The following is a 230,686-nucleotide window of genomic DNA, read 5'->3' as shown; positions in this document are numbered from 1 at the left end:
CGAAGTGCAGATCGGCCGCGAATCGGTGGCGCTGCTCAACCTTGCCGACAAGGAAGCCCAGAAGCGCGGCGACCAGTTCATCGCCAGCGAAATGGTGCTGCTCGCCCTGACTGAGGACAAGTCCGAGGCTGGCCGCATCGCGCGCGACAACGGCCTGACCCGCAAGTCGCTGGAAGCCGCGATCACCGCCGTGCGCGGCGGCGGCAATGTCAATTCGGCCGATGCCGAAGGACAGCGCGAAGCCCTGAAGAAATACACGCTCGACCTCACCGAGCGTGCCCGCGCCGGCAAGCTCGACCCGGTAATCGGCCGCGACGATGAAATCCGCCGCGCGATCCAGGTGCTGCAGCGCCGTTCCAAGAACAACCCGGTGCTGATCGGCGAACCCGGCGTCGGCAAGACCGCCATCGTCGAAGGACTGGCGCAGCGCATCGTCAACGGAGAAGTGCCGGACAGCCTGAAATCCAAGCGCGTGCTGTCGCTCGACATGGCCGCCTTGCTCGCCGGCGCGAAATACCGCGGCGAATTTGAGGAACGCCTGAAGGCCGTACTCAAGGAAATCGCCCAGGATGAAGGCCAGACCATCGTCTTCATCGACGAGATCCACACCATGGTAGGGGCCGGCAAGGCCGAGGGCGCGATCGACGCCGGCAACATGCTCAAGCCTGCGCTGGCGCGGGGCGAACTGCATTGCGTCGGCGCCACCACGCTCGACGAATACCGCAAGTACATCGAGAAGGATGCCGCACTCGAGCGCCGCTTCCAGAAGATCCTGGTCGACGAGCCGAGCGTGGAAGCGACCATCGCGATCCTGCGCGGCCTGCAGGAAAAGTATGAGGTGCACCATGGCGTCGATATCACCGACCCGGCGATCGTCGCCGCGGCCGAGCTGTCGCACCGCTACATCACCGACCGCTTCCTGCCGGACAAGGCGATCGACCTGATCGACGAAGCCGCTTCGAAGATCAAGATCGAAATCGATTCCAAGCCGGAGGTGATGGACAAGCTCGACCGCCGCCTGATCCAGCTGAAGATCGAGCGCGAAGCGGTGCGCAAGGAAACCGACGAAGCCTCGCAGAAGCGTCTCGGCCTGATCGAGGAAGAGATCTTCAAGCTCGAGCGCGAGTATGCGGACCTGGAAGAAGTCTGGAAGGCCGAAAAATCGGCGGTGCACGGCAGCCAGCAGATCAAGGAAGAGATCGAGAAGGTGCGCCTGCAGATGGAAGAAGCCAAGCGCAAGGGCGACTGGCAGAAGATGTCCGAGCTGCAGTATGGCCGCCTGCCGCAGCTCGAAGCCCAGCTCAAGCAGGCCGATACTGCGGGCGGCGAGCAGGCCAAGCCGGAACGCAAGCTGCTGCGCACCCAGGTCGGCGCCGAGGAAATCGCCGAGGTCGTCTCGCGCGCCACCGGCATTCCCGTTTCCAAGATGATGCAGGGCGAGCGCGACAAGCTGCTGCACATGGAGGAAGAACTGCACAAGCGCGTGGTCGGCCAGCATGAGGCCATCGTCGCGGTGTCGGACGCGATCCGCCGCTCGCGCGCCGGTCTGTCGGACCCGGACCGGCCATACGGCTCCTTCATGTTCCTCGGCCCGACAGGCGTGGGCAAGACCGAGCTGTGCAAGGCATTGGCGTCCTTCCTGTTCGATACCGAGGAGGCGCTCATCCGCATCGACATGAGCGAATTCATGGAGAAGCATTCGGTCGCCCGCCTGATCGGTGCGCCGCCGGGATATGTCGGCTATGAGGAGGGCGGTTACCTGACCGAAGCGGTTCGCCGCAAGCCTTACAGCGTGATCCTGCTCGACGAGATCGAGAAGGCCCATGCCGACGTGTTCAACGTGCTGCTGCAGGTGCTCGACGACGGCCGCATGACCGATGGCCAGGGCCGCACCGTGGACTTCAAGAACACGGTGATCGTGATGACGTCGAACCTCGGTTCCCACAAGATCCAGTCGATGGAAGACAGCGACCCGGCGCTGGTGAAGCTGGCGGTGATGGCCGAGGTAAAAACCCACTTCCGGCCGGAGTTCGTCAACCGCATCGACGAGCTGGTAGTGTTCCATGCACTCGACGAAAAGAACATCGGTTCGATCGCGCGCATCCAGCTGCAGGTGCTGGAGAAGCGTCTGGCCAAGCTGGACATCGGCCTCAAGGTGTCGGACGGCGCATTGCAGAAGATCGCCGAGGCAGGCTTCGACCCGGTGTACGGCGCCCGCCCGCTGAAGCGCGCGATCCAGCAGGAGCTGGAAAATCCGCTGTCCAAGCTGATCCTGGAAGGCAAGTTCGGTCCCAAGGATGTGGTCTCGGTCGGCGTGAAAGGCAGCGAGCTGGCGTTCGAGAAGGCCGGCGCCGAATAAGCGCGGACTTTGCAGCAACAAAAAACCCGGAGCCGGTGACGGCCTCCGGGTTTTTTATTGTCCATGGAAAACCGGGTTTGCCGGGTTCAGCCTCCCTGGCGCGCGAAGAACACGCTCGGAGGCTGGCCGAAGGTCTTTCTGAACATCGCCGAAAACGCCGACTGGCTGGCGTAGCCGAGTTCCGCCGCCACCTGGGACAGCGGCATGCCGCGCGCAATCAGCGGCGCCGCATGGGCAAGCCTGACCTGCTGGCGCCATTCCCGGAAACTGGTGCCGAGTTCGCGTTCGAACAGGCGCGCGAGCGTGCGTGCCGACGCGCCGACCTGTTCCGCCCATTCTTCCAGGGTCAGCGGCGATGCCGGGTCGGCAATCACGCTTTCGCAGAGCGCCTTGAGCCGCTTGTCCGACGGCAGCGCGACGCGGATCGGCAGCGTGGCCAGGCCGGCCAGTTCATTGAGCAGCAGTGCAGACAGCAGCGTCTCGCGCACGCTGCCTTCATCTGCATGGCCCAGCGCAACGACGAGTTCGCGCAGCAGGGGCGAGACTTCGAGCACTTCGCACTGGGTGCCGTGAAACGGCGCCGAATCCGCATGCACGTAGAGCGCGCGCAGGCGGGTCTTTTCCAGTGTGGTCACTTCATGGTTCAGCAGCGGAGGAATCCAGATCGCGCGATGTGGCGGGACGATCCAGGTACTGTTTTCCGCGGTCACGCGCAGCACGCCTTCGATCGCATAGGTCACCTGGCCCCAGACATGGTGATGCCCGGCGAGCACTTCGGCGACATCGAGGTCGCGCGCCATCATGCGAACCGGCCGCTCCGGGCTCGGCGCCCGTCCTGGAAGATTGACGCGGGTATGGGTAATCGGCTGTAGGGCCATCGTCTTGTCCGGAAGCTGGTGAGCGGATGGGCGCTTGATCGACTTTTTTACTTATGGCAGAAAGTCGATAAAACTTGTCCGCTTATCTTAAAGCAGACGATGCGCTTTTGCCTACACTTGGTTTCATTACATCCGACCCGGGGACAGGTATGCCGCAGCCAACCATGCAGTCCGATTTTCGCCGCGATGCGCAGGTCATTGGCCTGGAAGGCCTGGCCCACGCGATATCGCATTTCTTTCACCTGATCCTGGCGCCCCTGTTTCCCTGGATTAAGGAGGCGTTCGGCCTGTCGTATGCCGAACTCGGCCTGCTGATGACATTGTTCTTTGCGGTGTCCGGCATCGGCCAGGCCAGCTCCGGCTTCGTGGTCGACCGTATCGGCGCGCGCAGCGTGCTGTTCTTCGGCGTGGGCTGTCTTGGCCTGTCAGCCTTGGTGCTGGCGGCTTCTCCGAATTATGCCGTGCTGATGCTGGGCTCCATGCTGGCCGGCCTCGGCAACAGCGTCTTTCATCCAGCCTGTTTCACCCTGCTGAATCAGCGGGTATCGCCGGCTAGACTGGGGCATGCATTTTCCGTCCACGGCGTTACCGGCAATCTCGGCTGGGCGGCGGCGCCGGTGGTTCTCGTGCCTCTGGCCGGCCTGTTCGGCTGGCGTGTCGCGCTGCTTGCCGCTGCCGGCATTGCATTCGCGGTGCTTGCGCTGCTGCTCCTCAATCGGGAGAGTCTGGCGACAGAACAGGATGTGCGTTCCCTCGAAGGGAAGGGCGGGCAACAGGCCCATCCTGCGTCCGGCCGTGCACATGCCTTGGCCTTCATGCGACTGCCTGCAATATGGATGTGCTTCGCCTTTTTCCTGATCACCGCCCTGGCAATCGGCGGCGTGCAGAGCTTTTCCGCAACGAGCCTGCGCGAACTGTATGGCGTGTCGCTTGCCGCGGCGACAACCGCCTATACCGCCTACATGCTCGCTTCCGCAGCCGGCATGATCTGGGGCGGTTTCCTCGCAGCGAAAACGACGCGGCATGAACGTACGATCGCCATCGGCTTCGCCGCATCCGGATTCTTCGCATTCCTGATTGCCAGCGGGCTGGTTGCGCCGCTGGTGTCCGTGGCGCTGATGGCGGCGGTCGGTTTCGGTGCCGGTATTGCCGGACCGTCGCGGGATCTGCTGATTCGCGCCGCCGCACCGAAGAATGCGACCGGGCGCGTCTACGGTGTCGTGTATTCCGGAATCGATATCGGCCTGGCAGTGGCCCCTCTGCTGTTCGGCGCACTGATGGACGGATCGCATCCCGCCTGGGTGTTCATCGGTATCGGCGTTTTCCAGTGCATGGCTCTGCTGACCGCGATCGGTGTCGGAACCAATACCGCCAGCAAGACCGTCAAGGCCGGCGTTGCCGCATGATGCGGTCGGGCAAGCGCAATCGCCGCTGCGACCCGGACTGACAAGGCGCAGGCTCATCCGGCGTTGCCGCCGGCCGTCCTCGCATACAATCCTGCATGGATTCATTCATGACAGGAGAGACAATGACTTTTGCGACATGTGATTTATGCGACGCCAATGAAGACCGCATCGCCGCGGGCACACTGGCCGTTCTGCCGCCGATCTTTCAGAAGTTCGGCGCGCAGCTGGTGTTTGCCGGGCCGGCAACAACCCTGAAGGTGTTCGAGGACAACGTGCTGGTCCGCGCCACCCTGGAGACGCCGGGCAACGGCCACGTATTGGTAGTGGATGGCGGCGGCAGCCTGCGCTGCGCCCTGGTGGGCGGCAATCTCGGCGTGCTGGCCGAGAAGAACGGCTGGGCGGGCATCGTCGTCAACGGCTGCATCCGCGATTCCGAGGAAATCAATACCTGCAATATCGGGGTCCGGGCGCTCGCGACGCATCCGCAGCGCAGCGTGCGCAAGGGAGCCGGCGACCGCGATCTGCGCGTGACCATCGGCGGTGCGGCCATCCGTCCGGGTGACTGGATCTATGCTGATGCCGACGGCGTGCTGGTCTCCACTGAGAAGCTGGACTGAGCAGTATTCAATATGCGGGCCGACGAGCGTATCGGTCCGCTGTCTCCATCTCTCCCACATTCTTTCCTTTCATCACCTTCTGCTTTTCTCAAGTTTGCATTCCGGCATGCAGCAGCGATCAGGAACAGTCAATTCAAGGCTGGTTTTCATATAACAAAAACTGCATTCCGCATCGTGAAAATTGGGCGATGCGAGGCACCATCCTCATTTTTCATTTTAAGAAAATTTATTGCGTATCGCGAAAAATGAAATTCAAGTATATGAATTTAAAGGATAAAAAATTACTTATATGTCTTATATAAGACCTTGTTGCCCCGCAAAATAAAGCCTATTATTTCTCCATCGAGCTTCACTTCTTTTGACCGCTTCATCACAGGAGAATCACCATGGCAACACGCGAACAGCAAATTCAGGCACTGGAAAAAGACTGGGCCGAGAACCCGCGTTGGAAGGGCATCACCCGCAACTACACTGCGGAAGACGTCGTCCGCCTGCGCGGCTCCAAGCAGATCGAGTACACGCTGGCCAAGGAAGGTGCCGAAAAGCTGTGGGCGAAAGTCAACGGTGGCGCGAAGAAGGGCTATGTGAACGCCTTCGGCGCAATCTCTGCCGGTCAGGCCATGCAGCAGGCCAAGGCAGGCCTCGAAGCCGTGTATCTCTCCGGCTGGCAGGTCGCCGCGGACGGCAACACATCCGAAACCATGTATCCCGACCAGTCGCTGTACGCCTACGACTCGGTGCCGACCATGGTTCGCCGCATCAACAACACCTTCAAGCGCGCCGACGAGATCCAGTGGTCGCGCGGCATCAATCCGGGCGATGAAGGCTATGTCGATTTCTTCCTGCCGATCGTTGCCGATGCAGAAGCAGGCTTCGGCGGCGTGCTGAACGCTTTCGAACTGATGAAGAACATGATTTCCGCCGGCGCGGCAGGCGTGCACTTCGAAGACCAGCTGGCTGCCGTGAAGAAGTGCGGCCACATGGGCGGCAAGGTGCTGGTGCCGACGACGGAAGCCGTCGAGAAGCTGACAGCGGCCCGCTTCGCGGCTGACGTCATGGGCGTGCCGACCATCGTGCTGGCGCGTACCGATGCCGAGGCAGCCAACCTGATCACTTCCGACCACGATGCCAACGACAAGCCTTTCCTCACCGGCGAGCGCACCAGCGAAGGCTTCTACCGTGTCAAGAACGGCCTGGAGCAGGCCATCAGCCGCGGCGTCGCCTACGCCCCGGTGGCCGACCTGGTCTGGTGCGAAACCGGCACGCCCGACCTCGGCTTTGCCCGTGAATTCGCGCAGGCTGTCCACGCCAAGTGCCCCGGCAAGCTGCTGTCCTACAACTGCTCGCCGTCGTTCAACTGGAAGAAGAACCTCGACGACAAGACGATCGCCGACTTCCAGGAAAAACTGTCGGAACTGGGCTACAAGTATCAGTTCATCACGCTGGCCGGCATCCACATCAACTGGTTCAACACCTTCCAGTTCGCCCACGCCTATGCACGCGGCGAAGGCATGAAGCACTACGTGAACATGGTGCAGGAGCCGGAATTCGCGGCACGCGAGAAGGGCTACACCTTCGTGTCGCACCAGCAGGAAGTGGGCGCGGGCTACTTCGACGAAGTGACCACCGTGATCCAGGGCGGTACATCCTCCGTCAAGGCCCTGACCGGTTCGACCGAAGAAGAGCAGTTCCATTGATGAATGCGCGGGGCCGGGAACGGCCCCGCATGTTCAGGCATTACCGGATCGACTAATAGCGTTGTTTTTGCTGGCCGCGCATGGTTTCATGCCCGGCCAGTTTTTTATTGCCGATCGGTTTTGAGTCTACGCCGCCTTGCGGAACGTCAGGTTGATGCGGCAGGCGCCCGTCAGCGGATGGGCTCTTTCCTTGACCGGCAGCACGCCGTGATAGCGCAGGCGTGCCGGGCCTCCCCAGACCACCACGTCGCCGTGCATCAGCGGTATGCGCACGGCAGGGTCGGTCCGCTTCAGGCCGCCGAACAGGAAAACGGCGGGCATGCCGAGCGATACCGAAACGATGGGATGGTCGAAGCTGGCTTCGTCCTTGTCCTGGTGCAGGGAGAGTTTGGCGCCGGGTTCGTAGCGGTTGATCAGGCAGGCATCCGGATGAAAGCCCGCGAATCCGGCCTCGGCGGCTGCGCGGCGGGCAAATTCAAGAAACAGATCCGGCATCTTCGGCCACGGCCTGCCGCTCAGAGGATCGATGCCGTCGTAGCGGTAGCCGCGGCGGTCGCTCACCCAGCCCTGACTGCCTGCGCATGTCATTGCCACTGACATGCGCAGGCCGCCGGGAGTTTCCATGTGTCGAAACGCGGCATGTTGCGCAACTTGATCGACGGCTGCAAGAATCGCCTTGTCTTCCTGCAGCGCGAAGCGCTGCAGCAGCATTGCTCCTTCACACAAGAACTCGCTGGCGGCAGGAGCGCTGTCGAAATCGTCGAACAGTTCGAGGTTCATCTTGGCGGTGCAAACCTTTCACGGCGAGGCATCAGTGATGATGCCCGGCATGTGAATGCGAATGCGCATGGTCGTGGCCAGCGCGGACAACATTGTCTTGCGACTGATTGTCGCGGCGGGACCTGAGTTCCGCAAGTGCGCCGCGTACGACCGTGAAAGCCGCGCTCAGGGCCAGCACGCTCATCAGGATCGCTACCGACCAGTCAGGCCAGCCGCTGCCCGTGCCGAATACACCGGCGGCGGCCAGCATGACCGCGGCATTGCCGATCGCATCGTTGCGCGTGCACAGCCAGACCGAACGCATGTTCGCATCGCCGCTGCGATAAGCATAGAGCAGGGCGGCAACGCCGAGATTGGCCAGCAGGGCGAGGAATCCGATCGCACCCATCGTCGCCGGCTCGGGCGGAATTCCGTTGAATATGCTCCATGCCGTCTGCGCCAGCACGAAGCAGCCGAACGCGCCCATCGACAATCCCTTCACCAACGCCGCTCGGCTGCGCCATACCGCCGCCATGGACAGCACCAGCAGAGAGACGCCGTAATTGGCGGCATCGCCGAAAAAGTCCAGCGCATCCGCCAGCAGCGATGTCGAACCGGCATGCATGCCGCCGGCGAGTTCCACGCCGAACATGGCCGCATTGACCAGCAATGCGATCCACAGCGCGCGGCGGTAACGGGGATTGCGGGCGGGCGAAGGTTCGGGAAGGTGGGCGCAGCAGTGGGCGGACATGGCAGGGCTCCAGAAATACGGATTACGGTTTGCCTATTACAGACCCTGTAGCTACTATAGAGTCAAGCAATCTGTGGAGAGCCGCATGAAAATCGGTGAACTGGCTAAGAGAACCGGCTCGGAAGTCGAGACCATCCGGTATTACGAGAAGGAAGGCTTGCTGCCGATGCCGCCGCGCAGCGACGGCAACTACCGGCAATATCGCGAGGAGGATGCCGAAAGGCTGCTGTTCATCCGGCATTGCCGGTCGCTCGGCATGTCTCTCGAAGATATTCGGACCCTCCAGCATTTCCAGGGAAGTCCCGACGTGGCCTGCGATGAAATCGACGCGCTGCTTGACCGTCATCTTCAGCAAACCGAGCTGCAGATTCAGTCGCTGCTGCGGCTGCAGAAACAGTTGCAAGCCCTGCGCAATACCTGCCGTTCCCATATGAGCACGCAGCAATGCGGCATCCTGCAGAACCTGCAGAGCGCGGCGGCCGGTACCGATTGCATCTGCCACCATGCGCCCGAAGGGGCGGACTGAAAAAGTTTTCCTTCGCAGGGCGCCGTGCAGCGGCAGGTCCGCCTGCTGCTAAAATGTGCCCCCTCACAAATCTGACTACCGGAAACTGCCATGCTGAGCTATCGCCACGCCTTCCATGCGGGCAACCATGCCGACGTGCTCAAGCACATCGTCCTCATTCAACTGCTCGAATATCTAGGGCAGAAGGACACGGCCTACATGTATATCGACACGCATGCAGGCGCAGGCGCGTATGCACTCGATACCGGATTTGCAGCCAAAAGCGCGGAGCATGAAACCGGCATCAGCCAGCTGTGGGAGCGCAATGATCTGCCCGGGCCGGTGGCCGACTATGTGAAGCTGGTAAAGGACATGAATCCGAGCGGCAAGCTGCGCTATTACCCCGGTTCGCCTTACTGCGCCGACAAGGTCGCCCGCGAGCAGGACCGAATCCGCCTGTTCGAACTGCATCCGAGCGATCACAAGATCCTGGGCGAGAACTTCCGCAAGGTGGCCGCACATGCCGCAGAGCAGGGGCAGCGCAGCCAGGCGCGCGGCAAGCGCGTCATGATCCAGCAGGCAGACGGCTTCGCCGGCCTCAAGGCCTTGCTGCCGCCGCCGTCAAGGCGCGGCCTGGTGCTGATCGACCCGCCCTATGAGGTCAAGGACGATTACCGCCGCGTCAAGGATACGCTGGCCGATGCGCTCGCCCGCTTCGCCACCGGCACCTACGCGGTCTGGTATCCGGTGCTGCAGCGGCTGGAGTCACGCCAGCTTCCCGACCGGCTCAAGCGGCTGCCCTGCCAGAACTGGCTGAACGTGAGCCTGGCGATCAGCGCGCCGCTGCCCGACGGCGTCGGCCTGCACAACAGCGGCATGTTCATCCTCAACCCCCCATGGACGCTGGAGCCAATACTGCGCGAGATCATGCCTTACCTCGTCAAGGTGCTGGGCCGCGATGCCGGCGCCGGCTTCGTACTGGAAACCGGTACGCCGTCCGCTGTGCCGGGAAGCGCCAGGCGCGCAAGATCCGAGCGGGAGTGATGCCGGGCAAACGGAAGCAGGCCTGATGTTTGCATGCTGCCTGTGAAAAGCTGGAGCCCGCCGCAATGAGTGTGTGGGCCGCTTTCCTACGCAAAAAAATCAGCAAACATGGATTGCACGCATGGCAAAACTTACCGAGCACGCTTCTGCAATTTCCAGCATTTCCGTACAGGGGTTCCGCAACTTTTTTCTGGGACGCCAACCGATTCTTGATCGCAGCAAGAAGCTGCATGCCTATGAACTGCTGTTCCGCGATGCCGATACCGACACGGCCAATGTGGTGGACAACGTTTCGGCGACCGCATCGGTGATCCTGCATGCTTCCGAACTCGGCATGAGCAACGTCATCGGCAATTTTCCGGGCTTCATCAATGTCGATGCGGTCGTGCTGATGAGCGACTTCATTCATGTTCTCCCGCCCGGGAAGGTGGTGCTGGAGATTCTCGAGACGGTGGAAGCCAGCGACGAGGTCGTGGAACGCGTTGCCCATCTTGCCGGCGAGGGCTACCGCTTCGCGCTCGACGACGTGGCCGACGTGACCGGCAGCGTGCACCGTTTTCTGCCGTATGCCGACATCATCAAGCTCGACCTGCCTCAGCTGACGGACGAACAGCTGGCCGAACGCGTTCGCACATTCAAGGCCGCCGGCAAGAAGCTGCTTGCGGAAAAGGTCGAGACCGTCGAGCAGTTCGAGCGATGCATGGCGCTCGGCATCGATTATTTCCAAGGCCATTATTTCGCGCGGCCGACCGTGCTGACGGGCAAGAAACTGTCGCCCTCGCAGCTGGCGGTCATGGAATTGATGAGCCGGTTTGCCGAGCATGCCGACATCGGGCATGTCGAGGGCAGGTTCTCCGGAAACAGCCTTCCGAGCCGGGGCCTGCTCCGCATGGCGAACATTCTGCCTCTCGAAGCCGAAGGCCGCCGTGCGGATTCGGTCGAGGATGCAATGTCGGTTGCCGGACGCGAACAGCTGCGCCGCTGGCTCCAGATCCTGCTGTGCGCCGAGCCCAGCCAGGTGCCCGGCCACACGTCGCCGCTGCTGATGATGGCGACCACCAGAGGACGCCTGCTCGAACTGATCGCAGAACGCATCCGGCCGAATGACGATACGGCGGCGAGTACGGCCTACACTGTAGGTATCATGTCCCTGATGGATGCCTTGTTCGGCATGCCGATGGAAGACATCCTTGGTCAGCTTCCGGTGGCTCAGCCGGTACGGGAGGCCTTGCTCTTACGCGACGGGCTGTATGGCGACATGCTCAGGCTGGCCGAGTGCCTTGAACGCGTCAAGGAGAGCGGGCCGATCCCGGCGCAACTGCTGCGCAAGCTTGGCTTGAGCGCGGACGAACTGTATCGTCTCGAACTCAAGGCCTTCGAATGGAGCGACGAGTTCGCCTCCTCGGAGGAGTGGGTGTGCTGATTGCTGAGCGCTGATTTAAATTCGCGGTGCGAACAGGAAAATATGAACAAGGCATTTGTAAAGGAATCGGATGGCGACGATGACGACCTTGAAGCGTCATTGCCAGCCATACCGGCGGGAACGAAAAACTACATGACGCCCGAGGGGCATAGGCGCATGAAGGAAGAATTGCTGCGGCTGATCGACGTCGACCGGCCGGAAGTCGTGCGCATCGTGTCATGGGCGGCCTCGAATGGTGACCGCTCGGAAAACGGAGACTACATCTACGGCAAGCGCCGCCTGCGCGAGATCGACCGGCGCATTCGCTTCCTCACCAAGCGCCTCGATTTGGCTGAGGTAGTCGACCCCAGCGTACATCACGGCAGCGACCAGATATTCTTCGGCGCCACCGTGAGCTATGAAAACCAGGCCGGCGACGAGCATACCGTGACCATCGTTGGCATTGATGAACTCGATCCGCTCAACGGCCGGATCAGCTGGATCTCTCCGGTGGCACGCGCGCTTACCAAAGCACGCGAAGGCGATACGGTCACGCTGATGACGCCCGCAGGCGTTGACGAACTGACCATCCTGTCGGTAACCTATCCGGCACCTTAAACCCTCCTTCCGCTCGCCGGCCAAAAGCCGGCAAGCGCCCTCCAAGGCCCTGATCCTCGATGCCTGCCTGCGGTTTCCGGTATGAAAATTGCTCCGGAAAAATGCCCTGAACGACGAACATGACCATCCGATCACAATGCCTATTCTGTTTTCAAGCCTGAACCATGCAATGCGCGTGCCGCTCGCTGCGGAAATCCACTCGCGGCCTTTCCTGCGCCTGGATGCTCCCGAGAGCCTGACCCACCTGGCAGTCTATGCACGCGATCCCGCCGACCCGGGCATGCCGGCAGGCGGAACGCAGCATGGCTTGCTTGCGGCATTGTGCAAGCATTTCGGCGTCAGCGCGCCTACGCCGGACGCCAAGTACTTCTTCCATGATTTCGGCCGTTTCCGCCTCAAGTGGGAATGCCATACCGAGTTCGCGTCCTATACCTTCGCGGCAACGCATGTCGAATCACTGCCTCCAGACCTCGCCTTCGAGCATGTCCCGGTCAAGCATATTCCTCAGGAATGGCTGGCCAGCCTGCAGGGCACCATCATGGTCGCCGCGCATGTCGTGCTCGACAATACCCGCGGACCTTCCGATGCCTTTGCCGCCGGACTGCACCGGGTGTTCGAAGGCAGCATGCTGGTCGGCAGCCGCGTCCTGCAGGGCGGGGAGGTGTGGACCGACTTTCTGATCCAGTCCGATGGCTTCAGCCGTTTCGTGGTGCGCGACGTCGGCCTGCATGAGCAACAGTCGGGACGCCTGGTACAGCGGCTGCTCGAAATTGAAACATACCGGATGATGGCCTTGCTCGGCTTGCCCAATGCGCAGCAGACGACGCCCGAACTCAACATCATCGAAAGCGAACTCGCAACGCTGACCGCGGCGATGGTGGAAATCGACCGCTCGAATGGACATCAGCTGTCCACGGCGGACGACGAGCAGGCGCTGCTGACCACGATCACCGGCCTTGCGGCCCGAGTCGAAAAGCTCTCGCTGCACAACAACTACCGCTTTTCCGCATCGCAGGCCTACTTCAGCCTCGTGCATGCACGCATCGAGGAGCTGCGCGAGACAAGGATCGAAGGAAGCCCGACGATAGGCGAATTCATGGACCGGCGCCTGACGCCGGCGATGCATACCTGCCAGGCGATTGCGCGCCGCCAGGAAGCGCTGGCCGAGCGCATCGCCCATACCAATGATTTGCTGCGCACCCGCGTCGGCATCGTGCAGGAGCGCCAGAACAGGCAGATCCTTCAATCGATGAATGCCAGGGCGGCGCAGCAGCTGCGGCTGCAGCAGGCGGTGGAAGGGCTGTCGGTGGCCGCGATTTCCTATTACGTGGTCGGCCTGTTCAGTTATGCGGGGAAGGCGGCAAAGGCTGCCGGCATGCCGCTCAATGCGGATCTGGCGACCGGCATCCTGGTGCCGCTGGTTGCTGCCGGTGTCTGGCTGGGGCTGCGCCGCATGCACAAGTCCATGCATTCGGCCTGAAACGAATACGGGGCCATTCCGGCCCCGTATTCGGCAATCTCAGAATCGCTCAGCAAGCTGCAGTAAGGCTCAGGTGCGTTCGCGCACGATGCGCGCGACGCCGGGGATGCGGCGCACATTGCGCATCAGCCGCGCCAGATGGATGCGGTCCTCGACCTGGATCGTGAAGCGCAGCTGCTTCATCAGATGATCGCGGTCGTCGTCCATGCCGACATAGGTAATGTTGGCATCCGACTCGCCGATCTCGGCCGCCACGCGCGCCAGCACGCCTTTCTCGTTGTCGACCAGCACCTTGATGCGGCAGTCGAAGCGGCGGCTGAGTTCGTGGCCCCATACCAGTTCGATCCATCGGTCGGGTTCCTTTGACTGATGGCGCTTGGCGACCTCGCAGTCGGTGCTGTGCACCGTAATGCCCTGGTCACGCTTGAGCTGGCCGGTGATATCGTCTCCCGGAATGGGCAGGCAGCACTGCGCCAGCTGAACGGCAGTACCTTCATTGCCGTAGATCGTGACGGGATCGAGCTTGCCTGACTTGCTTTCGCTGGCCAGAGGCGGCAGCGGCGAGGCAGCGTCGTTTTCCAGCAGGCCGCGGATGTGGCGCGCCACCAGCGTGGCCATTCGCTTGCCGACGCCGATATCGGCATACAGCTCGTCCAGCGATTTCGCGCTCGACTCGTTGAGCAGCTTGTCGATCAGGGCTTCGGGCAGCAGCGGATCGATGTCGATTGCGCTCAGGGCCTGCGCCAGCAGGCGCTTGCCGAGCTCCGTGGATTCGGCCAGATTGATGGTCCGCAGGTGATGCCGGATCGCCGAGCGGGCCTTGCCTGTGCGAACGAAGGTCAGCCAGTTCGGGCTTGGACGCGAGGTCGGCGCAGTCACGATCTCGACGATGTCGCCGTTGCGCAGCTCGGCGCGCAATGCGGCATGCTCGTGGTTGACCCGTGCGGCAATCGCCTGGTCGCCGATATCGGTGTGGATGGTGTAGGCGAAGTCGAGTACGGTGGCGCCGCGGGGCAGGGCGATGATCTTCGATTTCGGCGTGAACACATAGACCGAATCGGGGAACAGGTCGACCTTCACATGTTCGAGGAATTCGGCCGAGTCGCCGGTCTGCTTCTGGATGTCGAGCAGCGACTGCAGCCAGGCATGCGTGCGCTGCTGCAGGTCGGTCAGGCTGGCCTCATCGTCCTTGTACAGCCAGTGCGCCGCAACGCCGGCTTCGGCGACGCGGTGCATTTCCGTGGTCCGGATCTGGAATTCGACCGGCGTGCCGTACGGACCGATCAGGGTGGTATGCAGCGACTGATAGCCGTTGAGCTTGGGAATGGCGATGTAATCCTTGAACTTGCCCGGCATCGGCTTGTACAGCGCATGCAGGGTGCCCAGCGCCACGTAACAGTTCGCGAAGCTGTCGACCACGATGCGGAAGCCGTAGACGTCGAGCACCTGCGAGAACGACAGATGCTTGTTGCGCATCTTGCGATAAATGCCGTACAGGGTTTTTTCCCGTCCGTAGACCTGGGCCTGGATGCCGGTGGCGGCGAGCGTGTTCTTGACCGAATCGAGGATCTTGGTGACCACTTCGCGCCGGTTGCCGCGGGCAGCCTTCACTGCTTTGGACAGGGTGCGGTATCGAACCGGGTAAAGGTGGGAAAACGCCAGGTCCTGCAGTTCGCGGTAGATGTTGTTGAGACCGAGGCGGTGGGCGATGGGCACATACACTTCCATCGTTTCGCGCGCGATCCGGCGTTTCTTTTCCGGAATCATGACGCCGAGCGTGCGCATGTTGTGCAGCCGGTCCGCCAGTTTGACGAGAATGACGCGCACGTCGCGCGCCATGGCCAGCAGCATCTTGCGGAAATTTTCTGCCTGCGCCTCGATCTGGCTCTGGAATTCGATCTTGTCGAGTTTGGAGAGGCCGTCGACGAGTGCGGCCACCGGCGCGCCGAAGCGCTCGATCAGTTCGTCCTTGCGCACGCCCTGATCTTCCATGACGTCGTGGAGCAAGGCCGCCATGATGGCCTGGGCATCCAGCTTCCAGTCGGCGCAGATTTCCGCCACCGCGATCGGGTGGGAAATGTACGGTTCGCCGGACTTGCGGATCTGGCCGAGGTGCATCTCGTCGGAGAAGCGGTAGGCTTCCTTGACTTTCTTCAGTTCGGATGCGGTCAGGTATTCGGCCACCTTGTTGATCAGGTGACTTACCGATGCGACGCCGGCAGTCGGAGCGCCAGAAACTTCGGGTTTCGAGGCAGGGTCGTGATGCCTTGCGGGCGTGCGCTCGGCGTTCGCCCGGCTATTGGGTGCGACTGATAAGCTTGAATCCGCAGGGGTCAGGTTCATACGTGAAGGATATCAGTCACATGCAATCGTTGCATCCCCAAATATCGGCAAAGCAGTGAAATTCGATGTCGCTTTGCCATGCTGCAATAGTCGGGGATGCAGAAGGGATGACTCTCAGCTCGGGACTTTCTTCAGCATTTCAATGCCGACCTTGCCGCCGGCGATTTCGCGCAGAGCAACGACGGTGGGCTTGTCCTTGGCTTCCACCTTCGGGGTGTGGCCTTGCAGCAACTGGCGTGCACGGTAGGTGGCAGCCAGCGTCAGCTGAAAACGGTTGGGGATCTGCTTCAGGCAGTCTTCGATGGTGATACGGGCCATGCTTGCTCCTAAAAACGCAATATCAGATTGGATTGGCGTGAATGCCCAGCTGGGCGAACAGGGAAATGTTGCGTGCGGCTTGTTGCGAGAAACGGCAACGCGCGGCTTTGACAATCGAGGTCAGCTCCGACAAAGCTGTTGCAAACTCTTGATTAATAATAACATATTCAAACTCGGGGGCATGAGCGATTTCCCCTCCGGCGGCCAGGATGCGCCGCGTGATGACATGGGGATCGTCCTGCCCGCGCTTCTTCAGTCTTTCCTCGAGCGCCGCGATGGACGGCGGCAAGATGAAGATGCCGACGGCATGGGGAAACTGTTTCTTGACCTGCTGCGCGCCCTGCCAGTCGATTTCAAGAAGCACATCGGTGCCGGCCCTGATCTGATCTTCGATCAGCAGGCGGGATGTGCCGTAGTAATTACCGTGGACTTCTGCCGATTCGAGAAATTCCCCCAGCTCGCGTCTTTTCAGGAAATCGTCGACAGACGTGAAGTAGTATTCGCGGCCATGCTGTTCTGCCGGGCGCGGCTGCCGCGTGGTGAAGGAGATGGACAGCTTGATGGCGGGTTCCTGGGCCAGCAGCGCGTTGACCAGTGTGGATTTGCCGGCGCCGGAAGGGGCGACCACCATGAAAATGCTGCCGGAAGAATGGGAGGGTTCACTCATTGTGTGCTCGGTGATGTGGTGCTGGGGAATGCCAAGGACAGCCTCGCTGCGAGCCGAAGAGCCGGATCGCGGCCGCATGCTTGGCTTTTATTCAAGATTCTGGACTTGTTCGCGCATTTGCTCAATAAGGAGCTTCATCGCCATCGAAGCGTCGGACAATTCCTTGAGCGCAGCCTTCGAGCCGACCGTATTCGCTTCGCGGTTCAGTTCTTGCATCATGAAATCGAGGCGCTTGCCGACCTGACCGCCTTTTTTCAGGATGTGCCGCGTCTCAGCCAGGTGCGCGGAAAGACGGGACAATTCTTCGGCGACGTCGATGCGGATGCCATAGAGGGTGACTTCCTGGCGAATGCGCTCCAGCGCTTCTTCGCGCGACACCGAAACGGGAGCGCCATTGTCCTGGGCCGCGAGCCCGAGGGCTTCCTTCATGCGCTCCGTCGCCTTGTTCTGGAACTGGGCAATGGCTTGGGGAATCAGCGGCGCAATCCTCGCCACGATGGCTTCCATGTCATCGATGCGCGAAATCAGCATGGTTTGCAGGGCGGCGCCTTCGCGCTTCCTGCTGTCGAGGAAGGCATCGAGCGCCTCGCCGACGGCAGCCTGCACATCGGCCTGCAATGTCTCTTGCGAGAGTTCGGGTTCCTCGATCATGCCCGGCCAGCGCAGCAGTTCGTTGACGGACAACAGCGATGCATCGGGGAAATGAGAGCGAACTTCCTGTTGCATTTTCGCCAAAGATGAAAGCACGGCGGCATTGAGTTGCTGCGAGTTGCCGTTGCTACCCTTGCGCCCGAAGCTGACCCGGCACTCGACCTTGCCTCGGGTCACGCGCCCCATGATGGCGTCGCGCAGTGCCGGTTCGACCGCGCGCAGGTCGTCGTTGATCCGGAATTGCAGATCGAGGAAACGCGAATTCACGCTCTTGAGTTCGACGGTCAGCGTACCTGCGCCGGTTTCACGTGTGGCGACCGCATAGCCGGTCATGCTCGAAATAGTCAAGGTTCGGGCCCTTATGCTTTACAAAAGAGAGATTAATCAAGACAATCCGTAGAATACTGCACTAGGACAACATGGCTTCGCAAAACAACGCTCCGTTGCCGGATGGACTTGAAATTGCTGGATACCGCATTGTAAAGAAGATTGCGTCCGGCGGGTTCAGTATCGTCTATCTCGCCTATGACGAGGACGGCAACGCGGTTGCCATCAAGGAGTATCTTCCCAGCTCGCTGGCGCTTCGCCAGGCGGGCGAACTGGTGCCGGCCATTTCCGCGGAAAACCTGCCGGTGTTCCGCGTCGGCCTCAAGTGCTTTTTCGAGGAAGGCCGCGCGCTGGCGCGTATTTCCCATCCCAACGTGGTCAGCGTGGTCAATTTTTTCCGCGCCAACGATACCGTCTACATGGTGATGGCCTACGAGTCCGGCCGCTCGCTGCAGGATCATATCCTGCGCCGCCGCGACAAGGGCGAGCGTCCTCTGGTGTCGGAGCGCTTCATCCGCAAAATGTTCAACCAGGTGATGAACGGTTTGCGCGAGGTGCATGCGAACAAGCTGCTGCATCTCGACCTGAAGCCGGCCAACATCTACCTGCGCATGGACGGCACGCCCATCCTGCTTGATTTCGGCGCCGCGCGGCAAACGCTCAAAAGCGACATTCCCAAGCTGTACCCGATGTACACGCCGGGTTTCGCGCCGCCGGAGCTCTATGTCAGGAACGGCAGCCTCGGTCCATGGACCGACATCTACAGCATCGGCGCCTCGATGTTCGCCTGCATGGTCGGGGCGCCGCCCCAGCCCGCGGACCAGCGCAAGGTCAACGACAAGATGGAAGACCATTTCCGCAAGCTGGAAAGCATCTATTCGCGCGAACTGATTCAGGTGATCCGCTGGAGCCTGCGCGTCGATCCGCTGGAGCGGCCGCAAAGCGTGTTCGCGCTGCAGAAAGCCTTGCGCGAGCCCATCCCCGAGAAGAAGGAGGCGGCCTTGCTGGAAAGATGGTCCGGCAAGCTGCGCAGCATGTTCAGCGGCCGGAACCGGAATACAATGAGCGGCAACACGACGATCCAGGACACCACCCGATAGGCGGCACCCATGCGATTCTCCGTATACCAGGAAAGCCATATCGGCGGCCGCCGCAACAACCAGGACCGGATGGGTTACAGCTTCACGCGGGATGCGCTCCTGCTGCTGCTGGCCGACGGCATGGGCGGCCACATCCAGGGGGAAATGGCTGCTACGATCGCCTTGCAGACCGTCGGTTCGCTGTTTCAGCAGCAGGCGAAGCCCTATGTCCGGAAGCCGGAAAAGTTTCTCGAAGACAGTTTCCTTGCCGCGCACCGTGAAATCCACCGTTATCGCGCCATCAACAATCTTCCCGAAACGCCGCGCACGACCATCGTCGGCTGCCTGATCCAGCATAACTGCGCCTACTGGGCGCACTGCGGCGATTCCCGCTTGTACTGGATGCGGCAAGGGCAGATCCTGGCGCGCACGCGCGATCATTCCCGCATTGAAACCCTGATCGCCCAAGGCAAGGTCCATCCTTCCGAGCGCGACACGCATCCCGAGCGCAACAAATTGTTCAACTGCATCGGCGCGCCCAACATGCCGATTGTCGAACTGTCACGCCGCGCCAGCCTGCAGCCGGGAGACGTGCTGCTGCTCTGTTCCGACGGACTGTGGTCGGTACTGCCCGATCATGTGCTGGCCCAGTCGCTGCAGCACAATACGATCGTGCGCGCCGTTCCTGACCTGCTGACGAGCGCCATCGGCATTGCGGGAAAAAGCAGCGATAATGTCACCGCGCTGGCCATGATGTGGGAAGGCTCCAGCGTGCTGCAGGAATCTTCGGATACCATTGCAACCCATACGCTTCCGGTCGGCAGCGTGACCACCACGATACAGGCGCCGCGCCATGCGGATCTGGACCCGGCCGATACCTTCACCGATTCCGATATCGAAAAGGCCATTGAGGAAATCCGCAGCGCCATCGAAAAGACGTCCCGCATCACTTCAAAAAACTAGGATTTCACCCATGCCGTTTGAAAAACGCCCCGACGGGCGATCGCCCGAGGCATTGCGCCCGGTGCGCCTGACACGTGACTACACCAAGCATGCCGAAGGGTCGGTGCTGATCGAGTTCGGCGATACCAAGGTCATCTGCACCGCCAGCATCGAGGAAAAGGTGCCGCCTTTTCTCAGGGGAAAGGGAACGGGCTGGATGACCGCGGAATACGGCATGCTGCCGCGCTCCACGCATTCCCGCATGGACCGTGAAGCCGCCAAGGGCAAGCAGTCCGGCCGCACCCAGGAAATCCAGCGCCTGATCGGGCGTTCCCTGCGCGCCGCCTTCGATCTCGATGCCTTCGGAGAACGCACGCTGCATCTCGATTGCGACGTGATCCAGGCAGACGGCGGCACGCGCACCGCATCCATTACCGGCGCCATGGTGGCCGCCTATGATGCATTCGACAAGCTGGTCAAGGCAGGCCACATTCCGTCAATTCCGCTCAAGCATTTCGTTGCGGCCGTGTCGGTCGGCGTCTATCGCGGCGTCCCGGTTCTCGACCTCGACTATCTTGAAGATTCGGACTGCGACACCGACATGAATGTGGTGATGACCGAACAGGGGCATTTCGTTGAAGTCCAGGGAACTGCCGAGGGCGATGCCTTCGACCGCGCTACGCTGAACCGCCTGCTCGATCTTGCGCAGGAGGGCATTGCCGAGCTGATCCGGCTGCAAAGGAGCGGCCTCGGGCTGTCCTGAACACAAACCTATCTTTCAATTTTCCACGCCGCACTGCGGTTGCAGCGAAGCCCGGACCGGTTTCGCTTGCGATCCCGGTGCGGCAAGATTTTTATGACAAGCAAACTAGTTCTCGCCTCCAACAACGCCGGCAAGCTCAAGGAGTTCGGCCAGCTGCTCGCGCCGCTTGGTTTCGAAGTCCATGCCCAGCGTGAATTCAATGTGCCGGAAGCGGAGGAGCCGCATCCGACTTTTGTGGAAAATGCACTTGCAAAGGCCCGCCATGCCGCTCGCCTGACAGGGCTGCCGGCGCTGGCCGACGATTCCGGCGTCTGCGTCAATGCGCTCGGCGGTGCGCCTGGCGTTTATTCGGCGCGCTATGCCGGCGAGCCCAAGTCGGATGAGCGCAACAACCGCAAGCTGATAGAGGATCTCGCCGTGCATGCCGACAAGTCCGCCTACTATTACTGCGTGCTGGTCTTCGTGCGCCATGCCGATGATCCGCAGCCGCTCATTGCCGAAGGACGCTGGGACGGGGAAATCGTCAGCGAGCCGCGCGGCGAGGGCGGTTTTGGATACGATCCCTATTTCCTTCTGCCTGCCTTCGGCAAGACCGTGGCCGAACTCGGCGCCGATGAAAAGAACCGCCTGTCGCATCGCGGCCAGGCACTGCGCGCGCTCGTCGAGAAACTGAAATGATCCCCATCAAGCCCGTTCGGCATGATCAAGCGCCGACGCCGGCCGCCGGATCGCCGGCCGCCGGATCGCCGGCCGCCGGATCGCCGGCCGCCGGATCGCCGGCCGCCGCGTCGCCGGTGGAAGTCGCCGGAGCCTTCCTCAGGCCCGGTGCACTGCAGCTTTCGGCATTGCCGCCGCTGTCGCTGTATGTCCACTTTCCCTGGTGCGTGCGGAAATGCCCGTATTGCGATTTCAATTCCCATGAAGTCCGCGGCAGCTTCCCCGAGGAAGAGTATCTCGCCGCATTGCGAAGCGATCTGGAAAGCGCTCTGCCGCTGATCTGGGGCCGAAAGATCTACACCATCTTCATCGGCGGCGGCACGCCCAGCCTCATGTCGGCGGCCGGACTGGACCGCCTGATGTCGGACATCCGTTCGCTTCTGCCACTAGACGGCGCGGCGGAAATCACGATGGAAGCCAATCCCGGCACCTTCGAGGCCGACAAGTTCCGCTCCTACCGCAGCAGCGGCATCAACAGGCTGTCGATCGGCATACAAAGCTTCAATGAACGTCATCTCCAGGCGCTGGGCCGTATTCATGACGGCGGAGAAGCGCGCAAGGCGGTCGAAATTGCGCATGCCAATTTCGACAACTTCAATCTCGACCTGATGTATGCGCTGCCGTCGCAGACGCTGGAGGAAGCCCGCAGCGACGTGGCTGCCGCGATCGGGTTCGCGCCGCCCCATCTGTCGCTCTACCATCTGACGCTGGAGCCTAACACCTATTTCGCCAAGCATCCTCCCGTCGTGCCGGACGACGATGCCAGCGCCGAAATGCAGGACATGATCGCAGGCCTGACGTCTGAAGCCGGCTACCAGCACTACGAGGTGAGCGCCTACGCGAAAGCGGGCCGCAAGGCCAAGCACAATCTGAACTACTGGGAATTCGGCGACTATCTCGGCATCGGCGCCGGCGCCCATTCCAAGATTTCATTCCCGCACCGGATCGTGCGGCAGATGCGGTACAAGCAGCCCAAGGCCTATCTTGAAAATACCAGGGCAGGGCGTCCGATCCAGGAAGAGTTCGAACTCGGCCGGGACGACTTGGGTTTCGAATTCATGCTCAACGCCCTGCGCCTGAACGACGGCTTCGAATCCAACCTGTTCGCCGAACGCACCGGCCTGACCATCAATGCGATCGACAAGGCGCTGAATGCAGCGGAAGCGAAGGGATTGCTGTATCGGGACCACCGGATCATCCGGCCGACCGAACTCGGCCGCCGTTTTCTCAACGACCTGCAGCAGATATTTCTTGATTGAGAGCATGACAAGCCGATACCGGAATTGCTGCAAGGGCCGGGACTTGGGTATAATCGAACCTGCTGCATGCGACGCATGAGTGCCGTGTTCGCCATGCGCACTCTGCAAGCAGCAGGAATCAGGAGGTTTGGGTGAGTGGTTTAAACCAGCAGTCTTGAAAACTGCCGACGGGGTGACCCGTCCGTGAGTTCGAATCTCACAGCCTCCGCCAGCATGTCGAGGAAAAGCCGATACGGATTGAACGTATCGGCTTTTTCATTTTCGGGCTCGTTTTCGGGCGGTGTAAAGAGCGAGTTGCATCGCTGCCGTCGTCTTCCACTGGTGCAAGACGTAAAATCCTGAAATCACGTATCCTTCCTGTCTTTCCGGCATCGCCGGGCCATCCTCACATCACTGTCTTTGCAATGAATCGACAACTGACCCCGGCGACTGCCATGCTGCTCCTGGTTCCCCCTTTGCTGTGGGCCGGAAATGCCATCGTCGGCAGGCTGGTGCATGAGATGGTTCCGCCGCTGATGCTCAATTTCCTGCGCTGGATGATCGCGCTCATCATCCTGCTGCCGCTCGGCCGCGCGATGTTCCGTCACACCGCCGAAGTGCGCGAGCATCGCCGGCAGCTTGCGGTGCTGGGCCTGCTCGGCATCGGCATGTACAACGCATTGCAATACCTCGCCCTGCAGACATCAACGCCGATCAACGTCACGCTGGTGGCGGCAAGCATGCCGGTGTGGATGCTTCTCATCGGCTGGCTCTTCTTCAGTGCCGGCGTCTCGCGCAAGCAGGTGATCGGCGCAGCGTTTTCCATGGGCGGCGTGCTGCTGGTGCTCAGCCGCGGCAGTCTGGATCAGCTGCTGGCGATGCGCCTTGTGGCCGGCGATATCTTCATGATCGTGGCCACGATTTCCTGGTCCTTCTACAGCTGGCTGCTGACGCGTACCACAGTCGGCAATGCCTTGCGCAGCGATTGGGCCGCCTTCCTGCTGGTGCAGGTTGCCTTCGGCGTGGTTTGGTCAGGTGCTTTCGCTGCAGGCGAGTGGATGGTGACCGCAAGATCTGTTGCATGGAGCTGGCCGCTGGCGGGCGCGCTGCTGTTTGTGGCAGTCGGACCGGCGATCCTCGCCTTTCGCTGCTGGGGACTTGGCGTACAGAGGGTCGGTCCGACGATAGCCGGCTTCTTCAGCAATCTGACACCGCTGTTTGCCGCGCTGATGTCATCCGCCTTTCTCGGGGAACTGCCGCATGCCTATCACATTGCGGCGTTTGCGATGATCGTCGGCGGCATCGTGCTGTCTTCACGCTAGCGCGTTTGCGTCTCGAACAAATCGATAAGCCTTGATGCGCAAACTTCGGCCTCATGCCGGGTGACAATCCTCAAGGCAAGTAAAAGCGGCATGAGTAAGATCCTCTCATCAGCATGTCAGAGAGGATTGCGATGAATATTGCCTGGAACCCGCCGGGACTCGGTTCGGCGATCGATCGTCTCATGGATTTCTGGGACGAGAATGTCGGCGTACCGATGCGGCGCATCCATTCGGTTCAGCCACCCCAGCCGGAAGCGCCGGAACTTGATGCGAGTGCGATCCGGGAGCACCACGAACGGCAGGGCGGAGACACACGGGGACACATCAGCGCGCTGGCGGCGCTGGCCGGCGGCTAAGCGGACGCAGCGCCGTCTTGTCACGTTTCGCCATGCACGGCGGGCAGCAATGCCTACCTCCCGATCGGATTGCCCGGTCGGCTCATCCCGCCGTACGGCACGCGATCACTGCTTCGGACGCTGGCCTTCCTTGAGATAGGAATACCGCGGCCGCTGCTCTTCCTGGGTCGGAGGACGATCGGCATACTCCTGTTCTTCCACCACATCCAGATACTGGCTGCCGTCTAGCGGCCGGCCGGCATAAGGACCCGGCGGCGACTTCATTTCCTGCTCAGGCTGATTTGCGGTTTGCTTTGCCGTGTCGGACGAAGGGGGTGTCTTTGCTTGCATGGCATGCTCCTGTGTCATCGTTGCAATTAGACGCAAGGGCGCACATGCAGTTCTGTCAATTGCCGGCTATCGCGGATGCATGTCGATCCGGTCAACCCGGCAAGGCAGTCCGGCAAAAAGAAAAAGTCCATGCCGCGATGAACGGGGCATGGACAGGAAGATGGTGCCGGCTGCCGGATTCGAACTGGCCACCTGATGATTACAAGTCAACTGCTCTACCAAATGAGCTAAGCCGGCGATGCATTGCTATGACGCATTTCTGTCGAGGAGGTTCACGGGCCGCCGTGATTTTCACGGCGGGCGCAATGTCAGGCAGCGGCCCGCTGATCGTTCAGGCGTCCCCGATAGAGGGCGGCAACGAGGTCGGACTGGGTCACGATGCCGACCAGCCGCCGCTCATGATCGACCACGGGAACATGATGCAGCCCCGTACCGGACAGCAGCGGCACCAGTTCGACCACATGGCTGGTGTTGCGGATGGTCCTGACGGTGCGAGTCATGATCTGGCCGACCGCTTCGGGCTTGTCCGAATACAGGCCGGGCGTGCGCCGGATGAAGCGCTTGAGCTTCTTGTCGAAACTTTCATGCAGATCGAGATCGGCATGCTTCATGAAGTCGTACACGGTGATGATGCCGATCACGCGGCGGGCGCGGTCCAGTACCGGCAGGGCCTTGATGTTGTGCTTGCGCAGCAGCGTCCAGGCTTCTTGCAGTTCCGTTCCGTATTCCGCCGTGACCACGTCATGCGACATGATGTCCGCACAGGTGATCTCGCCGAAGCGGCGGCGATAGGCATGCATCTCGGTCTGGAGGAACAGCGTTTCAAGATCATCCCGGCTGACATCGAGCACCTGGTTGTATTGCTTGAGCACATCGTCCAGGTCTTCGGGGGTGAATCCGAGACGGTCGGTCGGAAGCGCATCCTGGGTGCCGTGCTTGTTGTCGTGATCCTTGGCCGGCAGATGGGGGTAGGGCCGCCGGGTCGCGTTGTTGAACACCAGCGCAGCCATCAGCAGGAGCAGGGAATTGAGCCCGACCGGCACCAGCGCAAAGCCGAAGCCTGCGGAAGCGACCGCCGGCCCGCCCAGCACCGCACTCAGCGCGATGGCGCCGCCGGGGGGATGCAGGCAGCGCAGCAGGATCATGGCCGCAATGGCCAGGGCGACCGCCGCCGAAGCAGCGATCATCGGATCGCCGATCCAGCGCGCGCACAGAATGCCGACCAGGGCGGAGACGACGTTGCCGCCGAGGATGGACCAGGGTTGCGCCAATGGACTGGATGGCAGCGCAAACAGGAGAACTGCCGACGCGCCCATGGGGGCGATCAGAAAGGGCAGCGTGTTGCTGTTCCCAAGTGCATAACGGCTTACCAGTGCGGTGATGACGATGCCGATGAGCGCGCCGCTGCAGGCGCGCACGCGTTCGATGCCGTTGATTGCGATGGGAGCGGGAAGGAATCGGTTCAGGCGGGACAAGATGGTCGCAATGGTTGATGGTTGTCTCGGCGTGCCGGCAGCGCCGCATGCATGCGGATACCGGGTTCGTGTGGCCGCTGGATTTTGTAAAAACAGAGAAGTTTACACCGGTTGCCCCAAATCGGTGCAAAGCGAGGTGCGGTTGCGGCTTGATGGCAGCTTGTTGCGCATCTGAAAAAGCTTTGGCAAGTTGCTGCTGCAAGCATGCCCGGACGCTTCAAGGCTTCAGGAAACGCTGGACGCCTTCCTTCTGGATGACATCGCCCCAGGACTCGATGTGATAGATCTCTCCCACCTTGTGCAGGTTCACGCCGAATTCTTCCCGCAGGCGCATCACGTCATGATCGATGGCCTCCCGCTTGTGGCTGGTCAGGTCTGCAATAGCCGCTGTCGTCGGACGCTCGAGCAGGTCGATTGCGGAAAGAAGGACGAACAGTTTTCGGGCATCGTTGTCGGGATACTGAGGAACGCCAAACTGGTTTTTCGGAAAGCTCATGACACATCTCCGTCGTTGCGTTGTTCAAGCCTCATCCCTGATCATCGCTAGCCGCCGCTCCCCGCAAGGCGGAATGACTCGGTCTTCTCCCGAGCAGCTTCGCGGCTCATGACGCCCATGCTGACCAGCATGGCGACCGCGCCCTCGAGACGGCCCAGCGCCCGGTCGTCGCCCAGTCTGGCGCGCGCCGTTTCCGTACGGGCAGCAAGTTCCCGGAAGGCTTCGTTCAGCGCGCCGTGGGCGCGACTGGTCACGGCCACATGCCCCTGGTCGGCCACTTCCTTCGGACTCTTGGTGTAATACGCCAGCAAATCCTGAATGCGCTTGGCGCGCGAGCGCGACAAGCCCAGTTCGGAAATCAGGGTCTGCTCGAGTTCCGCGATCGCATCGCCGAGTTCTTCCGCTGTCTTGCCGAGATGTACCAGCCTGAAACGGTGCGGTGCGAGTTCGGTAATCAGCTTTTCGATGGCATTGACCATGCGCATTTCATCCAGTTCACGTTCGTTCCGGCTGCTTTGCGGCATACCGGCCGCAAGGCGCTCGGCGAGCCACTGGCTGAAGTCGGGCGGCATGGTTCCAGGACGGCTGCGCAGCCACTCGATGGACATGCGTCTGTATTCTTCGTCCAGCCGTTGCTGCAGGATGTCGTCGAGCGGGATTGTGATGGAGGGCATGGATACAAGGAATTAACGGAACTGCGAGGCCATAGTTGCGCTCGCATCAAACGGCAGCCGGCACAAAGCAAAACCGCAAAAAGTGCAAAAAACAGCATGCGCCTCTTGCGGCATGTGCAGGCTTTCGTATTGTAAGCCGCCGCTGACCTGCCGCACCAGTGCGGTTTTGACGGGCGCAGCCTGAAAAAAAGCCTATGGATTGCGTAAAAATTGCAGGTCGATGCCGGCATTTTGCCAAATTGAAGGAATGATAAGAGCGAAGCGAGCGATCTCACCGCAGGCACGTTTTTCGCTGCCGCCTTCATGGAAAGGAGTGTCGAAATGAAATACCGCCTGAAAAGACTGTCCGAACAGGTCATCGTGATCACCGGCGCCACCAGCGGCATCGGACTGACCACCGCCCGCAAGGCTGCCCAGCGCGGCGCGAGGCTGGTGCTGGTAGCGCGCAACGAAGATGCCCTGAAACAACTGAATTTCGAACTGACCAAGAAGGGCAGCGAGGTACTGCATGTCGTTGCGGATGTCGGCATCGAAGAAGACGTCAGGCGCGTCGCGCGCTCGGCGGTCGAACGTTTCGGCGGATTCGATACCTGGATCAACAATGCCGGCATCTCCATCTTCGGCCGCAACGAGGATATTTCCCTCGAAGACCAGCGCCGGCTGTTCCAGACCAATTTCTGGGGCGTGGTCTACGGTTCCCTGGCTGCGGTTGAACACATGAAGGAACAGGGCGGGGCCATCATCAACCTGGGCAGCGAGGTGTCGGACCGCGCCGTGCCGCTGCAAGGCATGTATTCCGCTTCCAAGCATGCGGTCAAGGGGTTCACCGATTCGCTCAGGCTGGAACTGGAAGCCGACAATCTGCCGATCTCGGTCACGCTGATCAAGCCCGCCGCCATCGACACCATGTTCGTCGAACACGCGAAGAATTACATGGAAGTGGAGCCCAAGCTGCCGGCGCCGATCTACGCGCCGGAAGTTGCCGCGGACGCAATTCTCCATGCGGCAGAAAATTCCAAGCGCGACATCTTCGTCGGCGGCGCGGCCAAGTTCGTGTCCGCCACCGCGCACTATGCGCCGGGACTCATGGACAGCGTGATGAAGCGCTTCATGTTCAAGCAGCAGCAGACCAGCATACCGGCCCGCGACCGCACCCAGAACAGTCTCTACAACCCCGGTTCCGACCTGCAGCAGCGCCAGGGCTATTCCGGCCATGTCTTCGAATCGAGCCTCTACACCAAGGCTTCCTATCATCCGAAAACGATAGCGACGGTATTGGCGGCCGGCCTGGTCATTGCGGCCTGGTGGCGCCTGCGCGAGACCGCACCTTCGCGTGAAGAACCGGATAGGGCTTATCTGCCCGAGGACGGGCAGCAGGAAATGCCAGGCGCCTCATACGCCTCGTACTAAAGCTGAACAAAGCTAAAGGAATAAGGAACGTCATGTCCAATCTGACCCATGAACAAACCGCCGAGCTGCGGAAGATGCTTGACGAGCGCTATGCCGCGCTCAATGACGAAGTGCACCGCGAAGTAAATGAAAAGGACGAGTTCATCGAAGTGGCTTCCGAGGTGCCCGATCCCGGCGATGCCTCGTTCGCCAATCTAGCGGTCGACCTCGGCAATGCCGCAGTCACCCGCGACCTTGCCGAACTGCGCGCCATCGAAGCGGCGCGCGGCCGCATGGAAAACGGCATGTACGGCGACTGCGTCGATTGCGAAAACGAAATTCCGTTCGAGCGCCTGAAGGTGCAGCCGACTGCGGAACGCTGTGCCCCTTGCCAGGAGCAATACGAGAAAACGCATGCCGACATGCAACGCGGCGCCACGCTCTAAGCCAGCTGGCGCAAAGCCGGCCGTCGCCGCAAGGCCGGTATTTTCGGTCCCGCGGCGTGCCGCAAGACGAGCACGCAACTCTTGTTCGCCGTAAAATCGTAGCGGATTGGAAAACGACAAGGGAAAACCATGGATGCCGCACTACGCGATACCCTGCTGAACATGCCGAAGGCCGAGCTGCACATGCACATCGAGGGCTCGCTCGAACCGGAACTCATCTTCGCGCTGGCCGAGCGCAACCGGGTCAGGCTCAATTACGCGTCGGTCGAGGAATTGCGCACGGCATATGCCTTCAAGGACCTGCAGTCATTTCTCGACATCTACTACGCGGGCGCCAGCGTGCTCCTGACCGAGCAGGACTTCTACGACATGACGCGCGCCTATCTGCAGCGCGCCCATGAGGACAATGTCCGCCACACTGAACTCTTCTTTGATCCGCAGACGCATACCGAACGCGGCGTGGACTTCGGGACGGTCGTCAACGGCATAGACCGCGCCCTGCAGGATGCCCGCAAGGAGTGGAGCCTGAGCGGCGCACTCATCATGTGCTTCCTGCGTCATCTTTCCGAGGAAGAGGCGTTTGCCACGCTGGAACAGGCGCTGCCTTATCGTGACAAGTTCATCGGCGTCGGGCTCGACTCTTCCGAGCGCGGCCATCCGCCGGAGAAATTCGCGCGCGTGTTCGAGCGCTGCAGGGAGCTCGGCCTGCATCTGGTCGCCCACGCCGGCGAGGAAGGTCCGCCGGAATACATCCGGACCGCGCTCGACCTGCTGAAGGTGGAGCGCATCGATCACGGCGTGCGCTGCCTGGAGGATGCCGAGCTGACCGCCCGCCTGGCGCGGGACAGGGTTCCGCTGACCGTCTGTCCATTGTCCAACGTCAAGCTGAGAGTCTTCGACAAGGCGGCCGACCATAATTTGGTCAGGTTGCTTGACGCCGGCCTGGTCGTCACTGTCAATTCGGATGATCCCGCCTATTTCGGCGGCTACGTCAACGACAACTTCATCCAGATGTTCGAGGCGCTGCCGCTTGGCAGGGAACATGCATACCAGATGGCTCACAACAGCTTTTCGGCGTCATTCCTCGGCGACGCGGAAAAGCGAAAATACCTGGACGAAGTTGACGCCTTTTTCGGCCGATGATGGGCGCCGGCGCCGACATGGGACCGATACGGCATCAATGCAGGAGTGAGAAGGGGCAAACGAGCACGGAGGCTCCATGACTGAAACGCTTTCCGCGGCGGCACTGGCTGGTGGCCTGTCCTGGGCCAGCGGCATACGTTTATACATGACGCTGTTCATTGCCGGGCTGTTCGGCCGTTCCGGCTGGATCGACCTTCCTCCGGCGCTCGAAGTGCTGCAGTCGCCATGGGTCATCGGCGCCACCGGCATTCTTCTCATCATTGAATTTCTGGCCGACAAGGTGCCCGGCATCGATTCCGCCTGGGATGCAGTCCAGACCTTCATCCGCGTGCCGGCCGGAGCGGTGCTCGGCGCGGCCGCGCTGGGCGAGATGGGGCCCGAATGGTCCGCAATTGCCGCGCTGCTCGGCGGCACCTTTGCAGCGGGCGCGCATATCACCAAGGCTGGAAGCCGTGCCCTGATCAATACCTCGCCGGAGCCGTTCAGCAACTGGGCGGCTTCATTTTCGGAAGACGTGGTAGTGATGGCCGGCCTTTGGGCCGCCTTCTTCCATCCGTGGCTGCTGGCTGTTTTCCTGATTGTCTTCTTCGTCGCCGCTCTCTGGCTGCTGCCCAAGCTGTGGCGCGGCTTGCGGTGGCTGTTCAGAAAGCTGAGTACCTGATGCTTCAGAATGCATTGAGAATGACCCGCCGCGACTGGCGGGCGGGGGAGTTGCGCTTCCTGCTGGTGGCGCTCATCGTGGCGGTCGCCTCGCTGTCCTCGGTAGGCTTCTTCACCGACCGCATGCGCACCGGCCTCAACCGGGACGCACATCAGCTTCTGGGCGGCGACCTGGTCGTCAATGCCGACCAGCCCATCAGCGAAGCGTGGCGGGAAGAGGCGCGGCGGCAAGGCCTGGCCATGGCCGATACGGTGACCTTTCCCAGCATGGCTTCGGCCGGGGAAGGGGACGACACCCTGTCACAGCTGGCATCGATCAAGGCGGTCGGCGCCGGTTATCCGCTGCGCGGCAGCCTCAAGCTTGCCGATACGGCGGGCGGCGATGACATTGCGGCCAAGGATATTCCTGCTTCGGGAACCGTCTGGGTCGACAAGAGCATCCTGGTATCGCTCGATATTCCCGTCGGCGGCACGCTGCGGCTCGGCGACAAGGCCTTCCGCGTGGACCGTGTCATTTCGGTGGAGCCGGACCGGGGCGCCGGCTTCCTGAGCTTTGCACCGAGGGTCATGCTGCCGCTGTCCGATCTGGCTGCGACCAACCTCATCCAGAACGGCTCGCGCGTGATCTACCGCCTGCTGCTTGCAGGCAAGCCGGCCGACGTCACCGCCTATCAGGGCTGGCTCAGGCAGCAGATGGATCGCAATAACGTGCGCGGCGTGCGCGTGGAGTCGCTGGAATCCGGCCGCCCGGAGATGCGCGCCACCCTGGACAGGGCAGAGCAGTTCCTGTCGCTGGTCGGGCTGCTGTCGGCCATGCTGGCGGCGATCGCGGTGGCCATGGCGGCGCGGCGCTTCATGCTCCGGCACATCGATGCGTGCGCCATGCTGCGCTTCCTGGGCCTGACGCAGAACCAGGTCACCATGATGTACCTGATCGAATTCGCCGTGATCGGACTGATCGGAAGCGTGATCGGTGCGGCGCTCGGCTATGCGGCCCATTTCCTGCTGCTCGAATGGCTGGGCAAGCTGGTGGCAACCGAACTCCCGCCGGCCAGCTGGCTGCCGGCGGTGCAGGGTGTCGCCACGGGAATGCTGCTGCTGATCGGTTTCGCCGTGCCGCCCATCCTCCAATTGCGCAACGTGCCGCACAACCGCGTGATCCGGCGCGAACAGGATGCGCCGCAACCCGTTACCGTCGCCACCTACGCGCTCGGCCTCTTGGCCTTCATCGCGCTGCTGCTGTGGGAAGCGGGCAATATCAAGCTGGGCCTGCTGACCGCCGCAGGATTTCTCGGCGGCCTGGCGCTGTTCGCTCTGGTCGGCTGGCTTGGCGTGCGTTCGCTGCGCTTCCTGCGCGGCGGCATCAATCATCCAAGCTGGCGTTTCGCGATCACGGCCTTGCAGCGGCGTACCGGTGCCACCGTGGTGCAGGTGGTTGCGCTCTCGCTGGGACTGATGGCGCTGCTGCTGCTGACCGTCATCCGCGGCGACCTAGTCGAAGCCTGGCGCAATTCGACGCCGCCGGACGCGCCGAACCGTTTCGTCATCAATATCCAGCCGGAGCAGAAGACCGACATCGAGAATCTGCTGCAGGCCAATGCGGAGGGCAGGCCGCTGCTGTTCCCCATGATCCGCGGCCGTCTCGTCCAGATCAACGACAAGGTCATCGCCAGCGACACCTATGTCGAAGACCGCGCCCGTCGTCTGGTGGACCGCGAATTCAATCTCTCGACCATGCATGCGATGCCGCCCCAGAACCGGATCTCCGCCGGGAAATGGTTCGACGACAGCGCACCGGAAGCCTCCGTGGAAGAGGGCCTGGCCAAGACCCTCGGACTCAAGCTCGGAGACAGGCTGCGCTTCGACATCGCCGGGCAGCAGGTCGAGGCCCGCGTGACCAGCCTGCGCAAGCTGGAGTGGGGCTCGATGCAGGTCAACTTCTTCGTGATTCTCAATCCGGCACTGATGAAAGACCTGCCGCATACCTGGATCACCGCCTTCCACCTGCCGCAGCAGAAGGCGGGACTGGACAACCGGCTTGCGCGAGACTATCCGAACCTGACCGTGGTGGATATCGGCAGCATCATCCGCCAGGTGCAGTCGGTGATCGACCAGGTGATCGTCGCCGTCGAATTCCTGTTCATGTTCACGCTGGCCTCCGGCGTGCTCGTGCTGTATGCCGCATTGGTCGGTTCCCAGGACGAGCGCATTCGCGAATCCGGATTGCTGCGTGCGCTGGGCGCGACGCGCTCGCAGCTGTCTCAGGCGCAGTGGATAGAATTCGCCCTCGTAGGCAGCCTGGCCGGCGCGCTTGCCGCCACCGGCGCGGCCGCGGTCGGCTGGACGCTGGCGCGGCAGGTCTTCAATTTCGAATGGAGCTTCAGCCCCATCGTGTGGCTCGCAGGTCTGTTCGCCGGCGCTGTCTGCGCATTCATTGGGGGATGGGCGGGCCTGCGCAACGTACTGAATCAGCCGCCGCTGCAAACCTTGCGGGGCAGCTGACCTCGCAAGCATATCGCTGTCAGTTCATGGAGCGGCCGTGCGGTGACATCAAGCATCGCACGGCTTTCCTTCTTCCTTTCCCTTCCATCTGCATTCTCCGCAGGCGGTCACAAGAGCCTGCTTCCTCCAAGCTTCGCAGTTTCCTGCCGCAAATTTCCTCACCTGCAAAGCGCCATTTCTTAATCAAGATTAAGCCGCGCCGCGGTACCGGGTGCTTTTGCGCAAGGTTTCCACGCTGACTCTCTCCTATCTTGTCATCAATGCTCTTTCCGGCGTGGCAAAGCATTTTTTAAGCGTCGGCAAGGGTATTTCGGATCCATGCAACGCCTAAAGAGACCGCAGTTTCATATCTCATTTCGCGTTGATGCTCGTCAAAACAAGGACCAAGAGGAAACGTAGAGTTGTATATCAGATAAGTTATTGATGGTTTGGGGCAACAAAAAAGATTATGCGGAGCAACAGATAACTTCGCCGCCGCGGTGCCGAAAGCCGCTCAGGAGCGTATCGCCGTACTAAAAAACCGGTAGGGCCTGCAGGGAAAACCGGAACAGGCTTTCTTCAATTCGCAATTGCCATCCCTCGTCGTGGCGGTTGGTACTAATCATGTGGAGTCATCATATGCAGTTCAATAAGAAGGCATCTCTGAAACGATGGAGTGCAGCGCTCCTGCTGCCATGGTTCGCGGCAGGCTGCGCATCGGTCGCGCCAGGCCTGCATTTCAATAAAAGGGATCATGCGTCCGGTTACAGTGCGTCCAGTTCCTCCAATGCCGGCACCAGCGCTGGCGCCGGCGACGAAATGACCGATGCCGTGCTCAAGCCGATCACTCCGCAGCTCGTCAAGGCCGAACGCGACATGCGCGAGAAGCAGGTCACACAGGACATCACCAAGCTCCTCGGCAAGCCGGAACCGTATGCCATCGATACCGGTGACGTTCTCTCGATCGTCGTCTGGGATCATCCCGAACTGTCGAATTCCGCAACGGTCGCCACCGGCGTTCAGGCCGGGCTCGGCGCCGATGCATCGACTTCGGCAACGACCGCTCCGCCCGCAGGCTTTATCGTCGACCATGACGGCATGATCCAGTTCCCGTATGCCGGTCCGCTCAAGGTCGCAGGCCTGACTCAGGATCAGGCCCGCAATCAGCTCACCTCCAAGCTCAGCAAGTATCTCAAGCAGCCAAAGGTGACGCTGCGCGTGCAGTCCTATCGCAGCAAGCGGGTCTACGTGGACGGCGAAGTGAAGAACCCCGGCCTGCAAGCCATCAATGACATTCCGATGACCCTGGTGGAAGCTCTCAACCGCGCCGGCGGCGTGCTGCCGACCGGCGACCAGAGCCAGGTGGTAGTCAATCGCAATGGCGTGAACTACCAGATCAATCTTCCGCAACTCGTTCAACGAGGCGTCAACCCCGGCAGCATCATGCTGGCCAACGGCGACGTGGTGCGCGTACGCTCGCGTGACGAAAGCAAGGTATTTGTCTCCGGCGAGGTGGTCAGCCCCAGGGCGCTGCCGATGTACAACGGCCGCCTGACGCTGAATGAAGCGCTTGGCGAATCGGGCGGCATCAACCCCCTGTCCGGCGACGGCAGCCAGATCTATGTCGTGCGCAAGAACGGCACCGACCAGGTCGTCTACCAGCTTGACGGACGTTCGCCCGGCGCAATGGCAATGGCAGAAGGCTTTGAACTCTCACCGAAGGACGTGGTGTACGTGGCGGCGACACCGCTTGCCAACTGGCATCGCGCCATCAGCCTGATCCTGCCGGGTGCACTGTCATCGGCAGTCGGTGCATCCCGTCCGGTGAAGTGATTTTCTTCTTCCGATGTAGTCGTGTCCGGGCAATCCGGGGCAGGCTCTGCCGCGGATTGCCGGAGAGGGAGAGGTGCATGACCGCAGTCGGAAGCGGGTGGAATCAAGCCAACACGGAGCCAATACAACAGCCTCGTTCATATACGTACAAACACTAAGCAGATAAACCTTATGATGACCCATAACATACCTCCTCAGCTGACCGGGCCCGCCCGCGTCGAAGATAATGAAGTGGAGCTGGCCGGCTACCTCGACGTCCTGTGGGAAAGCCGGTGGCTGATTGCGACGATCGCCATCGTCGCGACGCTGCTGGCGGGGGCGTATGCGTTCCTGACCAAGCCGGTCTACCAGTCCAACATGCTGATCCATGTGGAAGAGGAAGGCCAGAAGGCGCCCACCAACATCGTCGGCGACCTCAACGCCATGTTCGACGTGAAGACCTCCGCGCTTGCAGAGATGGAGCTGCTGCAGTCGCGTCTCGTCGTCTCCCGCGCGACGGACAACCTGCGCCTCTATATCAGCGCCAGCCCCAAGTACTTCCCGGGCATCGGCAGCTGGATCGCCAGCAAGAACAAGAACCTGTCGAATCCGGGCCTGTTCGGCTACGGCGGCTATGCATGGGGCGCGGAGAAGATCAACGTCTCCACATTCAACGTGCCTGACCAGCTGCTCAACCGCGAGTTCGTCGTGACGGCGGAAGGCGGCGGCAATTTCCGCCTGACGCAGAAGGATGCCGACATCGACCTCAAGGCCAAGGTTGGCGAGACTGCCATTTTCGAACTGCCCACCGGCACGATCGAAGTGCGCATCAACCAGCTCGACGGCAAGCCGGGCACGGAATTCCTGATGACACGCGCTTCCCGCCTGGCCACGATCGAAGGCATCCAGAACGCAATGAAGGTAGAAGAGCTGGGCGGCAAGCAGTCGGGCGTCATCGGCGTCAGCCTGCAGGGTCCGAACCCGGTCATGATCAACAGCGTGCTGTCCGAGATCGGCAAGGAGTATGTGAAGCAGAATGCCGCACGCAAGACAGAAGACGCCGAAAAATCCCTGGCCTACCTGAACAAGCAGCTGCCTGAAATCAAGACTCAGCTGGAGCAGGCCGAAGCCAAGTACAACGCCTTCCGCAATGCCAACGGCACGGTGGACCTGGGCGAGGAATCCAAGCTGAGCCTGCAGCAATCCTCCGCAGCAAAGCTGAAGAAGATGGAACTGCAGCAGAAGAAGATCGAACTGCTGGCCCGTTATACCGAAGATCACCCCACAGTGCAGGGCATCGACAGCCAGATCAGGGAGATCAATGGCCAGATCAATTCGGTCAATGACCATATCAAGCAGCTGCCGCAGATCGAGCAGAACCTGCTGCGCCTGCAGCGCGAAGTGAAGGTCAATACCGACCTCTATACCCAGCTGCTCAACACTGCACAGCAGCTGCGCCTGGTTACTGTCGGCAAGGTCAGCAACGTCCGCCTCGTGGATACACCGATGATGGCAGAGCGTCCGGTCAAGCCCAACCGTCCGGTAATCATCGCTCTCGGCCTGATGGCTGGTCTGTTCCTGGGTATCGTAGCTGCGTTCTTCCGCAAATCCCTGGCTGGCGGCATCGACTCTCCCGAGAAGCTCGAAGCGATTGCAGGCGTGCCGGTATTCGCCACCATCCCGCACAGCAAGAAGCAGAAGGAGCTGTATCAGCAGGTCAGCGCCAAGCATCAGAAGGTACCGCTGCTGGCCAATGTTTCATCGACCGACGTCGCCGTGGAAAGCCTGCGCAACTTCCGTACCGCTCTGCAGTTCTCGCTGCCGAAGTTCAAGAACAACATCGTTCTCATCAGCGGCGCGACTCCGGGCATGGGCAAGTCCTTCGTCTCGGCCAATCTGGCTGCCATCATGGCCGCCACCGGCAAGAAGGTACTGCTGATCGATGCCGACCTGCGCAACGGCCTGCTGCACCTGTACTTCGGCTTCGGCCGCCATGACGGCCTGTCGGATGCGATCGCCGGCGCACGCCGCCTGGATCAGGTGATTCATCACAACGTGATCGACAACATGGACTTCATCACGACCGGCACCTTGCCGCAGCATCCGTCCGAGCTGCTGCTGCGCCCGAACTTCGGCGCCTTCCTGCAAGAACTGTCGTCGCGTTATGACCTCGTGCTGATCGATGCACCGCCTATCCTGGCTGTCGCTGACACCATGATCATCGGTGCCCATGCTGGCGCCATCTACATCATGACCCGTGCCGGCGTCACGACACCTGGCGAGATCAACGAGTCGATGAAGCGCCTGGCGCAGGCCGGACTCGAAGCCAAGGGCGTGCTGTTCAACGACCTCAAGGTTCGCCCGGGCCGTTATGGCTACGGCTACTCCTACGGACGCAACGGCTACAACCAGCGCTCTGCAGGCAACACGCCGCTGATCGAAGCATCGTAATCGCACCATGCCGTGTGCAGGTGCCGGAAGGGGTGACATCGTTCGCCTCCTGCGGTAACCGGCTCACGGCATTTTTCTTTTCAGTCCCCATTCATTCCTATATTGGTCATATACAACGTGGTTAATCTTTCCCAAAGCATCTTCAAGGCATACGACATCCGCGGCATCGTCGGCAAGACACTCGATATCGGCGTTGCGCGTCAGATCGGACAGGCATTCGGCACGGCCGCGCGCATCAAGGGCGAGCAAACGGTGGTCATCGGCCGCGATGGCCGCCTCTCCGGACCCGAACTCTCTACGGCACTGGCCGCCGGCCTGCAGCGCGCAGGCGTCAATGTCATCGACCTCGGCGTGGTCGCCACGCCGATGCTGTACTTCGCAACCCATGTGCTCAGTGGAGAAAATGCGACCCAGTCCGGCATCATGGTCACCGGCAGTCACAACCCGCCCGACTACAACGGCTTCAAGATGGTGCTCGCCGGCGAAGCCATCTACGGCGATGCCATCCAGGGCCTGTACCAGACCATCGTCAAGGGTGACTTCGCCCAGGGCAGCGGCAGCTACCGCACCCACGACATCAGGCAGGCCTATCTCGAGCGCATCACCAGCGATGTGAAGCTCTCGCGCAAGATGAAGATCGCCGTCGACTGCGGCAACGGCGTGGCCGGCGCCTTCGCCCCCGAGCTCTACAAGGCCATGGGCTGCGAGGTCGTCGAACTGTTCTGCGAAGTCGACGGCAACTTCCCCAACCACCATCCCGATCCCGCCCATCCGGAAAACCTGCAGGACCTCATCCGCTGCCTGCAGGAGACCGATGCCGAGATCGGCCTGGCCTTCGACGGTGACGGCGACCGCCTCGGCGTGGTCACCAAGGACGGCCAGATCATCTATCCCGACCGCCAGCTGATGCTGTTCGCCGCCGACGTGCTGACCCGCCATCCGGGCAAGGAAATCCTCTACGACGTCAAGTGCACCCGGCATATCGGGCCCTGGGTGAAGCAGCACGGCGGCGTGCCGCTGATGTGGAAGACCGGGCATTCGCTGGTCAAGGCCAAGCTGCGCGAAACGGGCGCGCCGCTGGGCGGGGAGATGAGCGGGCATGTGTTCTTCAAGGACCGCTGGTACGGCTTCGATGACGGCCTGTATGCGGGCGCACGCATGCTGGAGCTGCTGTCGCGCCTGGACGATCCGTCGGCGGTGCTCAATGCCTTGCCGCAGTCGAGCAGCACGCCGGAGCTGCACCTGCACCTGGAAGAGGGCGAGAACGTGTCGCTGATTGCGAAGCTGCAGCAGGAGGCGAAGTTTGCCGATGCCGAGGAGATCGTGACGATCGACGGCTTGCGGGTGGAGTATGCGGACGGTTTCGGTCTGGCGCGCTCGTCGAACACGACGCCGGTGGTGGTGATGCGTTTCGAGGGCGAGTCGCAGGAAGCGCTGGCGCGCATCCAGAACGACTTCAAGCGCGCCATTCTTGCCGTCAAACCCGACGCTGCACTGTCGTTTTGACGCTGCCTCTACGGCATCGATGAAGATTTTCTAACTTACGTCAAAGTGAAGTAACGAAAGGCAATCTATCTTGAATACAGCACACCAACATTTGGTGACACAACAAGGGTACCTGGCCGTCAAGTCAAGTTGGCGGCGGACACGGTAAGGGAGCTGCGCGCCGGCATGGCTGGGAGTGTGGCGCAATTCAGGGAAATTATTTATTTGACGGAAGAAAAACAACAATGTTTATCGATACCCGACAAGTTGAACAAGGCGCCGTGACAGAAAGCACGGTTTGCATCATCGGCGGTGGCGTTGCCGGAATTACTCTGGCAATGGAGCTGGACAAGCAGGGGATAGACGTCGTTCTGCTGGAAAGCGGTGGCTTCAAGCCCGACGACGGCACGCGCGATCTGTACCGCGGCGAAGATGTCGGCGAATGGCGCTACAACTTCGCCGACGGCAGCCGCAGCCGCTTCCTCGGCGGCAGCAGCAACTGCTGGGGCGGCTGGTGCCGTCCCCTTGATCCCTGGGACTTCGAGAAACGCGACTGGGTCGATCACAGCGGCTGGCCGTTCGGGCTGAATGAAATGATGCCTTACTACGACCGTACGCACGCGCTGCTGAAGCTGGGTCCGAACAATTTCGACCCGGACTTCTGGGAGCGGTCCATCGGCCGTCCCGATGTGCGCCGCATGCCGCTGGTGTCGGGCAAGGTACGCGATACCATTTCGCAGTTCAGCCCGCCGGCGCGCTTCGGCAAGATGTATCGCGAGACGCTGCAGAATTCCAAGCGCATCCGCGTTTATCTCTATGCGAATGCCACCAACATCGATACCGACAGCAGTGCGCAGAACGTGTCGCGCATCCAGGTCGCCACGCTGACAGGCAAGCGCATGGAAGTCAAGGCGCGCTTCTACGTGCTGGCCACGGGCGGCATTGAAAATGCGCGCCTGCTGCTGGCATCGAACAAGGTGCAAGCAGCAGGACTCGGCAACGGCAACGATCTGGTGGGCCGCTTCTTCATGGACCATCCGCGCCTGTTGACCGGCAATATTCGCTTCACCAAGGAGTGGTCGCGCAACAAGCTCTCCGACGTCAAGTACCACTACATGAATGCCGCAGTGGCTGCGCATGGAACCCATGTCGCTCACCAGTTCGCATTGACGCCGGAAACGCTCAAGGAAGAAGGCATCCTCAATGCGCGCGTCTGGTTCAATTCCATTTTCCCGGGCGAGGGCAGCGAAGGCGCGCTGGCACTTTTCCGCATCAAGCAAGCCTTGCTGCAGAAGGACCAGCAGGACTGGAGCTTGACCAAGGATCTCCTCACCATGGTCGGTCATCCGCTCGACACGCTCGGTTACGGATACACCCGTCTGTTCCAGCCGCGCTGGTTGATTCAGGGTGTGAAGTTCCAGCTCATCGTCGAGCCAGAACCGGATCCGAACAGCCGCGTCATGCTCTCGCCGTCGCAGAAGGACCAGCTCGGCATGAATCGCGTGCGCGTCGACTGGAGGCTGACATCGAAAGTGCAGCGTACCTTCGACCGTACCCTGCAAATCCTTGCCGACGACATGCGCCGCAGCGGCGTGGCGCAGGTCGAGCTCGATCCTTCGATCGAAGGCAAGAAGTGGCCTTCGGATCTCGAGGGTACCTGGCATCACATGGGCACCACGCGCATGCATGATTCGCCCAAGCAGGGCGTGGTCGACCGCAATTGCAAGGTGCATGGCATGAGCAATCTGTTTGTCGCCGGCAGCTCGGTCTTCCCGACCTGCGGCGCCAACTTCCCGACCATCACGCTGGCCGCTCTCGCATTCAGGCTTTCCGAGCATCTGGTGCGCGAAGTGAAGCGTCCGACCGCCGACCTGGCGATGGAGGCCGCATAGCCACAGTGAATTTCTAAACCACACAGCCAGACGGAATCCGCGAATGGAAGGCATGTCCTCTACAGAGGACTGCCCTCCAGGGAGACTCTCATCCTTCCGGTTTGCATGGGCCTTGCCTTCGCCATCGTCTGACATGCCGATCAACTGTAACTATCGGAACTCCGATCATGTCGACACACAAAACCATCCTCGTTACCGGCGCCGCCGGCTACATCGGTTCGCACACCTGCGTGGAGCTGCTCGCGGCAGGGCATTCCGTCATCGCACTGGATAACCTGTGCAACAGCTCGCCGGAGTCGCTGCAACGAGTCGAGAAAATTACCGGCCATCTGATTCCATTCTATGAGGCCGACATCCGCGACCGCGTCGCCTTGAATGCCTTGCTGAAGACGCATCGCATCGATGCGGTCATTCATTTTGCGGGCTTGAAAGCAGTCGGTGAATCCGTGAGCCAGCCGTTGTCCTACTTCGAGAACAATGTCGGCGGCACGGTGACACTGCTTCAGGCGCTGGGTGAAGCAGGCGTAAAGAATTTCGTATTCAGCTCGTCCGCCACCGTCTACGGAGATCCGGAATCCGTGCCGATTCGCGAAGACGCCCGCCTGTCGACCACCAATCCTTACGGCCGTTCCAAGCTGATGGTCGAACAGGTACTCGAAGACCTGGGCAAGTCCGATCCTTCCTGGTCGATCGGCGTGCTGCGCTACTTCAACCCGGCAGGTGCGCATCCCAGCGGTCTGATCGGCGAGGATCCGCGCGGCATTCCCAACAATCTGATGCCCTACATCGCCCAGGTTGCGGTCGGCCGCCGCGAAAAGCTTTCCGTGTTCGGCAACGATTATCCGACGCCCGACGGCACCGGCGTGCGCGATTACATCCATGTGGTCGATCTCGCACAGGGTCATGTCGCCGCACTGAGAGAAATTTTCCGAAACGGCCGCAGCTTCACCGTCAACCTCGGCACGGGGCAGGGCTACAGCGTGCTGGAAATGGTGCGTGCCTTCGAACTCGCCAGCGGCCGCCGCGTGCCCTACGAGATCACTGCGCGCCGCCCCGGCGACATCGCCACCTGCTATGCCGATCCCATGAACGCATGGAATGTGCTCGACTGGCGCGCGCGCAAGGGACTGGAGGAAATGTGCGCCGACCATTGGCGCTGGCAGAGCCTGAATCCCAGCGGATTCCAGGTCGAGCCCAGCATCAAGGCAGCTTGATCATGTGTCCTGCGTCGATTCGCCAGCCTGGCGGCATCCGAGGAGAGACGTCATGGGCTTGAGGAGACTGGTCACGCGCGGCATTTTGGTCGCTGCACTTTCTACATTTGGCGTCGCCGCGTGCGGAGAAGAGCCCAGCTTCAGCAAGCAAACCCTGGCTGCAGCCGACAAGTTGGCGAAGGAAGGCAAGACTGCCAAGAAAAGCAGCGTACGCAGCCCCTTCGGTCAGAATGCCGACGACTACGTGCTGACCTTTGCCGACGAGTTCGACACCCTCAACCCCAGAATCTGGAACGACCATATCTGGTATGAGCGTTCTCATCCGATCAAGAATTACACGGTGGAGGACGGCAAGCTCAAGATCTGGCCGCAGCGCGACGCCTCCGGCAAGTTCTTCAACCGAACTCTCGACACCGACGGCAAATTCGAACAGCGCTACGGCTATTTCGAGATCGAGGCCAAGCTGACGAAGGGGAAGGGTACATGGCCGGCGTTCTGGCTGTTCGCTCATCCCGACAAGCGCCGGCCGGAGATCGATATCATGGAAGCGTATCCCGGCGGAGAAGCGCCCTGGGGATACACCGACGGGGACGGTGTTTCTCGTCCGACTGCTTACGGAGTCACCGTATGGCATGACGAAGGCGTCAAGGCAGGCGATCTTCAATATGATGTCGGCAAGGATCTGTCGGCCCGCTTTCATCGCTATGCGGTCAAGTGGGAGCCCGACCGCCAGACCTTCTATTTCGACGGCAAGCCCATTCATACTGTCGAGGCCAAGATGAACGACAGCATGTACATCATCCTGGACCTCTGGTTCGGAAGTTCCAGCGGCGATCCGGATGAAAGCACGCCGCAAGGCAAGTCGAATTCATTTGAGGTCAACTACGTGCGCGCGTGGCAAATGAAGCGTTTCATGAACCAGTAGCGCGTTGTACTTTATATGCCCTTATCGTCGGGGCACCTTGAATGCCGCATGCGGGATGGTGCGGCATTCGTTTTTTTGGCTGGCTTTATATTTTCGTCGCCGCGATTTTGTAACCAGCTTTCCATCCGGGTCGACAGGGTCCATCCCGCGACAGTACTGCGGCCAGCATTGTTGAATGCTGCATGAATAGCCTTTCCCTCTCAAGCGCCTGCTGACTGAATACGTCTGGCAATCTCCTCTGCATGACGCGACGGCGCATTGTTATAAAAGCATGAGGCGATCCCGCAGCCGTTCTTAAATTTCACATCTGGAGATCCTTATAGCTTCTTTAAAATCGCCGTCGAATCTGCCGAGCAAGCTTAATAAAATGCTTAGGTAATATTTCTACACGAAGAACAATTTGTTACATATCGTCTAAAAATTTTTCAAAGGTACCGGAACCATTTCTTCATAGAAATGCTCTGAAGAAACTCTTGTTGCCTACAAGCACGAGCGTTATCTATTTCAGACGGGGACTACCTTGACACATACATCATTCAACCGCTTCTCGGCATCCGCACTTTCGTGCGCCGCCGCCGTTCTCCTTGCTGCCTGCGGAGGCGGTTCCAACGACAGTACTGCTGAAGGCAGTTCCGCACAAAGCAGCACAATGCTGCCTGAAGTAACGGTCAGCACCACCAGCTGGACACGCTGCGCTGTCGAAAATGCCACCTGTAACTTCACAGGGTCCAAGACCGTGCGCTACGGCCTCGGCGACAAGTGGGCAACCCGCACCGTGACCGGTCCTGTTGCTTGCAGCAATTCCATTTTCGGTGATCCGTATCCTGGCGCGGACAAGGTCTGCGAAGTGGCGACGACAACGGCTGCGCCCGCACCGGCCCCAGCTCCGGCCCCAGCTCCGACCCCGGCCCCCGCGCCTGCACCGGCACCTGCTCCGGTCTCCACCACAACCTGGACCCGCTGCGCCACCGAGTGGGGCACCTGCAATTTCTCCGGCACGAAGTCCGTACGTTACGGCCTGAACGGACGCTGGGCTACGCGCACCGCTACCGGATCGATCGCTTGCAACAACAATGTGTTCGGTGATCCGTATCCTGGCGCAGACAAGGTCTGCGAAGTCGCGACGACAACCACAACTCCGGCACCCGCACCCGCACCCGCACCCGCACCCGCACCCGCACCCGCACCCGCACCCGCACCCGCACCCGCACCCGCACCCGCACCCGCACCCGCACCCGCACCGGCACCAACCCCGGCCCCCGCACCTGCGCCGGCACCAGCGCCCAGCAACACTGCAACCTGGACGCGCTGCGCTACCGAATGGGGTACCTGTAATTTCTCCGGCACCAAGTCCGTACGTTATGGTTTGAACGGAAATTGGGCTACACGCACCGCGACCGGAACGATCGCCTGCAATAACAATGTGTTCGGTGATCCGTATCCGGGTGCCGACAAGGTTTGCGAAGTTGCATCGACTACGACCACAGCACCAGCGCCGGCACCTGCACCTGCACCGGCTCCGACGCCTGCCCCGGCACCCGCGCCAGCACCTGCACCGTCGACTGGAGCCGTCATGCCTTACGGCCAATCGTCGACTGCCTATACGCTGACCTTCTCCGAAGAGTTCAACTCCTATAACACCAGCGTCTGGAACGACCACATCTGGTACGAGTCCTCCAACGCCACCAAGAACTACACCGTCGAGGACGGCAAGCTCAAGATCTGGCCGCAGCGCGATGCCTCGGGCAACTTCTTCAACCGCACCATCGACACCGACGGCAAGTATTACCAGACCTACGGCTACTTCGAGATGGAAGCCAAGCTGCCTTACGGTAAAGGCACCTGGCCAGCGTTCTGGCTGTTCAACCACGAAGCCGGCGCCCACCCGTATCGTCCGGAAATCGACATTCTGGAAGCCTATGCCGGCGGCGGTCCCAACAGCGGCTGGTCCGATTCTGCGCTGCGCCCGACCGCATTTGCATCGACCGTCTGGCCCAACGGTATCGAAGGCGGTCCTCACGCAGGTTCCAAGACGTTCCAGAACCTGGGCGATCTGTCAGCCGGCTTCCACAAGTATGCAGTGAAGTGGGAACCGAACAAGATCACGTTCTACTTTGACGGCAAGGAGATGTATAGCGTCAATGCGAGCATGAGCAACCGCATGTACATGATTCTGGACCTGTGGTACGGCAGCGCCTCGGGCACGCCGGACAACAGCACGCCGCAGGGCAAGTCGAACTCCTTCGAAGTCAACTATGTGCGTGCCTGGCAGTTCAAGTAATGCTGGTTGGTGATGATGGCAAACCATCCAGTTGAGGCTGTTTAATTACTGGATTAGTCGGCTGACAACTCGCCATTGATGAAAAGACCGGGTCATCGACCCGGTCTTTTTTATTTGGCAAGTCCATACGCTTGGAACGCATCCATATTTGCGTTTGGTTCATTCCAGGCAACAAGTAAAGAGGTCTGTTTCGCAATTAATTTTTTAAATTTCCAAGTTTTGTTTTCATCTATGCAGCAGAACGAAACATATTGCTAACGGAAAGAATAAAACATTGCTCATTTTTAAGAAAAAAATCCCGAAAAATTGATGATTGCCGGAACCATTTTCTTTGGGAAACGCTCTGACACGTACTTGCTGATGAGCATCATTGGCTACCATCAATTAAACGCAAAAGGAATGACAATGTTTAAATCTTCTCTGCATCGCCTGACAATTTCCACACTGTGTTGCGCTTGCACAACGGTTCTTTTGGCAGCATGCGGCGGCGGTGGCGGAGCCGATGCGCCTGCAACAGAGACAACAACTCTGTCTGCGAATGCACAAGTACAGTCCGGAGTGGCTACATCCGCGACAACTGAAACAACACAAGCGACTGTAGAAGCAGCAGCGCCTGCAGCAACACCTTCTGCTTCCATTCCCGAGGTTACTCAACCGGCAAAAGCTGAAGCGCCGACTCCTTATGGTCAAGACGCGAATCTTTATACGCTGAGTTTCTCCGACGAGTTCGACTCGTATAACAGCAACCTCTGGAATGATCACATCTGGTACGAGTCCTCCAACGCCACCAAGAACTACACCGTCGAAGACGGCAAGCTCAAGATCTGGCCGCAGCGCGATGCCTCGGGCAACTTCTTCAACCGCACCATCGACACCGACGGCAAGTATTACCAGACCTACGGCTACTTCGAGATGGAAGCCAAGCTGCCTTACGGTAAAGGCACCTGGCCAGCGTTCTGGCTGTTCAACCACGAAGCCGGCGCCCACCCGTATCGTCCGGAAATCGACATTCTGGAAGCCTATGCCGGCGGCGGTCCCAACAGCGGCTGGTCCGATTCTGCGCTGCGCCCGACCGCATTTGCATCGACCGTCTGGCCCAACGGTATCGAAGGCGGTCCTCACGCAGGTTCCAAGACGTTCCAGAATCTGGGCGATCTGTCAGCCGGCTTCCACAAGTACGGCGTGAAGTGGGAACCGAACAAGATCACGTTCTACTTTGACGGCAAGGAGATGTACAGCGTCAATGCGAGCATGAGCAACCGCATGTACATGATTCTGGACCTATGGTACGGCAGCGCCTCGGGCTCGCCGGACGACTCGACTCCGCAAGGCAAGGGAAATTCGTACGAAGTCAACTACGTGCGTGCCTGGCAGTTCAAGTAATCGAGAAAACACAAGTGGAATACCTGCGCTGCAGGCAGCGCATTCAAAAGTAGCATGTGACGCGGCTTGGTTGCTCGCGTTTTTAAGGCTGGCGATATCGGATCGCCGGCCTTTTTTTAATCTGGTGAAGCTTAATTTCAATTTTCATTTATCGCAGATCCGTTGCGGTACAGCCCTTCAACTGCCTCGTGCTGAAGATTGCTTGCGGCTATTCCTGCTGGCTCTCGCACACCAATCTCTCCAAGCCTGCACAATCGCTTGGCGCCACCTTGAACAAACACCTGACGGACATTTCTGCCCCTGCCTTCTTCGCTCGGACTTAAGGAAGCTTCTTTATTAAAGCTTCGAAGGTTTGTTAATCATGAAATCAAGGTTGGCCAAAAGGCTAGAAGCAAAAGTAACGTAAGCCAAGAACCCATAAATTGTTGTGTGTTAACTACAAAAAAGCTTCCTTTGGGCAAAAATAAATGCAGTTTCTTGACAATTTCCAGGAACCAATTCCGGTAAGCAATGCTCTGATGAAACGTTGCCGCTTGGAATAAGCGCACGCCTTCAAACGAACTGTGGGGACTTACCATGAAAAATACGAACTCTTACCGCCTCTCGATCTCTTCGCTCGCATCCGCATGTGCCGCTGTTCTGCTGGCAGCTTGCGGCGGCGGAGGCTCCGCTGAATCGACCACGGCAGCACAGACTACCGTCACCGCAGAACAGGCACAAATTGTCGCTGCAGCGGACACCTCTGCAAGCAGCACATCAAGCGTCACTGTACAGCCGGCTGAAACCGCAGCCGTCGACGCCGCAACAGGAACTCAGCCATCCGCCAATCCGGTCGATGCAGGCACCACGAACGAGACAGCACCGAGCCCGGTCAGCGAGAATTCCCCCGCAACATCCACGCCTGCTCCGGCACCCGCACCGGCGCCTGCTCCGACACCCGCACCGACGCCTGCCCCGGCACCCACGCCTGCTCCGGCGCCTGCAGCCGTCATGCCTTACGGCCAATCGTCGACTGCCTATACGCTGACCTTCTCCGAAGAGTTCAACTCCTATAACACCAGCGTCTGGAACGACCACATCTGGTACGAGTCCTCCAACGCCACCAAGAACTACACCGTCGAGGACGGCAAGCTCAAGATCTGGCCGCAGCGCGACGCTTCGGGCAACTTCTTCAACCGCACCATCGACACCGACGGCAAGTATTACCAGACCTACGGCTACTTCGAGATGGAAGCCAAGCTGCCTTATGGCAAAGGCACCTGGCCAGCGTTCTGGCTGTTCAACCACGAAGCCGGCGCCCACCCGTATCGTCCGGAAATCGACATTCTGGAAGCCTATGCCGGCGGCGGTCCCAACAGCGGCTGGTCCGATTCCGCTTTGCGTCCGACGGCATTTGCATCGACCGTCTGGCCCAACGGTATCGAAGGCGGTCCTCACGCAGGTTCCAAGACGTTCCAGAACCTGGGCGATCTGTCGGCCGGCTTCCACAAGTATGCAGTGAAGTGGGAACCGAACAAGATCACGTTCTACTTTGACGGCAAGGAGATGTATAGCGTCAATGCGAGCATGAGCAACCGCATGTACATGATTCTGGACCTGTGGTACGGCAGCGCCTCGGGCTCGGCGGACAACAGCACGCCGCAGGGCAAGTCGAACTCCTTCGAAGTCAACTACGTGCGTGCCTGGCAGTTCAAGTAATGCGCATGCAATGAGTGACTGGCGAGCGGCGATGCAAGATCGTGCTGTTCGCTTCCATCCCTTTCATGCGCTCGTTGCTCGACACAACTGAAAGCGGAGAAAGGGGATGTGCTCCCTGAGAGTACATCATTCGTGACCGTCATTCATTCTTTATCTCATTGGGCCGGCTGAATAGCCGGCCTTTTTTTGCCTGTGCCCTTGCCCATGCGCGCAAGATGTCGGCACAAATACGACAGCTGGGCCTGCCGCATGCTGCGAGTGTCGGAATGCTAGCGATTCACTCGATGCGGAACGTAAGCAAGATAGCGCTGATCCCGTCGAAACTGCCTTGCGCAACAGTCTATTACCGGTAATCACTGAAGAGGTTGAGTAAGCTTGGGCTTACTCAAATGAGAACCGCCATGAAGGGGAATACTACGCATCTCTGGCGTGTCGAACGAGTGAGGAAAGGCCCAATGTAACGGCTGCAGGCATTGCATTGGCGCCATTCATCGTATCGGTACAAAGAGGGATGCGAGAGAGAGTGATTCGCAACTTGAACATGGTCTGACTCTTGCTCCATACGGCACGCATGGAAGCCAGATCAACGGGACCAAAATAACTCATCTACAGGAGACAGGCGCATATGCATGAAAATTTTCGGTATGCGGTTGCATTCAACGGCGAGATAAGAGTGAGAAGAGATTCGTAGTTCCGCTCCGATGCCAGCCAATTTTTTCCGCGATCGGCAACAGGGAGCATGGCGGGGAAACGGCGGATGGCATCTAACCGCGGCGCGGCTTGCGATTCATCTTGTTCAATTAGGCTGTCAGGTAAAAAATAATGTTCAATGAACTCAGTGTTGCTTGCTATGAGAACGAGGTTCCGTCTTTCGTTGAATCGGCGATGGAACGCTTATATGGAAACATCTTTTCTTCGCTTCTGGAGTTCCGGGTGTATGGCTGGGTAGCCGGAACGACCAGTACCTACGTCGTAAATGAAAACGGCGAAATCAGAACCCTGCTGCTATTCAAGAAACAGCAGCGCAAGGTGCAGGTGCTCAATGAAGGCATCCGCCTGCCGGAAGAGGAAATGCGGCGCTTTTCCAATTTCATTTTCTCGAAATATGACGATGTGGATGCCATTTCATTCAAGGCAATCGAGACCGATCTGAAACGGCTTTCGTTTCCGCATCAGCGCTTCAATCATCTGGAAGACATCACGCTGCAGCTGCCGGAAAGTGCGGAAACCTACCTCGCCAGTCTCGGCAAGAACACACGCCGCAACATCAAGCGCTATACGGACAGGTTGAAGAAGACATTTCCGTCGTTTGAGTTCCAGGTGTATGAAGCGGGCGATATCAGGGAAGAAGACCTGCGCGCCATGATCGAATTCAACCGCCAGAGAATGGCGGGTAAGAATATCGAGTCTGTCATCGATGAGAGTGAAACGAAGCGCATCATTGCCCTGGCCAAGGCGTGCGGCCTGGTGGGGATCGCAAGGATAGACGGGCGCATCGCCGCCGGCGCGCTGAGCTTCCGCGCAGGGCAAAACTACTTTTTGAACGTGCTGGCGCATGATCCTCGCTACGATGATTACTGGGTCGGTTTCCTGTGCTGCTATCAAACCGTCTGCGAGTGCATCAGTCGCGCCGGAAAGGAATTCCATTTCCTGTGGGGGCGCTACGATTACAAGTTCACCCTCGGCGCCGTCCAGCGCGATCTGGACAATGTGACGATCTACCGCTCGCGGCTGAGGCAGATACTGCATCCGGGGATAGCTTGGACTCAAGCCAAGGATGGCTATCTGCGCCAGACCAAGGTCTGGGTCAAGTATGGCGAAACCAGGCTTGCGCAGCACGTGCGACAACTGATCAAGCGCGTACGGGAAATGAAGAGGGCTGCGGAAAGTTTCGTTCACGGCAGAACCGCGACCTGAATGTCTGTGCACGCGGTTTGCATTGAAGTTGCATGAAAACCGCAAATGCCGCCCGCGAATTCAGCGGGGGCCGGCTGCTTGTAAGGATAAACGCGGCCGGCATGATATTGCCGAACTGGTTGATGGTGAAGGACGCCAAACCGGTTCGTAATCGCATTTGTCACAGCCCTGCCCGAAGCCACGGTCGGCGTCAAAAATTGCCACGCCGCAGCTGGCAAAATTTCGCCTGGTTGCCACGTGCTGGCAATGTTTTGAACTACCTTCCTTTATGTATCGACTACATGCAATACAGTCCGACCGGCAAAAGATGCCGCGCGTCAAAATCACTTCGGGTTTTGCCTGATTTCATGATTTACGTCATTTGCCGCAATGGCACAAACACTACCATTAGCCCATGACAAAACTCGCACTTATCACCAACGAACCGCCTCCGTATCGGATTCCGGTTTTCAACCGTATCGCACGCATCCCGGGCATTACGCTACAAGTCATTTTCTGTGCCCGTCGAGAGCCGAACAGGCATTGGGACCTGCCAGCCTTCGAGTTCGACCATTGCTTCCTCAAGGAACGCATTACGACGGTCAAGGGGCGTTACATCCACAATAATCCGGATGTCGTTCTGGCCTTGAAGCGCTTCGGACCGGATGTCATCGTGTCCGACGGACTCAACCCGACTCAGCTCTATGGCTTCGCCTATGCCTTGTTCAAAGGCATACCTCATGTGCCGCTCACCGATGGTACCTACGAGTCCGAGCTGGGCTTGAGCAAGGTGCACAAGGCGATACGCCGCATCGTGTATCGGAAATCGAAGGCCTTCCTTTCCGCCAGCATGGGCGGCCAGCGTCTCTTCGAGAGCTATGGCGTGGCGCCGGAACAGTGCTTCAAGTCCTATCTTTGCATCGACAACGATGCATACCAGCGTACGCCTGAGTACGATGGGGAAAAATACGATCTGGTTTTCTGCGGACGCATGGTGCCCGAAAAAGGACCGGTTTTCGCTCTCGAAGTTGCGGAAGCCCTGGCACGCCGTATCGGTCGCCGGGCAAGCATCCTGTTCGTGGGATCCGGCAGCGAAGAAGCGCGCCTGAAGGCGGCGGCGCAAGGCAAGCAGGCTCTGGTGCATGCGCACTTCCACGGCTTCGCCAAGCAGGGCGAATTGCCCGGACTCTATCGTTCGGCGCGCCTGTTCCTGTTTCCGACGCACGCGGATGTATGGGGCGTGGTCGCGAATGAAGCCTGTGCTTCCGGTCTGCCGGTCATCGTGACGCCGTACGCCGGTGTCGCCGGAGAACTGGTACAGGACGGAGAGAACGGCTATGTGCTTGATCTTGACGTTGAAGTTTGGGCAGAGAAGGCGGCAAAACTGCTGGCGGACAAGGAACTGTGGGAAAGATTCTCGCGTCGTAGTCTTTCGCTTGTAAGAGAGTACAGCTTCGACAATGCGGCAATTGGCGTCGTGGATGCCTGCCGTCATGCATTATCGTCCGGAGCATCACCCAGAGAAAGCCGGGCTGTCAGTTCGTGAACAATAGAGACAGACTCACGGCAGCGGCGGTATCATGGTTCCGGCGAGTCTGCGGGGAGGAGCTTTCGGTACACTGCGCAAAGGCGGATGCCAGATGGATGCGAAAGTGGCCGTAAGCAAAAGTAAAAACGAGTGGAGTCAATGATGGGCCCTATGTTTACCTGTTCAATCGATGACGGCCATCCGTCCGATCTGAAGACAGCGGAACTGCTCAGCAAACATGGTTTGAGCGGCACATTTTTCGTGCCAATCCGTAATTGCGAAGGCGACGCGGTATTGCCGGACGAAGAGATCCGGGAATTGGGCCGGCGGTTCGAGATCGGTTCGCACACGATGGACCATCGCTATCTGAAAAAAGTCGATATCTGGCATGCCTATCACCAGATCATGGACGGCAAGAAATATCTGGAAGACGTGCTTGGACGTCCGGTCAACGGCTTCTGCTACCCGGGCGGCCGTTATAAGCGTCGTGACGTCGAGCTCGTGCATGCGTGCCGGTTCACCTATGCCCGCACCACGATGAACCTGTGCTTCGGCGCCGGCAACCGTCCGTTCGAAATGCCGACGACGCTCCAGTTTTATCCGCACGACCGTTCTGTCTACATCCGCAATTTCGCGGGTTCGGGCAACTGGCTCGATCGCACAGCCGGCCTGCAGCTGGCGCTCCAGCATGGCGACTGGATCAAGCGTCTCTATGCGATGTTCGATTACGCGGTACGCACCCGTGGCGTATTCCATCTGTGGGGGCATTCGAAACAGTTCGATGAGCTGAATGCCTGGAAGCAGCTCGATGAATTCTTCGGACATGTGGCGCGGCATGTAACGGCGCAAGACCGTCTCAGCAACGAAGAACTCGCGATACGTTCATTGTGGGTGCCCGACGCCCGCACGCCGGTCGCGGAGTCCGCGTAGGTCAAGTCAGGCGCGATACAGGACTGCGCTGCAGGGCAGGGCGCATCAATGTGAAACAATGCCGAACTCACCTCCACGCTTGCCTGCAGGACCATGCAAGTCCATGCAAGTCCATGCAAGCGTATGCAAGCGTGTCCTTGAACCCCGAATGAGAGCGCTTCCGGCTTGACTTGCCTGCAGGCCGGTCCGCGGACGAAGGCGTGGTGACGCGACACGGCGGGGGCGGCGCCCCCGGGCCATGGGAAGGAGGACTCGGCGGCCTCACACAGCGCAGTGCTGCCGGCAAAGCGCCCGGGATCGACAGTACAGTCAAGCCGAAAGCGCTCTAGCCAGCAAGCGCATCTCCACGCATTTCTCCTGCCTCCATTTGCGCCGCCTCTATCAGCCTCTGCCTGTCGATTCCCAACAAAGCAAGAGTACGGGACGCCACGCCGTGCTCAAAGGCCGCAATCACCTCGATCACATGCGCCCCGAGCAACGGCACGCCGGCGTCCGTCTTCTTCCGGTTCGCCAGCTGCTGCATGAATGCCTGCACCTGAGGCCTGCTCTGGTAGAGTCCTTTGCCGGGCGATATGCCGTCTGCTCCGTGCTGCATTGAGGGCGGCTGCGGCGCATCGATGCCGATGCCTTTGAGCGCCTTCTCGTATTGGTCGGCAATCGCCTGGCGGAAGGCATCCGGGTTCGCCCCGATGCGTTCGAATGCCTTGCGGGCCGTGCCGTCGGGCAGGTCCAGGGCGGCGAGAACGAAATGTTCCAGTCCCGGCGCCTGCTGGCCATCCGCATTTGCATGCTTTTCCGCGCCGAGACACAGGCTTTTGATCGTGCGCATATCGCTGATGCGCTGCATGAACATGCGAAGCATGTCGGCTCCTATTCAGGAATATCGTTTGAATGAAGCGTCCCCGCGAGGCGCTTGTGCGCGGCCTGCTTGGAAACGCCGAGGGCATCAGCCACTTGAGCCCATGACCAGCCTTGCCGGATGGCGTTGGCGACCGCGAGCCGTTCCAGCTTGTCTGCCATCCGTCGAAGCGCAACCACGGCTGCAAGCGCCTCTTCGGGGGCATCGGGAGAGGGAAGAGACGTAGGATCAATCATGCGTCAATATTAGTTGACGCTGGTGGCGTCGTCAACAAAGATTGACGATCTAATACCAATCCCATGGCAGAACATGCCATGAGACCGCGCCTTTTTTCCGCCTGCCCGCGTTGCGCTCGTCACCCATAGCCCCGCTATGGATTCCTCCCGCGCCTTGCCAGTCGAAAAAATCCATTGGTCTCATCTGTCACGTTCTGCCATGGGATTGGTATAAGCTGAATGGTGATTCGATGGCGATGGAGCGAAGATTGCACGCGGCGCAACCCGGCTGCTCGTGCAGGAAGGCGTGAAGACGCCGGCATGGTGCCGGCGCCGTGATTTCACTTCACCTTGGTCATCAGGCCTTGGGCGAGGTCAACCGGGCGCTTCATGCCGGGTGTCTCCGATGCCGGTCCGGCCAGCGGGTTGTCGACACGCGCGACATACTGCTCACCGAGCAGCTTGGAAGCCTTGGTATTGATATGGTTGGCATCTTTGTACAGTGCGACATTACCCATGTAGGTCACGCATTCCTGCGTGGTGCACATGATCTTCTTGGGATCGATGATGCGGACCGACGGATAGCGTGCCTGTACTTTTTCGACAATCTGATCGACAGGAGTCTGGGTTTCGACCACGAAGCGATAGGGGATGTTGCAGTTGCGCTCGGCCGGCAGCCAGCCGCGTGTCCTGTGCAGGATGCATTGCGACAGGTCGGGTTCGAAATAAGGATTGTCCTTGAAGATCACCGGTATCGCGCCTGCCTCGACCACCTTGCCGGTCATGTACATCATTTCCTTTTCCAGGTCGCGCCAGGGCTCCGAAGCCCAGAAGCCGGCCATGACGACGTACTTGACGCTCGGTGCAAGCGCCAGCAGATCAAGGTTGCGCTGCTGGCAGGTGTCAGGTCCTTTCTCGGGGTGCTTGTCGGTGACTTGCAAGGCGGTCGGGAAGCAAGTTCCCTGTACATGGTAGACCGCCTTCAATCCGGCTGACGTGGCCAGCGCATCGACGAAAGGTTTGAAATGGTGTGCATGCGAATCGCCCATCAGCAGCACTTCCGGCTTCGCCTGGCTCGTGTCGCCGAATGCGCAGTTGGCCATCAGGTAATCCATGGTGACCTTGCGATAGTCTTCCGCCCGGATCGAACAGGAGCGGGTCAGGTCGCGTTCGAAGGAGTAGCTGGAAATCAGTTCGCGCATGTCATCGGAAAAGCGGTAGGGCGCTCCTTCGGTCATGTAGGAAACCAGTCCAACCGACATGAAGGCGGCTGCCGGCAGCGCGTAGATCCGGGTGAATGCCTTCTTGAAGTTCAGGTTTCTGTTCTTGCGGACCGGGGTTTCGACGAACCGCCAGGTCAGCCAGGAAAGCAGGAATGCCAGAGTCACTGCGGCGATGCCTACGCCGAAGGTGATCTCGATGCGGCGATAGCGCAGGAAGGAGAAGATCGGCCAGTGCCACAGATAGAGGGAGTAGGAAATCAGCCCGATCGAAACCATCGGCCGGCTTGCCAGCAACGGCTTGAGCACGTTTTCCCGGGTGCCGGCGTAGATGACGAGCGCCGTGCCGATGCAGGGATACAGTGAATTGACGCCGGGGAAGGAGGTTCCTTTCTCAATCAGGAACATGGAGCCGAGCATCATGCCCATGCCGAGCATTACCAGAGAGTTGGAGGCGGCGGCGGAGCGCAGCGGGTATTTCTGTGAAATGAAGTAGGCCAGTGCACCGATGATGAGTTCATGCGCACGCGACGTCAGCAGGAAATAGGCCTTGATCTCGCTGGTCTTAATTTCCGATAGCACTGCGAAAGCTATGCCCGCCACCAGGAGGATGGGGATGATCTGCTTGCGGAAATAGCGGTACAGCAGGATCAGCAGGATCGGGAACAGGAAGTAGAACTGTTCTTCGACCGACAGCGACCAGGTATGCAGCAGCGGGAATTCCTCGGTCCGCTGGCCGAAGTAGCCCCAGCTCAGCATCGAGAAGAACACGTTCGACAGGAATGCCCAGGAGGCGGCGAGCGATGTCGTGTAGAAGATGTAGTCGTTCGGTATCAACAGGTAGGAGGAGATGACCAGCGTCACCAGCGCCACCACGATATACGCGGGAAAGATACGCTTGATGCGCCGCGTGTAGAAATCGGCAAAGGTGAACGTTTCGCTCTCGATGCCCTTGGCGATCAGTCCGGTGATGAGGAAACCCGAGATCACGAAGAAGATGTCAACACCGACGAATCCACCGGTCACGATCATCGAGCTCGCATGAAATGCGATCACCGCCAGCACCGCGATGGCGCGCAAACCATCGATATCCGGACGATAGGCTAGATGGGCAGTTGGATTCATCAATTTCTCCTGTTGCGTCGGCGGCTTGGTTTTGGGAAATCCAAAATATTATCAAGCAGACATATGATTGCATCGGCGCGTATTACCAATTTGATATGTCGTAAGACCAATGTCGGATGCAATGCAACTGTTGTATCGACATCCAGACTAAGTCGAACGGAAAGAGGCGGGTTATTTAGCGTTGGCGCATGTTGACCGCCCGCAAGCTCCCTAGGCGGTACCGATACGTGCCGGACGAATTCTCGTCCATTCACACATTCACTTATTCAAGCGTTGAGTCGAGATGACAAAGCCGCCCTTCAGGCGGCTTTGTCCCCGGTCAGTCGTCAATCCATGCGCGAGACCAGACGCCGTCGATGCGACCAGTCAGGCATCGCCCGCAGGAAGTTTCGCGGTGACGAATTGACGCAGGAAGCCGAACACAAACAGCGTATTGGTGACCATGTAGCGCTTGAACAGGCGCCGGGGTTCGGAAGCAAGCCGATACAGCCATTCCAGACCATTGCGCTGCCACCAGAGCGGAGCGCGCTTGATCACGCCGGCATGGTAATCGAAAGCGGCGCCGACACCGATCATCACCGCGTTGACGCGTCCGCGGTGGTCGGCCATCCATTTTTCCTGCTTCGGGCACCCCAGGCCGACGAATACCACGTTGGCGCCGGATTCGTTGATCATCTCGATGATCTGTTCATCCTCTTCGAGGGACAAGCTCCGGAAGGGCGGAGAGTAGGTGCCGCCGATACGCAGACGCGGGAACTGCCTGGCCAGGGTGACACGCAGCTTGGCCAGCGTGCTCTCGGTACTGCCATAGAAAAACACCACCTGGTCGAGCCGCTCGGCTTCCTCCAGGTATTTCATCATCAGGTCGGGGCCGTTGATGCGCTCCTGCATCGGGTGCCCGAGCCGGCGCAAGGCCCATGCGATGGGAGCGCCATCGGGCGTGGCCATGTCCGCGTTGTTCACGGCAATCTTGAATTCGACATCGCTGGTGGTCGTGACCACCGAATGGACGTTGCAGATGCAAACGTAACGGGATTGATGGTCCGCTCCCCAGCGCGTGATCTGCCCGACAGCCTCTTCCCAGGTAACGGCGTCGATGAAAGCTTCCAGTACTGCCTGGCCCTTACGCTGCATGGGCTTCTCTTGTGAGTGTGGAAATTGCATCTTCATATATGTCGATCAACAAGTCATAGTTGCGTTCAGGCGTGTACTTCGCCTCGTATTCTGCGCGCGCGGCACGGCCCATGCGCTTCATCTCTTCCGGATTGGCCGCGGCCCAAGCCATCTTGGCGGCCAGATCGGACGCGTCGCCCGGATTGAACAGCAATCCGGTTTCTCCGTCGCGCACGATATCGATCAGGGCGCCGAGACGGCTGGCAATCACGGGCAGTCCGCAAGAAAAGGCCTCGACGATGGTGCGCGGCGAATTCTCATAGCAGATGCTCGGCAGCACCAGGAACTGGGCGGTGCCCATGCGCTCCATGATGCGTTCCAGCGGCAGGAAGCCGAGCAGATGCTCGCCAAAGGCTTCCTTCGCCAGTGCCTCCAGTGGGCCGCTGCCAATGACGTCCACCGGCACACCTGGAGCCAGTTGCACGGCCCGTGCCAGCACGTCCAGCCCCTTCTCCGATGAAAGGCGGCCAACGTACATGCCACCGCTGCGCTGTTCCCATGTGGGATGCGCGGTGGAGCCGACAAAATTGGGCTTGATGCGGAAACGGCTGGCGGGAAGGCCGCCCTCGATGTATTTGTCGCGCGCAAAACTGTTGAGTGCGATATAGCGCGTGACCCGCTCGCGGTAAGTGCCGATGGCGCGATGGGTTGCCAGCATGCTGGTGATCACTGCCGACTGGACCGTGGAGTCGCGATAGCATTTTCGCGTCACGGCCCGCCATGGCAGCTTGCCGATGCAGTCTTCGCAGATCTTTCCGTCGCGCAGGAAGATCGCCTGGGGACAGAGCAGCCTGAAATTGTGCAAGGTCTGCACGACCGGTACATGGCGCCTGGCCGCCGCCCAGTAAAGCGACGGCGAGATCAGCGGAAAGGTGTTATGCACATGAATCACGTCCGGATGGAAGCGTTCGCACAAGCTTTCAATATCGCCTGCAGAGCGATGCGACCAGATGGCGGTCATTGCCGCCGCAGCGCGCGGCATGCTGTTGAGCGCGTCGTTGTGCTGGGCATAGACTTCCACTTCGTGTCCATGCTCGCGCAGCAGGGCAACTTCGGCATCGACGACGGCATCTTCGCCGCCGCGGTGCTGGTAGGCGTTATGGGCAATCAGGATCTTCATCGAAGACTCCAGCTTGATTCATTGCTGATTTCGTTGGCGGTGCGAACGATATGAATATGCATGGCGTCACCCGACCTTTCTTCCGCGCGCGTTGTAGGCGTCGTTGTCGTCGTGGCGTCTTCCGGCGGCATGCAGGCAGGCCTGGATGATGCCGTCGGCCGCATGATCGAAGGAATAGCCGGAAACCAGACCCAGGCTGCGCCTGGAAAAGCGCTGGTACAACGCGTCGTTGGACAGCAGCAGTTCCGCCCGGTCGATCCACTGTCCGAGGTCCAGCCCGCAGACGAAGCCGTTCTCTCCATCAAGCACGAGCTCGCCGGCGACTCCGGCTTCGGGAGCGACGATGACGGGCAGTCCGGCCGCGCAGGCCTCATTGGCGACCACGCCCCAGACGTCCCGCGCCGTCGGAAAGAGAAAGACTCTGGCTGCGGCATAGAGCGCCGGCAATTCATGCTGCTCTGCATGGCCGTTGATCGTGACGTCAACGCGCTGCGCCAGCTTGTCGGCCACGGCGTTCAGCTCGGCTTCCTGTTCCCCGCTGCCGACGAAGAGGATGCTGATTCGCCGGCCGAGGCGCGTAGCGAGTCCGTCGGCGACCTGGAGTGCGAACAGGGGATTCTTGTCGGCGACGATGCGGCCGCAAAACATCAGGTCGTATTGTTTCTGCTGAGCTCCGGCCTGGGCCGCATAGGCGTCATTGTCGATGCACAGGCAGGACAGGAAACTGGATTCGCGCGCGATGCCGTAATCGGCATACAGGCGCAGGCCTCCGAGGCTGGCGGCAATGAAGGCGCGGGAGCGGGCGTAGACGATACGGCGCACTGCTCGATGCCAGCGCGACAATGCGGCTTCCGAAATGTCGGTGCCATCCGTCATCGGCACATGCGGAACGTTACGGATGACGGAGTAGCCGAAGGCGTACAGAAAGGTCGGGTTGAATCCGGTCGTGACAATGACATCCGGTGCAATCCGGCTGAGCGCCGTCAGCACGTCCGGATTGTTATGGATATAGTTGGTGCCGCGCGTGACGAACCGCTCTTTCAGAAAGACATGATTGAAGCGCAGCGGCGGCAGTTGCCATTCCCGGTTAGGCTCGCGTTCGCTGCAGAAGACGGCATGCAGCTCGATGCCGGGCGCTTGGGCGATACGTTCATAAATGGGAATGCGAAAGGGCGGCGGGTGGTTTGTGACGAGCGCAATTCTGAGCACGGGGCTGTTGCCGTTCCTTCCGGAATGCGGCTTGAGCTCCTTGACTTCTGCTACGTGATTCTTGTTGTTCGTTCGTTCCATCAGCAAGTGTCATGGTGAATAAGGTGGCATGCCTGCCTTGTAGCGCCTGGCTGCCACGGCAGGCGAAAGCGCCTGCGAAATGCCGGACTGCATGGGCGGACCGGCTGAAATGCTTCATGTAGAAATCCTTTACGCTCCTTCGCGCTTGATCCTGCTTCGCCGGACGTCTCGTTCGGCACTGGCCATGCAGTTCAGTTCTGGCGTCCGGCTTGACAGCCATCTAGTGGTGTGCGGCCAGGTTCCGGCAATCCTGAACTTCATTCTGAATGGGGCCGCTGTTGCCGTTCGGTGTTAAATCAAAGGAAAGCTATTTCCGTACGACTCTTTTGTAACTTTCCTTAACCCGACGGGTACAGGGCGCCAACGTTGCATCGAAGCTTGCTGCACCTGCAGCATCTTGTGATGCATGACCATCATTTCGTGTCGTTCAAGGACGTACGAGTGCATGCGCAGACAGGGCACGGCGTGCCGTCCGCAGAAAAGAGGCAAGGCTGAAAGCGCCAGCGCGCTCAACCTGTCATGAACAAAGTCGAGCGCGCTGGCTGCGAGGCGGCGCTAGAAGAGGATCAAGGCTGTTGCCGCCGCCAATTGAGCAAGCCGTCGATTCGTCCTCGAACGACAGCCAGCCCGAGCGCGAGGTCTGAGCCGAAGGAGCCCGACATCAAAGGCTTGACGACTGGCGCGGCAAGGCCGCGGATGACGACCCATGAAGGAAGTTCATGTTTCGCCCACAAGGCGCCGGCACCGCGTGCACGCAGGCGGGCAGCATGGCGCGCCTGCGGGTTGGGGGCAGGAATCTTGACGGGATGGTGCACCTTGGCTTCGCTTTCGAAAGTCAGCAGTGCACCGGCACGCAGGGCGCGCAGGACCAGGTCGGTCTCTTCTCCCGCGCCGAAGAAAAGGCCGACGCCGAGCCGGCAATCGAAATTGCCGATCTGGTCAAAGAGCTTGCGGTGAAAGAACAGCTGGAAGGACGCGGTCGGCATGTCGCGGAAACGGCAGGACCGTTCCCAGGACAGGCTGGGCATCAGGTTGGGAGGCAAGCCTTCCTCGACCCATTGCACTGCCGCCCCCGAAAGCGGATCCTGGCAGGCGAAGCGATGCTTCAATTTTTCGAGAAGGTCGTTCTCGTACCAGCAATCGTCGTCGGGGAAACCGATCCAGTCGCCGACGGCCGCTTCAATCCCGACATTGCGTGCTGCGGAAAGATTGGCCGGATGATGCCTCATGTGCTTGATCTGCAGCCCCAGCATGCGTCCGCGCTGTATGTAGGGCACAAGCCTGTCGTCCTCGTTCTGATCGACGACAATCACTTCGAAGTCCTTGAATGTCTGCGCTGCAAACGAATCGAACAACGGCCGGAGTTCGGCTGTGCGTCCAACTGTGGCGACGATGAGTGATACGGCTGTCATGGCGATTACCCCCTTGCTCCGGCGCGGATGGCGCGTTGGCGTCTCACGAAATAGCGTGCGTAGTGTTCTAGTTTTTCAATCGGGTTTTTCCCGGCGTAGGCGTTTCGTACGCGCATGTCTTCCGCCATGGCGGCCAGGCGGGTCTGGGTCGAGCTCGACAGGCTGCCCTCGTGTTCGCGGAATGCCGCCAGCGCCTCGTCGATCTGCACCGGTTCCGCCATGCGAGCCAGACGAAGCCACAGGTCGTAGTCCATCGCGTATTTGAGCTTGGTGTCGAAGCAGCCGGCCTTGACCATGAGGTCGCGCCGCACAAATGTCGCGGGGTGGGGCACATAGTTCCCGCGCAGCAGGCTGGCATAGGAGAAGCGCGGCGAGACATAATTGTCCGGATAGAGCTTGCCATTGATCAGCGCCTCGGTTCTGCCGAAGAGCCAGCCTTTCCCGGTCGTCTCCAGGTGATGCGCCACGGTCGACAGAACGGTGGGCTTCAAGTAGTAATCGTCCGAATGCAGATGGGCGATCACGTCGCCGGTCGCCACGCGCACACCTTCATTCATCGCCCGGCTGACTCCGCCGCGCACGTTCTCCAGCAGGGTGTAAGGACGATTGAGCGAACGTATGATGTCGAGGGTCCCATCATCGGAACCGCCGTCGACAAAGATGTACTCGATGTGCGGGTAATCCTGTGAAAGCACCGAGTTAATAGAATCGCGCAGGAAGCTTGCGCTGTTCCAGGTGCAGGTAATGATGGAAAAAGTAAGTGGCATAAATCAAACCTTTCAGCTGTTGGTGCTTATTGGTGCTTGGTAGTACATATCGGCGCTATTGGTGTCCACCGGACACTTGATAAAGTTTTAGCAGGCTGGCTGCAGCTGCATCGGCGCCGCCCATCCCTGCCGGAGCGAAGCCGTATGATTTCTGCGGCCGGAAGTTCAGCAGGTCGTCAACGAGCGCGTCCATCGTGTCGTGGAGCCGCAACTGGGACTTGTCTGCGGCATAGATGGCCAGTTCCGGAGTTCCGCCCAGATCCAGGGCGAAAACCGGCTTGCCGAGAAAAAGCCCTTCCAGTACGGTGGTGGCGCAGGGTTCCTCCCAGATGGACGGAACGACGACAATGTCCGCCTCTGAAGCCAGCTTGAGCGTGAGATGGGGGGCGGTCCAGCCCAGAAAGCGGATGCGGCTGGATTCAAATTCCTTCTTGAGGCGTTGTTCATCCGGACCATCGCCGGCGATCGTGATGTGCACATGTTCAGGGAGACGTCCAGCGCTTGCCCGCAGAAAGGCTTCAATGCCCTTGGGCGGGTATATCTTTCCCGCGATGAAGACGTTCACCGTACCGTCCTGCGACGAGCCCTTGGCATTCATTCGGATCTGCTCAAGGTAAGCCCGATCTATGAAGTTGTGAATAGTGGTGCCCCACGGTCCCGGTCCAGCTGTCCGGCTGAAATTCTTGATGAGTCTTTCCGATACGAATACGGTTTTGTGACGCTTGAATCCATCCATGACCTCGCGACGGAACTGTACTACTGCCATCTTCGACACCGTGCGCTGCAGCGCGTTGGGATTGTCGCGCATGCACTGTGCGCATTCTTCAGGATCGATGGATTTGCAAATTTCACCCCGACGAAACCTCGTGTGGGCCAAACAGTCGCTGCCTTGGTCGTGGCGGGTCTGGACGAAATTGATACTCCGGGGCAGATAGTGTGCGACGTTCGGAAGGTGGCCGTGATAATGAACGACGTCATAGTCGCCGGCCCGCCGAAGAATGGTCTGCGCGAAGCGTTTCGCAATGACCGATCTTTTCATGGGCATGAAAACTCCCAGGCTGGTTTCTTTCCAGCCTGCATGTTGCCCGGATAATTCTCCGAAGAAGCGACCGCCGAACTCTCCCTCTTCTCCGCATATCTCAATCGGATTGTCGGCGTTGCCGAGCACGTCGACCTTATGCCCGGCGCGAACCAGTGCGCGTGCAAGAGTCAACACATGCTTGGCAAGTCCGCCCATGTTTTTGTAAGGAATGTCTTCGCTGACAAGCAGAATACGCATGCAGTTTCACCTCATGAACGGAATCGACGTGCCATGGACAGCATGGCTGCGCGTTCGTCGACACCGACGATAAAGAACAGGCCGGCTAGCGCCAGTGTGAAAAGTGCGGCCGACACGATGACTACAGTGCTCAGCAAGCCGGTCGGAACCAGCCATTTCATCGGCACCAGCACGCAAATGATGATGGCGCCGATCGCGAGACTGCGACCGAAGCCGCTGCTCAGGCTTTCCTTGAAACTGATGGGAACCGTGCGGCCGTGGACGAACAGGAGGAAGCCCAGGCCGAGCACCACAGACGAAATCAGATGTCCGCTGGCCGCACCGATGATGCCGCCGAACTGGGTGCCGAGATACACCATGGCAACCCCGCAAAGCCCGTTGGCGAGCGCAAAGCGGCCGGTCACGCGGGGATGTCCAAGCGCATCGTTCACCAGCGAAGGAACGTTGGTCAGGGAGTCGACCAGCAGCGCGAGCGTCATCAGCACCAGGACGGGATAACCCTGGGAAATGAACTCCTCTCCTACCCAGCGCCGCAGGAATTCGTCACCTGCAAGAACGATCACGCCGAGCGCGGCGAAGTTTATGTAGGTGACATAGCGTGTCACGCCGAGGTAGACCGGGCGCAGTTCATTGATCTTGCCGGCTCCGGCCAGTGCCGAGGCGCGCGGGTAGATCACGCTCGAGAGGCGGTATGTCAGGCCGAGAATGCGTCCGGCAAGCGTCGCGGGAACCGTATAGAAGGTGAGGGCAACCGGACCGGCAATGGCGCCGACGATGACCTTGTCGGCATGCTGGTGCAGGGTCGATGCGATCTTGCTCAGGTAGGCATAGGCGCTGAAGGAGGTAAGCGCCTTGCGCACATCTGCCCGCGGCCAGCGCATTTCCATGTTGATGTCGAAGCTCCGGATCAGCCACATCAGATAGAGCACATTGAGCGCCGACACGCTGACACGGGCGATGATGACGCCGACGATCCCCGCGCCGGCCATTGCCGCGGCGACCGAAGCAAGATTGACGAGCACGCCGAAGAAAGCTTCGCTCTGCGCGGAGCGGTCGTAGCGCTGCAGAGCTTGCGGCACGACCAGCAGGTAATTCTGTGCCTGCGTCAGTGCGAACCCGAGCCCGGCCAACTGGAAGGAAGTGATGGTGGCCGCCTTCATTTCCGACGACACTTCGAAGAAACGCGCCACCAGCATGTCGGCCGCGAAGTAAATGCCGAGCGCCCCGATCAGTCCAAGCGTGCCGTAGAACATGATGCCGAACCAGAAGGTTTCGGCAAACCGCTCTCTGTCGTTGGACGCGTGGTGCTCGGCCAGATACTTGATCGACCCGGCGCTCAGGTTGATGTCAAGCACGCCGAAATAGCCGATCACGGATCCGACGAGAGTAACGATGCCGAAGCCTTCAACGCCCAGCGAATGGATGAGGAGAGGCACGGTGGCCAGCGCGACCACCATGGGGATGGCCGAGCCGCTCAGGTTCCAGAGAGAGTTACGCAGTAGCATATTGTTGTGTACGCATGATGTAAGTACGAACCTGGTAGTTCTGCAGTCCGACGGCAATGAACGGCATTGCCATGGTCAGACCGAACAGAAGCATGGTCCGGAATTCGATGATAGGGGTGCCGATCAAAAAGGTCGGGATCCAGAATAGAAACCCTGCAAAGCCTGCATCCGACAGTAGGGCGGCCTTGCCGTACAAGTGCTTGCGGTAGCGAAGATAAAAGGCAACGTAGGACGCCAGCATGCCGATGAAAATCATTACGCCAACAATGCCGCCCTTGAGGATCAGGTGCCCGAAGCCGGAGTGAACGAAGCCCCAGTTTCCTTCGTGAAAGGCAAGGCGCTCGCGATCGCCGGTGAAGGTTCCCCAGGTGCCGCGTCCGAACAGCCAGTGACCGTCCATGCTCTGCGCCGCGGCATACAGTTCGTAGAAGCGGCTGTTCTTGATGCCGCCGCTGCGGGAAGGCGAGATGTCATAGATCAGGGAAGACAGGATGCCGCCGCCCTGGGTCGTGTTGAATTGCAGGCGCTGCTCGAAGAATGTCGTGGCGACGATGGACAGCGCGAGCGCCGCGGCGCAGGCGAAGAAGATCTTGCGCTTGCCCGGCAGGCGGAAAAACAGGAATGCAAACATCAGGCCGATGCCGATCAGCGATGAGCGGCGGAAGGAAAGTGCGACTGCGGCAACCTCAAGGACGACTACACCGATCAGGAAGATGCGTGTATAGATATTCAGCTTGATGCCGGGAGTGGTCAGCAGCCAGGCTGCGCAGAATGCGGCAAGTGCTGCGACGAAGTTGTCGCTGATATCAAAGAAAAAGATCTTGATGTCCAGACCTTCGAAGTTCCGGTATGGATTGGAAGTGTCGCCTTCGAACAGGAAGTAGCGCACCGCGCCGAAGATGCCACGTCCGACCGCAACGAAGATGATCATGAACAGCAGCGTCGTGGTGTCCTTGTCGTTCTCGAAGGCCAGGATCAACAGATACATGAAAGCGAACATGTTGATGACGTTGATCATGCCCGCCAGATTGAGGATCACATCCAGTTCAATGCCGACCATCAGGCCTATCACGACATGCCCGAGCATCACGAAGAAGAATGCCAGGAAATACTTGTTCATTGGGGGCGCCAGCTGCGGTCCCTGGGGGTTGGCCAGTCTTCGGATCAACACCCCTACGCCGGCAATCACCAGCACGATATTAAGCAGCGAAAAGTAAAACAGACCTACGCCGCGCGAGTAGATGTTTCCGCTGTCCGTATTGAGTTGTCCCCAGGTGGAGTCGGCGAAAATGAACAACACGGCAAGAAAGCCGAACGCCACGTATTTGGGAGCCTTGAATACGAATGCGAAGACGAACGGAATCAGAAAGCAGGCCGCAATCATGTTGATCATGACTTCGGTGGGCGACGTGAGTGGTGGTGTAATCATGACTGTGCTGGATGAATTTGAGGCGAGGCACCTTGCTGGATATCCCGTCGGTGTAACCGGCACGCTGGCGTCTGGCTGGTGCCGGCTGGCCTGGAACCGGGCGCCGGATTCAGGTACTACTCAAATCGGTATTCGTGTGATGCTCCGTATGTTCATTGCGGAGATCAGACCTGCAGCAGGAAGCTGCTGCAGGATTCGATCCCGCTCTTTGCTATCGTTGTTCATGGCGGGATCGAGGCTTCCTGAAAAGCTTAGGCCTTGTAATCCGCCTGGAAATGCGCGTAGGTTTCCTTGATGCCCTCTCCGAGACGCATGCCTGGACGCCAGCCGAGCGAAGTGAGCTTTGCCGTGTTCATCAACTTGCGCGGCGTGCCGTCGGGCTTGCTTGTATCAAACTCGATATCACCTTGGAAACCGACTGCCTTTCTTATGATTTCTGCAACTTCACGTATTGTGACGTCCTCGCCGGTACCTACATTGATGTGTGACAACATCGGTGTTGTATGTTGATCATAGGTACTGCGGTCGAGCTGCATCACGTGCACGCAGGCATCAGCCATGTCGTCTACGTAAAGGAACTCGCGGCGCGGCGTGCCGGTGCCCCAGATCGTCACCTTGCTTGCACCGCTGAGCTTGGCTTCGTGGAAGCGGCGGATGAGGGCGGGGATCACATGGCTGTTTTCGGGATGATAGTTGTCGCCCGGTCCGTAGAGGTTGGTCGGCATCACGCTGCGGTAGTCGGTACCGTACTGGCGGTTGTAGCTCTCGCACATCTTGATGCCGGCGATCTTTGCGATGGCATACGGCTCGTTGGTCGGTTCCAGCGCGCCGTTCATCAGGTATTCCTCGCGTATCGGCTGCTCCGCCAGGCGCGGATAGATGCAGGAGGATCCGAGGAACAGCAGCTTCGTGACGCCGGCGCGGTAGGCTTCGTTGATGACGTTCGACTGCACCATCAGGTTGTCATAGATGAACTCGGCCGGATAGGTGTTGTTGGCGTGGATGCCGCCGACCTTGGCGGCCGCGAGATACACCTCATCGATCTGGTTTTCCTCGAAGAACCTGCGTACGGCCTGCTGGTCGGTGAGTTCGAGTTCTGCGTGCGTGCGGGTGATGACGTTCGCGTAATCGCGTTTGCGCAGGGCGCGCACAATGGCGGAACCGACGAGGCCCCGGTGTCCGGCGACATAGATACGTTTTTGTAGATTGCTTTTCATGTGCTTCCTCTTGTTGGCTGTTCGCGATCGCTTGCCGGAGTAATCAATGAATGACGCAACCGGCCTTGCGTGCATTCATAAATTCATACGTTGTAGATGTGGGAAACGTGGTCGTGCTGCTGGAAAAAGTGATCCTTTCCGGCGGCTTCCAGGTCGGCCTTGACCATCTCCCTGACCAGTTCCTCGAAGCCGACGGTCGGCTTCCACCCAAGCTTCTCCCTTGCCTTGGCGGCATCGCCGAACATGCATTCCACTTCCGTCGGTCGGAAGTAGCGCTCGTCGACGCGGATGACGACCTGGTCCTTCGCCAGGCCGGTGTGCTGGCCGGGATCGGCGACCGCTGCCGTTTCGTCGAGGCCGCTGCCTTCCCAGCGCAGCGTCACACCCAGTTCGGCGGCGGCGGCATTGACGAAGTCGCGCACGCTGTGGCGGATGCCGGTGGCAATGACGAAGTCTTCCGGCTTGTCCTGCTGCAGCATGCGCCATTGCATTTCCACATAGTCTCGGGCGTGGCCCCAGTCGCGTTCCGCGTTCAGGTTGCCGAGGTAGAGGCAGTCCTGGTGGCCAAGGACGATGCGGGCCAGGCCGCGGGTGATCTTGCGGGTGACGAAGGTCTCGCCACGCAGCGGCGATTCGTGATTGAACAGGATGCCGTTGCAGGCATACATGCCATAGGCCTCGCGGTAATTCACCGTAATCCAGTGCGCATACAGCTTGGCGATCGCATAGGGGCTGCGCGGCTGGAAGGGCGTGCTTTCCGTAGCGGCCTGTGCTGCCTCGCCGTACATTTCCGAGGTCGAAGCCTGATAGAAACGTGTCTTCTTTTCGAGGCCGAGGCGGCGCAGGGTTTCAAGAATGCGCAGCGGACCAAGGGCATCCGAATTCGCGGTGTACTCCGGTTCCTCGAACGAGACGGCAACATGGCTCTGTGCCGCCAGGTTGTAGATCTCGTCGGGCTGCGTTTCCTGGATGATGCGCAGCAGCGACGAGGAGTCGGTCATGTCGCCGTGGTACAGGATGAAGCGGCGCTCATCTTCCTGCGGCCCCTGGTAAAGATGATCGATGCGGTCGGTGTTGAATTTCGAAGTGCGGCGCTTGATGCCGTGAACGATGTAGCCCTTGCTCAGCAGGAGTTCGGCAAGATAGGCCCCGTCCTGGCCGCTCACGCCGGTGATCAGTGCGACCTTGCGCACCTGACCGGGGCGCGATGGCACCAGGTGCTCGGGCAATTGGGGGTTGGTGGTCATGGAGTTGTCCTTCTTTGGTGTCATGGCTATCCCGCTAGTGCAATCGCCTCGTTGGCTTGAGGTGTAACCGCGGCCAGTTGCAGTGCCGGCGCGGGAGGAATGAAAGGAAGAGTGGTCGGTGCCGCGTCGGCCGCTTGGACGGCATCAGTGAAAATGAAACGCTGGCTCGCACCGGCAGGCAATTGGCTGGAGATGATTGCCTGCAAGTTCGACTCCTTCTTCTCAACGACGAAAATCATGTCGTCGACGGATGCCGCAAGTGCTTCTTCGATGCCGTGACGAAGCAGAGGCTTGTCGACAATCGACAGCAGATTTGCCGAGCCGGCGGTGCGCAGAGCCGGGGCTCCGGGGCCGGTCAGGGAAAACACTGCCTTGTTGATCTTTGTTTGCATGTCTTGCTTCTCAAAAATGGCGTTGTGTTACTGCATGCTCCTGCGTTGGTCGCGCCGCCGGATCGATGTCGGCCGGATCGGTATCCGTGCGGGACGCAACTGCTGTGATGCAAACCATTCGCTGACAACGGGATGCAGCATCATCAGCATCCCTACGCAGGTCAGTACTGCCAGCATGTCGAATTTCCAGCCAAGAAGATTTGCGCTGTGATAAGGCAGCATCAACTGCGTTGCTTCTTCGACACCTCTCATGACGCCGGCCAAACTTAGCGTGATGAGTGCGCGGGCGGCGGAGCTGCCGGATAGGCCTGCGTATATCAGGATGCTGAGCGTGGCGTATGCGGAAAAGCGCAGCAGCTTCTCTCCGGTGAAAGAGGAAAGCGCTGCCAGCAAGTTCGGCATCGCATCAAGAATGAGCAGCAGACCGAACAGCAACGCCGCCGTGACCAGACACCGCTGCCGGGCGGAGACCTTCATGGAGCTTTGAGTTGGATATCTGCTGCCCGTGACAGGAATGTGTTTGCGCATGAGCACCTTTCTGTTGCTTGTGTATCGCCGGTAGGGCGTGGTCCTGGGCTTATGCCTTGCCTATGCATTGCCTGTCGCGGTATTCGGCTTCGTTCGGCTTCGTTTGCCGGAGCGGTTGCAAAGTCCCGCCTTGGCTGCACGAAGAGAGTGCAGCCAACGGAGTGGATGCGGGCCTTGCGTTCGCGTCAGTAAGCGTTCTTTCCGGTCCAGCCCTTGAATGCGGTCCAGATGATGATGCGGACATCCATCCACAGCGACCAGTGCTGGATGTAGTGAAGGTCGTACTCAACGCGCCGCGCCATCTTGTCGACGGTATCGGTTTCACCGCGATGCCCATGGATCTGCGCCCACCCGGTGATGCCGGGTTTGACGCGGTGCCGCAGCATGTAGGTTTCGAGAAGATCCTTGTACATCTCGTTATGCTGCAGGGCATGGGGCCGCGGACCGACGACCGACATGTCTCCCAGCAGCACATTGATGAACTGCGGCAGTTCGTCGAGGCTGGTGCGGCGCAGGAAAGCCCCGATCGGCGTGATGCGCGGATCGTTCTTGGTGGCTTGCGTCACGACCTGATGTTCCTGATGGACTTTCATCGACCGGAACTTGTACACGTTGAACGGCTTTCCATTCAGGCCAAGCCGCGGCTGCCTGAACAGGATGGGGCCTGGCGAGCTGCGCTTGATCATGATCGCGATGGCGATGAACAGAGGCAGGAGGAGCACCAGCGCAACCAGTGCAAACGTCCTGTCGAAGATATCCTTGACGATGCCGTTGACGCCGCTGGAGATGGGCTGGTTGAGATCCACCACAGGCAGGCCGAGGAAGTTGCCCATCCTGTTGCCCAGCATCTGCAGGCCGAGGATATCGGGTACCCAGCGGATGTCGACCAGGGTGTTGCGCAGCTGGTACTGCAGCTCCTGCAACCGCGGCGATGCCATCAGCGGCAGCGTGATCCAGATCTCGTGAATATGATTGGCGACGACGAAGTCGTGAATTTCCTGGGTGCTGTGAATGCGTGTCACGTTCGGATCGACGAGCTTGTCCGCATCTTCCGGATCGGCGCAGACCGCCTTGACGTCGTAACCAGTCCAGTCCTGCTGCAGCGCGCGCTTGTGCATTTCGCGCCCCGTGCTGCCATAGCCGACGATCACCACGCGCTTGTTGTTGAGCCCCTTGGCGCGCATGTAGCGCAATACATAATAAACACCGAAGCGGAACAGGACGAGGGCGGTCACGCCGACGGCGTACCAGTAGAACATCCACAGGCGCGACAGGTTGCCTACATGATGTACCAGGAAGCTGAAGAACAAGCCGATCAGCAGCACCACGCCCCATGCGGCGCCGAGGCGAACGAACATGTCGGGAAGGGAGCGGCCGCGCCAGGATACATACAGTTCGAACTGGGGAAAGAGCAGGAAGGCCAGAGCGCTGCAGAAATGCAGCATCACGGTGTGAATCGGCGGAGTGTCCGCCAGCGGTATATGAAAGTGCAGCAGCGCGGCAACGGCTCCGGCGAGTTCGAGGACCAGGATGTCCATCAACCGCATGGAAAATTCCAGCCGGGAAGAATTCGTGATGATCAGGTCTCGCATGGCTTGTCTGTCAAAGGTTCATTGGTTGCAAGTAGCTCAAAGCATGATTTGGGCCTTGCGCTTAGGCTGGGCAAGTCATGGTCCAAACTTGCTTCGAGGATCTGTCTTCTCGGTTCAAGATCGTTCGAAACTTTCGTTTCTGGGATAGGCATGTATTACCTTTTAAGCAATAGTAATCATTAAAGTCGGGTGCAAGCCGCTAAGTAATCTTTGCTTGCGTGGGCTCAAAGGGACGGTTGCCTACCGTCAAACTTGCTGTTGCGCAGTCTCAAAAACACCACAGTGCTGCTTAAAAATTAAGCATTCTTTCCTGATGGAATAAATCTAATAATCCGTTTGCTGTAGTCACAAACACAGGAGAAAATGCCGTGCGTCACAATTCCTGCAGGACAGGCGAATGCGCTATGATCGCGGCATGACTACTGAATCCACCCAGCAGACAACGGTGTTCGAACACATCGGCGGTGCCGACAAGGTCCGTGAACTCGTTGATCGCTTCTATGACCTGATGGACCTTGAGCCCGAGTTCTCCGTCATCCGCGCATTGCATCCCACTCCTCTTGATGGATCCCGCGACAAGCTGTACTGGTTCCTGTGCGGCTGGCTCGGAGGGCCGGACATGTATATTGAGCGCTTCGGGCATCCTCGGCTGCGTGCGCGCCATCTGCCGTATGCGATCGCATCCGTCGAGCGCGACCAGTGGCTGCGCTGCATGGCGTGGGCAATGCAGGACGTCGGCATCGACGAGGGGTTGCAGGAAAGACTGATGCATTCCTTTTTCCAGACTGCGGACTGGATGCGCAACAAGGCAGGCTGAGCCTGCACAAATAATGCGGGTTTCTTTCCATTCACCCGTCAACGCTCGTTTCAAATTTCCATGACCATGACAGACATCCTGACGGCGGCCCTGCCTGTTGCGCTCGCCGTCATCATCGCGCTTCAACTCATCATCCTGCTGCGCGCACGCGGAGGCGACAGCTCCGCCCGGCTGGAGCAGATGCAGGATGAGATCCAGAAACATCAGCTGCAGACCGGCGAGCGCATCGAAAGGGAGTTGCGCCAGCAGGTGCAGATGACTGCGCAGGGAACGCGGCAGGAATTGGGCGGCAACTTCGCGCAGTTCCAGCAGACGCTGATGACGCAGTTCACCAATGTCGCCCGCCTGCAGAATGCGCAGATGGACGCCTTTGCCCAACAGTTGTCCAAGCTCACCGAAGCCAATACCCAACAGTTGGAATCCATGCGGCAGTCGATTGCGCAGCATGCGCATGCCGCCCGGGAAGAGCAGGCCGGTTCGCTCAAGCGTTTCGGCGATACACTGGGGCAGGGGCTGGCGCAGCTGACCGAGTCCAATGCGCAGCGCATGGCGGAAGTGCGCGGCACTCTCGAAGCCCGCATCCGTGATCTGCAGACCGACAACGGCACGCGCCTTGAAGAGATGCGCAGAACCGTCGACGAAAAGCTGCATGCGACGCTGGAACAGCGCCTCGGCGAATCGTTCAAGCTGGTCTCCGACCGCCTTGAGAAAGTGCATCAGGGCTTGGGAGAAATGCAGCAGCTCGCCATCGGCGTCGGCGATCTCAAGCGGGTGCTGACCAACGTGAAGACGCGCGGCACCTGGGGAGAAGTGCAGCTGGAGATGCTCCTGGAGCAGGTGCTGACGCCCGATCAGTATGCGAAGAATGTGGAGACCGTTCCCGGCAGCGGCGAACGGGTGGAGTTTGCGATCCGCCTGCCGGGACAGGACGACGGCGCGCGCCCGGTCTGGATGCCGATCGATGCCAAGTTTCCCAAGGAACAGTACGAGCGTCTTGCCCATGCGGCGGAGCTTGCCGATGCGGAAGGCGTGGCGGCGGCCGGACGTGAACTGGAGCGTGCCGTGCGCATCGAGGCGAAAACCATTGCCGACAAATATCTGTCGCCGCCGCTCACCACCGATTTCGCCATCATGTTCCTTCCGACCGAAGGCTTGTATGCCGAAGTCATCCGCCGGCCGGGTCTTGCCGATGAATTGCAGCGCGTTTGCCGGATCAGTATTGCCGGCCCGTCGACGCTCTCCGCATTGCTCAACAGCCTGCAGATGGGTTTCCGTACGCTGGCGCTGGAAAAGCGTTCATCGGAGGTCTGGCAGGTGCTCGGTGCGGTCAAGACCGAGTTCGGCAAGTTCGGCGATGTGCTGGCCGCGACCAAGACCAGCCTGGAGCGCGCCGCCAAGAATATCGAGCAGGCCGAAACCCGTACCCGCCAGATGACGCGCAAGCTGAAGTCGGTGGAGGCCCTGCCCAGCGAAACGGCCCAGCTGCTGCTGCGCACCGAGGCGCCTGATCCGGTCGAGGAGTAGCACCGCAGCGGTGCTTGCTGCGCAAACCACGCAAACCACGCAAACCACGCAAACCACGCAAACCACGCAAACCACGCAAACCACGCAAACCACGCAAACCATCCGAATGCCCGGCCGAATCGCCGGGCATTTTTGTTGAAATGTGAAGCGAGATTGTCGAGCGGCCTCGAAATTGTCGACTTGCACGGCAAGCTGCACGCCGCCGCGAACTGCAACCGACAAGGCCAGTCTGTAATTTATGATAACTTCGTCGCAGCGACGAACGAATTGTCTGCGAGCATCACTTTTACCGACTTGACACTTGCCATCCACTCCACCCTATGGAAATTGCGATACTGCTGGGCCTGATCATTCTCAACGGCGTCTTTGCCATGTCCGAAATTGCGCTCGTCACCGCGCGCCGGGCGCGGCTTCAGCGCCTGGCCGAGGCCGGGGATGCCTCGGCATCGGCTGCGATGCAGCTCGGGGACGATCCGAACCGTTTTTTGTCCACGGTACAGATCGGCATCACATCGATCGGCGTGCTCAATGGTATCGTCGGTGAATCGACTTTGGCCAAGCCCTTCAGCGAATGGCTGGGCGGCATGGGTGTGCAGGCGCCGGTCAACCAGTATGTGGCGACCGGACTGGTGGTCGTCAGCATTACGTATTTTTCCATCGTGCTCGGGGAGCTGGTGCCGAAACGGCTCGGACAGATGAGTCCCGAAGCCATTGCCCGCCTGGTGGCGCGCCCCATGCTCCTGCTGGCCGCCGTGACCAAGCCTTTCGTCAAGCTCCTCTCCGGCTCGACGCAGCTGGTGCTGCGCACCGTCGGCGTCCGGGAAAGCACGGAACCCAGCGTGACCCAGGAAGAAATCAACCTGATGCTGGCGGAGGGATCGAGCGCAGGCGTCATCGAGCATCACGAACACCAGATGGTGCGCAACGTGTTCCGCCTCGACGACCGGCAAATCGCCTCGCTGATGGTGCCGCGCAGCGACATCGTGTATTTCGATGTCAACGATACCCTGGAAGAAAATCTGCGGCGTTTCGAAAGCAGCGACCATTCGCGCTTTCCGGTTTTGCGCGGCGGCTGGTCCGAAGTCGTCGGCGTGGCCAATGCCCGCCAGCTGCTGGCGCAGACACTGCGCGGGGAAAAACCGACATTGCAGAACAATCTCCAGCCCGCGGTGTTCGTGCCCGAATCGCTGACAGGCATGGAGCTTCTGGAAAACTTCAAGAACTCCGGCGTGCAGCTTGCCTTCGTGATCGACGAGTACGGCGAGGTACAGGGCATCGTGACCTTGCAGGATGTCATGGAAGCCATCACCGGCGAATTCAAGACTCACCGTGCCGAAGATGCCTGGGCTGTGCAGCGTGACGATGGTTCCTGGCTGCTCGACGGCCTGATCCCCGTTCCTGAACTCAAGGACAGGCTCGGCCTGAAAGTCGTACCGGAGGAAGAACGGGGACGCTACAACACCCTGAGCGGCATGGTCATGCTCTTGCTCGGCCGCCTGCCCCAGACTGGCGACCGCTGCGAATGGGAAAGCTGGACATTCGAGATCGTGGACTTGGACGGCAAACGCATCGACAAGGTGCTTGCAATGCCGACCCCGGCGCCGGAAGAGGCGCAGCAGGACGCCACGCCAGCGATGTAACGCCTGTAGGCATGAAAACTCGGTACGGCTTGCCTGGAGTGCTTGACCTGACGCTGAAGCCGCCGATGTTTCCCAAAACATAATTATCTTCGGGTGTCAAGAAACACGATTGCTATCGTGTTCGGGAAACCACTGCTAGAGGAATGATTGCGTCATAATCTGCGGCGCAGCGATCATTTGTCATCCTCACCACGAAGGATCCCATGGTACATCGCATTTCCAACCCGATGTCGGGCGGATCACGCCAGCCGAGCCGCCACAAGATCGTCTCCGCCGCCGAGGCGGTACGCCTGATCCATGACGGCGATACCATCGCGACCGGGGGCTTCGTCGGCATCGGCTTCGCCGAGAACATCGCGGTCGCGCTGGAGCAGCGTTTCCTTGAAAGCCGCGATGAAGCCACCGCCATCGGATCGCCGCGCGACCTTACGCTCGTCTATGCGGCGGGGCAGGGCGATGGCAAGGAACGCGGGCTCAACCATCTCGGTCATGAAGGGCTGCTCAAGCGGGTCATCGGCGGGCACTGGGGACTGGTGCCCAAGCTGCAGCAGCTTGCCATCGGCAACCGCATCGAAGCCTACAACCTGCCGCAGGGGGTCATCACCCACCTGTTCCGCGATATCGCGGCCGGCAAGCCCGGCCTGCTGTCGACGGTCGGACTCGGTACCTTCGTCGATCCGCGCCACGGCGGCGGCAAGATCAACGAGTCCACCACGGAAGACCTGGTGGAGCTGCTGACGCTGGGCGGCAAGGAATACCTGTTCTACAAGGCCATGCCCATCAATGTCGGCATCATCCGCGGCACGACGGCCGATCCCGACGGCAACATCACGATGGAGAAGGAGGCGCTGACGCTGGAAGCGCTGGCCATCGCCATGGCCGCCCACAATTCAGGCGGCATCGTCATTGCCCAGGTCGAGCGCATCGCCGAGAGCGCTTCCCTCAATCCGCGGCAGGTGAAGATTCCCGGTATCCTGGTCGACTGCGTGGTGGTCGCGGAAAAGGCGGAGTACCAGATGCAGACCTTCGTCGAGCCCTACAGCCCGGCGTTCGCAGGCGAGATCCGGGTGCCGATGTCTTCCATCCGCGCCATGGACATGAGCGAGCGCAAGATCATCGCGCGCCGGGCGCTGCTGGAAATCAGGCCGAACGACGTGGTCAATCTCGGCATCGGCATGCCCGAAGGCGTGGCCAGCGTCGCCGCCGAGGAAAAGGTGCTGGACCTGGTCACGCTCACCGCCGAACCCGGCGTCATCGGAGGCATACCTGCGGGCGGGCTGAATTTCGGCGCCGCGACCAATGCGGAAGCCATCATCGACCAGCCTTACCAGTTCGATTTCTATGACGGCGGCGGACTCGATGTCGCCTTCCTCGGCCTGGCGCAGGCAGACCGGCGCGGCAATCTCAATGTCAGCAAGTTCGGCCCGCGCCTGGCCGGCGCAGGCGGCTTCATCAACATCAGCCAGAATGCGAAGAAGGTGGTGTTTGTCGGCACCTTCACGGCCGGCGGACTTGACGTTGTAATCGGCGACGGCCGCCTGAGCATCCGGCGGGAAGGCGCGTCGGCGAAATTCATCGACGAGGTCGAGCACCGAACCTTCAGCGGCGAGTACGCGCTGCAGCGCGGCCAGACCGTGCTTTACATCACCGAGCGCTGCGTATTCCGCCTGGTCGAGGCCGGACTGGAAGTGGTCGAGATCGCGCCCGGCATCGACCTCGAGCGCGACGTGCTGTCGCAGATGCGCTTCCGGCCGGTGGTCAGTCCCGAGCTGAAGCAGATGGATGCCCGCATCTTCCTGCCGGCGCCGATGGGACTGCGCAACGACATTCTCTACCTGCCCCTCGAGCAGCGCCTGACCCATGACCGCAAGCGCAATATCTTCTTCGTGAACTTCGAAGGCTTTGAAGTGCGCAATGTCAGCGATATCGAAGCGATCCGGGTCGCGGTGGCTGCGCTGCTGGAACCGCTGGGCAGGAAGGTGCCTGCCATCGTCAATTACGACAATTTCGCGATCACGCCGGAGCTCCTCGAACCCTATGTCGACATGGTGCAGGATTTGACGGAGCGCTATTACAGCCGCGTCACGCGTTATACCAGCAGTGCGTTCATGCGCAGCTATTTCGGCAGCGCATTCCGGCGGCATCGCGCTGAATCTTCGCTTTATGCGAGCAGCGAAGAGGCGCTGTCCCGGCTGGCGAACGAGCCGTCCTGAAGCAGCGGGATGGAGGCGTTCCCTGAGGGCGCAGTGCGAGGAAGCCGGGCAGGGAGGCGGCGAGGGAAGATAGGCAGCGCTGCTGCCTTGGATCATCCCCCGATATAGGACATTTCCACCTTCTTGACCGGCCGTTGCAGACCTTCGGTATTGGCCGTGCGCAGTTCCGAATAACGGTCGGTCCGAGCTCGCCAGAGGTGCGCGACCGCCGTCGAGATCTCCTCATCGCTGCGGCCGGTGCGCAGCAGCGCGCGCAGGTCATGCCCGCTGGTGGCGAACAGGCAGGTGTACAGCTTGCCTTCCGTCGACAGCCGTGCGCGCGAACAATCATGGCAGAACGCGCGGGTGACGCTGGAAATCAGGCCGATCTCGCCGCCGCCATCCTGGTAGCGCCAGCGCTCGGCGGTTTCGCCCGTGTAGTTCGGCTCGATTTCCTCCAGCGGCATTTCGGCATGGATGCGCCGGACCACTTCGGCCGACGGCACCACTTCGTCCAGCTTCCAGCCGTTGCTCGCGCCCACATCCATGTATTCGATGAAGCGCAGGATGAAAGGCGAACCCTTGAAGTAGCGGGCCATGGGCAGGATTTCCTGGTCGTTCATGCCGCCCTTGACCACCATGTTGATCTTGATCGGCCCCAGGCCAACCTTGTGCGCGGCCTCGATTCCGGCAAGCACGTCGGCGACCGGGAAGTCGACGTCGTTCATGCGGCGGAAGGTCGTCTCGTCGAGCGCGTCGAGTGAAACGGTGACACGCCGCAATCCGGCATCCTTCAATGCCTGGGCCTTGCGCGCCAGCAGCGAGGCGTTGGTCGTCAGGGTCAGGTCGAGCGGTTCGCCGTCGACCGTCCGCAGTTCGCCCAGCATCGCAATCAGCTTTTCGATGTTCTTGCGCAGCAGCGGCTCACCGCCCGTCAGCCGGATCTTGCGGACGCCGTGCGCGACGAAGATCTTCGCGACGCGGGTGATTTCCTCGAAAGACAGCAGAGACGAATGCGGCAGGAAGGCGTAATCCTTGTCGAACACGTCTTTCGGCATGCAATACACGCAGCGGAAATTGCAGCGGTCGGTCACCGAGATGCGCAGGTCCTGGAGCGGGCGCGCAAGCGCATCCGCCAGGAGTCCGTTCGGTGTTTCCAGGGTGGTGGGTATGGCCGGCGCCGCGTTGAGCAGGCGGTGGTCGGCAAGGGGAATGATTCGCTCTGCCATGCTGTCGCTGAAGGGCTCGCGCGTTATTGCGCTAGTGCAGATAAGATACCACGAGCCCGGCCGTCGCACAGGCCCCGATCAGCGGAATGGTGCCGACCTTGAAGCGGAACAGCGCAATCCCCGCCGCCAGGGCGATTGCCATGGCCGCAATATCCCATTCGGCGACCGGATTGCGCCAGCCGAATACATGATCGGCAAAGAACAGGGCAAGGCTGACGATGACGCCTACCACGGCCGCCGAAATGGCGGTCAGCGGCGCGGTCAGTTTCAGGTTGTTGCGGGTCGATTCCACGAGCGGGCCGCCGGCGAGAATGAAAACGAAGGAGGGAAGGAAGGTGAAAAACGTCGCGACGCCTGCACCGGCCGCCGCCGAGGCCAGTTCATGGCCGGCGCCGAATACTTCTTTCGTCCAGCCGCCGATGAAGCCGACGAAGGCAACGATCATGATCAGCGGTCCTGGCGTGGTCTCGCCCAAGGCAAGTCCATCGATCATTTGCGCACCGGTGAGCCAACCGAAGGTGTCGACTGCGCCCTGATAGACATAGGGCAGTACGGCATAGGCGCCGCCGAAAGTCAGCATGGCGGCCTTGGTGAAGAACCAGGCCATCTGCGTCAGGGTGCCCTGAACGCCGAAGCCTGCAGCCAACGCGACGCCGCAAGCCGCTGCAATGGCGATGCTGACGAGGGTAAGCACGGCCAGTTTTGCCCATGAAAAGCGGGCATGCTGCGGCGTCGGGGTGTCGTCGTCGATCAGCGCTGGTCCGTAGGAGGTAATTTTTGAGGAGGCATGACCGCCGCCCGTGCCGAATCGATGAGGCGCCGCAAATCCTCCGACTGCGCCGATCAATGCGGCGGCCAGCACGATGGCAGGAAAAGGGGTATCGAACACGGCAATCGCCAGGAATGCCGCAATGGAAATGGAAACCAGAAGGCCGTTGCGTAGCGTCCTCGTGCCGATCCGCCATGCCGCAGCGAGAACGACCGCAACGATGGCCGGCTTGATGCCATAGAGCACTCCGGCCACCACCGGAACGTTGCCGAAGACGATATAGATCCACGACAGCAGGCAGAGCAGCAGCAGAGAGGGGAGAACGAAGAGCACTCCGGCAAGAATGCCGCCCGCCGTCCTGTGCATCAGCCAGCCGATGTAGATGGCGAGCTGGGTGGCTTCGGGACCGGGCAGCAGCATGCAATAGTTGAGGGCGTGAAGAAAGCGTTGCTCGGAGATCCAGCGCCGCTTCTCGACCAGGTCGGCATGCATGATCGCGATCTGTCCGGCAGGGCCGCCGAAGCTGATGAAACCCAGCTTCAGCCAGTACCAGAAGGCCTCCTTCAGGCTGACATCGGAGGGAAGGGAAGTGAGTCTCTGATGCATGGCTGGCAGATTGATTGTGGTGGTATGGAATTGACTGACAACGCGGATTCGCCGTCCGCCGGGCCGCAATGCTTGTTTTGGGTGTTTTTTGATACAGGTATGAAAAAGGGAGCGCGTGCTCCCTTTTTCATTTGGCCAAACTGCTGCCGGACTGCGGCTTGCCTGCTATCGACGAAGGATGTGAATCATTGCTCCTTCGCCCTTATAGCCAGAAACCAAGGGTTTCAGCGCCGGGTTTCGACCTGGACCAGCGGTTCCTGGGACAGCGGCGGCAAGGGCTTGCGCTCGCGCGGCACCCTCGGCGGCGGGCTGATGGAGGCTGCAGCCTCCTGTGCCGCACGCAGTTTTTCCGGGTCGGTAACAGCCAGCGTCAGTCCGGCGTTTGCCAGAACTTCCTGCAGGCGATCGATTTCCATCGAAGCCGGAAGTACGGGGGCCGGTGCCGTTGCTGGTTTCTCAGTGCTGTCGGCAGAAACCGTTCTAACGGGAGCAGTTTCGGCTTGCGCTTCGGATTCGACCGGTGCCGGTGCCGTCTGCGGTGCCGGTTCGGCCGCGGACGTATCGACGCGCTCAGCCGGAGCTGCTGCCTCGGCGGTCACATCGGCCTCATCTGCTGCAGCGGTGACGGCCGGAACCGCCATGGTTTCGGTCTGGGCCGGTTCCGGCTGCGGCGCGGACTCAGCTGCCGGCTGCGGCGCGGCGTGCGTTACCGCAGGCTCCGCATCATTCACCGACACCGAGTCAGCACGGGCAGCGGGTTGAGCCGGAGCATCCGCTTCCGAGTTGGGTTCGGTCTCGACGGATTCCCTGACTATGGTGGTGACTGCCGTGACGTGCGATGTGACTTCGGTGATTTCCAGCTGCGTGCCTGCACCGGTATCCACACCTGCCGCGGCGTCGTCGGCACCTTCGCCGACAGCGCTCAGTTCGCCGGTCTCGCGATCGCGGCGGTTGCGGTTGCGTCCGCCCCGGCGGCGGCGGCGGCGACGCTCTTCACCTTGTTCGCCGTTGCCTTCCTCAAGCCCTTCTGGGTTTCCTTCCGCATTTGCGGAGGCCTGGGTTTCCGGCGATGCAAATTCGGCAACCGGAATTGCGGCTGCGAAACCGGCAGTGGTTGACGCTTGGGCAGGATTCAGCAGTTCATCCGCCGGCGCTTCCTTGCGCTCCTCGCGCTGGCGCTGCTGACGTTCGCCGCGTTCACGGCGTCCCTCGCCGGGCTCGCGAGCCTCACGCGGCTCACGCGGTTCACGTGCTTCGCGCGGCTCACGCTGCTCCCTCGGCTCGCGCTGTTCACGCGCCTCTTTCGGCTGACGGGGCTGGCGCGGAGCCGGCGCTGTATCCGCGGCAGGCACTGCTGCCTTGACGGTTTCCTCGCGGCCGGACGCGTCGTTGCGATTGACGTCGCGTTCTTCGCCGCGCTCGCGTCGGCCACGGCCGCCGCGGTTACGGTTGCGGTTGCCGCGATCGCTGCGCTCCCGGCTCTGCTGCGGTTTTTCCTCAACGACAGGAGCCGGAGCGGGTGCGGGTGCCACCGGCTTCTTGCGGAAGAAACCGAACATGCGGCTGAAAAAGCCTTCTTCCGACGGCGGCAGCACGGGCGCCGGTGCGGGAGTGGGCTCGACGATGGGCTTGCGCTCGACGATGGGCGCAGGCTGGTCGGGCGTGACGCCCTTGACCACGGCTTCCTGGCGGGGGCGTACTTCTTCCTTCTGGCGCTTGCCGTAGCTGATGTCGGTATCGGCTTCCTCGGCCATGTCGTAGCTGGCGTGCGCTTCCTCGAGGCGCGGATCGTCATGCTTGATGCGTTCGAGCTTGTAATGCGGGGTTTCGAGATGCTTGTTGGGAATCAGGACGACCGTGACGCGATGCCGCGTCTCGATCTTCAGGATCTCGCCGCGCTTCTCGTTGAGCAGGAAGGCGGCAACGTCGACCGGTGCCTGCACATGGATGGCGGCCGAATTTTCCTTCATCGACTCTTCCTGGATGATGCGCAGTACCTGCAGTGCGGAAGATTCGGTGTCGCGGATATGGCCGGTGCCGTTGCAGCGCGGGCAGGTGACGTGGCTGCCTTCCGATAGGGAAGGGCGCAGGCGCTGACGGGACAGTTCCATCAGGCCGAAACGGGAAATCTTGCCCATCTGGACACGGGCGCGGTCATAACGCAGCGCATCCTTGAGCCGGGTTTCGACTTCGCGCTGGTTCTTCGCATTCTCCATGTCGATGAAATCGATCACGATCAGGCCGCCAAGGTCGCGCAGGCGCAGTTGGCGCGCAACTTCGTCGGCGGCTTCGAGGTTGGTATGGAGGGCGGTGGTTTCGATGTCGGCGCCGCGGGTCGCGCGCGCCGAGTTGACGTCGATGGAGACGAGTGCTTCGGTATGATCGATGACGATGGCGCCGCCGGAAGGCAGGGGGACGGTGCGGGAATACGCGGTCTCGATCTGGTGTTCGATCTGGAATCGGGAGAACAGCGGCACGTCGTCGCGGTAGCGCTTGACCCGATGGACCATGTCCGGCATCACATGCGACATGAACTGCTGGGCCTGCTCGTAGATTTCATCGGTGTCGATCAGGATCTCGCCGATGTCGGGCTGGAAATAATCGCGGATCGCGCGGATTACCAGCGACGATTCCTGGTAGATGAGGAAGGCGCCTGCGGCCGACTGGCCGGCGCCTTCGATCGCGCGCCACAGCTGCATCAGGTAGTTCAAGTCCCACTGCAGTTCCTCGACGTTGCGGCCGATGCCCGCGGTGCGCGCAATGACGGACATGCCGGAAGGCAGATCCAGCTTGTCCATGGTTTCGCGCAGTTCCTGGCGGTCTTCGCCTTCGACCCGGCGGGAGACGCCGCCGCCGCGAGGATTGTTCGGCATCAGGACCAGATAGCGCCCGGCGAGGGAGATGAAGGAGGTCAGGGCCGCGCCCTTGTTTCCGCGTTCTTCCTTCTCGACCTGGACCATGATCTCCTGGCCTTCGCGCAATGCTTCCTTGATGGAGCAGTTGCGCACGTCGACGCCGTCCTTGAAGTAGCTGCGCGCCACTTCCTTGAAAGGCAGGAAGCCGTGGCGTTCTTCTCCGTAATTGACGAAGCAGGCTTCGAGAGAGGGCTCGATGCGGGTGATGACACCCTTGTAGATATTCGATTTGCGCTGTTCGCGGCCCGTCGTCTCGATATCGATGTCGATGAGCTTCTGCCCATCGACAATCGCCACGCGCAGTTCTTCCTGCTGCGTGGCGTTGAACAACATGCGTTTCATTATGTGTGCTCCGTGACTCTCAGGTCATTTTTAGTGCGGCACAGGCGAATATTCGCCCATGCAGCGTGGTACATGGATGTACGCGGGAACGGAGTGCTTGAGGAGGGAATTGCCTATGGTGCGGAATGCAATCCAGATAAACATGATCGCAATGGGGCCGCAACGGGGCGCGAATGAAGTTGAATCGTCTGCCGTGCGCGCTCCTCATCCGCGTTGCGCGCATCGAACGTATCGAGCGCAGCGTCGGGCAATGAGCATGTCAATCGAACCAAATAATTCATGAGTTCAAGCAGAATCGGCAAAACGGCGTTCAACTTCATCAACCAGCGAGCATTCCGACACCGGCATGCTCGCCAGACTTATCCTTAGTATTCAAGCATTCTTGTTCAACATCGATGCGCGCTGTCCGGTCGCAACAGCGGTGCGACCCCGACTCGCGCAAGGATGATGCATACACATCTTTTCCATCGAATTTGCAACTCGCGGAGGCCGATGGAGACGCCCCTGTGTAGAATGTGCTTTTTATTCTTACACTCGCGCCGCTTTGTAACCGGTGCGAAACAATTATATATTCAAAATGAAGGACTTAGCGAGATTTTCTGGGGAGCGTCCAGTTTCTGAACCAACCAATCCGCATTCCCCGTCCGCTGCTCAAGTCCGACTGGTGACTATTTCAGAGGAAGAAGCCGACCAGCGTATTGATAATTTTCTATTGCGTGTCTGCAAGGGCGTCCCCAAAAGCCATATCTACCGCGTGCTGCGCTCCGGCGAAGTCCGCGTCAACAAGGGACGCATCGACCAGACCTACCGGCTGAAGCAGGGCGACGTGGTCCGCATACCGCCGGTGCGCGTTGCAGAAAAACCCGACAACGCCGTACCCGCGGCGGAATTCAATATCCTGCTGGAAGACAACCACCTGCTCGTCATCGACAAGCCGGCCGGCGTGGCCGTGCATGGCGGTTCCGGGGTCAGTTACGGTGTCATCGAGCAGTTGCGCGCCTCGAGGCCGCAGGCCAAGTTCCTGGAACTGGTGCACCGGCTGGACCGCGAGACCTCCGGCATCCTGCTGCTGGCAAAGAAGCGTTCAGCTCTGACCAACCTGCATGAACAGATCCGCGAGGGCCAGATCGACAAGCGCTACCTGACGCTCGTGCACGGAGACTGGCAGAACACGCGCCAGCACATCAAGTTGCCATTGTTTAAATACAATACGCCTGATGGCGAGCGCAGGGTCCGGGTGCAGGCAGATGGCCTCCCGTCGCATACCGTATTCAATCTGGTGCGCAGGTTCGGCGAATTTGCCTTGCTGGAAGCCGAATTGAAGACGGGGCGGACCCATCAGATCCGGGTGCATCTCGCCTCCAGCGGATTTCCCATCGTGGGCGACGACAAGTACGGCGATTTTGCCCTCAACCGCGCAATGCAGAAGGCCGACGGCAACAGGATTGCCTTGAAACGGATGTTTCTTCATGCTTACCGGATTACTTTCCGGCATCCGGAACACGGCAAACCGATTACGCTGGAGGCTCCGCTTGCGAAAGAGTGCGAATTGTTTCTGAAAAGCCTTGGCCAGGCGAAACCTTGATCTTTCCTTCAACCTTGTAATCGTCCAATACTGCGCGGCGTACGCTGCCCCGGAACATGCCTAGAAAGAAATTTGATCTGATTGTCTTCGATTGGGATGGCACGCTGATGGACAGCACGGCCACCATCGTGGCCTGCATACAGGCGGCGGCAAAAGACCTCGGCCTGCCCGTGCCGAACAACAAGCAGGCTGCCTACGTCATCGGCCTGGGTCTGCACGAAGCCATGCAAACCGTGCTGCCGGGCCTGGAGGCAAAGCACTATCCGCACATGGTCGAGCGCTATCGCTTTCATTACCTGACCAAGGACAAGGGGCTGACGCTGTTCGACGGCGTGCGCGAAATGCTGTCCGACCTTGCCCAGCAAGGATATTTCCTTGCGGTGGCGACGGGAAAAAGCCGGGTCGGGCTGAACCGGGCACTCGACGCGGCCAACCTGCTGTCGGTATTCGACGCCACCCGCTGCGCCGACGAAACCTTTTCCAAGCCTCATCCGGCGATGCTCCAGGAGTTGACCCGTGAACTGGGTCAGGACCTGTCGCGCACCGTGATGATCGGCGACACCACGCATGACCTGCAAATGGCCATCAACGCCGGCGCGGCGGGCATCGCGGTGCATTACGGCGCCCATGAAGCACCTGAACTGGAGGAGCTGTCTCCGGTCTTCGCCGCAAGTTCCGTTCCGGAACTTCACGCATGGCTTAACGAGAATGCATAATTCCGCGATGGATAACATCGGTATTCCGATCTGCGAATCGGCGAAGCTGGAAGAGGGCGGAAAGGGCGTCAGGTTTCCGGTCCTCGCCGGTGGCAATGCCGGCACCGGTTTCGTCGTCCGCTACGACAAGCAGGTCTATGCCTACCTCAATCGATGCGCCCATGTACCCATCGAGCTTGACTGGAATGAAGGGGAGTTCTTCGATTCCGGCGGCCTGTACCTGATGTGTTCCACGCATGGCGCGCTTTACACCCCGGAAGACGGGCGCTGCGCCGGCGGCCCGTGCCGCGGCGGCCGGCTGCGCGCGATTGCCGTTCATGAAAAGAACGGCCAGGTGTTCTGGGAACCGGATGATTACGTAAAACCAATCACGGCCTGAAGGGGCTGCAACGCTGAACAAATAGACAATATGAGCGAAGACAACTACGAACAACACGGGCAGCACAACCCGGTGGCGCCCGGCAACGCCAGTCGCCGGGAGGGATGGGAACGCGAAGTGCTGGAGAAGCTGGCATTTGCGACGCTGGCGGAACAGCGCGCGCGCCGCCGCTGGAACATCTTCTTTCGCTTCCTGACCCTTGGCATCATTGCAGTCGGTATCTGGATGGCTTTCGGCATGACCAGCAAGGAAGCCGAAGTCGTCGGCCCGCATACCGCACTCATCGAAATCGACGGCACCATTGAATCGGGCACGCCGGGTGCGGCCGATGCGGTCATTCCCGCGCTGAACCGCGCCTACTCCGACGACAATGCGGTAGGCGTTATCCTGCGCATCAACAGCCCCGGGGGAAGTCCGGTCCAGGCCGGCATCATCAATGATGAAATCCAGCGCCTGCGCAAGGAGTTTCCGAAGAAGCCCTTGTATGTGGTCGTTGACGAAATCTGCGCGTCGGGCGGCTATTACATCGCGGCTGCGGCCGACAAGATCTTTGTCAACAAGGCAAGCATAGTGGGATCGATCGGCGTGCTGATGGAAGGCTTCGGCTTCACCGGACTGATGGACAAGGTCGGCGTCGAGCGCCGCCTGATGACGGCCGGCGAAAACAAGGGTTTCATGGACCCGTTCAGCCCGCAATCGGCAAAGCAGAAGGAGTTTGCCCAGGAAATGCTCAACGAGGTGCACAAGCAGTTCATCGACGTCGTCAGGCAGGGGCGCGGAAATCGGCTCAAGGAAACGCCGGAAACGTTTTCCGGCCTTTTCTGGAGCGGCTCCAAGTCGGTGGAAATGGGCTTGGCCGACGGATACGGAACCGTCGATTCGGTCGCTCGTGATGAATTGAAGGCCGAAGACATCATCGACTATACCCAGCATGAAGGGCTTTCCGAGCGTCTGCTGAAGAAATTCGGCGGTGCCGTCGGCACTGCGGCGATGGCTTCGATGACGAGCAGTGCGGCAAAGCCTGGCATCCGCTGATTGCACATCGGGAAAGCGGCGCCGGCACCGGCCACTTTCTCCTTGAATGTTCAAGATCGGGGTTTATACTGCACTTGTCCGGTTTCGTTTCGATCCTTCGAATGTACAAAAGACGTACGCAGCAAGGAAAAACTCATGAGCCGGGCACCACTCGCCACGTCCGAGACGCGGCTTGAGAGGTGTCGATTCCTCTCTAAACAGCCCGATGGGCTTGCAAAACGGCGGCGCAATACCGCCGTTTTGCACATGTGCGCCCGATTTCACACGTCATTATAGGGCTGGCCTGGATGCTGCCTTTTCTCCGCCGCCCGCTCCCTTCAACCTGCAAGCAGCAGAAACACTGTCGGCTTCTTGTGAAAGTCCGGCGTCTTGCCCTCTGCCATATCGGTTTTCCATTTGCCGGCGCTCTGAGTCCTGATCGACTCGGAAGGAAGGCTCAGATCCGTTGCCACGCATACCAGAGTGGAAGCGTGGCAGGTGTTGGCAAGGGCCTCGAGCAGTGCCGCATTACGGTACGGCGTCTCGATGAAAAGCTGGGTCTGGCGCTCGGCGCGCGATCTGTCCTCCAGCGTTTTCAAACGCTTCGTCCTTTGGCTCGCGTCGGTGGGCAGGTAGCCGTTGAAGGCAAAGCTTTGCCCGTTCAGGCCGCTCGCCATGACAGCAAGCAGCAACGATGACGGGCCGACCAGCGGCCTTACCCGGATGCCTGACGCATGTGCGAGCCGCACGAGATTCGCGCCGGGATCGGCAACCGCCGGCACGCCGGCTTCGGAAATCAGTCCGGCATTTTCGCCTGCAAGGAGGGGTGCCAGCAGTTCCGGCAGCGTACTCGCTTCCGTGTTGACATTGAGCCCCTTGATTCGGATTTCCTGTAGTGAACGGGCAAGCGGATGGGTAAGGCCGATCAGCTTGAGATGGGCGCGCGTCGTCTTTGCATTCTCCGCTATGAAATAGGACAGGGATGCGGTAATCGCCCGTACTTGTTCCGGAATGACAGTCGCCAGCGGATTGGCCGGCGCTTCATCGTTCGAGCCGAGCGTATTGGGAATAAGGTACAAGATTCCGGTCATGGCGGATCAGTTGAAGAAGTTCACGCCTGCGCCGCGAAGCATGGTGCAAAGGGTAATCAAGGGAAGGCCCGTCAATGCGGTGGGGTCGGTGCTTTCTATCTTCTCAAGCAGTGCGATGCCGAGCCCTTCGTTCTTGGCGCTGCCGGCGCAGTCGTAGGGCTGTTCGATGCGCAGGTAATTGTCCAGTTCCTCGTCGGGCAGGTCCCGGAACCTGACGACGGTTCGAACATTTGCCAGCTGCGCTGCGGGGTGTGGATCGGAAAGACGTCCGTCCCAAAGGCAAAGCGCTGTATGAAAGATCACTTCGCGCCCGCGCATCATGCGCAGTTGTGCCAGTGCATTTTCGTGCGTGCCCGGCTTCCCGATCTGCAGGCCATCCAGAGTGGCGACCTGGTCGGATCCGATGACCAGCGCGTCCGGTGTCTGCTTGGCCACGGCCCCCGCCTTGAGACGGGCAAGCCGGAGCGCTGTTGCGTCAGGCGCTTCTCCCTGGAGCGGACTTTCGTCAATGTCAGGTGAGATGCATTCGAAGGGAAGCTGCAGGCGAGACAGCAGTTCATGCCGGTACTGAGAACTGGAGGCCAGGATGAGGCGCGGCAAATGATGATAAGCGGGCATGGGAATGCAGGAATTCAAGCGCGGGCAGAATAAAAGTGGCCTAAGGCTTTGACGAATAAGGAAAAAGCCTGTTATTATCGCAGGTTTTCCGGGTTCGTCTTGGTATGAATGCTTTTGTAATAGACGCGTTCGAGTTCTGCCGGCTCAAAGAGCAGCGCAACGGCGAGTTTCCGGTTGAGGCATTGCCCCGGCTCGCCGAGGAGTCCGTGGACCGTTCCGGTTCGGTGGTCTGGTCATTGCAGGGCGGTAAAAACCTGCATGGCCATCCCCAGATGGCGCTGTCCGTGTCTGGGAAGATCAGGCTGCTTTGCCAGCGATGCCTGACGCCGCTGGACTTTGCAATCGATTCCGGCGCGGTACTGGTGCTGGCGCCCGATGAGGACAGCGCCGATGAAATGGATGCATTGCTGGCCGATGAGGATGTGGAAGTGATCGTCGGCAGTCATGCCTTCGACATCCGGCAGCTTGTCGAAGACGAAGCATTGCTGACCATTCCGCTGTCACCCAGGCATGAGGCTTGCGAAAAGCGCCTGGCGGTCGACAGCGTGCCGGAAGTGAAGAAAGAGTCGCCGTTCGCGGTGCTCAAGAATTTGAAGAAATAACGTGGCAAAGCGGTACATGATGCACGCCGCCTAACAAGTGCAGCAAAGTTTCCCGGCAGGCAATAGAATGCTGAGCCGGATATGTTAAAATTTCGGATCTTAAGGTTTAGGAGTCATCATGGCCGTTCAACAGAACAAAAAATCCCCTTCGAAGCGTGGCATGCACCGTTCGCACGACCACCTGAGCGTTCCGCCGCTGGCCGTCGAGCCGACCACAGGCGAAACTCACCTGCGTCACCACATCAGCCCGAACGGCTACTATCGTGGACGCAAGGTCCTCAAGACCAAGAACGACGAGTAATCTCGCTCTTTTTTCGAAGCTAAAAGCGGCGCAGAGAGTTTGACTTGGCGCCGTTTTTTCATATGCTGAACAAGCGCTTCGCGTCATTTTGAATCACGCCAGACCTGGCCCGCTAGGCGGTTAGAGCGAGGTACTGAGTCAAAACAATGACAATAAAAATTTCCATCGACTGCATGGGTGGCGATCACGGCCCGTCGGTCACCATTCCCGCAGCTGTCTCCTTCGTCAATCATGAGCAGGATGCAGAGCTCATTCTGGTCGGTCTTGAAGACGTGATCAGGGCCGAGCTGAAAAAACTGAATGCTTCGTCCCACCCGCGCCTCAGTATTGTTCATGCCACGGAAGTCGTCGGCATGGATGACCCCATCGAGGTCGCGCTCCGCCGCAAGAAAGACTCCTCGATGCGTGTTGCCGTCAGCCTGATCAAGGATGGCAAGGCGAATGCATGCGTCTCGGCAGGCAATACCGGTGCTCTCATGGCCGTATCGCGCTACGTGCTCAAGACCATTCCCGGGGTAGACCGGCCGGCGATCTGTTTTCCGATGCCTAACCAGAAGGATTCGCCGACCTACATGCTCGATCTCGGCGCCAATGTCGACTGCGAGCCGCAGCATTTGCACCAGTTTGCATTGATGGGTTCGGCCCTCGTATCGGCCCTCGAAGGCAAGCCCAAGCCGACGGTCGGCCTGCTGAATATCGGTGAGGAAGACATCAAGGGCAACGAGGTCGTCAAGCAGACTGCAGCGCTGCTGCGGGCGGACCATGAGAAGGGCACCCTCAATTTCTACGGCAACGTGGAAGGCAACGACATCTTCGAAGGCACGACCGACATCGTGGTATGTGACGGCTTCGTCGGCAATGTCGTTCTGAAAGCTTCCGAAGGTTTGGGGCGCTTCCTGAAAAATATCGTCAAGAGCGAATTCAAGAGCAACGCCATCAACATGCTGGGCGCGGTGATCGCGCAGGGCGCGCTCAAGTCGATTTCCCAGCGCATGAATCCTTCCCGCTACAATGGCGCAAGCCTGCTGGGATTGCGCGGCCTGGTATTCAAGAGCCACGGCGGCGAAGATGCCTATGGCTACGAATGGGCAATCAAAAGAGCCTACGAGGCCGCCCGGCATGACGTACTCTCGCGCATATCGACGACGATTGCCGAATTGATGCCCCAGACGAGCGGCGCATCTGCATCCGATGCCGCAGGCGCATCCAATGCAATGATTTAACCGGATAAAGACCGCATGACCCTCTACAGCAAAATCGCAGGTACGGGCAGCTATCTGCCGCCCAGGCGCGTGACCAATGACGAGCTTGCAGCTCAACTGGCCGAACAGGGCGTTGAAACCTCGGATGAATGGATCGTTTCGCGCAGCGGCATTTCTGCGAGGCATTATGCCGACAAGGATGTATTGGCCAGCGATATGGCAGTCGAGGCATCGAGGCAAGCCATCGAGGCAGCCAAGCTGGCGCCCAACGACATCGATCTCATCATTCTCGCCACATCCACGCCCGACCATTTCGGCGGTTTCCCGAGCACGGCGTGTGTCGTTCAGCGCAAGTTGGGCATCACCAACGGCTGCGCGGCCGTCGACGTGCAGGCAGTCTGCAGCGGTTTCGTCTATGCGATGTCGGTGGCGGACAGCTTCATTCGCTCGGGGGCACATCGCAACGTGCTCGTGATCGGCGCCGAAATCTTTTCGCGCATCCTCGATTTCAAGGACCGCACGACCTGCGTGCTGTTCGGCGACGGTGCCGGCGCAGTGGTGCTCACGCCGTCGGCAGATCCCGGCGTGCTCGCTACCAAACTGCATGCGGACGGCAGCCATGGCGACATTCTCTGCATTCCGGGCAATGTCAGCGGCGGCGTGGTGGAAGGCAGCGCCTTCCTGCACATGGACGGCCAGGCGGTATTCAAGCTTGCTGTCTCCGTGCTGGAAAAGGTCGCCAACGAGGCACTGAAGGCGGCCGACATGAGCGCCGAGCAAATCGACTGGCTCATTCCGCATCAGGCGAACATCCGCATCATGCAGGGGACCGCAAAGAAGCTCGGTCTGCCGCTCGAGAAAATGGTGGTCACCGTCGACCAGCACGGCAATACGTCTGCAGCGTCGATCCCACTTGCGCTTGATGCAGCGGTGAGGGACGGCCGCGTCAAGCCCGGACACAACGTCATGATGGAAGGCGTTGGCGGCGGCTTCACCTGGGGTGCGGTTCTCGCACGAATGTAATCACTTTCATTCACATACTCGCATGACCAAATTCGCTTTTGTTTTTCCGGGACAGGGTTCTCAGGCCGTCGGCATGCTGAACGGTTTTGCCGGCAACGCCATTGTTGAACAGACTGTGGCAGAGGCTTCCGACGCGCTGCAGCTGGACATCGGCAAGCTGATTGCCGAAGGACCGAAGGAAGATCTCGATCTCACCACTAACACTCAGCCGGTCATGCTTACCGCCGCGGTTGCCATGTACCGCGCGTGGGTCGCCGCCGGAGGCAAGACACCGGCCATCGTCGCCGGCCATAGCCTAGGTGAATACTCGGCGCTCGTGGCGTCCGGCGTGATTGCCTTTCGAGATGCCGTTCCGCTCGTGCGGTTCCGCGCCCAAGCCATGCAGGAAGCCGTGCCTGTCGGCCAGGGCGGCATGGCAGCGATTCTCGGCCTGTCCGACAACGATGTCCGTGCCGCCTGCGAAGAAGCTGCACAGGGTCAGGTTGTCGAAGCCGTCAACTTCAACGCGCCTGCGCAAGTCGTGATCGCCGGACACAAGGCTGCGGTCGAGCGCGCATGCGAAGCCGCAAAGGCCAAAGGCGCCAAGAGGGCATTGGCGCTGCCGGTTTCCGCTCCCTTCCATTCTTCGCTGCTGAAGCCTGCATCGGATCGTCTGCGTGAGTACATGCAGGCACTGACCTTCTCCGCGCCTCAGATTCCGCTGATCAACAATGTCGATGTGGCCATCGTGAACGATGCTGCTGCCATCAAGGATGCTCTCGTACGCCAGGCCGCGAGTCCGGTGCGCTGGGTGGAAAGCGTTCAGAAGATGGCGGCGGAAGGTGTGACCCATGTCGTCGAATGCGGACCAGGCAAGGTACTGGCCGGACTGACGAAGCGCATCAACGGCGATCTGATCGGCGAAGCGATCACCGATCAAGCCTCTCTCGAAAAAGTGTTGGAGTCGATCAATTGAATCTGAGTAATCAAGTCGCTCTGGTAACAGGCGCGTCACGCGGCATCGGCCGTGCAATCGCATTGGAACTCGTCAAGCAGGGAGCTAAAGTCGTCGGCACGGCGACCTCCGAAGCAGGGGCAGCTGCGATTACCGAATACCTGTCCGCCGCGCAGCCCGGTTCAGGCAAGGGCGTTGTTCTCAATGTGACCAATGCCGAGCGCTGCAGTGCCGTTGTCGATGAAGTGCAAAAGGAATTCGGCAGCCTCTCCATTCTTGTCAACAATGCCGGCATCACGCAGGACCAGCTTGCCATGCGAATGAAGGATGAAGAATGGGATGCCGTCATCGCGACCAACCTGACCGCGGTCGGGCGTCTGTCGCGCCTGGTGCTGCGCGGCATGATGAAGGCCCGCAGCGGCCGCATCATCAATATCACTTCGGTGGTCGGCTCCGCAGGCAATCCGGGACAAATGAACTACGCCGCCGCGAAGGCCGGGGTTGCAGGCATGAGCCGCGCTTTGGCACGTGAAATCGGCAGCCGCAACATCACGGTAAACTGCATTGCGCCGGGCTTCATCGATACCGACATGACGCGCGAGCTCGGAGAGCAGCAGGTCGCCGCACTGATGCAGCAGATTCCGCTGGCCCGCTTCGGCCAGCCGGAGGATATCGCTGCAGCCGTCGCATTCCTTGCTTCGCCGCAAGCCGGATACATCACCGGTACCACGCTGCATGTCAACGGCGGCATGTACATGAGCTAGTAAGAGCGTTAAACGCAATTGGCCGATGTTCGCCGCTTGATCAAAACAAAAGCCAAAAATGAATTTTCACTGCGCAAACCTGATAAAATGCGCGCACTTTCTGTAACCCACTGGAGGGATAATATGTCCGATATCGAACAACGCGTTAAGAAGATCGTCGCTGAGCAACTTGGCGTCGCAGAAGCAGACATCAAGAATGAATCGTCCTTCGTCGACGACCTCGGTGCCGACTCTCTTGATACCGTTGAGCTCGTGATGGCACTCGAAGACGAATTCGAAATGGAGATCCCGGACGAACAGGCCGAGAAGATCACCACCGTGCAGCAAGCAATCGATTATGCCAAGGCGCACGTCAAGGCTTAATATCGTTCAGATTGATTTCAGGAGAACCGCTTGAGCCGCTCACGTGAACGTCGCGTCGTAGTGACCGGCCTCGGCTGCGTTTCCCCCGTTGGCAATACCATTGCCGATGCGTGGGCAAACCTTACCGAAGGCAGATCAGGTATTGCGACCATTACTAAGTTCGACGCCACGCCTTTCTCAACGCGCTTTGCGGGTGAAGTTAAGGGCTTCAATATCGAGGATTACATTCCCGGTAAGGAAGCGCGCCACATGGATACATTCATTCACTATGGGATGGCCGCGGGAATCCAGGCATTCCAAAATAGTGGATTGACCGTCACCGAGGAAAACGCCGAAAAGATTGGTGTGCTCGTCGGCTCGGGTATCGGTGGCTTGCCGATGATCGAAGAGACGCACGCGGAACTGACCAATCGCGGACCGCGCAGAATCAGTCCGTTCTTCGTTCCGGCGTCGATCATCAACATGATTTCGGGGCATCTGTCGATCAAGTACGGCTTCAAGGGGCCGAACCTTGCCATCGTCACTGCCTGTACTACTGGTCTGCACTGCATCGGTGCAGCTGCCCGCATGATTGAATACGGTGACGCGGACGTCATGATCGCAGGCGGTGCCGAATCCACGGTCTCGCCGCTCGGCGTCGGCGGATTCGCAGCGGCACGCGCGCTTTCCGGCCGCAACGATGATCCGGCGACGGCTTCCCGTCCATGGGACAAGGACCGCGACGGTTTCGTGCTCGGCGAGGGTGCCGGCGTCATGGTGCTCGAAGAATACGAGCATGCCAAGGCGCGCGGTGCAACGATCTACGCTGAAGTGCTTGGTTTCGGCATGAGCGCTGATGCACACCACATGACAGCGCCCCTGGAAGACGGTGATGGCGCCCGCAGGTGCATGGTCTCGGCCATGACGAATGCCGGCATTCGCGCCGATCAGGTCGACTATGTCAATGCGCATGGCACATCGACTCCGCTTGGCGACATCGCGGAAACGGTCGCCATCAAGCGCGCGCTGGGAGATCACGCCAAGAAAGTCGTCGTCAATTCGACCAAGTCGATGACCGGACATTTGCTTGGCGGTGCAGGCGGCCTTGAATCCGTATTCACGGTACTGGCCATCCATAACCAGATCTCGCCGCCTACCATCAATATCTTCAACCAGGATCCGGCATGCGATCTTGATTACTGCGCCAACACCGCACGTAACATGCCCATCAATGTCGCCGTCAAAAACTCTTTCGGGTTCGGCGGCACGAACGGTACTCTGGTATTCGGTAAGATCTGACCTATCCGTTTCTTCACTCTCTCTCAGCCCGGCTCATGCTGGGCTGAGAGAGAGTGACAGTCCTCTCTCATTGCCATGTCAATTGCGGTATCGGCAATCGTCAAGCCATCCCGGATTCTCGGCGCACTGATGCTGGCCATGGCAGCCCTCGCATCGACGGTAGGCATTCTTGTCGGTCTCGGTGTAGTCGGCGAACTGGCAGGTCCGCTGCGCGCGATCCTCGCGGTATGTATTCCTATCCTCTCATTTTTTGGGTTTTATCATGGCATGCGGAGCCGAAAACCCATACAACTTGATATCTCCGGCATAGGGCAAATTCGAATTGCCGAGTGGTCCGATGAGACCTCTTGTAGAGAGTCGAAGAGGACGCATGTAGGACTTAATGGTGATGAAGTCCGGCTTCTCCCGGAGTCGACATTCTGGCCGCTGATGCTTCTATTGCGGCTCGAGGATGTGAACGGGCGGGTTGTGACGGTGCCGGTTTTACCCGATAGCGTCTCGCGCGACGGCTTCCGGGCTCTGTCGGTGGCCTGCAGATGGATTGCCGCAAATGAAGTGCGATCCAAAGCAAATCATTGATGTGTAAATAGCGCTAAATTTACTGTGCAATACATTGAACCAACTACATTTCTTCCAGTCAACTACACAGGCGCGTGAATGTTGCAATGAAACAAGGGAACGGGGATTGACGACAGAACGCGATATTGATCAACTGCTTGTCGAACGCGTACAACGCGGCGACAAGAAGGCATTCGAGCTTCTGGTAAGCAAATACCAGCGCAAACTCATGCGCTTGGTATCGCGACTGGTCCGCGATCAGGCGGAAGCCGAGGATGTCGTTCAGGAAGCTTTTATCAAGGCATACCGGGCGTTGCCTCAATTCAGAGGAGACTCCGCGTTTTACACATGGTTGTATCGGATCGGGATCAACACCGCTAAGAACTATCTTGTAACGCAGGGACGGCGTGCTCCAACTTCAACCGAGGCCGATGCTGAAGAGGCGGAAACTTTTGATGACGGAGAGCATCTTAGGGACATCAACACGCCCGAATCCATGTTGGCAACAAAACAGATCGCGGAAACCGTGAATGTTGCAATGGATGCTCTTCCCGATGAGCTTCGAATCGCAATTACATTGCGTGAAATAGAAGGGTTGAGCTACGATGAAATTGCGGAGGCGATGGGGTGTCCCATAGGCACTGTTCGTAGCCGGATATTTCGTGCTCGCGAAGCCATTGCCGAAAAATTAAGACCGCTGCTGGGAACTGCGATCGACAAGCGCTGGTAGTAGCAGGGAAAGATAAAAAGTTTTATACATACAACAGGTGTGGCGCAGCCTGAACGGGGTAAGAATGAATAGCAAAATGAATACGCAGGAACAGATCTCGGCGATGGCCGACGGGGAGATTTCTGTTGAGCAGCTCGATGAAGCGTTAGCCGCACTGCGTAGCAAGGATGGCCATGAGGACTGGAAGCTGTATCACCAGATCGGTGATCTTCTGCGTTCCGAGGACATGAATGTTCAGCTGAGCAAGGATTTCTCCGCGCGCATGTCGGCGCGGCTGGAAGCCGAGCCGACAATCATCGCTCCTGCTGCCAAGAGCGATGCACCTGCACCTTCCTCCTTGACTTGTGCAGTCAAGGAAACCCGCTCTCCCAAAGCCTCAGTAAAGCGCTGGGCTGTTCCGGGAATGGCGGCTGCAGCGGCAATGGCGGCAGTGGCCTTTGTCACTACGCCTCAGCTGATGGTCGCGTTCAAGGATGCGCCTGCAGATAAGTCGCCCGGCATATCGGTAGCCAGCAATTCGGTAACCAGTCAAGCCAACGGCGGTGCCGCTCAGGAGACTGTGATCGCGGCTTCGGCCTCGGGTGAAATCGTCGTCCGGGACCCCCGCATCGATGATTACCTCCTTGCCCATCAGCGCTATTCCCCCTCTGTCTATAGCACTGCGCAGTTCGCGCGTTCAGCTACTTTTGCAACCGAATCCAACAAATAATTTGTATGCGGCAAACACACGCGTTATTTAAGTTTGTCGTTGCTATATCGATTCTCTTTACGTTTCCGGCTTCGGCTGAAAACGCTGATTCGTTATCCGATAGGACGGATGCTCAATCCTGGTTGAGGAAGATCCAGTCGGCAGCGCAAAAACTCAATTACTCCGGTACCTTCGTCTATCAGCAGGCTAACCAGATGCGAACTTCCCGCATCAGCCATCTGCTCGACGGACGTAATGAAGTTGAAAAGCTCGAAATACTTGACGGCAAGCCTCGTGAATACATACGCAATAACGAGGAAGTCATTTGCTACGTTCCGGAAGCAAAGACACTGTTCGTGGAAAAGCGAGTGACGCATGACATATTTCCTGCCATTCTCGCCAACAATGCTGTCGAGCTGACCGAACATTACAACGTTCGCAAAGAGGAAAGCGGACGCATTGCCGGCCACGATTGCCAGGCGATTACGCTGCAACCCAAAGACGACTTGCGCTACGGCTACAAGCTGTGGGCCGAGAAGGGTAGCGGTTTGCTGCTGCGGGCGCAAACCCTCAATGAAAAGAACGAGGTCGTCGAGCAGATATCCTTTACCCAGATATCCATCGGCAATATTGATCGGAACCGAGTCAAGCCGAGTTACACCAATACTAATGGATGGAAAATCGAAAATTCCGCCATGAGCCAGGCGAACCTGTCCGGCTGGACGGTGAAGGCATTGCCCAAGGGATTCCGCAAGGTCCGCGAGGTCAAGCGGCTGGTGTCCGATGCCAATGCAGGGGCGGGACAGGCAACCCAGCGCGAGGTTTCCCAGATCGTATTTTCGGATGGGCTTGCAGCGATATCCGTATTCATCGAGCCGGAATCGCAGAGCCGAACCGAAGGGTCCATACAGCAGGGAGCGACGAATATCGTCGGAAAGCGTCAGGGAGACTTTTGGCTTACTATTGTAGGAGAGGTCCCCTCTGCTGCGATCAGGCAGGTGGCCAATTCCATTGAATTCAAACCCAGATAGCCAGAAAAACAGGATTCCATGAAAACAGTCTTCGTTGCCCGTACAGCACTGCTGAGCATGATCTTGAGCGTTGCCGGCGCGGCGATTCCCGCATTGACGGGCTTGACTCCAGTACAGGCGCAGGCAGCCCCGTCTGCTGCGTTGCCGGACTTCGCCGATCTCGCTGAAAAATCCGGTCCCGCTGTCGTCAATATCAGAACGACCGAGCGTGTCAAGCCGGGGCAGGGAGGGTCGGGCGCTCCTGGGGCCGAAGACGAGGAAATGCAGGAATTCTTCAGGAAATTCTTCGGTGTGCCCATGCCGCGTCAGCCGCAGCCGGAACGTTCGCCCCGCAACGGACGCAAGCAGTCACCCCAGCAGGAAGAGGAGGTCCCAAGAGGCGTAGGTTCTGGCTTCATCATTTCCGGCGACGGATTTGTGCTGACGAATGCGCACGTCGTTGACGGTGCGGATGACGTCTACGTAACCTTGACCGACAAGCGCGAATTCAAGGCCAAGATCATCGGCGTGGACAAGCGCACCGATGTCGCGGTCGTAAAAATCGAGGGCAACAACTTGCCGCGCCTGCCGATCGGCGATCCCAGCAAGCTGCGGGTCGGCGAGTGGGTGATTGCGATCGGCTCGCCTTTCGGCCTCGACAATACCGTCACGTCCGGCATCATTTCGGCCAAGGCCCGCGATACGGGAGATTATCTGCCCCTGATCCAGACCGACGTCGCAGTCAACCCCGGCAATTCCGGCGGACCGCTGATCAACATGCGCGGCGAAGTGGTCGGCATCAACTCGCAGATCTACAGCCGATCCGGCGGATACATGGGAATCTCGTTCGCGGTCCCTATCGACGAAGCAATGCGGGTGGCCGAGCAGCTGCGCGTCAGCGGTCGCGTCACGCGTGGTCGTATCGGCGTCCAGATCGGTGAAGTCACCAAGGATGTGGCGGAGTCGCTTGGGCTGCAACGTGCGCAGGGCGCGCTGATCCAGCGGGTCGAGCCTGGAGGTCCGGCGGAAAAGGGTGGCCTGGAGGCCGGCGACATCATCTTGAAATTCAACGGCACGTCGATTGAAAAGTCGTCCGACCTGCCGCGTATCGTCGGTGCGACCAAACCCGGTACCAAGTCCACGCTCACGATCTGGCGCAAGGGCGCGAACAAGGATGTGAGCCTGACCGTGGCCGAGCTTGAGCCAGAGAAGGTTGCGAAGAAAGAAGAGCGCAAGATCAAGCCGGAACAGGCACCAAACGCACTGGGTCTTGTCGTGAACGACTTGTCGGAAGCCCAGAAAAAAGAACTGAAACTGGACGGCGGTGCTCTGGTGGAAACGGTTGACGGTCCTGCCGCTCGTGCCGGACTGCGCGCTGGCGACATCATCCTTCGATTAAACAACAGTGACGTGAAGGACGCGAAGCAGTTCAACAGTCTGGTGACCAAGCTGGAACCGAAGAAGACCGCAGTCGTACTGGTGCGTCGCGGCGAGGCGTCGCAGTTCGTGCCGATCAAGCCGAACGGCCAGTAACAGGAACAGGAACGACTCTGGGGGAACCGGCACATGACAGCGTCCATGTGCCGGTTCCCCCTACGTTCGAGTAAAGCCGGCTTGTGCGGCATTCAGTACCATTCTTTCAGGGGAGGCGGTATACTGCAAACCGCCTTGCAGTCACTGCAGCGGCAATAGCCGAAGTCGACAACGATGGCTATTGTCCCCAGCCACCGCTTGATAAGTCGATGTCGTGGTCCACTTCACCTTATATTCCCGATCCTATTGCCACTTGTGCGATGACATGCTTGAGGCGCTGCAGGCCCTCAGCAGCGAATATCCGTTTACCGTAGAAACGGTCGATGTCGATTCCGACGAGACGCTGGTGGCGCAGTTCGATGAACGTGTTCCCGTACTCTTCGCACGTAGAGGCGATGCAAGTGCCGTCGAGTTGTGCAATTATTTTCTCAATGAGGCAAGGACGCGGGAGTTTCTTTCCGGTGCGCGATGACATGCACATCGGGCGCTAGTACTTCTTATCGGGCGATTTTGTGGGCTTTCCCTCTCGAAATCCGGTAGAATGCCGGGCATCGAATATTCTTCTGTCATAAGGCGCTCAACTGGGGGCTTACCCCGCTCGGAGCGCCTTTTTTGTAGTTGTATCTTAGTTAATGGACAACATCCGCAATTTTTCCATCATCGCGCACATTGACCATGGGAAATCCACCTTGGCCGACCGCATCATCCAGATCTGCGGCGGCCTGTCGGACCGGGAAATGGAAGCTCAAGTGCTGGATTCGATGGACCTCGAGCGCGAGCGCGGCATCACCATCAAGGCACAAACCGCGGCACTGTCTTATAAGGCGCGCGACGGCAAGACCTATAACCTCAATTTGATCGATACGCCGGGACACGTCGACTTCAGCTACGAGGTTAGCCGCTCCCTGTCGGCCTGTGAAGGTGCGCTGCTGGTGGTTGATGCCTCTCAGGGCGTTGAGGCGCAGACCGTCGCCAACTGCTACACGGCCCTCGATCTGAATGTGGAAGTCGTGCCGGTATTGAACAAGATCGATCTGCCGTCTGCCGACCCCGACAATGCGATCGGCGAGATCGAAGATGTGATCGGGATCGATGCGAGCGATGCGGTGCGTTGTTCTGCGAAGACCGGCTTGGGCGTCGAAGACGTACTGGAATCACTGATCGCCAAGGTGCCGCCGCCCAAGGGCGATCCGGACGCGCCGCTGCAGGCGCTGATCATCGATTCCTGGTTCGACAACTACGTCGGCGTCGTCATGCTCGTCCGCATCGTCAACGGCACCTTGCGTCCCAAGGAAAAGATTTCGCTGATGGCGACTGGCGCCCAGTACCTGACGGAGAACATCGGCGTCTTTACGCCGAAATCGCAGTCCAGGGAAACCCTGTCCGCCGGGCAGGTCGGCTTCATCATTGCGGGTATCAAGGAACTCAAGGCCGCGCGGGTCGGCGATACGATCACGCTGGCTGGCAAACCGGCAGCTGCCGCCTTGCCTGGATTCAAGGAAGTGCAGCCGCAGGTCTTTGCGGGCCTGTTCCCGGTCGAGGCCAACCAATATGACGCACTGCGCGATTCGCTTGAAAAGCTCAAGCTGAACGACGCGGCATTGCAGTATGAGCCAGAAGTATCCCAGGCACTGGGATTCGGTTTCCGCTGCGGCTTCCTCGGCCTGCTGCACATGGAGATCGTGCAGGAGCGGCTCGAGCGCGAATTCGACATGGACCTGATCACCACGGCGCCAACGGTGATTTACGAAGTCGTGCAGCGCGATGGCACAGTCATCATGGTGGACAATCCCTCCAAGATGCCAGACCCATCCAAGATCGAAGAGGTTCGCGAGCCCATAGTCACGGTCAACCTGTACATGCCGCAGGAATACGTCGGCTCCGTCATCACCCTGTGCACCCAGAAGCGGGGCGTCCAGATCAACATGGCTTATCACGGCAAGCAGGTGATGCTGACCTATGAAATGCCGATGGCCGAAATTGTTCTGGATTTCTTCGACAAGCTCAAATCCACGTCGCGCGGCTATGCGTCGATGGATTACGAGTTCAAGGAAAATCGCGCCGCCGATGTCGTGAAGGTCGATATGCTGATCAACAGCGAAAAGGTCGACGCGCTGGCGATCATCGTGCACCGTGCCAGCAGCCAGTATCGCGGCCGCGCAGTGGCGGCGAAGATGCGCGAGCTGATTCCCCGCCAGATGTTCGATGTCGCAATCCAGGCAGCGATCGGTGCGAACATCATCGCGCGCGAGAACGTCAAGGCGATGCGCAAGAACGTGCTGGCAAAGTGTTACGGAGGCGATATCTCGCGCAAGCGCAAGCTGCTTGAAAAACAGAAGGCGGGCAAAAAGCGAATGAAGCAGGTCGGTTCGGTAGAGGTGCCGCAGGAGGCATTCTTGGCGATTTTACAAGTGGAAGATAAATGAATCTGCAATCGATCCTCGGAAACTTTGCACTTATTCTTTTCATTCTGACTATCGCTACCGGGATCATCTGGTTCCTGGATGTTTTTCACTTTTCCCGGCTCCGGCGGGCGAAGGCGAATCAGGCGCTCGCCGAATTCGACGCCCGCCATGCGAAGCTCCGGGCCGACGGCATCAAGGTCGACGACAGCGGCCGTAGCCGGCTCGAAGCCGAGATGCTCAAGCAGCCGACATGGATTGAATACTCCGGCAGTTTCTTTCCGGTCATTGCCCTGGTGTTCTTCCTCAGGTCTTTCCTGTACGAGCCGTTCAAGATTCCGTCCAGCTCCATGGTGCCGACGCTCGTCATCGGCGACCTCATTCTGGTCAACAAGTTTACCTACGGTATCCGCTTGCCGATCATTAACAAAAAGATCATACAGATCAACGATCCGCAGCGCGGCGATGTCATGGTCTTCAAGTTTCCGAAAGACCCATCGCTTGATTACATCAAGCGTGTCGTCGGTGTACCTGGTGATAAAATCACCTATAAAAACAAGCGCTTGATCATCAATGGCAAGGAGCTGTCGTATCAGCCGCTGCCGGATTACCTTGACGAAGAGCATTTGAACTATTCCAAACAGTATCTGGAGAATCTGTCCGGCGTCACGCACAAGATTCTCAATGACGAGCGGGCGCCGTCGTATGTGCAGAATCCGGATCCTTTCCCGATGCACGAAGCATGCAGCTACAACGTCGAAGGATTCACCTGCACAGTCCCTGCTGGACATTACTTCATGATGGGGGATAATCGGGATAATAGTCTCGATAGCCGGTATTGGGGCTTCGTGCCGGATCAGTACATCGTGGGCAAGGCCTTCTTTGTCTGGATGAACTTCGGGAATATCAAGCGTATCGGCGGGTTTCAATAAATAAAGACATCAAGGGAGTGGTGAATGAATATGAGGTCGGCCGCCAGGGAGTCGGGCTTGTCTCTTACGGGGTTCCTGTTTGTTATTGCAGTTGTTGCGGTACTTGCTGTGTTGGGGCTCAAAGTCGTTCCGACCGTTGTCGAATATAGTGCGATCAAGAAGGCGATCGTCAACGCGAAGAATACGGGAACGACTGCACGCGAGATTCAGGATGCTTTTGAAAAGCAGCGCAGCGCGGGTTACATAGAGTCCGTGACCGGGAAGGACCTCGAGATCATCAAGACCGCCGAAGGCTTTGACGTCAGCGTGGCCTATGAAAGGCGTATTCCGCTGGTCGGTCCGGCAAGTCTGGTGATTGACTATGTGGCAACAACCGGCCGGAATGCAGGCGGCGGTTAATCTGAACAGTAGAAGGATTTGGGCGACGGAGCGAGATGGATTTCAAGTTATTGCAAGACCGGCTGGGGCATGCGTTCAAGGATGCTGCATTACTGCAGCAAGCATTGACGCATCGCAGCCACAGCAGTGTGCATAACGAAAGGCTGGAATTCCTTGGCGATTCCGTCCTGAATTGCGTAGTCGCGTCCCTTCTGTTCGAGCGCTATCTGAAGATCGACGAAGGCGACCTTTCCCGTCTTCGTGCAAATCTGGTGAAGCAGCAATCGCTGTATGAAATTGCGCAGAGGCTGGAATTGTCGCAATTCCTGCGGCTCGGCGAGGGGGAATTGAAATCCGGCGGCTTCAGGCGTCCGTCCATTCTTGCTGACACGCTGGAAGCCTTGTTCGGCGCAATTTTCCTCGATGGCGGCTTCAACTCCGCACGCGACGTGATCCGCGCGCTTTACATTCCCATTCTTGATACCGTCGACCCCAAAACCTTGGGCAAGGACGCGAAGACCCTGCTGCAGGAATATTTGCAGGGCAAGAAAATTGCATTGCCACAATACAATGTCGTAGCGACCCATGGTGCAGCGCATAACCAGGAATTCGAAGTGGAGTGCCTGGTGCCCAAGCTCGATATTCAGGTATTCGGTACCGGCGGCAGCCGCAGGGCGGGCGAGCAGGCAGCCGCGAAACTGGCGCTCGAGGCTGTCCAGAATGCGCTGCTCAAGAGCACCGGAACCGCACGCAAGGCACGGCCCCGGGCATCGCAGCTGAAGCTTGCCGGCATTGCCACCATTCAGACGGATGTCTCGAACACGCCGAATACACCAAATGCCCCGGGCGATGGCGCAAGCCGCAAGTCCGGCAAGACCTCGGTCAAGGCGGAGCCCAAGACTGACACCAGGGCGGAAGCGATTGAAAGCGCACCCGACCTATCCCAGACCCGCCTGGACCTGAATCCGGCGTCGGACACGGACGATTCCGCTGTCGAAAAACCGATGTCCCAGGACGACAAAGGCGTGTCTTCACCGCCTTCCCAAACAAAGACTGCATGACCTCCTCAGACGAATCTTCCGGCTTCCGCTGCGGCTATATCGCCATCGTCGGCCGCCCCAATGTAGGCAAATCCACACTGATGAACGCGCTGATCGGCGCGAAAGTCAGCATTACCTCACGCAAGGCGCAAACCACGCGGCACAGGATCACAGGTATCCAGACGCATGAAACGGCGCAGTTCGTTTATGTCGATACGCCGGGCTTCCAGACCAAGCATTCCAATGCCTTGAACAGGACCCTGAACAGAACGGTCACCACGACGCTGACAGCTGCGGATGTGATCCTCTTCGTTGTCGAGGCCGGCGTCTTCGAGCAGGCAGACAGGCAGGTGCTTGAACTGCTTCCCAAAAACGTGCCTTGCATTCTGGTCATCAACAAGTCGGACCACATCAAGGACAAGGCCGTATTGATGCCCTTTGCCCAGAAAGTCGCTGCCGAGCATGAATTTGCACAAGTCGTGCCGGTCTCGGCAAAGCAGCGTTTCCAGCTGAATCTGCTTGAGCAGGAGATCGAGAAGTATCTGCCGGTCAATCCCCCCATGTTTGACGCCGATGACATTACCGACCGCAGCGAGAAATTCCTGGCTGCCGAAATCGTCCGGGAAAAGGTGTTCCGTTTCGTCGGCGAAGAACTGCCCTATACCAGTACTGTCCTGATCGAGAAGTTCGAACAGGAAGGCAATCTGCGCAGAATTTTTGCGGCGATCCTGGTCGAACGGGAAGGGCACAAGGCGATGGTTATCGGCCAGAAAGGGGCGAAGCTGAAGGAAATTTCAACCCAGTCCAGGCTCGATATGGAAAAACTGTTCGGCGGCCCCATCTATCTTGAAATATGGGTTAAGGTAAAGTCCGGTTGGGCAGACAACGAAGCCGGCCTGCGTGCATACGGATATGAATAAATAGCCGGGTGACGCCGTCGCGCGACTGCCCGCCACAAGAACGCAGATACGCTCGTGCCTCTCACACAAAACGAACCGTCTCAAATCGCAGAGCCCGCAGGTTTGTCCCAATCAGATCCTGTGCAGCAAAGCCGGCCCGCCGGCACTGCGCCGCGCCGCACGAGTGCTGGCACGGCCGGCCGCAATCGAACTCCCGAGAAGGAGATCCGCATTGCCGGCCAGCCGGCCTTCGTGCTGCATAGTTATCCCTACAAGGAAACCAGCCTCATCGTCGATGTGTTCACGCGCGATTACGGCCGTGTCGCATTGGTGGCCAAGGGCGCCAAGCGGCCGCATTCCAAACTGCGCGGCGTGCTGCAGACCTTCCAGCCGCTGTCGGTAGGCTGGACCGGCAAGGCGGAGATCAAGACCCTCACCGATGCGGAATGGATAGGCGGCCTGTTGCCCCTGGAAAAGTCGGCGCTGCTTTGCGGTTTCTATCTCAATGAACTGCTGATGAAGCTGGTGGCACGCGACGATCCGCATCCTTCCCTGTTTGATCACTATGTCTCGACCCTGAACCAGCTCGCCCACGACGAGCCGCCTCCTATCGTACTGCGGAAATTCGAGCGCAGCCTGCTCAAGGAAACCGGCGTCGCCAGCGAGTTCCGCTTGAGCTCCGAAACCGGAGAGGCCATTGTCGCCACCGACACCTACGTGGTCGATCCGGAGCAGGGACCGCGCACACCGCGCGCCGATGACATGGCGCCCCGGGTTTCCGGCAAGACGCTGCTGGATATGGAACGTGAAGATTATTCGGACAGCAATACGCAGTTGCAGAGCAAGTTCCTGATGCGCTTCCTGCTGGCGCACCACCTTGGCGGAGCTCCGCTCAATACGCGGCAAATTCTGTTAGATTTGATGCAATTATAGTGACGCCGATTGCCATGAGCCTTCTGAACCCCCATACCCCCGTCATCGACCTTGGAGTCAATATCGACCATGTCGCAACGTTGCGAAACGCGCGCGGCACGGTCTATCCCGATCCGATTCAAGCCGCTCTCCTGGCCGAAGAAGCGGGAGCCGACTGCATCACCCTGCATCTGAGGGAAGACCGTCGCCATATCCGCGATGCGGATGTGGAAGCCCTTCATCCCCAACTGCGCACAAGGATGAACCTGGAGTCGGCCGTCACCAATGAAATGATCGACTTCGCCTGCCGCATCAAGCCTCACGATGTCTGCCTCGTGCCGGAGCGCCGCAATGAAGTCACCACTGAGGGCGGGCTTGATGTCGTCAAGTACTTCACCGAAGTGCAGGCGGCAGTGCGCCAGCTGCAGCGGAGCGGCATTCGCGTGAGCCTGTTCATCGATCCCGATCCGACCCAGATCCGCGCCGCTGCGGAGGCGGGCGCTCCGGTCATCGAAATCCATACCGGCCGCTATGCCGAAGCTGCCACCGAGGAAGAAGTGCAGAGAGAACTGGAAAGGGTGCAGCTGGCAGTACTCGACGGCATGAAGCAGGGTCTCAAGGTCAATGCCGGCCATGGACTGCATTACACCAACGTGCAGGCGATCGCAGCCATTCCCGAAATCCAGGAACTCAACATCGGACACGCCATCGTCGCGCAGGCCGTCTTCATCGGTTGGAAGAACGCGGTCAAGGAAATGAAGGCCATCATGACTGCGGCCCGCCTCGGCCTGCACAAGAAATGATCTACGGCATCGGGACGGACATCATCCAGATCTCGCGCATCGAAGCGGCGCTTGCCCGCAACGGCGAGCGCTTTGCCGAAAAAATCCTGGGACCGCAGGAACTGGAAAAGTACTTCGCCCGCAAGGCAAAGGTCGAAGCCCGCGGCATCCGTTTCCTGGCGACGCGCTTTGCCGCCAAGGAGGCATTTTCCAAGGCGATCGGCCTCGGCATGCGCATGCCCATGACTTGGCGCGCGATGCAGACATTGAACGCGCCCGGCGGCAAACCTGTCGCAGTTACCAGCGGGGCGTTGAAGGATTTCATGGAGCAAAACGGACTGACCGCACAGGTATCGATTACCGATGAGGCGGACTATGCGGTCGCTTTCGTCATCGTGGAGAAAAAATGAGTGAATCGGCAGCAAACGCGGCGCTCGGGCCGGTCATGCTTGATGTGGTCGGCAAGGACTTGACCGAGGAAGATGTTCGCCGCATCCGGCATCCGCTGACAGGCGGTGTGATTTTGTTTGCCCGCAATTACGAGAACCGTGCGCAGTTGACTGCTTTGACGCAAGCCATCCATGCGGCACGGCCGGGCGTTCTCATCGCCGTGGACCATGAAGGCGGCCGCGTCCAGCGGTTCAGAACCGACGGATTCACCCGCCTGCCTGCCATGCGCAGGCTGGGCGAACTCTGGGACAGCGATGTGCTGGCCTCCATGCGTGCCGCCACCGACGTGGGTTTCGTGCTGGCTTCCGAACTGCGCGCATGCGGCGTCGACCTGTCGTTCACTCCGGTACTGGATCTGGACTATGGCGAGTCAGGCGTGATCGGCGACCGCTCCTTTCACCGTGATCCGCGCGTGGTCAGCGCATTGGCCCGCAGCCTGAATTACGGCCTCCTGCTGGCCGGCATGGCCAACTGCGGCAAGCACTTTCCCGGCCATGGTTTCGTGAAGGCCGATTCCCATGTGGACATGCCGGTGGACGAACGCGACCTCAAGGCCATCCTGGGCGAGGATGCCGCTCCCTACGACTGGATGGGACTCAGTCTTGCCGCCGTCATGCCTGCGCATGTGGTCTATCCCAAGGTCGACAAGCGCCCGGCGGGATTTTCGAAGAAATGGCTGGGCATCCTGCGGAAGGACATGGGCTTCCAGGGCGTCATTTTCAGTGACGATCTCAGCATGGAAGGCGCGCGGGTGGCCGGCAGCGTGACCGCCGGCGCCAGAGCCGCGTTGGCGGCCGGCTGCGACATGGTATTGATCTGCAATTCGCCGGACAAGGCAGATGAGTTGCTCTCCGAGCTTGATCCGAAACAGGATGCGGCATCGAAGGAATCGGCCATGCGCATCGCTTCCCTCGTCCCGCAGACGCCCGAGCTGTCATGGGATGCCCTGCAGGAAGATCCGCGCTACCGTGCGGCGAAGAAGACGGCCCTTTCACTGGGCGACGCATAAAGAAGAGTTCTGATGTCTGAAACTGAAGTATCCGCTGCGCCTGATCCGCGAGCCGTCGTGTTGGAAACGGTGGCCAAGCTGCCGCATCTGCCCGGCGTTTATCGCTATTTCGATGCGGAAGACAAGCTGCTCTACGTGGGCAAGGCGCGCGACCTGAAAAAACGGGTCTCCAGTTATTTTCAAAAGACGCTCGCCAGCCCGCGTACGGCAATGATGGTGGAGCGCATCGCGCGTCTCGAAACGACGGTGACGAGAAGCGAGGCGGAAGCGCTGCTGCTCGAAAACAATCTGATCAAGACCCTGCAGCCTCGCTTCAACATCCTCTTCCGCGACGACAAGTCCTATCCCTACCTGAAAATCACGGCGCAGGACACGCCGCGCATGGCTTATTATCGCGGCTCGGTCGACAAGAAAAACCAGTACTTCGGCCCGTTTCCGAGCGCTTGGGCGGTCAAGGAATCTATGCAGATCCTGCAAAAGGTATTCCGCATCCGCACCTGCGAAGACACCGTGTTCGCCAATCGTACGCGCCCGTGCCTTCTGCACCAGATCCAGCGCTGCAGCGCGCCTTGCGTTGGCGCGATCGCCAAGGAAGACTATGCGCTCGATGTCGAGAATGCGGCAAAGTTTCTGCGCGGCAGGCAGACTGAAGTGCTCGAAACCCTCGAGAAGAAGATGCACGGCTTTGCCGAGGAACTGAAGTTCGAGCAGGCCGCCGCTGTGCGCAACCAGATCAGCGCCTTGTCCCGCGTGCTGCACCAGCAGACCATGGAAACCGTGGGCGATGCGGACATCGACGTCATTGCCATCGTGGTACAGGGCGGGCGGGCCTGCGTGAACCTGGCGATGGTGAGAGGAGGACGCCACCTCGGCGACCGCGCCTACTTCCCAACGCATGTCGACGATGCGCTTGCCGCCGCGGAAGGGCCGCCCGAAGTCGAAGTGCTCAAGGCCTTCCTCGCCCAGCACTACATCGATACCTTCATTCCCTCGGTCATCATCCTGAGCGTGGAACTCGACGAGCCCGAACTGATGATGGCGCTGATGGACCAGTGCGGCCACAGGATCACGCTGGTGTTCCAGCCCCAGGGGCAGCGCAGGCAATGGCTGGAAATGGCGCAGAAGGGCGCCGAGATTGCGCTGGCGCGCCTGTTGTCCGAGCAGGGTTCGCAGCAGGCCCGTACGCGTGCACTGGTCGATGTACTGGTCATGGATGTCGCCGACCTCGAAAGCCTGCGCATCGAATGCTTCGACATCAGTCATACCCAGGGCGAGGCGACGCAGGCTTCCTGCGTCGTGTTTCACCATCATGCGATGCAGAACGGCGAATACCGTCGCTACAACATCAACGACATCACGCCGGGCGACGACTATGCGGCCATGCGCCAGGTGCTGTCTCGCCGGTACGAGAAAGTGGCCAATGGCGACGGCGTGATGCCGGACATCGTGCTCGTTGACGGCGGCAAGGGCCAGGTCGAAATGGCGCGCCAGGTCTTCAGCGAGCTTGGACTCGACATTAGCCTGATCGTCGGCGTGGCGAAAGGTGAGGGGCGCAAGGTCGGCCTCGAAACGCTCATCTTCGCCGACGGACGGCCTCCTGCGGAACTCGGCAAGGAATCGGCAGCGCTGATGCTCATTGCACAGATCCGCGACGAGGCGCACCGCTTCGCCATCACCGGCATGCGCGCCAAACGCGCCAAGGCGCGGCAGACGTCGCGTCTCGAGGAGATCGAAGGCGTCGGCGCAAAACGGCGCCAGCGACTGCTGGCTCGGTTCGGCGGATTGCGCGGCGTGGCCAACGCCAGCGTCGAGGAAATTGCGTCCGTGGAAGGCATCTCGCGTCAACTGGCGGAAGAAATCTACAAGCAGCTTCACTAAGCTTTGATCCAGCCTGTATCGCGGCAATTGCAGTGAACGCAATTTCCACGAGATAATCGGGTTAATTCAATGGCACCGACTATGCCCATCAATATCCCGATCCTTCTTACCTGGCTGCGCGTAGCGCTTATTCCTCTCGTGGTGGGCGTCTTCTATTTGCCAGACGCATGGCTCACTCCCTATGCAAAGGGAGTGGCGTCGACCGCCATCTTCATCATTGCCGCAGTGACCGACTGGTTCGACGGCTTCCTCGCACGGCGCTGGAACGAAACATCCGCATTCGGCGCCTTCCTCGATCCCGTCGCCGACAAGCTCATGGTGGCCGGCGCATTGCTCGTGCTGGTCGAATTTGACCGTGTGAATGCGGTGGTCGCCTTCATCATCATCGGCCGCGAGATCGCCATTTCCGCGTTGAGGGAATGGATGGCGCAGCTGGGCGCGTCGAAATCCGTCGCGGTCAGCTCGCTCGGAAAAATTAAGACCACCGCGCAGATGATTGCCATTCCAATGCTGCTGTTCAGCGACACGCTGTTCGGCGTCATCGATACGCGGCTGTGGGGCGCATGGCTGCTCGTCATTGCAGCGGTGCTGACCGTGTGGTCGATGTTCTATTATCTGCGCAAGGCGTGGCCGCTGATCAAGGAAAAAGCAGGGCCGGTGTTCTGATCTTGCCTTGATGTGCGAGACTTGAATGCACGCTCGCATCGCATCCAATGCTTCGCGTATTGAATGCGTTGAAGGAAGTCGTTGCAGTGAGACGCAGGGAACGAGGGTTGACAAGAATCTTTTATTCTCTATAATGCGTGTCTGTTGTGAATGCGGGAGTAGCTCAGTTGGTAGAGCGCAACCTTGCCAAGGTTGAGGTCGAGAGTTCGAGACTCTTCTCCCGCTCCAGAATCCGAAAGGAAGCTTCTAGCTTCCTTTTTTATTTCATCAGAAAGTGCCACGCTTGTCTGATGATTATGTGCAGTTCATGCGGGAATAGCTCAGTTGGTAGAGCGCAACCTTGCCAAGGTTGAGGTCGAGAGTTCGAGACTCTTTTCCCGCTCCAGTTTCTCTGGGTTCGATCGGAAGTTGTCAGTCGAATCCTGCTGCGAAAGCAAACGGATTTTACAGTCCGATGCCAACGCGGATTGCAGTTTGTGGTTACAATACCTCCCCATGGCGGGGTAGCAAAGTGGTTATGCAGCGGCCTGCAAAGCCGTTTACGCCGGTTCGATCCCGACCCCCGCCTCCAGTTTTCCAGAAAAGCGCCGCGTGCGCTTTTTTCGTATCTGCATCAGCCGCCTGCCTTGCCCGAGTGGTGAAATTGGTAGACACAGCGGACTTAAAATCCGCCGCTTACCCGAGAGGGGGCGTACCGGTTCGATTCCGGTCTCGGGCACCATCAAGCTTTCTAGGCGAAGTGTTTGCTAACCGCAGGGTTGCCGGCACGCCAATTTCAATATCAGGTAAGAGTTGTGGTGGTAGTTTCATTTTGTCATACTCCCGCAACGCAAAACGGCATTCAATCGATGCCGCGTCTGCCTGAGATCAGGCATCGCGACCATGATGCCACGGCTGGCGACTCAAGGGAGGCGCGCTACTTTTCCCGTCTGGCGCTGTGCGTGATGACAAACGATCACATACTGCGTGATCAACACTCTGGCGAAGGCCAGACCATTTCTCATTTGATCGTACACGCTCGAATGGTGCTCAATCTCACCATTGCCTGCACCTGTGTCGCCAATCGGTAAGCGTGGCAATCGAGCGTGAATCCTCATAGAAATCCGCACGGGCGCCGCTGTTGAACATGTCCCATGCAGGCGTTGATGTCATCTGCAGTGATCAAATTGCGTCCATCGTAGACCGCGCGGCCGACCGCTTCGCGCAAGCCTTTGCGGATGATGCGTGGCGGATGCGATGCTGCTGCGTACAGCGCATCGTCTGTCAATACCATGTTCGCCGTAGCGACAGGCCAGTCGGCACGCAGCCTTCGCCAGATTTCCGTGGCAATCGTCAGTGTCTGTTCCGGTGTCGGCGCCGGAATCTCGATGACTTTCAGCCTGCTCAGGATCGGTGCCGGCACCGTATCGATTGAGTTAGAAGCAGACACCCAGATTACACGTGAGGCCCTAATTCCTAGCCACGGCAGAGCCTGATCATGGTATGTCGCGGCGGAGTCGCTTTCGAGTAACTCGTAAAGCGAATTGAGGGGCGAGTACTCGCGAGCGCTGACCTTATCGATTTCTTCCAGCACAAAGACCGGGGCTGCGCTACTTCCGAAAATCAGCTCTTTCGCAAGTCTGCCTGGTTGCGAGTTCCCCCAGTATTCCGCAGTCCCTTGCAAATCAGCTCCCGCCTGCGCGGACTCAAGTCTGAAAGTCTGACTGCGTACGCCCATGAAGTCGACAACGTGCTGGATGACTAACGACTTGCCGATGCCGGGGGGACCGTTAAGAAGAACAGGTTCACAGTGAGGGCTATGACGGCCTTCGCGCTCGGCAAGGGCATACGTCGTGCGTAGAAACGAAATGTATTCCCCGAAATTTGGAAACAGCGCCTCCAGATCGTCGAGACGACGACGCCATCCTTGCGGGATGCAGGGCAAGGCGCGGTACGCACCGGACTGCCGCAGGTGCGTGATGATTTTGCCGATTGCAGTGCGGCGCTCACGATCCGTTACATACGTCTTATAAATGCGAGCTACCGCTTCAACCTCGTCGCGGCAGAATACTTCCAGATACTGCTGGCAGCGGTCCCTGGGGGGGCACTGGCCAGAACGAGGAAAGCGCTTCCTGGTCATCGTGGGGCCGCTCCGTTGTCGCTGTCAGGGGAGGAGGAGTTTCCGTAGCCCCGTGTGATTGTTCATTCGTACTGATGTCCTCAACGCTGTCCGGCGCATCGAAGTCGAACGGCAGACTGGAATGCGACGACTGCGAAAGACAGGGTGTCTTGGCGCTAGAAATGACAACCGGTAGTGCAGGATCAGGCAAGGAAACGGGGATCTGCATTGCGGGCCTCAATGAGTTCGTTGACGGTGTGAATTCAGGGTAGTCCGTTGATATAAGTCCGTCAATGTACTATTTTATAGTTAATGACGCATGCGAATGCGGCGCTTTCTTGCCCTTTCTTTTCTATAGGAGCCTGCAATGACGGTAGATATTCCAGAGCGGATCGTACTCGCCGTTGATTTTGATGGGGTCACGCATTCAGTGACCAAAGAGATAAAAGGCATGGACCGAGATACTGAAGAATTGCGCGTGCAGCTGGTAAGGGGAACAGTCACACCTGCGAGTCTCGGCTTGCTGTGCGAAGACAAGCAGCAGCTTCTGGCGGAGGTGCTGATGCGGCACCGGCACGTCGATGTCGTTCTCAGTAGCGCGTGGCGAAGCTGGGAAGGGTTCAATTTCATCGATCACGACGAACCCGAAGACATCTTGTTTGAACTCCGCCATGTGCACACGCTGGATTGGGTCAAGCGGCTTCTGCTGCCTGTCATCAGCAGTCGGCTGATCGGCGCCACGGGTTTCGACGGTAGCCGCATCGACCAAATTCGAGCATTCGTTGGACAATTGGATCCGGCAGTCTATCGCCATTGTTGGGTCGCGATCGATGACCAGGTCGCGCATTTTCCCACCGAGCTGATTGCCCCGTTCTACCGTGAAGACAGCGACGGCGGCCATTACGACGTCGGGGTCGCGCGTGATGAAGTCGTGGTGCTGATCGATGGTGTGCACGGGTTGACCGCAGCGTCGGCCCAGGCACTGGACGCCGCCATCGTCTTTGCGAGTTCGTGCCCGGACTTCGCAGGACAGCACCCGGAACGAATCGGCGAACTGATTCAGTGAACCGGATAGGCTAGCGGCGCCTGATCAATCGGAGCAGTTCCGCTTGCAGGTCTTTCGCTGGAACATCAGCGTTGCCGCCGAGTCGTCGGATTAAACGGCGCGCCTGATCTGCAGTGAGCCGGACGGCCGGCTGTCGCGCTTCCGCTCGGGGCGCGTCCCTCCATGCCGGCAGTCGAGGTGCCTGCGCCGGGGCCGGAATTATCTGGCTCAGGCGATCAAGCAGCTCACGCTCACCAGTGGCCACTGGGGCGACGAGCCCACGGAGAAAGGCCTGCTCATTGTCCTCGTCAGTTGCCATGGTTGTGTGACGCATCTGTTTGCTGTAGGAGCGGCGTACTGGCAGCTCGGCTGACGCGTCAGGCTGCACATTAGTCGCAACCACCTTGTTGCCGGCTGCCCATTGCTGTTTCAAGCGGCGCAACATGGCCTGGCTGTAGGGCCGACCGGTTCGCTCAAACTGCTGCCGCAGTTGTTCGCGCAGCGCGGTCGGCATCCCGTGCAGCGCTTCGACCACCGATGCCTGGCCGCCGCACATCGCAAGGTAACGGACAAACTCGCTGCGGCGACTGGCCAGAATACGGAAAAGCTGTTGCTTCCCGATGCCCAACAGGCGCACCAACGCTGCTTTCGTATAACCATGCTGCTCAATCAGCACGACCAGTGTTTCGTACAGGCGCTGTTCATCGACCGGCGTCGCGGTCAGCAGTTGTCGGGCGGCGTCGATGAGCGTCTGGGCGCGCCGGATCGTCATAGCAGTTGCAGTGCTTTCGGCGTCGCCACATGCTCAATGTAATGGTAGGTGGCCGTGTACAGGAAGGTTGCGCGGGTGACGCCTGCCTGGTCGCTCGCCTTTTTCAGGGCGTGGGCCAGCGCCGGCGCTAGCTGGAAATTACACTGGCGAAACGCCAAGTCGTCATCGTCAGCGCTGGCTGCACGTGGGGTCTTCCAGAGGAAGGAGGGTGAATACGGGGCCAACGCCAGGAAACACCGGACGATTTCCTCATGCAGATGCGCTAGGCTGTTGTATGAGAATTGTGGGCGCTTGAGCCGCACGATAACGTGCAGATATGCCAGCACGACACGCGGCAGCCGGGTCGGCACATGGACTGGCCGGTCCGCATCGAGTCCGTATTTGCGTGCAGGCATAGGCGGCGGTGTGAGGTCCGTTGGTGATAGACGACTCTACTATAGTACAAAAATGCTTCCTTAAAGAAATTTGAGCCGGCGTGCAAATCGTTCCAAACGACGTGAAGACAACACCGGCTGGCGCGATGATGGCGCCATTTGGTCTGACCAACCAACCCACCGATGCGCAGCACACCGGCACGAGAGTAAGTGTGTCGTCGCTCGGGCAACGCCTCCGCTTGCCGGTGCGGTATTGCACCGACATTCAGCCATGTGATGCCGAGTCGGTTCCTAGACTTCGTGTGAGTTTTTCTCAGCCAGTGAAGGTAGGATGGTCTTATCACCATCGAAACCAACGCACGAGGACACACCATGGACAACTATCAGTTTGCCCGCCTCGAGTGGGCGTCGAAAGTCGGTTCCACCAAGCGCCAAAAGGGAAGCAGGGGTAACAAGGGCAACGAACGTCGCTGGAGTGCCGGGGAGGTACTGCGCGAAGCCGCCCGCTGCAAGGGGCATTGTGCGCATGTTCGTCATCCGCAGCCGCCAACGACACTGTATGGCGTCGACCCGCTCGACGTTGAAGCGATTGCACAGGCATGGGCAGACTCGGTTACGCAGAAGAACGGCCGCCCACTGCGTCGCGACAGTCCGATCCTTGCCTGCGGCGTGATCAGCTTGCCGCGTCACCGGATCGACGACTGGCCACAGTTCCGCGAAGTGGCTGTTGAGGTACTGGTTGAACTGTTCGGTCCCAGGTTGCGCTCGGTGGTCGAACACCTTGACGAAGAAAATCCACACCTCCATCTTTATGCCGTCCCGGAGATCGGGGACGAGGATTTCGGCACGGTCCATCCCGGCTATGCGGCCAGCCGGGCAGCGCGTCACAGCGGGGAAATGGATAAGCGTACTGCATACACGGCGGCGATGCGTCGCTGGCAGGATGTGCTCCATGAAAAGCTAGGTTCCCGTTTCGGTCTTGCACGCCTCGGTCCGCAACGCACCCGCCTGTCACGCAGCGAATGGAAGCTACGGCAACTGGAGCAGGAATTGGCTGCCACGCAGGCCCGTGTCGATACGGCAAAGGAGGAACTGGATAACGCCGAACGGGAGGCTACTGCACGCGTGCGACGCATCAGTGAGCAGGTACAGCTGGCGGTCGAGTGGAAGCGCCGGCAGGCCGAGCAGCAAGCGGCGACAGTTCGCAAGGCCGCCGACGAGAATGCGGCAATCCAATACGCCGAGCTGACAAGGTTGCGTGCCACCTTAGACGAGGACCGCGCACGCATCGAAACGGTATTGATGCTGATGGAGCGCGATCCCATCCAGGAGGCGCAGTGGCTACAGCAACAGGACGCACTACAGCGTCAGCTCAAAAAGAGTCAGCAGGACTTGAAGCGGATGGAAAAAAGGCTCACGGCGGAAAGCGACGCCAAGCAGGACGCGTTGGCCACGGTGGAATTGGGGCAGGGCACACTGAACCTCGCAATGTCGTTGCTGAACAAGGCGGTCAGCCGATTGCAGGAATTTGAAGACACTCCGCTGCGATACCAGCTGGCGTCGCTGAAAGGCTTGCTCCTCAAAAAAGACGCCGGCGAGCCAAGCCGATGAATGCATCAGACCTCGTTCACTCGCCAGAAACGCCAGAGTCAGTTGACCATATCAGGGAGGGAGCAATGGAAGACCAACAGCATCGCGATCTGTATAACCCGTTCATTCAACATGCGCGCGCAATCCTGCAGGAAGGTGACGCAATGGTATTGCAGTGGCTGACGATGTCGCTGTCCGATCCCTATGTGTTCTTCAATTTTGCGCGGTTGCGGGAACTGGATCAGGCACAGTTCGACATCGCTATGCGGATGTTGGATTGGTTTCACGAGCATGGTCCGGCCGACGGCGGGTTTCGAGCATTGGTGGGCGCCATTGAACGCGACGGCGCGTTTGATCTCTTCGTCTTTATCGAGGCGTAATTGCATTTGCAGCATTGGGTACACCGTTCGGCGCTGCGCAACGAACATGAAGGGCGGTGCCTGTTATCAATGGAGTGGAACTTCAGGGGGAACCATGGCGGATCATGATGGAAGCGCTGACACAGAGGAGAATCCTTTTGTTACCGGAGACTGGGCAGTGACGTGGGATGGAAACGGCCGGCTGGTGCGCCAGCTGGTGCAGTCACTGGCGGGGCAGGGCGTCGTCTGTCATCTTGAGCAGATCCGTGCACTGGAGCCGGAACGGTTCATGGTCGCGCTCCATATGCTGGAATGGTTCTACCAACATGGCGCTAATGACAAAGGTTTGAATCGGCTGGCCAAGGATATCCAACATGGCGAGAGTGGGCATTTGTTTTGAACGTTTGCGTGCATTGCACCTCGAGGTTTGATGCACCAGCGCTCGCCTGGCGATGTCAGAAATCAAGCATGGACTTTTGAAACCAGCGGGAGATCGCGAGCACCGGCGCGCGAACCGCGCCGGGTGGCGTGCAAATAGCGCCACTGCAAATCCGGCTGGCGCTAAGAGCATGACGCCGTGCCATGATGCCTGGGGATAAACAAACCATGTCGATGTCCGAACCCGTCAGATTCGTCGCTTCGAGCGGCAAGCCCCGATACCTGCTCATATGCAGCCATTCGATTCATTGGGTTGGTGTCAGCGGCATCCAGGGACCAAGCTGGTAACGACATGGTAAGCCACCCGAGTGGCCATCTGATGCCTAGTCGGTTCATAGCCTTCATGGTTGTTTCATGTGTGGATAAAGGCTGCATGGTTGTTCGCGATAGAGATGCCGGATGTCGCCTACGGGCTTTCGGCCGGTGGGGAAAGCAAGTCGCCATCGTTTCGCAGGCAAACCCATCCCTAGCCTGCTTGACGCAGGTCAAGAATATCGGAATGCTTTGCGTTAGAACTGTGGTAATGGCCTGCATCCTAAAACCCTTGCAGGTGTGCCATAGTGCACAGAAGCTGCGGCTTTCAAGGATAGCAAAATAGCGTTTCGAGGTAGACAACCAGCCGGAGACCATGTGCATTCCTTCCTGTTTGCGAGCGGCATCGAAAATAGCTATCCGACCGTCCGGGGCCAAGATGGGCGAACGGCGCGCGTGGACGAAATGGACAAAACCGGTCATTACCTGCGCTATCAGGAAGATTTGCGCTTGGCTCGCGAACTTGGTATTGATGTCTTGCGGTATGGGCCACCGTACTACCGTTTGCACTGTGGTCCGGGTCACTACGACTGGTCATTTACAGACGATGCCTTTGATCAAATCAAACAACTGGGCATCACGCCATGCGTTGATCTGTGCCATTTTGGCATGCCCGATTGGCTCGAAAATTTTCAGAACCCTGAATTCCCACACTTCTTCGCCGAATACGCGCAAGCTTTTGCGCTTCGCTTTCCATGGGTGAGGCTATACACGCCAGTCAATGAAATGTATGTCGCGGCACACTTCTCCGGACAACTAGGCCTATGGAACGAATGTCTTTCGAACGACACCGCTTTCGTCACTGCGCTCAAGCATATTGCGAAAGCAAACGTGCTGGCGACAGAAGCAATCCTGGAAGTCCAGCCGGCGGCACGCTTTATCCAGAGTGAGTCATCGGAATATTTTCATCCGGCGAACCCGGACGCAGTGAAAATGGCGCGCCATTTGAATGAGCGCCGTTTTCTCTCGCTGGATTTGAGCTACGGCTACGATCTGTGCGCCACCATGTACGAATATTTGCTGGAACACGGGATGAGCAAGGAAGAATTCCATTTTTTCCTCGATCACAATATCAAGCCGTACTCGATCATGGGAAACGACTATTATGCGACCAATGAGCACATTGTCTTTCCCGACGGAAGCACTCAGCAGTATGAGATGCTCGGCTATTACGTCATCACCAAGCAGTACTACGACCGCTATCGGTTGCCGGTGATGCATACCGAGACGAACAACCGCGATAACCGGCATAACGAAAAGGAAGCGCGCTCATGGCTGGAACGGCAGTGGGGAAACCTGGTGCGCCTGAAGGAAGATGGCGTGCCCATTATCGGATTCACGTGGTACAGCCTGATCGATCAGATCGATTGGGACACGCTGCTGGTGGAGCAGAACGGGCGGATCAATCATTATGGCCTCTATGATTTGGACAGGAAGATTACACCGGTAGGCAGTGCTTATCAGGAACTGATCAAAACCTGGCGGGGGCGCATTTCCAACGGCATGCTGTCCATGTATTGACGGGGGCCTTACTTGAAGGTAACGCGCAGCTCATGGGTTGTGATCCAGGGGTTTAGTCGCGCGGTAAACGAGCACGGGCAGCGACGACGCTGACAACACCTTCGACGTGACGCTGCCCAGCAGGTGATCCTGTTCGCCCCCTTTGCCATGGGATCCAATAAAGATCAGGTCGCAGTGCTGGCGCTCTGCTGCATCGACAATGGTGAGCGCAGTCTTGTCCGAGATCACGACCTCTCCGCTGAATTCCAGGTCCAGTTTTTGTGCCGCTTTCTGCATCTCGTTCAAGTACGTGTTGCCTGTTGTGCGCATTGACGATTGATATTCTTCCTGACTGAGATACACCGGCGGCGTGGTGTCAAGATAGATCGGATATTGCATCTCGGGCGCAACGAAAAGCCCATAAATATGGGCATTAAACCGTCGGGCGAATTGCATCGCGGCTGCGATAGCGGCGTCGGAGGCGGGCGATCCATCAGTCGGAACCAAGATATTGGAAAACATAGGACATTGAAATGATCGGCTACACTTCAAGTTAGCAGCGGGTGATCAAAGCAGATTGAGCCGCCTCAATTTGCACGAAATGGTGTAAAAGTCACAGAGCCGAAGAACTGCCTTTCGCTGTAGTGGAGGTGAGCCACCACCATTGTGGCTTTGAGATATTTTCAGCAGTCTTCCTGGAATGATCAACGGCGGGAGCGCACGATGAGCACGCAAGCGTATGCTTCGGAAATAATTGCCGTGCTGGATGGTGGTACGACCCGTACGCGACTTCGCCTCTGGAATGGAGATGCCGTCATCTGGCAAAAGGCATACGCCATTGGGGTTCGGGATGTGGCACGCAATGGCGGCGCGGCACTGCATGGCGCCGTCAGCAAACTCTTGATCGAGGCACACTCGTTCGCCCGATTCGATACGGTAATTGCCTTGGGGATGATCGGAAGTAACATCGGGTTGGCCGAGGTACCTCATCTTGTCGCACCGGTGATGTACACGGAGCTGGCGTCCAGGTTGGTCGTTCGGGACCTGCCATCGATCGGTTCCGTGTATTTTATCCCGGGGGTGCGGACGATGATCAACGACGTGCGGATTTACTCTATTTCATGCACGGATGTGATGCGAGGTGAAGAAACCGAAGTCATCGGCCTGCGCAACCAACTCAGCCTAAAAGGTCCGGTCAACTTTTTCCATGCCGGGTCACATCACAAGCTTATCTGTACGGACGATTCCCAGATCCTTTCGTCGAAAACGTCGCTGAGCGGGGAGTTGCTGCATGCACTGACACAGAACACGATACTGGCATCCAGCGTCACACCGCTCGACAAGTTGACTGCGGTTGATCCCGAGTACTGGGACAAGGGACGCGAGGCTACCGACGCGGTTGGCTTTGGACGAGCCGCATTTTGTGTTCGCCTTCTTGACCAGCTCATGCATGCTCCTCCGGACAAGGCCACTGCCTATCTGTTGGGTGCGGTGGCCGCGTTGGACATCGCACTCATCAAAACGGAAATCCCGGTCATTCTCTATGGGCATTTGACCATCACCGAGCCATTGGCGAGGTACCTGACACAGCGTGGTCATCAGGCATCGGTGGCCGGGTCCGATACTAGTGAAGCGGCAGCCACGTACGGAGCAGCATGGTTGTGGAAGGTCAGATCCGGTCTACCCGCCTAGCAATGCATTTCACTTGGTTCGTCATCACTCCGGAGTGTCCGGCAAAGGTGCTGCTGCCTTGTCTTCCGCCTGGCGGCACATTCATCCGTCCGTAGGCCTGTCTTGCACGACCCCGTGACTAAATCCGACGGGCGGCATTGCTTTGGCCGGCGGCACGCTGGCCAAACTTGACCGCTTCAAACCAGGCAAGGCACAGCAGTCCCATACCAAGCGCATACGCGGTCTGTCCGACTGACAGTGGCGCGAAATGCAGCGAGGTCGCCAGATACGGTATATGCATGGTGGCCAGCAGCAGGATAATTGTGATTGCCGCAAGCAGTAACGGAATCCGATTCGTTGATGCCAAGGCACGCAGCACGCTGTGCTGTCTTGACAGGTTGGAAAAAAGAAGAGCCAGATTTGCCGTGACCAGCGTACAGAATGCACTCGTGCGCGCCACGTCTGCTGACCAATGAGACAGACCTGTCGCGAAGACATAGGCGACGATGGCGAGCGCCCCGACGCCTTGCAGCGCGACTCTGAATACGTCGTGCCTCGAGAATACCGGCTGAGCCGGATTGCGAGGAGGCAGATGCATGGCTTCCTCGTCGGATCGCTCGTTTTCGAAGGCGAGCGAGCAGCCCGGGTCGATGATCAGTTCCAGCAGCGCGATATGGGCAGGATAAAGCAGAATCGGCCATCCGAGCACCGCGGGCAGCAAGGCCATGCCGGCGATGGGCATGTGCATGGAAAAGACGTAAGTCATGGCATTTTGCATGTTGACATAGATGCGTCGCCCCAGGCGGATGCCGCGCACGATCGATGCAAAATTATCGTCCAGCAGGACCAGCGAGGCCGCTTCCCGCGCCACGTCCGTGCCTCGCGCACCCATGGCGATGCCGACGTGCGCCGCTTTGAGCGCGGGTGCATCATTGACGCCGTCGCCTGTCATCGCCACAACCGCGCCACGGCGCTTCAGAGCCTGTACGATGCGCAATTTCTGATCCGGCGTGATGCGCGCGCAAACATTGCAAGTCTGAAGCCGGGACGCAAGCTGTTCGTCGCTGAGTTCGTCGAGCGCGTTGCCGCTCAGGACGCTCCCAGCCGGAATACCTGCTTGCGCGGCGATACTGGCAGCGGTAGCCGGATAATCGCCGGTGATCATGATCACGCGGATACCGGCCGTCACGCATTCGGCGACTGCCTGCGGAATCTCTGGCCGCAAGGGATCGGCAAGCCCGATCAGGCCCAGATAGGTAAAGTGGAATTCTTCCTGAGACGAAGGCAGTGGCGTGGCATTGTACTGGGCGGCGGCAACTGCCAGGATGCGCAGTCCTTTGACAGCCATGGCATCGACCGTCGCCTTCAACGCGTTCAGCTCTGCCATTCCGAGATGACACAGATAGGCTATGGCCTCCGGGGCGCCTTTAGCGGCAACAATTACAGGGCCCGACGGATCCATCCATGCGTTTGTCATTGCCCGCAACTGGAGGGACAGCGGATATTCACGTGCAAGCGTGTACGAGGAAGGCGAAGTCTGTGCCACAGACGGGCCAATCTCGTTCCACGCTTGATGGATGGCCTTTTCCATGGGATCAAACGGTTCCGGCTTGCTTGCCAGTGCTGCATAGTGAACAAGCCCCCGCTCGGACTCGGATAAGCTGAGGCGGTCGGTTCGAGCCAGATCTATTTCTCGTCCATCAGCGTAAAGATATGCCAGCTGCATGCGGTTTTCGGTCAACGTGCCCGTTTTGTCCGTGCACAGAACGGAAATGGCGCCGAGCGTCTCGATCGACGGGAGGCGGCGGGTCAGTATCTGTGCCCGAGACAAGCGCCAGGCACCGATTGCCGGGAAGACCGCCAGAATGACAGGAAACTCCTCCGGCAGCAGCGACATGGACAGCGCAATACCGGCCAATAACGCTTGCAACCAGTCGCCACGCAGTGTTCCATACATGGCAATCGTGATCAGGCTCAGCACGACGCCGCCAATGGCGAACACCTTGACCAGTCGTGCGACTTCGTTCTGTAGCGGAGACCGTTCCGGCGTAAGCGTTCTGAGCGAAGCACCGATCCGGCCAATCTCACTGTGAGCTCCGGTCGCGGAAACACAGGCGATACCTTCGCCTTGGACCACCAGCGTTCCGGACCAGACAAAGGGCAGGTCGTCACCACCGGGGCGCGCGTCGGGCGCATCGGACGCAAGATTGCTTTTGCGGACGGACACCGACTCGCCGGTCAGCATGGATTCATCGACCTGCAGGTTGTTTGCCTGAAGCAGGATGCCGTCGGCGGCAATACGGTCGCCCTCAGCCAGCAACAGCAAGTCGCCCCGCACGACTTCCCGGCCGGGAATGCGTAGCGTCTTGCCATCTCGCCGAACGAGCGCGCGCGGACTGCTGAGGTCACGCAGGGCTGCCAATGCCCTTTCCGTCTTTCCTTCCTGGTAGAGCGTCAAGCCGATGGTGACGCAGACCATGAACAGCAGCAGCAAACCCTCGTGAAAGTCGCCGAGTGCCAGATACAATGCCGATGCGGCAAGCAGCAACAGGAACATCGGTTCGGCCATTGCGGCGAGCACGATTCGCAGAAGACGGTGGCTGTCGTCCGGCAGCGCGTTCGGTCCCTCATCCGCAAGCCGTTGCGCAGCAGTCTCGGCAGACAAACCTTGTTCAGGTGACGGTGCAGTCATGATGTTGACGGAGGCTCTTATATAATCAGGTAGTCAGGACATAGGCGCCTGGCGCATCACCCAAGGATCTTTGCGGCGCCGGCGGCGGTACCGATCGACCGGACCTGACCGCTAGCCAGGTTTCCCATGCCGGCCACCACGAGCCTTCGTGCGTCAGGGCGACACACTGCCAGTCACCCGGATCCGTATACGGCTCGTTGGGATGGTGCGTGACAATTTGGTAGGAACGGTTCTGGCGTCCCGGAGGGGAAATGACGCCGGCGTTGTGCCCGCCGCTGGTTAGCAAAAAGGTCACCTCGGTGTCGGTGAGCAGATGAATCTTGAATACCGACCGCCATGGCGCAACGTGATCGGTCAGCGTACCCACCGCAAAGATGGGTACACGAATGTCCGTGAGCGCCACTGTCCGTCCACCGACGCGGAAGCGCCCCTCGGCCAGGTCATTGCCAAGGAAAAGATGGCGAAGATACTCCGAATGCATCCGGTAAGGCATGCGCGTGGCATCGGAATTCCATGCCGCCAGATCGTTGTGTGCTTCGGCTTGACCAAGCACATACTGATTGAGCCGACGTGACCAGATCAGGTCGTTGGACCGCAGCAGCTGGAAGGCGCCTGCCATCTGCCGGGTATTCAGGTATCCCGTGTCCCACATGCCCGCTTCGAGCATCGCGATCTGGCTCTCGTCAATGAAAAGCGAGAGTTCGCCGGGTTCCTTGAAATCGACCTGGGCTGCAAACATTGACATGCTTTCCAGGCGGTCGTCGCCGTCGCGCGCCATTGTCGCAGCGGCGATCGCCAGCAGGGTTCCGCCCAGGCAGTAGCCAACCGCATTGATTTTGCTGGTCCCGGAAAGGCTGGTTGCGACATCGATCGCGGCCATCACACCCAAGGTACGATAGTCATCGAGCGTGAGCTCACGGTCTTCCGGGCCAGGATTCTTCCATGAAATCATGAATACCGTATAGCCTTGGCTGACCAAAAAGCGCACCAGACTGTTATCCGGGGAAAGATCCAGGATGTAATATTTCATGATCCATGCCGGCACGAACAGGATAGGGCAGGCATGCACTTTCTCCGTCGTCGGCGTGTACTGGATCAGTTCGATCAAGCGGTTGCGATAGACGACTTTTCCTGGAGTGATGGCAACCTGCTCGCCGACATGAAAATTATCCGGCACGCCCGGCGGCAAACCGGTTGCATAATTGCCGGCATCCTTCCACCAGTTGATGGCTCCGCGGACCAGGTTCATGCCGCCTTCACGGACCGTCGCTTGCAGGGCAACCGGGTTTGTCAGCAGGTGGTTCGACGGGGCCAGCATGTCAAGCAACTGGCGCGCGACGAAGGTCACAACATCTTCATGGTGGCGCGAAACACCGATGACACCGGTCGTCGCACGATGCCACCACTGCTGAGTGAGCAGGAAGCCTTGTGATAAGGCATCAAATGGCCATTGTTTCCACGTCTCGGCAGTGAAACGCTTGTCTTGCGGAAGCGGAAAGATGCGTTCACGCTCAACGTCTTCGCCAAAGAGTATTTCGCGCGATTGGAGAACCGCCCACTGTGCATACTTCTTCCAGGCCTCCTCCCACAGTTGCTGCTGCTTGGAGGGCGACATTTGCAAATGGATGAGCCAGTCAAAGTAGGCCAGCCAGAGTGACGCCGGTGACAGCGTGGCGGTCATCCTGCCAAGCAATGCATGATAGGCCCGGTCAAGGCTGTCCGCAGTGCCGTGATAATACGGATCGGCACTGGAGCTTTTGCCGAGCCAGGCGCTGGCAAGGCGTTCTGGCTTCGCCAGTTCCGGTAGCGGTTTGTTCATGCATGGCCTCTTGATAAGGAGGCCGGTGCCGCACTCGCAGACACCCCGCCGCCCCTAATGAGAAATGACGGCTACCGTACCGCCGCATCGGGCATGTCCGCTTGACGGAAGTCAAATATGGCGGGAAGGGGGCAGGGAGGCCAGGCGCAGCAAAGACTGGGGTGGCGGGTGTACAAATCACCGGCGTGATGATGTTTTGCATTTTGACCTGGCTCAAATCCGGCCGATGACAGCAGCGCGCCGGCGTTCTACATTAAAGGCGCTGCAACCGAGCGATCCAAAGTTGCCGATGGAGGGAACATATGGCTTATAAGGTCATCACCGTGCATGTCGACGAGTCGCCCTGTTTGGGCGCATGCCTGGAGGTCGGCTGTCAGCTCGCGTTCCGGGAAGGTGCTCATCTGATCGGCATGGCCGTCGATTCTGCGGACGGGGCCGAGCAACCGCTCATGCAGGAGCGAAGGAGGGAATACCTTTTCGGGTGCTTCGATCAAAGCGCTTCCCGCCTTGCCGTGCCGTCTTCCGCACATTGTGTGGTCCAGGGCGATGCGGCGACTGAAATCAGTCAGCATGGATTGTGCAGCGACCTGATCGTCCTGGGGAAAGAGGGCAGCGGCAATCCTGATACGCGGATCGATTTCCTCCAGTATGTCATCCACAATTGCGGCGGACCCGTGATCGTCGTACCTGCTCAGGTATCGGGGCAGAGCGAGCATGAAACCGGTGAACGCATTCTGATTGCCTGGAACGGCGGCATGCCTGTGGCAAGAGCAGTCCGCTCGGCGTTGCCCATGTTGCGGCATGCGCGAGAAGTCCATGTGGCCCATCTGCGCTCGCCGGTTTTTCCTGAGCGGATCAAAAAGGACAGCATGCCGGAACTGCTGGCTTACCTGGCCCGCCATGGCATTCATGCCAATGCGCTGCACCAGGACGGGGAGGAGCAGCCAGGGACGCAGCTCCTTCAACTTGCATCCAGGTTATCGAGCGACATGGTGGTCATGGGATGTGTCGCACACCCGCGCTATCCGGGCGTGCGTCTGGGCGGAACGACGGGCGCAATGCTGAAGTCGGCGACGATACCGGTGTTCATGGCAGCCTGATTCCTGACACCTGACACTGCTTGGCTAACTGCGATGATCAACCCGCCGGGTGCGGCCGCGCCGGCGGACCGAGTTCAAGCTGCATCAGCATTGTCCCCCTGTCGGGAGCAGGCGATATCTGGAAGCCCAGCCGAGCGGCCAGATTGAGCATCCCGCGATTGTCATTCAGCGCTTCGCCAACAAGGCGTTGCGTGCCGCGGGTCCGGCAGTAGGCAATCAGTTTTTGCATCAGCAGGTGGCCCAGTCCACGCCCTTTCAGGTCCGAGCGGATGGTGACCGCGAATTCGGCGGCGACATTGTCGGGGTCAGCCACGACCCTTGCCACGCCGAGGGTCTCCGCATTGCCCGAAGCGGACGCGCGCGTGGCGATGAGCGCCATTTCCCTGTCATAGTCAATCTGGGTAAACCGGGCGAGCTGTGACGGTTGAAGTGCCCGCATCCGGACGAACATTCGCAAGCGCACATCTTCCGGGGTCAGCGCATTGAAAAAGGCGACGTGAGCGACGCCGTCTTCGGGACGAATCGGGCGCAGCAGCACCTGCTCTCCCTGCCATTGCACCCATTCTTCCAGTTCGGCGGGGTAAGGGCGGATTGCCAGGCGTTCCAGGGCGCCTTGCGCGGCAGGCGCAACCCGCAGGCGGGCGTCAAGTGCGATCACGCCGTCGGCATCGGCAAACAGGGGATTGATATCGAGTTCCTGCAGTTCCGGTAAATCGACCACCATGTCGGAGACTTGAACCAGGGTGCGGCACAGGGCGTCAATATCGGCCGCGCGCCGATTGCGATAAGCGCGGAGAAGGTTCGAGATGCGTGTGCGGGAGATCAGTTCGCGGGCAAGGACATGATTGAGCGGCGGTAAGGCTATGGCATGGTCGGCGACGACTTCAACCGCGATGCCGCCTTGACCGAACATGATCACCGGCCCGAAGACTGGATCCGAGGCCACGCCGATGATGACTTCCCGGCCTTCCGGGCGGCGCGCCATTGCCTGCACGGTAAATCCATGCAGTCGTGATTGCGGATACAGCTCGCACAGCCGAGCCTGCATTTTGGCAGCAGCTTCCCGGACTGCATCGGCACTGTCAAGGTCCAGGACGACGCCTCCGACATCGGACTTGTGCACGATGTCAGGGGAAAGAATCTTCAATGCCACCGGAAATCCGATCGCCGATGCCGTCTGGCCAGCTTCATCCGCACTGGAGACGGTGCGGGTTTCCACCACCGGAATCCCGTAGGCAGTCAGCACCTGTTTGGCTTCCCACTCCGACAACATGGTGCGTCCTTCAGCGAGCACCTGCGCGATGATGCCGCGCGCCAGATGTTTGTTTTCCTTCACCGCGCCGGACAGGGCCGCCGGTACCTCCATCAGCAGTTGCTGGTTTTTTCGGTAATGCACCATCTGCATGAAACCGCCCACGGCCTTTTCCGGCGTGTCGTAGGTCGGTACACCGGCCGCGGCAAATATCTCCCTTGCGCGAGCAACGGACGTGCCGCCGAGCCAGCAGGCCAGGATATTGGAGCGGGCTTCCTTGACCATCGGTTCCAGCCTTGCGGCAATCTCGGCACTTGACACAATCGCAGTCGGCGCGTGGATGAACAGCACGGCATCGACTTCCCTGTCGTCCATCAGAATCCGAAGCGTATCGGCATAGCGTTCCGGCGGGGCGTCGCCAATGATATCGACGGGATTGGATCGCGACCAGTTCTTCGGCAGTACGGCATCCAGTTGCTTGATGGTCTCGGCCGACAGCTGCGCCAGCTTGCCGCCAGCCGACATCAGCATGTCGGTCGCCATCACGCCCGGGCCGCCGCCATTGGTCATGATGGCCAGGCGCTCTCCGCACAGCGGCCGCAGTCGCGCCAGTGTCTCGACCGCGTCAAACAATTCTTCGGTCGAATACACCCGCAGCATGCCGGCCCGGCGGATGGCGGCATCATAAACGTCGTCGGCACCCGCCAGTGCGCCGGTGTGCGAGGCGGCCGCTTTTGCTCCCTCGGCCATGCGGCCTGCCTTGATGGCCAGCGTGGGCTTGTTGCGGGCGGCTGCACGGGCGGCCGACATGAACTTGCGTGCCGAGGTCAATCCTTCGACGTAGAGGAGAATGGCATGGGTGTCGGGATCGCTGGCAAGATAATCGATCACGTCGCCGAAATCGATGTCGGCGCCGTCGCCCAGCGACACGAACTTGGAAAAGCCGATGCCGCGTGATCTGGCCCAGTCGAGCACGCCGGTCACCATTGCACCGGATTGGGAAACAAATGCAATCCTTCCCGGAAGCGCGTCGACATGGGCAAAGCTCGCGTTAAGCCGGATGCCAGGGGCCAGCAGGCCGACGCAGTTGGGCCCGAGGATACGCAACAGATAGGGTTGTGCGGCTTCCAGCATCAATTCCTTGACGGTCCGTCCCCGCCAATCAGTGTGCTGGCCGAGCCCCGCTGTCAACACAATCGCGGCTCGCGTCCCAATTGCGCCAAGCTGGCCAATGAGGCCGGGAAGGGTGGGCGGCGGCGTACAGAGGATGGCCAGATCAGGCGCTGCAGGCAGGGCTGCGAGATCTCGATAGCATGGCAGCGCGCCCAGATGTTCATACTTGGGATTGACAGGGTAAATCGGTCCGGCGAATCCGGCGTGCACCACGTTCTGCAGCACGGTGGCGCCAACGCTGTGTGGCTTGCTGGATGCACCGATAACGGCGACCGACTTGGGCTGGAAAAGGAAGTTCAGGTTTCTGACCGTCATTCGCCGCTGCTTTCAAGGAGTAAGGACCATGCAGGGTGCGGCCTGGCTTCGGTCGCCGGCCCTGCAGGCAATGTCAATGAGAGAACAGCACGGGTACTGTCATCGATTGCAGGATGGTGCGGGTCGTGCCGCCAAGGATGATTTCGCTCAGCCGCGAGCGGCCGTAGCCGCCCATCACAAGCAGGCCGGCTCCAACATCCGCGACGTACGACAGCAACGCATTGGCAATGTCGATGTCCGGTCCCGTCTGCTGGCGCTGCACGTCGACATTGACGCCGTGGCGACTCAGGTACAAGGCGATATCCGCGCCTGGATCCTCGCCATGGGCATACATCGATACTTCCGGGTTGATGGTCACCACTTGTGCCAGTTTCGTTTTGCGCAGCAGCGGAACGGCACCGCTGACCGCTCGCCCGGCGGCCAGGCTGCCATCCCAGGCGATCACCGCGCGGTCGCCGAACCCGACATTGTCGAGCGCATACGGGACGACCAAGACCGGCCGTCCGCAATTGAGCATCGTGTACTCTGCGACATCGTTGCGTTCGCCAGCGATGGCGTCGCTCGGGTCCGGCTGGCCCACGATCACCAGATCGCTGTAGCGCGCCTGCAGGCACAGGGATTCACCCGCTTCGTCGTCGATGATTCTTTTTTCAAAAGACCTTACCCCAAGGCGATCTGCGGCCTTCTCGAATTCTTCGGTTGCGCTTTCCGCGCGCTCCTTCATGAAGGACAGGCATGCTTCCAGCATCGGTGCACCGCTCGGGAACAAGCCTTCCGAATACATCGCGGGCGGCAGGCCTATAGCCGCAACACCGACCAGATGCGCGTCGTTGTCGACCGCGATCCGCGCCGCGAGTGCGATACGGTGAGTTGCGTGACGGGATGTATTTACATGAACGGCAATCGTACGATAAGACATGGCTGTACTCCCGCGGACAGTGAAGGGGACTTGAACCAACGGGCTCCTGGCTCGCATGGGAGCCATGTTAGGAGCCTGGTCCCTGCAATTAATTGATTCAGGTCAAAAATGCCCGACTGCCACCGCTGCCCAGACCAGTTACCCCATGAACTGCCCGCCATTGACAGAGAATGTGGCGCCGGTGATGTATCCGGCCTTGTCGTCGACCAGGAAGGCCACCATTCTGGCCACGTCGTCGGCGGTGCCCAACCTGCCGACCGGAATGCCAGCGATAATCTTCTGCAGTACATCGACCGGTACAGCGGCCACCATGTCGGTGTCGCAGTAGCCGGGAGCAATCGCATTAACGGTAATGTTCTTGCTTGCATTTTCCAGCGCGAGCGACTTGGTAAAGCCCAAAATGGCCGCTTTCGATGCAGAATAGTTCGCCTGGCCGAACTGGCCTTTCAGTCCGTTGATCGAACTGATGTTGACAATACGACCGAATTTCTGCTCGCGCATGCTTTCGATCACGCAGCGCGCCATGTTGAATACCGAGCCGAGGTTGGTCTGGATAACGTGCCACCATTGCTCCGAGGTCATTCGGTGAAATACGGCGTCACTGGTGATGCCGGCGTTATTGACGAGAATATTAACCGGCCCGAACTGGGCCTGAATTTCCTCCACCAAAGCCTGACACGCATGGAGGTCGGCGACATCACAGCGTCGAGTCGGAATCGCGGTGGACGCAGAAAATTCGTCAGCCGCCACTTCATTACTGTGATAGATCGAAATCACCTCGCATCCTCGCTGCTTGAGTTCGCGTGAAATTGCCTCACCCAACCCGCGGGTTCCGCCGGTCACTACTGCGATGCGTTTCATGATTGCTCCCGAATGCGTATCGGTCAGGGCGCCATGGTAGCGCCGCACAGGCAGGTCTCCGGGTGACCTGGATCAAAAAATTCCGACAAGGAGATCGTGCGCTGATGGCGCTGCAATCCATGGCGCCCGGCGGGCGCACTTTGACTTGAGTCAAGCGGATATCCTGGGTCGTGCATAGGGTAAAGGCTTGAATTCAATACGCGGATGATTCCATGCAGAAGGGCCAAAGCAATACGCTGGCAGGCCGGCCGGCCAGGGTCGAGACTGATGGGCACGGAGACGGCCGTCTGGTGTTTTCCCTGTGTGACATCAGCAAGACGTACCAGATGGGTGAAGTCCCGGTGCAGGCACTATCGCATGTCAATCTCGATTTTTATCGCTCCGAGTTCGTCGTGCTTCTTGGCGCCTCCGGAAGCGGGAAATCGACCCTTCTCAATATTATTGGCGGTCTCGATATACCGACCTCTGGAAGCTTTTACTGGAGCGGCCACAATCTGAGCGAAGCGACGGAGCCGGAACTGACGGTGTTCCGGCGCGAGCACGTCGGTTTCGTATTTCAGTTCTATAACCTGATCCCGAGCCTGACGGCGCTTGAAAACGTACAACTCGTCGCCGATATCAGCGCAGACCCGATCGATCCGGAAGACGCGCTCGATATGGTGGGCCTCTCCAGCCGCTTGAATCATTTTCCCGCCCAGATGTCTGGCGGCGAACAACAGCGCGTCGCCATTGCACGCGCGATTACCAAGCGTCCAGGCATTCTGCTCTGTGATGAACCGACCGGTGCGCTCGATATCGGGACAGGCAAGCTAGTGCTGCAGGTGATCGACCGCATCAATCGCGAGTTCGGCACGACTACAATCATCATCACGCACAACGCCGCCATCGCCGCGATGGCGCACCGCGTGGTCTACATGACCAGCGGACGGGTGACGCGCGTAGAAAGCAACGACAGGCGGAAGGCGCCGGAGGAGATTTTCTGGTGAGCATGGTATTGCATCCGCTCGATCGCAAGCTCCTGCGCGATTTGTGGCGCATGCGCGGCCAGGCGCTTGCCGTTGCGCTGATGGCGGCGTGTGGAATTGCGGCCTTCGTGACCATGCGCAGCGGCTATGAGGCTCTGATTGCCTCGCAGCGGATTTACTATGAGCAAAACCGGTTCGCCGATGTGTTTGTCAGTCTCAAGCGAGCGCCGGCGACTGTGCTGCAGCGCATCGCCACCATTCCGGGGGTCAATGAAGTGCATGGACGGGTGGTCATGGATGCTTCGCTCGATGTACCCGGACTGGACGAGCCGGCGAGCGGGCGACTGGTGACGCTGCCTGAGGCAGCCGGCACAGGACTCAACCGGGTGTACCTGCGCCAGGGGCGCCTGCCGCACTATCTCGCGCGTAATGAAGTGCTGGTCAGCGAAGCCTTTGCCGCTGCCAATCATCTCCGTCCAGGAGACACTCTGGGTGCCGTCATCAACGGACGCAAGGAACGCCTGCGTATCACCGGCATTGCGATTTCACCGGAGTACCTCAACGAGATTAAGGGGAGCAGCTTTCCCGATAATCGCCGCTTCGGCGTGATGTGGATGGACCATGATGCGCTGGCGGGCGCGGTCAACATGCGAGACGGCTTCAACGATGTCGCGATATCGCTTGCGCCGGGTGCCAGCGAGCAGCAGGTCATCGATCGCCTGGATTTTCTCCTCAAGCCTTACGGCGCGTTCGGCGCATACGGCCGCAAGGATCAGGTGTCGCACAGTTTTCTATCCAACGAACTGGCGCAGAGCCGCGTCAGCAGCACGGTCATTCCGGCGATCTTTCTCGCTATCGTGGCCTTTCTTACCAATAACATCTTGCTGCGGCTAACCATGCTGCAGCGCTCCCAAATCGCACTTCTCAAAAGCTTCGGATATGCAGACGCAGTCGTGGCAAGCCATTACATCAAGTTTGCGCTGATCATCGTTGTATCCGGCAGCCTGGCAGGCATCGCGCTCGGCACCTGGATGGGGCAGGGTCTGGCCGCCCTGTATGCGCGCTTCTATCATTTTCCGCACCTCGCATTTTCGCTGTCGGCCTTCACCATCAGCGTTGCGCTGCTAAGCGGAGCGGCTGCGGCGCTGGTTGGCGCTTGGCTCGCGGTGCGTCGGATCCTGAGGCTTCGGCCGGCGGAGGCCATGCGTCCCGAAGCGCCGGCGCGGTTCAGGCCGGGCCCGCTGGAGCGGCTCGGCTTTCAGCGCTACATGAGCGTTCCCTTGCGCATGGTGCTGCGCAATCTCGAACGCAAGCCGCTCAAGGCCGCATTGTCGGTCCTCGGGCTGGCGATGGCGGCATCGCTGCTGGTGACGGGGCAATACACATTCGACGCGCTCAATGAAATCATTCGCATACAGTTCCGGACGGCGCAGCGGGATGATCTCATGCTGAGCTTCAACGAGGCACGCGATATTTCGGTTGTCCACGAGCTCGCCGCGTTGCCGGGCGTGACGCGGGTCGAACCGTTTCGGGCCGCATCGGTACGATTGCGCCATTCCCATCATGCAAAGAAGACCATTATCTTCGGCCTGAGCGCACAACAGGAACTGCGCCGCATCCTTGACGAACGGGAGCGTCCGATCGCACTGCCGCCGGAGGGCATCGTGCTGACCGCAAAGCTGGCAGACATACTTGGTGTCGCCGTCGGCGACCGGCTCCTGGTGGAGTTCATGGACGGGCAGCGGCGCCAGACTCATGTGCCGATCGTGCAGATTGTCGACGAACCGATTGGCATCTTTGCCTACATGGACATTGCGGCGCTGGCGCGGCTGGCGGTTGAGCCGCTCACGATGAACGGCGCCTATCTGGCCGCGGATTCCGCCAGACATCAAGCCTTGTACAAGACATTAAAAGACATTCCTGCCGTGTCGAGTGTCACGCTGCGTGAAGCCACCTTGCGCAGTTTCCTCGACACCATTGCGGAAAATATGCGTATCAATACCCTGGTCCTTGTCAGCTTTGCGTGCGTAATCGCCTTCGGCGTGGTGTACAACGCGGCGCGGATCGCGTTGTCCGAGCACGCGCTGGAACTGGCCAGCCTGCGGATTCTGGGGTTCACGCAAGCCGAAGTCGGCCGCATGCTGTTGAGCGAGCAGGCGCTGCTGGTGGCCGCAGCGGTGCCGCTTGGCTGCCTGCTCGGCTACGAACTTGCGGCACTGCTTTCGATTTTGTTGAGTCAGGAACTGTTCCGCATCCCGCTCGTGGTAAGCACGCGTACCTTTATTCTTTCCGCTGGCGTGGTCGTCCTTTCCGCAATTGCCTCGGGTGCGCTGGTCTGGCACAAGGTACAACGGCTCGATCTGATTGAAGTCTTGAAAGCACGCGAGTAATCATGGATGCAAAAGCGAATGCGTCGATTGTGAGCACGGCGGCGAGAGCGGCTCGAACCGTCCGTGCCGGTCGTCTGGGCATGACGGTGGCGGCCGTCGCGGCCGTCGTCCTGTTGCTGTGGCTGGCGCTCGCGCCTGACCCGATGGAAGTGGAAACGGCAGTGGTGACGCGGGGTCCACTGAGAGTGACGGTGGACAACCAGGGCTTTGTGCGTGCGCACGACAAGTATGTGATTGCAGCGCCGGTCGCCGCCGAAGTGGAACGCATTGAGCTGCATGAGGGCGATCCGGTGGCGAAGGGCCAGGTGCTGGCCACGCTGCGGCCCTTGCCGCTGGACGCCCGCCAGCGCGACGAGGCGACGGCCAGGCTCGACGCCGCGCGCGCCCTCGAAGACGAGGCGGCCCGCAGGTCGCGCCGTGCCGAAGCGGAATATCGTTTTGCTGCCAGCGAGACGGGACGCATACGGGACTTGGTGCGCAGTCGTTTCATGTCGGAACAGGCTGCCGAGCGGGCGCTGGCGTCGGAACAGGCGGCGCAAGAGGAATGGGCGGCGGCGCGGGCTCGCGAACAGGCAGCTGCCGCAGACGTCCGTGCAGCCCGGGCCGCTCTGACGGCAGTCCGGCCGGCGCCGGCCTCCGAGACCAGGATACGGCTCGTCGCACCGGTAGCCGGAAACGCGATCAAGGTGCATGAACAGAGCGAGCGCATTGTTGCCGCCGGTACGCCGCTGATCGTCCTCAATGACCCCACGCGCTATGAGATCGTGGTCGACGTGCTGTCAACCGATGCAGTCCGGATCAGTCCAGGTGCCGTGATGCTGCTTGAGAACTGGGGGGGCGCCAAGGTACTTCAGGCAAAAGTGCGATTGGTGGAGCCCGTAGCCTTTACAAAGATTTCCGCGCTGGGTGTCGAGGAGCAGCGGGTGAATGTCATCGCCGATCCCGTCGACGATCTAGGCAACCTGGGTGACGGCTACCGGATCGAGGCGCGCGTTGTGATCTGGTCGGCCGAGGATGTGATCAAGGTACCGGGCAGCAGTCTGTTTCGTTCAGGCGAAAACTGGCACGTGTTCGTGATCGAGGAAGGGCGCCTGCAGGAACGCAGTGTCAAGGTCGGTGAGCGCAACCAGGATGAAGCGCAGGTGGTCGCCGGCATGATGCCGGGGATGACGCTGGTGCGGTTCCCGTCCAATGAAATGAAACATGGCATGAGGGTGCGGCCGCGCTCCGAGCGAACCAGGACGGCCGGCGACGGTGAGGTGCGTTGACAAGGAGTCGTCATGGACAAGAAAAAGCGGGCTGAGAGTGCGCCGAATGCATTCCGGCTGCCGTTCTGGTATTGGCTCCTGATTCCGGCCGCGATCTGGCTGGCGCAGATCGTCGCGGACGCCAGCCGGACCAACCTGCTGGCCTACAGCGAGTTCAAGCAGCTCCTGCACGCCGGCCGCATCACGGATGCCCGGCTCGCACAGGACACGATCACTGGCATGCTCAAGCCGGACCAGCTTGAGGCCGTGCTTGGCGGAGAAGCGGCGAAACGCCTCAAATGTCCGCCGCAGGGGCAATGCCATTTCCAGACCGTCCGGGTCGCTGATCCGTCGCTGGTACAGGAACTTGAGGCCTCCAATGTGCATTTCCTTGGGGAACTGAAAACCGACTGGGTCGGCTATCTGCTGACCTGGGTTATCCCGTTGCTGTTGCTGTACCTGATGTTCAAGGGTGCCGGTGGCCGCAGCGGCATTTCACCGGGAAGCCTGTTCGGCATCGGAAAGAGTACGGCACGCGTGTACGCGCAGAGCACGACAGGGGTCAGCTTCGAAGATATCGCCGGCATCGACGAGGCGAAGGGGGAGCTGATGGAAATCGTTGAATTTCTCAAGAATCCCGACCGCTATCGTCGCCTGGGCGGAAAGATACCCAAGGGCGTGCTGATCGTCGGGGCCCCGGGTACCGGCAAGACCTTGCTTGCCAAGGCGGTGGCCGGCGAAGCCGGCGTGCCGTTCTTTTCCATCAGCGGCTCCGAATTCGTCGAAATGTTCGTCGGCGTCGGCGCGGCGCGAGTGCGCGATCTGTTTGCCCAGGCAGCGGAAAAGGCGCCCGCCATCATTTTCATCGACGAGCTTGACGCCCTCGGGCGCGCGAGAGGCGTGGGTGGAGCCCTCAGCGGATACAACGAACAGGAGCAGACGTTGAACCAGCTCCTGGTGGAAATGGATGGTTTTGACACCAACAATGGGGTGATCATCCTTGCCGCGACCAATCGGCCCGAGATTCTCGACCCTGCCTTGCTGCGCCCGGGCAGGTTCGACCGCCACATTGCACTGGACCGGCCGGATCTCAAGGGACGGCAACAGATCCTGGTGGTGCATACAAAGAAAGTGAAACTGGCCACCGGCGTCGATCTGGAAGAAATTGCAGCGCGCACAGCCGGCTTTGCCGGCGCCGAACTTGCCAACCTCGTCAACGAGGCGGCGCTCCTTGCGGCGCGGCAAGGCAAGGCCTCCGTAGAGCAGGGCGACTTTGACGAGGCGATTGACCGTCTTGTCGCCGGCCTGGAGAGAAAGACTCGCGTCATGAGTCCTGTCGAAAAGAGAACCGTTGCCTATCACGAGGCCGGCCACGCGCTGATCGCCGAATCGCGCGGCCATGCCGACCGCGTCGCCAAGGTTTCCATCATCCCGCGCGGGATCGGCGCGCTCGGTTATACCCAGCAACAACCTACCGAAGACCGCTATCTGATGACGAAGAGCGAGCTGCTGGATCGGCTGGATGTGTTCCTAGGCGGGCGCGTGGCGGAGGAAATCGCCATCGGCGACCTGTCGACCGGTGCGCAGAACGACCTGCAGCTTGCCACCGATACCGCCCGCCATATGGTGACGCAATACGGGATGAGCGACTCCCTCGGACTGGCGACCTTCGAAGCACCATCGGCGGCTTCCAGTACCTATCCCGGTATGCCGGGAGAGGGCAAGCCATACAGTGAACTGACGTCGCAAACCATCGATGCGGAAATCATCCGCCTGCTTGAGGCTGCCCATGCGCGCGTCAGGGAGACGCTGACCGCCAGGCGCTCCCTGCTTGATACGCTGGCGCAAGCGCTGATGGAAAGGGAAACGCTCGATCGACAGGCGCTCAACCTCCTGCTGAAGGGAAGGGGTGACACGATCCGGCGCGTGCAGTAGACCGTCGCATTCGGAAACAGGGACACTCCGATGAATGCTGAATCGCAACACGGGAAACTGGACAAGAACTTGCCGGACGCGCCGCATGCGGCGGCGTCGCAAGCGTTCACCTGGCCCAGGCTGCTCAAAGCGCACGCGGTACGGACGACCGAGATGCCAGGGATGCGGGAGCCGCTCAAACCAGCCGGTGTCGGGGCCGATGCACTCATCCGCGAGTATTGGACCTGCCCACTCGAGCAGGTCATGCATGCACTCGATTGCAGTGTTGGGGGCTTGACAACCGTGGAGGCCAAGCAACGTGCGGCACGTTGCGGCGTCAACGACATCGGCACCTCTTCCAGTCCGCACATGGCGCGGCTTATCCTGGAGCACTTCAGCAACCCGCTGCTGTTGATCCTGGTATTCGCGGCATTGATTTCGATTGCATTGCGAGAATGGGTCGATGCGCTGGTCGTCATTCTTATCGTGTTGGCAAGCGCTACGGTCAGCGTCTATCAGGAACACCGGGCGTCGAATGCGGTCGCCGACCTGCGGCGACGGATTGTCATGCACTCGACCGCCATCCGCGACGGAAAACAGCAAGCCTTACCCAGCACGGAGCTCGTGCCCGGCGACATCGTCTGTCTGTCGGCCGGCAATCAGGTGCCGGCCGACAGCATCGTGATCGAGAGCCGCGATTTCTTTGTCAACCAGTCGCTGTTATCCGGCGAGACATTTCCGGTGGAAAAGCGACCCGGTGTTGATTCGCAACACGCGGTAGCATCGGCGGCAGACCACACGAACTGCGTCTTCATGGGAACCTCCGTGAGCAGCGGCACTGCCACCGCGCTGATCGTACGGACCGGCCTTTCGACCGAATTCGGACATATCGCCCTGAAGCTGGCACGGCAGCAGCCGGAAACCGAATTTGAAAAGGGATTGCGCAGCTTCGGGGTGCTGCTGTTGCGAGTGATGACGCTCATGGTGCTGGCGGTACTGGTGATCAATGTGCTGTTCCATCGTGCCACCGTCGACACCCTGCTGTTCGCCATTGCACTTGCAGTCGGTCTGTCACCGGAACTGCTGCCAGCCATCCTGACCGTGACGTTGGCACAAGGCAGCCAGAAGATGGCGCACCTCGGCGTAATCGTGAAGCGGCTCAACGCGATCGAAAACCTGGGCAGCATGACGGTACTCTGCACCGACAAGACCGGCACCCTGACACAAGGCGTGGTAAGGCTGGATGCGGCCGTAGACGTGGAGGGGCAAGCCAGCGCCGACGTATTCCGCGATGCCTATCTCAACGCCAGCCTGCAGACGGGACTTGCGAACGCGCTCGACCAGGCGATTATCGCGGCGCAGGAGGCGCAGTCCGTGGATGTCGCCCACTACCTGAAACGCGACGAGATTCCGTATGATTTCCGGCGCAAGCGCTTGAGCATCGTGGTTGATCGGGTGAATGCCCCGCCTTTGATGATTACCAAAGGCGCGCTGCAGAATGTGCTCGACATTTGCGACCGCATTCAGTTTGCCGATCGCACCGTGGCGCTCGATGCGGCCGAGCGCATGCGCATCGACCAGCGCTTCGCCGCGTGGAGCGCGCAGGGGTTCCGGGTGCTTGGCGTCGCGCATCGGGAAGTCGAGCCGCGCGAGCGCTACGCCCGGGAGGAGGAGGCCGGGCTGTGCTTTTGCGGATTCCTGCTGTTCTTCGATCCGCCTGAGCCGGATGTCTCCAGGACACTGCATGGGCTTGACCGTCTGGGGGTCAAGCTTAAAATCATCACTGGCGACAACCATGCAGTGGCGCAGCATGTCGCCGAAGCGGTCGGCATCAAGGTGACGCATCCGCTGACAGGCGCCGACCTGGCGGCCATGACCGAGGAGTCGTTATGGCACCTCGCGGCGAAATGCAATCTGTTTTCCGAAGTCGATCCGCATCAGAAGGAACGCGTCGTGCGGGCGCTGCAGAAGAGCGGGCAGGTGGTCGGATTCCTCGGCGACGGCATCAACGATGCGCCGGCATTGCAGGCAGCCGATGTGGGCATTTCGGTCGACCGCGCAGTGGACGTGGCCAGGGAAGCGGCCGATCTGGTCCTGCTTCGGCACGATCTGAACCTGATCCGCTTGGGGATTGACGAAGGGCGGCATACCTTCGCCAATACACTCAAGTATGTCTTCATCACCACCAGCGCCAATTTCGGCAACATGATCAGCATGGCCGCGGCAGCACTGGTATTGCCGTTCCTGCCGCTGCTGGCCAAGCAGGTCTTGTTGAATAACTTTCTTTCCGACATTCCCGCCCTCGGTATTGCAGGCGACAATGTGGACCGTGAATGGGACCGCACGCCGCACCGGTGGAACGTCGCCATGATCCGCAGCTTCATGATTTCGTTCGGTCTGATCAGCACGCTGTTCGACCTGGTCACATTCGGGGTGCTTCTCTATCTGGTCGGAGAGTCGCCGGCGCTGTTCCGTACCGGTTGGTTCGTCGAATCACTGCTGACGGAGTTGTTCATCCTTCTCGTAATCCGCACCTACAAGCCATTCTACCGAGCGCGTCCGGGACGCTTCCTGAGACTGGCCATCTGGCTGGTCGCCGCACTGACGATCGCCTTGCCTTACCTGCCGTTCGCCCGGGTATTCGGACTTGTCCCCCTGCCGTTGTCCCTGCTGGGCAGCATCCTGATGATCACGCTGGTGTACCTGCTGGTGTCGGAAGCGACAAAGCGACGCTTCTACCGGCGGTTCGGTTTCGGTGTCCGATGAATACACAGGAGATTCCTGACGCTGATCACCGTATGCGATTAGGCTCGCTGCTGGCCGGATCGCTGATTTTCGTCACGACGCTGATAGTCGCGTCGGTTTTTGTTTGTAGAACAAATTGGGGCACCGTGACTCCTAGGAGTATTGCCAAAAGGTGAACTTTTTCCAGGAGGTTTTATGCGTGTGGTCCATTCCGTATCGGTTCTACTTTGTACTCTGGCTCTTTCCGCACCGGCCGTTGCGCAACATGCCAGCCACGACGGCTTGCAGGGTCAAAGCCAGACAAGCAAAGGCATGCAGGGCATGCAGCACGGTTCGATGAAGAGCTCGCCCAATGCGGCCAAGGCAGAGTATGACCATCAGTTCATCGACACGATGAAGGTGCATCACCAGAGCGCCATCGAGATGGCCCGACTGGTCGACGAGCGGTCAGAACGTGATGAACTCAAGCAAATGGCGAAGAAGGTCATTGACGACCAACAGAAGGAGATTAAGCAACTGGAGGACTGGAAACAGCAATGGTATTCCGGGAAGGGCGATGCAATCAACATGAGAATGCCGGGTATGGCCGAGTCGATGAAAAATATGTCGATGGACAAGCTCTTCGCAGCAAAAGGCAAGGCGTTTGACGCCATGTTCATTGACATGATGAGCCGTCATCATCGTGGCGCCGTCAAGATGGCTCGGGATGCGATCGGCAAGTTGAAGCATGCCGAAGTGAAGACCTTGGCTCAGAACGTCATTGATACCCAGAAGAAAGAAATTGAACAGATGGCGACTTGGAAGAAGGAATGGAAGCTGGCCTCGAAGTAGCGAGACAACCTGCAAAATCACCTTGACCTTTCAATCACTGGAAGGTCTACATTGCTATCACCTACCTCAACGGAGATATCAAATGTTTGAACTGCAAGTGAATGGCATGACCTGCGGTGGCTGCGCTCGCCGGGTGACTGCCGCCGTACAGTCCGTGGACAAGGCGGCCGATGTCCAAATAGACCTGCCGGCCAAACTCATTCGCGTATCGTCCCAAGCCGACGCGCAGGATATTGCAGCGGCGGTGACGGCAGCCGGTTATCCTGCCAAGGTCGATTCCGACGGTTAGAGACCGTTTTTGCTCATCCCGACAGATTTGACTTAGGTCATTTAAATTGGCTCCTCAGCCATCTAGCATGGCATTGAGGAATTAACGCCGATTTGAAGGACTTCAATCAAGAGGAGCGGGTCATGCGCAAATTCACGTCAATGGGTGTTCCAGCTGTCCTCGCCGCAGCTCTTAGCCTCTCGGTCTATTCCCAGACTGCGGAGCATGACCACAACCACCCGGAAGGGGCGCCTGCGCAGCAGTCTGCGCCCGCAAACTCGGCGCCCATGGGGGCTGAAGGCGCGGCCAAAGGCGGCATGATGGATATGAAGTCGATGTGCGACATGCATAAACAGATGATGGGGGCGAAAAGCGACGACGAGCGACAGGCGATGATGGACAAGCGAATGAAGGGGATGTCTCCTGAGATGCGAGACAAGCAAATGCACATGATAAATGAACAGTGCAAATGACCCTGACTTAACGCTTCCCGTAGGAGGATGCCATGGACCAAGTACATGAACATCATGAAGTGGAAAAGACGCACAGCCGCGGCAAATGGGCGCTGTTTGGCTTCCTGGCCGTCGCCGCGTTTTTCCTTTGGACCGAGCACCGCGCGCACGTCCTGGGAGCACTGCCCTATTTGCTCCTGCTGGCTTGCCCGTTGATGCACCTGTTTCATCACGGGCACGGGCACCACCACGGTCGCCACGGGCAATCGTCCGGTAGCGAACGCCGCGCTATAGAAACGGGAGAGCAGCGATGAACACTACGTCTTCTGCTTATGGCCTTTGGTCGCTCGTCATCCTGAATTCGCTGGTCTTCATCATCTTCGCCTTCAGCTTCACGAATCCCAAGACCTCGCGCGACTGGCGTTCATTTGGAGCCTTCTCAGCGTTCATCGTCGCGCTCTTCACGGAGATGTACGGCTTCCCGCTGACGATTTACCTGTTGCTGCCCTGGTTGTCGCAGCACTTTCCCGGCATCGATTTCTTGTCTCACGATGCCGGGCACCTGCTGGAAATGATGTTCGGCTGGAAGGTCAATCCACACTTTGGCCCGTTCCACCTGCTGAGTAATCTCTTCATCTTCGGCGGTTTCATTCTGTTGTCTTCCGCCTGGCGCGTGCTCTACCGCGCGCAGACCCGGCACGAGCTTGCCACGGACGGCGTGTATGCGCGCATTCGGCATCCGCAGTATGTGGCGTTTGTGCTCATCATGTTTGGCTTCCTGCTGCAGTGGCCAACGCTGGTGACTGTTGTGATGTTTCCGATTCTCGTTACGGTCTACGCCAGCCTGGCGAAGCGAGAGGATCAGGACATGATGGCCGAATTCGGACAGGCCTATGTCCAGTACAGGCAGAGAACGCCAGCGTTCATCCCGGCTTTGAGCGGAAAGCGCGGCAGCCCTCGAACCCAATAAGAAGTCGTGAAGGATGTGCGATGGAGAACCGAACACACGAGCATCACAGCCACCAAAACCACGCTCATGACCATGCTGGCCATATGCATGCAGGTCACGAGCACCATCAGGGGCACAGTCATGCTCACGTGGACCATGGCACCACCGTAACTGAAAAGCCGTTCACCGACCCGGTTTGCGGCATGCAGGTGGCGGCCAATCCAGAGAAAACGGTTGTTTACCAGGGGGCATCCCATCACTTCTGCAGCACGAAGTGCATGGACAAGTTCAAGGCCGACTCCGAAGCTTACCTGGAACCCAGGCCATCCGCGCCAATCTCCATGCCGACACTGGAAGCAGCACCGGAAGGAACGATTTACACCTGCCCGATGCATCCGGAGATTCGCCAGACACAACCTGGCAACTGCCCGATTTGCGGGATGTCGCTTGAACCGGTAATGCCGTCGCTTGAGGAAGAGGAGAATCCGGAGCTGGTCGACTTCCGCCGGCGTTTCTGGCGGACGCTACCGCTGACGGTCGTCGTAACCGTTCTGGCGATGTTGGGGCACAGGATTTTCCCCAACGGCTTGCCAGGCCAAAACTGGATCGAGTTCATGCTCGCCACGCCCGTCGTGCTATACGCCGGCTGGCCATTCTTCGTACGGTGGGTGCAGTCTCTGGCCAATCGTAGTCCGAACATGTGGACGTTGATTGGTACCGGCACCGGGGCGGCGTACGCCTACAGCGTTGTGGCAACCGTTGCACCCGAGCTGTTTCCGCCGACATTCCAGATGCACGGCCGCGTGGGGGTGTACTACGAAGCCGCCGCCGTCATCATTTCGTTGACGCTGCTGGGGCAGATTCTCGAGCTACGTGCCCGTTCACAGACCTCGGCCGCAATCAAGTCCCTGCTGGGCCTTGCCCCAAAGACGGCCCGCCGCATCAATCAGGACGGTACCGAAGAAGACGTGCCGCTGACCCACGTCCATATCGGTGACATGCTCCGCGTTCGCCCCGGCGAGAAGGTGCCGGTCGATGGCGAGGTCTTGGAGGGCGAGAGCGCTGTTGACGAGTCCATGCTGACTGGCGAACCGATACCCGTGACTAAGCGCGCGGGAGACAAGCTGATTGGTGCGACTATCAACACGACTAGCGGCAGCCTGGTCATGCGCTCAGAGAAAGTCGGCGCGCAAACCATGCTCTCCCAGATTGTGCAGATGGTAGCCAATGCCCAGCGCTCCCGTGCGCCGATGCAGCGCCTGGCCGACATGGTCGCTGGCTACTTTGTGGTCGTGGTAGTCTCTATTGCTGTCCTGACGCTACTTGGCTGGGGTTTCTTCGGACCGGAGCCAAGTTGGGTTTACGGGTTCGTCAACGCTGTTGCTGTCCTCATCATCGCGTGTCCTTGTGCGCTGGGCTTGGCGACGCCAATGTCCATCATGGCCGCAACCGGCCGGGCGGCTACTCAAGGGATACTTTTCCGGGACGCAGCGGCCATTGAGGGCATGCGCAAGATAGACACACTCATCATCGATAAGACCGGCACGCTGACTGAGGGCAAGCCAGCCTTTGACCGGGTTGTGGCGGCGCCAGGCTTTTCTGATTCGGATGTGCTACAGGTTGCCGCAAGCATTGACCAAGGAAGCGAACATCCGCTCGCCCATGCCATCGTTGACGAAGCCCGCAGGCGCGGAATCTTCTTGGACAAACCGGAGAGTTTCGAGTCTTCGAGTGGTATCGGAGTGAGGGGTGTGGTCCAAGGACGGCGTATCGCCCTTGGTAATACGGCATTGATGGAGCAGGAGAAGGTCGATTGGCGGGCTCTCGGCAGACAGGCTGAAGAGCTGCGCAGCGAAGGGGCAAGCGTAATGTACTTGGCTGCGGATGGCCGACTGGTTGGGTTGCTAGCCGTATCCGACCCTATCAAGAGCACCACCCCGGAAGCGCTGGACATGCTAAGGAAAGACGGCATCGCTAACATTATCATGGCAACAGGTGACGGTGTTACCACAGCAAAAGCTGTAGCGAAGCGGTTAGGTATCACAGAAATTTATGGCGAGGTTAAGCCACAAGACAAGCAAGAATTGGTTAAAAAGTACCAGGCTCAGGGCAGCAAGGTTCTGTTTGGAGGTGACGGCGTCAACGATTCTGTGGCCCTGGCCAGCGCGGACATTGGTGCCGCGATGGGCACCGGAACGGACGTCGCCATCAATTCGGCTCATGTCACCTTGGTGAAGGGCGACTTACGAGCGATAGCTCGAGCACGGTTGCTCTCGGTAGAAACCGTGCGCAACATGCGCCAGAACCTTGGGTTTGCCTTCATTTACAACGCGCTGGGTATTCCCTTGGCCGCCGGCCTGCTTTACCCGTTCACCGGCCAACTGCTCTCGCCGATGATTGCGGCGCTGGCGATGAGCCTTAGTTCTGTGTCGGTCATTACCAATGCACTTCGCCTGCGGGGAACATCGAAATAATGGTACGGTAAGGGGTAGCTGTGAAGCGCGCGGAAGGAATCGTAAGGCCATTTAAATACCGTAAGGCCTATTCGGCATCGGCGCTTACGTTTGGCGGCATCATTCTCGTTGGTCTTGGCTTGTACTTCCTGTTTATCCGGCCGCCTTTGCTTCCGGAAGACCCGCGGTACATGAGGTCTTCACTCGCTCACATACAGGCGGAGCTTCCAGGCCTCCTTTCTTGGCTGTCCCGCGTTTTCGCAGTGATGGGCGGCTTTATGCTTTCCACCGGCATTCTGACCTGCTACGTCGCGCAGACCAGCTTTCGGCAGCGGATGCGCGGCTCCCCGACGGTCGCCGCCTTGTCAGGCCTATCTTCCATTGGTCTGATGGCGGTCGTCAATTTCATCATCAACTCCGACTTCAAGTGGTTGCTGCTGGCGTTCAGTATTCCATGGCTGATTTCTCTTGGGCTGTACTATCGGGAGGGACAGTGGACAAAAAACAAGACAGGCTAAAGCAGCTTGATCTGTTAAGCGGCTTAGGCGCAGGAGTGCTCGGCGCCGGGATTGCATTGTTGTTTGCAGACTGCCTGGAGAGCTATGCGGTACCGATACTCCTGGTAGGTCTTATCGCGCACGGTTGGGCCATGTTTGCCAAGGGCCGCTTGGATCGCCAGGCACAAATGGAGCGACCCATGTGGACTGTTGCTGCAGAATGGGCGTGCTGGCTTCTACTGGCAGTACTGGCTGTCTATCTGGTCGCGGGAGTCTTCTAGCTTGTAAATCCGACTCAGCGCAAGCATTGGCGCCTTGAAGGGTCGTTGACTGAAGTCGGTCATGCAGGGGGTGGATTTTGCGCTTCTTCTCCCGGTGCATCGTCATCGAATCAGAGCCAATTTTGAATCGTGCCGGTGCTGCGGTGCCATTTGCGCAAATAGCGGAATCCTGCCCCTGGTTCTGGGTGCATAGAAAAAACTTTCCTTTTTAACAGACAGGCAGTCTGCTTCTTTTTAATCCGGCACAAAAACCAGCGTAAGCCATGGATTTTGAAGCAGCCGTTGCTACCTGTAATGACATCCAACGACGGATCGGCAATGGAGTCGCGGGAATCGCCGATCCGGCATTTTTTGACCTCGATCAATGAGCCGGGATGGTGTGAAGGCACATGATTGACTTGTGTTTTCTTCAGGGTCTCCGGTAAGCGTCATGTCTCGTGGCCATGCTCGCATTCACGGCGACGAAGCTTCGATGCGAGCGCGGGCACCCTGCTGCTACGTGAAAAGCGGGCCCGTATCCTTCTGGGGAAGGGCATGCATCAATAGAGTCCGGCGATTTCTCCAATCATGTGCTGCTGCCGCGCCGCAACCGGACAACAAGCAGGAGTCTACGACCATGGACAAGTCAACTGAACAGTTTGTACTGGATATCATTGAGCATGGCAGGGACCTCACTCTCGCCACTGTCAGGCCGGACGGCTACCCTCAGGCCACCACGGTCAGCTATGCCAGCGACGGAATGAGAATCTATGTCGGCATCGGCAAGGAAAGCCAGAAGGCAAGAAACATCCGCGCCAATAGTAAAGTGTCGCTCACCATCAATGAAGACTACAAGAGCTGGAATGACATCAAGGGCGTGTCAATCGGCGGCACCGCCAGAGTGCTCGAGGCCGCCGAAGATGTCCGGCACGCTGCAGAATGCATGATCAAGCGCTATCCGCAGCTGCTCGAATGGACGAAATCGAACCAGCGGGATGACGTGGTATTTCTGGAAATCCAGCCGCAAGTGGTATCCGTGCTCGACTATAGGAAAGGGTTCGGCCACACTGACCTGGTGCATGTGTGATGAAAGGGAAGACACAAAAACCAAGCCAGGACAATGAGCAGCTGCTTCGATCGATCTTCGAGCAGGTCACCGACGGCATCTTCGTGACCGATCCAAATGGTCGCTATACGATGGTTAACCGCCGCCTTTGCGAGATGCTCGGGTATAGCCGCGACGAGTTGCTGACCAAGCATATCGGCAGCCTGACCGCTGCGAAAGATCACCCGCTGCTGGATGACATCAGGATTCGCCTTGCGCAGGATCCCTTGCGCGTATATCAGTTGGAATGGGAATTGTTGCACAAGAATGGCGGAATCGTGCCCGTTGAACTGGGTGTCCGAATCACTGAGGACGGGCGCTGGCTGGTCGTGGCGCGCGACATTGCCCAACGCAGGCAAGTGGAGCAAGCATTGAAGCAGAGTGCGGAGGAAATCGGCGATCTCTATGATGACGCTCCATGCGGCTATCACACAATCGACCGTAACGGCGTCTACCTGCGCGTCAACCGCACCGAGCAGAACTGGCTTGGATACACGCAGGAAGAATTGGTCCGGCATAAACGATTTGTGGACCTGCTTGCGCCGGCATCCGTCGATGCATATGAAAAATATGCGGCGCAGCTATTGAAGCGCGGAGATCGCGGCAACCCGGAACTTGAGCTGGAATTGGCGCGCCGCGACGGCAGTCTCTTGCCGGCGCTATTGCGTGCGACCGCCGTCAGCGATGACAACGGCGACGTTGCCGAGATCCGCGCCGTTCTGCTCGACATGAGCGACATGGCCGAGGCTCGCGCTTATCGGAGGCTGGCCGCAACCGTCTTTGAACATACCAATGATGCCATCATTGTTACCGACGCCGAGCGCAAAATTATCGCGGTCAATCCCGCATTCAGCCGCATCACCGGCTACGGCCCCGAGGAGGCAGTCGGGCGTACACCTTCGCTGATCAAGTCTGGAAGGCACCAGCAAGAATTTTATGCGCAGCTCTGGGACGCGTTGGCAACCCGGGGTACCTGGCAAGGCGAAATATGGGACTGCCGCAAGTCGGGCGAACTGTTTCCGGCGTGGGAAAGTATCACCGCGATCAAGGACTGCGACGGGCGAGTTTCCAACTACATTTCGATTTTTTCCGATATCACGGTCATCAAGGAAGCGGAGCAGAAGCTGACCCAGCTGGCCTATCAGGACACGCTGACCGGCCTGGCCAACCGGTTGCTGTTCAATGACCGCCTTGCGCATGTACTGGCCCACGCACGGCGCCACAAAAAGCGGGTCGCGCTGCTCTTGCTGGACCTGGACAGATTCAAGCTGATCAACGACTCGCTTGGCCATGCAGCAGGTGATCAGTTGCTGCAGATCGTTGCGACTCGGCTCAAGAAATCGGTCCGCGAAGAGGATACCGTCGCCCGTATGGGTGGAGACGAGTTCGCCATCATCTTTACCGCACTGGAAGCGGCGGAAGACGTTGCTGTCGTGGCCCAGAAGATCACTGCGGCGATTACCCAGCCGGTCCGCCTTGGAAAACATGATTTCCGTATTTCGATCAGTATCGGCATCAGCGTGTTTCCCGATGATGCGGTCGGCAACGACGAACTGTACAAGACAGCCGATACGGCCTTGTACGGTGCCAAAGCCCGGGGCAGAAACACGTACGCATTCTATACTCCGGAAATGACAAGGGCCGCCGATGAAACACTGCTTATCAGCCGGAACCTGCGGCAAGCGTTGGAGCTGAATCAGCTGGAGCTGGCCTATCAGCCGCAAGTCAATTTATTCAATGGCAAGGTGGTGGCGATGGAAGCGCTGCTGCGCTGGAATTCGCCTGAACACGGATTGCAGTTGCCGGCAAGCTTTGTCCACGTCGCAGAAGAGACCGATTTGATCGACGCCTTGGGCGACTGGGTAATCGACAAGGCTCTCGGCAACCTGGAGCGCTGGCGCCGTGTCGGCGCCGCACCCGTGAAAGTGGCGGTCAATATTTCGGAAAGGCAGCTGAGAAAGCTCGGATTCGTTGACGACCTCCGCCGGAAATTGACGGCTTGTCATTTGTACGATGGTTTCGGACTGGAGATCGAGATAAACGAGCGGGTTCTGCAGCTCGAACCCGACGCAGTTGAAGCCCTCAGGATACTCAAGCCGCTTGGCGTGTCGGTCAGCATCGACGATTTCGGAACCGGGTATTCCTGCCTGAACTCGCTCAAGCACTTGCCAGTCGAGTCCTTGAAAATCGACCGTTCCTTCGTCGGAGGAATTCCTGGTGACGACGATGACAAGGCGATTGCTGCGTCCATTATCGCCATGGCCCATCAGATGGGCATCCGGGTTGTCGCCGAAGGGGTCGAGTCTCAGGAACAACTGGCCTTCGTTCTGGAACATCGTTGCGACCGGGCGCAAGGATTTCTCTTCTCAGCCCCGGTGCCCGAAGCGCAGAGCGATGCTCTGTTAAGTACGAGGTTCACCAAGGCGCTTTCGGTGTTGCGTGTGCCCATCAGCGTAGGGAGGTAGGCAAAGGATCATGGACAGATTGCAAGTACCCAGTTCGGAACAATCCAGGCTGATCGGTGCGGTGGCTCGCCTTCTCAGCGCCGAAGGGCATGCGGTCGAGCAGTTCGAGACCCACTTGTCATGGATTCTGGTGGCAGGCGGGCTTGCTTACAAGTTCAAGAAAGCCGTGCATCTCGACTTCGTCGACTATTCGACGCTTGAGGCGCGCCGCTTCTATTGCAGCGAAGAATTGAGGCTCAATCGCCGCTTCTCCCCGCACCTGTATATCGACGTGGTGGCTATCTCCATGGAGCACGGAGAGGCCTGTATTGGGGGAACAGGCCCTGCACTTGACTATGCACTGCGCATGCGTGCCTTCAATCAGGGCGACTTGTGGAGCCGGCGGGTCAGGGCGGCGCGGCTTGGTGTCGATGAGATCGATCAGCTCGCCGGGCTGCTCGCCGACATCCATTCCGCCGCAGCGCCGGCGCCGGAGGCAAGCGACTGGGGCTCGATGGAGGCCGTCGCGGCGACGGCGGATGAAACGCTTCGCGGTTTAGCCCGGCTGTGCGGCCAATTGCGCGATCGTGCCTTGCTGACACCGGCACAACTGCATCAGGCGGAAGAATCCGTCTCCATTGTCGCGGAATGGGACGAGGCACGACGTTGCACCGTCGGAGCCATGGTGGAGAAACGCAAGGCGTCAGGCCGGGTCAGGGAGTGTCATGGTGACTTGCATCTTCGCAATATTTTGACGACCAGACAAGGCGTGCAACTCTTCGACTGCGTCGAGTTTGCACCGTCTCTGCGCTGGATCGATGTCATGAACGACATGGCCTTCGTCATTATGGATCTCTGCTTCAACGGCCAGGAGGCGCTGGCGGCACGGCTGTTGAATGGCTATCTGGAGAAGACCGGCGACTACGCGGGCCTTGCCGTGCTGCCTTACTATCTGGTCCACCGCGCCCTGATTCGCGGCGAAGTGGCACTGCTGCGAGCCATTGAGCAGGCCGACGAAGGGCTGCAGTTCGACGAGACGCTGGCGGAGGGATTGGCTTACCTTGCGCTAGCCAACAGGCTCACCCGAGCACATAGAGGAGCTGCGGTCATGATCATGCATGGCTATCCAGGCAGCGGCAAGTCATGGTTTGCACGCAATGCCGTGGCAGTGCTCGGAGCAGTCCAGTTGCGTTCCGATGTCGAGCGCAAGCGTCTGCTTGGCCTGAAGTCGACGGAACGCGGCCGGCCAACCCTTTATACGCCAGCCGTGACGGAAATGACCTATCGTCGCCTCGTGGACCTGGCCGACATGATTGTCGCGGCCGGATGGCCGGTGATCGTCGATGCGGCGTTTCTGCAGGGCTGGCAGCGCAAGCTGTTCACAGAACTTGCGGTGAAATCCGGCGTGCCCTTTTTTATACTGGACATGACAGCATCGCCCGTGACACTGCGCAGGCGCCTTGAAGCACGCGCACGTCAAGACATGGACGCTTCGGATGCCGACACGCAAGTCCTGGAGAGCCAAATGGCCAATGCCGAACCACTGACGGAACAAGAAGCGGCGCACCGGATCCTGATTGACATGGATTGCGACATGGGCACTGACGCTGTCGCTGACTTTTGCGAACCGGTCCGGCAGGCGGTGTCAGGGATGACACGGACGCCGCGCGAACGCAGCAGTGCCCATGCATGCAGGCAGTTTCAAAATTAGCTAGATGGCATGCGGCAAGCCGAGATTGCGGTTTGCCGGCACGGCGATGTCCAGCATCTTTGGGGGCGGAAGGTGAAGCTCCTGCATCAGAACCAGGAATTCCTCCAGCGTGCGTCCCGCGAGCCGGCTGTTGTGCCGTTTCTCCCAGCCTATCGACGATACCGAGCGCAATTGGTAATCATGGGCGGGCCATACCAGCGTATCGTCAGCCAGACTGAACAGCTTTTGATGGATGCTCTCGTACAGCTCCCGCGCGCTGCCGCTCTGGAAGTCCGTCCGGCCGCAGCCGTCGATCAGCAGGCAGTCCCCGGTGAACACATTGCGATGCCAGACAAAGGACATGCTGCCGGCCGTATGGCCGGGCGTATGCAGGATGTGGATTTCTTCGCCGCGTCCGAAGCGAAGCACGTCGCCGTCCTGCAGCTGCATGTCGGCGGGCATGATGCCACATCCACTCGGTGCTGCAGCCTTGGCGCCGGTGGCTTCGCGCAGCCGGCCCGCCGAGGTGATATGGTCGGCATGGGCATGCGTTTCCAGCACATAAACCAGGCGCAGGTTCAACCGCGCAAGCTGTTGCAAATCGCGGTCGAACTGCCTGTCGACAGGATCGATCAGGACTGCCTCGGCGCTTTTCGGTTCGCGCAGGAGGTAGGTGTAGGTCGACGATTCCGGGTCAAACAACTGGATCGGCAATGGATTCATGGCGGCTTCCGGTCAGGTTGACGGGCGGCTGGCTTGGCCGGACTTGCGCAGCGCCCGCGCCCCACGCCGCTCCAACAGTTCATAGACGGCCATTCCGGCAAGCATGGCGACAATAAACGTGGCGGCCTTGCTTCCGCCCGTCAGGAGCGAGGCGATGGCCGGACCAGGGCAATAACCGGCCAGCCCCCAGCCAATGCCGAACACGAGGCTGCCAAGGATCAGCCGTCGGTCGATTCGCGTGGCGGCGGGCAGACTGACCGGTTCGCCGAGCCATGAAGTCTTGTGCCGGCCGGCGCGACGAAACGCAAGGAATCCAACGACAACTGCCCCCGCCATGACAAAGGCCAGCGACGGGTCCCACTGTCCGGCCAGGTCCAGGAAACCAAGTACTTTGGCTGGGTTGGTCATTCCTGACAGTACCAGGCCGATGCCAAAGATCAAGCCAGCTATCCCGGCAGAGAAAAGGCGCATGCTGAATCTCCTTGATTGTCAGGACAACAGATGGCGGGCGACCAGTACCGTGGAGAATCCGGCAAGCATGAACGCAATGGTGGCGGCCAGCGATCGTGGAGACAGGCGCGACAATCCGCATACGCCGTGGCCGCTGGTACAGCCGGAACCATAACGGGTGCCGATTCCTACCAGGAGGCCGGCGCTAATGAGTAGGGGTATGTCCGCTTCCACTTGAACGGCAGGCAAGGGGTAGAGCATCCGGTAGATGGCCGGCGCAAGTACAAGCCCAAGCAGAAAGCTGATCCGCCAGGCTATGTCGCCACCAGCCGGGCGAAACAATCCGCCCAGAATGCCGCTGATACCGGCAATTCGGCCGTTAAGCAGAAACAGCAATGCGGCTGCCAGCCCGATCAACACACCGCCGGCAAGCGATGTCCATGGCGTGAAATGCAGCCAGTCAATTTCCATGGTGGCTTCCTTGTTGAAAGCGTTTAGGTATGGGAAAAGACACGAGACAGTAGATTGGAACTTAATGTGCGATCAGCACGGGAAGGTTCGCATTTTGCAGTACCGTGCGCGTTACTCCGCCAAGAATCATTTCACGATACCGGTGATGCCCGTAGCAGCCCATGACCAGCATCTCCGCATGCAGATCCAGCGCCAGTTCCAGGAGCGCGTTGCCAATGTCTCGCTTGACTTCCCGTTGATGAACTTCCACCCGAATGCCATGTCGGGCCAGGTACAACGCGATATCCGCACCCGCCTCCGGGCCAAAGCGTTCACGCCTGTCGTCCTCCTTGAAGACCGCGACGTGCACCGCTTTTGCGCGGGACAGAATAGGGAGTGCGTGCTGGAGCGCCACCCGAGCTTCGCGGCTGGCGTCCCACGCTACCAGTGAAATGTCGCCAAGCTTGAAAATCGAAGCCTGGGACGGCATGACCAACACCGGCACGCCGGACTGGACGGCAATGATGGCCGCAGCATTTTCACTGATGTCGTCCGACAGCAGTGCCTCACCAGCAGGCTGCGACAGGATGACCAGGTCGGCATAGCGTGCGTGAAGTGACATCGCGCTGACCAGATCATCCCTGACCAGCCGCCGTTCGAACGAATCGAGCTCCAGCCGCCTGGCCTGCTGCTCCAGCTTGTCGAGCGCAACTATGCTTTGCTGCTCAAGCGTATCAAGATAGGAGTCGACATCTGTCGTCGGCATGCCGATCTGCAGTTGGCGCAGCCAGCGCGGATGCAAGGTCGTTCCCAGCCCGACCAGATGGGCTTGCTCATCCTTGGCCAGCGCGATGGCAGCCCTGTAACGCTCGGTCGCCGATGGTTCGCCGTCGGCGCGCACAATGATGGTCTTGTAACCCATACTGGTCTCCTTGGACCCGGGCCATGAGAATACGCCGGGTCAAACCTTCAACCGACTTTCCTGTTTGCGTTCTCCCGCGATGGCCTGCGCCAGCATCTGCATGTCTTCGGCGATGGCCTGCAGCACATCATCGAAGGTAACGATACCGACCAGCATGCCATCCAGCGTGGTGAGCGGAACGCGCCGCACGCCATGGGATTTCATCAATTGCAATACCGACAAGATGGAATCTTCCGGATGCGCGGTGACCGGCTCCGGCGTCATCACATCGGCCACGCGCAGCGTTTGAGGATCGAAGTCGCGCGCGACACCGACGATGGCAATGTCGCGGTCAGTCAGTATGCCGGTGACAATGGGACCCAGTTCCGCATGCCGGATGACGACGACGCTGCCGACATGCTTGCTGCGCATGAGGTTCGCCGCTTCCTTCAAACTCAGGTCTTCGCCGATGCAGACGACATTGCGGCGGGAAAGATCTCCTATGGTCATTTTCGACTGCATGGCGGGCTCCTGGCGTGAACGGTGATGCTGCTTGGCCGCAGTCTGTGCCTGTATTGTCGGGTGCGCTTGACTTGAGTCAAAATCAGGTTGGGCGACGCCTGCTCAGATGGTGGCAGCACTTCAGACAGGGTCATACATGTGGGAGCATGGGAATCTGTCCATCATGGTGGTTCCGTCTGCCAAAGGCACAATTCAACATGCGCAGTTACCTGCATTACCACCTTAAGAGATTAAAACGCGGCTTGCTTGCCCGCATGGCGCTGTGGTCGCATCGTGCCGGTGCCATGCTCGGAATGGAGCAGACGTTGCCGAAGCTGGAATTCCGGCTCCGGCCAGGGCAGCGCGACGTCATCGTGTTCTTTCCCGGCATCGGCGATATCGCGGAGGATTTCGACCGCCGCGGGTTCATTCGCGAGATGGAAAGACAAGGCATCACCGCCGATGCCATGGCAGTGGATGCACATTACGGTTATTACGCTGCTCGCACCATTCACCATCGCATCACCGATGATGTCATCGCATCCGCTCGCCGGACCGGTTACCGACGCATCTGGCTGGCCGGCATTTCCCTCGGCGGGTTCGGAGTCGCCAGCTATGCGGCGCTGCATTCGTCCAGGCTGGCGGGCATCATTCTGCTGGCACCTTATCTCGGCCCTCCTGCGCTCATTGCCGAGATAGCGGCGGCAGGCAGCCTGGCGGCCTGGGAGCCCGGCCAGATCGAGGCCCCAGATCATCAACGTCAATTGTGGGCATGGTTCAGGCAGCGTCTGACTCAGGAAAAGGGGACGAGGCTTCCCATCTACCTCGGCTACGGGCGGCAGGACATGTTCGCGGCCGCGAATCGGCTACTTGCCGATGCCTTGCCTGCCGAGCGTGTTTTCCTGCTCTCCGGCGGACATAACTGGCGCACATGGCGCAGGCTCTGGCGCACGATGTTGTCGCGGCTCAGGGAAAGCGATACCGGCGCACAGCGGCTGTTGTAGCCGTCGGGTTCACATCATTCGGCTTTGCCGCGGGACAGGGTCTTGCTCGGTTCCTGCTTGGGGAAACCGTAATACATGTTGTTCAGGTACGCGGCCACCGCCGTAACATCCTCGTCGCTCCAGTCCAGCCGAATCGTATTTTGCCAGCGCCGGACTTGGGTGTTAAGCGTCGCCCAATCCACGGCGAGGCGCTGGTCACGCCAATGCACCTGCGTGCTATGGCATCCAATGCAATGCGTGTCATATAGCAGTTCTCCGCGAGTGGGATCCGCGGCATATGCCGGGAGCACCAGCGTTCCAGTGACAGCGGCAAAGAGGCATGCGGTGGATTTCATGAACGGCTCCTGAATAAAAGGCGCGGTTTCGCCATACATACGATACGCGCAGGCCGTAACGTTCATGCCGCCATGGCCAATTTTGAGTGAAGTCAAATTTTTTAGAAAGCAGGTCGCTAGCATGGATTGACGGTGGCGAGGACGAATCACTGTCGCTGCCGTGCCTGCAATGAATGGAGCGAATGATGAAAAGCGATAAACAATTGCGTGACGATGTGATGGATGAACTGGAATGGGAACCCGCGGTCGATGCCGGCGACATCGGCGTGGAAGTCAAGGACGGGGTCGTGACGCTGTTCGGCCATCTGAGCAGCTTTGCCGAAAAGGTGGCTGCCGAACGCGCAGTGCAACGCGTGTCGGGAGTAAAGGGCCTTGCGGTTGAACTGGACGTGCGATTGCCCACGCAGGAAGCGCGCAGCGACACCGAGCTTGCCCACGCTGCCAAGTCCGTTCTTGAAATGGACACCTTCGTGCCGAAGGATGCAATCGATATCGTGGTCGAGGACGGTAGAGTCAAGCTGAGCGGGCTTGTGACTGCGGAGTTCCAGCGCCGTGCAGCAGAGCGCGATGTTCGCAACCTGCGAGGTGTCAAGGATGTCATCAACAACGTCACCGTCAGGCCAATCGTGCTGTCCCATGACGTCAAGTCAAGGATCGAGTCCGCATTGCAGCGGCGTGCGCATGCGGAAACGAAGGCCATCACCGTTTCCGTAGAGGGCGACGAGATCACGCTGACGGGAACAGTCCCGACCTGGCAGGAGCGCAATGCGATCGTACACGCGGCATGGAACGCGCCGGGTGTTGGCAGAGTGGTGAACCACATCGCCATCAGAACGTGACGTCTATTTGACGGCAGTTTGGCATAGCTGTAACAGGCGCCCGAATGGATTGTCATGACGGACGCCTCGTGAAATTCCGGGCCGTGCGCATTCATGAGCCGATATTGCGCAGCATGGAAGCAGGTTTCAATCTGACGATTCCGAATTATCAGTACGCAGGTGACGCCTTGCTGCCGACGTATCGATCGCCATAACGAGCCGGCGGTCCATGGTGTCGATATGGTAGGGGAACCAATCTGCCAGCAGCATGATCGCCCTGCGCCCGAGTTCAATATCGCCCTGCATCAGCGATGAAGCGGCATGGTGAAGCGCGTTCAGCACACGGGCATGCTGTTCCATGTGCGTCTGGAACGAAGGCAGATCCAGTTTCTCCATCATGGCTTCTTCCTGCCGAAAGTCGCGCTCGATCTTGGCGACGAGGTCAGGATACCTGTGAAGGAACTGTTCGTCCGGAAGCGCCTGCAGGGTAACGAAGGCGTCCATCAGTTCACGGTGCGAACGGTCCAGTGCGGCGATGCCCAGTCTGTAGGCCATCCCGCCCGATCTCGGTGTTTCCGTCGTCTCCATGTTATTCCATCCCATGTTAATGAAAACCTGGCATCAGGCGGGGTTTCAACCGTTGACTAGGCTGCCGTGTTTCCCGGATCCGAGTTGCGATAGCGATGCATGCCCCAGAGTGCCCAGCCGCCGACGCCGGCCACTACCGCAAGGAACATCACGAGCCACCCGAATACAGGAATGGCGCCAACAATGCCAAGCAGAAGCAACGCTGCCGCCAGGTAGAAAGCCTGCCTGCGCCGGTTGGGCAACGTGTCGTGCCGAATGGCGACGGCAATCCTTTGACCAATCACGAATGCCGTGGCCAGGTATCCAAGCAGCAGAAGGAAAGGGTAGAGCGCGAACAGGCTGAGGCCGAGCGGTATCCCGACCAGCGTCATGATCAGCAGCACGCCGACCGGCGGCAGGGTGAAGAGCAGGGCAAGGCCAAGCGCGACGCTGCGCAAGGGTCTGCGTGCAATACTGTCGCGTGCACCCGCCATGGCATTGGGAAAAATCAGGTAAAGCACGATGCCGCAGGCGAGCATGGTCAAGAGGAAAAAAGGATGGAACCAGGAAACGGGAGGCGCGCCATGTTTCTGATTCCAGGCGTCGGGAGTGCGCTCGCGCAGCACGCGGCCAGAAACCTTGGACAAGTCCTCTTCCGGGATCGGCTGCTCGCTCGCATAGAACAGATTGCCATCAATTCGGGCGTTGGGCCTGAAGCTGATCTGCCGTGCATAGATCTGGGTATCGCCGCTGATCTGGCCGCCGATGGTGATGCGGTTGGCATAAAGCTTGGCGCCGTGCGTCAGGCGCCCATCGAAGCTGACATCGCCACCGGCCACGAAACCGCTGCCGCCGACGGTGGTGGCCTCGTCGATCGTGACCTTGCCTCCTGCCGCCGCGAGGTCGCCGCCGATATCGCCGCGTACTTCCACATTGCCGCCGGCGACGCGCAGATCCTGTCCCACATTGGTTTGAATCAGCACCTTGCCGCCGGCCACGGCCGCATCGGCGCCGACAGCCCCCAGCGCCGTCACTCTGCCACCGGCGGCGAAGAGGTCGCCGATGACGCTGTCATTGACCACCAGTTCTGCCGATGCGTAATATCCGTTCCCCGCCTCGGTGCGGACGGAGCCGGCACGTTGCTTGCCTGCCCATGCCGACTGCACAACGACCATGATTGTGACGAGGAAGAGTGCGTGAAGCACCGGAAAGTGAGTTTTGCAAGTCATGCCCGGTCTCCCATAGACATTGCATTTGAACGCAGGCACGTGCAGACAACAACTGTGTTTGCCTGGCGTAGTGTCACTGCCTGCTGCGCGCTTGCAGGTTAAGAGCGCGACGACTGCTGTCGCTTGACTCAGGTCAAATCCTCCGGGGTAGTTAAAGGATGTAGAGGCGGCGCCTGGCACTGAAGCACCCCGGAGATTTGCGCAGCCGATTCCGGGCCGAGCTCGAATTTTCGGATTTTGCCGATTTTGACCCAGGTCAAGCGTAACAAAGCGGATCCACCTAGGCTGGGACTTATTCCGGCTGGATCAGCCCTGTGGATTTCGTGATTCGGCAGCCACTTTAGATTGGAGACGTGATGCGAATGATGAAAGCAGCGGTCTTTCATGGACCGAACAAAATTACACTGGATGAAAAACCGGTGCCGTCCATCGGCCCTACCGATGCACTCGTCAAGGTGACGACGACCACCATCTGTGGTACCGACGTTCACATTCTCAAAGGGGAATATCCGGTGGAGCCGGGGCGGATCATCGGTCATGAACCGGTGGGTGTGATTGCCGAACTGGGTGATGCCGTCCGTGGCTATACTGTCGGCCAGCGCGTCATTGCCGGTGCCATTACCCCTTGCGGGCAGTGCCATTCCTGTCTCGATGGCCATCAGGCCCAGTGCGGTGGTAAAGCCATGGGCGGTTGGCAGTTCGGAAATACGATCGACGGCTGCCAGGCGGAATATGTCCGTGTGCCTAACGCGATGGCCAATCTCGCGCCGGTACCGGACAGTTTGACCGATGAACAGGTGCTGATGTGTCCGGACATCATGAGTACCGGCTTCAGCGGTGCGGAAAGTGGACAGATCCGCATCGGCGATACGGTTGTGGTGTTTGCCCAAGGACCGATCGGGCTGTGTGCAACAGCAGGCGCGCGGCTCAAGGGCGCGACACGCATCATCGTGGTTGACCATCTCTCGGAGCGGCTCGAGACGGCCCGGCGTATGGGTGCGGATACCACTATCGATTACACCGCAGAGGATCCGCTGCAGCGAATCATGGACATCACAGAGGGACGCGGCGCCGACGTCGCCATCGAGGCGCTCGGAACACAGCAGACTTTCGAATCCTGCCTGCGTTCGCTTAAGCCAGGCGGCGTTCTCTCCAGCCTGGGCGTGTATTCCGGAAAGCTGACGATGCCGCTGGACGCGTTTGCCGCCGGCCTGGGGGACCACAAGGTTGTTACCACGCTTTGTCCCGGGGGCAAGGAGCGCATGCGCAGGCTGATGAACGTGGTGGCGTCAGGCCGCGTGAATCTACAGCCGCTGGTGACACACCGCTTCAAGCTCGATCAGATTGAAGACGCATACGACCTGTTCTCGCATCAACGCGATGGCGTCCTCAAGGTTGCTATTACCCCTTGAAGGATTAGAACAAGTCAATCCCGTGCGCGGCGTGAGGTCAGCCGCCGGCGAAAAAAACAGGGACAGCAGAAGCAATGTGCGCACCGCTGCTGTACCCACCACAAGGCATAAGGCGTTACTTGGTGCCGTTGACAATTCAACGATTGCGATTCCTGGCACGTTCAACATGTTCATCAAAGGAGATTAATCATGGCCAATAATCTGACGCATTTCGACCCGTTCAACGAACTGTCAAGACTGGAAGCCTTTCGCGGCTTCGACGATCTGATGAAGAATTTCCGGCTACGCTCGATGTTTGGCGACGTGGATACGGAACCACGCATCAAGATCGATGTGACCGAGGATGAGGAAAAGTACATGGTCAAGGCGGATATCCCCGGGGTGAAGAAGGAAGACATCGATATTGACATCAATGGCAATGAGGTTGCAATCGCGGCGGAACTGCGCCGCGACAAGGAAGACAATGCGGGTGAAGCCGTCGTTCGTAGCGAGCGGTATTATGGCAAGCAGTACCGCAGTTTCACACTGCCGCGCGAAATCAATGAGGCCAACGTATTTGCAACCTACGAGAACGGCGTGCTGCAGATGACGCTGCCGAAGAAGTCCGGAACGTCGTCGAGAAAGATTACGGTCAACTGAGTTTCCGGGGCTGGGTCATCCGACGCCAGCCATTGCCAGCCGGGCGGCCGTGCGGCAAGTAAGACGGGTTGCCGGCCGTACCCGCGCCGCAGGGCTGTCTGGCCTTTTTGGGCGCCGCGTGGCTTGCCCCTCAATGGACGGTCAGTTCGCCTATTGAGAGGGCGCGCAAGGTCGGCAAATCGAGCAGCTCGACGTCGCGGTTGCTGATGCTCACCAGGCCGCGGGCTTTCAGTCGGGCGATGATTCGGCTGATGCTTTCGATCGTCAACCCGAGATAGTTTGCAATGTCTTCGCGTGACATGCGCAGATGGAAGCTGGTGGCCGAGTAGCCGCGCGCGCTGTAGCGCGCCGACAGGTTGGTAAGAAACGCTGCGAAGCGCTGTTCGGCGCGCAGGTTGCCAAGTAATAGCATGGCTGTCTGCTCGCGCGTGAGTTCTTCGCTCATCAGGCGGTGAAACTGGCGCAGCAACGGCGGTATCTCGGTAAACAGCTGCTCCAGCTTCGAATAGGGTATCTCGCACACTTCGCTGTCTTCAAGCGCGGTCGCATAGCACTGATGACGGTCGGTACCCAGCCCGTCGAGACCCACCAGCTCGCCGGCCATATGAAATGCGGCGATCTGTTCGAAACCATTGCGTGACACTTGATGGGTTTTGAAATGGCCGAGCCGGATCGCGTAAATGCTGCGGAACGGATCATCCATCTTGTACAGCGGCTCGTCCTTGAGAACACGGCGGTGGATGACGATACTGTCGAACTGGCTGTTCTGTATGCCGGACAAGCCGGTCGGCAAGCAGAACCGGTGCAGGCGGCAGCCTGCGCATTGCTGGCGGGGGAGCGGTAAAACGGACGAGGCGTAAGACCGGACCGGCTGGGACTGCAGGGGAGCAATCGCAATCATTTGAATCTCCTTGCGAGGAACCCGATGGATGGGCTGGTAAGGTGCCACGTGGCAGGAAGGCGGAGTCTTTTTGAGTTATTGTGTGACTCGGATGCAGTATTGAGGGTGGCGGCTACGACAACTATCGGTGAAAGCAGACAAGCCGTGTAGGGGTTCTTTGACATCGCTGGCAACGTGTTGGCCCCTGGACGGCTGTTTTCAGCTCCCGCTAGTTGCCTTCACATTAGCAGTCCGCTTTCGATGGCATAACGTGTCAGATCCGCGTTGGACTTGAGTTGCATCTTTTCCAGAATCCGCGTGCGGTAAGTGGTGACGGTGTTCGGGCTCAAATGCAGTTGTTCGGCAATGCTGACCAGACTGTCACCGGAGGCAATCAGGCGCAAGACCTGCAATTCGCGATTCGAAAGGCTTTCATGAGCAGGCGAAGGAGAGGGGACATTGCCGAGATTTCCAACCAGCTTGTCGACAAGCAACGGGCTCAGATAGCGTCCGCCGGCAGCGGCTTTGCGGATAGCCGCTACCAGCGTTTCTTCAGGCACGTCTTTGGTCAGGTAGCCGGCGGCGCCCATGCGTATCGCCCGCATCGCATAGATGTCTTCCGAATAGGTGCTGAGCATGAGGACGGCGATCTTCGGATGTCGCAGCCGCAGAAGTTGTAACAGCTCGAGGCCATTACGGTCGGGCAAGGCAATGTCCACCAAGGCGACGTCGAAATGGCGTTCATTGGCCAATGCAAGCGCCTGGCGCGTACTGTCGGCTTCGCCGGCAACCGTCATCCCGGGAGCGTCCGCAAGCATCAGCCGCACGCCCTTGCGGACGATGGCATGGTCGTCAACAATGAGAATTTCGAGCATGCCTGCATTCATGACTTCTCCACAGGGAGCTTCAAGACTACCACCGTACCGGCCCCTGGAGTGCCGGTAATTTTCAATTCTCCTCCGAAATGGCGGCTGCGTTCGTGCATGCCAATGATCCCCCAGCTTTTTTCGTAACTGGGCGTCTCTGCGGAGACTTTGCCATTGCCATCGTCGGCGATTTCAACAATCAGCTGCGCCTCTTCATAGCGCACATGCACCACCACCCGCGTCGCCCCGGCGTGCCTGACGACGTTGGTCAATGTCTCCTGAACAATTCGAAACAGCATGGTGCTGCGATCCGGATCGAGTTTCAGCGCCATGGCTTGCGGCTCGATGACACATTCACCGTCCAACCCCGAACAGCGCTCAACTTGTTCGGTGTACCACTCAAGAGCCGCCCAGATGCCCAATTGATCGAGGACGCTCGGGCGCAGATCGGTAATGACGCGGCGCACCGCCTGCAGCGCGCGCTTGGCCAGATCCCTGGCTTCGACCAGCAAGTCGTCCGGCGGTGAACCGCCTACGGAGCTGCGTCGAAGACAGACCGATACATGGGCATTGATGGCAGTCAGCAACCCGCCCAGCTCATCGTGCAGTTCGCGTGCAATCCGCTTGCGTTCTTCTTCCTTGATGGATTCCAGATGGGCCGCCAGGTTACGCAGCTGTTCCTCGGACTGGCGCAGCGCATGCTCGGTGTGCTTGCTTCTTGTGACGTCGAGCAAGATGCCCTGGAAAAAAAGGAGACGGCCCGACTCATCCCGGACCGCCTTGCCTTCATCACGGAACCATAGCATTTTGCCATCCCGGGTCTGCAGTCGGTACTCGATGTGTAGCGGTGTACTGGTCGCACGGCTGCAGCGGATTGCCCGGATGGCCGCATGCCGGTCTGCAGGATGGATCTGGCGCCAGTGAAGATCGGGATCCGCCAGCCATTCCTCCGGGGTAAATCCTAACATCCGGATCTGCGGACTAATGTAGCTGGTTGCACCTGCTCCATCAGCGGATACCAGGTAGGTGATTGCTGGCAACTGCTCCACCAAGGTGCGATATTTAGCCTCCGCCTGACGCTTGGCTTCCGCCAGTTGCCGTTCACGCAGGATGCGCCGTATCGCCGGAAGCATCAGTGCATGATATTGACCGTTGACATCTTTGCCGAGAAAGTCTTGCGCGCCACGGCGCATTGCTTCCACCGCGATCGCGACGCTGTCTGCGCCGGTCAGCATGAGTACCGGCGCTGAATTCGCGGCTGGATCTCCGCGCAGTTCCGCAAGAAATTCCAGGCCGTTGAGGTCTGGCAGGTCATAGTCAAGCAGGATGCAGTCTGGTCCCAGCTCCTGCGCCATCCGGATACCTTCGTTTCCTGTCTCCGCTTCAAAGAACTGGATATCGAATTCCGTACTCTCCGACAACGTACGCCGGCAGGCCATGCGGTCGACTACGTCGTCTTCGACGATCAGTACACGGATGGAGAGACGAGAGGTTTGCTCGGCCACGACAGTCAGCAAGGCAGTTCACTGAGGGACCAGTACAGCTCGATTGAACGCATGACGTCGACGAACAGCCGGTAGCTGACCGGCTTTGCCATATAGCCGGCAACGCCGAGGTTGAAGCTGCTGAGCTTGTCTTGTAGTTCTTCTGATGTCGTCAGCACGACGACCGGATACCGGCGTAATGCGTCATCCTGCTTGACTTCGCGAAGAAACTCGATGCCGTTCATGATGGGCATGTTGATGTCCAGCAGAATCAGGCAGGGCGTGTCCTTTGTCGGATCGCGCAGATAGGCCAACGCCTCTTCGCCGTTTTCGACGTGCACCAGCGGATTGACACAATGGATCTCCTTGAGCGCGCGGGTGATAGTCATCACATCGACGCGGTCATCCTCGACAAGCAGCAGCGGCTTATTGGTCACTCTCAATGCAGCATCCCTCTTATCTGGACAAAGGGTCTCGCGGGTCTTTCGGCAGTGTGAACGAGAAGCGGCTTCCGTTGCCGGGCACCGAGGTCACCGATACCTTGCCGCCGTACATTTCGACGATTTTCTTGACAAGAGCCAGACCAACACCGGTACTCTCGACCCGGTCGCGCGGAGCCAGCGTCTGAAAAAGCTGAAAGATGCGCTCGAAATGTCGTTCCTCGATGCCGGGGCCATTGTCCGTTACGGAAAAGCGCCAGTGTCGATCTTCAGCACGGCAGGACACGCGGATGTCGCCGCATGGCTTGTCCATATACTTGATGGCGTTGGACAACAGATTCTGGAAGACCTGCTGCAGGCGCGTCGGCTCGGCATGCACAACCGGCAGCGCGTCCTCCACTATCACTTTAATATGCGGAGGCGGTGCAAGCAAATCGATAATATCCAGTACCAGCCGGTTCAGATCAACCGCCGTCACGGTTTCCTTCAGGCGGCCGATACGCGAGTACTGGAGGATCCCGTCGATCAGGTTGCTCATCCGGTGCACACGGTTGATCAGCAGCTGCATCTGCTCCTTGCCGGCATCGTCAAACTGGTCCGCGTAATCGGTCGACAGCCAATCCGCCAGGGACGCAATGCCGCGCAGAGGCGCCTTCAGGTCGTGCGAGACAACATAGGCGAAGCTGGTCAGTTCGTCATTGGCACTGCGTATTTCTTGCAGCATGCGCGCCTGCTGCTGCTCGGCATGCTTGCGCTCGCTGATATCGCGGACGATGCCGGTAAACATTCTTTTGTCACCGACGCGCATTTCCGCAACGGCGAGATCCATTGGAAATACCGAACCGTCCTTGCGTAGACCGATGACCTGGCGCCCGCTTCCGATGATCCTGCGCTCCCCGGTATCACGATAGCGGGCAAGATAGGCGTCGTGCATCTCCCGATAAGGCGAGGGCATCAGCATGCTGACGTTCTTCCCTGCAATTTCCTCTTCGCGGTACCCGAACAACCGCTCTGCGGCCGGATTGAAGCGTTCGAGGATGCCGCGCTCGTCAATGGTGACGATCGCATCGACGGCCGTCTCAAAGATGGCGCGCATGCGGGCTTCACTGGCCTGCAGTGCACGTTCGGCTTCCTTGCGACGGCTGATATCATGAATCGTAATCATCACCAAACTGGTGTGTGCGTCCACCTGCATTGGCGACAGACTGATTTCCACCGGGATTTCATGCCCGTCCCGATTGCGGGCAAACAATTCCAGACCGCTGCCCATCGGCCGCGCCAAGGGATTGCTGAAATAGCCGGCCCGCAGTTGCGCATGTCTCTGACGTAGCCGCTCCGGTATCAGGTCTTCCACGGACATGCCGACGAGAGCCGGCTCGGAATAATCAAACAGCGCTGCTGCACCGGCATTGGCAAGAATGATCAAACCGTCCTGGCCCAGAATGAGCACGGGATCGCTGGCCGACCTGACCAGCCATTCCAGATTCTTGTCTCCACGGTAATGTTGGTGCATGCGTTCCTCTCGGGACTCGGCTGCGTTCGACACGAGCATAGCCTAAGCGGGCCAGAATCATCGCCAACGCGCCGTCGTTCTGCACAGCCCCGGCTTAGCGGAATATCAGCACAGGAACCCGCGAGTGAGCAAGTACCTTTTGCGCCTCGCTGCCCAGCAGGACGGCCTTCAGGCCGCTGCGGCCGTGCGATGCCAGGGCGATCAGGTCGCAGTCTTTTTCTTCCGCGGCCTTGATGATCGCTGCAAACGGATGATCATTCGTGACCTGCAAGCTGGCGCAAGGAATTCCGATTTCCCGGGCCATTCGCTGGGCGGCTTCGAGATAGCGCTCCGCGCGCGCATGCGCGTGCTGGGCGTAGTCGTTCTCGGTGTCTTCAATCATCTCTGTGTCGTAAGTAAAGACATGGAAGGGATGAACGACATGAATCACCGTGACCTTTGCGTTCAGATCCTTGGCCAAATGCATGCCCTTGAGCATGCCGGCTTCCGAAAGCGCAGAACCGTCGGTTGGCAACAGTATGTGCTTGAACATGGTTTTCCTCCTATAAGACTATAGACGCTCATGGCAGGCGCGCTTCCGGCACAGCGCCCGCTGGAAGACGGAACCCAGGGATCGCATCCACTGCCACGAGAAATGTCATTCGCAAAAGCTCCGCCGGCATTGGCTCAGTGCGCCATGAGGACCGGGACCGTCATCGAACCCAGAACGGCCCGCGTCGCCCCACCAAGAAAAATCTCGCGAAATCGTGAATGACCATAGCAGCCCATGACAATCAGATCAGCATTGAAGTAATCCGACTGCGACTGGATTGCGCTGCCGATATCGAGTTCCAGGTCAAGGGCATGGCAGGTCGTTTCAACCCTGACGCCGTGCCGGGCGAGGTACAGCGAGATATCCGCACCCGGTTGCTCGCCATGTTGGTCCGTGCCTTGCCGCGAAACAAAGACCGCCACCTGAACGAGATCGGCCCGCTTGAGCAGGGGTATGGCCGCAGTGACGGCATGCATGGCTTCCAGACTTGCGTCCCATGCGACAAATATCCGTTTGTCGATCCGGTCGAACCGTCCCGCGTAGGGCACCAGCAGTACCGGACGACCGGAATGAAGAATGACGTCCTCCACCAGCCTGGTGCGATAACCAAGAATGGCTTCTTCCGGGTCGGGCTGCCCCAGCACAACCAAATCACAATAGCGCGCCTGCAGATTGAGTGCTGCACCGGGTTCTTCGGCTGCAGTACGTGTCTCATATGAAGTGACGCCAGTATCGACAACATATGCCTCGAACGCCGCAAGCGCGGCGTCGGCCCGCTCCTGGAGAAAGTTCAGGTAGACAGACAAGGCGCCGCTGCCCTCGCTGATCATGCCCGGAAGGTGGAACCCGCCCGGCGCTACCGCCGCTGCCACGCCGACCAGGTGAGCGTCATCCATCATTGCGATTCGTGCTGCGAGCTGAATCCGCTTCTCGGCATGCCTTGACTCGTTGACATGAACGAGGATGGTCTTATAACTCATGACGTTCTCCGCTTCTTGAAGGCCGGAGTACAGCGTAGAAAATCGCGCTTCACTTTGCTTGACTCAAGTCAAATTAAGGCAGGAGTACTGCGGCACCGTCGAAAGCGCCCTGCCGCAGGGCCTCCAGGGCATCATTGGCCTCGTCAAGCCGGAACGGCACCGGCGTCGTCTCAATGCGGTGGCGTGCTGCGAATGCAAAGTAGGCAAGCGCATCCTGCCGCGTCAGATTGGCGACGGACTTCACGCATCGTTCTCCCCAGAGCAACGCATACGGAAAGGCAGGAATGTTGGACATGTGAATGCCGGCGCAAATGACATGGCCGCCCTTGCGTACCGCCGCCAGCGCAGCGGGAACAAGTCCTCCCACTGGAGCAAAAATCAGTGCCGCATCCAGCGCCAAGGGCGGCGGCTTGCTGGAATCACCTGCCCATCTGGCCCCGAGCGAAAGCGCAAAGCGCTGCGAGCGGAAGTCGCCGTCACGGGTCAATGCGAACACTTCCTGACCCCGATGACATGCAACCTGGGTAATGATATGTGCCGCCGCCCCGAAACCGTAAATGCCGATGCGGCGAACATCATCGTGCAGCATTGCATAGGCGCGGTAGCCGATCAATCCGGCACACAGCATCGGCGCAACATGCAGATCGTCATACTGCACCGGCAGATCGACGCAATAGTCGGCCTTCGCAACCATGTACTGAGCATAGCCGCCGTCCCGGTCGAGTCCCGTGAAGGCGGCACTGTCGCACAGGTTTTCCCGATCGCCGAGACAGTATGCACAGGCCCGGCAAGTCGAGGCCAGCCATGGCACGCCGACTCGCTGTCCGATATGCCAGCGCGTGACGGCCGACCCGGTCCGCGCCACCGTGCCGACCACTTCGTGGCCGGGAATCAGGGGCAAGCTGTGCGGTGCGAGTTCGCCGTCACGGATATGCAGGTCGGTGCGGCATACTCCGCATGCCGAAACACGAATCAGCACTTCGTCCGCATTTGGCGCTGGAATTGTGATCTCACGCTGCCGCAACGGGCCCCGGGCTTCTTCGATCCGCATCGCTCGCATCAGTCCTGTGCCTGCCTGGTTCAATGTCATCGCATTTCTCCCGTCGCCTGTCACGCTGTCAGATCCGGTTCGCCGGTCATCGGCAGCATTAGCCGGCGCGCATTGTCCCGCAGCGCCGCGATGCTCGCGCGGTCGGCACCGGAAGCGCGGAGAACAGTGCCAATTTCTACGGCAATCGGCGAACGACGCGGCATCCACGAGCGGGGCCGCAAGGCCGTACGGGCGCCGCGCAAAGCGCCGACGACGATCGGTACCTCCGCCTTGGCGGCGGCTACGAAGGCGCCGGCGTGAAAACGCTCGAGACCGGCGATAGGCGTGAAGCCGCCTTCCGGGAACATCACCACCTTTTCGCCACGCCTTAGTGCCTTGACGATACGGTCAATATTCGAGGACAGATGACGCGCATCGCTGCTGCGCAACACGATCAGGCCGAGCGCACGCAGAAGCGGACAAAAGAGACGCTGCCGACGAAACTGCTGGCGCGCCGTGAAAGCATATCCCGGCGCTGCCGGCAATAGCGCCGTCAGCACAATCGCATCAAGAAAACTGGTGTGATTCACCACCAGGATATGCGGCTCTTCCGGCAATCTGTCCAGGCCGCTGATCGTGAGCCGGACGCCGATACACTGGAACACGAGCCGGGCGGCACGTCGCACAATCTGGCGGCGGACACCAAGCGGTTTTGTGAAAAGGATGATGAGGTACGCAGGCAGCGCCACCATCAGAAAGACCATCCACGCGTACGCGCCATACAGCATGTCGAGCACTCCTCGCATGAGGTGCGCGATGCGGGGCGATCGCGCATTGCCGGAATCGCTTGAGAAGGGGGAAGTGTTCGATGTACTCATGGACAGACATCCCAGGTACGCACGTAGTCATAGCGGCCGCAAGACACGTCCATATTTTCGGTGCAGAGGATATGCGTAGCTCGTTGAGCGTTGATACGCAGCGTAGTCGGCGCGCGCTTAAAAAAATTGACTCAGGTCAAAAAAGGCCAATTAGCGTCGAGCAATTGCAAATACCACGGGTGCCCCTCAAAACAGGCGAGTGCGAAAATTTTGATCTTGTTCAAGCGCGCTAAACGAAACAGAGGGACGCTGACGGAAACACTTCACATGTTGACGTACCAGCGCGTGTCACGGGTCACGGCGTGCAAGGCGCGCTAGCAATATTCCCATCTCTTGAAGAGGATTGTGATGAAAGCCGAAGATGTAATGACACCGATGCCTATTTACGTCGATGAAAACGATACTTTGCAGGATGCAATTGCGCTGATGCTGCATCACAGGATCAGCGGCCTGCCGGTACTTGGCGAAACAGGACATGTGGTCGGCATGCTGACGGAAGGCGATCTGCTGCGGCGCACGGAAACGCACACTGAGCGCAAGCGCCCTCGCTGGCTGGAATTCCTTGTCGGTCCCGGCAGACTCGCGAATGAATATGTACACTCGCACGGCCGCCGGGTAAAGGAAGTCATGTCGACCCGGGTGATTTCTGCAACACCGGACATGCCGCTGGACGAAGTGGTCAGGTTGATGGAAAAACACCATATCAAGCGTGTGCCCGTTCTCCGCAACGACAAACTCGTCGGGATCATCAGCCGTGCCAATCTGGTGCATGCACTGGGCGCGGTAATTAACGAGATACCCGCCACTACTGTATCCGATACCAGTATCCGGGAACAGCTGCTGACGACACTGGACAGGACGGCTTGGGCGTCGAAGGGGCTGATCGACGTCATCGTGCGAAACGGGGTCGTGCATATCAACGGCATCGTGTTGAACGCAGAGGAAATCAATGCGCTGACGGTCGCCGCGGAAAATACTCCAGGTGTGAAAGAGGTCCGCAACGATGTCGCCTGGTGCGATCCGATGTCAGGACTGGTGATTGAGAACGAACCGCCGTCTCTGCGAGCAAGCAATGATCTGCAAAGCATGATTTGAGGAATGCATTGCTTTGATAAAAATTTTTATGTCGGCCCGCGAAAGGGGCGGTAAGAGGCAGTGTTTCGGGTGGGAGTAGGAGAAGGACATGGCACAAACGCAAGCGCGGTACGTGCGGTGGTTTTCAGAGCTGGGGATCGAGGATGTTCCGCTGGTAGGCGGAAAGAATGCCTCGCTCGGCGAAATGTATCGCGAGCTGGCCCCCCAGGGAATCAATGTGCCCAACGGATTCGCCATCACCGCCGACGCCTACCGCGACGTGCTTGACGGCGTAGGCGCATGGGACGCGTTGCATGCGGTCCTGGCAGGATTGGATCCGAATGATGTGGATGATCTTGCGCACCGCGCTCAGCGCGCAAGGAACATTGTTGCCAGCGCCCCATTGCCGCCGGGGATGACACGGGAGATCCTTGAAGCCTATCAAGCATTAAAGGGGGAGTACGGCGAGCGGCTTGCGGTCGCAGTGCGGAGTTCGGCGACGGCGGAGGACCTGCCGAACGCGAGCTTTGCAGGGCAACATGAAACTTTTCTTAACATTGAAGGCGAAGCCCGGTTGCTCGACGCAGTCCGGCACTGCTTTGCCAGTCTATTCAAGGACCGGGCCATACGCTACCGCATTGACAACGGCTTCGATCATTTCAAGGTGTTTCTGTCGGTCGGTGTGATGAAAATGGTGCGCTCGGATCTCGCCGCAAGCGGTGTCATGTTCACGCTCGATACCGAGACCGGCTTCCGGGATGCGGTGCTCATTACCGGCGCTTATGGGCTTGGGGAGAATGTGGTGCAGGGCACGGTGGACCCGGATGAATTCTACGTGTTCAAGCCGACCTTCATCGAAGGATTCCGCAGCGTGCTGCGGCGCACTCTCGGAGCGAAAAAGATACGCATGGTCTTTGCGAGTGCGGCCGGACGGGATACCGTCCGTAACGTTGCAACGCCGAAGGAGGAACAACGTCGCTTCTGCATCAGTGACGAGGAAGTGTTGCGACTGGCGCAGGAAGCCATTGCCATCGAATGCCACTACAGCGCCAAGGCAGGCAAGCCGGTGCCCATGGACATCGAGTGGGCAAAGGATGGCGTCGATGGCAAGCTTTATGTCGTGCAGGCCCGGCCGGAAACGGTGGCGTCCCGCCGGCGCACCAGTTTGCTGGACGAATACGTTCTTGATGCCAACGTACAAGCTCATTCTATTCTGGCACAGGGAAGGGCGGTAGGCGGCAAGGTCGCAAGCGGGAAGGCTCGCGTCATCACGGACGTTTCCCAGCTGAACCAGTTTCAAGCCGGCGAGGTGCTGGTCGCCGATACGACAACCCCCGATTGGGGCACCGTCATGAAAACCGCCGCAGCGGTGGTTACCAACCGTGGCGGCCGAACATGCCATGCGGCCATCGTTGCACGCGAGATCGGCATTCCGGCGGTGGTAGGTTGTGACGCGGCGACCGAAACGATACGAACCGGCGATGATGTCACCGTGTGCTGCGCGGAAGGCGAGACCGGGCATGTCTACGCCGGCAAGTTAGCCTATCAGGTCTACCATACCGACCTGTCTTCGCTGCCGCGTCCGCAGACCAGCCTGATGGTCAATCTGGGCAATCCCGATCTTGCCTTCAAGACCGGGCTGCTGCCATGCGATGGCGTCGGGCTGGCGCGCATGGAGTTCATCGTGGCCGAGCACATCAAGGTGCACCCGATGGCGCTGCTGCATCCGGAACGGGTAACTGATGCCGCGACACGGGAAGAAATTGCAGCGCTCGTGCGCGGGCACGGGCGGCCAGCCGACTATTTCGTGCAGCGGCTTGCCGAGGGCGTGGGAACGCTGGCAGCCGCTTTCTATCCCAGGCCGGTCATCGTTCGGATGTCGGATTTCAAGACCAACGAATACGCTAGTCTGCTTGGCGGACAGTGGTTCGAGCCAAAGGAAGCCAATCCGATGATCGGCTTTCGCGGAGCATCGCGATACGCGCATCCCGCCTATGCGGAAGGGTTTGCGCTCGAATGCGCTGCAATGAAGTTCGTACGTGAGCGCATGGGGTTGGTCAACGTCAAGTTGATGATTCCATTCTGTCGCCGCGTCCAGGAAGCCGAGGAGGTATTGCAGGCGATGAGCCGGCATGGCCTGCAGCGCGGGGATAACGGTCTCGAAATCTATGTGATGTGCGAGATACCCAACAACGTGCTGCAAATCGATGCCTTCGCGCGCCTGTTCGACGGTTTCTCGATCGGTTCGAACGATCTGACGCAGCTCGTGCTGGGCGTAGACCGAGATTCGGATTTGCTGGCCTTCGATTTTGACGAGCGCGATCCCGGCGTCAAGGAAATGATTCGACTCACTGTAGAAGGCGCGCGCCGTAATGGACGACACTCCGGAATCTGCGGCCAGGCACCTTCGGATTATCCTGAAATGGCGGAATATCTTGTGGAACTGGGCATCGATTCGATCAGCCTCAATCCGGATTCGCTGCTCAGAACCATGCGCTTGGTGGTGGAGGCGGAGAGGCGGTCCGGCAGCGCACCGCACGTTGCGTGAGCGCCTTATGGGTACTTCTCCATTATCACTGGGCGGCAGATCAGTCGCGGCTTCCAGCGCCGGCACCGAACCCTCCGAAAACGTTGTGAATACCTGTTCTTCTGCTGTCCACGAACCTTACCTGACTCGTGACAATCACGCAGTGAAGCTCAGGATAGAAGCGGCAAGCTTGGTTGAGGAGGGAGGGTGATTGCCCTGCATGCAAGCGCCATGGCGCAATCCAACCCTCTGCGCATTGCCATCACGACGGGCGGAGGCGACGCGCCGGGGCTGAATGCGGTGATCCGGGCGGTAGTCGTTAGCGCTTGCAAGCGCGGCTGGGAATGTCATGGAATTCGCGATGGCTACAACGGCATTCTCAACCCGCGGCACTACCCGTCCGGCGGAGTGGTGACATTGGGCTGGGATCAAGTGCGAGGCATTGCGCATCTGGGCGGCACCATGCTTGGTACAACCAATAAGGGCGATCCTACACACTACCCCGTACACCACCCCGATGGCTCGGCCTGTTTCGCCGACCGTACCGGGGAGATTTGTGCCTACCTTGCGGAGAGAGGCTTTGATGCGCTGCTCACGGTTGGCGGCGATGGCGCCATCCTGATCGCCGATGCGCTGCGCCGAAAGGGTATGCGTGTCATTGCAGTGCCGAAAACCATCGATAACGATCTGGACAAAACGTGTACCACTTTCGGGTTCGACACGGCTGTGAACTTCGCCGTGGAAGCCATTGACCGGCTGCATAGCACGGCAGAAAGCCATGAACGGATCATGGTGGTGGAAGTCATGGGCCGTTATGCCGGCTGGATCGCGCTGCACGCCGGCATTGCCGGAGGCGCGCACGCGATTCTTATTCCGGAGATCCCTTACGATATCGACAAGGTCGTGAGAAAAATCCGGCGGCGGGATATGCTCGGCCGCAGGTATGCCATCGTTGTCGTTGCCGAAGGCGCGATACCGGTGCATGGTGCAAGGGAGGTCGCAGAAGCGGCCGAGCATGGACATGCTGAACGACTCGGCGGCATCGGGGAACGGGTGGCATGCGCTCTAAGGCAAAGTGCTGGCAAGGATGTCCGCACTGTCGTCCTCGGTCATCTCTTGCGCGGCGGGAGTCCGTCCGCCTTCGACCGGCTCGCCGCGCTGCGCTTCGGAGCGGCAGCGGTGCGGGCGCTCGAGTTGGGATTGTCCGGGGTGATGGTGTCGCTGGCCGTTCCCGAAGTCGTCTATGTGCCATTGGAAGATGTTGCCGGCCGTCTCAAATCCGTGCCGAAGGACGGCGATACATTGCAGACCGCACGTGACCTGGGAATCTGCATCGGCGACTGACGAGTTCAATGCTCCAACGATGTGGAGCGACGACATCGACTGCTTTGGGCACCTTTCCTGCCGGAGCAGGTACTCTTGGAAACGACCGGGTACGGCCAATTTCAGCCTTTCGTGGATTTGCTCCCTAGCTGCCATTGGATTCGCGTGCCGTTCCGAAGCCGCCTTCGACACGAGATCGTATAGCTTTCCATTTGGCGGGCCGCAGTGACGCGAAAACGGCCAGCTCAAACAAGCTTCCATTGGCCAGGAAACGCCCCAAACCTATCGGTCAGCATGGTGGCCGCCACTGCCAACGGTACGGTTTGGGGGGCAATGGTCGAACGTCGGAGTCTATGGGGACGCGCGTTCTCTGATCGTGATAGCCGTCTGCTAATGTGCCCTGAATTCTGCTCATGACGATCACAGTCCGCACATATTTCACTTTTTTCGCTGCTCGTGCGACTTTACTCACTAAAACGCGTATGTCGATAACTAAGGAAAACTTCGGGGAGATAGGTAAACTAAATTGCTATAATGCAATCAACTTGGCCCGAGTGCATGGCGGCCTAGTCACGATAGGGAGTGCAGATGAGTCAGTACCTGTTGAGCTTTGCCAAGGAGAACCTAGTTGGAAAGTCGGACGCCTATCTCGCACTACTTTGGTGTATGTACAAGGGGAGGCAGGACAAAGGCAGGTATTCCGATCATATCAAACTCCATCTGACCTCGGCCAACAACAAGCTGCTCACGACCAACTATCAGCGCATCGCTGAGCGCTTCAAAAGAATTCTGGATGCCCGGCCAGAACTGGACTGGGTCGCCCCTTCTGGACTCAGGCCATTGGCCACGCTGCAGGTGAAGAATTTCCGCGGCTTTGGCGCATTAGGCCCCGAAGATAAAGGGACGCTGCTGCGATTTGGTAAGATCAAGAACATCTTTTACGCACCAAACGGCGGTGGCAAGTCCTCCTTATGCGAAGCGCTGGAGTACGCCACCACCGGCCACATCAAGGAGGCCGACCGCCGTAAGACCAAGGTCAAGCAATACATAGCGAGGAGCCCAGGCAAGGTCGAGCTGAACCTGATGGGCGCGGACCGCAACCGCGTACCTGCCAGTCTGACCTGGTCAAGTTGCTTCATCGATCGCAACCGGCTGCAGGAATTTTCTCTGCTAGGTTCGAAGGATACAGGTAGCGCCGAGGGCGATGTGGTCGCTACGCTGTTTGGGCTGGAAGAATTTCAGGAGGTGATCTCGCGGTTCGTGAAGCCCGAGAACTTCAACCTCACATCGCATCGGCGACCAAGCCAAAGCGAGGCAGTGCGCACCCTTGAGGCGTCCAGAGCAGAACTTCATGAACAGCGGCGTCGCTACCACCATAACGTTTCGGTCCTCAATGACGACGTATGTACACGCCTTGGCCTGCGGATTGACCAACAATTCGCCGTGCGCGCCAGGCACACGCGTTTGACAAAGCTCGCAGAACTCAAATTCCGCAAAGCCGAACGACTGAAGGTCGCGGAAATGCCCTTTGCAGCCCCGATGAAGCGCATCCTCGGTGCAGTGGGAATTGCGCGTCGCCTGCTCGCGCGAAAATCCAAGATTGAGGCAGCCTTTTTGAAAAACATGATGGCCTTCAATTATCGCGCCGTCTATGAAGCCCTGCAGGCGATCGAGAACGCGGGAGAAAGCGAACACTGTCCGGCCTGTTCGACGCCATTGGCTCGTGTGGTCGACAATCCGTTTGATAAGGCTCGCCGCGAGCTGACAACATTGGGCGTGCTCGACCAGCTCAAGACTTCACAGCAACGCGTCGAGCTGAGCATGACTCAGTTGGCCTTGGCCGTTGGCGCGACAATCACAGAGGTCGACAGTAACGCGCGCCTGGGCATACCATGTGACCTGAAGTTGGAGCCCCTTCGGGCCAGTCTGACCAAATTCTATTCCGCGACAGACAGGGCGGAGGCGACGATGCAGATTCTCACCAAGTTGACCGAACTTCTGTCTGACGATGAGGCAGGGGTCGAGGCTTACTTCTACGTCTGCAAAAAAAAGCAAAACGAGATAGCACAGGTGGATGCCCAGGTGAAGCGCCTCGAGAAAGAAGCCGAACAGCTCAAGCAAGCGGCCGAGGTGCTCAGAGGGCTCTTCGACGATAAGAAGGCATCACTGGCTACATTAAGAGAAGTTGGCAGAAAGCTTGCCGAGCTAACGCGGCAGCGCGCCAGCCTGCAGGGTAACGATGCCGATAATACGCGGCTCAATGCGTTCATCGACCAGGTGCAGCTAGAATATGGAAACCTCTATCGCGATTTGTTAGGGTATAAGTTTACTTTGGAAAAAGCGCGCATCGCCGGCATCGAAGGTAAGGCGGCCGAATACTACAAGGCGATCAATCAACACGATGATGACCATGAGCGCATCGATGCGCTAAGTTTCGAGAAAACCGGTGAAGCTTATCGCATCAAGATATTGAACGCTGATGGCAGTTCACTGGATGCCTTCGCAGTCCTGAGTGAGGGGCACTTGCGGGCGCTTGGGCTTTCTTTGCTGTTGGCGATGGCAGAGAAGAATAAATTTCCGTTGATCGTGTTTGACGACGTCGTCAACGCGATCGACAGCGACCACCGCTCCAATATCATTGACCTTTTCTTTTCTGATCCGTACTTGCGTCGGACGCAGATGATTATCACGACGCATGATCGTCTATTCTGGGAGCGATTCTGCATTATCGCCGATCGACATCCGCAGTCTGACCAGCACAGCAGCTGCGTTCTCAGCTACACGAACCAGGGCATCGTCATGGTTGACCATGCCGGCGGGTTCCAAGAAAAAGTCCATCGCGCCTTAGGCGTGTATGACATTCGGCAGGCCTTGATCTATTGCCGCATCTGGTTCGAGTCGATGGTCTTGGAGTATTGCTTGGACAACGCGGTTTCTGTGACTGCGCAGTTCAACAAATCCGCGCTGAAAAAAAGCATTTACCTGCAGATCAGCCTCGAAAAAACCTTTGCGTTGGTGGAGCCACATATTGCCTATGACCGCACGAACTTTAACTTTATCAAACAAGACTTGGTGAACTGGGGCGGCCAAAACCAGGAACATCACGCGTTTGATGAAGGAAGCCTGAATTTTGTTCACTCAAAGACTAGCAAGGAAGTGGTCAAGATTTACGATGCGATTCGCTTTTTCGAATGCCAGCTTTTCACGCAAAAGAAGCAACTGTCCTGCAATAATTTGCTCGCGGATCTGGAGCAGAAAATTGCGGCCTGCGCAGCCAAGCTCGCGCAATTGAATAAAGCGCCAGTCGAGGTTCAGCAGGCCCAGGAGCAACGCTTGGCAGCACTTCAAAAGCGTCAAGAGGAGGTCAACGAGGAACTGGCTTATGTTGGGGATTGCCTGGCCGCGCAAGCCGCACAGGGTGTGTATTACCTGACCGGTGCAACGGAGCCGCGCCTTTCGGCGGTAGATTGTGCCGGTACTTGGTAATTCCGTGACGGGCAGCATGCCGGCGGGACCAATGACGCAGTAAGATCGCATGCGTGCTTATGAACATCCAAAACCGTCTCGCTGCATGGCAAAGCAACAGCACGCGGATGGCCAGTTGAGCGACTTTGTGTGAATTAGGGGTGACTGCTGTGAAAGCAAAAATATTTCCTTCACAATTTGAATGTTCGCTTCCGCTTTTCACGCTTGCTGTGAATCGCAGCTTTGATTCTTTCCACAGTCGGCTGTGGGTCGACCGCGTACCATTGCAGTAGAAAAGATGTCGGCCGGTTTGCGCCGAATAGCAGACGCAGAGTCGGCTTCATCGCTTGAGTCTGCAATAACGAGCCATACAGACTGTCACCGTCAGCCACCTATGCCTGGCGGACCATGCCCGATGATCGGGGAAAGTGGGTGGCGCAGAGTAGCGAGACGACTTCCTTGTCATCGACCGGCTGGAAACTGCGGTAATACCTTCCGACAGCTCCGAAATGCTCGTGGGCCTCCAGGCAGACTACTTTGTCAGCCAGCGCCGTGACCGCGGCAAGGCTTTCGGTTGCCGCCACTGGAACGGCACACACCAATTCCGCCGGATGTTTTGCCCGTATGGCACTGAGTGCAGCGATCATCGTCGATCCGGTCGCCAAGCCATCGTCAACTACGATGACAATGCGTCCATTCGGGTCGACCGGGTGCATTGACGGCATGTAAAGTGCACGACGTTCGCGTAGACGTGCCAATGGCTCCGACTTGAGCTGGTTGATCCAGTCGCGTGCTTCCTTCGTGTCCTGAATAAAAGGAGACAGGAAAACATGCCCGCCTTCGTCTACCGAACCAAGAGCATATTCAGGGTTGCCCGGCGCGCTGATTTTCCGTACGAGGACAACGTCGAGCGTTCCATGAAGCCTGGCTGCAATGAATTTTCCCATTGGTACCGCGCCGCGCGGAATGGCGAGAATCAAGGGATTCTGGCCTTCGTATTCCATCAACCGGTCCGCCAGTCTCGCGGCGGCATCGAGTCTGTCCGCAAACATGATAGTGCCTCTCCTTCGCTAACGAAATACGAGGACAGGTATTCTGGAGTCTGCGAGTACACGCTGGGTTTCACTGCCCAGCACAAGGTTTCCCAGCGCTCGCCTTCCATGGGATGCCATGAAAATCACGTCGCATCCGAAACGCTGCGCCGCCGCTATGATTTCATCGCTCGGCCTGCTGGATTTCGGTGTCACGGTTTCACAGGGAATATCCTGCGCTTTTGCGGCAGCGGCCAGCCGGCTTACAAATTCCTGCGCTCTGTGCAACATGTCTTCTTCGTATGCCTGGGCATACATGGGCATCGACATGCCTTCGGCCATCAGCGGATAGGTCGCGGGTGGCACCACACAGATGCCATACAGTTTTCCCTGGGTGGTCTTGGCGGCATCGATGGCAGCGTCGAACACTTTTTCCGCTAATGGGGAGCCGTCTGTCGGGACAAGGATGGATTTAAACATGGTATGCCTTTCTTTATTGATGAGTCTTTGCCTTTTTTGCGTTAAGGATGCGGTGGCGCATTCATTTTCGCTTGACCTGAATCAAAATGGCGTAGGAGGATGCAAGCGCCGCGGAATCAACAGGAGAGGCTGTAATAACACTCTCTAACGTATGATCAGGACCGGCACGTCCGTCGCGGCAAGTATCTTGGTTGCGATTGAGCCGAGCACCAGGTTCAGCAGCGCGCCATGCCCATGCGAGCCCATGACAATCAGGTCGATTCCATTGGCCTTGACATACTTGTCGATCTCTCCGGCAATTTCGCCGACCCGGTACGTTGACGTATGCGCGATCTGTTTGGAGTCCAATAGCGACCGTGCTGCCTGCAGTACGGCTTCCGACTCTTCGCGGTAATAATTTTCCGCCGCCTCCTTGCCAATGAAAGCCCGGGCGCGGCCGATTGGAATGGCCGGATGGACATGCAAAACGTGAAGTTCAGGGGGACTGTGAAACCAGTCGAAATGCGATGACAGGAAATTGATCGCTCCGGCCGTGTATGCGGATCCATCCGCGGCGAGCAGGATTTTCATGGTAGCCCCCAGAGAGAGTATGAGCGGGTTTAGCCGGCGGCGGTCGGCACACAGTTGCAGCTGTAGTCTGTGTGCCCGTTCGTAAAAAAACTTGACTGATCTCAAATTTGCGAGAGGCTCGCCGCTTGCAGCGTCAACGAGCGAGGAGCCGGCGCCGACTTGACTTAAGTCAAGCGACCAGTGGCGATGGTGAGTAGGTTGACACCATTGGAGAACTGGTCTCCTTCACGCAAATAAACAGGTGGCGCACCGTGACTTATAAAGTGATCCTCGTCCATGTCGACGATTCGCCGCATCTTCATGAACGCGTCAGAGCGGCGGCAGAGATTGCAGGTACTGAAGCCAGCATCTATGTACTGGGCATGGCAATGACAGGCATATCGCGTTTTATCGCCGGTGTCGACGTAAGCCCGTCCTCCGCTCAGGAATGCATCACTGATCTTGTCACGGATAACGACGTCCATCGCGGTCCCGCATCGGCCATGGCCAAATTCGAACAGGCTGCGCATGAAGCAGGCCTTCCCAGATTCGAGGGCAGGGTGGTCGACAACGAAAGTCTTGACGGCTTGAGCGAACAGGCGCGGTACAGCGATCTGGTCATTCTTACTTTGCCGGTCCCCGCCGAGTCGATTGTGCCGATGTATGACGATTTGCCGGAGTATGTTGCAGTGGCCAGCGGCAGGCCGGTCCTGGTGCTGCCGCCCGCAAATAGTCATCCGGTGGTTGGAGGCGATCTGTTGGTGGCTTGGGATGGCAGCCTCGAAGCCACCCGAGCCGTACATCACGCGTTGCCTTTGCTTGCCCGCGCGAAGTGCGTCAGGGTGCTCGTCATCGATACCGGCATGAAGCAGCAGTCACTGCATCCCGGTATGGCCGCCGATATTGGATGGTATCTCGCCCGGCATGGCATCCAGGCCGAGGTGTTAAGGGAGCGGACGCGGTCCGAAGTCGGGGCTGCACTTCTGGCGCACTGTGCCGACTTGCATATCGACTTGCTGGTCATGGGATGCTACGGTCACACCCCCTTCCGGGAAATTCTGCTCGGGGGCGCAACGCTGGCTGTCCTCCAGAGCATGAGCTGTGCGGTTTTCATGGTGCACTGACATGCGTGCGCTGCCCTTGGCCGTCCTGGGTTTTGCTGTTGTGGCGGTTACCGCTGCCCTGAACCGGCATGGGATGCGCCGAGATGCGGCACACACGGCCGGCTTGCGGCGGCAACTTCTTGCACGGCGACGACCACCATGCACGGCTGCGGTCGATTTTCATGACATTGGTGAATTGCCGCCGGTAGTGCAAAGATACTTTCGCAAGGTGCTGAGAGAAGGCCAACCGATCGTAAACGGCGCACATATCCAGCACCGCGGCAGTTTCAGGATGACGCTTGAGTCAGGACGATGGCTACCGTTCCTCTCCGATCAGGTCGTTACCACGCAGCCGCCTGGATTCGACTGGCATGCTCGCATCAGTTTGGGTCCCGGAATCGAACTGCAAGTGCATGATACGTATCTTGCCGGGCTCGGCATCCTGGATGCGAAGTTATTCGGCCGGTTTGCCCTGGCTCATCAGCAGGACAGCGATGCGTTGGCAGAAGGAGAGCTGATGCGCTTCCTGGCCGAGGCCGTCTGGTATCCGACAGCATTGTTGCCAAGCCAGGGTGTGCAATGGCAAGCGGTCGATGCGGATTCCGCGCTTGCCATCTTGGCGGACGGGCATGCACGCGTCGCTTTGTACTTTACGTTCGACGACGATGGACTGATATCCCGCGTCCGCGCGCAATCTCGTGGCCGTAGTGTCGGTGGACGAATCGTTCCGACGCCGTGGCAGGGGCGCTTCCATGAGTATCGCGTCTTCAATGGCGTGCTCATGCCTTCGGCGGGGGAGGTGGCATGGATACTCGATGAGGACGAGAAAACATACTGGCGCGGGCGCATCACATCGATTGAACATGAGGTTTGAATGCTACCGCTAATGGTTTGCACTTTGTGGCACGCCCGACTGAGTCATGTTACGCACGCGGCGTCGTTGGCGGTTCAGGAACTGCAGTTTGACTGAAGTGGGATTGCCTGCTTGTCAGTCATTTCAACGTTGGAGGTTCACTATTATGTTTACGAGATCAAGTCTTGCATGCGTGTCTGTCTATCTCGGACTCCTTGTCGCAGGCTGCGGCGGAAGCGGAAGTGATCTGGCCGACGCCGCCCCGAAAGGGACGACCGCCTTGCTCCCGACTCATATTACCGTCGATGGACGCATGACATCCACATGCATGTTCAATCCCACCTGTTCCGGTAACCCCTACGCGCCGTTCATTGTTTTCAACGATCCGGCGCCCCCCGACGGTGCAACGCTTTCGGGAATTGTCCGCCTGCAAGCACGTGGAATCGACATGGCAAACGTCGAATTGCTCCCGGCAACCGGATACCTGCCGAAGTACGGCGTCTTTGGCCTATCGAGGGACCAGTTTGTCGGCTGGCTGGATTTCGACACACGCACGCTTCCGAATGGCCCGGTGCAGGTGCGAATGAGCGCGTTCAATGTGGCTGCGGGGCAGCCCGGCGCAATCGAAATGGTGGGCATGCAGCCAAGAACATGGATCATCAACAATGCTGCGATCCCGACTGGCTTTGAGGCCACCCTTGCGGCCGCCCCGCCGGCCGAGGCGCGCGTTTCGGGCACGATACGTCTTGAGATCCGGGGAACCGGCATCACAAATGCCGAATTGCTGCCTGCCAGCGGTTATGCACCCCGCCATGGACAGTTCAATGTCTCCGCCGACAAGACGGTTGCCTGGCTCGACTTCGACACGCGGGGGCTTCCCGATGGGCCGGCCGACTTGCGGATCAGTGCCTTCAATGTCGCGCCGGGACAACCGGGCGCCATCGAGACAATTCCCATGGCAACCCGGCGTTGGCATATCAGCAATGGCAACGACGGCAGCTTTACCGCGCGAGTCGCCACGGCACCGATGCATGGCGCCACAGTCACCGGCTGGGTCACGGTGGAAGTGCAGGGGACCGGCATCAAAAATGTGGAATTGCTGCCTGCAGGAGGCTATACACCGATCATTGCCAACTTTGTCGAATCCTTCGACGGCACGTTCGCCTTTCTCGACGTGGATACAAGTACACTTCCCGCTGGTCCCATGGATGTTCGCGTGAGCGCCTTTGACACACCGCCTGGCCAGTCCGGCGCGCGGGAAATCGTAGTCATGCCCGCTCGGCAGTGGATCGTTCGGCATTGATGCCCCTCCTCCAGAGCGCTGCATGGCTGCTTGGTCAATGGCCGAAGGTTTGGTTGGTAAGAACCGGCGTCACGTCGCGTAACACCGCAAACTATGTTCGCGACGTCGCCCTTCGCGAACGAGTGCGGTCAAGTCATCGTCACGAACGAACCCCAACATGGTGTTCCTGCCAGGCGCTCTCCGGTCCGAACAGCAGGACCGCAACGCTTCAGACACATGCAGTGTCAACGGCATCGCAACGTTATTGGAAGCCGCGTGCATCGTTTGGCGCGTCGTTTTTCTCCAGCCCGGCATGTGGCAGAGTCGGCTGCCTTAACTTGCGTCTTCCTCCGGGAAGTCTGAGCGCAGTGGCCAGTGGCCGCCATCGTTGCTGCCGTGGCCGGTGGACCGGCGAATTGCTGTGCAGGCGCAGACCGCTCGTCGGTTTCGCACGAAGGGTGGTTGCGGCTGTTTCGATGCCTTTTTGGCGCCCTTCGTCTGCGTCGCGCTGACGGAATGGCATTGCTGACGCATCCACGGCATGGTCGGGCGGCGTCGGCCGGCTGGAAGTCGGAGGGGAAGCGGGTGCTTGGGTAACAAATCGGAGCACGTCAATATTCTGACGTTTGAGCGCCTCAATGAAGTGAGACGTTGCGCGTGCTTCGCTGAGCCGTTCGGTCGTATGGGTATGGGATATTTGCAGTCGATCATGCAGAATGTCCAGCAGATTCCGGTGCGCCTCTGCTGCCGAGAGTCGTTCCTTGAGGTCCTGAATGGTTTTCTGTGACGCAAGCAGCGCCGTCTCAGCGTCTTCAAGGGCCTGCGCCAGTGATGTTTCATTTTCGTAGCAGGTCTCAAGTTCCTGCTTGTGCAACTCGCGTTCCCGCGCGACTGCCTGTTCCACAGCGCGCCGGAATGCCTTGAGGAGTTCCGGGGGTATCGTTTCAATGTCAGAGGCACATCCCGATTCTTGCCGCATGCGGCCGCGCCATTTCGATACCGTGCTCTTCGAGATGTGCAGTGTGGCCGCCAAGATGGTATAGCTGGGGTCCTTGCCATTGTGCTGGGCAGCCTTCAGCTTGTGAAACGTCTCGACAAAATCAAGATACTGCCGTTCTTGGGCATCGATATCGGTCGGGTCGGGCATGGGTAATCTCCTCGAAAATGGCGTACGCATCACACAGAAATCCAAGGTTGGTGCCGCTATCCGGTTAGGTGAATCACAGCAGTCGCGCGAGGGCCTTTGCGGCTGATACAGGAGGAACATACTGATTTCTCCCGTAGCGTTGCCAGTCTCGGAGAAAAAGTCCTCCTGTCCGAGCATATTGACGGCACCACCCTTCGCGGTTCACAGGGGGTGCCGACGCCGCGCTTGCTATCCGGCATCCGCCGGCATATTGGGTCAGCTACCACGGGAACGCCTAATGCAATCTTGTTGCCATTGGAGGATATCCTCCAACACCCACGCGACAGCACGCTTACCGGTTTTCACCTGTTTCGGAAAATCCGAGCGGTCCATTTCAGCATAGATTGCGCTGCGCGACTTTCCGGTCATCTTCATCACAATTCCGATTTTCACGAATTTGCAGTCTGTTGGCATAAGTCCCATCTCATGGTCAAACAGCCGGCGAGCTAACAGGTGAACATGTCTCATCCGATGAGAGCCGTGCATGACACGATTCAATTGGCATCGCTGCGAACTGTGTCGGTCATGCGCCGTCCACCCTGTTAGCTGGGCATTGTGTTTCTATTGCAGTTCCGGAGGTTCCGGGCCACGTCCGCTACATGGCATAATTACCCATGTTCCCGTCGCCTTATTCGTACCGGTGCGCAGGCAGCAGACATGGACAAATCATTGCATACCGAACCGCGCCGGAAGCAGCAATTCGGGCCGAAACATTGGCAGTTATGCAAGAATTGCCGGTTTTTGGCGAATTACTAGTAATTCTTATAGGACCAAAACCGCAACAGTTACTGGCGTCCCAATGAGTAAACGTCGGCACGCAAGGCAGGCATGGAATTGCGCCGCTCCTCTGACTCTGGTTAGGCATGCCCGCAAGCGCTCCGGCGACGAAGCTGAGCACTGGAGCAGCGAACTCTTTCATGGGTAGCGTTACGTGCCATTGCCCAGCGCTTCATGGATCAGCCGCGCTTTCTGTTACTGGCGCAGAATGGTAGCGACAGTCGCTTTCCGCTTTTCCCGTGCTTAAATTGACAATGGGTCTTAGCCTTAGCCCGTGCCTGTTCGGGCGAAAAACCGGCACCTGCGCGTTCTTTTGCGTAAGCCACGCACACATCCGTCACCATTCCTGACGCGCGACCGGAATCGCGTCGGCGAGGACCTCTGGATCTTTGTCTAGGCTACCTCTAGACTTTTCAGGGGCGGTCGGGTGCTAAATTCAGAGAGGCGTGAGGGCGCGGAAAGACGCTAACCACGCGGCCTTTGTTGATAACTGTGACAGTCTGGCTGCTGGCGAGTCAGGCTCTACTGCGTGACATTGAAAAAAGCTCCCGCCAGTTCGACGACACGGGCAGTCAATCGCCCTATGGATGTGCTGAAGTGAAGTGGCGCACAGCGGCCGGTGTCTTCCCAACATGATGCAATCCATGGCGCGAAGTACAGTACCGCCACTGAGTACTGTACTGTTGTGAAGTACGGTACCGAGTACTGGTCCGGTACTCATTCAGGTAACCACAGTTTCCTCAATCAACCTCCGGTCGCGCCACCCAGCGCGCCGTCGGCATGCAAGGCCAATCCACAGCTCCGGGAAATACTGTCGACGATCAGAAACGATGTCTTACATGTATGGCTGGTGACGTCGGATGGTAATGCGGCTGGTGGCCGGCTCACTCAACGGACACCGGGTTCTGGCGGGGATAGAGGAATAAGTGCTTTCGTCGTGCGAACGCAAGATCGTCGGGTTTTTAGATGGCCGTATCCCGGCGCCATGCCATCACACAGACGATTCGAGAAGATAGTCCACAGGCGCAGCGTAGGGGGGACCGAGGGTGCTTTCATCGGTCCACGCAACAGCCTTGAAAGGAGGGGCTGGCCGCGATGGCGAGCCCCGGTCCTGGTGCCAGCCTAGTACTCGAGCTGAGGGGCAACGTCAGGCGGGTCGATCCAAGACAGCTTTCAAATAGGCTTCCCACTTTGCGAGGGCATCGACTTTCTCGGGCAGGTATTCCCACTGATCATAATGGGTATCTTGCACACCGGTCCTGCCATGGGATAGCAGTTGTGCCCGGATGTCCTTTTTCACTCCCAGGCTGGCAATTCGCGTTTCAGCGGTGCGACGCAAGTCGCCCAGACGGTAATGGGCAATCCCGTTCTTTTTAACAAATTCCCTGACGATGGCGGATAGTTGCTCAACGGTTACGCGCGTATGCCGACGCGTGGCAAAGATATAGTTGTCGCCGTCACCTTCCTTGATGTCGGTTAGGATCGATCTCGCCCATTCACTTATGGGCAATAAGTGGGTACGTTCGGGACCACGGCCTTTCGAATCGATCAGGGTTAAAACGTGCTTTGTACGGTCATAGTCGTGCCATTTCGCGCGCGTGAGCTGGGTAATGCGCTGGCCGCCGAAAAGAATCGCAAGACGAAGGGCTGCACGCAGGTGAGACGGGCGGTCCTGTACCCCGTTCCACAGCGCGCCTAATTCTTCATCAGTAAGCACCCTTTTTCCTACCCTATCGAATTGATCCTGTAACGGTACCAGCGCTACTGGATTGGACTGAATGCCGAAAGCTACACCGTCGGCGGCAACGTGCAACGGATTGAGTTCGCATTTGGCGCCATACGCGAAGGCGGCATGCAGCATCGCGCGGACAATGTTAGCGCGCCTCGTGATGCCGTTGCCAAGCATGGTAGCCAGGATGGTTGTAATGTCGTCGGGAGCTACGTCTTTTGCCTTGGCAGTGGCGATCTTTGGGTGAGCCTCGGTTACGTGAAGTGCCAGGGTAATCTCTGTATCATGCGCCGCTTCTGGCTTGCCTTTGCTTTTCAGACTGCGAATGTAGGCGTCGATCAACTGGTTAAGCGTGCCTTGTTTCTTTTGAAACTCGAGTTCCCGTCGTTGTTGTTCATTCGCACGTTCCTGTTCCAGCGCTTTCAGCTTCGGATCGCCGTGTTCGCGCAGGATTGCGGTGTGGGTGGCAGCCTTTTTGCGGGCATCTTCCAAGGTTAACCCGCCGTCGTTTTTCTTTTCACGGAAGCGCCCGATCTTGATGAAAAAGGCTTTCCCCTTGACAAAATAGCGGAAGTAGAAGTCTTTTCTTCCAGAGGGCTCAACGCGGACGAGCAGCGCCCCTTCGCCGCGTTTGGGAGCATCGGTGAGTTCATAACGCTTTGCCTCAGGTTTGGCCTCGCGAAGCCGTTCTTCGCTCAGCGCGATGGGACCTCTCCTGGAACGCGCCTCGATAGCCATTGGAATGCTCCTGTGCAGAAAATTGGTGGTAGTTGTGGTGGGAGTTCATTGCAGCACAACCGAAGTTTTTCCAAGATTCTCTTGGACAAGACAATTCTATAACCTATTGAATTAAAAGGGAAATTTGTGATATCCGAGGACGTTCCCGGTTGTCTCAGGACAAAAAAAACAGCGGACTTAAAATCCGCCGCTTACCCGAGAGGGGGCGTACCGGTTCGATTCCGGTCTCGGCACCAAACCGCAGTTTATCTCCCGGCTCCGCCGCAAAGCCTTTCCTCATTGCTCCCTTGCTTTCCCTGTCATCAAGGCTTGGCAATCATTCCTCAACTGCTGTTCTCCCGCTGCTTGCGGTTTCACGTCGTGTCTGCTCCCATGCGAGCGGAACGTAAGGTCAGCCGGAAACTCTTGATCAATGGTGGATTTGAAGGGCGTAATTCGCGTTGTCTTCCTTGCCAGCAATCTGCCGTCTTTTCAGGTGCAGCTCGAAGTGTTTCGAATAAAAACATTTTGCGAGGAATTTTTATAAAAATAAAAATTTCGAAAAGGCTTTTCGTTATTTGAATGTTTTGCATGCTGTTTTGAGTACTATGAAAACTTGGAAGCCTCTACAATCTGCGCATTCCAATTAGGCATTTCGCCAAGCATTTTTATCCAATATTTTCAGGAGAAAGCTGATGAGCAAGACCGTGTACACCCAGGAGCATGAATGGCTGCGTATCGAAGATAACGGGCAGGTCACTGTGGGCATCACGGACTATGCCCAGGATCATCTGGGTGATCTGGTCTATGTGCAGCTTCCCGAAGCCGGCAAGGAATACGCAAAAGGCGACGAGGCTGCGGTGATTGAATCCGTGAAGACTGCGGGCGAGATCCTCATGCCGGCGAGCGGCACTGTCATCGAAGTGAACGCCGCCCTCGGGGACGAGCCGGGCAAGGTCAATGAAGATGCAATGGGCGACGGATGGTTCTTCAAATTTCAGCCTGCATCGCTCGACGAAATCAATGCCTTGATGGACGAGGCGGGCTACAAGACATACATCGAATCGCTGGGCTGAACGGCTGGCGGTCGATAAGCGGTAACGGGCGCCGCCGGCAATCGACGGCGCCGCATGGGCATTAGGCAAGGCATTCAATTCATTGTGATAGAGGTTAGCATGGCTGAGAATCGGGTCGCGTTTGAGCAGTTGGAGCAGCACGCGGATTTCATAGAACGGCATATCGGTCCGTCGGATGCGGATCAACAGACCATGCTAGCCGAACTCGGCTTCGACTCGATGGATGCCTTCATCGGCAAGGTCGTCCCGGAAGCGATCTTGTCACACCAGCCGCTGGCGCTGGAAAACGCGCAGAGCGAGCCGGAAGTGCTGGATGCCCTGCGCCGCATCGCCTCGCAGAACAAGGTGTTCAAGTCCTTCATCGGCATGGGCTACTACAACACCCATACGCCGACGGTCATCCTGCGCAACCTGCTGGAAAACCCGGCGTGGTACACCGCCTACACACCTTATCAGCCCGAGATTTCCCAAGGCAGGCTCGAAGCGCTGCTCAACTTCCAGACCATGATCTGCGATCTGACCGGACTGGAAATCGCCAATGCATCCCTGCTCGATGAGGCGACCGCCGCAGCCGAGGCGATGACCTTCTGCCAGCGCACTTCCAAGAGCAAGAGCAAGACCTTCTTCGTATCCAAAGAGTGCCTGCCGCAGACCATCGACGTGGTCCGCACGCGTGCCGAACCCATCGGGGTTGAAGTGGTGGTCGGTGACCATCGCACCGATCTGGAGCAGTGCGACTGCTTCGGCGTGCTGCTGCAGTATCCGGCCGTGGACGGCGACGTCCATGACTATGCGGATACGGTCGCGAAGGCGCATGCGAAGCAGGCGCTCGTGGTCGTAGCGGCCGACCTGCTGGCACTGACGCTGCTGAAGCCGCCGGGCGAGTTCGGCGCTGACGTCGCCGTCGGTTCGGCGCAGCGTTTCGGCGTTCCGCTGGGCTACGGCGGTCCGCATGCCGCTTACTTCGCCACGCGCGATGCCAACAAGCGCCTGATGCCGGGCCGCGTCGTCGGCGTATCCATCGACAGCCATGGCAACAAGGCCTATCGCCTGGCACTGCAGACACGCGAACAGCACATCCGCCGGGAGAAGGCCACCAGCAACGTCTGTACCGCCCAGGTACTGCTTGCGAATATCGCGGGCATGTACGCGGCCTATCACGGCCCTAAGGCGCTCAAGACCATTGCACAGCGCGTACATCGCCTGACCTCCGCATTCGCGCAAGGCTTGGGCGAGTTGGACTATCAGGTCGCCACGGCTGCATTCTTCGATACCGTCACCGTGCGCACCGGCGACCGTACGCGCGCCATTCACGAAGCGGCGCGGGCGCGTTCGATCAACCTGCGCGAGATCGACGACGCCACGCTCGGCCTTTCCTTCGACGAAACAACCACGCGCTCGGATGTCGAGACACTGTGGGAAGTTTTTGCAGGCGAAGGCAAGGCGATTCCTTCCTTCGCGGCATGCGATGCAAAAGCCGCTGATCGAATTCCTTCGGCACTGCACCGCACCAGCGAATACCTGACCCATCCGGTCTTCAATACGCATCATTCGGAAACCCAGATGCTGCGCTATCTGCGCAGCCTGAGCGACAAGGACCTGGCGCTCGACCGCACCATGATTCCGCTGGGCTCCTGCACGATGAAGCTTAATGCGACCACCGAAATGATTCCGGTCACCTGGAAGGAGTTCGGCAGCATTCATCCTTTCGCGCCGCTCGACCAGGCACAGGGTTATCAGGCGATGATCCGCGAACTCGAGGACATGCTCGTGGCCTGCACCGGCTACGATGCAGTGTCGCTGCAGCCGAATGCCGGTTCGCAGGGCGAGTACGCCGGCCTGCTGGCGATCCGCGCCTATCACAAGAGCCGCGGAGAAGGGCACCGCAACGTCTGCCTGATTCCGAGCTCCGCTCACGGCACCAATCCTGCGACCGCCCACATGGCCGGCATGCAGGTGGTGGTGGTGCAGTGCGACGAGCGAGGCAATGTCGACGTGGCCGACCTGAAAACCAAGGCAGAAAAGCATGCGGCTGATCTCGCCGCAATCATGATCACCTATCCGTCCACGCACGGCGTGTTCGAGGCGGCGGTGCGCGAGATCTGCGAGATCGTGCATGAGCACGGCGGCCAGGTGTACATCGACGGCGCCAACATGAATGCGATGGTCGGCCTCTGCGCGCCGGGCAAGTTCGGCGGCGACGTGTCGCACCTGAATTTGCACAAGACATTCTGCATTCCGCACGGCGGCGGCGGACCGGGCGTGGGGCCGATCGGCGTCAAGTCGCATCTGGCGCCTTTCCTGCCGGGCCATCGCATGCTCGACAACGAGGCGGCGCCGGTCTGCGCGGCGCCTTGGGGCAGCGCGAGTATCCTGCCGATCAGCTGGACCTACATCAAGCTGATGGGCCGCCAGGGCCTGAAGCAGGCCAGCCAGGTAGCGATCCTGAATGCCAACTACATCGCCAAGCGGCTTGCGCCGCACTATCCGATTCTCTATGCGGGCGAGAACGGCATCGTGGCGCATGAATGCATCGTCGATCTGCGTCCGTTGAAGGATACCGGCATCACGGTTGACGACGTGGCCAAGCGCCTGATGGACTTCGGCTTCCACGCGCCGACCATGTCCTTTCCGGTGCCCGGCACGCTGATGATCGAGCCGACCGAGAGCGAAGGGAAGGAAGAGCTCGACCGCTTCTGCGATGCGATGATCGCCATCCGCGAAGAGATCCGCGCGATCGAAAACGGCAGCACCACCGCCGATGACAGCGTGCTGCGGCATGCGCCGCATACGGCGATGGACCTCGTCGGCGAATGGAATCGCAGCTATACGCGTGAACAGGCTGCATTCCCGGTGGCATCGCTGCGCAGCGGCAAGTACTGGCCGCCGGTCGGCCGTATCGACAACGTGTACGGCGATCGCAACCTGGTTTGCGCCTGCCCGCCGATGTCCGATTACGAATAAGCGGAACAAGCCGATCTAGCCGCGGCTGCAGATCCGATTCGCGGCTCAACCGGGGCAACCCACTTGCAGGCAATGACATGGCCATCAGCGCATTCGAGTTGTTCAAGATAGGCATCGGACCATCGAGTTCTCATACGGTGGGACCGATGCGGGCCGCCCTGGAGTTCGTCACGGGTTTGAAGGCTTCGGGAGCGTTCGCGTCGACCGAATCCATCAAGGCGGAGCTGTATGGTTCGCTCGGGGCGACGGGCAAGGGGCATGGCAGCGACAAGGCGGTCATGCTGGGATTGGAAGGCGAGGCGCCGGATCTTGTCGATACGGACAGCATTCCCGAGCGGCTGGCCGCGATCCGCGCTGCGAAGCGCATCCGCCTGCTCGGCGAGAAGGAAATCCCTTTCCTCGAGCGAGAACACCTGCTGATGTATCGGCGCGAATCGCTGCCGCATCATCCCAACGGCATGCGCTTCACCGCCTTCGACAGGGCAGGGCAGGTACTGGCTTCCAAGACTTATTATTCGGTCGGCGGCGGCTTTGTCGTCAATGAGGAGGCATTGGGCGCGGACAGGATCGTGCCGGATACCACCGTTCTCAAATATCCCTTCCGCAGCGCGGATGAACTGTTGTCGCTGTGCCGCACGCATGGCATGTCCATCAGCCAGCTGATGCTGACCAATGAAAGCGCGTGGAGGCCGGAAGCCGAGACCCGGCAGGGACTGCTGCGCATCTGGCAGGTCATGCAGGATTGCGTCAAGCGGGGCTGCGAGCGGGAGGGCATACTGCCCGGCGGTTTGCATGTGCAGCGCCGCGCCGCAGAGCTGTTCCGCAAGCTGTCGAGCCAGCCGGAAGCCAATCTGCGCGATCCGCTGACCACACTCGACTGGGTGAATCTGTATGCGCTGGCGGTCAACGAAGAAAATGCCGGCGGCGGCCGTGTCGTCACCGCGCCCACCAACGGCGCGGCAGGGATCGTGCCGGCGGTGCTGCACTATTACCATCGCTTCATACCGGGCGCGAATGACGAAGGCGTCGTCCGCTTCCTGCTGACGGCAGCGGCCATCGGCATCCTGTACAAGGAAAATGCCTCGATTTCCGGCGCCGAGGTCGGCTGCCAGGGGGAGGTTGGCGTGGCCTGCTCGATGGCTGCCGGGGCGCTGGCCGAAGTCATGGGCGGATCGCCCGCGCAGGTGGAAAACGCTGCCGAAATCGGCATGGAGCACAACCTCGGCCTGACCTGCGATCCTATAGGCGGGCTGGTCCAGGTGCCGTGCATCGAGCGCAATGCGATGGGCTCCATCAAGGCCATCAATGCGGCGCGCATGGCGCTGCGCGGCGACGGCCATCACTTCGTTTCCCTCGACAAGGTCATCAAGACCATGCGGGAGACGGGTGCCGACATGAAGATCAAATACAAGGAAACCGCGCGCGGCGGCCTTGCAGTCAATGTCATCGAATGCTGATGAAGCGCATGCGCAACCGCATTCAATAACGAAAAACTTGAGGAACACGAACAATGGATACCAAAACCGAAGCATTGGCGCGCACGCCGCTGTATGACCTGCATCTGGAACTCGGCGCCAGGATGGTGCCTTTCGCGGGATACGAGATGCCGGTGCAGTATCCGACCGGCGTCCTGAAGGAGCATACGCACACCCGTACCCAGGCCGGTCTGTTCGACGTGTCGCACATGGGGCAGGTCAGGCTGACCGGGCCGGACGCGGCCGCCGCGCTCGAAACCCTGGTGCCGGTCGATATCATCGACCTGCCGGTCGGCATGCAGCGCTACGCGATGTTCACCAACGAGCGCGGCGGCATTCTTGACGACCTGATGGTATCCAACGGCGGCGATCATCTGTTCGTCGTCGTCAATGCTGCCTGCAAGCAGCAGGATCTGGCGCACATGCAAAAGCATCTCGGCGGCCGCTGCACCATCGAGGCGCTGGACGACCGCGCATTGCTGGCCCTGCAGGGACCTGCGGCCGCAGCGGTGATGGCAAGGCTGGCGCCCGAGACCGCATCCATGGTGTTCATGAAGACCGGAAAGGTCAACCTGGCGGGCACCGAGTGCTTCATCAGCCGGTCGGGTTACACCGGCGAAGACGGCTACGAAATTTCGGTGCCCAACCACAAGGCGGAAGAACTGGCTCGCCTGCTGTTGGCACAGCCGGAGGTGGCGCCCATCGGGCTCGGGGCGCGTGACTCATTGCGGCTCGAGGCCGGTCTCTGCCTCTACGGTCATGACATGGACGAGAACACGACGCCGGTCGAGGCCAGCCTCGCCTGGGCCCTGTCGAAGTCGCGGCGTGCCGATGGCGCCCGTGCCGGCGGCTATCTCGGCGCTGACGTCGTCCTGCACCAGTTGGCCGAAGGCGCAACGCGCAAGCGCGTCGGCCTGCTGGTCAAGGACCGCATGCCGGTGAGAGAAGGTGCCGAACTGGTCGATGCCTCGGGCCGGAGCATCGGCAAGGTCACCAGCGGCAGCTTCGGCCCGACGGTCAGCGCACCAGTCGCCATGGGCTATGTCGAAACCGATGCCGCCAGGATCGGAACCGCATTGCAGGCCATCGTGCGCGGCAAGCCGGTGCCTGTCGAAGTGGCGAAGACGCCGTTCACCCCGCAGCGCTACTACCGGGGCTGAGAAAACGATGAGCGACATCAAGACTCAGGACAAGCCGGCAGTGCGGCCGGTCGTGGCAGGCGAGAAGCTGCGGGGCGCGGAGAAAATGGCGCGCATACCGATCAAGATCGCGCCGACCGAACCGGCGCAGATGCTGCGCAAGCCGAAATGGATACGGGCGGAATTCACCGGCACCCAGGAAGTCAAGCGCCTCAAGGCCATCCTGCGCGAGAACAAGTTGCATACCGTCTGCGAAGAGGCCAATTGCCCCAATCTGGGCGAGTGCTTCAAGTCGGGCACGGCGACCTTCATGATCATGGGCGACATCTGCACCCGCCGCTGCCCGTTCTGCGACGTGGGTCATGGCCGGCCCAATCCGCTCGACCCGGAAGAGCCGGCCAATCTGGCGCGCACGATTCGCGACATGGGCCTGAACTATGTGGTCATCACGTCGGTGGACCGCGACGACCTGCGCGACGGCGGCGCCGCGCACTTTGCGGCATGCATTTCGGCGACGCGTGAGCAGAGTCCCGGCATTGCCGTCGAGGTGCTAGTGCCGGATTTCCGCGGCCGAGTGGACGTGGCTCTGGAGGTTCTGAGCGCCGAGCCGCCCGACGTCTTCAACCACAACCTGGAAACCATTCCGCGCCTTTACAAGCAGGCCCGGCCCGGCGCCGACTATCTCGGTTCGCTGCAGCTGCTGCAGCGTTTCCGTGCAATGCAGCCGCAGGTTCCCACCAAGTCGGGACTGATGCTCGGCCTGGGTGAAACGCTGGAAGAAGTCGAGCAGGTCATGCGCGACATGCGTGCCCATGATGTCCAGATGTTGACGCTGGGGCAGTATCTCCAGCCGAGCGCACACCACCTGCCGGTGCAGCGCTACGTGACGCCCGCCGAGTTCGACGAGCTGCGCCGTCTTGGCGAAGGCATGGGGTTTTCGCATGTGGCCTCCGGCCCGATGGTGCGATCTTCTTATCATGCCGACGAACAGGCCAGGAAACTCGTTTCGTAAGAGGTAGCCGTTTCTGCCGAAATGGCGTACTGCCACACCGGCGTGATGAGACCGATCCCTGGGATGACGTGACGTCGGGCCCCAACACCTCCCAAAAATTTTGCCCGCATCGCCGGACCGGCCATGCGGGCATTTTTTATGAAAATTAGTTCCTTGGAAATGTTTCCATAAAGATCAACGATTGATATTGCTCAATCATTCACTTGGGAAATAAAAGCACAATTGCGACGCTGTAGTTTCAAAAGCGGTTGGTTCTGTCCTTTGTGTCCTTTTAACCAGCAAGTGCAAAGCCATGAAGAAAAAGCTTGAGACCGACGCAGTGATCGAGACTCTGGTCACGGCAACCTTGGGAGACAACGCCGATGTACGGGAACGCCACGTTTACCGTGAGAGCTTGCGTAGCCTCGTGCGCATGGCAAAGGCTGAACAAGTCATGGAAATCAAGGACAGCGTCAGAAAGCTGACGGGCGGCTTCGAAACACAAACAGCGCGCCGCCGCGCGAAACCGGTACTGCCGACGCAGCAGCAGTTCGAATTCAAGGACTAGCTCGAATGTAATTCAGGCACGTCATGACTGAAGCCAATCGGTCGGCGTGGAACGAATTGAAACGGAGGCGGTACAATAGCCGCCTCGTCGGAGCTTGCTGAGCGCCGCTTCTTGTCGGGCCGGGCGTCTGGACAATGACGCCGTGGTTAGACCGACCGTTTCATACCATTTCATGCCTTACCATGAAAGTCTATAACCTCAGTTGCGCAGCGGGTCATCGTTTCGAAGGATGGTTCTCCTCGGAACAGGACTTCCTGACGCAGTCGGATGAGCGCCGGATCGAATGTCCGTTCTGCGAGAGCGCGGATGTGTCCAGGATGCCGTCCGCTCCGCGGCTCAATCTCTCTTCGGCGGCGAGCAAGCCGGAAGACAACGGCGCTGCGCTGGCGAGGGCGCAAGCTCAGGCTCAAGCTCAGGCTCAAGCTGCAATGATGGATATCCTGCGCAAGGTGGTGGCCAATACCGAAGATGTCGGTGAACGCTTCGTCGAGGAAGCGCGTCGCATTCATTACCAGGAGGCGCCCGAGCGGGCCATACGCGGCGTTGCCTCGCCGGCCGAATGCGAAGCGCTTGCGGACGAGGGCATTGAAGTCGTGTCCCTGCCGATCCCGGCGGCGCTGAAGCAGCCGCTTCAATAATTCTTCCTGCTTCGGCCCAGGCATCCCCTGCGCAGGCCCACAAGCACGACAGCCCTCAAGAAAGCACGCTCGACGTGCTTTTTTCATGCCTCCTTGTTTTTCCTCTCTGTTCTGCAGAATCGGGTTCCATATTATTTGGACATGCAGAAAAAAACACCTGTATAATCGTTTTAGAACGGTCGTGCTATTTAGCCGGGCTTACAAGGAGACAGCATGGATTTGAACTACACGGCGGAAGATTTGGCTTTCCGCGATACCGTTCGCGCCTTCCTCGACGCGAACCTGCCAAAAGACCTGCAGCAAAAAGTTCTCAACCACAAACGCCTATCGAGAGAAGACTTCGTCCGCTGGCACAAGATCGTCGCCAAGCAGGGCTGGGTCGGCACCGGCTGGCCCGTCCAGTACGGGGGCACAGGCTGGACGCCGGTTCAGCGCCATATCTGGGAAGAAGAGTGCGCCGCCGCCGGAACACCGGCCATCCTGCCGTTTGGCGTCAACATGGTGGCGCCGGTGATTATGGCCTTCGGCAATGAAGCCCAGAAAAATTACTATCTGCCCCGCATCCTGAATTGCGACGACTGGTGGTGCCAGGGCTATTCCGAGCCCGGTTCCGGCTCCGACCTCGCATCGCTCAAGACTCGTGCTGAACGCCAGGGCGACCATTACATCGTGAACGGCCAGAAGACCTGGACCACGCTGGCCCAGCATGCCGACATGATCTTCTGCCTGGTGCGCACCGACCCGGCGGCACGCAAGCAGGAGGGCATTTCCTTCCTGCTGATCGACATGAAGACGCCGGGCATCACCGTGCGTCCCATCATCATGCTGGATGAAGAGCATGAGGTGAACGAAGTCTTCTTCGACAACGTGAAAGTACCGGTCGAGAACCTGATCGGCGAAGAAAACAAGGGCTGGACCTACGCCAAGTACCTGCTCGGCCATGAGCGCACCAACATAGCCGCCGTCGGCCGCGCCAAGCGCGAACTGCTGTTCCTCAAGCGCCTCGCCGACAAGCAGATGAAAAACGGCAAGCCGCTGCTCGACGATCCGGTGTTCTCGGCGAAGGTCGCCAGCCTGGAGATCGAAATCATGGCGCTGGAGATGACGGTGCTGCGCGTGCTGTCGCAGGAAAGCTCGAAGCGCGGTCCCGGACCCGAGGCGTCGATGCTCAAGGTGAAGGGCACCGAGATCCAGCAGACGCTCACCGAACTGATGGTGGAAGCGGTCGGCCCCTATGCCATGCCTTTCGATCCGGCCTATCTCGAAGGCGAGCAGGAGCAGGCAGTCACGGAAGACAATGATGCGGCGCCGCTCGCACCGTACTACTTCAACTTCCGCAAGACATCGATCTACGGCGGCTCCAACGAAATTCAGAAGAACATCATCTCCCAGATGATCCTGGGACTGTGAGGCGGACATGGACTTCAACTACACACCAGAGCAGCAACAATTCAAGGATGCACTGCGCCGCTTCATCGACAAGGATTACACCTTCGAGCACCGCAAGAAGATCGTTCATTCGGAGCAGGGCGTGTCCGACCAGGCATGGGGCACGCTGGTCGAACTCGGCATGACCGCATTGCCGGTACCCGAAGAGCAGGGCGGCTTCAACGGTTCGGCAGTCGACATGCTGGTCGTGATGCAGGAGCTGGGCCGCGGCATCGTGGTGGAGCCGTACTTCGCCACCGTGCTGGGCGCGCAGTTCCTCAAGCTGGCAGGCGGCCAGGAAGCGCTGCTGGAGCAGATCGCTTCCGGCGAACTGAAGCTCGCGGCGGCGCTCGGCGAGAAGCAGGCGCGGCATGACCTGTTCGACATTGCGACAACAGCCAAGGCCGAAGGCGACGGCTATGTAATCAACGGCACCAAGACCGTCGTGATTCACGGCGGCCAGGCCGGCAAGCTGATCGTCTCCGCACGTTCGGGCGGCGCGCAGCGCGACACGAGCGGCATTTCCCTGTTCGTCGTGCCCGCCGATGCGGCCGGCGTGACGCGCCGCGACTATCGCACCATCGATGGCCTGCGCGCTGCCGACATCCGCTTCGACAATGTGCGCGTGCCGGCAGGCGCATTGGTCGGTGGCGCGGGCGCCGGCTGGGACATCCTCGAGGCAGCGGCCGACTATGGCGCAACGCTCTTGTGCGCCGAGGCCGTCGGCGCGATGGATGCCTTGAACGGCGCCACGCTGGAATACCTGAAGACGCGCCAGCAGTTCGGCGTGCCGATCGGCAAATTCCAGGCACTACAGCATCGCATGGCGGAAATGTTTATGCAGGCCGAACAGGCACGCTCGATGGCGACCCTGGCCGCGGTCAAGGTATCATCTGGCGACGTGGAAGAGCGCCGCCGCGTGGTCTCTGCTGCGAAGGCGCGCGTTGGACAAGCGCTCAAGTATGTCGGACAGCAGGCGATCCAGCTCCACGGCGGCATGGGAGTCACCGATGAGCTGCCGGCTGCGCATCACTTCAAGCGCCTGACCATGATCGATCTGACGCTGGGCGATACCGACCATCACCTGGCAAGGTTCGCATCGCAGCCGGGCTTCCGCAACGCAGCCTGACCGAAGGACTAGAGATCCGGCCCGCAAATAGGTTGAGCCGGATCCTCTCACCCCGGCCCTCTCCCGGAGGTAGAGGGTGAGATCAGCGACACGAAAAATGAACCATTTTTCGGGCCGAATCAATAAAGAGGATCGAGATGACGGAACTGAAGAAATGGTATTTCGAAGACTTTGAAACCGGCAAGACCATCGAAGTGGGAACGCGGACGGTGACGGAAGAGGAAATCATCGACTTCGCTTCCAAGTTCGATCCCCAGCCCTTCCATGTCGACAAGGATGCCGCGGCCAATTCCATCTATGGCGGCATCATCGCCAGCGGCTGGCATACCTGCAGCATGATGATGCGCATGATGGTGGATCATTTCCTGCGCCAGTCGTCGAGCATGGGTTCGCCGGGCGTCGATGAAATCCGCTGGCTCAAGCCGGTGCGCGCCGGCGATACGCTCTCGGTATCGACCACCATTCTCGAAGCACGCCCGTCGACCAGCAAGCCGGACCGCGGCGTGGTGATGACGCAATGGCAGGCGAAAAACCAGCACGGCGAACTGGTAGCGACGGTGAAGGGCATGGGCATGTACGGCCGGCGGCCGCAGTAGGAGATGCAAGAGTAGGGCCGCTTCAACACAACTATAAACGGAGACAGCATGCGTGAGATTGCATCGGTAGAGGAATTGAAGAGCCTGCTCGGCCAGGAAGTCGCGGTAACGGACTGGTTCGAGATTTCGCAGGAGCGCATCAACAAGTTCGCCGAAGCGACCGGCGATTATCAGTGGATCCATCTCGACGAGGAGCGCTGCCGCAAGGAGTCGCCGTTCGGCGGCACGACCATCGCGCACGGTTTCCTGACGCTGTCGCTGCTGCCGATGATTACCGAAAGCGCGATCTCTTTTCCGACGGCGAAAATGGGGGTCAATTACGGGCTCAACAAGGTGAGGTTTCCCTCGCCGGTGCCCAGCGGCAGCAGGGTGCGCGGTCGCATGGTGCTCAAGGAAGTCGAAGAGATTCCGGGCGGCGTACAGAATGTGTGGACCGTCACGATAGAGCGCGAGGGCGGCGACAAGCCGGTCTGCGTCGCGGAATCGGTGTCGCGCCGCTATTGGTAACTCGAGGCGGAAACGAAAAAAGGGCTGCATCGGCAGCCCTTTTTCTTTGCAGTTACCGACGCACTCAGCGCTTCTGATACTGGGTCGCACCGAACAGGATTTCCTTCGACTTGTCATCCGAGATCGGCTTGCGCAGGCTGGCCAGCACTTCGACGCCGCGCTTGACCGCCGGCCGTTCGCTGATTTCATCGAACCAGCGCTTCGCATTCGGAAACTCCTCCCAATCGATACCCTGGTTCTTCCAAGAGCGCAGCCAAGGGAAGGTGGCGATGTCGGCGATGGTGTATTCGTCGCCGGCGAGATAAGTGGTCTTGGCTACCTGGCGGTCGATCACGCCGTACAGGCGCCTGGCTTCATTGGTATAGCGGTTGACTGCGTATTCGACCTTCTCCGGCGCATAGATGCGGAAATGATGCGCCTGGCCGAGCATCGGACCGACGCCGCCCATCTGGAACATCAGCCACTGCAGCGTGGTGAATTTCTCGCGGTCGGTATTGCCGAGGAATTTGCCGGTCTTGCTGGCGAGGTAAACCAGAATCGCGCCCGACTCGAACAGCGACATCGGCTGGCCGTCGGGACCATCGGAATCGACAATGGCGGGAATCTTGTTGTTGGGGGAGATGGCGAGAAACTCGGGCTTGAACTGGTCGCCCTCGCTGATGTTGATGTGGTGGACGCGGTAGGGAAGGCCGCATTCCTCCAGCATGATGTGAACCTTGTGTCCGTTCGGCGTGGCGGTGGAATAAACATCGATCATGTGGGCTCCGGCAGTTGTGCAATTATTGTTGGACTGTCAAACGCAGCACGATTATGCAGCGATTCGACAGTCCTTGCAGGAGCCCTGTGTCAATGCCGCCGAAGCGGCATGACGTTTCGGAACGCGATCAGGAACGGGTGATCGGCAGTTCCTGGTCGCGCGCGGGAATGGCCATGTGCTTGGCCAGTTCCAGCTTGGCGATGGAATTGCGGTGCACCTCATCCGGGCCGTCGGCGATGCGCAGCGTGCGATTGCCCGCCCACTGGCCTGCCAGCGGGAAGTCGTCGCAGACGCCGCCGGCGCCGTGCGCCTGGATCGCCCAGTCGAGCACCTTCTGCGTGACATTCGGCGCCAGCACCTTGATCATCGCGATCTCCGCCTTTGCATGCTTGTTGCCGACGGTGTCCATCATGTAGGCGGCCTTCAGCGTCAGCAGGCGCGCGGTGTCGATCATGATGCGCGACTCGGCGATGCGCTCATGCCAGACGCTCTGCTCCGACACCTTCTTGCCGAAGGCGACGCGCTGGTTGAGGCGCTTGCACATGTATTCCAGCGCGCGTTCCGCGACGCCGATGGCGCGCATGCAGTGGTGGATGCGGCCCGGGCCGAGGCGGCCCTGGGCGATCTCGAAGCCGCGACCTTCGCCGAGCAGGATGTTGGAGGCCGGCACGCGCACGTTCTCGAACAGGATTTCGCAGTGGCCGTGCGGCGCATCGTCATAGCCGAACACCGGCAGCGGACGCTTGATGGTCACGCCGGGCGTATCGCGCGGCACCAGGATCATCGACTGCTGCGAATGGCGCGGCGCGCTCGGATCGGTCTTGCCCATCAGGATGAAGATCTTGCAGCGCGGATCGCCCGCGCCGGAAATCCACCACTTGTGGCCGTTGATCACGTATTCGTCGCCGTCGCGCTCGATGCGGGTTTCGACATTGGTCGCGTCCGACGAGGCCACGTTCGGTTCGGTCATCGCGAATGCCGAGCGGATCTCGCCGCGCAGCAGCGGCTCGAGCCACTGGCGCTTGTGTTCCTCGGTGCCGTAGCGCTCGATGGTTTCCATGTTGCCGGTATCCGGTGCGGCGCAGTTGAAGACCTCAGGCGCCCAGGAGACGCGGCCCATGATTTCGCACAGCGGTGCGTAATCGAGATTGGACAGGCCTTCCGGAGCCCGGGTGGACTTCGGCAGGAACAGGTTCCACAGGCCGGCGGCGCGGGCCTTCGGCTTGAGTTCTTCGATCAGCTGCGTCGGGATCCAGCGGTTGCCCTTCTCGCGGCCGTTGCGGTCGACTTCCTCGTCAAATTCCTTTTCCCTTGGATAAATGTGCTCATCCATGAACTTGAGCAGCTTTTCCTGCAATTCCTTGCAGCGGTCGGAATATTCGAATTCCATGTCGTCTCCTTGGTGGTCTCTCGGTGGTGTCTCGGTGTCTTCGTCGGATGTTCGTTACTTCTGGCCGGAAGCGTAAGCCCAGCCCATTTCCGCCATCGGCCTGGCCGCCTGGCCGGACTTGAGCGCCTGTTCGCTCGACGCGGTGCCGTCGACATAGCGCTTCATGATGCCCTGCAGGATGCCCGCGAGGCGGAACATGTTGTAGGCAAGGTAGAAATTGAAATCGCTGCGGTTGATGGTCTTGCCGGTGCGCTCGCAATATCTGGCGATGTAATCCTCTTCGCTCGGTATGCCGAGGGAAAGGTAATCGATGCCTGCAATGCCGCGGAACTGGCCCTGCGGAATATGCCAGCTCATGCAGTGATAGGAAAAGTCGGCCAGCGGATGGCCGAGCGTCGACAGCTCCCAGTCGAGCACCGCAAGCACGCGCGGCTCGGTGGGATGGAAGATCATGTTGTCGAGGCGGTAGTCGCCATGCACGATGCTGGTGTCGTCGCCAGGAGGGATATTGTTCGGCAGCCATTCGATCAGCCTGTCCATGGCCTCGATCTTTTCCGTCTCCGACGCCTTGTACTGCTTGGTCCAGCGGTCGATCTGGCGCATGAAATAGTTGCCCGGCTTGCCGTAGTCGGCCAGGCCGATGGCCGCATAGTCGATGGTGTGCAGCTGTGCGATGACGCGGTTCATTTCATCGTAGATCGCGGCGCGCTCGTCGTTGCTCATGCCCGGCAGCGACTGGTCCCACAGCACCCGGCCGTCGACGAAATCCATGATGTAGAAGGCGCGGCCGATCACGGATTCATCGGTGCACAGCGCATACTGCTTCGCCGCCGGAAAGCCCGCCTTGTTCAGGGCATCCATGACACGGAATTCGCGGTCGATCGCATGGGCGGAGGCGAGCAGCTTGGCGGCGGGACCGGGTTTGGTGCGCAGCACGTAGCTCCTGCCGCCGGCGGTGAGCTTGAAGGTGGGATTGGACTGGCCGCCCTTGAACTGCTCGACGGCGAGGTCTCCGGAAAAGCCATCCACATGCTGCCGCATGTATTCCTGCATGGCGCCGATGTCGAACTTCTGACGCTCCGATACCGGACGCGTGCCCATGAACTCTTCAAACATCTTGTCTCCTTTGCGAACAGCTGGAAATCGTTATCGCCACATTCTACAGCGAAAAGCGTACGATCGTACTATTCTATTTTTTCTGTTTTCGGAGAGTCGAAGACGGGATGCGGCGTCAATTCTGACGCTTGCGCGACTGCAGGTATTGATCCAGCAGGACTTCCATCGTCGTATGCCGCGATTCGCCCTGCAGGCTGGAAATCGCCGAGAAGTTGACGATGCGGACCACCCAGTCGGCATGCGCCTCTCCGACGTCGATGGCATTGATGCAGCCGGCGGTCTGGGCCAGATTGCCGAGGAACAGCCGCTGGTTGGTCAATGCATAGGAGAGGATGGCGCGGTTGACTCCGCCATGCAGTACCAGCAGGATGGTATCCCATGTCTTGTCGGCGCGCAGACGGTCGATGCAGGGATGCACGCGGTCCATCAGTTCGCCGATCGATTCGCCGCCGAGAAAGCGCTTGTCTTCCGGCACGACGCCGTCGAATGCGCCGACGAAGGCTTCGCGCAGGCTCTCGTCCGGAATGGCCGACAGTTTCCCGCCGCGCAGTTCCACCAGTTCGGGCCAATGTTCCAGCGCGATCTGCTGGCCGGTTTCCGCAAGCACCCGGGTCGCCGTTTCGACGGTGCGCGGCAGGCCGGAAACGATGACGCGGTCGAAATGCAGTTTTTCCTCTGCGAAGATTTTGCCTGCCGCCGTTGCCTGCGCCTGGCCGAGTTCATTCAGAGGAACTTGCTCGGGCAGAAAGGGTTTGCCCTGGCTGTCGAAGTAGGTGACATTGCCATGGCGCATCAGGTAGATGCGGCGGCGCCGTTGTTCGCTCATGGTTTTCCTCACCGTCGTTTTTTATTTGTAGTTGGGCTTGCGCTTCTCGAAGAAGGCGGTGATGCCCTCGTGCGCATCGCGGTGATGCAGGCTTTCGACGAAATGCCGCTTCTCCGATTCGAAGTGCTGCGCCAGGCTGTTACCGGCGGCTTCCAAGGTCAGGGACTTGATGCGTTCCACAGAATTCGGAGACAGTTGGGCCAGTTCATCGGCCCACGCCAGCGCGGCATCGAGCGCGGTGCCATCGGCGACGAGGCGGTTCACCACGCCGAGCTGATGCAGGCGGTCGGCTCCGACCGCCTTGCCTTCGGCAATGATCTCGAACGCAAGCTGGCGCGGCAGGGCCTGCGACAGGAACCAACTGCCCCCGCCGTCCGGCGTCAGGCCCACCTTCACATAGGCCATGGTGAATTTGGCCGAGGCGCCGGCAACGATCAGGTCGCAGGCCAGCGCGAGTGAGAAGCCGGCGCCTGCGCCCATGCCGTCCACCGCGGCGATCACCGGCTTCGGGCAATCACGGATCGCCTGTATCCAGCCATGCAGGTTGTCGATGGAATCGGCCTGCACGGAACGGTCCTTGCTGCGGTTTTCCTGCAGCCGCTTGAGATTGCCGCCGGAGCAGAAGAAACCGTCCGCGCCCGTCAGAACGACGGCGCGCACGGAGTCGTCGCGCTCGGCCGTGGTCAGGGTCTCGATGGCGGCCGCATACATGTCGGGATGCAGCGCGTTTCTGGCGCCGGGATTGGAAATGGTCAGGATCAGCGTCGCGTCCTGGCGCGAGGCTCGAAGTTCGGCAGACATGGCAGCAAATTATCGGTTGGTTGCGGGCCCGCCCGTCATTGAATGCATGATCGACATGGAGCGGGGCGATGTAGCGGCTTCGCTATTATTGCCGAAATGCCGCAATCCGGTGAAAGCGGTGCGGAGATGATGACTGGCAGAGCCAAGCTGTTCTGCGGTAAGCTTGCCGCTCGCAAAACAACAAACCATGGAGACGAGCATGCTGAAGCTATGTGGATTTGCCGCAAGCAACTACTACAACAAAGTGAAATTCGCGCTGCTGGAGAAGGGCGTCGAATTCGAAGAAGAGCTGGTGTGGCTCGACCGCACGCCGGAACTGCTTGAACGCTCTCCGCTCGGCAAGGTGCCTTTTGTCGAGACCGATCATGGCCGTCTTTGCGAATCCCAGGTCATTCTCGACTATCTCGAAAGCGCCTATCCGCAGAAGCCCCTGATACCTGCAGATCCGTTCGCCGCAGCCAAGGTGAGGGAACTCATCACCTTCACCGAACTGCACCTGGAGCTGGTAGTGCGCGAACTGTATGCAGAGGCATTCTTCGGCGGCAAGGTCAGCGATGAAACCAAGGAGCGGGTGCAGAAGCTGCTGAAGCGCAATGTCGAAGGCTTCTCGAAGCTCGCCAAGTTTTCGCCCTACCTCGCCGGCTCTGAATTCACGATGGCCGACTGCGCGGGCATGGTGCACCTGCCGCTCGTCAGCATGGCATCGAAGATCATCTACGGCGAAGACGCGCTGGCAGGCCTGCCGGTGCGCGACTATGTGAAGATGCTGGGCGAAAGGCCGGCGGCGCAGCGCGTCAATGCCGATCGCAAGATCAACCAGGAAGAGATGGCAGCGCGCAACAAGCGTTGACAGACGACATGCATGTTGCGGTGACGAAGCTACAGCGCCGCTTCGTCGCCCCAGAGCTGCTGCATGCTAAAGCGAAGCGTGGCCTGCTGCGGCGCCAGCAGTTCGCGTATCGCATACAGCTCCTTGGTGGTATCCCGCTGTATCGGAAACGACAGCGGGGCGCCGCGCGGACCGATGAAGGCATGGACCACGGGAGCCGAAGCCTCCTTGGTGCGCCGGGTTACGACACCGATTTCCCCATTCTGCAGCCGCACGAAGCAGCCCGGCGGATAGGTGCCGATCTCCTTGATGAAGTAAGCGGCCAGCATTGCGTCGCCCGGCTTGCCGCCGGGGAGCAGCACTTCGCGCAGCGCGGCGTTGGGCAGCAGCGTCTTGCGGTAGGCGCGCTGCGTGACGCAGGCGCAGTAGCGGTCCGCCAGTGAAACGATCTTGGCATTCTGCGGAATGTCGGCCAGCGTCTTGCCGGAAGGGTAGCCGCTGCCGTCATCGTTTTCATGATGGAGCGCGACGTAATCCAGCCATTCCCTCTGGGTGATGCCGGCCTGTTCAAGCAGGGCGACGCTGCTCTGCGCATGCGACCTGATGAATTGCTGCTCCGGTTCCGTCAGGGGCGTCTGCTTGTTGCGCAGCAGATCGTGCTGTCGCAGCATGCCGATATTCATCGTCAGCGCGGCCGCCATGATGAACTGGATTTCCTCGGGTGGTTTGCGCAACGACCTGGCGATCAGCAGGGCGACGATGGCGGTATCGACGCTGTGGCGTACCGCATAGCTTCCTTCCTGCTGATTGAGGAGTACGCTGGCCAGCGCGACATCGGCATTGATGTCGACCGCATAGTTCAGAGCCTTGGCGACCTCAAGGACCTTGGCCGCGGCGTCGCTTTCATTGGCCAGGTTGTAGAGCAGGCGCTCGAGACGCTTGCCGGCAAGGTTGATGAAGCGCAGGGCGGAAGGCGTTTCGCGCCGGGCTTGCTGCGCTTGCAGATCCTTGCGCTTCTGCGCGCCGTCGAGCAGGGCTGCGTCGACGAAAAGTCCGCGCTGCAGCAGCGATTCGAGTTGGCCGGCGCTCTGAAGAACATGCCCGCGCCGCAGCAACAGCTTGTTGCCTTCGCCGTACACATCCCAGGGCAGCGGTTCGCCGATGGCGATATCTGACAAGCTGAGTCTTCGATGGTCCATCTACTCCTCCCATTGCCATGGCCGGCTTGCCGGTTTTGTGATTGTTGTTCCCGGCGGCTGCTTTTAATAATTTTTCCGTGTTGCTGTTGCTGCGTTCGTCCTTACCTGTTTCTGAACTGCGCGAGTGCGTCGCCCGGTTGCCCTGGCTGCCCCGGCTGCCTGTGGCGGCCCGGGTGATCGGCTCCCTTTCCGTTAACGGAGTAACGGCAGCGCACCCCCGATTCTAAAGAGTGCGCTGTGAAAAAGGCAATCCTTACAGCTTTGCCAGCCTTTGCAGGGCGGTCTGCAGCGTCTCGTCCTTCTTGGCGAAGCAGAAGCGCACGATGCCCGATTCGCGCGGCTTGCTGTAGAACGCAGACACCGGAATGGCGGCGACGCCGATCTCGGCAGTCAGCCACTTTGCGAACTCGGCTTCCGGGAGGTCCGAGATTGCAGAGTAGTCGACGCACTGGAAATAGGTTCCTTCGGACGGCAGCAGGCGGAACCGGGTTGCCTTCAGGCCGTCTCTGAACAGGTCGCGCTTGCGCTGGTAGAACGCAGGCAGGTCGAGGTAGGGCGCGGGATCGGCCATGTAGCGGGCCAGGCCATGCTGGACCGGCGTATTCACGGTGAAGACATTGAACTGGTGCACCTTGCGGAATTCCGCCGACAGCGCCGCTGGAGCGGCGACATAGCCGATCTTCCAGCCGGTGACGTGATAGGTCTTGCCGAAGCTCGACACCACGAAGGACCGCTCCGCCAGTTCCGGATAGCGGCAGACCGATTCATGACGGGCGCCGTCGTAGACCATGTGCTCGTAGACTTCATCCGACACGATCACGATACTCGTGCCGCGCACGATGTCGGCCAGGGCCTGCATGTCGGAAGGCTTGAATACCGAGCCGGTTGGGTTGTGCGGCGAATTGATCATCAGCATCCGGGTTTTCGGCGTGACGGCGGCGGCAACCTTGGCCCAGGGGATGGTGTAGCCGCCGGGGCCGACTTCCATCTGCACGAACACCGGCTTGCCTCCCGCCAGTTCGATGGACGGCACATAGCTGTCGTAGACCGGTTCGATGACCAGCACTTCGTCGCCGGGATGGACCGCGCAGAGGATGGCGGTCAGCAGCGCCTGGGTGGCGCCGGCCGTGATGGTGATCTCGGTTGCCGGGTCATAGCGCCGGCCGTACAGGGTCTCGACCTTTGCAGCGATCGCTTCCCGCAGCGCCGGCACGCCCGTCATCGGCGGATACTGGTTGAAGCCTTCCTTCATCGACGAGGTGACGGCATCGACGAGAGCGGGATCGCAGTCGAAATCGGGAAAGCCCTGGCCGAGATTGACGGCACCCTTTTCCGTGGCAAGGGCCGACATGACCGTGAAAATCGTGGTGCCGACGTTCGGCAGTCTGGACTGCAGGGAGAGGATGGCCTGATCCGGGGCGGGGGAGGAGAGCGTCGGCATGGTCATGATCGATAGTTCATCAAGGCAAAGTAAGCATTTTATACAGGCTCTGCCGGCAGTGCCCATTTCTCCGGCACGACGATCTCGAACAGGCCCGCCTTGGCGGTGCGCTTGGCCAGCTTGAGCAGCGCCTTGTCCTTGGTAAGCAGCGTCCGGGCGCCGGTATCGCGCGCCAGTTCCAGGAATTTCTGGTCGTCCGGGTCCTTGCAGACCGGCAGGCGGATCTCGGATTTGACTTCCATCTGTTCGGGGGCGAGCAGGGTGATCAGCGCGTCGAAGTTGCGCGTGGCTACCGCGCGGGAATCCGCATCGAGCGGCAGATGCGTATATTCCAGCACGCGTAGCCATTCGGTGCGGCAATCGTGGCGTGTCACCGCCTCGACGCGCCGTTCTTCGAGCGCGGTGCGCAGCGGCTGCCAGCGCGGATCCCGGAAAACGAACAGGTCAAGGCAAACGTTCGTGTCGATCACGATGCGATTCGGTATCATTCGGCAATTCATTTCCTGTAGAAACTGCTTGTTCATGCTGTTAGTTATTTCTCCCGCCAAGTCGCTCGACTATGAAACGCCATCCACCACCGAGGTGCATACCCTGCCGGATTTCATCAAGCATTCGGCAGAGCTGATCGATACGCTCAGGCCTCTGTCTCCGGCCCAACTGTCTTCCCTGATGGACATTTCCGATGCGCTTGCGGTGCTGAATGTTACCCGCTATGCTGACTGGTCGCCGAAATTCACGCCAAAGAACGCCAAGCAGGCGGTATTGGCCTTCAACGGCGATGTGTACGAAGGGCTCGATGCCGGGTCGCTGAACGAAAAGCAGCTTGGCTACGTGCAGTCGAGACTGCGCATCCTGTCCGGCCTCTACGGCGTGCTGCGCCCGCTCGACCTGATGCAGCCTTACCGCCTTGAAATGGGAACCTCGCTGCCCAATCCCCGCGGGCGCAACTTGTACGCATTCTGGGGCAATCTGGTTACCGATAGCCTGAATGCGCAGCTGGCGGAGAGCGGCTCGGATGTGCTGGTCAACCTGGCATCGGAAGAATATTTCAAGGTTGTCAAGACCAAACAGCTCAACGCCCGGGTGATTCATCCGGTGTTCGAGGATTGGAAAAACGGCAAATACAAGGTTATTTCGTTTTTTGCGAAACGGGCGCGTGGCTTGATGGCGCGCCATGCCGCCGTCAAGGGCATCACGCAGGCGGAAAAGCTCAAGCGGTTCAATCTTGATGGCTACGCCTATGATCCGGCGGCGTCGGATGATGTCAACTGGGTTTTCCGTCGCCGCATCGAGGCATAGCGAGGACGGAGGCCGTTCCAACACAGGCGGTCCGGCCTTCCCCGTGGATGTGCCCGGAAATGCAAAAGCCCCGTGAAACGGGGCTTTTTGTTGTCTTCGCTGCGACCTGACGGCAAGAAGTGAAACCTCAGGTCGCTGCCGGACGGCGGATCACCAGATTTGCCACCAAGGCTTGTTGACCTGCGGGCCGCCGCTGAAATAGGCGCTGTTGGGGAAGTTCTGCCTGAGCACCCGGTTGGTGTCGTCGCGCAGCTTGGTCATGCCCATCGCATCGTAGGATTGGGCCATCACATACAGTGCCTCTTCCACCGCAGGCGCTTCGCGGTATTCCGACACAGCGATCTGGGCGCGGTTGGCGGCGGCGACATAAGCCCCGCGGCGGTAGTAATACTTGGCGACGTGCACCTCATACTGGGCCATCGCATTGACAAGGTATTTCAGGCGCGCGACGGCGTCCTTGGTGTATGGGCTGTCCGGAAAGCGTTCGGCCAGCAGCTTGAAGGAGTCGAAGGCGTCGCGGGCGGCTTTCGGATCGCGCTCGCTGGGATCCTGCCTCGACAGGAAGCTCAGGAAGCCGAGCCTGTCGTTGAAGTTGATCAGGCCGCGCAGGTAATACATGTAATCGACGTTCGGATGATTCGGATGCAGCTTGATGAAGCGCTCGACCGCAGCCAGCGCTTCCGGCTGTTCGCCCTGGCGATAATGGGCGTAGGCGATTTCCATTTGCGCCTGCTGAGCGTAAGTACCGAAGGGATAGCGCGATTCCAGCTTTTCGAAATGCTGGATTGCGCGTTCATAATTGCCGCTTGCGAGCTCGTCGCGAGCCTCCGAGTATAATTTGGAAGCTGACCAGGTTCTGGTCTCGTCGACCTTTTCTGGAAGCATGCCGCATCCGGACAAAGACAGAGCGAGGGCGACTGCAGCAATTTTGATCGATCTATTTCGCATGAGGTTTTGCAGGAATACGGCTGAACAAGGCCATGATTATAGCCGATGGCGACTTCTTGCAACGATACAACTGAATTTCCGATTTTGAATAAATCTTCCCCCGAAAACGAGGTTTACGATGGCGACGAAGACGACGGCCTGGTGCCGCAAGCGTCTCCCATCGAACTTAAACTCACTCCCGAATTCTGCGGCGTCCGCATCGACAAGGCGTTGTCGCAGCTGGTGCCCGAATTTTCCCGCAGCCGTCTCCAGCAATGGATAGACGCCGGCCATGTGACCGTGGACGGTCAGCCCGCCAAGGCGAAGGCGCTGGCGCTGGGCGACGAAGCTATCGTCATCCTGCCCCAGTCGGCTCCCGAAGACAATGCTTTCAGCCCGGAACCGATTCCGCTGGCGATCGTGCAGGAAGACAGCGCGATTCTGGTGATCGACAAGCCGGCCGGGCTGGTGGTACATCCGGCTGCGGGTAACTGGTCCGGTACGCTGCTCAATGGGCTGCTGCATCATTTCCCCGCCATCGCCTCGGTGCCGCGGGCGGGCATCGTCCACCGCCTGGACAAGGAAACCAGCGGCTTGATGGTGGTCGGCAAGACCCTACAGGCCCAGACCGACCTGGTCCGCCAGCTGCAGGCGCGCAGCGTGCACCGCGAATACCTGGCGCTGGTCTGGGGCACGCCGCAGATCAGCGGCAGGATCGAGGCCGCCATCGGACGCCATCCGCGCGACCGGATCAAGATGGCAGTGTCCGACAACGCCAGCGCAAAACCGGCGCTGACGCACTACCAGCGGATCGCCGTCGGCAGCCTCGACGGCCGTCCCGTAAGCCTGCTGCGATGCCGGCTGGAAACCGGACGTACCCACCAGATCAGGGTTCACATGCAATCCATCGGCTTCACGCTGGTCGGCGATCCCTTGTACGGGAAGCCGCATCTTGCGCCGGTATTCCCGAGGCAGGCCCTGCATGCCTATCGCTTGGGACTGCTGCATCCTTCCACCCAGAAGGAGTGTGATTGGACGTCGGCGCTGCCGGACGACATGCGCGGCCTGCTGGAGCGTGCCGGCATCGATGCCGCAAAGGCGGTGGCGGAGTCGCCGGCATGATTCCCGGCCTCGTTCCCGTCTGGGATGCGCCCGCCAACGTGGCGGCGCTGTCGACGACGCGGCGCGGCGGCACCAGTCTTGCGCCGTATGACGACGGCAGCGGCAGCGGCGCACTTGGCCTCAATCTCGGCGTGCATGTCGGCGACAGCCTGGAGGCCGTCGCTGCCAACCGTGCGCTGCTGCGCTCCCAGCTTCCCGGCGAGCCGGGGTGGCTGACCCAGGTGCATGGCAGCGATGTGGTCAATGCCCGGGAAGCGGCGCAAGCGGCTGCAAGCGGCGACATGCTCAAGGCCGATGCTTGCGTATCGACCGAGCCGGGCATCGTCTGCGTGATCCAGACGGCGGATTGCCTGCCGGTGCTGTTCTGCGACCGCGCTGGCAGGGTGGTGGGCGCGGCGCATGCAGGCTGGCGCGGCCTTGCGAACGGCGTGCTGGAGAATACCGTGGCGCGCATGCGCGATGCCGGCGCCGGCGCCAGCGAGATCCTGGCATGGCTGGGACCGGCCATCGGGCCGTCCCGCTTCGAAGTGGGCGAGGATGTATTCAGGGCATTCGTCGAGCACGACGGCGCATGCGCATCGGCCTTCATGCCGCGCGCCGGAGCGCCTTCAAAATACCTTGCCGATATCTATGCGCTTGCGAAGCGCCGTCTCGCAGGTGCCGGCGTCGACCGCGTGTGGGGCGGCAACCGCTGCACCGTAGCCGAACGCGATCATTTCTATTCCTACCGCCGCGATGGCGTCACGGGCCGCATGGCGTCGTTGATCTGGCTCAAGTAACCGATTTGCAGGGCGGGCAGAATGCCATGCGTCAACCGCCTGCGCTCGCTAAATTCACGCTTGTCGACGTCAGCTCAGGGCGCATCGCGCCGGTCTTCCTTTTCTTTCGCGGCGTCCTCGGCCTGCTTTGCCGCCGCGGCTTCCTCCAGTAGTAATTTTTCGGCTCTTGCTCTATTACGCTTGCGTTGCGGCGTACCCATCAAGTATAAAATGATCGTCAGGGGCAAGACGCCATAGAGCAGGAAAGTCATGATGCCGGCAATGACCGAGTGTTCGGTGATTGACATCATCAGGACGACATAAATCCATGCGATGGCGACGATGTGCATAGCAGGTGCAGTCAGGCAGTTTCGGAAGTTCGACAAACCGTAACCTTACGCGAAAAAAGAGACGCAAGCATGAATAACATGTTCACCCCTCAAGCCGATCCTCAAGCCTGGATGGCGCAGTTCGCCTCGCAGTTCGCCGACCCGAATGCATGGCAATCCATGCTGCAGACGCCGCAGCTGGACACCAGGCCTTTTACCGCGACGGTCAAGGAATTCGGCGCGACCATCGACCCGTCGGTCGCCGCCAAGCTGCAGAGCGACTACATGCAGGAAATGTCGAGTCTCTGGCAGCAGGTACTTGCCGCGAAGGCGCCGGTGATCGCCGACAAGCGTTTCACGTCGCCGGAGTGGCAGTCCAACCCCTTGTTCGCATTCAATGCCGCCGCATACCTGTTGAATGCCCGCTTTCTGATGGCGATGGCCGATGCCGTCGAAGCCACGCCGCGGGCGAAGCAGAAGATCCGTTTCGCGGTGCAGCAAATGGTGGATGCGATGTCGCCGGCAAACTTCCTGGTGACGAATCCCGAAGCCCAGCAGAAGATCCTCGCGACCAAGGGCGAAAGCCTGGCCAAGGGCATCGCCCACATGCTGGAAGACATGCAGAAGGGGCGGATCTCGCAGACCGACGAATCGGCATTCGAAGTCGGCCGCAACGTGGCCACCAGCGAAGGCGCGGTGGTGTTCGAAAATGAACTGTTCCAGCTGATCCAGTACAAGCCGCTCACCAAGTCGGTCTACGAGCGGCCGCTGCTGCTGGTGCCGCCCTGCATCAACAAGTTTTACATTCTCGACCTGCAGCCGGAAAACTCCCTGGTGCGCCATGCGGTGGAGCAGGGGCATACCGTGTTCCTGGTGTCCTGGGTAAATCCCGACGCATCGCTCGGCAACAAGACCTGGGACGATTACATTCTCGACGGCGTCGTGAAGGCAATCAACGTGGTGCAGGAAATCTCCGCTCAGGATCAGATCAATGCCCTAGGCTTCTGCGTGGGCGGCACCCTGCTGTCGACCGCACTGGCGCTGCTGTACGGGCGCGGGGAAAATCCGGTGGCGAGCCTGACCCTGCTGACAACCTTCCTCGACTTCTCCGACCCCGGCGTGATCGAGGTATTCATCGATGAAGCCCAGGTCTCGATGCGTGAGCAGCAGATGGGCAGCGGCGGCCTGATGCCCGGCCGCGATTTCGCGTCGGCGTTCTCCAGCCTGCGTCCGAACGACCTGGTCTGGAATTACGTCAAGGCCAATTATCTAAAGGGAGAGGCGCCGCCGGCGTTCGACCTCCTGTACTGGAATGCCGACAGCACCAATCTTCCCGGCCCGATGTTCTGCTGGTATCTGCGCAACCTCTATCTCGAAAACCGTCTTCGCAAGCCGGGCAAGGTCACGGTCGCCGGCGAAAAGATAGACTTGTCGAAGATCGACGCCCCGACTTTCATTTATGGTTCCCGCGAAGACCATATCGTGCCGTGGACTGCTGCCTATGAGTCGGTCAAGCTGCTGAACCCGAAGAAGCGCGAGCGCAACCGTTTTGTATTGGGCGCCTCGGGCCACATTGCGGGCGTCATCAATCCGCCGGCGAAAAAGAAGCGCAGCTACTGGAGCGCGGAGCATTCCGGCGACAGCGCCGAAACATGGCTTGCCGAGGCCAAGGAAACGGCCGGAAGCTGGTGGCCGGAGTGGGCTGCATTCCTTGCCGAAAACGCCGGCAAGCAGGTTCCCGCGCCTCGCAAGTTCGGCAACGCGAAATACCAGCCTATCGAACCTGCACCGGGACGATATGTGAAGGTCAAGGCCGACAAGTAACTGCATCCGGCTGCATCTTGCACGCCCGGTGAGTAGCCGGGCGCTCCGATCATGGATCACCGGACCGCAGCACCATTGCTGCGGTCCGGTGATCCTATTTTCGTAATCCATCTCACAAGCAATGATCAAGTTCATGCAGTGTATGGAGTCGTACATTGCTGCGGCGCTTCATTGATATTGGGATGCGATTTTGCTCAAACGCATTGCAATAAAGCCATAGGCAGTTGGAAATACTTGGCTAAAGCTTTGTTTTTTCGCACTATAATAAAAAACGGAGACAGCGAACGCCTGTTCGCTTTATTAAAGAAACGGCATTGACGCGTTGCGACGCAAAAACTGGAATATTCAATGAACAGTGCAAAAAAGCTATCCGAGCGCCTGATTAAGAAGTATCCGAACCGCCGTCTGTACGACACCCAAACGAGCTCCTACATCACGCTTGCCGACGTCAAGCAACTCGTGCTTGATAACGAGGAATTTACTGTTGTCGATGCAAAGACCGAGGAGGACCTGACTCGCAGCATCCTGCTGCAGATCATTCTTGAAGAGGAAGCCAACGGCACGCCGATGTTCTCCAGCGGGGCGCTGTCGCAGATCATTCGCTACTACGGCCATGCGATGCAGGGCATGATGGGTTCGTATCTTGAGAAGAACATCCAGGCCTTTATCGATATTCAGAACAAGCTCGCCGAAAGCTCCAAGGGTTTCTACGAAGGCAAGCCGTTCAGCCAGGAAATGTGGACGCAGTTCATGAACGTGCAGGGCCCGATGATGCAAGGCATGATGAGCAACTACATCGAGCAGAGCAAGAACCTGTTCCTGCAGATGCAGGATCAGATGCAGAACCAGACCAAGAACATGTTCGGCAATTTCCCGTTCGTACCGCCGACCGACAAGAACAAGAAATAAGTCCATATCGCCGGCTCGCCATGCCGGCTTGTCCGGCAGGCAAGTCGACAAGCAGGCAAGCCAATGTTGGCAGGCAATCCAGGCACACCGGCGTGCCTGCTGGCACCGGGAAATTGTCCGTGGAGGGTACAATAGCGGATTCGGTGCGACACGTGTGTCGCGATCGCCGCCCTGCGGCAAATAAAGCAATGCTCCGGCAGTCCAACTGCCGTGCAACACCTCCTGCAAACATGTGGGTAGAGCCTTGATTCTTTTAAGATCTCGTAGATTTCTTAAAATGGCTGCTCCCACCGGCTCTCTAGGTGCGTCCAGCGCAACTAAAAAAGCTCAACCAACATAATGCTCCCAAGGGATTATTCCGGGACTCGAAAATGCCAGAATTTTCTGCAGCTTTTCGGGCTCTCCTACGTAATCTCTGTTCACAAGACGAGCAACGTGTTGCCTTTACGCGACAAAATCTATCCTAATAATTTTGAAGCATGGATTTCTCTTACCGGAGGAACCCAGAGGCGAGCCATCGGCTCAACAGGAAAGTTGCAAATCTAGATCGCGAGAAGTTCTGCGATGCCTTGTCGTGCGCGTTCTTCCTAGTTAGGAATCGTGCCACGACCGAGCGTGCGACCGCTCGTTGCCTACTCGGACGTGCGTCTTCAGTAATGAAGGGGTGCGAAGCTCCGAGAACAATGTACTCCCATCAAATGGCGTTCTTTTCATGCAAATGGACGGAGCGGAAACTGCTAGCAGCACGGCGGTTAAGAGGCTAGGCAAGTGCCAAACGAGCAACATAAGTGAACTGACGTTTGAACCTTCGTGACTATTGACGGGCTGAAGCTGCTAGGGCCCTACCCAAAATGGGACGTGGTCGGTTATCTCTGTCGAATCTAGGGATACGTCGTCATATGACCACCGGAGGAGAGTCAGGCTCTACCTGGCTAGTCGTATCGAAGTCAAGATGCGTCGGCATCGCAGGAAACGTGGTAAACCCGACTCGCCGCCTTCTAGCAAGGCAAGCTGACCGTAAGGAAAGCCCATGGCGGAGCGGGTATGGGAGGATGGAAAAAGCGAATGTCTTGCTGTAATGGCGGGAATAGGGCTTCAAAATTTGGCTCAACGTGAAAACGTGCCCACTTCCATCTGGTGCAATGGTCGTTATCGACCGCATAGGCAAAGTAATCATTCATCAACGCCCCGAAGGGATGCAATTCTTCCCTCCGGGGCAGAGTTGTGTCTTCGGTGGGTCTCATTACCGAGGTCAGCAATGAGAGTAATCGATAGCAACCAGATCGATTCTGCGTCCTCACACGTTCCTGTTGAGTGGGCAGCCATAAATTGGCAGCTCATTCAGCGGAATGTGAGAGCCATGCAGACTCGACTAACGAAGGCAACACAGGAAAGCGACTGGCGCAGAGTGAAATCACTGCAACGGTGGCTGACCCGCTCGTTTTCTGCCAGAGCCTTGGCGGTCAAACGAGTGACAGAAAACCAAGGCAAACGTACCGCCGGAGTCGATCGGCAGTTATGGGACACACCAGCCCAGAAATTTGCCGCAATTGCGACGTTGTCGAAGCGTCGGTATAGGCCTCTTCCGCTACGGAGGGTCTATATTCCCAAACCGAATGGGAAGGAACGTCCTCTGGGCATTCCAACCATGCGAGACAGAGCCATGCAGGCGTTGTATCTGCTGGCTCTCGACCCGGTTCTGGAAACGGAGAGCGATATCAATTCTTACGGATTCCGTAGAAACCGCTCTACCCACGACGCTATGAGTCATCTGTTTGTATCCCTGTCCCAGAAGCTGTCAGCACAATGGATCTTGGATGCAGACATCGAAGGCTTTTTCGACAACATCAACCACGACTGGATGATCAAACATATCCGCATGGATAAGACGGTCCTTCGGAAGTGGCTGAAATCCGGGGTGGTCGACAAGAAGCATTTGCTAGCAACCACTGCGGGAACGCCTCAGGGCGGAATCATTAGCCCTGCATTGGCGAATTGGACGCTGAATGGTCTGGAAACCGAACTGATCCGTCATTTGAAGAAGAAGTACGGTGTCGTGAAGACTAGGACGCTGAAGGTCGGCGTCGTACGGTATGCCGACGATTTTGTGGTTCGAGGTGCTTCACAAGAGCTACTCGAAACTGAAATCCGGCCGTGGATAGAAGCATTCCTTGCAGAGCGGGGCTTGCGACTATCCCAAACCAAGACTCGCATCGTCCATATCGACCAAGGGTTTGACTTTCTGGGATGGAGTTTTCGCAAGTACAACGGGAAGCTCCTGATTAAGCCAAGTCAGAAAAACGTGAAAGCGTTCTATGACAAGGTAAGAAAGGTCATCGGCGACTATGTCGGGAGTAAGCAGGAGGACCTTATTCGAGTGCTGAATCCGATGTTACGAGGATGGGCGCAATACCATCATCCCATCGTTGCTAAGCAGGCATTCTCACGCATGGACCATCTGCTATTTTGGCGGCTTAAGCGATGGGCAATGCGTAGACACCCGAGGAAGAATGCCGAATGGATTCGCCAGAAATATTGGCGGTCAATAGGCAACCGAAATTGGGTCTTTGCCGCAGATGTGGAAATCGATGGCAAGCAAGGTGTGATGGAATTGTATTCGCTCGCGAGTACACGCATAGTGCGGCACGACAGAATGGACGGGAAATACCATCCTTATGATCCGCAATGGGAAGAATATGGGGAAACCCTCCGGATGAAACGTATGTTGAAAAACATGGCTTATCGGAAAGAGTGGGCAAAACTCTACGCTGACCAACGCGGCTTGTGCGCGCTCTGTGGATACGAGATGGACGTGGAGACCGGCTGGCATGACCACCACATTGTGTACCGTGTGGCTGGAGGGTCGGACTCTTTAGGAAATCGCGTATTATTGCACCCTAACTGTCACCACCAAGTGCATGCACTAAGTTTGCATGTTGTGAAACCGGTTCTTATGTAAGAACTTTTATTGTGCTTGAGCCGTGTGCGATGAAAGTCGCACGCACGGTTCTTAGGGGGGAGGGGTTCTGGCAACAGACCCTTCCTACCCTACCTTTGTATCCCATTCTGCCATGTCCAACGCTTCTCCCTCTCCCAAAGTCGGCTTCGTCTCGCTCGGCTGCCCCAAGGCGCTCGTCGACTCCGAACAAATTCTCACCCAGCTGCGCGCCGAAGGCTACGATACGGCCAAGTCCTATGACGGCGCCGATCTGGTCATCGTCAACACCTGCGGCTTCATCGACGCCGCCGTCCAGGAATCGCTGGACGCCATCGGCGAAGCGCTGAACGAAAACGGCAAGGTCATCGTCACCGGCTGCCTGGGCGCGAAGAAGGATGCCGCCGGCAACGACATCATCCAGTCCGTGCACCCGAAGGTCCTGGAAGTCACCGGCCCCCACGCAGTGGGCGAGGTCATGGCCGCCGTGCACAAGCACCTGCCCAAGCCGCATGATCCTTTCGTCGACCTGGTGCCGGCGCAGGGCGTGAAGCTGACGCCCAAGCATTATGCCTATCTGAAGATTTCCGAAGGCTGCAACCACCGCTGCAGCTTCTGCATCATTCCCTCGATGCGCGGCGACCTGGTATCGCGCCCGGTCGCGGACGTGATGCTCGAAGCGGAAAACCTGTTCAAGGCCGGCGTCAAGGAATTGCTGGTGATTTCCCAGGACACCAGCGCCTATGGCGTCGACGTCAAGTTCCGTACCGGCTTCTGGAACGGCAAGCCGCTGCGCACGCACATGACCCAGCTGGTCGGCGCGCTCGGCGAGCTGGCGGCGCAATACGGCGCCTGGGTCCGCCTGCATTATGTCTATCCTTATCCGCATGTCGACGACGTCATCCCGATGATGGCGGAGGGCAGGGTATTGCCTTATCTCGACGTGCCGCTGCAGCATGCGCATCCCGACGTGCTCAAGCGCATGAAGCGTCCGGCCAACGGCGAAAAGAACATCGAGCGCATCCAGGCATGGCGCAGGATGTGCCCGGATCTGACCATCCGCTCCACCTTCATCGCCGGCTTTCCGGGCGAGACGGAAGATGAGTTCGAGTACCTGCTGGACTTCCTCAAGGAAGCCCGGATCGACCGCCTCGGCTGCTTCTCCTATTCGCCGGTGGAAGGCGCCACCGCCAACGAACTGGCCAATCCCGTGCCCGAGGAAGTGCGCGAAGAGCGCCGTGCGCGCGTGATGGAGCTTCAGGAAGAGATTTCGAAGGAGCGCATGCAGGCCAAGGTCGGCAAGACGCTGCGCGTCCTGCTGGACGAAGTCGGTCCGAGCGGCGGCGTCGGCCGTTCGGTGGCGGATGCGCCCGAAATCGATGGCGTGGTGTACGTCAAGCCGCCCTATGAGCCGCACCGCAAGCTCAAGGTGGGCGAGTTCGTCGAGGTGAAGGTCACCGCCGCAGATGCGCACGACCTGTGGGCGGAGGCATGATGCGGCGTCTGGGTGCGGTCATGTTTGCGGGTGCCATGCTTGTTGCGGCCACTGCCGCGGCGCCGGTGTTCTCGGCCAGCGGGCCGGCATCCTCGGCGCGGGCGGAAGCTTCCGGCAAGGCATTGTTCATGAAGCCGGTTGCTCTGCGCGGCATGCTGGGCGATGTGCAGATCCAGGTGACGCTGCGTACGAAGGAACCGGCCGAGGACGGCATCGAGGGCGAATACTTCGTGTTCGGCAAGTCGCACCGGGTGCTGCTCGCCGGCGAGATCGAAGGGCAGGAAGTGTTCATGGAAGAGTCCGAGAACGGGACCGACGTCTCGGGCCAGTGGGACGGCAAGCTGGCCGGCGAAACACTGAGCGGAGAATGGCAGTCGCCGGACGGCCAGATCAAGAAGCCGTTCAGCCTGCGCATCGTTCGTGCCGATGAAAAGAACAGTCCGGGCCAGAATGCCAGGCCGTCCGGACAGGACAAACAGCAATAACCAGGGAGCCATGCGTGTCAGACCGTAAGTCGCTGCAAACCACGTTGATCCATACCGATTACAAGGCGCCGGAAGGCTTCGGCGCGTTTCCGACCGCGATCCACCATGCTTCGACGGTGCTGTTCAAGAACGTGGCCGCCATGCGCTCGCGCAACTGGCAGGACAAGAGCGCCTATACCTACGGCCTGCACGGAACGCCGACTACCTTCACGCTGGAAGCCCGGCTTGCCGAAATCGAAGGCGGCAATCACTGCCTGCTGGCGCCCAGCGGACTTGCCGCGATTTCCATGGTTGACCTCGGACTGCTCAAGTCCGGCGACGACGTACTGCTGCCGGACAATGTCTACAATCCGAACCGTGAACTGGGGCGCTGGCTGTCGCAGGATTTCGGCGTCACCGCTCGCTTCTACGATCCGCTGATTGGCGCCGGCATCGAGGAACTTATCCAGCCGAACACCCGCCTGGTCTGGACCGAGGCGCCGGGTTCGGTCTCGATGGAAGTGCCGGATATTCCGGCGATCTGCAAGGCGGTTCAAGCCCGGCGTGCGGCAGGGCAGGATATTCATACCGCCATCGACAACACCTGGTCGGCCGGCATTGCTTTCCGCGCCTTCGATCACGGCGTCGACATCGCGATGCAGGCATTGACGAAGTATCAGTCGGGCGGCTCCGATGTGCTGATGGGCGCGGTCATCACCCGCGATGCATCGCTGATGCATCGCATCGAAACGGCGCACATGCGCCTGGGCTACGGCGTCGGCGCGGACGATGCCTATCTCGTGCTGCGCGGCCTGCCAAGCATGAAGCTTCGCTTTGACGCCCATGATGCTGCGGCACGCAAGATCGCGGGCTGGATCAAGAACCGGCCGGAAATCGAGCGCGTACTGCATCCCGCATTCGAGGATTGCCCCGGACATGAGATCTGGAAGCGCGACTTCACCGGCGCGGGCGGGTTGTTTTCCGTGGTGTTTGATGAGCGCTACACGGAAGCGCAGACCGATGCCTTCGTGGATGCGCTCAAGCTCTTCAAGATCGGGTTCAGCTGGGGAGGGGCGAACAGCCTCTGCGTGCCTTACCGGATACAAGGCATGCGCCGCGGCTGGAAAGGCAGCGGAACTCTGGTGCGTTTGAATATCGGCCTGGAAGATCCCGAGGACCTGATTGCGGATATCGAGCAGGCCCTGGCGGCATTGAACGCATAAGGGCAAGAGCCTGGTATGGGTGAGACAAGCGGGCGCCAGGAACAGACGTGGCGTCCGCGAGAACGGGCAAGGATTAGATTTTCATTGCCTTGTTGTCGTTCAGGTCCAGCACACCCTTGATCAGTCGATAGGCCTTCCAGACCCAGGCGGCGGTCCAGATCAGCCAGGCGAAGGGAATGCCGATCACGGTCATGAACAGGATGCCGCCCACCACCATCCAGAACAGATACCACCAGAACGAACGGATCTGCCACCGGTGATGGCTTTCCACGAAGGTGCCGGCCGCATCATCCTTCTTGATGTAGTTGATGATCAGCGGAATCCATGAAAAGGCGCCGAGCGAAAACAGAAAGCTGACGCCATGAAGGATATACAGCCACCAGGCGAGGCTTTTGGTGGATTGCAACTTGCTGTCAAGAACCAGTTCCTGGGCCATTAATTCCTCCGTGGTGGGCCATTCAATGAGCAGTCTTAATAAAAGATCACTCAAACAACGATAAGATTCCGTCCAATCCCACAAAATTCAAGGCCACGTCCGCCTGCGCACGTACCACCGGCTTGGCGCGGAAGGCGACCGACATCCCGGAAATGCCCATCATCTTCAAGTCATTGGCGCCGTCGCCCATGACAATGGCCTTCCGTGTGGAAATGCCGAGTTCGGCGCAGACCCGCTCCACGGTATGCATTTTCTCGTCGGCATCGACGATGCCGCCCACCACGCGGCCGGTCAGCTTGCCGTCGACGACCTCCAGCACGTTGGAATGCGTGTAATCCAGGTCGAGCCGGGTTTTCATGCGGTCCGTGAAGAAGGTGAAGCCGCCGGACACCAGCAGGGTCTTCAGCCCGGCGGCCTTGACGACTCCCAGCATGCGCTCGGCACCCGGCGACAATTTGAGGCGTTCGTCGTAGACGCGCTGCAGGGCCGAGGCTTCCAGTCCCTTGAGCAGCGCGACGCGCCGCGTCAGGCTCTCGCGAAACTCGATTTCGCCGCGCATCGCGGCTTCGGTGATCTCGGCCACTTGCGGCTTGAGGCCCTGCATGTCGGCGATCTCGTCAATGCATTCGATGGTGATCAGCGTCGAATCCATGTCCATCGCAACCAGGCCGAAATCGGCAAGGCGGCGGGCTGCCGGAGTGAATGCATAGTCGAGCTTCGCGCCGAAGCATTCCTGGTCGATGCTTGCCTTGATCGCTTCGGAAAACTGCACGTCTTCCACACGGTACGCGTGGTCGGCCAATGCAACGATGCGACGTCCGCCGGCGAGGGCGGCCATACGGTCGATGTCGGAACGCTGGGTTGTCAAGCCTTGCAGTATGAGATTCGTTGTCATTGTGATGGTGCAGCAGGAGGGCGGGGAATGCCGCGGTTCACGGCGTTCCGCAGCCCTGTTTGCGTCAAAGAGTCAAGTTGGTTGATGAATGCGCGGGGAGAAAACCGCACGGCTCTTGCATATGAATCAGCTTCATCCCGCCAGCGACCGTATCGTCGCCTTCACCTGCGACACGCGCGCGCTCAGGTCGGGCATGTTCGCGGTGATACGCAGCTTGTCCTGGCCGTTCAGTTTCACATGCCGGTTCTTCTGCACCAGTTCGATGATCCGCATCGCATCGATCGGCGGATTCGGCTGGAACTGCAGGACGGCGGATTCCGCATGGGCATCGATTTTAACAATTCCCACCGGCATGGCGGCAATGCGCAGGCGATGCGTCTCGATCAGCGCCTTGGCGGCATCAGGCATCTTGCCGAAGCGATCGATCAGCTCTTCCTGCAATTCATCGATGGCATGCGAGCTTTGGCAGTTGGCAAGGCGCTTGTACAGCGACAGGCGTTCATGCACGTCGCCGCAGTAGTCCTGCGGCAGCAGGGCCGGTACATGCAGGTTGATTTCCGTGGTCGATGACAGCGGCGCGGCCAGGTCCGGCTCCTTGCCGTTCTTGAGGGAGCGGACAGCTTCGTTGAGCATGTCGGAATACAGCTGGAAGCCGATTTCCTGCATTTCGCCGGATTGGTTTTCGCCAAGCACTTCGCCAGCGCCGCGGATCTCCAGGTCATGCATCGCGAGGTAGAAGCCGCTGCCAAGTTCTTCCATCTGCTGGATGGCTTCGAGCCGGCGCTGCGCCTGCTTGGTCAGGCCCTGCACGTCATGCACAAGCAGGTAGGCATAGGCCTGGTGGTGGGAACGGCCGACGCGGCCGCGCAGCTGATGCAGCTGCGCGAGACCGAACTTGTCGGCACGGTGCATGATGATGGTGTTGGCCGTCGGCACGTCGATGCCGGTTTCGATGATGGTCGTGCACAGCAGGATGTTGTAGCGCTGCGTGACGAAATCGCGCATGACCTTTTCCAGGTCGCGCTCATGCATCTGGCCGTGCGCGACCGCGATGCGCGCTTCCGGCAGCAGGCCTTCAAGCATCGCCTTGCGGTTGAGGATGGTCTCTACCTCGTTGTGCAGGAAGTACACCTGGCCGCCGCGCTTCAATTCGCGCAGGCAGGCTTCGCGGATCACGGAATCGTCTTCGCTGCGCACGAAGGTCTTGATGGCGAGCCGCTTCTGCGGCGCCGTGGCAATCACGGAGAAGTCGCGCAGGCCCTCCAGCGCCATGCCGAGCGTACGCGGGATCGGCGTCGCGGTCAGGGTCAGCACGTCGACTTCGGCGCGCAGGGCTTTGAGCGCCTCCTTCTGGCGCACGCCGAAACGGTGCTCCTCGTCGATGATTACCAGGCCGAGGCGGGCGAACTTCACGTCACCCGACAGCAGCTTGTGCGTGCCGATCACGATGTCGACCGTACCTTCGCCCATGCCTTTGATCGCCTGCGTGACTTCCTTGCTCGTGCGGAAGCGCGACAGCTCGGCGATCTTCACCGGCCAGTCGGCGAAGCGGTCGGCGAAGGTTTGCGCATGCTGTTCGGCCAGCAGCGTGGTGGGTGCAAGAATGGCCACCTGCTTGCCGCCCATGACAGCGACGAAGGCGGCGCGCAGCGCGACTTCCGTCTTGCCGAAGCCGACGTCGCCGCAGATCAGGCGGTCCATCGGCTTGCCGCTGGTCATGTCGGTGATGACCGCATTGATGGCCGCGCTCTGGTCGGGCGTTTCCTCGAAGCCGAAGCTTTCCGCGAAGGCTTCATAGTCACGCGCGGAATACTGGAAGGCGTGGCCCTGGCGCGCCGCGCGGCGCGCATACAGGTTGAGCAGTTCGGCTGCCGTGTCGCGGATCTGCTGGGCGGCCTTCTTCTTCGCCTTTTCCCACTGGCCGGAGCCGAGCACATGCAATGGCGCCTCGTCGGGGGATGCGCCGGAGTAGCGTGAGATCACATGCAGCTGCGACACCGGTACGTACAGCTTGGTGTCCTTCGCATATTCGAGATGCAGGAACTCGGTTTCGCCTTCGCCGAGATCCATGCTGATCAGTCCCATGTAGCGGCCGATGCCATGGCTGACATGCACGACCGGATCGCCGACTTTCAGCTCCGACAGGTCGCGCACCATGTACTCGACCTGCGTGACGGCTTCCTGCTTCCTGCGACCGGCACGGCGGCCGCTGCCCGCATACAGTTCGGTTTCGGTAATGAACACCAGGCCGCCGAGCTCCGCATTCAGCTCGAAGCCGGCATGTAGCGGCGCCACGCCGAGCGCCAGCTTGACCGCAGAACCTGCGAACTCTTCGAAGCTTTCGACAGGTACCGGGTCGAGTTCGAATTCGTTGAAATACTGCTGCAGCGTTTCGCGCCGGCCGTTGGAGTCGGCGCAGATCATCACCCGCTTGTCGGTTTGCAGCAGGTAGGAACGCAGGTTCACCAGCGGATCGTCGGCACGGCGGTTGACGGTGATATTGGGAATCGGCGCCGAGATTTCCGAAGGCGCATCGTCGGTCTGTATGTTCCAGCGCCCGTAGGGCTTGGCAAGGATGAAGAAGTCCTGGTCGGTCAGGAACAGGCGCTCGGGCGCAAGCAGCGGACGCTCGCGGTCGGCCTTGAGGAATTTGTAGCGTGACTGGGTGTCGCTCCAGAAGCGTTTGATCGATGCTTCGATATCGCCCACCAGCGCGAACATGGTGTGCTCGGGTACGTACTGGAACAGCGTCGCCGTCTCCTCGAAGAAGAGCGGCAGATAGTATTCGATGCCGGCCGAGGCGATGCCGTTGCCGATGTCCTTGTAGATCGACGATTTCGACGGGTCGCCTTCGAACTCCTCGCGCCAGCGGCTTCGGAACGCGGTGCGCGCCGCTTCGTCCATCGGAAATTCCCGCCCCGGCAGCAGCCGCACTTCCGGCACCGGGTAGAGCGAGCGCTGGGTATCGGCATCGAAGGTGCGGATGGTTTCGATGGTGTCGCCGAACAGGTCGAGGCGGTAAGGCAGGGCCGAGCCCATCGGGAACAGGTCGATCAGGCCGCCGCGCACCGAGTATTCGCCGGGCGACATCACCTGCGTCACATGCGTGTAGCCGGCCAGCGTGAGCTGGGTCTTGAGGCGCGTTTCGTCAAGGTGTTCACCTTTCTTGAAGAAGAAGGTGTAGGCCGCGAGAAAGGAGGGCGGCGCCATGCGCAGCAGGGCCGTGGTCGCCGGCACGATCAGGACGTCGCACTGCCCGGTATGGATCTCATGCAGGGTCGCAAGACGCTCGGAAACCAGGTCCTGGTGCGGGGAAAACGCGTCATAGGGAAGCGTTTCCCAGTCGGGCAGAAGATGGCAGCGCAGCTGCGCGCCGGTGCCGCCGAACCAGGGGATCTCCGCCAGCAGCCGCTGGGCATCGGAGGCATTGGCAACCACTACGGCCAGCATCCGCTGCTGGGCCTTGAGCGTGATGGCCGCTTGGGCGAGCGCGTAGGCGTCAGCGGAACCGTGGGTGGCTGGGAGGGCAAAGCGATTGCCAGGCTTGGGCAGGGATTTTTTGAGATCGAACGACATCAGCGGAGGACATCTGGAAGGCCGGGCAAGTTCACCGGCTTCATTCGGCAAACTTCGACTGTGAGAAAATATGCCGAGATTATAAACCAAGCCATTTACTCAGGCCTTTCCGAGGACATACCCGGCGCCTGCCTGGGGTCGCTCGCTTCATTCGCCGCTTCATTGATGAATCCATCCCGCCACTTCGCCTTGATCCCCGCCGCCGGCATCGGCGCACGCATGGGAGCAGCCTGTCCCAAGCAATACCTGTCTCTTGCCGGCAAGCCCATGCTGATGCATGTGCTCGACACCTTTGCCGAAAGCCCGCTCATCGAGCATACGTTTGTGGTGGTGAGCGCCGACGACGGCTACATTCGCGATGCGCTGGCCTCGGCCAGCCTTCCGGATAAACGGGTGACTGTGCTGTTCAACGGCGGCGAGACGCGCCACCAGTCGGTGCTGAACGGGCTGCATGCAATGCGGGAACAGGCGAAGGACGAAGACTGGATACTGGTGCATGATGCTGCGCGGCCCGGCCTGACCGGCGAACTGATTGAACGCCTGGTATCTGCGCTTCACGACGATGAGATCGGCGGCCTGCTCGCGCTGCCGGTGGTGGATACGCTCAAGCGCGGCGATGCCGAGGGCCGGGCCGAGCGGACCGTGGCGCGCGAAGCCCTGTGGGCGGCGCAGACGCCGCAGATGTTTCGCTATGCGCTGCTGCGGCGCGCGCTGGAGCAGGCGGCAGCAGTAACCGACGAAGCCAGCGCGGTGGAGGCCCTGGGTCTGCGCCCCCGGCTCATCGAAGGCAGTCCGCGCAACTTCAAGGTCACGCTGCCGCACGATGTCGCTCTTGCCGAATTGCATTTGAAAGGAAACTCATGAACCTGCCTCCGTACCGTATCGGCCAGGGCTACGATTGTCATGCGCTTGTGCCGGGACGCAAGCTGATCATCGGCGGCGTCGACATCCCGCATGTTACCGGCCTGCTCGGCCATTCCGATGCCGACGTGCTGCTGCATGCGGTGACGGATGCCTTGTTCGGCGCCGCCGGGCTTGGCGACATCGGCCGCCATTTTCCCGATACCGATGCACGTTTCAAGGGAGCCGATTCAAGAGCGCTGCTGAAGGAAGCCGGCCGGCGCGTGGCCGAAGCGGGCTACCTCGTCGGCAACGTGGATGCGACCGTCATTGCGCAGGCGCCGAAAATGGCACCGCATATCGCACGCATGGTCGAGCATATCGCCATTGATCTCGGCATCGAACCCGGCCAGGTAAACGTCAAGGCGAAGACCAATGAGAAGCTGGGCTATCTCGGGCGCGAAGAGGGCATTGCCGCCGAGGCCATCGTTCTCCTGTACAGGAAATGACGGACGCTGCGGGCCGGTCTTGCGCAGAAGCGAAGACGGTTCCGCAGCAATGCGGCAAGACTTGATAAACCTTGATAAGAGGCTGCGCGCCGATGCTAGGCTGCGCTCTCAAGTCAGCCGCCGCCGATTCCCTGCGTGATGCGGCCCGTTCCCTCGCAGGTCGGGCATTCGGCTCCATCCTTCTTCTTGCCGCTGCCGCTGCAATCGGGACACAGGTCTTCCCCGGTTCCCGGCGTTCCTGCCATGGCTTCGTCACCGGGCTTGAGATGGTCTTCTCCAGCGCCCGGCGCTCCTGTCCGTGTACCTGTCCCCGCGGCATTGCCGCCGGAAGTCGATGTACTCATGTAGTAGCCTCCTGTTCTGTGAACCGAGAATCAAGCGAGACGGCCGAATGCCAAGCAGATGGCAATGCGCCGTTGAAATGTCAACCGTCAAATGACAGCTTGACAATGTAGATTGAGGGGCAAAGGGGAAGTTCAGCACTTGCCTGTCGGCATTGCTGCAGTGAAATGCCTTGGTTGAAGCGGCGAACGGTGCCAGGTGCGCAGGTGCAAAACGCATGGCACCTTGGAGCGCGTCAGCCCAGCGTCCCCGTCACAGGAATCGAGATCCGGATGCGCAGCCCGCCCGTGGGAATGTTGCTCAGCTTCAGCGAACCGTGATGGCGCTTGACGATGCGCTCGACGATGGCCAGGCCAAGGCCTGCGCCGTTGGCTTGGCCGCGCGCGGTATCGAGCCGTGTGAACGGGCGCAGCAGGCGTTCGATTTCCGACTCCGGAACGCCCGGCCCGCTGTCCGCGATCTCGACGATTGCCTGGTTGCCCTGTGTCTTGCAAGCGATGTCGATTGCCGTTTCGCCGGAGTCGGGCGTCTTGCCGTAGCGGCGCGCATTCTCGATCAGGTTGTTGATCACGCGGCGCAAGTCGGTGGCATTGCCGAAGACGTTAACGTTGTCGGCGATGTTCGAGGTGATGCGCACATCCGGCAGGCGTGCGGCTTCATGCGCGCACTCGCTCATGAGCGCCGTCAGGTCGACGCTGGCCGCCTGCACCTTGTCGGAGGGTTTCGCGAATTCGAGGAACTGGCCGATGATTTCGTCCATCTGTGACAAATCAGACTGCATGCCCCTGCGCGCATCGTCGTCGAGCCCTGCCATTTCGACCTCAAGCTGCATGCGCGCCAGCGGGGTGCGCAGGTCGTGCGAGATGCCAGCCAGGATCACGGCGCGATCGGATTCCACCCGAGCCAGGTCGGCGACCATCTGGTTGAAGCTGCGATTGGCCTCGCGGATTTCGGCCGGCCCTTTCTCGGGAAGCGGGTCCGGCGTCTGCCCCTTGGCGATGCGCCGGGTGGCGGTCGTGATACGGGCCAGCGGCAAGTTGATGAGACGCGAGATGAAGACCGCGCCCAGCAGTGAGAGCACAAGCGTAGTGGTCGCCAGGCCCAGCCACTGGATGCTCGACACGCCCTCGATGCGTTCGCGGTCGAGGCGCAGCCAGTATTGATCGTCATCGATCTTGAAGCTGACCCAGAAGCCGCCGACGTCATTGACGCGCCCTGCGAACTTCGTGTCCTGACCGAGACGGCCCTTGACGGTCGATTCGAGCACCGGCATCAGGCCGCTGTCCGGCGGCGGTTCCACCACGTCGGAACGTTCGAGAGGATAGATGCGGATACCTTCGTTGCTGGCGAGGTCGAAAAGCAGTTCCCGCCGCAAGTCCGGCGCCGAATGGGTGAGGGCGGCGCGCGTGATGGTGACGATGGAAATCACCTGCGCGGCCATCTGCTGGGCGCGCGGCGTCCGCTCGACGATGCGGAAACTGGCGACCCACGCCATGATGCTTGCCGCAATAAGGAAAGCAAGCAGGAAGAAGGTTCGCCAGAAAAGGCCGCTGTTAAGCCAGCCGAGACGGTTGCCGATAAGCGGGATCAAGATTGCGTATCAGCGCGGTTGGCCTTCAGGGATGAAGACGTAGCCGAGGCCCCATACGGTCTGGATGTAGATCGGGTTGGACGGGTCCGGCTCGATCAGTTTTCTCAGGCGGGAGATCTGGACATCGAGGCTGCGGTCGAAGACCTCGTACTCGCGGCCGCGTGCCAGCTCCATCAGTTTTTCCCGCGACAGCGGCTGGCGCGCATGGCGGGCAAACACCTTGAGCACCGAGAATTCGCCGGTGGTCAGCGAGATCGATTCGCCGTTCTTCTTGAGGGTACGCGTGCCCAGATCGAGAATGAAGTCGCCGAACTGGAAGGTCTGCGGGGTTTCGGAAGGAGCGCCCGGGATTTCATCGGGGCCCTTGCGGCGCAGGACCGCGTTGATGCGGGCGACCAGTTCGCGCGGGTTGAAGGGTTTCGGCAGGTAGTCGTCGGCGCCCATTTCGAGTCCGACGATACGGTCCACGTCTTCGCCCTTGGCCGTCAGCATGATGATCGGCGTCTGGTCGCCGGCGCCACGCAAGCGGCGGCAGATCGACAGGCCGTCCTCGCCGGGCAGCATCAGGTCGAGGACCAGGAGGTCGTAGCGCTCCCGTATCCATAACTTGTTCATCGCCTGCGCATTCTCGGCCGTGACCACGTTGAATCCTTGTTCCGCCAGATACCGCCGCAGCAGATCGCGCAGGCGGAGGTCGTCGTCGACGACAAGGATTTTCCCCTGATGGCCGGAGGTGTGGCCGGGCCCGTTGGTTGTCATATTTGTCGTGTTCATGGCGCTATGGTAACTTCAGAAAATCAAGGAGTTATGGCTGATTCGCAAGCCATTACAAAGTGTTACAAACTTTACTCCATGCTGGTTATCGCTTCCGGGAATGAAGCATACACTGGGATCATTGTCGTGGGCTGAAGTATATCCCTTCATGCACGAGGCCACCGGCAACGATGAGAAAGCGCGTAAAACAATGCACCTCGACCAACTCGTTATTTCCATTCTGTTATCAGTCGGTTCGGCCAGCGCCCTTGCCGATGTGGGTGGCTATGGGCGATCGAGCCGCGATGCGGTGCGCGCATTCCAAGTGCAGAATATCTATCTCGAGCGTGGACAGCAACAGCTGCAGATGCCGTCGCAGTCAGATCGCCGTG

General features: G+C 59.5%; 208 protein-coding genes and 6 tRNA genes (2 of these 214 running past the window's edge). 131 read left to right on the top strand and 83 right to left on the bottom strand.

The window, feature by feature from the left end:
- Positions 1 to 2,359, top strand: the 3' portion of a protein-coding gene (gene clpB / locus IGW03_RS05935) for an ATP-dependent chaperone ClpB (protein ID WP_194721575.1). 236 nt of this gene lie to the left of the window's left edge; the window shows 2,359 of its 2,595 coding nt (coding positions 237-2,595); its start codon lies off the left edge, out of view; its stop codon occupies positions 2,357 to 2,359.
- Positions 2,360 to 2,445: 86 nt separating this feature from the next.
- On the opposite strand, the gene IGW03_RS05930 is transcribed toward clpB, so the two are convergent.
- Positions 2,446 to 3,237 (bottom strand): AraC family transcriptional regulator, encoded by a 792-nt coding sequence (locus tag IGW03_RS05930; protein ID WP_194721574.1) that lies wholly within the window; start codon positions 3,235 to 3,237, stop codon positions 2,446 to 2,448.
- Positions 3,238 to 3,401: 164 nt separating this feature from the next.
- Here IGW03_RS05930 and IGW03_RS05925 point away from each other — a divergent pair, with 164 nt between their 5' ends.
- From IGW03_RS05925 to aceA, 3 genes are all read left to right on the top strand, one after another.
- Positions 3,402 to 4,643: an MFS transporter gene (locus IGW03_RS05925; protein ID WP_323744931.1), complete on the top strand. Its 1,242-nt coding sequence runs from the start codon at positions 3,402 to 3,404 to the stop codon at positions 4,641 to 4,643.
- A gap of 122 nt (positions 4,644 to 4,765) precedes the next feature.
- Positions 4,766 to 5,260: a ribonuclease E activity regulator RraA gene (rraA, locus tag IGW03_RS05920; RefSeq protein ID WP_194721572.1), complete on the top strand. Its 495-nt coding sequence runs from the start codon at positions 4,766 to 4,768 to the stop codon at positions 5,258 to 5,260.
- A 386-nt stretch (positions 5,261 to 5,646) separates the two neighbouring features.
- The gene (aceA, locus tag IGW03_RS05915; protein ID WP_194721571.1) at positions 5,647 to 6,957 is read left to right on the top strand and encodes an isocitrate lyase; all 1,311 of its coding nucleotides are present in this window, start codon (positions 5,647 to 5,649) and stop codon (positions 6,955 to 6,957) included.
- A gap of 126 nt (positions 6,958 to 7,083) precedes the next feature.
- Here the strand turns inward: aceA and alkB are convergent, their stop codons facing one another.
- Positions 7,084 to 7,737: a DNA oxidative demethylase AlkB gene (alkB, locus tag IGW03_RS05910; RefSeq protein ID WP_194721570.1), complete on the bottom strand. Its 654-nt coding sequence runs from the start codon at positions 7,735 to 7,737 to the stop codon at positions 7,084 to 7,086.
- A gap of 31 nt (positions 7,738 to 7,768) precedes the next feature.
- On the bottom strand, positions 7,769 to 8,467 hold the full coding sequence (locus IGW03_RS05905) for a cation efflux transmembrane domain-containing protein (RefSeq protein WP_194721569.1): 699 nt from the start codon (positions 8,465 to 8,467) through the stop codon (positions 7,769 to 7,771).
- A gap of 85 nt (positions 8,468 to 8,552) precedes the next feature.
- Between IGW03_RS05905 and cadR the strand changes: the two genes are divergently transcribed.
- From cadR to IGW03_RS05880, 5 genes are all read left to right on the top strand, one after another.
- Positions 8,553 to 8,993 (top strand): Cd(II)/Pb(II)-responsive transcriptional regulator, encoded by a 441-nt coding sequence (gene cadR, locus IGW03_RS05900; RefSeq protein WP_194721568.1) that lies wholly within the window; start codon positions 8,553 to 8,555, stop codon positions 8,991 to 8,993.
- A 90-nt stretch (positions 8,994 to 9,083) separates the two neighbouring features.
- Positions 9,084 to 10,016, top strand: coding sequence for a 23S rRNA (adenine(2030)-N(6))-methyltransferase RlmJ (locus IGW03_RS05895; protein WP_194721567.1), 933 nt, complete (start codon positions 9,084 to 9,086; stop codon positions 10,014 to 10,016).
- A gap of 121 nt (positions 10,017 to 10,137) precedes the next feature.
- Positions 10,138 to 11,439 carry an EAL and HDOD domain-containing protein gene (locus IGW03_RS05890; protein WP_194721566.1) on the top strand — a complete coding sequence of 434 codons (1,302 nt, stop codon included), beginning with the start codon at positions 10,138 to 10,140 and terminating at the stop codon, positions 11,437 to 11,439.
- A 42-nt stretch (positions 11,440 to 11,481) separates the two neighbouring features.
- Positions 11,482 to 12,036, top strand: a complete 555-nt coding sequence (gene greB, locus IGW03_RS05885) for a transcription elongation factor GreB (protein ID WP_194721565.1) — start codon at positions 11,482 to 11,484, stop codon at positions 12,034 to 12,036.
- 136 nt (positions 12,037 to 12,172) lie between these two features.
- Positions 12,173 to 13,516 carry a DUF3422 family protein gene (locus IGW03_RS05880; protein ID WP_194721564.1) on the top strand — a complete coding sequence of 448 codons (1,344 nt, stop codon included), beginning with the start codon at positions 12,173 to 12,175 and terminating at the stop codon, positions 13,514 to 13,516.
- A gap of 69 nt (positions 13,517 to 13,585) precedes the next feature.
- Here the strand turns inward: IGW03_RS05880 and IGW03_RS05875 are convergent, their stop codons facing one another.
- The 4 genes from IGW03_RS05875 to IGW03_RS05860 form a co-directional block, all read right to left on the bottom strand.
- Positions 13,586 to 15,859 (bottom strand): RelA/SpoT family protein, encoded by a 2,274-nt coding sequence (locus IGW03_RS05875; protein ID WP_194721563.1) that lies wholly within the window; start codon positions 15,857 to 15,859, stop codon positions 13,586 to 13,588.
- A gap of 114 nt (positions 15,860 to 15,973) precedes the next feature.
- A complete protein-coding gene (rpoZ, locus tag IGW03_RS05870) occupies positions 15,974 to 16,177 on the bottom strand; it encodes a DNA-directed RNA polymerase subunit omega (RefSeq protein WP_194721562.1) in 204 nt (67 codons plus the stop codon).
- A gap of 22 nt (positions 16,178 to 16,199) precedes the next feature.
- On the bottom strand, positions 16,200 to 16,844 hold the full coding sequence (gene gmk, locus IGW03_RS05865) for a guanylate kinase (RefSeq protein WP_194721561.1): 645 nt from the start codon (positions 16,842 to 16,844) through the stop codon (positions 16,200 to 16,202).
- Positions 16,845 to 16,931: 87 nt separating this feature from the next.
- Entirely contained in the window at positions 16,932 to 17,828 is an 897-nt protein-coding gene (locus tag IGW03_RS05860) for a YicC/YloC family endoribonuclease (RefSeq protein WP_194721711.1), read from the bottom strand.
- Between the two features lie 86 nt (positions 17,829 to 17,914).
- On the opposite strand from IGW03_RS05860, the gene IGW03_RS05855 reads away from it, so the two are divergent.
- The 8 genes from IGW03_RS05855 (at position 17,915) to IGW03_RS05820 (ending at position 24,239) form a co-directional block, all read left to right on the top strand.
- Positions 17,915 to 18,922 carry a serine/threonine protein kinase gene (locus IGW03_RS05855; protein WP_194721560.1) on the top strand — a complete coding sequence of 336 codons (1,008 nt, stop codon included), beginning with the start codon at positions 17,915 to 17,917 and terminating at the stop codon, positions 18,920 to 18,922.
- A 9-nt stretch (positions 18,923 to 18,931) separates the two neighbouring features.
- Positions 18,932 to 19,864, top strand: coding sequence for a PP2C family protein-serine/threonine phosphatase (locus tag IGW03_RS05850; RefSeq protein ID WP_194721559.1), 933 nt, complete (start codon positions 18,932 to 18,934; stop codon positions 19,862 to 19,864).
- 10 nt (positions 19,865 to 19,874) lie between these two features.
- The gene (rph, locus tag IGW03_RS05845) at positions 19,875 to 20,606 is read left to right on the top strand and encodes a ribonuclease PH (RefSeq protein WP_194721558.1); all 732 of its coding nucleotides are present in this window, start codon (positions 19,875 to 19,877) and stop codon (positions 20,604 to 20,606) included.
- 93 nt (positions 20,607 to 20,699) lie between these two features.
- Complete coding sequence (gene rdgB / locus IGW03_RS05840) at positions 20,700 to 21,284, top strand: RdgB/HAM1 family non-canonical purine NTP pyrophosphatase (RefSeq protein WP_194721557.1); 585 nt, start codon at positions 20,700 to 20,702, stop codon at positions 21,282 to 21,284.
- On the top strand, positions 21,281 to 22,582 hold the full coding sequence (gene hemW, locus IGW03_RS05835) for a radical SAM family heme chaperone HemW (protein ID WP_194721556.1): 1,302 nt from the start codon (positions 21,281 to 21,283) through the stop codon (positions 22,580 to 22,582). The genes rdgB and hemW overlap by 4 nt, the downstream gene beginning before the upstream one ends.
- A 121-nt stretch (positions 22,583 to 22,703) precedes the next feature.
- Positions 22,704 to 22,793, top strand: a tRNA-Ser gene (locus IGW03_RS05830).
- Positions 22,794 to 22,986: 193 nt separating this feature from the next.
- On the top strand, positions 22,987 to 23,883 hold the full coding sequence (locus tag IGW03_RS05825; protein ID WP_194721555.1) for a DMT family transporter: 897 nt from the start codon (positions 22,987 to 22,989) through the stop codon (positions 23,881 to 23,883).
- Between the two features lie 131 nt (positions 23,884 to 24,014).
- Positions 24,015 to 24,239 (top strand): hypothetical protein, encoded by a 225-nt coding sequence (locus IGW03_RS05820; protein ID WP_194721554.1) that lies wholly within the window; start codon positions 24,015 to 24,017, stop codon positions 24,237 to 24,239.
- 105 nt (positions 24,240 to 24,344) lie between these two features.
- Here IGW03_RS05820 and IGW03_RS05815 read toward each other — a convergent pair whose 3' ends face one another.
- From IGW03_RS05815 to IGW03_RS05795, 5 genes are all read right to left on the bottom strand, one after another.
- The gene (locus tag IGW03_RS05815; protein ID WP_194721553.1) at positions 24,345 to 24,569 is read right to left on the bottom strand and encodes a hypothetical protein; all 225 of its coding nucleotides are present in this window, start codon (positions 24,567 to 24,569) and stop codon (positions 24,345 to 24,347) included.
- A gap of 161 nt (positions 24,570 to 24,730) precedes the next feature.
- A tRNA-Thr gene (locus tag IGW03_RS05810) sits at positions 24,731 to 24,806 on the bottom strand.
- Positions 24,807 to 24,877: 71 nt separating this feature from the next.
- Positions 24,878 to 26,044, bottom strand: coding sequence for an HPP family protein (locus IGW03_RS05805; RefSeq protein WP_228535079.1), 1,167 nt, complete (start codon positions 26,042 to 26,044; stop codon positions 24,878 to 24,880).
- 217 nt (positions 26,045 to 26,261) lie between these two features.
- A complete protein-coding gene (locus IGW03_RS05800) occupies positions 26,262 to 26,540 on the bottom strand; it encodes a hypothetical protein (protein WP_194721552.1) in 279 nt (92 codons plus the stop codon).
- Positions 26,541 to 26,587: 47 nt separating this feature from the next.
- Positions 26,588 to 27,214, bottom strand: coding sequence for a hypothetical protein (locus IGW03_RS05795; protein WP_194721551.1), 627 nt, complete (start codon positions 27,212 to 27,214; stop codon positions 26,588 to 26,590).
- A gap of 321 nt (positions 27,215 to 27,535) precedes the next feature.
- Here IGW03_RS05795 and IGW03_RS05790 point away from each other — a divergent pair, with 321 nt between their 5' ends.
- The 18 genes from IGW03_RS05790 to IGW03_RS05705 all read left to right on the top strand — a co-directional run bounded on the left by IGW03_RS05790 (position 27,536) and on the right by IGW03_RS05705 (position 52,828).
- Positions 27,536 to 28,624 carry an SDR family oxidoreductase gene (locus IGW03_RS05790; protein WP_194721550.1) on the top strand — a complete coding sequence of 363 codons (1,089 nt, stop codon included), beginning with the start codon at positions 27,536 to 27,538 and terminating at the stop codon, positions 28,622 to 28,624.
- Positions 28,625 to 28,656: 32 nt separating this feature from the next.
- Complete coding sequence (locus IGW03_RS05785) at positions 28,657 to 29,049, top strand: TraR/DksA family transcriptional regulator (protein ID WP_194721549.1); 393 nt, start codon at positions 28,657 to 28,659, stop codon at positions 29,047 to 29,049.
- Positions 29,050 to 29,178: 129 nt separating this feature from the next.
- Positions 29,179 to 30,192, top strand: coding sequence for an adenosine deaminase (locus IGW03_RS05780; RefSeq protein WP_194721548.1), 1,014 nt, complete (start codon positions 29,179 to 29,181; stop codon positions 30,190 to 30,192).
- A 76-nt stretch (positions 30,193 to 30,268) separates the two neighbouring features.
- A complete protein-coding gene (locus tag IGW03_RS05775) occupies positions 30,269 to 30,853 on the top strand; it encodes a DUF4126 domain-containing protein (protein WP_194721547.1) in 585 nt (194 codons plus the stop codon).
- Positions 30,853 to 33,354 carry an ABC transporter permease gene (locus tag IGW03_RS05770; protein WP_194721546.1) on the top strand — a complete coding sequence of 834 codons (2,502 nt, stop codon included), beginning with the start codon at positions 30,853 to 30,855 and terminating at the stop codon, positions 33,352 to 33,354. Before IGW03_RS05775 ends, IGW03_RS05770 begins: the two co-directional genes overlap by 1 nt.
- 618 nt (positions 33,355 to 33,972) lie before the next feature.
- Entirely contained in the window at positions 33,973 to 35,166 is a 1,194-nt protein-coding gene (locus tag IGW03_RS05765) for a polysaccharide biosynthesis/export family protein (protein ID WP_194721545.1), read from the top strand.
- 171 nt (positions 35,167 to 35,337) lie between these two features.
- The gene (locus IGW03_RS05760) at positions 35,338 to 37,596 is read left to right on the top strand and encodes a polysaccharide biosynthesis tyrosine autokinase (RefSeq protein ID WP_228535077.1); all 2,259 of its coding nucleotides are present in this window, start codon (positions 35,338 to 35,340) and stop codon (positions 37,594 to 37,596) included.
- A 117-nt stretch (positions 37,597 to 37,713) separates the two neighbouring features.
- Positions 37,714 to 39,102 (top strand): phosphomannomutase/phosphoglucomutase, encoded by a 1,389-nt coding sequence (locus tag IGW03_RS05755; RefSeq protein WP_194721544.1) that lies wholly within the window; start codon positions 37,714 to 37,716, stop codon positions 39,100 to 39,102.
- Between the two features lie 224 nt (positions 39,103 to 39,326).
- Complete coding sequence (locus IGW03_RS05750) at positions 39,327 to 40,973, top strand: FAD-dependent oxidoreductase (RefSeq protein ID WP_194721543.1); 1,647 nt, start codon at positions 39,327 to 39,329, stop codon at positions 40,971 to 40,973.
- Positions 40,974 to 41,140: 167 nt separating this feature from the next.
- The gene (galE, locus tag IGW03_RS05745; RefSeq protein ID WP_194721542.1) at positions 41,141 to 42,187 is read left to right on the top strand and encodes a UDP-glucose 4-epimerase GalE; all 1,047 of its coding nucleotides are present in this window, start codon (positions 41,141 to 41,143) and stop codon (positions 42,185 to 42,187) included.
- A gap of 52 nt (positions 42,188 to 42,239) precedes the next feature.
- On the top strand, positions 42,240 to 43,112 hold the full coding sequence (locus IGW03_RS05740; RefSeq protein WP_228535073.1) for a glycoside hydrolase family 16 protein: 873 nt from the start codon (positions 42,240 to 42,242) through the stop codon (positions 43,110 to 43,112).
- A 649-nt stretch (positions 43,113 to 43,761) separates the two neighbouring features.
- Positions 43,762 to 45,393 carry a glycoside hydrolase family 16 protein gene (locus tag IGW03_RS37930; RefSeq protein WP_228535071.1) on the top strand — a complete coding sequence of 544 codons (1,632 nt, stop codon included), beginning with the start codon at positions 43,762 to 43,764 and terminating at the stop codon, positions 45,391 to 45,393.
- A gap of 309 nt (positions 45,394 to 45,702) precedes the next feature.
- Positions 45,703 to 46,776 (top strand): glycoside hydrolase family 16 protein, encoded by a 1,074-nt coding sequence (locus IGW03_RS05730; protein WP_228535069.1) that lies wholly within the window; start codon positions 45,703 to 45,705, stop codon positions 46,774 to 46,776.
- A gap of 576 nt (positions 46,777 to 47,352) precedes the next feature.
- The gene (locus tag IGW03_RS37925) at positions 47,353 to 48,474 is read left to right on the top strand and encodes a glycoside hydrolase family 16 protein (protein ID WP_228535067.1); all 1,122 of its coding nucleotides are present in this window, start codon (positions 47,353 to 47,355) and stop codon (positions 48,472 to 48,474) included.
- An 885-nt stretch (positions 48,475 to 49,359) separates the two neighbouring features.
- Entirely contained in the window at positions 49,360 to 50,391 is a 1,032-nt protein-coding gene (locus IGW03_RS05720) for a GNAT family N-acetyltransferase (protein WP_228535065.1), read from the top strand.
- A gap of 32 nt (positions 50,392 to 50,423) precedes the next feature.
- Positions 50,424 to 50,789, top strand: coding sequence for a hypothetical protein (locus tag IGW03_RS05715; protein ID WP_194721540.1), 366 nt, complete (start codon positions 50,424 to 50,426; stop codon positions 50,787 to 50,789).
- A complete protein-coding gene (locus IGW03_RS05710) occupies positions 50,786 to 51,916 on the top strand; it encodes a glycosyltransferase family 4 protein (protein WP_194721539.1) in 1,131 nt (376 codons plus the stop codon). Before IGW03_RS05715 ends, IGW03_RS05710 begins: the two co-directional genes overlap by 4 nt.
- A 153-nt stretch (positions 51,917 to 52,069) precedes the next feature.
- The gene (locus IGW03_RS05705; RefSeq protein WP_228535063.1) at positions 52,070 to 52,828 is read left to right on the top strand and encodes a polysaccharide deacetylase family protein; all 759 of its coding nucleotides are present in this window, start codon (positions 52,070 to 52,072) and stop codon (positions 52,826 to 52,828) included.
- Positions 52,829 to 53,153: 325 nt separating this feature from the next.
- Here IGW03_RS05705 and IGW03_RS05700 read toward each other — a convergent pair whose 3' ends face one another.
- From IGW03_RS05700 to IGW03_RS05625, 16 genes are all read right to left on the bottom strand, one after another.
- A complete protein-coding gene (locus IGW03_RS05700) occupies positions 53,154 to 53,690 on the bottom strand; it encodes a Clp protease N-terminal domain-containing protein (RefSeq protein ID WP_194721538.1) in 537 nt (178 codons plus the stop codon).
- Positions 53,691 to 53,698: 8 nt separating this feature from the next.
- Positions 53,699 to 53,923, bottom strand: a complete 225-nt coding sequence (locus tag IGW03_RS05695; protein ID WP_194721537.1) for a helix-turn-helix domain-containing protein — start codon at positions 53,921 to 53,923, stop codon at positions 53,699 to 53,701.
- Positions 53,924 to 54,243: 320 nt separating this feature from the next.
- Entirely contained in the window at positions 54,244 to 56,247 is a 2,004-nt protein-coding gene (locus IGW03_RS05690) for an acyltransferase family protein (RefSeq protein ID WP_194721536.1), read from the bottom strand.
- Between the two features lie 366 nt (positions 56,248 to 56,613).
- The gene (locus IGW03_RS05685; protein ID WP_194721535.1) at positions 56,614 to 57,381 is read right to left on the bottom strand and encodes a WecB/TagA/CpsF family glycosyltransferase; all 768 of its coding nucleotides are present in this window, start codon (positions 57,379 to 57,381) and stop codon (positions 56,614 to 56,616) included.
- Positions 57,371 to 58,540, bottom strand: a complete 1,170-nt coding sequence (locus tag IGW03_RS05680; protein ID WP_194721534.1) for a glycosyltransferase — start codon at positions 58,538 to 58,540, stop codon at positions 57,371 to 57,373. The genes IGW03_RS05685 and IGW03_RS05680 overlap by 11 nt, the downstream gene beginning before the upstream one ends.
- Positions 58,541 to 58,606: 66 nt before the next feature.
- Entirely contained in the window at positions 58,607 to 59,830 is a 1,224-nt protein-coding gene (locus IGW03_RS05675; RefSeq protein WP_194721533.1) for a glycosyltransferase, read from the bottom strand.
- Positions 59,831 to 60,396: 566 nt separating this feature from the next.
- Positions 60,397 to 61,242 carry a glycosyltransferase family 2 protein gene (locus IGW03_RS05670; protein ID WP_194721532.1) on the bottom strand — a complete coding sequence of 282 codons (846 nt, stop codon included), beginning with the start codon at positions 61,240 to 61,242 and terminating at the stop codon, positions 60,397 to 60,399.
- Positions 61,243 to 61,247: 5 nt separating this feature from the next.
- Positions 61,248 to 62,009 (bottom strand): glycosyltransferase family 2 protein, encoded by a 762-nt coding sequence (locus IGW03_RS05665; protein ID WP_194721531.1) that lies wholly within the window; start codon positions 62,007 to 62,009, stop codon positions 61,248 to 61,250.
- Between the two features lie 55 nt (positions 62,010 to 62,064).
- A complete protein-coding gene (locus tag IGW03_RS05660; protein ID WP_194721530.1) occupies positions 62,065 to 63,288 on the bottom strand; it encodes a glycosyltransferase family 4 protein in 1,224 nt (407 codons plus the stop codon).
- 11 nt (positions 63,289 to 63,299) lie between these two features.
- Positions 63,300 to 64,793 carry an oligosaccharide flippase family protein gene (locus tag IGW03_RS05655; RefSeq protein ID WP_194721529.1) on the bottom strand — a complete coding sequence of 498 codons (1,494 nt, stop codon included), beginning with the start codon at positions 64,791 to 64,793 and terminating at the stop codon, positions 63,300 to 63,302.
- Entirely contained in the window at positions 64,780 to 66,222 is a 1,443-nt protein-coding gene (locus IGW03_RS05650; RefSeq protein ID WP_194721528.1) for an O-antigen ligase family protein, read from the bottom strand. The genes IGW03_RS05655 and IGW03_RS05650 overlap by 14 nt, the downstream gene beginning before the upstream one ends.
- Positions 66,223 to 66,473: 251 nt before the next feature.
- On the bottom strand, positions 66,474 to 67,439 hold the full coding sequence (gene fcl / locus IGW03_RS05645; RefSeq protein WP_194721527.1) for a GDP-L-fucose synthase: 966 nt from the start codon (positions 67,437 to 67,439) through the stop codon (positions 66,474 to 66,476).
- 83 nt (positions 67,440 to 67,522) lie between these two features.
- Positions 67,523 to 68,686, bottom strand: coding sequence for a GDP-mannose 4,6-dehydratase (gene gmd, locus IGW03_RS05640; RefSeq protein WP_228535061.1), 1,164 nt, complete (start codon positions 68,684 to 68,686; stop codon positions 67,523 to 67,525).
- 26 nt (positions 68,687 to 68,712) lie between these two features.
- Positions 68,713 to 69,078: a hypothetical protein gene (locus tag IGW03_RS05635; protein ID WP_194721526.1), complete on the bottom strand. Its 366-nt coding sequence runs from the start codon at positions 69,076 to 69,078 to the stop codon at positions 68,713 to 68,715.
- A gap of 27 nt (positions 69,079 to 69,105) precedes the next feature.
- Entirely contained in the window at positions 69,106 to 69,606 is a 501-nt protein-coding gene (locus IGW03_RS05630) for a hypothetical protein (RefSeq protein ID WP_194721525.1), read from the bottom strand.
- A gap of 185 nt (positions 69,607 to 69,791) precedes the next feature.
- On the bottom strand, positions 69,792 to 71,198 hold the full coding sequence (locus IGW03_RS05625; protein ID WP_194721524.1) for an undecaprenyl-phosphate glucose phosphotransferase: 1,407 nt from the start codon (positions 71,196 to 71,198) through the stop codon (positions 69,792 to 69,794).
- Positions 71,199 to 71,613: 415 nt separating this feature from the next.
- Between IGW03_RS05625 and IGW03_RS05620 the strand changes: the two genes are divergently transcribed.
- From IGW03_RS05620 to IGW03_RS05605, 4 genes are all read left to right on the top strand, one after another.
- A complete protein-coding gene (locus IGW03_RS05620; protein ID WP_194721523.1) occupies positions 71,614 to 72,015 on the top strand; it encodes a group II truncated hemoglobin in 402 nt (133 codons plus the stop codon).
- 60 nt (positions 72,016 to 72,075) lie between these two features.
- The gene (locus IGW03_RS05615; RefSeq protein ID WP_194721522.1) at positions 72,076 to 73,539 is read left to right on the top strand and encodes a DNA recombination protein RmuC; all 1,464 of its coding nucleotides are present in this window, start codon (positions 72,076 to 72,078) and stop codon (positions 73,537 to 73,539) included.
- A 320-nt stretch (positions 73,540 to 73,859) separates the two neighbouring features.
- On the top strand, positions 73,860 to 75,179 hold the full coding sequence (locus IGW03_RS05610; protein WP_194721521.1) for a hemolysin family protein: 1,320 nt from the start codon (positions 73,860 to 73,862) through the stop codon (positions 75,177 to 75,179).
- Positions 75,180 to 75,382: 203 nt separating this feature from the next.
- On the top strand, positions 75,383 to 77,392 hold the full coding sequence (locus IGW03_RS05605) for an acyl CoA:acetate/3-ketoacid CoA transferase (protein ID WP_228535059.1): 2,010 nt from the start codon (positions 75,383 to 75,385) through the stop codon (positions 77,390 to 77,392).
- A gap of 92 nt (positions 77,393 to 77,484) precedes the next feature.
- On the opposite strand, the gene moaA is transcribed toward IGW03_RS05605, so the two are convergent.
- The 3 genes from moaA to IGW03_RS05590 all read right to left on the bottom strand — a co-directional run bounded on the left by moaA (position 77,485) and on the right by IGW03_RS05590 (position 83,232).
- Positions 77,485 to 78,600 carry a GTP 3',8-cyclase MoaA gene (gene moaA, locus IGW03_RS05600; RefSeq protein WP_194721520.1) on the bottom strand — a complete coding sequence of 372 codons (1,116 nt, stop codon included), beginning with the start codon at positions 78,598 to 78,600 and terminating at the stop codon, positions 77,485 to 77,487.
- 31 nt (positions 78,601 to 78,631) lie between these two features.
- Entirely contained in the window at positions 78,632 to 79,975 is a 1,344-nt protein-coding gene (gene chrA / locus IGW03_RS05595; RefSeq protein WP_194721519.1) for a chromate efflux transporter, read from the bottom strand.
- Positions 79,976 to 80,199: 224 nt separating this feature from the next.
- Positions 80,200 to 83,232, bottom strand: coding sequence for a ribonuclease E/G (locus tag IGW03_RS05590; RefSeq protein WP_194721518.1), 3,033 nt, complete (start codon positions 83,230 to 83,232; stop codon positions 80,200 to 80,202).
- A 577-nt stretch (positions 83,233 to 83,809) separates the two neighbouring features.
- Here IGW03_RS05590 and rluC point away from each other — a divergent pair.
- Genes rluC through IGW03_RS05570 form a run of 4 tightly spaced genes read left to right on the top strand, consistent with a single transcriptional unit; the run spans position 83,810 to position 86,947 of the window.
- Positions 83,810 to 84,817, top strand: a complete 1,008-nt coding sequence (gene rluC, locus IGW03_RS05585; RefSeq protein WP_194721517.1) for a 23S rRNA pseudouridine(955/2504/2580) synthase RluC — start codon at positions 83,810 to 83,812, stop codon at positions 84,815 to 84,817.
- A gap of 56 nt (positions 84,818 to 84,873) precedes the next feature.
- Positions 84,874 to 85,533, top strand: a complete 660-nt coding sequence (locus IGW03_RS05580) for an HAD-IA family hydrolase (protein WP_194721516.1) — start codon at positions 84,874 to 84,876, stop codon at positions 85,531 to 85,533.
- Between the two features lie 7 nt (positions 85,534 to 85,540).
- Positions 85,541 to 85,912, top strand: coding sequence for a Rieske (2Fe-2S) protein (locus IGW03_RS05575; RefSeq protein ID WP_194721515.1), 372 nt, complete (start codon positions 85,541 to 85,543; stop codon positions 85,910 to 85,912).
- A gap of 30 nt (positions 85,913 to 85,942) precedes the next feature.
- The gene (locus IGW03_RS05570; RefSeq protein WP_194721514.1) at positions 85,943 to 86,947 is read left to right on the top strand and encodes a S49 family peptidase; all 1,005 of its coding nucleotides are present in this window, start codon (positions 85,943 to 85,945) and stop codon (positions 86,945 to 86,947) included.
- A gap of 317 nt (positions 86,948 to 87,264) precedes the next feature.
- Here IGW03_RS05570 and IGW03_RS05565 read toward each other — a convergent pair whose 3' ends face one another.
- Positions 87,265 to 88,017 carry an SAM-dependent methyltransferase gene (locus IGW03_RS05565; RefSeq protein ID WP_194721513.1) on the bottom strand — a complete coding sequence of 251 codons (753 nt, stop codon included), beginning with the start codon at positions 88,015 to 88,017 and terminating at the stop codon, positions 87,265 to 87,267.
- 6 nt (positions 88,018 to 88,023) lie between these two features.
- A complete protein-coding gene (locus IGW03_RS05560; protein WP_323744930.1) occupies positions 88,024 to 88,635 on the bottom strand; it encodes a Maf-like protein in 612 nt (203 codons plus the stop codon).
- 104 nt (positions 88,636 to 88,739) lie between these two features.
- On the opposite strand from IGW03_RS05560, the gene IGW03_RS05555 reads away from it, so the two are divergent.
- The 30 genes from IGW03_RS05555 to IGW03_RS05410 all read left to right on the top strand — a co-directional run bounded on the left by IGW03_RS05555 (position 88,740) and on the right by IGW03_RS05410 (position 112,039).
- Positions 88,740 to 89,237, top strand: coding sequence for a YceD family protein (locus tag IGW03_RS05555; RefSeq protein ID WP_194721512.1), 498 nt, complete (start codon positions 88,740 to 88,742; stop codon positions 89,235 to 89,237).
- 118 nt (positions 89,238 to 89,355) lie between these two features.
- Positions 89,356 to 89,538: a 50S ribosomal protein L32 gene (gene rpmF, locus IGW03_RS05550; RefSeq protein WP_057293158.1), complete on the top strand. Its 183-nt coding sequence runs from the start codon at positions 89,356 to 89,358 to the stop codon at positions 89,536 to 89,538.
- 146 nt (positions 89,539 to 89,684) lie between these two features.
- Complete coding sequence (plsX, locus tag IGW03_RS05545; protein ID WP_194721511.1) at positions 89,685 to 90,761, top strand: phosphate acyltransferase PlsX; 1,077 nt, start codon at positions 89,685 to 89,687, stop codon at positions 90,759 to 90,761.
- A gap of 15 nt (positions 90,762 to 90,776) precedes the next feature.
- Positions 90,777 to 91,763: a beta-ketoacyl-ACP synthase III gene (locus IGW03_RS05540; protein WP_194721510.1), complete on the top strand. Its 987-nt coding sequence runs from the start codon at positions 90,777 to 90,779 to the stop codon at positions 91,761 to 91,763.
- A 22-nt stretch (positions 91,764 to 91,785) separates the two neighbouring features.
- On the top strand, positions 91,786 to 92,718 hold the full coding sequence (gene fabD, locus IGW03_RS05535) for an ACP S-malonyltransferase (protein WP_194721509.1): 933 nt from the start codon (positions 91,786 to 91,788) through the stop codon (positions 92,716 to 92,718).
- Entirely contained in the window at positions 92,715 to 93,461 is a 747-nt protein-coding gene (gene fabG, locus IGW03_RS05530; protein ID WP_228535057.1) for a 3-oxoacyl-ACP reductase FabG, read from the top strand. Before fabD ends, fabG begins: the two co-directional genes overlap by 4 nt.
- Positions 93,462 to 93,584: 123 nt before the next feature.
- Positions 93,585 to 93,824, top strand: a complete 240-nt coding sequence (gene acpP, locus IGW03_RS05525; RefSeq protein ID WP_040041346.1) for an acyl carrier protein — start codon at positions 93,585 to 93,587, stop codon at positions 93,822 to 93,824.
- Between the two features lie 30 nt (positions 93,825 to 93,854).
- Positions 93,855 to 95,102 (top strand): beta-ketoacyl-ACP synthase II, encoded by a 1,248-nt coding sequence (gene fabF / locus IGW03_RS05520; RefSeq protein ID WP_194721507.1) that lies wholly within the window; start codon positions 93,855 to 93,857, stop codon positions 95,100 to 95,102.
- 75 nt (positions 95,103 to 95,177) lie between these two features.
- Entirely contained in the window at positions 95,178 to 95,681 is a 504-nt protein-coding gene (locus IGW03_RS05515) for a protein YgfX (RefSeq protein ID WP_194721506.1), read from the top strand.
- Between the two features lie 106 nt (positions 95,682 to 95,787).
- Positions 95,788 to 96,390 carry an RNA polymerase sigma factor RpoE gene (gene rpoE, locus IGW03_RS05510; RefSeq protein ID WP_057293164.1) on the top strand — a complete coding sequence of 201 codons (603 nt, stop codon included), beginning with the start codon at positions 95,788 to 95,790 and terminating at the stop codon, positions 96,388 to 96,390.
- A gap of 76 nt (positions 96,391 to 96,466) precedes the next feature.
- Entirely contained in the window at positions 96,467 to 97,099 is a 633-nt protein-coding gene (locus IGW03_RS05505; protein WP_228535055.1) for a sigma-E factor negative regulatory protein, read from the top strand.
- A gap of 5 nt (positions 97,100 to 97,104) precedes the next feature.
- A complete protein-coding gene (locus IGW03_RS05500) occupies positions 97,105 to 98,109 on the top strand; it encodes a MucB/RseB C-terminal domain-containing protein (RefSeq protein WP_194721504.1) in 1,005 nt (334 codons plus the stop codon).
- Positions 98,110 to 98,127: 18 nt separating this feature from the next.
- Positions 98,128 to 99,621, top strand: coding sequence for a DegQ family serine endoprotease (locus IGW03_RS05495; RefSeq protein WP_194721503.1), 1,494 nt, complete (start codon positions 98,128 to 98,130; stop codon positions 99,619 to 99,621).
- Positions 99,622 to 99,835: 214 nt separating this feature from the next.
- The gene (locus tag IGW03_RS05490; protein ID WP_194721502.1) at positions 99,836 to 100,093 is read left to right on the top strand and encodes a glutaredoxin family protein; all 258 of its coding nucleotides are present in this window, start codon (positions 99,836 to 99,838) and stop codon (positions 100,091 to 100,093) included.
- 160 nt (positions 100,094 to 100,253) lie between these two features.
- Entirely contained in the window at positions 100,254 to 102,047 is a 1,794-nt protein-coding gene (gene lepA / locus IGW03_RS05485; protein ID WP_194721501.1) for a translation elongation factor 4, read from the top strand.
- On the top strand, positions 102,044 to 102,955 hold the full coding sequence (gene lepB / locus IGW03_RS05480; RefSeq protein WP_194721500.1) for a signal peptidase I: 912 nt from the start codon (positions 102,044 to 102,046) through the stop codon (positions 102,953 to 102,955). Before lepA ends, lepB begins: the two co-directional genes overlap by 4 nt.
- Positions 102,956 to 102,979: 24 nt before the next feature.
- Complete coding sequence (locus IGW03_RS05475; protein WP_194721499.1) at positions 102,980 to 103,354, top strand: DUF4845 domain-containing protein; 375 nt, start codon at positions 102,980 to 102,982, stop codon at positions 103,352 to 103,354.
- Positions 103,355 to 103,389: 35 nt separating this feature from the next.
- Positions 103,390 to 104,394, top strand: a complete 1,005-nt coding sequence (gene rnc / locus IGW03_RS05470) for a ribonuclease III (protein WP_228535053.1) — start codon at positions 103,390 to 103,392, stop codon at positions 104,392 to 104,394.
- Positions 104,391 to 105,293 carry a GTPase Era gene (gene era / locus IGW03_RS05465; protein WP_194721498.1) on the top strand — a complete coding sequence of 301 codons (903 nt, stop codon included), beginning with the start codon at positions 104,391 to 104,393 and terminating at the stop codon, positions 105,291 to 105,293. The genes rnc and era overlap by 4 nt, the downstream gene beginning before the upstream one ends.
- Positions 105,294 to 105,395: 102 nt before the next feature.
- Positions 105,396 to 106,205 carry a DNA repair protein RecO gene (recO, locus tag IGW03_RS05460; protein WP_228535051.1) on the top strand — a complete coding sequence of 270 codons (810 nt, stop codon included), beginning with the start codon at positions 105,396 to 105,398 and terminating at the stop codon, positions 106,203 to 106,205.
- Positions 106,206 to 106,219: 14 nt separating this feature from the next.
- Positions 106,220 to 106,987, top strand: a complete 768-nt coding sequence (gene pdxJ / locus IGW03_RS05455) for a pyridoxine 5'-phosphate synthase (RefSeq protein WP_194721497.1) — start codon at positions 106,220 to 106,222, stop codon at positions 106,985 to 106,987.
- The gene (gene acpS / locus IGW03_RS05450) at positions 106,984 to 107,376 is read left to right on the top strand and encodes a holo-ACP synthase (RefSeq protein WP_194721496.1); all 393 of its coding nucleotides are present in this window, start codon (positions 106,984 to 106,986) and stop codon (positions 107,374 to 107,376) included. Before pdxJ ends, acpS begins: the two co-directional genes overlap by 4 nt.
- A complete protein-coding gene (gene nagZ, locus IGW03_RS05445) occupies positions 107,373 to 108,425 on the top strand; it encodes a beta-N-acetylhexosaminidase (protein ID WP_228535049.1) in 1,053 nt (350 codons plus the stop codon). The genes acpS and nagZ overlap by 4 nt, the downstream gene beginning before the upstream one ends.
- Positions 108,426 to 108,437: 12 nt before the next feature.
- On the top strand, positions 108,438 to 110,303 hold the full coding sequence (uvrC, locus tag IGW03_RS05440; protein ID WP_194721495.1) for an excinuclease ABC subunit UvrC: 1,866 nt from the start codon (positions 108,438 to 108,440) through the stop codon (positions 110,301 to 110,303).
- 81 nt (positions 110,304 to 110,384) lie between these two features.
- Positions 110,385 to 110,969: a CDP-diacylglycerol--glycerol-3-phosphate 3-phosphatidyltransferase gene (gene pgsA / locus IGW03_RS05435; protein WP_194721698.1), complete on the top strand. Its 585-nt coding sequence runs from the start codon at positions 110,385 to 110,387 to the stop codon at positions 110,967 to 110,969.
- Positions 110,970 to 111,121: 152 nt separating this feature from the next.
- Positions 111,122 to 111,197 (top strand) — tRNA-Gly (locus tag IGW03_RS05430).
- 81 nt (positions 111,198 to 111,278) lie between these two features.
- Positions 111,279 to 111,354: transfer RNA gene (locus IGW03_RS05425), tRNA-Gly, on the top strand.
- A 112-nt stretch (positions 111,355 to 111,466) separates the two neighbouring features.
- Positions 111,467 to 111,540, top strand: a tRNA-Cys gene (locus IGW03_RS05420).
- A 57-nt stretch (positions 111,541 to 111,597) separates the two neighbouring features.
- Positions 111,598 to 111,690: transfer RNA gene (locus tag IGW03_RS05415), tRNA-Leu, on the top strand.
- A 22-nt stretch (positions 111,691 to 111,712) separates the two neighbouring features.
- Complete coding sequence (locus IGW03_RS05410) at positions 111,713 to 112,039, top strand: hypothetical protein (protein ID WP_194721494.1); 327 nt, start codon at positions 111,713 to 111,715, stop codon at positions 112,037 to 112,039.
- A gap of 23 nt (positions 112,040 to 112,062) precedes the next feature.
- Here the strand turns inward: IGW03_RS05410 and IGW03_RS05405 are convergent, their stop codons facing one another.
- Positions 112,063 to 113,088, bottom strand: a complete 1,026-nt coding sequence (locus tag IGW03_RS05405; protein ID WP_194721493.1) for an AAA family ATPase — start codon at positions 113,086 to 113,088, stop codon at positions 112,063 to 112,065.
- Between the two features lie 346 nt (positions 113,089 to 113,434).
- On the opposite strand from IGW03_RS05405, the gene IGW03_RS05400 reads away from it, so the two are divergent.
- Positions 113,435 to 114,133: an HAD domain-containing protein gene (locus IGW03_RS05400; RefSeq protein WP_194721492.1), complete on the top strand. Its 699-nt coding sequence runs from the start codon at positions 113,435 to 113,437 to the stop codon at positions 114,131 to 114,133.
- Between the two features lie 10 nt (positions 114,134 to 114,143).
- Here the strand turns inward: IGW03_RS05400 and IGW03_RS05395 are convergent, their stop codons facing one another.
- Together IGW03_RS05395 and IGW03_RS05390 are read right to left on the bottom strand one after the other, a co-directional pair.
- Entirely contained in the window at positions 114,144 to 114,884 is a 741-nt protein-coding gene (locus IGW03_RS05395; RefSeq protein ID WP_194721491.1) for a hypothetical protein, read from the bottom strand.
- Entirely contained in the window at positions 114,881 to 115,279 is a 399-nt protein-coding gene (locus tag IGW03_RS05390) for a hypothetical protein (protein WP_194721490.1), read from the bottom strand. The genes IGW03_RS05395 and IGW03_RS05390 overlap by 4 nt, the downstream gene beginning before the upstream one ends.
- Positions 115,280 to 115,630: 351 nt before the next feature.
- On the opposite strand from IGW03_RS05390, the gene IGW03_RS05385 reads away from it, so the two are divergent.
- The 4 genes from IGW03_RS05385 (at position 115,631) to IGW03_RS05370 (ending at position 119,478) form a co-directional block, all read left to right on the top strand.
- Positions 115,631 to 116,869: a plasmid recombination protein gene (locus tag IGW03_RS05385; protein WP_194721489.1), complete on the top strand. Its 1,239-nt coding sequence runs from the start codon at positions 115,631 to 115,633 to the stop codon at positions 116,867 to 116,869.
- A 65-nt stretch (positions 116,870 to 116,934) separates the two neighbouring features.
- Complete coding sequence (locus IGW03_RS05380; RefSeq protein ID WP_194721488.1) at positions 116,935 to 117,228, top strand: hypothetical protein; 294 nt, start codon at positions 116,935 to 116,937, stop codon at positions 117,226 to 117,228.
- 94 nt (positions 117,229 to 117,322) lie between these two features.
- Positions 117,323 to 117,607 (top strand): hypothetical protein, encoded by a 285-nt coding sequence (locus tag IGW03_RS05375; protein ID WP_194721487.1) that lies wholly within the window; start codon positions 117,323 to 117,325, stop codon positions 117,605 to 117,607.
- A gap of 668 nt (positions 117,608 to 118,275) precedes the next feature.
- On the top strand, positions 118,276 to 119,478 hold the full coding sequence (locus IGW03_RS05370; protein WP_323744929.1) for a family 1 glycosylhydrolase: 1,203 nt from the start codon (positions 118,276 to 118,278) through the stop codon (positions 119,476 to 119,478).
- 30 nt (positions 119,479 to 119,508) lie between these two features.
- Here IGW03_RS05370 and IGW03_RS05365 read toward each other — a convergent pair whose 3' ends face one another.
- The gene (locus IGW03_RS05365) at positions 119,509 to 119,979 is read right to left on the bottom strand and encodes a universal stress protein (protein ID WP_194721486.1); all 471 of its coding nucleotides are present in this window, start codon (positions 119,977 to 119,979) and stop codon (positions 119,509 to 119,511) included.
- 201 nt (positions 119,980 to 120,180) lie between these two features.
- On the opposite strand from IGW03_RS05365, the gene IGW03_RS05360 reads away from it, so the two are divergent.
- Complete coding sequence (locus IGW03_RS05360) at positions 120,181 to 121,149, top strand: 2-dehydro-3-deoxygalactonokinase (RefSeq protein ID WP_194721485.1); 969 nt, start codon at positions 120,181 to 120,183, stop codon at positions 121,147 to 121,149.
- A 118-nt stretch (positions 121,150 to 121,267) separates the two neighbouring features.
- Here IGW03_RS05360 and IGW03_RS05355 read toward each other — a convergent pair whose 3' ends face one another.
- Positions 121,268 to 123,820 (bottom strand): cation-translocating P-type ATPase, encoded by a 2,553-nt coding sequence (locus IGW03_RS05355; RefSeq protein WP_194721484.1) that lies wholly within the window; start codon positions 123,818 to 123,820, stop codon positions 121,268 to 121,270.
- 25 nt (positions 123,821 to 123,845) lie between these two features.
- Complete coding sequence (locus IGW03_RS05350; protein ID WP_194721483.1) at positions 123,846 to 125,639, bottom strand: PHA/PHB synthase family protein; 1,794 nt, start codon at positions 125,637 to 125,639, stop codon at positions 123,846 to 123,848.
- A 302-nt stretch (positions 125,640 to 125,941) separates the two neighbouring features.
- On the opposite strand from IGW03_RS05350, the gene IGW03_RS05345 reads away from it, so the two are divergent.
- Positions 125,942 to 126,739 carry a universal stress protein gene (locus IGW03_RS05345; RefSeq protein WP_194721482.1) on the top strand — a complete coding sequence of 266 codons (798 nt, stop codon included), beginning with the start codon at positions 125,942 to 125,944 and terminating at the stop codon, positions 126,737 to 126,739.
- 37 nt (positions 126,740 to 126,776) lie between these two features.
- On the opposite strand, the gene IGW03_RS05340 is transcribed toward IGW03_RS05345, so the two are convergent.
- From IGW03_RS05340 to phbB, 3 genes are all read right to left on the bottom strand, one after another.
- Positions 126,777 to 129,479, bottom strand: a complete 2,703-nt coding sequence (locus IGW03_RS05340; protein WP_194721481.1) for a bifunctional acetate--CoA ligase family protein/GNAT family N-acetyltransferase — start codon at positions 129,477 to 129,479, stop codon at positions 126,777 to 126,779.
- Positions 129,480 to 129,552: 73 nt separating this feature from the next.
- Positions 129,553 to 130,398 carry a universal stress protein gene (locus IGW03_RS05335; RefSeq protein ID WP_194721480.1) on the bottom strand — a complete coding sequence of 282 codons (846 nt, stop codon included), beginning with the start codon at positions 130,396 to 130,398 and terminating at the stop codon, positions 129,553 to 129,555.
- A 138-nt stretch (positions 130,399 to 130,536) separates the two neighbouring features.
- Entirely contained in the window at positions 130,537 to 131,259 is a 723-nt protein-coding gene (phbB, locus tag IGW03_RS05330; RefSeq protein WP_194721479.1) for an acetoacetyl-CoA reductase, read from the bottom strand.
- A gap of 326 nt (positions 131,260 to 131,585) precedes the next feature.
- Here phbB and IGW03_RS05325 point away from each other — a divergent pair, with 326 nt between their 5' ends.
- The 13 genes from IGW03_RS05325 (at position 131,586) to IGW03_RS05265 (ending at position 146,251) form a co-directional block, all read left to right on the top strand.
- Positions 131,586 to 132,245, top strand: a complete 660-nt coding sequence (locus tag IGW03_RS05325; RefSeq protein ID WP_228535133.1) for an ABC transporter ATP-binding protein — start codon at positions 131,586 to 131,588, stop codon at positions 132,243 to 132,245.
- A gap of 2 nt (positions 132,246 to 132,247) precedes the next feature.
- Positions 132,248 to 134,614, top strand: coding sequence for an ABC transporter permease (locus tag IGW03_RS05320; RefSeq protein WP_228535131.1), 2,367 nt, complete (start codon positions 132,248 to 132,250; stop codon positions 134,612 to 134,614).
- A 2-nt stretch (positions 134,615 to 134,616) separates the two neighbouring features.
- Positions 134,617 to 135,882 carry an efflux RND transporter periplasmic adaptor subunit gene (locus tag IGW03_RS05315; RefSeq protein WP_194721477.1) on the top strand — a complete coding sequence of 422 codons (1,266 nt, stop codon included), beginning with the start codon at positions 134,617 to 134,619 and terminating at the stop codon, positions 135,880 to 135,882.
- Between the two features lie 12 nt (positions 135,883 to 135,894).
- Complete coding sequence (ftsH, locus tag IGW03_RS05310; RefSeq protein WP_194721476.1) at positions 135,895 to 137,796, top strand: ATP-dependent zinc metalloprotease FtsH; 1,902 nt, start codon at positions 135,895 to 135,897, stop codon at positions 137,794 to 137,796.
- A 30-nt stretch (positions 137,797 to 137,826) separates the two neighbouring features.
- Positions 137,827 to 140,541 (top strand): magnesium-translocating P-type ATPase, encoded by a 2,715-nt coding sequence (gene mgtA, locus IGW03_RS05305; protein WP_194721475.1) that lies wholly within the window; start codon positions 137,827 to 137,829, stop codon positions 140,539 to 140,541.
- A gap of 174 nt (positions 140,542 to 140,715) precedes the next feature.
- On the top strand, positions 140,716 to 141,351 hold the full coding sequence (locus tag IGW03_RS05300) for a DUF305 domain-containing protein (protein WP_194721474.1): 636 nt from the start codon (positions 140,716 to 140,718) through the stop codon (positions 141,349 to 141,351).
- 82 nt (positions 141,352 to 141,433) lie between these two features.
- Positions 141,434 to 141,640: a heavy-metal-associated domain-containing protein gene (locus IGW03_RS05295; protein ID WP_194721473.1), complete on the top strand. Its 207-nt coding sequence runs from the start codon at positions 141,434 to 141,436 to the stop codon at positions 141,638 to 141,640.
- Positions 141,641 to 141,762: 122 nt separating this feature from the next.
- Positions 141,763 to 142,092, top strand: coding sequence for a hypothetical protein (locus tag IGW03_RS05290; protein WP_194721472.1), 330 nt, complete (start codon positions 141,763 to 141,765; stop codon positions 142,090 to 142,092).
- A gap of 32 nt (positions 142,093 to 142,124) precedes the next feature.
- Positions 142,125 to 142,385 (top strand): DUF2933 domain-containing protein, encoded by a 261-nt coding sequence (locus tag IGW03_RS05285; RefSeq protein WP_194721471.1) that lies wholly within the window; start codon positions 142,125 to 142,127, stop codon positions 142,383 to 142,385.
- Complete coding sequence (locus IGW03_RS05280; protein ID WP_194721470.1) at positions 142,382 to 143,041, top strand: methyltransferase family protein; 660 nt, start codon at positions 142,382 to 142,384, stop codon at positions 143,039 to 143,041. Before IGW03_RS05285 ends, IGW03_RS05280 begins: the two co-directional genes overlap by 4 nt.
- Before the next feature lie 20 nt (positions 143,042 to 143,061).
- A complete protein-coding gene (locus IGW03_RS05275; RefSeq protein WP_228535047.1) occupies positions 143,062 to 145,494 on the top strand; it encodes a heavy metal translocating P-type ATPase in 2,433 nt (810 codons plus the stop codon).
- 20 nt (positions 145,495 to 145,514) lie between these two features.
- A complete protein-coding gene (locus IGW03_RS05270; RefSeq protein ID WP_228535045.1) occupies positions 145,515 to 145,991 on the top strand; it encodes a hypothetical protein in 477 nt (158 codons plus the stop codon).
- Positions 145,967 to 146,251, top strand: a complete 285-nt coding sequence (locus IGW03_RS05265) for a hypothetical protein (protein WP_194721469.1) — start codon at positions 145,967 to 145,969, stop codon at positions 146,249 to 146,251. Before IGW03_RS05270 ends, IGW03_RS05265 begins: the two co-directional genes overlap by 25 nt.
- Positions 146,252 to 146,361: 110 nt before the next feature.
- Here the strand turns inward: IGW03_RS05265 and IGW03_RS05260 are convergent, their stop codons facing one another.
- Positions 146,362 to 146,616 carry a hypothetical protein gene (locus IGW03_RS05260; RefSeq protein WP_194721468.1) on the bottom strand — a complete coding sequence of 85 codons (255 nt, stop codon included), beginning with the start codon at positions 146,614 to 146,616 and terminating at the stop codon, positions 146,362 to 146,364.
- Positions 146,617 to 146,867: 251 nt separating this feature from the next.
- On the opposite strand from IGW03_RS05260, the gene IGW03_RS05255 reads away from it, so the two are divergent.
- The 3 genes from IGW03_RS05255 (at position 146,868) to IGW03_RS05245 (ending at position 151,490) form a co-directional block, all read left to right on the top strand.
- Positions 146,868 to 147,317, top strand: coding sequence for a pyridoxamine 5'-phosphate oxidase family protein (locus tag IGW03_RS05255; protein WP_194721467.1), 450 nt, complete (start codon positions 146,868 to 146,870; stop codon positions 147,315 to 147,317).
- On the top strand, positions 147,317 to 149,800 hold the full coding sequence (locus tag IGW03_RS05250) for a sensor domain-containing protein (RefSeq protein ID WP_194721466.1): 2,484 nt from the start codon (positions 147,317 to 147,319) through the stop codon (positions 149,798 to 149,800). The genes IGW03_RS05255 and IGW03_RS05250 overlap by 1 nt, the downstream gene beginning before the upstream one ends.
- Before the next feature lie 166 nt (positions 149,801 to 149,966).
- Positions 149,967 to 151,490: a bifunctional aminoglycoside phosphotransferase/ATP-binding protein gene (locus IGW03_RS05245; RefSeq protein WP_194721465.1), complete on the top strand. Its 1,524-nt coding sequence runs from the start codon at positions 149,967 to 149,969 to the stop codon at positions 151,488 to 151,490.
- On the opposite strand, the gene IGW03_RS05240 is transcribed toward IGW03_RS05245, so the two are convergent.
- From IGW03_RS05240 to IGW03_RS05220, 5 genes are all read right to left on the bottom strand, one after another.
- Positions 151,491 to 152,192: an MBL fold metallo-hydrolase gene (locus IGW03_RS05240; protein WP_194721464.1), complete on the bottom strand. Its 702-nt coding sequence runs from the start codon at positions 152,190 to 152,192 to the stop codon at positions 151,491 to 151,493.
- A 12-nt stretch (positions 152,193 to 152,204) separates the two neighbouring features.
- A complete protein-coding gene (locus tag IGW03_RS05235) occupies positions 152,205 to 152,663 on the bottom strand; it encodes a YeeE/YedE family protein (RefSeq protein ID WP_194721463.1) in 459 nt (152 codons plus the stop codon).
- Between the two features lie 18 nt (positions 152,664 to 152,681).
- Positions 152,682 to 153,113, bottom strand: a complete 432-nt coding sequence (locus tag IGW03_RS05230; RefSeq protein WP_194721462.1) for a YeeE/YedE family protein — start codon at positions 153,111 to 153,113, stop codon at positions 152,682 to 152,684.
- Positions 153,114 to 153,174: 61 nt separating this feature from the next.
- Positions 153,175 to 154,014 carry a universal stress protein gene (locus tag IGW03_RS05225; RefSeq protein WP_194721461.1) on the bottom strand — a complete coding sequence of 280 codons (840 nt, stop codon included), beginning with the start codon at positions 154,012 to 154,014 and terminating at the stop codon, positions 153,175 to 153,177.
- A gap of 39 nt (positions 154,015 to 154,053) precedes the next feature.
- A complete protein-coding gene (locus IGW03_RS05220) occupies positions 154,054 to 154,515 on the bottom strand; it encodes a CBS domain-containing protein (RefSeq protein WP_194721460.1) in 462 nt (153 codons plus the stop codon).
- A gap of 197 nt (positions 154,516 to 154,712) precedes the next feature.
- Here IGW03_RS05220 and IGW03_RS05215 point away from each other — a divergent pair, with 197 nt between their 5' ends.
- The gene (locus IGW03_RS05215) at positions 154,713 to 155,498 is read left to right on the top strand and encodes an alpha/beta fold hydrolase (protein ID WP_194721459.1); all 786 of its coding nucleotides are present in this window, start codon (positions 154,713 to 154,715) and stop codon (positions 155,496 to 155,498) included.
- Between the two features lie 14 nt (positions 155,499 to 155,512).
- On the opposite strand, the gene IGW03_RS05210 is transcribed toward IGW03_RS05215, so the two are convergent.
- Positions 155,513 to 155,833 carry a c-type cytochrome gene (locus IGW03_RS05210; RefSeq protein WP_228535043.1) on the bottom strand — a complete coding sequence of 107 codons (321 nt, stop codon included), beginning with the start codon at positions 155,831 to 155,833 and terminating at the stop codon, positions 155,513 to 155,515.
- A gap of 182 nt (positions 155,834 to 156,015) precedes the next feature.
- Between IGW03_RS05210 and IGW03_RS05205 the strand changes: the two genes are divergently transcribed.
- Positions 156,016 to 156,672, top strand: coding sequence for a BON domain-containing protein (locus tag IGW03_RS05205; RefSeq protein ID WP_323744928.1), 657 nt, complete (start codon positions 156,016 to 156,018; stop codon positions 156,670 to 156,672).
- 126 nt (positions 156,673 to 156,798) lie between these two features.
- On the opposite strand, the gene IGW03_RS05200 is transcribed toward IGW03_RS05205, so the two are convergent.
- Both IGW03_RS05200 and IGW03_RS05195 read right to left on the bottom strand, forming a co-directional pair.
- A complete protein-coding gene (locus IGW03_RS05200) occupies positions 156,799 to 157,239 on the bottom strand; it encodes a bacteriohemerythrin (RefSeq protein ID WP_194721458.1) in 441 nt (146 codons plus the stop codon).
- Positions 157,240 to 157,295: 56 nt separating this feature from the next.
- A complete protein-coding gene (locus IGW03_RS05195) occupies positions 157,296 to 158,447 on the bottom strand; it encodes a bactofilin family protein (RefSeq protein WP_194721457.1) in 1,152 nt (383 codons plus the stop codon).
- Positions 158,448 to 158,803: 356 nt separating this feature from the next.
- Here IGW03_RS05195 and IGW03_RS05190 point away from each other — a divergent pair, with 356 nt between their 5' ends.
- Both IGW03_RS05190 and IGW03_RS05185 read left to right on the top strand, forming a co-directional pair.
- On the top strand, positions 158,804 to 159,859 hold the full coding sequence (locus IGW03_RS05190) for an NAD(P)-dependent alcohol dehydrogenase (protein ID WP_194721456.1): 1,056 nt from the start codon (positions 158,804 to 158,806) through the stop codon (positions 159,857 to 159,859).
- 189 nt (positions 159,860 to 160,048) lie between these two features.
- Complete coding sequence (locus IGW03_RS05185) at positions 160,049 to 160,498, top strand: Hsp20/alpha crystallin family protein (RefSeq protein ID WP_194721455.1); 450 nt, start codon at positions 160,049 to 160,051, stop codon at positions 160,496 to 160,498.
- Between the two features lie 130 nt (positions 160,499 to 160,628).
- On the opposite strand, the gene IGW03_RS05180 is transcribed toward IGW03_RS05185, so the two are convergent.
- The 9 genes from IGW03_RS05180 to IGW03_RS05140 all read right to left on the bottom strand — a co-directional run bounded on the left by IGW03_RS05180 (position 160,629) and on the right by IGW03_RS05140 (position 169,101).
- On the bottom strand, positions 160,629 to 161,399 hold the full coding sequence (locus IGW03_RS05180) for a helix-turn-helix domain-containing protein (protein WP_194721454.1): 771 nt from the start codon (positions 161,397 to 161,399) through the stop codon (positions 160,629 to 160,631).
- A gap of 218 nt (positions 161,400 to 161,617) precedes the next feature.
- Positions 161,618 to 162,253, bottom strand: coding sequence for a response regulator (locus IGW03_RS05175; protein WP_323744936.1), 636 nt, complete (start codon positions 162,251 to 162,253; stop codon positions 161,618 to 161,620).
- Positions 162,254 to 162,261: 8 nt separating this feature from the next.
- A complete protein-coding gene (locus tag IGW03_RS05170; protein WP_323744927.1) occupies positions 162,262 to 163,749 on the bottom strand; it encodes a response regulator in 1,488 nt (495 codons plus the stop codon).
- Positions 163,750 to 163,754: 5 nt separating this feature from the next.
- Positions 163,755 to 164,165 (bottom strand): response regulator, encoded by a 411-nt coding sequence (locus IGW03_RS05165; protein ID WP_323744935.1) that lies wholly within the window; start codon positions 164,163 to 164,165, stop codon positions 163,755 to 163,757.
- Positions 164,166 to 164,184: 19 nt separating this feature from the next.
- Positions 164,185 to 165,681 carry a sensor histidine kinase gene (locus IGW03_RS05160; protein ID WP_194721451.1) on the bottom strand — a complete coding sequence of 499 codons (1,497 nt, stop codon included), beginning with the start codon at positions 165,679 to 165,681 and terminating at the stop codon, positions 164,185 to 164,187.
- A 94-nt stretch (positions 165,682 to 165,775) separates the two neighbouring features.
- Positions 165,776 to 166,213: a universal stress protein gene (locus tag IGW03_RS05155; protein ID WP_194721450.1), complete on the bottom strand. Its 438-nt coding sequence runs from the start codon at positions 166,211 to 166,213 to the stop codon at positions 165,776 to 165,778.
- A gap of 134 nt (positions 166,214 to 166,347) precedes the next feature.
- The gene (locus tag IGW03_RS05150) at positions 166,348 to 167,193 is read right to left on the bottom strand and encodes a universal stress protein (RefSeq protein WP_194721449.1); all 846 of its coding nucleotides are present in this window, start codon (positions 167,191 to 167,193) and stop codon (positions 166,348 to 166,350) included.
- A gap of 73 nt (positions 167,194 to 167,266) precedes the next feature.
- Complete coding sequence (locus IGW03_RS05145) at positions 167,267 to 168,253, bottom strand: zinc-dependent alcohol dehydrogenase family protein (protein ID WP_194721690.1); 987 nt, start codon at positions 168,251 to 168,253, stop codon at positions 167,267 to 167,269.
- A gap of 50 nt (positions 168,254 to 168,303) precedes the next feature.
- Complete coding sequence (locus tag IGW03_RS05140; protein WP_194721448.1) at positions 168,304 to 169,101, bottom strand: lysophospholipid acyltransferase family protein; 798 nt, start codon at positions 169,099 to 169,101, stop codon at positions 168,304 to 168,306.
- Between the two features lie 348 nt (positions 169,102 to 169,449).
- On the opposite strand from IGW03_RS05140, the gene IGW03_RS05135 reads away from it, so the two are divergent.
- From IGW03_RS05135 to IGW03_RS05120, 4 genes are all read left to right on the top strand, one after another.
- The gene (locus IGW03_RS05135) at positions 169,450 to 170,196 is read left to right on the top strand and encodes a CBS domain-containing protein (RefSeq protein WP_194721447.1); all 747 of its coding nucleotides are present in this window, start codon (positions 169,450 to 169,452) and stop codon (positions 170,194 to 170,196) included.
- An 88-nt stretch (positions 170,197 to 170,284) separates the two neighbouring features.
- Positions 170,285 to 172,723, top strand: a complete 2,439-nt coding sequence (ppsA, locus tag IGW03_RS05130; RefSeq protein ID WP_194721446.1) for a phosphoenolpyruvate synthase — start codon at positions 170,285 to 170,287, stop codon at positions 172,721 to 172,723.
- 210 nt (positions 172,724 to 172,933) lie between these two features.
- The gene (locus IGW03_RS05125; RefSeq protein ID WP_194721445.1) at positions 172,934 to 174,046 is read left to right on the top strand and encodes a 6-phosphofructokinase; all 1,113 of its coding nucleotides are present in this window, start codon (positions 172,934 to 172,936) and stop codon (positions 174,044 to 174,046) included.
- A gap of 567 nt (positions 174,047 to 174,613) precedes the next feature.
- Positions 174,614 to 177,511: an ATP-binding protein gene (locus IGW03_RS05120; protein ID WP_194721444.1), complete on the top strand. Its 2,898-nt coding sequence runs from the start codon at positions 174,614 to 174,616 to the stop codon at positions 177,509 to 177,511.
- Between the two features lie 371 nt (positions 177,512 to 177,882).
- Here IGW03_RS05120 and IGW03_RS05115 read toward each other — a convergent pair whose 3' ends face one another.
- The 3 genes from IGW03_RS05115 to IGW03_RS05105 all read right to left on the bottom strand — a co-directional run bounded on the left by IGW03_RS05115 (position 177,883) and on the right by IGW03_RS05105 (position 179,571).
- Positions 177,883 to 178,542 (bottom strand): phosphoribosyltransferase, encoded by a 660-nt coding sequence (locus IGW03_RS05115; protein ID WP_194721443.1) that lies wholly within the window; start codon positions 178,540 to 178,542, stop codon positions 177,883 to 177,885.
- An 18-nt stretch (positions 178,543 to 178,560) separates the two neighbouring features.
- On the bottom strand, positions 178,561 to 179,001 hold the full coding sequence (locus IGW03_RS05110) for a universal stress protein (RefSeq protein ID WP_194721442.1): 441 nt from the start codon (positions 178,999 to 179,001) through the stop codon (positions 178,561 to 178,563).
- Between the two features lie 144 nt (positions 179,002 to 179,145).
- A complete protein-coding gene (locus IGW03_RS05105) occupies positions 179,146 to 179,571 on the bottom strand; it encodes a universal stress protein (protein ID WP_194721441.1) in 426 nt (141 codons plus the stop codon).
- Between the two features lie 251 nt (positions 179,572 to 179,822).
- On the opposite strand from IGW03_RS05105, the gene IGW03_RS38845 reads away from it, so the two are divergent.
- From IGW03_RS38845 to IGW03_RS05090, 3 genes are all read left to right on the top strand, one after another.
- Positions 179,823 to 180,674 (top strand): universal stress protein, encoded by an 852-nt coding sequence (locus tag IGW03_RS38845; RefSeq protein WP_194721440.1) that lies wholly within the window; start codon positions 179,823 to 179,825, stop codon positions 180,672 to 180,674.
- Between the two features lies 1 nt (position 180,675).
- On the top strand, positions 180,676 to 181,527 hold the full coding sequence (locus IGW03_RS05095; RefSeq protein WP_194721439.1) for a DUF6920 family protein: 852 nt from the start codon (positions 180,676 to 180,678) through the stop codon (positions 181,525 to 181,527).
- Positions 181,528 to 181,834: 307 nt separating this feature from the next.
- Entirely contained in the window at positions 181,835 to 182,809 is a 975-nt protein-coding gene (locus IGW03_RS05090; protein WP_194721438.1) for a hypothetical protein, read from the top strand.
- A gap of 241 nt (positions 182,810 to 183,050) precedes the next feature.
- Here IGW03_RS05090 and IGW03_RS05085 read toward each other — a convergent pair whose 3' ends face one another.
- The 4 genes from IGW03_RS05085 to IGW03_RS05070 form a co-directional block, all read right to left on the bottom strand.
- Positions 183,051 to 183,935 (bottom strand): hypothetical protein, encoded by an 885-nt coding sequence (locus IGW03_RS05085; RefSeq protein WP_194721437.1) that lies wholly within the window; start codon positions 183,933 to 183,935, stop codon positions 183,051 to 183,053.
- A gap of 255 nt (positions 183,936 to 184,190) precedes the next feature.
- Positions 184,191 to 184,388: a helix-turn-helix transcriptional regulator gene (locus IGW03_RS05080; RefSeq protein ID WP_194721436.1), complete on the bottom strand. Its 198-nt coding sequence runs from the start codon at positions 184,386 to 184,388 to the stop codon at positions 184,191 to 184,193.
- A 1,510-nt stretch (positions 184,389 to 185,898) separates the two neighbouring features.
- Positions 185,899 to 187,218: a tyrosine-type recombinase/integrase gene (locus IGW03_RS05075; RefSeq protein ID WP_194721435.1), complete on the bottom strand. Its 1,320-nt coding sequence runs from the start codon at positions 187,216 to 187,218 to the stop codon at positions 185,899 to 185,901.
- A 353-nt stretch (positions 187,219 to 187,571) separates the two neighbouring features.
- Positions 187,572 to 187,790 carry a hypothetical protein gene (locus tag IGW03_RS05070; protein WP_194721434.1) on the bottom strand — a complete coding sequence of 73 codons (219 nt, stop codon included), beginning with the start codon at positions 187,788 to 187,790 and terminating at the stop codon, positions 187,572 to 187,574.
- Positions 187,791 to 187,892: 102 nt separating this feature from the next.
- Here IGW03_RS05070 and gcvH point away from each other — a divergent pair, with 102 nt between their 5' ends.
- The 11 genes from gcvH to IGW03_RS05015 all read left to right on the top strand — a co-directional run bounded on the left by gcvH (position 187,893) and on the right by IGW03_RS05015 (position 199,708).
- A complete protein-coding gene (gcvH, locus tag IGW03_RS05065) occupies positions 187,893 to 188,273 on the top strand; it encodes a glycine cleavage system protein GcvH (RefSeq protein WP_194721433.1) in 381 nt (126 codons plus the stop codon).
- A gap of 99 nt (positions 188,274 to 188,372) precedes the next feature.
- Complete coding sequence (gcvP, locus tag IGW03_RS05060) at positions 188,373 to 191,237, top strand: aminomethyl-transferring glycine dehydrogenase (RefSeq protein WP_194721432.1); 2,865 nt, start codon at positions 188,373 to 188,375, stop codon at positions 191,235 to 191,237.
- 77 nt (positions 191,238 to 191,314) lie between these two features.
- Positions 191,315 to 192,694 carry an L-serine ammonia-lyase gene (locus IGW03_RS05055; protein WP_194721431.1) on the top strand — a complete coding sequence of 460 codons (1,380 nt, stop codon included), beginning with the start codon at positions 191,315 to 191,317 and terminating at the stop codon, positions 192,692 to 192,694.
- Between the two features lie 53 nt (positions 192,695 to 192,747).
- Complete coding sequence (gcvT, locus tag IGW03_RS05050; RefSeq protein ID WP_194721430.1) at positions 192,748 to 193,872, top strand: glycine cleavage system aminomethyltransferase GcvT; 1,125 nt, start codon at positions 192,748 to 192,750, stop codon at positions 193,870 to 193,872.
- Between the two features lie 7 nt (positions 193,873 to 193,879).
- Entirely contained in the window at positions 193,880 to 194,863 is a 984-nt protein-coding gene (lipA, locus tag IGW03_RS05045) for a lipoyl synthase (RefSeq protein WP_194721429.1), read from the top strand.
- A gap of 292 nt (positions 194,864 to 195,155) precedes the next feature.
- Positions 195,156 to 195,410 carry a hypothetical protein gene (locus IGW03_RS05040; RefSeq protein WP_194721428.1) on the top strand — a complete coding sequence of 85 codons (255 nt, stop codon included), beginning with the start codon at positions 195,156 to 195,158 and terminating at the stop codon, positions 195,408 to 195,410.
- Positions 195,411 to 195,592: 182 nt separating this feature from the next.
- Positions 195,593 to 196,048 carry a DUF1178 family protein gene (locus IGW03_RS05035; protein ID WP_194721427.1) on the top strand — a complete coding sequence of 152 codons (456 nt, stop codon included), beginning with the start codon at positions 195,593 to 195,595 and terminating at the stop codon, positions 196,046 to 196,048.
- A 213-nt stretch (positions 196,049 to 196,261) separates the two neighbouring features.
- Positions 196,262 to 197,458 carry an acyl-CoA dehydrogenase family protein gene (locus IGW03_RS05030; RefSeq protein WP_194721426.1) on the top strand — a complete coding sequence of 399 codons (1,197 nt, stop codon included), beginning with the start codon at positions 196,262 to 196,264 and terminating at the stop codon, positions 197,456 to 197,458.
- A 7-nt stretch (positions 197,459 to 197,465) separates the two neighbouring features.
- On the top strand, positions 197,466 to 198,605 hold the full coding sequence (locus IGW03_RS05025; protein ID WP_194721425.1) for an acyl-CoA dehydrogenase family protein: 1,140 nt from the start codon (positions 197,466 to 197,468) through the stop codon (positions 198,603 to 198,605).
- A gap of 131 nt (positions 198,606 to 198,736) precedes the next feature.
- The gene (locus IGW03_RS05020; RefSeq protein WP_323744934.1) at positions 198,737 to 199,201 is read left to right on the top strand and encodes a MaoC family dehydratase; all 465 of its coding nucleotides are present in this window, start codon (positions 198,737 to 198,739) and stop codon (positions 199,199 to 199,201) included.
- A gap of 48 nt (positions 199,202 to 199,249) precedes the next feature.
- The gene (locus tag IGW03_RS05015) at positions 199,250 to 199,708 is read left to right on the top strand and encodes a MaoC family dehydratase (RefSeq protein WP_194721423.1); all 459 of its coding nucleotides are present in this window, start codon (positions 199,250 to 199,252) and stop codon (positions 199,706 to 199,708) included.
- Between the two features lie 64 nt (positions 199,709 to 199,772).
- Here IGW03_RS05015 and IGW03_RS05010 read toward each other — a convergent pair whose 3' ends face one another.
- The 5 genes from IGW03_RS05010 to IGW03_RS04990 all read right to left on the bottom strand — a co-directional run bounded on the left by IGW03_RS05010 (position 199,773) and on the right by IGW03_RS04990 (position 204,598).
- Entirely contained in the window at positions 199,773 to 200,465 is a 693-nt protein-coding gene (locus IGW03_RS05010) for a glutathione binding-like protein (protein ID WP_194721422.1), read from the bottom strand.
- Positions 200,466 to 200,592: 127 nt separating this feature from the next.
- Positions 200,593 to 201,855, bottom strand: coding sequence for an acyl-CoA dehydrogenase family protein (locus IGW03_RS05005; protein WP_194721421.1), 1,263 nt, complete (start codon positions 201,853 to 201,855; stop codon positions 200,593 to 200,595).
- A 54-nt stretch (positions 201,856 to 201,909) separates the two neighbouring features.
- Entirely contained in the window at positions 201,910 to 202,971 is a 1,062-nt protein-coding gene (locus IGW03_RS05000; RefSeq protein ID WP_194721420.1) for a phosphotransferase family protein, read from the bottom strand.
- Positions 202,972 to 203,086: 115 nt separating this feature from the next.
- The gene (locus tag IGW03_RS04995) at positions 203,087 to 203,797 is read right to left on the bottom strand and encodes a histidine phosphatase family protein (protein WP_194721419.1); all 711 of its coding nucleotides are present in this window, start codon (positions 203,795 to 203,797) and stop codon (positions 203,087 to 203,089) included.
- Positions 203,798 to 203,818: 21 nt separating this feature from the next.
- A complete protein-coding gene (locus IGW03_RS04990; RefSeq protein WP_194721418.1) occupies positions 203,819 to 204,598 on the bottom strand; it encodes an oxepin-CoA hydrolase, alternative type in 780 nt (259 codons plus the stop codon).
- A 199-nt stretch (positions 204,599 to 204,797) separates the two neighbouring features.
- Here IGW03_RS04990 and IGW03_RS04985 point away from each other — a divergent pair, with 199 nt between their 5' ends.
- The gene (locus IGW03_RS04985) at positions 204,798 to 205,448 is read left to right on the top strand and encodes a glutathione S-transferase family protein (protein ID WP_194721417.1); all 651 of its coding nucleotides are present in this window, start codon (positions 204,798 to 204,800) and stop codon (positions 205,446 to 205,448) included.
- Positions 205,449 to 205,477: 29 nt separating this feature from the next.
- Here IGW03_RS04985 and IGW03_RS04980 read toward each other — a convergent pair whose 3' ends face one another.
- The 3 genes from IGW03_RS04980 to IGW03_RS04970 form a co-directional block, all read right to left on the bottom strand.
- Positions 205,478 to 206,626: an HD-GYP domain-containing protein gene (locus tag IGW03_RS04980; protein ID WP_194721416.1), complete on the bottom strand. Its 1,149-nt coding sequence runs from the start codon at positions 206,624 to 206,626 to the stop codon at positions 205,478 to 205,480.
- A gap of 253 nt (positions 206,627 to 206,879) precedes the next feature.
- Positions 206,880 to 208,067, bottom strand: coding sequence for a pyridoxal phosphate-dependent aminotransferase (locus IGW03_RS04975; RefSeq protein ID WP_194721689.1), 1,188 nt, complete (start codon positions 208,065 to 208,067; stop codon positions 206,880 to 206,882).
- 38 nt (positions 208,068 to 208,105) lie between these two features.
- Entirely contained in the window at positions 208,106 to 208,555 is a 450-nt protein-coding gene (locus tag IGW03_RS04970; protein ID WP_194721415.1) for a putative toxin-antitoxin system toxin component, PIN family, read from the bottom strand.
- Positions 208,556 to 208,589: 34 nt separating this feature from the next.
- Here IGW03_RS04970 and yaaA point away from each other — a divergent pair, with 34 nt between their 5' ends.
- A complete protein-coding gene (gene yaaA / locus IGW03_RS04965; RefSeq protein WP_194721414.1) occupies positions 208,590 to 209,366 on the top strand; it encodes a peroxide stress protein YaaA in 777 nt (258 codons plus the stop codon).
- A gap of 150 nt (positions 209,367 to 209,516) precedes the next feature.
- Here the strand turns inward: yaaA and IGW03_RS04960 are convergent, their stop codons facing one another.
- On the bottom strand, positions 209,517 to 210,314 hold the full coding sequence (locus IGW03_RS04960; protein WP_194721413.1) for an outer membrane protein assembly factor BamD: 798 nt from the start codon (positions 210,312 to 210,314) through the stop codon (positions 209,517 to 209,519).
- A 45-nt stretch (positions 210,315 to 210,359) separates the two neighbouring features.
- Between IGW03_RS04960 and IGW03_RS04955 the strand changes: the two genes are divergently transcribed.
- Entirely contained in the window at positions 210,360 to 211,415 is a 1,056-nt protein-coding gene (locus tag IGW03_RS04955; RefSeq protein WP_194721412.1) for an RluA family pseudouridine synthase, read from the top strand.
- Complete coding sequence (gene pgeF / locus IGW03_RS04950) at positions 211,412 to 212,194, top strand: peptidoglycan editing factor PgeF (RefSeq protein WP_228535041.1); 783 nt, start codon at positions 211,412 to 211,414, stop codon at positions 212,192 to 212,194. The genes IGW03_RS04955 and pgeF overlap by 4 nt, the downstream gene beginning before the upstream one ends.
- A 74-nt stretch (positions 212,195 to 212,268) precedes the next feature.
- Here pgeF and IGW03_RS04945 read toward each other — a convergent pair whose 3' ends face one another.
- Complete coding sequence (locus IGW03_RS04945; RefSeq protein WP_194721411.1) at positions 212,269 to 212,523, bottom strand: hypothetical protein; 255 nt, start codon at positions 212,521 to 212,523, stop codon at positions 212,269 to 212,271.
- Between the two features lie 78 nt (positions 212,524 to 212,601).
- Here IGW03_RS04945 and phaC point away from each other — a divergent pair, with 78 nt between their 5' ends.
- The 6 genes from phaC to IGW03_RS04915 all read left to right on the top strand — a co-directional run bounded on the left by phaC (position 212,602) and on the right by IGW03_RS04915 (position 221,352).
- A complete protein-coding gene (gene phaC / locus IGW03_RS04940) occupies positions 212,602 to 214,326 on the top strand; it encodes a class I poly(R)-hydroxyalkanoic acid synthase (protein WP_438943621.1) in 1,725 nt (574 codons plus the stop codon).
- Positions 214,327 to 214,674: 348 nt separating this feature from the next.
- The gene (gene phaR / locus IGW03_RS04935) at positions 214,675 to 215,235 is read left to right on the top strand and encodes a polyhydroxyalkanoate synthesis repressor PhaR (protein WP_194721410.1); all 561 of its coding nucleotides are present in this window, start codon (positions 214,675 to 214,677) and stop codon (positions 215,233 to 215,235) included.
- A 1,258-nt stretch (positions 215,236 to 216,493) separates the two neighbouring features.
- On the top strand, positions 216,494 to 218,194 hold the full coding sequence (gene ltrA, locus IGW03_RS04930; protein ID WP_194721409.1) for a group II intron reverse transcriptase/maturase: 1,701 nt from the start codon (positions 216,494 to 216,496) through the stop codon (positions 218,192 to 218,194).
- Positions 218,195 to 218,306: 112 nt separating this feature from the next.
- The gene (rimO, locus tag IGW03_RS04925) at positions 218,307 to 219,665 is read left to right on the top strand and encodes a 30S ribosomal protein S12 methylthiotransferase RimO (RefSeq protein ID WP_194721408.1); all 1,359 of its coding nucleotides are present in this window, start codon (positions 218,307 to 218,309) and stop codon (positions 219,663 to 219,665) included.
- Positions 219,662 to 220,150, top strand: coding sequence for a hypothetical protein (locus IGW03_RS04920; protein ID WP_194721407.1), 489 nt, complete (start codon positions 219,662 to 219,664; stop codon positions 220,148 to 220,150). The genes rimO and IGW03_RS04920 overlap by 4 nt, the downstream gene beginning before the upstream one ends.
- A gap of 14 nt (positions 220,151 to 220,164) precedes the next feature.
- Positions 220,165 to 221,352: a cystathionine beta-lyase gene (locus IGW03_RS04915; protein ID WP_194721406.1), complete on the top strand. Its 1,188-nt coding sequence runs from the start codon at positions 220,165 to 220,167 to the stop codon at positions 221,350 to 221,352.
- A gap of 73 nt (positions 221,353 to 221,425) precedes the next feature.
- Here the strand turns inward: IGW03_RS04915 and IGW03_RS04910 are convergent, their stop codons facing one another.
- The 3 genes from IGW03_RS04910 to mfd form a co-directional block, all read right to left on the bottom strand.
- Positions 221,426 to 221,788, bottom strand: a complete 363-nt coding sequence (locus IGW03_RS04910) for a DUF4870 family protein (RefSeq protein WP_194721405.1) — start codon at positions 221,786 to 221,788, stop codon at positions 221,426 to 221,428.
- A gap of 46 nt (positions 221,789 to 221,834) precedes the next feature.
- Positions 221,835 to 222,683, bottom strand: a complete 849-nt coding sequence (gene serB, locus IGW03_RS04905) for a phosphoserine phosphatase SerB (RefSeq protein WP_194721404.1) — start codon at positions 222,681 to 222,683, stop codon at positions 221,835 to 221,837.
- Between the two features lie 132 nt (positions 222,684 to 222,815).
- On the bottom strand, positions 222,816 to 226,259 hold the full coding sequence (gene mfd, locus IGW03_RS04900; protein WP_194721403.1) for a transcription-repair coupling factor: 3,444 nt from the start codon (positions 226,257 to 226,259) through the stop codon (positions 222,816 to 222,818).
- A gap of 165 nt (positions 226,260 to 226,424) precedes the next feature.
- Between mfd and ispD the strand changes: the two genes are divergently transcribed.
- Positions 226,425 to 227,123, top strand: a complete 699-nt coding sequence (gene ispD, locus IGW03_RS04895; RefSeq protein WP_194721402.1) for a 2-C-methyl-D-erythritol 4-phosphate cytidylyltransferase — start codon at positions 226,425 to 226,427, stop codon at positions 227,121 to 227,123.
- Positions 227,120 to 227,608 (top strand): 2-C-methyl-D-erythritol 2,4-cyclodiphosphate synthase, encoded by a 489-nt coding sequence (gene ispF / locus IGW03_RS04890; RefSeq protein ID WP_194721401.1) that lies wholly within the window; start codon positions 227,120 to 227,122, stop codon positions 227,606 to 227,608. Before ispD ends, ispF begins: the two co-directional genes overlap by 4 nt.
- Positions 227,609 to 227,721: 113 nt before the next feature.
- On the opposite strand, the gene IGW03_RS04885 is transcribed toward ispF, so the two are convergent.
- The 3 genes from IGW03_RS04885 to ompR all read right to left on the bottom strand — a co-directional run bounded on the left by IGW03_RS04885 (position 227,722) and on the right by ompR (position 230,315).
- Positions 227,722 to 227,952: a hypothetical protein gene (locus IGW03_RS04885; RefSeq protein WP_194721718.1), complete on the bottom strand. Its 231-nt coding sequence runs from the start codon at positions 227,950 to 227,952 to the stop codon at positions 227,722 to 227,724.
- Positions 227,953 to 228,185: 233 nt separating this feature from the next.
- The gene (locus IGW03_RS04880; RefSeq protein WP_194721686.1) at positions 228,186 to 229,538 is read right to left on the bottom strand and encodes an ATP-binding protein; all 1,353 of its coding nucleotides are present in this window, start codon (positions 229,536 to 229,538) and stop codon (positions 228,186 to 228,188) included.
- A gap of 12 nt (positions 229,539 to 229,550) precedes the next feature.
- The gene (gene ompR / locus IGW03_RS04875) at positions 229,551 to 230,315 is read right to left on the bottom strand and encodes an osmolarity response regulator transcription factor OmpR (protein WP_228535037.1); all 765 of its coding nucleotides are present in this window, start codon (positions 230,313 to 230,315) and stop codon (positions 229,551 to 229,553) included.
- Positions 230,316 to 230,463: 148 nt separating this feature from the next.
- Here ompR and IGW03_RS04870 point away from each other — a divergent pair, with 148 nt between their 5' ends.
- On the top strand, positions 230,464 to 230,686 hold the 5' portion of the coding sequence (locus tag IGW03_RS04870) for a hypothetical protein (RefSeq protein ID WP_194721400.1). It continues 176 nt past the right edge of the window; 223 of the gene's 399 nt are visible here — the first part of the coding sequence; the start codon lies at positions 230,464 to 230,466; its stop codon lies off the right edge, out of view.

The sequence above is a fragment of the Noviherbaspirillum malthae genome, from assembly GCF_015352985.1.
GTDB lineage: Bacteria > Pseudomonadota > Gammaproteobacteria > Burkholderiales > Burkholderiaceae_D > Noviherbaspirillum > Noviherbaspirillum malthae.
The sequence above is the reverse complement of the archived record's forward strand: the minus strand, read 5'-3'. Positions and strand labels throughout refer to the sequence as shown.

Coding starts and splice junctions, on each gene's coding strand:
- IGW03_RS05930 (WP_194721574.1), bottom strand. CDS start 3,237: ATGGCCCTACAGCCGATTACCCATACCCGCGTCAATCTTCCAGGACGG.
- IGW03_RS05925 (WP_323744931.1), top strand. CDS start 3,402: ATGCAGTCCGATTTTCGCCGCGATGCGCAGGTCATTGGCCTGGAAGGC.
- rraA (WP_194721572.1), top strand. CDS start 4,766: ATGACTTTTGCGACATGTGATTTATGCGACGCCAATGAAGACCGCATC.
- aceA (WP_194721571.1), top strand. CDS start 5,647: ATGGCAACACGCGAACAGCAAATTCAGGCACTGGAAAAAGACTGGGCC.
- alkB (WP_194721570.1), bottom strand. CDS start 7,737: ATGAACCTCGAACTGTTCGACGATTTCGACAGCGCTCCTGCCGCCAGC.
- IGW03_RS05905 (WP_194721569.1), bottom strand. CDS start 8,467: ATGTCCGCCCACTGCTGCGCCCACCTTCCCGAACCTTCGCCCGCCCGC.
- cadR (WP_194721568.1), top strand. CDS start 8,553: ATGAAAATCGGTGAACTGGCTAAGAGAACCGGCTCGGAAGTCGAGACC.
- IGW03_RS05895 (WP_194721567.1), top strand. CDS start 9,084: ATGCTGAGCTATCGCCACGCCTTCCATGCGGGCAACCATGCCGACGTG.
- IGW03_RS05890 (WP_194721566.1), top strand. CDS start 10,138: ATGGCAAAACTTACCGAGCACGCTTCTGCAATTTCCAGCATTTCCGTA.
- greB (WP_194721565.1), top strand. CDS start 11,482: ATGAACAAGGCATTTGTAAAGGAATCGGATGGCGACGATGACGACCTT.
- IGW03_RS05880 (WP_194721564.1), top strand. CDS start 12,173: ATGCCTATTCTGTTTTCAAGCCTGAACCATGCAATGCGCGTGCCGCTC.
- IGW03_RS05875 (WP_194721563.1), bottom strand. CDS start 15,859: ATGAACCTGACCCCTGCGGATTCAAGCTTATCAGTCGCACCCAATAGC.
- rpoZ (WP_194721562.1), bottom strand. CDS start 16,177: ATGGCCCGTATCACCATCGAAGACTGCCTGAAGCAGATCCCCAACCGT.
- gmk (WP_194721561.1), bottom strand. CDS start 16,844: ATGAGTGAACCCTCCCATTCTTCCGGCAGCATTTTCATGGTGGTCGCC.
- IGW03_RS05860 (WP_194721711.1), bottom strand. CDS start 17,828: ATGACCGGCTATGCGGTCGCCACACGTGAAACCGGCGCAGGTACGCTG.
- IGW03_RS05855 (WP_194721560.1), top strand. CDS start 17,915: ATGGCTTCGCAAAACAACGCTCCGTTGCCGGATGGACTTGAAATTGCT.
- IGW03_RS05850 (WP_194721559.1), top strand. CDS start 18,932: ATGCGATTCTCCGTATACCAGGAAAGCCATATCGGCGGCCGCCGCAAC.
- rph (WP_194721558.1), top strand. CDS start 19,875: ATGCCGTTTGAAAAACGCCCCGACGGGCGATCGCCCGAGGCATTGCGC.
- rdgB (WP_194721557.1), top strand. CDS start 20,700: ATGACAAGCAAACTAGTTCTCGCCTCCAACAACGCCGGCAAGCTCAAG.
- hemW (WP_194721556.1), top strand. CDS start 21,281: ATGATCCCCATCAAGCCCGTTCGGCATGATCAAGCGCCGACGCCGGCC.
- IGW03_RS05825 (WP_194721555.1), top strand. CDS start 22,987: ATGAATCGACAACTGACCCCGGCGACTGCCATGCTGCTCCTGGTTCCC.
- IGW03_RS05820 (WP_194721554.1), top strand. CDS start 24,015: ATGAATATTGCCTGGAACCCGCCGGGACTCGGTTCGGCGATCGATCGT.
- IGW03_RS05815 (WP_194721553.1), bottom strand. CDS start 24,569: ATGCAAGCAAAGACACCCCCTTCGTCCGACACGGCAAAGCAAACCGCA.
- IGW03_RS05800 (WP_194721552.1), bottom strand. CDS start 26,540: ATGAGCTTTCCGAAAAACCAGTTTGGCGTTCCTCAGTATCCCGACAAC.
- IGW03_RS05795 (WP_194721551.1), bottom strand. CDS start 27,214: ATGCCCTCCATCACAATCCCGCTCGACGACATCCTGCAGCAACGGCTG.
- IGW03_RS05790 (WP_194721550.1), top strand. CDS start 27,536: ATGAAATACCGCCTGAAAAGACTGTCCGAACAGGTCATCGTGATCACC.
- IGW03_RS05785 (WP_194721549.1), top strand. CDS start 28,657: ATGTCCAATCTGACCCATGAACAAACCGCCGAGCTGCGGAAGATGCTT.
- IGW03_RS05780 (WP_194721548.1), top strand. CDS start 29,179: ATGGATGCCGCACTACGCGATACCCTGCTGAACATGCCGAAGGCCGAG.
- IGW03_RS05775 (WP_194721547.1), top strand. CDS start 30,269: ATGACTGAAACGCTTTCCGCGGCGGCACTGGCTGGTGGCCTGTCCTGG.
- IGW03_RS05770 (WP_194721546.1), top strand. CDS start 30,853: ATGCTTCAGAATGCATTGAGAATGACCCGCCGCGACTGGCGGGCGGGG.
- IGW03_RS05765 (WP_194721545.1), top strand. CDS start 33,973: ATGCAGTTCAATAAGAAGGCATCTCTGAAACGATGGAGTGCAGCGCTC.
- IGW03_RS05760 (WP_228535077.1), top strand. CDS start 35,338: ATGATGACCCATAACATACCTCCTCAGCTGACCGGGCCCGCCCGCGTC.
- IGW03_RS05750 (WP_194721543.1), top strand. CDS start 39,327: ATGTTTATCGATACCCGACAAGTTGAACAAGGCGCCGTGACAGAAAGC.
- galE (WP_194721542.1), top strand. CDS start 41,141: ATGTCGACACACAAAACCATCCTCGTTACCGGCGCCGCCGGCTACATC.
- IGW03_RS05740 (WP_228535073.1), top strand. CDS start 42,240: ATGGGCTTGAGGAGACTGGTCACGCGCGGCATTTTGGTCGCTGCACTT.
- IGW03_RS37930 (WP_228535071.1), top strand. CDS start 43,762: ATGCTGCCTGAAGTAACGGTCAGCACCACCAGCTGGACACGCTGCGCT.
- IGW03_RS05730 (WP_228535069.1), top strand. CDS start 45,703: ATGATTGCCGGAACCATTTTCTTTGGGAAACGCTCTGACACGTACTTG.
- IGW03_RS37925 (WP_228535067.1), top strand. CDS start 47,353: ATGAAAAATACGAACTCTTACCGCCTCTCGATCTCTTCGCTCGCATCC.
- IGW03_RS05720 (WP_228535065.1), top strand. CDS start 49,360: ATGGAACGCTTATATGGAAACATCTTTTCTTCGCTTCTGGAGTTCCGG.
- IGW03_RS05715 (WP_194721540.1), top strand. CDS start 50,424: ATGAAAACCGCAAATGCCGCCCGCGAATTCAGCGGGGGCCGGCTGCTT.
- IGW03_RS05710 (WP_194721539.1), top strand. CDS start 50,786: ATGACAAAACTCGCACTTATCACCAACGAACCGCCTCCGTATCGGATT.
- IGW03_RS05705 (WP_228535063.1), top strand. CDS start 52,070: ATGTTTACCTGTTCAATCGATGACGGCCATCCGTCCGATCTGAAGACA.
- IGW03_RS05700 (WP_194721538.1), bottom strand. CDS start 53,690: ATGCTTCGCATGTTCATGCAGCGCATCAGCGATATGCGCACGATCAAA.
- IGW03_RS05695 (WP_194721537.1), bottom strand. CDS start 53,923: ATGATTGATCCTACGTCTCTTCCCTCTCCCGATGCCCCCGAAGAGGCG.
- IGW03_RS05690 (WP_194721536.1), bottom strand. CDS start 56,247: ATGAATCCAACTGCCCATCTAGCCTATCGTCCGGATATCGATGGTTTG.
- IGW03_RS05685 (WP_194721535.1), bottom strand. CDS start 57,381: ATGCAGCGTAAGGGCCAGGCAGTACTGGAAGCTTTCATCGACGCCGTT.
- IGW03_RS05680 (WP_194721534.1), bottom strand. CDS start 58,540: ATGAAGATCCTGATTGCCCATAACGCCTACCAGCACCGCGGCGGCGAA.
- IGW03_RS05675 (WP_194721533.1), bottom strand. CDS start 59,830: ATGGAACGAACGAACAACAAGAATCACGTAGCAGAAGTCAAGGAGCTC.
- IGW03_RS05670 (WP_194721532.1), bottom strand. CDS start 61,242: ATGACAGCCGTATCACTCATCGTCGCCACAGTTGGACGCACAGCCGAA.
- IGW03_RS05665 (WP_194721531.1), bottom strand. CDS start 62,009: ATGCCACTTACTTTTTCCATCATTACCTGCACCTGGAACAGCGCAAGC.
- IGW03_RS05660 (WP_194721530.1), bottom strand. CDS start 63,288: ATGCGTATTCTGCTTGTCAGCGAAGACATTCCTTACAAAAACATGGGC.
- IGW03_RS05655 (WP_194721529.1), bottom strand. CDS start 64,793: ATGCTACTGCGTAACTCTCTCTGGAACCTGAGCGGCTCGGCCATCCCC.
- IGW03_RS05650 (WP_194721528.1), bottom strand. CDS start 66,222: ATGATTACACCACCACTCACGTCGCCCACCGAAGTCATGATCAACATG.
- fcl (WP_194721527.1), bottom strand. CDS start 67,439: ATGAAAAGCAATCTACAAAAACGTATCTATGTCGCCGGACACCGGGGC.
- gmd (WP_228535061.1), bottom strand. CDS start 68,686: ATGACCACCAACCCCCAATTGCCCGAGCACCTGGTGCCATCGCGCCCC.
- IGW03_RS05635 (WP_194721526.1), bottom strand. CDS start 69,078: ATGCAAACAAAGATCAACAAGGCAGTGTTTTCCCTGACCGGCCCCGGA.
- IGW03_RS05630 (WP_194721525.1), bottom strand. CDS start 69,606: ATGCGCAAACACATTCCTGTCACGGGCAGCAGATATCCAACTCAAAGC.
- IGW03_RS05625 (WP_194721524.1), bottom strand. CDS start 71,198: ATGCGAGACCTGATCATCACGAATTCTTCCCGGCTGGAATTTTCCATG.
- IGW03_RS05620 (WP_194721523.1), top strand. CDS start 71,614: ATGACTACTGAATCCACCCAGCAGACAACGGTGTTCGAACACATCGGC.
- IGW03_RS05615 (WP_194721522.1), top strand. CDS start 72,076: ATGACCATGACAGACATCCTGACGGCGGCCCTGCCTGTTGCGCTCGCC.
- IGW03_RS05610 (WP_194721521.1), top strand. CDS start 73,860: ATGGAAATTGCGATACTGCTGGGCCTGATCATTCTCAACGGCGTCTTT.
- IGW03_RS05605 (WP_228535059.1), top strand. CDS start 75,383: ATGGTACATCGCATTTCCAACCCGATGTCGGGCGGATCACGCCAGCCG.
- moaA (WP_194721520.1), bottom strand. CDS start 78,600: ATGGCAGAGCGAATCATTCCCCTTGCCGACCACCGCCTGCTCAACGCG.
- chrA (WP_194721519.1), bottom strand. CDS start 79,975: ATGCATCAGAGACTCACTTCCCTTCCCTCCGATGTCAGCCTGAAGGAG.
- IGW03_RS05590 (WP_194721518.1), bottom strand. CDS start 83,232: ATGAAACGCATGTTGTTCAACGCCACGCAGCAGGAAGAACTGCGCGTG.
- rluC (WP_194721517.1), top strand. CDS start 83,810: ATGAAGGACTTAGCGAGATTTTCTGGGGAGCGTCCAGTTTCTGAACCA.
- IGW03_RS05580 (WP_194721516.1), top strand. CDS start 84,874: ATGCCTAGAAAGAAATTTGATCTGATTGTCTTCGATTGGGATGGCACG.
- IGW03_RS05575 (WP_194721515.1), top strand. CDS start 85,541: ATGGATAACATCGGTATTCCGATCTGCGAATCGGCGAAGCTGGAAGAG.
- IGW03_RS05570 (WP_194721514.1), top strand. CDS start 85,943: ATGAGCGAAGACAACTACGAACAACACGGGCAGCACAACCCGGTGGCG.
- IGW03_RS05565 (WP_194721513.1), bottom strand. CDS start 88,017: ATGACCGGAATCTTGTACCTTATTCCCAATACGCTCGGCTCGAACGAT.
- IGW03_RS05560 (WP_323744930.1), bottom strand. CDS start 88,635: ATGCCCGCTTATCATCATTTGCCGCGCCTCATCCTGGCCTCCAGTTCT.
- IGW03_RS05555 (WP_194721512.1), top strand. CDS start 88,740: ATGAATGCTTTTGTAATAGACGCGTTCGAGTTCTGCCGGCTCAAAGAG.
- rpmF (WP_057293158.1), top strand. CDS start 89,356: ATGGCCGTTCAACAGAACAAAAAATCCCCTTCGAAGCGTGGCATGCAC.
- plsX (WP_194721511.1), top strand. CDS start 89,685: ATGACAATAAAAATTTCCATCGACTGCATGGGTGGCGATCACGGCCCG.
- IGW03_RS05540 (WP_194721510.1), top strand. CDS start 90,777: ATGACCCTCTACAGCAAAATCGCAGGTACGGGCAGCTATCTGCCGCCC.
- fabD (WP_194721509.1), top strand. CDS start 91,786: ATGACCAAATTCGCTTTTGTTTTTCCGGGACAGGGTTCTCAGGCCGTC.
- acpP (WP_040041346.1), top strand. CDS start 93,585: ATGTCCGATATCGAACAACGCGTTAAGAAGATCGTCGCTGAGCAACTT.
- IGW03_RS05515 (WP_194721506.1), top strand. CDS start 95,178: ATGTCAATTGCGGTATCGGCAATCGTCAAGCCATCCCGGATTCTCGGC.
- IGW03_RS05505 (WP_228535055.1), top strand. CDS start 96,467: ATGAATACGCAGGAACAGATCTCGGCGATGGCCGACGGGGAGATTTCT.
- IGW03_RS05500 (WP_194721504.1), top strand. CDS start 97,105: ATGCGGCAAACACACGCGTTATTTAAGTTTGTCGTTGCTATATCGATT.
- IGW03_RS05495 (WP_194721503.1), top strand. CDS start 98,128: ATGAAAACAGTCTTCGTTGCCCGTACAGCACTGCTGAGCATGATCTTG.
- lepA (WP_194721501.1), top strand. CDS start 100,254: ATGGACAACATCCGCAATTTTTCCATCATCGCGCACATTGACCATGGG.
- lepB (WP_194721500.1), top strand. CDS start 102,044: ATGAATCTGCAATCGATCCTCGGAAACTTTGCACTTATTCTTTTCATT.
- IGW03_RS05475 (WP_194721499.1), top strand. CDS start 102,980: ATGAATATGAGGTCGGCCGCCAGGGAGTCGGGCTTGTCTCTTACGGGG.
- rnc (WP_228535053.1), top strand. CDS start 103,390: ATGGATTTCAAGTTATTGCAAGACCGGCTGGGGCATGCGTTCAAGGAT.
- era (WP_194721498.1), top strand. CDS start 104,391: ATGACCTCCTCAGACGAATCTTCCGGCTTCCGCTGCGGCTATATCGCC.
- pdxJ (WP_194721497.1), top strand. CDS start 106,220: ATGAGCCTTCTGAACCCCCATACCCCCGTCATCGACCTTGGAGTCAAT.
- acpS (WP_194721496.1), top strand. CDS start 106,984: ATGATCTACGGCATCGGGACGGACATCATCCAGATCTCGCGCATCGAA.
- nagZ (WP_228535049.1), top strand. CDS start 107,373: ATGAGTGAATCGGCAGCAAACGCGGCGCTCGGGCCGGTCATGCTTGAT.
- uvrC (WP_194721495.1), top strand. CDS start 108,438: ATGTCTGAAACTGAAGTATCCGCTGCGCCTGATCCGCGAGCCGTCGTG.
- pgsA (WP_194721698.1), top strand. CDS start 110,385: ATGCCCATCAATATCCCGATCCTTCTTACCTGGCTGCGCGTAGCGCTT.
- IGW03_RS05405 (WP_194721493.1), bottom strand. CDS start 113,088: ATGACCAGGAAGCGCTTTCCTCGTTCTGGCCAGTGCCCCCCCAGGGAC.
- IGW03_RS05400 (WP_194721492.1), top strand. CDS start 113,435: ATGACGGTAGATATTCCAGAGCGGATCGTACTCGCCGTTGATTTTGAT.
- IGW03_RS05395 (WP_194721491.1), bottom strand. CDS start 114,884: ATGACGATCCGGCGCGCCCAGACGCTCATCGACGCCGCCCGACAACTG.
- IGW03_RS05390 (WP_194721490.1), bottom strand. CDS start 115,279: ATGCCTGCACGCAAATACGGACTCGATGCGGACCGGCCAGTCCATGTG.
- IGW03_RS05385 (WP_194721489.1), top strand. CDS start 115,631: ATGGACAACTATCAGTTTGCCCGCCTCGAGTGGGCGTCGAAAGTCGGT.
- IGW03_RS05380 (WP_194721488.1), top strand. CDS start 116,935: ATGGAAGACCAACAGCATCGCGATCTGTATAACCCGTTCATTCAACAT.
- IGW03_RS05375 (WP_194721487.1), top strand. CDS start 117,323: ATGGCGGATCATGATGGAAGCGCTGACACAGAGGAGAATCCTTTTGTT.
- IGW03_RS05365 (WP_194721486.1), bottom strand. CDS start 119,979: ATGTTTTCCAATATCTTGGTTCCGACTGATGGATCGCCCGCCTCCGAC.
- IGW03_RS05360 (WP_194721485.1), top strand. CDS start 120,181: ATGAGCACGCAAGCGTATGCTTCGGAAATAATTGCCGTGCTGGATGGT.
- IGW03_RS05355 (WP_194721484.1), bottom strand. CDS start 123,820: ATGACTGCACCGTCACCTGAACAAGGTTTGTCTGCCGAGACTGCTGCG.
- IGW03_RS05350 (WP_194721483.1), bottom strand. CDS start 125,639: ATGAACAAACCGCTACCGGAACTGGCGAAGCCAGAACGCCTTGCCAGC.
- IGW03_RS05345 (WP_194721482.1), top strand. CDS start 125,942: ATGGCTTATAAGGTCATCACCGTGCATGTCGACGAGTCGCCCTGTTTG.
- IGW03_RS05340 (WP_194721481.1), bottom strand. CDS start 129,479: ATGACGGTCAGAAACCTGAACTTCCTTTTCCAGCCCAAGTCGGTCGCC.
- IGW03_RS05335 (WP_194721480.1), bottom strand. CDS start 130,398: ATGTCTTATCGTACGATTGCCGTTCATGTAAATACATCCCGTCACGCA.
- phbB (WP_194721479.1), bottom strand. CDS start 131,259: ATGAAACGCATCGCAGTAGTGACCGGCGGAACCCGCGGGTTGGGTGAG.
- IGW03_RS05325 (WP_228535133.1), top strand. CDS start 131,586: ATGGGTGAAGTCCCGGTGCAGGCACTATCGCATGTCAATCTCGATTTT.
- IGW03_RS05320 (WP_228535131.1), top strand. CDS start 132,248: ATGGTATTGCATCCGCTCGATCGCAAGCTCCTGCGCGATTTGTGGCGC.
- IGW03_RS05315 (WP_194721477.1), top strand. CDS start 134,617: ATGGATGCAAAAGCGAATGCGTCGATTGTGAGCACGGCGGCGAGAGCG.
- ftsH (WP_194721476.1), top strand. CDS start 135,895: ATGGACAAGAAAAAGCGGGCTGAGAGTGCGCCGAATGCATTCCGGCTG.
- mgtA (WP_194721475.1), top strand. CDS start 137,827: ATGAATGCTGAATCGCAACACGGGAAACTGGACAAGAACTTGCCGGAC.
- IGW03_RS05300 (WP_194721474.1), top strand. CDS start 140,716: ATGCGTGTGGTCCATTCCGTATCGGTTCTACTTTGTACTCTGGCTCTT.
- IGW03_RS05295 (WP_194721473.1), top strand. CDS start 141,434: ATGTTTGAACTGCAAGTGAATGGCATGACCTGCGGTGGCTGCGCTCGC.
- IGW03_RS05290 (WP_194721472.1), top strand. CDS start 141,763: ATGCGCAAATTCACGTCAATGGGTGTTCCAGCTGTCCTCGCCGCAGCT.
- IGW03_RS05285 (WP_194721471.1), top strand. CDS start 142,125: ATGGACCAAGTACATGAACATCATGAAGTGGAAAAGACGCACAGCCGC.
- IGW03_RS05280 (WP_194721470.1), top strand. CDS start 142,382: ATGAACACTACGTCTTCTGCTTATGGCCTTTGGTCGCTCGTCATCCTG.
- IGW03_RS05275 (WP_228535047.1), top strand. CDS start 143,062: ATGGAGAACCGAACACACGAGCATCACAGCCACCAAAACCACGCTCAT.
- IGW03_RS05255 (WP_194721467.1), top strand. CDS start 146,868: ATGGACAAGTCAACTGAACAGTTTGTACTGGATATCATTGAGCATGGC.
- IGW03_RS05250 (WP_194721466.1), top strand. CDS start 147,317: ATGAAAGGGAAGACACAAAAACCAAGCCAGGACAATGAGCAGCTGCTT.
- IGW03_RS05240 (WP_194721464.1), bottom strand. CDS start 152,192: ATGAATCCATTGCCGATCCAGTTGTTTGACCCGGAATCGTCGACCTAC.
- IGW03_RS05235 (WP_194721463.1), bottom strand. CDS start 152,663: ATGCGCCTTTTCTCTGCCGGGATAGCTGGCTTGATCTTTGGCATCGGC.
- IGW03_RS05230 (WP_194721462.1), bottom strand. CDS start 153,113: ATGGAAATTGACTGGCTGCATTTCACGCCATGGACATCGCTTGCCGGC.
- IGW03_RS05225 (WP_194721461.1), bottom strand. CDS start 154,014: ATGGGTTACAAGACCATCATTGTGCGCGCCGACGGCGAACCATCGGCG.
- IGW03_RS05220 (WP_194721460.1), bottom strand. CDS start 154,515: ATGCAGTCGAAAATGACCATAGGAGATCTTTCCCGCCGCAATGTCGTC.
- IGW03_RS05215 (WP_194721459.1), top strand. CDS start 154,713: ATGCGCAGTTACCTGCATTACCACCTTAAGAGATTAAAACGCGGCTTG.
- IGW03_RS05210 (WP_228535043.1), bottom strand. CDS start 155,833: ATGAAATCCACCGCATGCCTCTTTGCCGCTGTCACTGGAACGCTGGTG.
- IGW03_RS05205 (WP_323744928.1), top strand. CDS start 156,016: ATGATGAAAAGCGATAAACAATTGCGTGACGATGTGATGGATGAACTG.
- IGW03_RS05200 (WP_194721458.1), bottom strand. CDS start 157,239: ATGGAGACGACGGAAACACCGAGATCGGGCGGGATGGCCTACAGACTG.
- IGW03_RS05195 (WP_194721457.1), bottom strand. CDS start 158,447: ATGACTTGCAAAACTCACTTTCCGGTGCTTCACGCACTCTTCCTCGTC.
- IGW03_RS05190 (WP_194721456.1), top strand. CDS start 158,804: ATGCGAATGATGAAAGCAGCGGTCTTTCATGGACCGAACAAAATTACA.
- IGW03_RS05185 (WP_194721455.1), top strand. CDS start 160,049: ATGGCCAATAATCTGACGCATTTCGACCCGTTCAACGAACTGTCAAGA.
- IGW03_RS05180 (WP_194721454.1), bottom strand. CDS start 161,399: ATGATTGCGATTGCTCCCCTGCAGTCCCAGCCGGTCCGGTCTTACGCC.
- IGW03_RS05175 (WP_323744936.1), bottom strand. CDS start 162,253: ATGCTCGAAATTCTCATTGTTGACGACCATGCCATCGTCCGCAAGGGC.
- IGW03_RS05160 (WP_194721451.1), bottom strand. CDS start 165,681: ATGCACCAACATTACCGTGGAGACAAGAATCTGGAATGGCTGGTCAGG.
- IGW03_RS05155 (WP_194721450.1), bottom strand. CDS start 166,213: ATGTTCAAGCACATACTGTTGCCAACCGACGGTTCTGCGCTTTCGGAA.
- IGW03_RS05150 (WP_194721449.1), bottom strand. CDS start 167,193: ATGAGTTATAAGACCATCCTCGTTCATGTCAACGAGTCAAGGCATGCC.
- IGW03_RS05145 (WP_194721690.1), bottom strand. CDS start 168,253: ATGCGAGCGATGCGGATCGAAGAAGCCCGGGGCCCGTTGCGGCAGCGT.
- IGW03_RS05140 (WP_194721448.1), bottom strand. CDS start 169,101: ATGAGTACATCGAACACTTCCCCCTTCTCAAGCGATTCCGGCAATGCG.
- IGW03_RS05135 (WP_194721447.1), top strand. CDS start 169,450: ATGAAAGCCGAAGATGTAATGACACCGATGCCTATTTACGTCGATGAA.
- ppsA (WP_194721446.1), top strand. CDS start 170,285: ATGGCACAAACGCAAGCGCGGTACGTGCGGTGGTTTTCAGAGCTGGGG.
- IGW03_RS05125 (WP_194721445.1), top strand. CDS start 172,934: ATGGCGCAATCCAACCCTCTGCGCATTGCCATCACGACGGGCGGAGGC.
- IGW03_RS05120 (WP_194721444.1), top strand. CDS start 174,614: ATGAGTCAGTACCTGTTGAGCTTTGCCAAGGAGAACCTAGTTGGAAAG.
- IGW03_RS05115 (WP_194721443.1), bottom strand. CDS start 178,542: ATGTTTGCGGACAGACTCGATGCCGCCGCGAGACTGGCGGACCGGTTG.
- IGW03_RS05110 (WP_194721442.1), bottom strand. CDS start 179,001: ATGTTTAAATCCATCCTTGTCCCGACAGACGGCTCCCCATTAGCGGAA.
- IGW03_RS05105 (WP_194721441.1), bottom strand. CDS start 179,571: ATGAAAATCCTGCTCGCCGCGGATGGATCCGCATACACGGCCGGAGCG.
- IGW03_RS05095 (WP_194721439.1), top strand. CDS start 180,676: ATGCGTGCGCTGCCCTTGGCCGTCCTGGGTTTTGCTGTTGTGGCGGTT.
- IGW03_RS05090 (WP_194721438.1), top strand. CDS start 181,835: ATGTTCAATCCCACCTGTTCCGGTAACCCCTACGCGCCGTTCATTGTT.
- IGW03_RS05085 (WP_194721437.1), bottom strand. CDS start 183,935: ATGCCCGACCCGACCGATATCGATGCCCAAGAACGGCAGTATCTTGAT.
- IGW03_RS05080 (WP_194721436.1), bottom strand. CDS start 184,388: ATGCCAACAGACTGCAAATTCGTGAAAATCGGAATTGTGATGAAGATG.
- IGW03_RS05075 (WP_194721435.1), bottom strand. CDS start 187,218: ATGGCTATCGAGGCGCGTTCCAGGAGAGGTCCCATCGCGCTGAGCGAA.
- IGW03_RS05070 (WP_194721434.1), bottom strand. CDS start 187,790: ATGCAAAACATTCAAATAACGAAAAGCCTTTTCGAAATTTTTATTTTT.
- gcvH (WP_194721433.1), top strand. CDS start 187,893: ATGAGCAAGACCGTGTACACCCAGGAGCATGAATGGCTGCGTATCGAA.
- gcvP (WP_194721432.1), top strand. CDS start 188,373: ATGGCTGAGAATCGGGTCGCGTTTGAGCAGTTGGAGCAGCACGCGGAT.
- IGW03_RS05055 (WP_194721431.1), top strand. CDS start 191,315: ATGGCCATCAGCGCATTCGAGTTGTTCAAGATAGGCATCGGACCATCG.
- gcvT (WP_194721430.1), top strand. CDS start 192,748: ATGGATACCAAAACCGAAGCATTGGCGCGCACGCCGCTGTATGACCTG.
- lipA (WP_194721429.1), top strand. CDS start 193,880: ATGAGCGACATCAAGACTCAGGACAAGCCGGCAGTGCGGCCGGTCGTG.
- IGW03_RS05040 (WP_194721428.1), top strand. CDS start 195,156: ATGAAGAAAAAGCTTGAGACCGACGCAGTGATCGAGACTCTGGTCACG.
- IGW03_RS05035 (WP_194721427.1), top strand. CDS start 195,593: ATGAAAGTCTATAACCTCAGTTGCGCAGCGGGTCATCGTTTCGAAGGA.
- IGW03_RS05030 (WP_194721426.1), top strand. CDS start 196,262: ATGGATTTGAACTACACGGCGGAAGATTTGGCTTTCCGCGATACCGTT.
- IGW03_RS05025 (WP_194721425.1), top strand. CDS start 197,466: ATGGACTTCAACTACACACCAGAGCAGCAACAATTCAAGGATGCACTG.
- IGW03_RS05015 (WP_194721423.1), top strand. CDS start 199,250: ATGCGTGAGATTGCATCGGTAGAGGAATTGAAGAGCCTGCTCGGCCAG.
- IGW03_RS05010 (WP_194721422.1), bottom strand. CDS start 200,465: ATGATCGATGTTTATTCCACCGCCACGCCGAACGGACACAAGGTTCAC.
- IGW03_RS05005 (WP_194721421.1), bottom strand. CDS start 201,855: ATGGAATTCGAATATTCCGACCGCTGCAAGGAATTGCAGGAAAAGCTG.
- IGW03_RS05000 (WP_194721420.1), bottom strand. CDS start 202,971: ATGTTTGAAGAGTTCATGGGCACGCGTCCGGTATCGGAGCGTCAGAAG.
- IGW03_RS04995 (WP_194721419.1), bottom strand. CDS start 203,797: ATGAGCGAACAACGGCGCCGCCGCATCTACCTGATGCGCCATGGCAAT.
- IGW03_RS04990 (WP_194721418.1), bottom strand. CDS start 204,598: ATGTCTGCCGAACTTCGAGCCTCGCGCCAGGACGCGACGCTGATCCTG.
- IGW03_RS04985 (WP_194721417.1), top strand. CDS start 204,798: ATGCTGAAGCTATGTGGATTTGCCGCAAGCAACTACTACAACAAAGTG.
- IGW03_RS04980 (WP_194721416.1), bottom strand. CDS start 206,626: ATGGACCATCGAAGACTCAGCTTGTCAGATATCGCCATCGGCGAACCG.
- IGW03_RS04975 (WP_194721689.1), bottom strand. CDS start 208,067: ATGCCGACGCTCTCCTCCCCCGCCCCGGATCAGGCCATCCTCTCCCTG.
- IGW03_RS04970 (WP_194721415.1), bottom strand. CDS start 208,555: ATGATACCGAATCGCATCGTGATCGACACGAACGTTTGCCTTGACCTG.
- yaaA (WP_194721414.1), top strand. CDS start 208,590: ATGCTGTTAGTTATTTCTCCCGCCAAGTCGCTCGACTATGAAACGCCA.
- IGW03_RS04960 (WP_194721413.1), bottom strand. CDS start 210,314: ATGCGAAATAGATCGATCAAAATTGCTGCAGTCGCCCTCGCTCTGTCT.
- IGW03_RS04955 (WP_194721412.1), top strand. CDS start 210,360: ATGGCGACTTCTTGCAACGATACAACTGAATTTCCGATTTTGAATAAA.
- pgeF (WP_228535041.1), top strand. CDS start 211,412: ATGATTCCCGGCCTCGTTCCCGTCTGGGATGCGCCCGCCAACGTGGCG.
- IGW03_RS04945 (WP_194721411.1), bottom strand. CDS start 212,523: ATGCACATCGTCGCCATCGCATGGATTTATGTCGTCCTGATGATGTCA.
- phaC (WP_438943621.1), top strand. CDS start 212,602: ATGTTCACCCCTCAAGCCGATCCTCAAGCCTGGATGGCGCAGTTCGCC.
- phaR (WP_194721410.1), top strand. CDS start 214,675: ATGAACAGTGCAAAAAAGCTATCCGAGCGCCTGATTAAGAAGTATCCG.
- ltrA (WP_194721409.1), top strand. CDS start 216,494: ATGAGAGTAATCGATAGCAACCAGATCGATTCTGCGTCCTCACACGTT.
- rimO (WP_194721408.1), top strand. CDS start 218,307: ATGTCCAACGCTTCTCCCTCTCCCAAAGTCGGCTTCGTCTCGCTCGGC.
- IGW03_RS04920 (WP_194721407.1), top strand. CDS start 219,662: ATGATGCGGCGTCTGGGTGCGGTCATGTTTGCGGGTGCCATGCTTGTT.
- IGW03_RS04910 (WP_194721405.1), bottom strand. CDS start 221,788: ATGGCCCAGGAACTGGTTCTTGACAGCAAGTTGCAATCCACCAAAAGC.
- serB (WP_194721404.1), bottom strand. CDS start 222,683: ATGACAACGAATCTCATACTGCAAGGCTTGACAACCCAGCGTTCCGAC.
- mfd (WP_194721403.1), bottom strand. CDS start 226,259: ATGTCGTTCGATCTCAAAAAATCCCTGCCCAAGCCTGGCAATCGCTTT.
- ispD (WP_194721402.1), top strand. CDS start 226,425: ATGAATCCATCCCGCCACTTCGCCTTGATCCCCGCCGCCGGCATCGGC.
- ispF (WP_194721401.1), top strand. CDS start 227,120: ATGAACCTGCCTCCGTACCGTATCGGCCAGGGCTACGATTGTCATGCG.
- IGW03_RS04885 (WP_194721718.1), bottom strand. CDS start 227,952: ATGAGTACATCGACTTCCGGCGGCAATGCCGCGGGGACAGGTACACGG.
- ompR (WP_228535037.1), bottom strand. CDS start 230,315: ATGAACACGACAAATATGACAACCAACGGGCCCGGCCACACCTCCGGC.